The organism is Sinorhizobium sp. KGO-5 (assembly GCF_036245905.1).
Lineage (GTDB): Bacteria > Pseudomonadota > Alphaproteobacteria > Rhizobiales > Rhizobiaceae > Sinorhizobium > Sinorhizobium meliloti_A.
On record NZ_BDIZ01000004.1, the window covers coordinates 228061 to 444290 of the forward strand.

Annotated in this window: 212 protein-coding genes and 1 tRNA gene (1 of these 213 running past the window's edge); 100 read left to right on the forward strand and 113 right to left on the reverse strand. The window is 62.9% G+C overall.

Features of this window, described 5'->3' with window-relative positions; translation table 11 throughout:
• The 3 genes from BHD07_RS19445 to BHD07_RS19455 all read left to right on the forward strand — a co-directional run.
• A protein-coding gene (locus tag BHD07_RS19445) for a MarR family winged helix-turn-helix transcriptional regulator (RefSeq protein ID WP_026168663.1) crosses the window boundary here: on the forward strand, positions 1 to 369 show its 3' portion. 108 nt of this gene lie to the left of the window's left edge; only the last 369 of its 477 coding nucleotides appear in the window; the start codon falls outside the window, past its left edge; the stop codon is at positions 367 to 369.
• Between the two features lie 217 nt (positions 370 to 586).
• Entirely contained in the window at positions 587 to 1288 is a 702-nt protein-coding gene (locus BHD07_RS19450; protein ID WP_013844742.1) for a response regulator, read from the forward strand.
• Between the two features lie 33 nt (positions 1289 to 1321).
• The gene (locus BHD07_RS19455; RefSeq protein WP_127710083.1) at positions 1322 to 2704 is read left to right on the forward strand and encodes an ATP-binding protein; all 1383 of its coding nucleotides are present in this window, start codon (positions 1322 to 1324) and stop codon (positions 2702 to 2704) included.
• 12 nt (positions 2705 to 2716) lie between these two features.
• Here the strand turns inward: BHD07_RS19455 and BHD07_RS19460 are convergent, their stop codons facing one another.
• The 4 genes from BHD07_RS19460 to BHD07_RS19475 all read right to left on the reverse strand — a co-directional run bounded on the left by BHD07_RS19460 (position 2717) and on the right by BHD07_RS19475 (position 5245).
• Complete coding sequence (locus BHD07_RS19460) at positions 2717 to 3058, reverse strand: tRNA-binding protein (RefSeq protein ID WP_018095636.1); 342 nt, start codon at positions 3056 to 3058, stop codon at positions 2717 to 2719.
• A 103-nt stretch (positions 3059 to 3161) separates the two neighbouring features.
• Complete coding sequence (proC, locus tag BHD07_RS19465) at positions 3162 to 3980, reverse strand: pyrroline-5-carboxylate reductase (protein WP_338282663.1); 819 nt, start codon at positions 3978 to 3980, stop codon at positions 3162 to 3164.
• A 1-nt stretch (position 3981) separates the two neighbouring features.
• On the reverse strand, positions 3982 to 4482 hold the full coding sequence (locus tag BHD07_RS19470; RefSeq protein ID WP_018095638.1) for a YbjN domain-containing protein: 501 nt from the start codon (positions 4480 to 4482) through the stop codon (positions 3982 to 3984).
• A 475-nt stretch (positions 4483 to 4957) separates the two neighbouring features.
• A complete protein-coding gene (locus BHD07_RS19475; protein WP_100671982.1) occupies positions 4958 to 5245 on the reverse strand; it encodes an accessory factor UbiK family protein in 288 nt (95 codons plus the stop codon).
• A gap of 284 nt (positions 5246 to 5529) precedes the next feature.
• On the opposite strand from BHD07_RS19475, the gene lgt reads away from it, so the two are divergent.
• The 6 genes from lgt (at position 5530) to BHD07_RS19505 (ending at position 11952) form a co-directional block, all read left to right on the forward strand.
• The gene (lgt, locus tag BHD07_RS19480) at positions 5530 to 6372 is read left to right on the forward strand and encodes a prolipoprotein diacylglyceryl transferase (protein ID WP_275597555.1); all 843 of its coding nucleotides are present in this window, start codon (positions 5530 to 5532) and stop codon (positions 6370 to 6372) included.
• An 11-nt stretch (positions 6373 to 6383) separates the two neighbouring features.
• Positions 6384 to 7487, forward strand: a complete 1104-nt coding sequence (locus BHD07_RS19485; protein WP_338282667.1) for a class I SAM-dependent methyltransferase — start codon at positions 6384 to 6386, stop codon at positions 7485 to 7487.
• A 161-nt stretch (positions 7488 to 7648) separates the two neighbouring features.
• Positions 7649 to 8443 (forward strand): peptidoglycan editing factor PgeF, encoded by a 795-nt coding sequence (gene pgeF, locus BHD07_RS19490; protein ID WP_338282669.1) that lies wholly within the window; start codon positions 7649 to 7651, stop codon positions 8441 to 8443.
• Between the two features lies 1 nt (position 8444).
• The gene (locus tag BHD07_RS19495; protein ID WP_338282670.1) at positions 8445 to 9596 is read left to right on the forward strand and encodes a M24 family metallopeptidase; all 1152 of its coding nucleotides are present in this window, start codon (positions 8445 to 8447) and stop codon (positions 9594 to 9596) included.
• A 258-nt stretch (positions 9597 to 9854) separates the two neighbouring features.
• Positions 9855 to 10736, forward strand: coding sequence for a hypothetical protein (locus BHD07_RS19500; RefSeq protein WP_338282672.1), 882 nt, complete (start codon positions 9855 to 9857; stop codon positions 10734 to 10736).
• A gap of 283 nt (positions 10737 to 11019) precedes the next feature.
• Positions 11020 to 11952, forward strand: a complete 933-nt coding sequence (locus BHD07_RS19505) for a ribose-phosphate pyrophosphokinase (RefSeq protein WP_018095645.1) — start codon at positions 11020 to 11022, stop codon at positions 11950 to 11952.
• A 40-nt stretch (positions 11953 to 11992) separates the two neighbouring features.
• Here the strand turns inward: BHD07_RS19505 and BHD07_RS19510 are convergent, their stop codons facing one another.
• The 4 genes from BHD07_RS19510 to BHD07_RS19525 form a co-directional block, all read right to left on the reverse strand.
• On the reverse strand, positions 11993 to 12823 hold the full coding sequence (locus BHD07_RS19510) for an isocitrate lyase/PEP mutase family protein (RefSeq protein ID WP_338282675.1): 831 nt from the start codon (positions 12821 to 12823) through the stop codon (positions 11993 to 11995).
• 71 nt (positions 12824 to 12894) lie between these two features.
• Complete coding sequence (locus BHD07_RS19515) at positions 12895 to 13272, reverse strand: DUF779 domain-containing protein (protein ID WP_338282676.1); 378 nt, start codon at positions 13270 to 13272, stop codon at positions 12895 to 12897.
• A 91-nt stretch (positions 13273 to 13363) separates the two neighbouring features.
• Positions 13364 to 14872 carry an aldehyde dehydrogenase gene (gene adh / locus BHD07_RS19520; protein ID WP_338282678.1) on the reverse strand — a complete coding sequence of 503 codons (1509 nt, stop codon included), beginning with the start codon at positions 14870 to 14872 and terminating at the stop codon, positions 13364 to 13366.
• A 137-nt stretch (positions 14873 to 15009) separates the two neighbouring features.
• Positions 15010 to 15966: a helix-turn-helix domain-containing protein gene (locus tag BHD07_RS19525; protein WP_338282680.1), complete on the reverse strand. Its 957-nt coding sequence runs from the start codon at positions 15964 to 15966 to the stop codon at positions 15010 to 15012.
• 318 nt (positions 15967 to 16284) lie between these two features.
• Between BHD07_RS19525 and BHD07_RS19530 the strand changes: the two genes are divergently transcribed.
• The 3 genes from BHD07_RS19530 to pth all read left to right on the forward strand — a co-directional run bounded on the left by BHD07_RS19530 (position 16285) and on the right by pth (position 19204).
• Positions 16285 to 17466: a benzoate/H(+) symporter BenE family transporter gene (locus BHD07_RS19530; RefSeq protein WP_338282682.1), complete on the forward strand. Its 1182-nt coding sequence runs from the start codon at positions 16285 to 16287 to the stop codon at positions 17464 to 17466.
• Between the two features lie 153 nt (positions 17467 to 17619).
• A complete protein-coding gene (locus BHD07_RS19535; protein WP_018095651.1) occupies positions 17620 to 18237 on the forward strand; it encodes a 50S ribosomal protein L25/general stress protein Ctc in 618 nt (205 codons plus the stop codon).
• Between the two features lie 247 nt (positions 18238 to 18484).
• Positions 18485 to 19204 (forward strand): aminoacyl-tRNA hydrolase, encoded by a 720-nt coding sequence (gene pth, locus BHD07_RS19540; RefSeq protein WP_338282685.1) that lies wholly within the window; start codon positions 18485 to 18487, stop codon positions 19202 to 19204.
• 571 nt (positions 19205 to 19775) lie between these two features.
• Here pth and clpS read toward each other — a convergent pair.
• Entirely contained in the window at positions 19776 to 20081 is a 306-nt protein-coding gene (clpS, locus tag BHD07_RS19545; protein ID WP_338282686.1) for an ATP-dependent Clp protease adapter ClpS, read from the reverse strand.
• Positions 20082 to 20310: 229 nt separating this feature from the next.
• Here clpS and ychF point away from each other — a divergent pair, with 229 nt between their 5' ends.
• Positions 20311 to 21414 (forward strand): redox-regulated ATPase YchF, encoded by a 1104-nt coding sequence (gene ychF / locus BHD07_RS19550; RefSeq protein ID WP_127516871.1) that lies wholly within the window; start codon positions 20311 to 20313, stop codon positions 21412 to 21414.
• A gap of 24 nt (positions 21415 to 21438) precedes the next feature.
• Here ychF and BHD07_RS19555 read toward each other — a convergent pair whose 3' ends face one another.
• Positions 21439 to 22314, reverse strand: a complete 876-nt coding sequence (locus BHD07_RS19555; protein ID WP_338282689.1) for a hypothetical protein — start codon at positions 22312 to 22314, stop codon at positions 21439 to 21441.
• A gap of 395 nt (positions 22315 to 22709) precedes the next feature.
• Between BHD07_RS19555 and BHD07_RS19560 the strand changes: the two genes are divergently transcribed.
• Both BHD07_RS19560 and BHD07_RS19565 read left to right on the forward strand, forming a co-directional pair.
• The gene (locus tag BHD07_RS19560) at positions 22710 to 23165 is read left to right on the forward strand and encodes a MaoC family dehydratase (RefSeq protein ID WP_338282691.1); all 456 of its coding nucleotides are present in this window, start codon (positions 22710 to 22712) and stop codon (positions 23163 to 23165) included.
• The gene (locus BHD07_RS19565) at positions 23162 to 23632 is read left to right on the forward strand and encodes a MaoC family dehydratase (RefSeq protein WP_338282693.1); all 471 of its coding nucleotides are present in this window, start codon (positions 23162 to 23164) and stop codon (positions 23630 to 23632) included. The genes BHD07_RS19560 and BHD07_RS19565 overlap by 4 nt, the downstream gene beginning before the upstream one ends.
• 45 nt (positions 23633 to 23677) lie before the next feature.
• Here BHD07_RS19565 and BHD07_RS19570 read toward each other — a convergent pair whose 3' ends face one another.
• Positions 23678 to 24220, reverse strand: a complete 543-nt coding sequence (locus BHD07_RS19570) for an adenine phosphoribosyltransferase (protein ID WP_028010466.1) — start codon at positions 24218 to 24220, stop codon at positions 23678 to 23680.
• A gap of 173 nt (positions 24221 to 24393) precedes the next feature.
• Here BHD07_RS19570 and BHD07_RS19575 point away from each other — a divergent pair, with 173 nt between their 5' ends.
• Positions 24394 to 24579, forward strand: a complete 186-nt coding sequence (locus tag BHD07_RS19575) for a DUF1059 domain-containing protein (protein ID WP_003534500.1) — start codon at positions 24394 to 24396, stop codon at positions 24577 to 24579.
• A gap of 18 nt (positions 24580 to 24597) precedes the next feature.
• Here BHD07_RS19575 and BHD07_RS19580 read toward each other — a convergent pair whose 3' ends face one another.
• The 3 genes from BHD07_RS19580 to BHD07_RS19590 are packed head-to-tail and all read right to left on the reverse strand — an operon-like array spanning position 24598 to position 27106.
• Complete coding sequence (locus tag BHD07_RS19580; RefSeq protein WP_018095658.1) at positions 24598 to 25857, reverse strand: CCA tRNA nucleotidyltransferase; 1260 nt, start codon at positions 25855 to 25857, stop codon at positions 24598 to 24600.
• On the reverse strand, positions 25854 to 26486 hold the full coding sequence (locus BHD07_RS19585; RefSeq protein WP_018095659.1) for a CoA pyrophosphatase: 633 nt from the start codon (positions 26484 to 26486) through the stop codon (positions 25854 to 25856). Before BHD07_RS19585 ends, BHD07_RS19580 begins: the two co-directional genes overlap by 4 nt.
• Positions 26483 to 27106, reverse strand: coding sequence for a DUF1285 domain-containing protein (locus BHD07_RS19590; protein WP_338282712.1), 624 nt, complete (start codon positions 27104 to 27106; stop codon positions 26483 to 26485). The genes BHD07_RS19585 and BHD07_RS19590 overlap by 4 nt, the downstream gene beginning before the upstream one ends.
• Before the next feature lie 356 nt (positions 27107 to 27462).
• Here BHD07_RS19590 and BHD07_RS19595 point away from each other — a divergent pair, with 356 nt between their 5' ends.
• From BHD07_RS19595 to BHD07_RS19610, 4 genes are read left to right on the forward strand one after another with little or no spacing between them, the layout of a single operon-like run.
• A complete protein-coding gene (locus BHD07_RS19595) occupies positions 27463 to 28476 on the forward strand; it encodes an AAA family ATPase (protein ID WP_275597544.1) in 1014 nt (337 codons plus the stop codon).
• Between the two features lie 3 nt (positions 28477 to 28479).
• Complete coding sequence (locus BHD07_RS19600; protein ID WP_338282714.1) at positions 28480 to 29400, forward strand: DUF58 domain-containing protein; 921 nt, start codon at positions 28480 to 28482, stop codon at positions 29398 to 29400.
• Positions 29397 to 32210 carry a DUF4159 domain-containing protein gene (locus tag BHD07_RS19605; RefSeq protein WP_338282716.1) on the forward strand — a complete coding sequence of 938 codons (2814 nt, stop codon included), beginning with the start codon at positions 29397 to 29399 and terminating at the stop codon, positions 32208 to 32210. Before BHD07_RS19600 ends, BHD07_RS19605 begins: the two co-directional genes overlap by 4 nt.
• A 10-nt stretch (positions 32211 to 32220) precedes the next feature.
• On the forward strand, positions 32221 to 34290 hold the full coding sequence (locus BHD07_RS19610; RefSeq protein WP_100671840.1) for a hypothetical protein: 2070 nt from the start codon (positions 32221 to 32223) through the stop codon (positions 34288 to 34290).
• 65 nt (positions 34291 to 34355) lie between these two features.
• Here BHD07_RS19610 and BHD07_RS19615 read toward each other — a convergent pair whose 3' ends face one another.
• Positions 34356 to 34907: a GNAT family N-acetyltransferase gene (locus BHD07_RS19615; RefSeq protein WP_018095665.1), complete on the reverse strand. Its 552-nt coding sequence runs from the start codon at positions 34905 to 34907 to the stop codon at positions 34356 to 34358.
• Positions 34908 to 35162: 255 nt separating this feature from the next.
• On the opposite strand from BHD07_RS19615, the gene BHD07_RS19620 reads away from it, so the two are divergent.
• Positions 35163 to 36155 (forward strand): glutathione S-transferase family protein, encoded by a 993-nt coding sequence (locus BHD07_RS19620; RefSeq protein ID WP_338282720.1) that lies wholly within the window; start codon positions 35163 to 35165, stop codon positions 36153 to 36155.
• Between the two features lie 105 nt (positions 36156 to 36260).
• On the opposite strand, the gene BHD07_RS19625 is transcribed toward BHD07_RS19620, so the two are convergent.
• The gene (locus BHD07_RS19625; RefSeq protein WP_100671842.1) at positions 36261 to 36752 is read right to left on the reverse strand and encodes an NUDIX domain-containing protein; all 492 of its coding nucleotides are present in this window, start codon (positions 36750 to 36752) and stop codon (positions 36261 to 36263) included.
• Positions 36753 to 36834: 82 nt separating this feature from the next.
• Between BHD07_RS19625 and BHD07_RS19630 the strand changes: the two genes are divergently transcribed.
• The 3 genes from BHD07_RS19630 to BHD07_RS19640 all read left to right on the forward strand — a co-directional run bounded on the left by BHD07_RS19630 (position 36835) and on the right by BHD07_RS19640 (position 39278).
• On the forward strand, positions 36835 to 37737 hold the full coding sequence (locus BHD07_RS19630; RefSeq protein WP_100671843.1) for a metallophosphoesterase family protein: 903 nt from the start codon (positions 36835 to 36837) through the stop codon (positions 37735 to 37737).
• 194 nt (positions 37738 to 37931) lie between these two features.
• On the forward strand, positions 37932 to 38447 hold the full coding sequence (locus BHD07_RS19635) for an RNA polymerase sigma factor (RefSeq protein ID WP_018095669.1): 516 nt from the start codon (positions 37932 to 37934) through the stop codon (positions 38445 to 38447).
• 3 nt (positions 38448 to 38450) lie between these two features.
• Complete coding sequence (locus tag BHD07_RS19640) at positions 38451 to 39278, forward strand: anti-sigma factor family protein (RefSeq protein ID WP_100671844.1); 828 nt, start codon at positions 38451 to 38453, stop codon at positions 39276 to 39278.
• 211 nt (positions 39279 to 39489) lie between these two features.
• Here the strand turns inward: BHD07_RS19640 and leuA are convergent, their stop codons facing one another.
• Together leuA and BHD07_RS19650 are read right to left on the reverse strand one after the other, a co-directional pair.
• A complete protein-coding gene (gene leuA, locus BHD07_RS19645; RefSeq protein ID WP_127710129.1) occupies positions 39490 to 41199 on the reverse strand; it encodes a 2-isopropylmalate synthase in 1710 nt (569 codons plus the stop codon).
• 461 nt (positions 41200 to 41660) lie between these two features.
• Positions 41661 to 42248: an ATP-dependent Clp protease proteolytic subunit gene (locus BHD07_RS19650; protein WP_003534438.1), complete on the reverse strand. Its 588-nt coding sequence runs from the start codon at positions 42246 to 42248 to the stop codon at positions 41661 to 41663.
• A 197-nt stretch (positions 42249 to 42445) separates the two neighbouring features.
• On the opposite strand from BHD07_RS19650, the gene BHD07_RS19655 reads away from it, so the two are divergent.
• Both BHD07_RS19655 and BHD07_RS19660 read left to right on the forward strand, forming a co-directional pair.
• On the forward strand, positions 42446 to 43027 hold the full coding sequence (locus BHD07_RS19655; protein ID WP_100671846.1) for a HupE/UreJ family protein: 582 nt from the start codon (positions 42446 to 42448) through the stop codon (positions 43025 to 43027).
• A complete protein-coding gene (locus tag BHD07_RS19660; RefSeq protein ID WP_338282730.1) occupies positions 43024 to 43512 on the forward strand; it encodes a GNAT family N-acetyltransferase in 489 nt (162 codons plus the stop codon). Before BHD07_RS19655 ends, BHD07_RS19660 begins: the two co-directional genes overlap by 4 nt.
• A 96-nt stretch (positions 43513 to 43608) precedes the next feature.
• Here BHD07_RS19660 and queF read toward each other — a convergent pair whose 3' ends face one another.
• The 5 genes from queF to BHD07_RS19685 form a co-directional block, all read right to left on the reverse strand.
• On the reverse strand, positions 43609 to 44073 hold the full coding sequence (gene queF, locus BHD07_RS19665; RefSeq protein WP_275597535.1) for a preQ(1) synthase: 465 nt from the start codon (positions 44071 to 44073) through the stop codon (positions 43609 to 43611).
• Positions 44070 to 44990 carry a cation diffusion facilitator family transporter gene (locus tag BHD07_RS19670; protein WP_338282734.1) on the reverse strand — a complete coding sequence of 307 codons (921 nt, stop codon included), beginning with the start codon at positions 44988 to 44990 and terminating at the stop codon, positions 44070 to 44072. The genes queF and BHD07_RS19670 overlap by 4 nt, the downstream gene beginning before the upstream one ends.
• Positions 44991 to 45158: 168 nt before the next feature.
• Positions 45159 to 47348 carry an anthranilate synthase gene (locus tag BHD07_RS19675; protein ID WP_100671849.1) on the reverse strand — a complete coding sequence of 730 codons (2190 nt, stop codon included), beginning with the start codon at positions 47346 to 47348 and terminating at the stop codon, positions 45159 to 45161.
• 114 nt (positions 47349 to 47462) lie between these two features.
• A complete protein-coding gene (gene trpLE / locus BHD07_RS19680) occupies positions 47463 to 47507 on the reverse strand; it encodes a trpE operon leader peptide TrpLE (protein ID WP_178385068.1) in 45 nt (14 codons plus the stop codon).
• 121 nt (positions 47508 to 47628) lie between these two features.
• Complete coding sequence (locus BHD07_RS19685) at positions 47629 to 49833, reverse strand: TonB-dependent hemoglobin/transferrin/lactoferrin family receptor (RefSeq protein ID WP_100671850.1); 2205 nt, start codon at positions 49831 to 49833, stop codon at positions 47629 to 47631.
• A gap of 291 nt (positions 49834 to 50124) precedes the next feature.
• Here BHD07_RS19685 and BHD07_RS19690 point away from each other — a divergent pair, with 291 nt between their 5' ends.
• Positions 50125 to 50958, forward strand: a complete 834-nt coding sequence (locus BHD07_RS19690; RefSeq protein ID WP_100671851.1) for an extensin-like domain-containing protein — start codon at positions 50125 to 50127, stop codon at positions 50956 to 50958.
• 94 nt (positions 50959 to 51052) lie between these two features.
• On the opposite strand, the gene BHD07_RS19695 is transcribed toward BHD07_RS19690, so the two are convergent.
• The 7 genes from BHD07_RS19695 to BHD07_RS19725 all read right to left on the reverse strand — a co-directional run bounded on the left by BHD07_RS19695 (position 51053) and on the right by BHD07_RS19725 (position 60470).
• Positions 51053 to 52759, reverse strand: a complete 1707-nt coding sequence (locus BHD07_RS19695; protein WP_198516697.1) for a formate--tetrahydrofolate ligase — start codon at positions 52757 to 52759, stop codon at positions 51053 to 51055.
• Between the two features lie 60 nt (positions 52760 to 52819).
• The gene (locus BHD07_RS19700) at positions 52820 to 54040 is read right to left on the reverse strand and encodes a DUF2333 family protein (RefSeq protein ID WP_100671852.1); all 1221 of its coding nucleotides are present in this window, start codon (positions 54038 to 54040) and stop codon (positions 52820 to 52822) included.
• Between the two features lie 3 nt (positions 54041 to 54043).
• Positions 54044 to 55333, reverse strand: a complete 1290-nt coding sequence (locus tag BHD07_RS19705) for a DUF6638 family protein (RefSeq protein ID WP_338282740.1) — start codon at positions 55331 to 55333, stop codon at positions 54044 to 54046.
• 172 nt (positions 55334 to 55505) lie between these two features.
• Positions 55506 to 57422, reverse strand: coding sequence for an AAA family ATPase (locus BHD07_RS19710; RefSeq protein WP_338282742.1), 1917 nt, complete (start codon positions 57420 to 57422; stop codon positions 55506 to 55508).
• A 3-nt stretch (positions 57423 to 57425) separates the two neighbouring features.
• Positions 57426 to 58574: a hypothetical protein gene (locus BHD07_RS19715; RefSeq protein WP_100671856.1), complete on the reverse strand. Its 1149-nt coding sequence runs from the start codon at positions 58572 to 58574 to the stop codon at positions 57426 to 57428.
• A 61-nt stretch (positions 58575 to 58635) separates the two neighbouring features.
• Entirely contained in the window at positions 58636 to 59724 is a 1089-nt protein-coding gene (locus tag BHD07_RS19720) for a hypothetical protein (protein WP_100671857.1), read from the reverse strand.
• A 158-nt stretch (positions 59725 to 59882) separates the two neighbouring features.
• Positions 59883 to 60470: a thymidine kinase gene (locus BHD07_RS19725; protein WP_100671858.1), complete on the reverse strand. Its 588-nt coding sequence runs from the start codon at positions 60468 to 60470 to the stop codon at positions 59883 to 59885.
• Between the two features lie 308 nt (positions 60471 to 60778).
• On the opposite strand from BHD07_RS19725, the gene BHD07_RS19730 reads away from it, so the two are divergent.
• The 8 genes from BHD07_RS19730 to ade all read left to right on the forward strand — a co-directional run bounded on the left by BHD07_RS19730 (position 60779) and on the right by ade (position 68900).
• Entirely contained in the window at positions 60779 to 61735 is a 957-nt protein-coding gene (locus BHD07_RS19730; protein WP_100671859.1) for a choline ABC transporter substrate-binding protein, read from the forward strand.
• A gap of 155 nt (positions 61736 to 61890) precedes the next feature.
• Positions 61891 to 62736, forward strand: coding sequence for a choline ABC transporter permease subunit (gene choW, locus BHD07_RS19735; RefSeq protein WP_003535852.1), 846 nt, complete (start codon positions 61891 to 61893; stop codon positions 62734 to 62736).
• Entirely contained in the window at positions 62733 to 63782 is a 1050-nt protein-coding gene (gene choV, locus BHD07_RS19740) for a choline ABC transporter ATP-binding protein (RefSeq protein WP_338282750.1), read from the forward strand. Before choW ends, choV begins: the two co-directional genes overlap by 4 nt.
• A gap of 33 nt (positions 63783 to 63815) precedes the next feature.
• Positions 63816 to 64559 (forward strand): HugZ family pyridoxamine 5'-phosphate oxidase, encoded by a 744-nt coding sequence (locus BHD07_RS19745; protein ID WP_018095692.1) that lies wholly within the window; start codon positions 63816 to 63818, stop codon positions 64557 to 64559.
• Positions 64560 to 64677: 118 nt separating this feature from the next.
• Complete coding sequence (locus BHD07_RS19750; RefSeq protein WP_020487479.1) at positions 64678 to 65022, forward strand: ArsR/SmtB family transcription factor; 345 nt, start codon at positions 64678 to 64680, stop codon at positions 65020 to 65022.
• 142 nt (positions 65023 to 65164) lie between these two features.
• Positions 65165 to 65698 (forward strand): ATP-binding protein, encoded by a 534-nt coding sequence (locus BHD07_RS19755; RefSeq protein WP_100671861.1) that lies wholly within the window; start codon positions 65165 to 65167, stop codon positions 65696 to 65698.
• A gap of 89 nt (positions 65699 to 65787) precedes the next feature.
• A complete protein-coding gene (locus tag BHD07_RS19760; RefSeq protein WP_018095695.1) occupies positions 65788 to 67116 on the forward strand; it encodes an aspartate aminotransferase family protein in 1329 nt (442 codons plus the stop codon).
• An 86-nt stretch (positions 67117 to 67202) separates the two neighbouring features.
• Positions 67203 to 68900: an adenine deaminase gene (gene ade, locus BHD07_RS19765; RefSeq protein WP_338282758.1), complete on the forward strand. Its 1698-nt coding sequence runs from the start codon at positions 67203 to 67205 to the stop codon at positions 68898 to 68900.
• 45 nt (positions 68901 to 68945) lie between these two features.
• Here the strand turns inward: ade and bglA are convergent, their stop codons facing one another.
• Positions 68946 to 70589 carry a beta-galactosidase BglA gene (gene bglA, locus BHD07_RS19770; RefSeq protein WP_100671863.1) on the reverse strand — a complete coding sequence of 548 codons (1644 nt, stop codon included), beginning with the start codon at positions 70587 to 70589 and terminating at the stop codon, positions 68946 to 68948.
• Between the two features lie 133 nt (positions 70590 to 70722).
• On the opposite strand from bglA, the gene BHD07_RS19775 reads away from it, so the two are divergent.
• Complete coding sequence (locus BHD07_RS19775) at positions 70723 to 71640, forward strand: sugar kinase (RefSeq protein ID WP_100671864.1); 918 nt, start codon at positions 70723 to 70725, stop codon at positions 71638 to 71640.
• A gap of 53 nt (positions 71641 to 71693) precedes the next feature.
• On the opposite strand, the gene BHD07_RS19780 is transcribed toward BHD07_RS19775, so the two are convergent.
• From BHD07_RS19780 to BHD07_RS19815, 8 genes are all read right to left on the reverse strand, one after another.
• Positions 71694 to 72461 carry an ABC transporter ATP-binding protein gene (locus BHD07_RS19780; protein ID WP_100671865.1) on the reverse strand — a complete coding sequence of 256 codons (768 nt, stop codon included), beginning with the start codon at positions 72459 to 72461 and terminating at the stop codon, positions 71694 to 71696.
• Positions 72458 to 73291 carry an ABC transporter ATP-binding protein gene (locus BHD07_RS19785; protein WP_100671866.1) on the reverse strand — a complete coding sequence of 278 codons (834 nt, stop codon included), beginning with the start codon at positions 73289 to 73291 and terminating at the stop codon, positions 72458 to 72460. Before BHD07_RS19785 ends, BHD07_RS19780 begins: the two co-directional genes overlap by 4 nt.
• Entirely contained in the window at positions 73288 to 74220 is a 933-nt protein-coding gene (locus tag BHD07_RS19790; protein ID WP_100671867.1) for an ABC transporter permease, read from the reverse strand. The genes BHD07_RS19785 and BHD07_RS19790 overlap by 4 nt, the downstream gene beginning before the upstream one ends.
• Positions 74217 to 75278, reverse strand: coding sequence for an ABC transporter permease (locus BHD07_RS19795; RefSeq protein WP_033047285.1), 1062 nt, complete (start codon positions 75276 to 75278; stop codon positions 74217 to 74219). Before BHD07_RS19795 ends, BHD07_RS19790 begins: the two co-directional genes overlap by 4 nt.
• Before the next feature lie 23 nt (positions 75279 to 75301).
• Positions 75302 to 76942, reverse strand: coding sequence for an ABC transporter substrate-binding protein (locus tag BHD07_RS19800; RefSeq protein ID WP_338282764.1), 1641 nt, complete (start codon positions 76940 to 76942; stop codon positions 75302 to 75304).
• Positions 76943 to 76989: 47 nt separating this feature from the next.
• Complete coding sequence (locus BHD07_RS19805; protein ID WP_100671869.1) at positions 76990 to 78045, reverse strand: dipeptidase; 1056 nt, start codon at positions 78043 to 78045, stop codon at positions 76990 to 76992.
• A gap of 178 nt (positions 78046 to 78223) precedes the next feature.
• Positions 78224 to 78565 (reverse strand): DMT family transporter, encoded by a 342-nt coding sequence (locus tag BHD07_RS19810; RefSeq protein WP_100671870.1) that lies wholly within the window; start codon positions 78563 to 78565, stop codon positions 78224 to 78226.
• Between the two features lie 46 nt (positions 78566 to 78611).
• Positions 78612 to 79166 (reverse strand): TetR/AcrR family transcriptional regulator, encoded by a 555-nt coding sequence (locus BHD07_RS19815; protein WP_018095706.1) that lies wholly within the window; start codon positions 79164 to 79166, stop codon positions 78612 to 78614.
• A 174-nt stretch (positions 79167 to 79340) separates the two neighbouring features.
• On the opposite strand from BHD07_RS19815, the gene BHD07_RS19820 reads away from it, so the two are divergent.
• Both BHD07_RS19820 and BHD07_RS19825 read left to right on the forward strand, forming a co-directional pair.
• On the forward strand, positions 79341 to 79733 hold the full coding sequence (locus BHD07_RS19820; protein WP_100671871.1) for a globin domain-containing protein: 393 nt from the start codon (positions 79341 to 79343) through the stop codon (positions 79731 to 79733).
• Between the two features lie 5 nt (positions 79734 to 79738).
• Positions 79739 to 80101, forward strand: a complete 363-nt coding sequence (locus BHD07_RS19825; RefSeq protein ID WP_018095708.1) for a DUF423 domain-containing protein — start codon at positions 79739 to 79741, stop codon at positions 80099 to 80101.
• Between the two features lie 35 nt (positions 80102 to 80136).
• On the opposite strand, the gene BHD07_RS19830 is transcribed toward BHD07_RS19825, so the two are convergent.
• The 5 genes from BHD07_RS19830 to BHD07_RS19850 form a co-directional block, all read right to left on the reverse strand.
• On the reverse strand, positions 80137 to 80451 hold the full coding sequence (locus BHD07_RS19830; protein ID WP_100671872.1) for an antibiotic biosynthesis monooxygenase family protein: 315 nt from the start codon (positions 80449 to 80451) through the stop codon (positions 80137 to 80139).
• Positions 80452 to 80620: 169 nt separating this feature from the next.
• Positions 80621 to 80887 (reverse strand): hypothetical protein, encoded by a 267-nt coding sequence (locus BHD07_RS19835; protein ID WP_100671873.1) that lies wholly within the window; start codon positions 80885 to 80887, stop codon positions 80621 to 80623.
• A 49-nt stretch (positions 80888 to 80936) separates the two neighbouring features.
• Entirely contained in the window at positions 80937 to 81350 is a 414-nt protein-coding gene (locus BHD07_RS19840) for a DUF2325 domain-containing protein (RefSeq protein ID WP_275597515.1), read from the reverse strand.
• Positions 81351 to 81556: 206 nt separating this feature from the next.
• Entirely contained in the window at positions 81557 to 82483 is a 927-nt protein-coding gene (locus tag BHD07_RS19845) for an energy transducer TonB family protein (protein WP_100671875.1), read from the reverse strand.
• Positions 82484 to 82523: 40 nt separating this feature from the next.
• Positions 82524 to 82952, reverse strand: coding sequence for a hypothetical protein (locus tag BHD07_RS19850; RefSeq protein ID WP_100671876.1), 429 nt, complete (start codon positions 82950 to 82952; stop codon positions 82524 to 82526).
• Between the two features lie 187 nt (positions 82953 to 83139).
• Between BHD07_RS19850 and hemP the strand changes: the two genes are divergently transcribed.
• The 7 genes from hemP (at position 83140) to BHD07_RS19885 (ending at position 88364) form a co-directional block, all read left to right on the forward strand.
• Complete coding sequence (hemP, locus tag BHD07_RS19855) at positions 83140 to 83322, forward strand: hemin uptake protein HemP (protein ID WP_100671877.1); 183 nt, start codon at positions 83140 to 83142, stop codon at positions 83320 to 83322.
• A gap of 10 nt (positions 83323 to 83332) precedes the next feature.
• On the forward strand, positions 83333 to 84394 hold the full coding sequence (locus tag BHD07_RS19860) for a hemin-degrading factor (protein WP_237674187.1): 1062 nt from the start codon (positions 83333 to 83335) through the stop codon (positions 84392 to 84394).
• A gap of 56 nt (positions 84395 to 84450) precedes the next feature.
• Positions 84451 to 85401: a heme/hemin ABC transporter substrate-binding protein gene (locus tag BHD07_RS19865; protein ID WP_100671987.1), complete on the forward strand. Its 951-nt coding sequence runs from the start codon at positions 84451 to 84453 to the stop codon at positions 85399 to 85401.
• Positions 85388 to 86506: a FecCD family ABC transporter permease gene (locus tag BHD07_RS19870; RefSeq protein WP_198516698.1), complete on the forward strand. Its 1119-nt coding sequence runs from the start codon at positions 85388 to 85390 to the stop codon at positions 86504 to 86506. The genes BHD07_RS19865 and BHD07_RS19870 overlap by 14 nt, the downstream gene beginning before the upstream one ends.
• An 8-nt stretch (positions 86507 to 86514) precedes the next feature.
• A complete protein-coding gene (locus BHD07_RS19875; protein WP_100671988.1) occupies positions 86515 to 87306 on the forward strand; it encodes a heme ABC transporter ATP-binding protein in 792 nt (263 codons plus the stop codon).
• A gap of 216 nt (positions 87307 to 87522) precedes the next feature.
• Positions 87523 to 87885, forward strand: a complete 363-nt coding sequence (locus BHD07_RS19880; protein WP_324762161.1) for a DUF883 family protein — start codon at positions 87523 to 87525, stop codon at positions 87883 to 87885.
• Positions 87886 to 87932: 47 nt separating this feature from the next.
• Positions 87933 to 88364, forward strand: coding sequence for a hypothetical protein (locus tag BHD07_RS19885; protein ID WP_100671881.1), 432 nt, complete (start codon positions 87933 to 87935; stop codon positions 88362 to 88364).
• A gap of 70 nt (positions 88365 to 88434) precedes the next feature.
• Here the strand turns inward: BHD07_RS19885 and BHD07_RS19890 are convergent, their stop codons facing one another.
• From BHD07_RS19890 to rsiA1, 3 genes are all read right to left on the reverse strand, one after another.
• Positions 88435 to 89940 carry a sensor histidine kinase gene (locus BHD07_RS19890; protein ID WP_338282778.1) on the reverse strand — a complete coding sequence of 502 codons (1506 nt, stop codon included), beginning with the start codon at positions 89938 to 89940 and terminating at the stop codon, positions 88435 to 88437.
• Between the two features lie 295 nt (positions 89941 to 90235).
• Positions 90236 to 90790, reverse strand: coding sequence for an RNA polymerase sigma factor (locus BHD07_RS19895; protein ID WP_003525557.1), 555 nt, complete (start codon positions 90788 to 90790; stop codon positions 90236 to 90238).
• A 7-nt stretch (positions 90791 to 90797) separates the two neighbouring features.
• Positions 90798 to 90965 (reverse strand): anti-sigma factor RsiA1, encoded by a 168-nt coding sequence (gene rsiA1 / locus BHD07_RS19900; protein ID WP_018095722.1) that lies wholly within the window; start codon positions 90963 to 90965, stop codon positions 90798 to 90800.
• Between the two features lie 161 nt (positions 90966 to 91126).
• Here rsiA1 and rsiB1 point away from each other — a divergent pair, with 161 nt between their 5' ends.
• Entirely contained in the window at positions 91127 to 91921 is a 795-nt protein-coding gene (gene rsiB1 / locus BHD07_RS19905) for a PhyR-type response regulator RsiB1 (RefSeq protein ID WP_003525566.1), read from the forward strand.
• Positions 91922 to 92374: 453 nt separating this feature from the next.
• Here rsiB1 and BHD07_RS19910 read toward each other — a convergent pair whose 3' ends face one another.
• From BHD07_RS19910 to BHD07_RS19950, 9 genes are all read right to left on the reverse strand, one after another.
• Positions 92375 to 93958 (reverse strand): FGGY-family carbohydrate kinase, encoded by a 1584-nt coding sequence (locus tag BHD07_RS19910; RefSeq protein WP_100671883.1) that lies wholly within the window; start codon positions 93956 to 93958, stop codon positions 92375 to 92377.
• Positions 93959 to 94042: 84 nt separating this feature from the next.
• Positions 94043 to 94717, reverse strand: coding sequence for an HAD family hydrolase (locus tag BHD07_RS19915; RefSeq protein WP_198516699.1), 675 nt, complete (start codon positions 94715 to 94717; stop codon positions 94043 to 94045).
• A complete protein-coding gene (locus BHD07_RS19920) occupies positions 94714 to 96198 on the reverse strand; it encodes a mannitol dehydrogenase family protein (protein WP_100671884.1) in 1485 nt (494 codons plus the stop codon). Before BHD07_RS19920 ends, BHD07_RS19915 begins: the two co-directional genes overlap by 4 nt.
• 26 nt (positions 96199 to 96224) lie before the next feature.
• The gene (locus BHD07_RS19925; RefSeq protein ID WP_100671885.1) at positions 96225 to 96998 is read right to left on the reverse strand and encodes an L-iditol 2-dehydrogenase; all 774 of its coding nucleotides are present in this window, start codon (positions 96996 to 96998) and stop codon (positions 96225 to 96227) included.
• Positions 96995 to 97996 carry an ABC transporter ATP-binding protein gene (locus tag BHD07_RS19930; RefSeq protein WP_100671886.1) on the reverse strand — a complete coding sequence of 334 codons (1002 nt, stop codon included), beginning with the start codon at positions 97994 to 97996 and terminating at the stop codon, positions 96995 to 96997. The genes BHD07_RS19925 and BHD07_RS19930 overlap by 4 nt, the downstream gene beginning before the upstream one ends.
• A 30-nt stretch (positions 97997 to 98026) precedes the next feature.
• On the reverse strand, positions 98027 to 98857 hold the full coding sequence (locus BHD07_RS19935) for a carbohydrate ABC transporter permease (RefSeq protein WP_100671887.1): 831 nt from the start codon (positions 98855 to 98857) through the stop codon (positions 98027 to 98029).
• Between the two features lie 4 nt (positions 98858 to 98861).
• The gene (locus BHD07_RS19940) at positions 98862 to 99734 is read right to left on the reverse strand and encodes a carbohydrate ABC transporter permease (RefSeq protein ID WP_018095729.1); all 873 of its coding nucleotides are present in this window, start codon (positions 99732 to 99734) and stop codon (positions 98862 to 98864) included.
• A gap of 189 nt (positions 99735 to 99923) precedes the next feature.
• On the reverse strand, positions 99924 to 101234 hold the full coding sequence (locus BHD07_RS19945; RefSeq protein ID WP_018095730.1) for an ABC transporter substrate-binding protein: 1311 nt from the start codon (positions 101232 to 101234) through the stop codon (positions 99924 to 99926).
• A 193-nt stretch (positions 101235 to 101427) separates the two neighbouring features.
• The gene (locus BHD07_RS19950; RefSeq protein ID WP_338282793.1) at positions 101428 to 102381 is read right to left on the reverse strand and encodes a sugar-binding transcriptional regulator; all 954 of its coding nucleotides are present in this window, start codon (positions 102379 to 102381) and stop codon (positions 101428 to 101430) included.
• Positions 102382 to 102581: 200 nt separating this feature from the next.
• Between BHD07_RS19950 and BHD07_RS19955 the strand changes: the two genes are divergently transcribed.
• Both BHD07_RS19955 and preA read left to right on the forward strand, forming a co-directional pair.
• Entirely contained in the window at positions 102582 to 103943 is a 1362-nt protein-coding gene (locus BHD07_RS19955) for an NAD(P)-dependent oxidoreductase (protein ID WP_018095732.1), read from the forward strand.
• A gap of 31 nt (positions 103944 to 103974) precedes the next feature.
• On the forward strand, positions 103975 to 105288 hold the full coding sequence (preA, locus tag BHD07_RS19960) for an NAD-dependent dihydropyrimidine dehydrogenase subunit PreA (RefSeq protein ID WP_026168674.1): 1314 nt from the start codon (positions 103975 to 103977) through the stop codon (positions 105286 to 105288).
• A 63-nt stretch (positions 105289 to 105351) separates the two neighbouring features.
• On the opposite strand, the gene BHD07_RS19965 is transcribed toward preA, so the two are convergent.
• Positions 105352 to 106374, reverse strand: a complete 1023-nt coding sequence (locus tag BHD07_RS19965; protein ID WP_100671890.1) for a zinc-dependent alcohol dehydrogenase family protein — start codon at positions 106372 to 106374, stop codon at positions 105352 to 105354.
• A 104-nt stretch (positions 106375 to 106478) separates the two neighbouring features.
• Here BHD07_RS19965 and BHD07_RS19970 point away from each other — a divergent pair, with 104 nt between their 5' ends.
• The gene (locus BHD07_RS19970; RefSeq protein WP_100671891.1) at positions 106479 to 107378 is read left to right on the forward strand and encodes a LysR substrate-binding domain-containing protein; all 900 of its coding nucleotides are present in this window, start codon (positions 106479 to 106481) and stop codon (positions 107376 to 107378) included.
• A gap of 149 nt (positions 107379 to 107527) precedes the next feature.
• On the forward strand, positions 107528 to 109201 hold the full coding sequence (gene cyaC, locus BHD07_RS19975) for an adenylate cyclase CyaC (protein WP_275597503.1): 1674 nt from the start codon (positions 107528 to 107530) through the stop codon (positions 109199 to 109201).
• Position 109202: 1 nt separating this feature from the next.
• Here the strand turns inward: cyaC and rutR are convergent, their stop codons facing one another.
• Complete coding sequence (gene rutR / locus BHD07_RS19980; RefSeq protein WP_003525590.1) at positions 109203 to 109844, reverse strand: HTH-type transcriptional regulator RutR; 642 nt, start codon at positions 109842 to 109844, stop codon at positions 109203 to 109205.
• A 276-nt stretch (positions 109845 to 110120) separates the two neighbouring features.
• Here rutR and BHD07_RS19985 point away from each other — a divergent pair, with 276 nt between their 5' ends.
• Positions 110121 to 111371: a Zn-dependent hydrolase gene (locus tag BHD07_RS19985; RefSeq protein ID WP_100671893.1), complete on the forward strand. Its 1251-nt coding sequence runs from the start codon at positions 110121 to 110123 to the stop codon at positions 111369 to 111371.
• 80 nt (positions 111372 to 111451) lie between these two features.
• The gene (gene hydA / locus BHD07_RS19990; RefSeq protein ID WP_018095739.1) at positions 111452 to 112906 is read left to right on the forward strand and encodes a dihydropyrimidinase; all 1455 of its coding nucleotides are present in this window, start codon (positions 111452 to 111454) and stop codon (positions 112904 to 112906) included.
• 66 nt (positions 112907 to 112972) lie between these two features.
• Here hydA and BHD07_RS19995 read toward each other — a convergent pair whose 3' ends face one another.
• Positions 112973 to 113386 carry a cupin domain-containing protein gene (locus BHD07_RS19995; protein WP_100671894.1) on the reverse strand — a complete coding sequence of 138 codons (414 nt, stop codon included), beginning with the start codon at positions 113384 to 113386 and terminating at the stop codon, positions 112973 to 112975.
• A gap of 121 nt (positions 113387 to 113507) precedes the next feature.
• On the opposite strand from BHD07_RS19995, the gene BHD07_RS20000 reads away from it, so the two are divergent.
• The 6 genes from BHD07_RS20000 (at position 113508) to BHD07_RS20025 (ending at position 122434) form a co-directional block, all read left to right on the forward strand.
• Positions 113508 to 114299 (forward strand): ABC transporter ATP-binding protein, encoded by a 792-nt coding sequence (locus BHD07_RS20000; RefSeq protein WP_026168675.1) that lies wholly within the window; start codon positions 113508 to 113510, stop codon positions 114297 to 114299.
• Positions 114300 to 114386: 87 nt separating this feature from the next.
• Entirely contained in the window at positions 114387 to 115271 is an 885-nt protein-coding gene (locus tag BHD07_RS20005; RefSeq protein ID WP_100671895.1) for an ABC transporter permease, read from the forward strand.
• Positions 115268 to 116137 carry an ABC transporter permease gene (locus BHD07_RS20010; protein WP_018095743.1) on the forward strand — a complete coding sequence of 290 codons (870 nt, stop codon included), beginning with the start codon at positions 115268 to 115270 and terminating at the stop codon, positions 116135 to 116137. The genes BHD07_RS20005 and BHD07_RS20010 overlap by 4 nt, the downstream gene beginning before the upstream one ends.
• A 195-nt stretch (positions 116138 to 116332) precedes the next feature.
• On the forward strand, positions 116333 to 117325 hold the full coding sequence (locus tag BHD07_RS20015; protein ID WP_100671896.1) for an ABC transporter substrate-binding protein: 993 nt from the start codon (positions 116333 to 116335) through the stop codon (positions 117323 to 117325).
• Between the two features lie 594 nt (positions 117326 to 117919).
• A complete protein-coding gene (locus BHD07_RS20020; protein ID WP_100671897.1) occupies positions 117920 to 119107 on the forward strand; it encodes an efflux RND transporter periplasmic adaptor subunit in 1188 nt (395 codons plus the stop codon).
• 15 nt (positions 119108 to 119122) lie between these two features.
• Positions 119123 to 122434 (forward strand): efflux RND transporter permease subunit, encoded by a 3312-nt coding sequence (locus tag BHD07_RS20025; RefSeq protein WP_100671898.1) that lies wholly within the window; start codon positions 119123 to 119125, stop codon positions 122432 to 122434.
• 29 nt (positions 122435 to 122463) lie between these two features.
• Here BHD07_RS20025 and ureG read toward each other — a convergent pair whose 3' ends face one another.
• The 14 genes from ureG to BHD07_RS20095 all read right to left on the reverse strand — a co-directional run bounded on the left by ureG (position 122464) and on the right by BHD07_RS20095 (position 131260).
• Entirely contained in the window at positions 122464 to 123075 is a 612-nt protein-coding gene (ureG, locus tag BHD07_RS20030; protein WP_003525604.1) for an urease accessory protein UreG, read from the reverse strand.
• Positions 123076 to 123110: 35 nt separating this feature from the next.
• Entirely contained in the window at positions 123111 to 123782 is a 672-nt protein-coding gene (locus tag BHD07_RS20035) for an urease accessory protein UreF (RefSeq protein ID WP_338282807.1), read from the reverse strand.
• Positions 123775 to 124239 (reverse strand): urease accessory protein UreE, encoded by a 465-nt coding sequence (gene ureE, locus BHD07_RS20040; RefSeq protein ID WP_100671900.1) that lies wholly within the window; start codon positions 124237 to 124239, stop codon positions 123775 to 123777. The genes BHD07_RS20035 and ureE overlap by 8 nt, the downstream gene beginning before the upstream one ends.
• A gap of 1 nt (position 124240) precedes the next feature.
• A complete protein-coding gene (locus BHD07_RS20045; protein ID WP_198516700.1) occupies positions 124241 to 124597 on the reverse strand; it encodes a putative quinol monooxygenase in 357 nt (118 codons plus the stop codon).
• A 129-nt stretch (positions 124598 to 124726) separates the two neighbouring features.
• Entirely contained in the window at positions 124727 to 125266 is a 540-nt protein-coding gene (locus BHD07_RS20050) for a peroxiredoxin (protein ID WP_100671901.1), read from the reverse strand.
• Between the two features lie 166 nt (positions 125267 to 125432).
• On the reverse strand, positions 125433 to 127145 hold the full coding sequence (gene ureC / locus BHD07_RS20055; protein WP_100671902.1) for an urease subunit alpha: 1713 nt from the start codon (positions 127143 to 127145) through the stop codon (positions 125433 to 125435).
• A 3-nt stretch (positions 127146 to 127148) separates the two neighbouring features.
• A complete protein-coding gene (locus tag BHD07_RS20060; protein ID WP_100671903.1) occupies positions 127149 to 127799 on the reverse strand; it encodes a Urease operon accessory protein in 651 nt (216 codons plus the stop codon).
• Positions 127800 to 127802: 3 nt separating this feature from the next.
• Positions 127803 to 128222 carry a lysozyme inhibitor LprI family protein gene (locus tag BHD07_RS20065; protein WP_100671904.1) on the reverse strand — a complete coding sequence of 140 codons (420 nt, stop codon included), beginning with the start codon at positions 128220 to 128222 and terminating at the stop codon, positions 127803 to 127805.
• Positions 128219 to 128524: an urease subunit beta gene (locus tag BHD07_RS20070; RefSeq protein WP_003525615.1), complete on the reverse strand. Its 306-nt coding sequence runs from the start codon at positions 128522 to 128524 to the stop codon at positions 128219 to 128221. Before BHD07_RS20070 ends, BHD07_RS20065 begins: the two co-directional genes overlap by 4 nt.
• An 11-nt stretch (positions 128525 to 128535) precedes the next feature.
• On the reverse strand, positions 128536 to 128790 hold the full coding sequence (locus BHD07_RS20075) for a DUF1272 domain-containing protein (protein WP_100671905.1): 255 nt from the start codon (positions 128788 to 128790) through the stop codon (positions 128536 to 128538).
• A 12-nt stretch (positions 128791 to 128802) separates the two neighbouring features.
• The gene (locus BHD07_RS20080; protein ID WP_100671906.1) at positions 128803 to 129105 is read right to left on the reverse strand and encodes an urease subunit gamma; all 303 of its coding nucleotides are present in this window, start codon (positions 129103 to 129105) and stop codon (positions 128803 to 128805) included.
• A 28-nt stretch (positions 129106 to 129133) separates the two neighbouring features.
• A complete protein-coding gene (locus tag BHD07_RS20085; RefSeq protein WP_275597493.1) occupies positions 129134 to 129967 on the reverse strand; it encodes an urease accessory protein UreD in 834 nt (277 codons plus the stop codon).
• Between the two features lie 57 nt (positions 129968 to 130024).
• Complete coding sequence (locus tag BHD07_RS20090; protein WP_272939031.1) at positions 130025 to 130147, reverse strand: hypothetical protein; 123 nt, start codon at positions 130145 to 130147, stop codon at positions 130025 to 130027.
• A gap of 117 nt (positions 130148 to 130264) precedes the next feature.
• Entirely contained in the window at positions 130265 to 131260 is a 996-nt protein-coding gene (locus tag BHD07_RS20095; RefSeq protein WP_338282817.1) for an alpha/beta fold hydrolase, read from the reverse strand.
• Between the two features lie 183 nt (positions 131261 to 131443).
• On the opposite strand from BHD07_RS20095, the gene BHD07_RS20100 reads away from it, so the two are divergent.
• Positions 131444 to 131896: a MarR family winged helix-turn-helix transcriptional regulator gene (locus BHD07_RS20100; RefSeq protein WP_275597491.1), complete on the forward strand. Its 453-nt coding sequence runs from the start codon at positions 131444 to 131446 to the stop codon at positions 131894 to 131896.
• A gap of 71 nt (positions 131897 to 131967) precedes the next feature.
• Here the strand turns inward: BHD07_RS20100 and BHD07_RS20105 are convergent, their stop codons facing one another.
• Together BHD07_RS20105 and BHD07_RS20110 are read right to left on the reverse strand one after the other, a co-directional pair.
• Positions 131968 to 132468: a GNAT family N-acetyltransferase gene (locus BHD07_RS20105; RefSeq protein ID WP_275597490.1), complete on the reverse strand. Its 501-nt coding sequence runs from the start codon at positions 132466 to 132468 to the stop codon at positions 131968 to 131970.
• 6 nt (positions 132469 to 132474) lie between these two features.
• Positions 132475 to 132774 (reverse strand): type II toxin-antitoxin system TacA family antitoxin, encoded by a 300-nt coding sequence (locus BHD07_RS20110; RefSeq protein ID WP_018095760.1) that lies wholly within the window; start codon positions 132772 to 132774, stop codon positions 132475 to 132477.
• A gap of 426 nt (positions 132775 to 133200) precedes the next feature.
• On the opposite strand from BHD07_RS20110, the gene BHD07_RS20115 reads away from it, so the two are divergent.
• Positions 133201 to 133401, forward strand: coding sequence for a recombinase family protein (locus tag BHD07_RS20115; RefSeq protein ID WP_234819222.1), 201 nt, complete (start codon positions 133201 to 133203; stop codon positions 133399 to 133401).
• 6 nt (positions 133402 to 133407) lie between these two features.
• Here BHD07_RS20115 and BHD07_RS20120 read toward each other — a convergent pair whose 3' ends face one another.
• The 6 genes from BHD07_RS20120 to BHD07_RS20145 form a co-directional block, all read right to left on the reverse strand.
• On the reverse strand, positions 133408 to 134526 hold the full coding sequence (locus tag BHD07_RS20120; RefSeq protein WP_018095763.1) for a branched-chain amino acid ABC transporter substrate-binding protein: 1119 nt from the start codon (positions 134524 to 134526) through the stop codon (positions 133408 to 133410).
• A 112-nt stretch (positions 134527 to 134638) separates the two neighbouring features.
• A complete protein-coding gene (locus tag BHD07_RS20125; RefSeq protein WP_275597489.1) occupies positions 134639 to 134983 on the reverse strand; it encodes a DUF6867 family protein in 345 nt (114 codons plus the stop codon).
• A gap of 25 nt (positions 134984 to 135008) precedes the next feature.
• On the reverse strand, positions 135009 to 135734 hold the full coding sequence (locus BHD07_RS20130) for an ABC transporter ATP-binding protein (RefSeq protein ID WP_275597488.1): 726 nt from the start codon (positions 135732 to 135734) through the stop codon (positions 135009 to 135011).
• Entirely contained in the window at positions 135731 to 136618 is an 888-nt protein-coding gene (locus BHD07_RS20135; protein ID WP_275597487.1) for an ABC transporter ATP-binding protein, read from the reverse strand. Before BHD07_RS20135 ends, BHD07_RS20130 begins: the two co-directional genes overlap by 4 nt.
• Positions 136618 to 138003, reverse strand: a complete 1386-nt coding sequence (gene livM, locus BHD07_RS20140) for a high-affinity branched-chain amino acid ABC transporter permease LivM (protein WP_275597486.1) — start codon at positions 138001 to 138003, stop codon at positions 136618 to 136620. Before livM ends, BHD07_RS20135 begins: the two co-directional genes overlap by 1 nt.
• A 4-nt stretch (positions 138004 to 138007) precedes the next feature.
• Positions 138008 to 138910: a branched-chain amino acid ABC transporter permease gene (locus tag BHD07_RS20145; RefSeq protein WP_003525638.1), complete on the reverse strand. Its 903-nt coding sequence runs from the start codon at positions 138908 to 138910 to the stop codon at positions 138008 to 138010.
• Positions 138911 to 139303: 393 nt separating this feature from the next.
• On the opposite strand from BHD07_RS20145, the gene cysQ reads away from it, so the two are divergent.
• On the forward strand, positions 139304 to 140080 hold the full coding sequence (gene cysQ / locus BHD07_RS20150; protein ID WP_275597485.1) for a 3'(2'),5'-bisphosphate nucleotidase CysQ: 777 nt from the start codon (positions 139304 to 139306) through the stop codon (positions 140078 to 140080).
• A gap of 13 nt (positions 140081 to 140093) precedes the next feature.
• Here the strand turns inward: cysQ and BHD07_RS20155 are convergent, their stop codons facing one another.
• A complete protein-coding gene (locus BHD07_RS20155; RefSeq protein ID WP_100671914.1) occupies positions 140094 to 140480 on the reverse strand; it encodes a response regulator in 387 nt (128 codons plus the stop codon).
• A gap of 124 nt (positions 140481 to 140604) precedes the next feature.
• The gene (locus tag BHD07_RS20160; RefSeq protein WP_100671915.1) at positions 140605 to 141357 is read right to left on the reverse strand and encodes a Crp/Fnr family transcriptional regulator; all 753 of its coding nucleotides are present in this window, start codon (positions 141355 to 141357) and stop codon (positions 140605 to 140607) included.
• A gap of 247 nt (positions 141358 to 141604) precedes the next feature.
• Here BHD07_RS20160 and BHD07_RS20165 point away from each other — a divergent pair, with 247 nt between their 5' ends.
• Both BHD07_RS20165 and BHD07_RS20170 read left to right on the forward strand, forming a co-directional pair.
• Complete coding sequence (locus BHD07_RS20165; RefSeq protein ID WP_275597483.1) at positions 141605 to 142480, forward strand: SDR family NAD(P)-dependent oxidoreductase; 876 nt, start codon at positions 141605 to 141607, stop codon at positions 142478 to 142480.
• On the forward strand, positions 142477 to 144033 hold the full coding sequence (locus BHD07_RS20170; RefSeq protein WP_275597482.1) for a VOC family protein: 1557 nt from the start codon (positions 142477 to 142479) through the stop codon (positions 144031 to 144033). The genes BHD07_RS20165 and BHD07_RS20170 overlap by 4 nt, the downstream gene beginning before the upstream one ends.
• A 3-nt stretch (positions 144034 to 144036) precedes the next feature.
• Here BHD07_RS20170 and BHD07_RS20175 read toward each other — a convergent pair whose 3' ends face one another.
• The 8 genes from BHD07_RS20175 to speB form a co-directional block, all read right to left on the reverse strand.
• A complete protein-coding gene (locus BHD07_RS20175; RefSeq protein ID WP_100671918.1) occupies positions 144037 to 144594 on the reverse strand; it encodes an NADPH-dependent FMN reductase in 558 nt (185 codons plus the stop codon).
• Between the two features lie 135 nt (positions 144595 to 144729).
• A complete protein-coding gene (locus BHD07_RS20180; protein ID WP_275597481.1) occupies positions 144730 to 145683 on the reverse strand; it encodes a ring-cleaving dioxygenase in 954 nt (317 codons plus the stop codon).
• 157 nt (positions 145684 to 145840) lie between these two features.
• A complete protein-coding gene (locus tag BHD07_RS20185) occupies positions 145841 to 146620 on the reverse strand; it encodes a carbon-nitrogen hydrolase family protein (RefSeq protein WP_338282834.1) in 780 nt (259 codons plus the stop codon).
• On the reverse strand, positions 146617 to 147417 hold the full coding sequence (locus BHD07_RS20190; protein ID WP_338282837.1) for an ABC transporter permease: 801 nt from the start codon (positions 147415 to 147417) through the stop codon (positions 146617 to 146619). Before BHD07_RS20190 ends, BHD07_RS20185 begins: the two co-directional genes overlap by 4 nt.
• Positions 147414 to 148268: an ABC transporter permease gene (locus BHD07_RS20195; RefSeq protein WP_018095777.1), complete on the reverse strand. Its 855-nt coding sequence runs from the start codon at positions 148266 to 148268 to the stop codon at positions 147414 to 147416. Before BHD07_RS20195 ends, BHD07_RS20190 begins: the two co-directional genes overlap by 4 nt.
• Positions 148265 to 149302, reverse strand: coding sequence for an ABC transporter ATP-binding protein (locus tag BHD07_RS20200; protein WP_275597480.1), 1038 nt, complete (start codon positions 149300 to 149302; stop codon positions 148265 to 148267). Before BHD07_RS20200 ends, BHD07_RS20195 begins: the two co-directional genes overlap by 4 nt.
• 169 nt (positions 149303 to 149471) lie before the next feature.
• Positions 149472 to 150551: an ABC transporter substrate-binding protein gene (locus tag BHD07_RS20205; RefSeq protein WP_275597479.1), complete on the reverse strand. Its 1080-nt coding sequence runs from the start codon at positions 150549 to 150551 to the stop codon at positions 149472 to 149474.
• Positions 150552 to 150720: 169 nt separating this feature from the next.
• Complete coding sequence (speB, locus tag BHD07_RS20210; protein ID WP_275597478.1) at positions 150721 to 151779, reverse strand: agmatinase; 1059 nt, start codon at positions 151777 to 151779, stop codon at positions 150721 to 150723.
• A 192-nt stretch (positions 151780 to 151971) separates the two neighbouring features.
• Between speB and BHD07_RS20215 the strand changes: the two genes are divergently transcribed.
• Together BHD07_RS20215 and BHD07_RS20220 are read left to right on the forward strand one after the other, a co-directional pair.
• Complete coding sequence (locus BHD07_RS20215) at positions 151972 to 153039, forward strand: LysR substrate-binding domain-containing protein (RefSeq protein ID WP_275597477.1); 1068 nt, start codon at positions 151972 to 151974, stop codon at positions 153037 to 153039.
• 45 nt (positions 153040 to 153084) lie between these two features.
• On the forward strand, positions 153085 to 154263 hold the full coding sequence (locus tag BHD07_RS20220) for an aminotransferase (protein WP_100671924.1): 1179 nt from the start codon (positions 153085 to 153087) through the stop codon (positions 154261 to 154263).
• 5 nt (positions 154264 to 154268) lie between these two features.
• Here the strand turns inward: BHD07_RS20220 and BHD07_RS20225 are convergent, their stop codons facing one another.
• From BHD07_RS20225 to BHD07_RS20245, 5 genes are all read right to left on the reverse strand, one after another.
• Complete coding sequence (locus tag BHD07_RS20225) at positions 154269 to 155159, reverse strand: DMT family transporter (protein WP_375341872.1); 891 nt, start codon at positions 155157 to 155159, stop codon at positions 154269 to 154271.
• A gap of 147 nt (positions 155160 to 155306) precedes the next feature.
• Positions 155307 to 156740: an aldehyde dehydrogenase family protein gene (locus tag BHD07_RS20230; protein ID WP_275597476.1), complete on the reverse strand. Its 1434-nt coding sequence runs from the start codon at positions 156738 to 156740 to the stop codon at positions 155307 to 155309.
• A gap of 150 nt (positions 156741 to 156890) precedes the next feature.
• Complete coding sequence (locus tag BHD07_RS20235; protein WP_275597475.1) at positions 156891 to 157040, reverse strand: hypothetical protein; 150 nt, start codon at positions 157038 to 157040, stop codon at positions 156891 to 156893.
• 168 nt (positions 157041 to 157208) lie between these two features.
• The gene (locus BHD07_RS20240) at positions 157209 to 158522 is read right to left on the reverse strand and encodes an NAD(P)/FAD-dependent oxidoreductase (RefSeq protein ID WP_275598089.1); all 1314 of its coding nucleotides are present in this window, start codon (positions 158520 to 158522) and stop codon (positions 157209 to 157211) included.
• Entirely contained in the window at positions 158519 to 159886 is a 1368-nt protein-coding gene (locus BHD07_RS20245) for a glutamine synthetase family protein (protein WP_018095787.1), read from the reverse strand. Before BHD07_RS20245 ends, BHD07_RS20240 begins: the two co-directional genes overlap by 4 nt.
• Positions 159887 to 160009: 123 nt before the next feature.
• Here BHD07_RS20245 and BHD07_RS20250 point away from each other — a divergent pair, with 123 nt between their 5' ends.
• The 14 genes from BHD07_RS20250 (at position 160010) to BHD07_RS20315 (ending at position 175213) form a co-directional block, all read left to right on the forward strand.
• Positions 160010 to 160702 (forward strand): GntR family transcriptional regulator, encoded by a 693-nt coding sequence (locus BHD07_RS20250; RefSeq protein WP_275597473.1) that lies wholly within the window; start codon positions 160010 to 160012, stop codon positions 160700 to 160702.
• A 274-nt stretch (positions 160703 to 160976) separates the two neighbouring features.
• A complete protein-coding gene (locus BHD07_RS20255; RefSeq protein WP_100671930.1) occupies positions 160977 to 161693 on the forward strand; it encodes a FadR/GntR family transcriptional regulator in 717 nt (238 codons plus the stop codon).
• Positions 161690 to 162862 (forward strand): PLP-dependent transferase, encoded by a 1173-nt coding sequence (locus tag BHD07_RS20260; protein WP_100671931.1) that lies wholly within the window; start codon positions 161690 to 161692, stop codon positions 162860 to 162862. The genes BHD07_RS20255 and BHD07_RS20260 overlap by 4 nt, the downstream gene beginning before the upstream one ends.
• A 37-nt stretch (positions 162863 to 162899) precedes the next feature.
• Complete coding sequence (locus BHD07_RS20265; RefSeq protein WP_100671932.1) at positions 162900 to 164162, forward strand: ABC transporter substrate-binding protein; 1263 nt, start codon at positions 162900 to 162902, stop codon at positions 164160 to 164162.
• A 97-nt stretch (positions 164163 to 164259) separates the two neighbouring features.
• Positions 164260 to 165195, forward strand: coding sequence for a carbohydrate ABC transporter permease (locus BHD07_RS20270; protein ID WP_018095792.1), 936 nt, complete (start codon positions 164260 to 164262; stop codon positions 165193 to 165195).
• Between the two features lie 4 nt (positions 165196 to 165199).
• Positions 165200 to 166033 carry a carbohydrate ABC transporter permease gene (locus BHD07_RS20275; RefSeq protein ID WP_018095793.1) on the forward strand — a complete coding sequence of 278 codons (834 nt, stop codon included), beginning with the start codon at positions 165200 to 165202 and terminating at the stop codon, positions 166031 to 166033.
• Positions 166034 to 166039: 6 nt separating this feature from the next.
• Positions 166040 to 167107, forward strand: coding sequence for an ABC transporter ATP-binding protein (locus BHD07_RS20280; RefSeq protein ID WP_275597472.1), 1068 nt, complete (start codon positions 166040 to 166042; stop codon positions 167105 to 167107).
• 199 nt (positions 167108 to 167306) lie between these two features.
• Positions 167307 to 167693, forward strand: a complete 387-nt coding sequence (locus tag BHD07_RS20285) for a c-type cytochrome (protein ID WP_275597471.1) — start codon at positions 167307 to 167309, stop codon at positions 167691 to 167693.
• A gap of 136 nt (positions 167694 to 167829) precedes the next feature.
• Positions 167830 to 168774: a cytochrome c oxidase subunit II gene (locus BHD07_RS20290; protein WP_100671936.1), complete on the forward strand. Its 945-nt coding sequence runs from the start codon at positions 167830 to 167832 to the stop codon at positions 168772 to 168774.
• 33 nt (positions 168775 to 168807) lie between these two features.
• On the forward strand, positions 168808 to 170589 hold the full coding sequence (ctaD, locus tag BHD07_RS20295; RefSeq protein WP_375341922.1) for a cytochrome c oxidase subunit I: 1782 nt from the start codon (positions 168808 to 168810) through the stop codon (positions 170587 to 170589).
• Complete coding sequence (locus BHD07_RS20300) at positions 170586 to 171284, forward strand: cytochrome c oxidase subunit 3 (protein ID WP_275597469.1); 699 nt, start codon at positions 170586 to 170588, stop codon at positions 171282 to 171284. Before ctaD ends, BHD07_RS20300 begins: the two co-directional genes overlap by 4 nt.
• Positions 171285 to 171296: 12 nt before the next feature.
• A complete protein-coding gene (locus BHD07_RS20305) occupies positions 171297 to 172019 on the forward strand; it encodes a heme-copper oxidase subunit III family protein (protein WP_275597468.1) in 723 nt (240 codons plus the stop codon).
• An 11-nt stretch (positions 172020 to 172030) separates the two neighbouring features.
• Positions 172031 to 172390, forward strand: coding sequence for a cytochrome C oxidase subunit IV family protein (locus BHD07_RS20310; protein ID WP_018095800.1), 360 nt, complete (start codon positions 172031 to 172033; stop codon positions 172388 to 172390).
• Between the two features lie 261 nt (positions 172391 to 172651).
• Entirely contained in the window at positions 172652 to 175213 is a 2562-nt protein-coding gene (locus BHD07_RS20315; RefSeq protein ID WP_275597467.1) for a GcvT family protein, read from the forward strand.
• Between the two features lie 416 nt (positions 175214 to 175629).
• Here the strand turns inward: BHD07_RS20315 and BHD07_RS20320 are convergent, their stop codons facing one another.
• From BHD07_RS20320 to BHD07_RS20370, 11 genes are all read right to left on the reverse strand, one after another.
• Positions 175630 to 176670, reverse strand: coding sequence for an NAD(P)-dependent alcohol dehydrogenase (locus BHD07_RS20320; protein ID WP_338282854.1), 1041 nt, complete (start codon positions 176668 to 176670; stop codon positions 175630 to 175632).
• Positions 176671 to 176929: 259 nt separating this feature from the next.
• A complete protein-coding gene (locus BHD07_RS20325; protein WP_100671942.1) occupies positions 176930 to 178390 on the reverse strand; it encodes a M20 family metallopeptidase in 1461 nt (486 codons plus the stop codon).
• Between the two features lie 163 nt (positions 178391 to 178553).
• Positions 178554 to 180098 carry an ABC transporter substrate-binding protein gene (locus BHD07_RS20330; RefSeq protein WP_100671943.1) on the reverse strand — a complete coding sequence of 515 codons (1545 nt, stop codon included), beginning with the start codon at positions 180096 to 180098 and terminating at the stop codon, positions 178554 to 178556.
• A gap of 23 nt (positions 180099 to 180121) precedes the next feature.
• Positions 180122 to 180985: a serine hydrolase gene (locus BHD07_RS20335; protein WP_198516704.1), complete on the reverse strand. Its 864-nt coding sequence runs from the start codon at positions 180983 to 180985 to the stop codon at positions 180122 to 180124.
• A gap of 1 nt (position 180986) precedes the next feature.
• Positions 180987 to 182615, reverse strand: coding sequence for a dipeptide ABC transporter ATP-binding protein (locus BHD07_RS20340; protein ID WP_100671944.1), 1629 nt, complete (start codon positions 182613 to 182615; stop codon positions 180987 to 180989).
• The gene (locus BHD07_RS20345; RefSeq protein ID WP_275597461.1) at positions 182612 to 183430 is read right to left on the reverse strand and encodes an ABC transporter permease; all 819 of its coding nucleotides are present in this window, start codon (positions 183428 to 183430) and stop codon (positions 182612 to 182614) included. Before BHD07_RS20345 ends, BHD07_RS20340 begins: the two co-directional genes overlap by 4 nt.
• Positions 183427 to 184371: an ABC transporter permease gene (locus BHD07_RS20350; protein WP_100671946.1), complete on the reverse strand. Its 945-nt coding sequence runs from the start codon at positions 184369 to 184371 to the stop codon at positions 183427 to 183429. The genes BHD07_RS20345 and BHD07_RS20350 overlap by 4 nt, the downstream gene beginning before the upstream one ends.
• A 179-nt stretch (positions 184372 to 184550) precedes the next feature.
• A complete protein-coding gene (locus BHD07_RS20355) occupies positions 184551 to 185456 on the reverse strand; it encodes a LysR family transcriptional regulator (RefSeq protein ID WP_100671947.1) in 906 nt (301 codons plus the stop codon).
• Between the two features lie 424 nt (positions 185457 to 185880).
• On the reverse strand, positions 185881 to 186348 hold the full coding sequence (locus BHD07_RS20360; protein ID WP_100671948.1) for a group III truncated hemoglobin: 468 nt from the start codon (positions 186346 to 186348) through the stop codon (positions 185881 to 185883).
• A gap of 135 nt (positions 186349 to 186483) precedes the next feature.
• Positions 186484 to 187797 (reverse strand): glutamine synthetase family protein, encoded by a 1314-nt coding sequence (locus tag BHD07_RS20365; RefSeq protein ID WP_100671949.1) that lies wholly within the window; start codon positions 187795 to 187797, stop codon positions 186484 to 186486.
• The gene (locus BHD07_RS20370; RefSeq protein ID WP_018095850.1) at positions 187787 to 188689 is read right to left on the reverse strand and encodes a MurR/RpiR family transcriptional regulator; all 903 of its coding nucleotides are present in this window, start codon (positions 188687 to 188689) and stop codon (positions 187787 to 187789) included. The genes BHD07_RS20365 and BHD07_RS20370 overlap by 11 nt, the downstream gene beginning before the upstream one ends.
• Before the next feature lie 148 nt (positions 188690 to 188837).
• On the opposite strand from BHD07_RS20370, the gene BHD07_RS20375 reads away from it, so the two are divergent.
• The 9 genes from BHD07_RS20375 to BHD07_RS20415 all read left to right on the forward strand — a co-directional run bounded on the left by BHD07_RS20375 (position 188838) and on the right by BHD07_RS20415 (position 197001).
• On the forward strand, positions 188838 to 189653 hold the full coding sequence (locus tag BHD07_RS20375) for an N-formylglutamate amidohydrolase (protein WP_100671950.1): 816 nt from the start codon (positions 188838 to 188840) through the stop codon (positions 189651 to 189653).
• A complete protein-coding gene (locus BHD07_RS20380) occupies positions 189643 to 190293 on the forward strand; it encodes an isochorismatase family cysteine hydrolase (protein WP_198516705.1) in 651 nt (216 codons plus the stop codon). Before BHD07_RS20375 ends, BHD07_RS20380 begins: the two co-directional genes overlap by 11 nt.
• Before the next feature lie 120 nt (positions 190294 to 190413).
• Entirely contained in the window at positions 190414 to 191586 is a 1173-nt protein-coding gene (locus tag BHD07_RS20385; RefSeq protein WP_018095853.1) for an ABC transporter substrate-binding protein, read from the forward strand.
• 51 nt (positions 191587 to 191637) lie between these two features.
• On the forward strand, positions 191638 to 192372 hold the full coding sequence (locus BHD07_RS20390; protein WP_100671952.1) for an ABC transporter ATP-binding protein: 735 nt from the start codon (positions 191638 to 191640) through the stop codon (positions 192370 to 192372).
• Positions 192365 to 193072, forward strand: a complete 708-nt coding sequence (locus BHD07_RS20395) for an ABC transporter ATP-binding protein (RefSeq protein ID WP_018095855.1) — start codon at positions 192365 to 192367, stop codon at positions 193070 to 193072. The genes BHD07_RS20390 and BHD07_RS20395 overlap by 8 nt, the downstream gene beginning before the upstream one ends.
• 3 nt (positions 193073 to 193075) lie before the next feature.
• Positions 193076 to 193966, forward strand: a complete 891-nt coding sequence (locus tag BHD07_RS20400; protein ID WP_018095856.1) for a branched-chain amino acid ABC transporter permease — start codon at positions 193076 to 193078, stop codon at positions 193964 to 193966.
• Positions 193967 to 193979: 13 nt separating this feature from the next.
• Positions 193980 to 195008, forward strand: coding sequence for a branched-chain amino acid ABC transporter permease (locus BHD07_RS20405; protein WP_338282872.1), 1029 nt, complete (start codon positions 193980 to 193982; stop codon positions 195006 to 195008).
• Complete coding sequence (locus BHD07_RS20410; RefSeq protein WP_018095858.1) at positions 195005 to 195673, forward strand: cysteine hydrolase family protein; 669 nt, start codon at positions 195005 to 195007, stop codon at positions 195671 to 195673. The genes BHD07_RS20405 and BHD07_RS20410 overlap by 4 nt, the downstream gene beginning before the upstream one ends.
• Before the next feature lie 14 nt (positions 195674 to 195687).
• Positions 195688 to 197001 (forward strand): aspartate aminotransferase family protein, encoded by a 1314-nt coding sequence (locus BHD07_RS20415; RefSeq protein WP_100671955.1) that lies wholly within the window; start codon positions 195688 to 195690, stop codon positions 196999 to 197001.
• A 63-nt stretch (positions 197002 to 197064) separates the two neighbouring features.
• Here BHD07_RS20415 and BHD07_RS20420 read toward each other — a convergent pair whose 3' ends face one another.
• Positions 197065 to 198540 carry an amidohydrolase family protein gene (locus tag BHD07_RS20420; protein WP_100671956.1) on the reverse strand — a complete coding sequence of 492 codons (1476 nt, stop codon included), beginning with the start codon at positions 198538 to 198540 and terminating at the stop codon, positions 197065 to 197067.
• Between the two features lie 189 nt (positions 198541 to 198729).
• Here BHD07_RS20420 and BHD07_RS20425 point away from each other — a divergent pair, with 189 nt between their 5' ends.
• The 9 genes from BHD07_RS20425 (at position 198730) to BHD07_RS20465 (ending at position 210397) form a co-directional block, all read left to right on the forward strand.
• A complete protein-coding gene (locus tag BHD07_RS20425; RefSeq protein ID WP_100671957.1) occupies positions 198730 to 200310 on the forward strand; it encodes an ABC transporter substrate-binding protein in 1581 nt (526 codons plus the stop codon).
• Between the two features lie 79 nt (positions 200311 to 200389).
• Positions 200390 to 201880, forward strand: coding sequence for an amidohydrolase family protein (locus tag BHD07_RS20430; RefSeq protein WP_100671958.1), 1491 nt, complete (start codon positions 200390 to 200392; stop codon positions 201878 to 201880).
• A gap of 278 nt (positions 201881 to 202158) precedes the next feature.
• Complete coding sequence (locus tag BHD07_RS20435) at positions 202159 to 203721, forward strand: ABC transporter substrate-binding protein (RefSeq protein WP_018095863.1); 1563 nt, start codon at positions 202159 to 202161, stop codon at positions 203719 to 203721.
• Positions 203722 to 203774: 53 nt separating this feature from the next.
• Positions 203775 to 204743, forward strand: coding sequence for an ABC transporter permease (locus BHD07_RS20440; RefSeq protein ID WP_018095864.1), 969 nt, complete (start codon positions 203775 to 203777; stop codon positions 204741 to 204743).
• A gap of 34 nt (positions 204744 to 204777) precedes the next feature.
• A complete protein-coding gene (locus BHD07_RS20445) occupies positions 204778 to 205728 on the forward strand; it encodes an ABC transporter permease (protein ID WP_100671959.1) in 951 nt (316 codons plus the stop codon).
• 5 nt (positions 205729 to 205733) lie between these two features.
• Positions 205734 to 206927, forward strand: a complete 1194-nt coding sequence (locus BHD07_RS20450; protein ID WP_100671960.1) for an amidohydrolase family protein — start codon at positions 205734 to 205736, stop codon at positions 206925 to 206927.
• The gene (locus BHD07_RS20455) at positions 206927 to 208420 is read left to right on the forward strand and encodes an amidohydrolase family protein (protein WP_100671961.1); all 1494 of its coding nucleotides are present in this window, start codon (positions 206927 to 206929) and stop codon (positions 208418 to 208420) included. The genes BHD07_RS20450 and BHD07_RS20455 overlap by 1 nt, the downstream gene beginning before the upstream one ends.
• Positions 208413 to 209396, forward strand: coding sequence for an ABC transporter ATP-binding protein (locus BHD07_RS20460; protein WP_018095868.1), 984 nt, complete (start codon positions 208413 to 208415; stop codon positions 209394 to 209396). The genes BHD07_RS20455 and BHD07_RS20460 overlap by 8 nt, the downstream gene beginning before the upstream one ends.
• Positions 209393 to 210397, forward strand: coding sequence for an ABC transporter ATP-binding protein (locus BHD07_RS20465; protein WP_100671962.1), 1005 nt, complete (start codon positions 209393 to 209395; stop codon positions 210395 to 210397). Before BHD07_RS20460 ends, BHD07_RS20465 begins: the two co-directional genes overlap by 4 nt.
• Before the next feature lie 80 nt (positions 210398 to 210477).
• On the opposite strand, the gene BHD07_RS20470 is transcribed toward BHD07_RS20465, so the two are convergent.
• Positions 210478 to 211155, reverse strand: a complete 678-nt coding sequence (locus tag BHD07_RS20470; protein WP_018095870.1) for a GntR family transcriptional regulator — start codon at positions 211153 to 211155, stop codon at positions 210478 to 210480.
• Positions 211156 to 211289: 134 nt separating this feature from the next.
• Here BHD07_RS20470 and BHD07_RS20475 point away from each other — a divergent pair, with 134 nt between their 5' ends.
• Both BHD07_RS20475 and BHD07_RS20480 read left to right on the forward strand, forming a co-directional pair.
• Positions 211290 to 211913, forward strand: coding sequence for a flavin reductase family protein (locus BHD07_RS20475; protein ID WP_018095871.1), 624 nt, complete (start codon positions 211290 to 211292; stop codon positions 211911 to 211913).
• 31 nt (positions 211914 to 211944) lie between these two features.
• On the forward strand, positions 211945 to 212670 hold the full coding sequence (locus tag BHD07_RS20480; protein WP_100671963.1) for an aspartate/glutamate racemase family protein: 726 nt from the start codon (positions 211945 to 211947) through the stop codon (positions 212668 to 212670).
• A 427-nt stretch (positions 212671 to 213097) separates the two neighbouring features.
• Here BHD07_RS20480 and BHD07_RS20485 read toward each other — a convergent pair whose 3' ends face one another.
• From BHD07_RS20485 to BHD07_RS20495, 3 genes are all read right to left on the reverse strand, one after another.
• On the reverse strand, positions 213098 to 213406 hold the full coding sequence (locus BHD07_RS20485) for a HigA family addiction module antitoxin (RefSeq protein ID WP_100671964.1): 309 nt from the start codon (positions 213404 to 213406) through the stop codon (positions 213098 to 213100).
• A gap of 13 nt (positions 213407 to 213419) precedes the next feature.
• Positions 213420 to 213716, reverse strand: a complete 297-nt coding sequence (locus BHD07_RS20490; RefSeq protein ID WP_100671965.1) for a type II toxin-antitoxin system RelE/ParE family toxin — start codon at positions 213714 to 213716, stop codon at positions 213420 to 213422.
• A 244-nt stretch (positions 213717 to 213960) separates the two neighbouring features.
• Positions 213961 to 214941 carry a LysR family transcriptional regulator gene (locus tag BHD07_RS20495; protein ID WP_198516706.1) on the reverse strand — a complete coding sequence of 327 codons (981 nt, stop codon included), beginning with the start codon at positions 214939 to 214941 and terminating at the stop codon, positions 213961 to 213963.
• A 105-nt stretch (positions 214942 to 215046) separates the two neighbouring features.
• Here BHD07_RS20495 and BHD07_RS20500 point away from each other — a divergent pair, with 105 nt between their 5' ends.
• On the forward strand, positions 215047 to 216012 hold the full coding sequence (locus BHD07_RS20500; protein ID WP_100671967.1) for an MBL fold metallo-hydrolase: 966 nt from the start codon (positions 215047 to 215049) through the stop codon (positions 216010 to 216012).
• A 93-nt stretch (positions 216013 to 216105) separates the two neighbouring features.
• Here BHD07_RS20500 and BHD07_RS20505 read toward each other — a convergent pair.
• A tRNA-Met gene (locus tag BHD07_RS20505) sits at positions 216106 to 216182 on the reverse strand.
• Positions 216183 to 216230 lie beyond the last annotated feature (48 nt).

Below are 216230 nucleotides of genomic sequence, written 5' to 3' on the forward strand. Positions count from 1 at the left end.
ACCGGCGACCCGGACGCCATTCTCGAGAAGAGCGGATTCGGCCGCGCGCATCATCGCGTCGTGCATTTCGTCAACCGCGAACCCGGCATGACGGTGGCGGACCTTCTCGAAACGCTGAAGATCACCAAGCAGAGCCTTGCCCGTGTCCTCAAGCAGTTGATCGATTCCGGCTATATCCGGCAGGTAACCGGTCCCGAAGACCGGCGGCAGCGCATGCTCTACACGACGCCGGAAGGCCAGGCCCTGGCGCGGGCGCTTGCCGAACCACAGTCCCGCCGCATAGCGGATGCATTGGCAAGGGCCGGACCGGGTGCGCGGGAAACCGTGAAGCGGTTTCTCGCCAACATGATGAACGACGTTGCGGGCTGATTCACTGTGCGGCGCTGCAGGGAAGCCGCCCGAGAGTCACACAACGATTCAAAATGTTACGCGACCTGTGCGCGTCTGATTGGACGTCGGCTCGCCGTTCGTGGCAGAACGGGTAGCGCCTTGAATGAGAATGGGAGACCGCGGCGCCTGTGCTGCACGGTCTCCGGCATTTTTGGCGCAGCCTTTCCGGCTTGACCGGCAATGAGGGTACCGAAAGATGATAGCAAAGGCGACAGTCTCCGACGATGCGGCGCATCTTCTGGTCGTCGACGATGACCGGCGCATCCGCGACCTGCTCAACCGCTATCTGGTCGAACAGGGATTTCGCGTAACGACGGCAGCCGATGCCGACGAGGCCCGGCGAAAGCTGATAGGAATCGATTTCGATCTTCTGGTCGTCGACGTGATGATGCCGGGGGAAAGCGGCATCGCTCTGACGCAAAGTCTCAGGCAGATCAAGTCGGTGCCGATCATCATGCTGACGGCGCTGGCGGAGGCGAATTCGCGTATCGAAGGGCTGGAGGCGGGCGCCGACGATTACCTGCCGAAGCCTTTCGAGCCGCGCGAACTCGTGCTCCGCATCAACAATATTCTGCGCCGCAACCAGCCGACACAGACACATAAGGTCGATCAGGTTATTTTCGGGCCCTACACCTTCTCGGTCGTGCGCAAGGAACTGCGCCGCGGAGCCGACCATATCCGCCTCACCGACCGTGAGCAGGAGATCATGACGCTGTTTTCGCAGCGCGCCGGCGAAACCATTCCGCGCCACGAGCTGATCGGCGACGACGCCGAGGTCGGCGAGCGGACGATAGACGTGCAGATAAACCGGCTAAGGCGTAAAATCGAGGACGATCCTTCCAACCCCGTCTGGCTGCAGACCGTTCGCGGCATCGGTTACCGGCTGAGCGTTGACTGACGATGGGCAGAAACGAGTGCCGGATCAAGGGCCATGGCAAGCTTTGACGGTTTGAAGCGCGAAGGAACGACACCCGCGGACGGCGGCTGGAAGCGCGTGGTCCGCTGGCTGCGGCGCCGGCTGCCGATGGGTCTTTACGCGCGCTCGCTTCTGATCGTCGTCATCCCGATGGTGCTGCTGCAGTCCGTGGTCGCCTTCGTGTTCATGGAGCGGCACTGGCAACTCGTCACCCAGCGCCTCTCCTCGGCGGTGACCAACGACATCGCCGCCATCGTCGACCTGATCACGACCTTCCCGCGGGAGGGCGATATCGACCAGATCGTCCGCATCGCCCGCGATCAGCTCGACCTCAACATAACCGTCGAGCCCGGCGGAGAGCTGCCGCCGCCACGCCCCAAGCCCTTCTTCGAAATCCTCGACCAGATCCTCAGCGAGGAGATTTCGGACCAGATCCGGCGTCCCTTCTGGATCGATACGGTCGGCAATTCGAAGATCGTGGAAATTCGTATCAAGCTCGAAGACGACCGCATTCTCAGGGTCTATGCCCGCCGCAACCAGGCCTATGCATCGAACACACACATCTTCCTCGTATGGATGGTCGGCGCGTCCCTCGTCCTGCTGACGATCGCGATTCTCTTCCTGCGCGGGCAGATCAGGCCGATCCTGGCGCTCGCAAGCGCAGCGGAGAGCTTCGGCAAGGGACAGAAGATCGACGATTTCGCACCGCGGGGTGCCAATGAAATTCGGCGGGCCGGTCTCGCCTTCATCCTGATGCGCGAGCGGATCGAGCGCCAGATCGAACAGCGCACCGCGATGCTGACCGGTGTCAGCCACGACTTGAGGACGATCCTGACCCGGTTCAAGCTGCAGCTGGCACTTGTGGGCAACAATCCGGACCTCGAAAGCCTCAACCAGGACGTGGAGGACATGCAGAACATGCTGGAAGGCTACCTCGCCTTCGCCCGAGGAGACGCGGAAGAGGATGTCGGCCAGCTGAAACTCAGCGATCTGATGGCGCGGCTTTCGGCGGAGGCGGAGTTGTACGGCAAGACGCTGACGACCGCGATTCAGGGCGAGAACGAGATTCACGTGAGGCCGAACGCCTTCACGCGGCTCATCTCCAATCTCGCATCCAACGCCTATCGCTATGCGAACACCGTGCATATCGAGGCCCGCCAGAGCGCGAAATGGCTGACCATCACAGTCGATGACGACGGACCGGGCATTCCCGAGCGGTCACGCGAAGACGTGTTCAAACCGTTCTTCCGCCTGGACGAAGCCCGCAATCTCGACAGTTCCGGCACCGGCCTCGGCCTCGCCGTTGCCCGCGACATCGCCCGCAGCCATGGCGGCAATGTCACGCTCGCAGACAGCCCCCTCGGCGGCCTGCGCGCGACGGTGCGTGTCCCGACGTAAATACGGGGACGATCACATCAGCTTCTTGCCGTTCGGCACCGGCTTGTCGGTGGATGCGAGCACGATCGCACCGGCCTCGTCTTCGAAGCCGAGCGTGAGCACCTCGGAACGGACGGGGCCGATCTGGCGCGGCGGAAAATTGACGACACCCAGAACCTGCCTGCCGACGAGTTCCTCGGGCTTGTAGTGCGCCGTGATTTGCGCGGAGGATTTCCTGATGCCGATGTCAGGGCCGAAATCGATCTTGAGCTTGATTGCCGGCTTGCGTGCCTCGGGAAAGGGTTCCGCTTCCACGATTGTACCGACACGTATGTCGACGCGTTCGAAATCGGCATAGGAAATGATTTCGGTCATGAATGTTCCCCGGATCACGTCGATGGGTCGATTCGACGTACGACCACGTGAACGATTGCGACAACTTCAGAGTGAACTGCGAGACGCGCCGTCTCGCCTGGAATTACCCGGCCAGTTCTTCCGCGCGCTTGCGCGCCGCCTCAATGGCCCGGTCGAAGAGCGGCTGCATGCCGTCATCCGCCATCAATACCGCCAGCGCAGCCGCCGTGGTACCGCCGGGCGAAGTGACGTTCTGGCGCAGGCGCGCTGCATCGTCGGGGGACTGATGGAGGAGTTCACCAGCCCCCGCGACGGTTTCCCGAGCAAGACGCATGGCTAGGTCCGCCTCGAGTCCGGCCTTGCGCCCGGCCTCCGCCATGCACTCGACGAGATAAAAGACATAGGCCGGGCCGCTGCCGGAGACGGCGGTCACGGCATCGATATCCGCTTCGCTCCCGACCCATTCGACGGGGCCGCTGACTTTCAGCAGATCATGCACCAGGGCGCGCTGAGCTTCGTTGACGCGCGCATTCGCGAAGGCGCCGGTCACACCACGTCCGATCATGGCCGGCGTATTCGGCATGGCGCGCACCGTCGCCGCCTCACCCAGGTGCCGTTCGATGAAACCGAGCGTCTTGCCTGCGGCCACCGAAACGATCACGGTTTGCGGACCGACGAGCCCTTTCAGGGGTGGCAGCACTGTTTCCATCACCTGCGGCTTGACCGCGATGAAGATCGCGCCCGCCTCGGCGCCCGCCGGAGCGGAGGTCGCATGTTGCACACCGCTATCCGCGAGCAGCTTTGCCATCGCCGGTGACGGGCCCGGATCGATGACGAGAACATCGTTGCCACGCACTCCGCTCTTCAGCCAGCCCGCGAGCATGGCGCCGCCCATATTGCCGGCGCCGACGAGCACGATCGGACCCGAAACGGCAAAGCTCACTTCATGCCTCCCCAACGGTCTCGAACAATACCGCGTCGACCGCGCGCTGCGCATCCATGCCCGACCAAACGACGAACTGGAACGCTTGGAAATAGGATTCGCAGGCGTCGAGCGCGTTCGACAGGAGCACCTCGACCTGCTGGTTCGTCGGTTCCGCTCCACCGGCGAGCAACAGAGATTGCCGGAAGATGATGACTTCTTCTTGGCGCCAAAGATCGAAATGACCCATCAGCACCTGGCCGTTGATATGGGACAGAAGTCGTATCACCTCGTTTGCGCGGCTGTCCGGCACCTTGATGTCGAAGGCGCAGGCCAGATGCAGCGCCTCGAACTCCTCCATCCAGGAAAAGGAAACGTGGTAGTCCGCCCACCTGCCTTCGACGGTCATGGCAATCTCGTCCTCGCCGGATCGCTCGAACGACCAGTCATTGTTCGCGGCAACGAACTCGATCATATCGACCGGGTTGGACTGGCGCTCGACTTCCATTTCCAAAAGGCTCATGCATCACCCTAAAGGCGCGGCTAAGGCGCACAAAGTCACGCTCACAGGACGCAACACTGCAAACCCAATACCGGATACGAACACACTATGATTGCTGGACCTGCGACTATCCTGGCTTACTCACCCTGCCCGGAGCTTGCTTGGTCCGTGTCGAATCATCATTTAAAATCAGTGTATAGCGGCAGAGTCAGCGTGCCAGCCCCTGAGCCTAAAAATTGCCGGGAAGAATTGCGCCCCGCGCTATGAATCTGATTCAGCGCGGCAGCTTAAACGACTCTGCGATAAAGGTTTTTTGCCAGTGTCCACAGGTGGAAAACTTTTCAGTTTTTGTTAACCGTGACGCTGACGAAGTGAAATGCGCCGGGCGACGGCGGGGTGGCCGATTGGCCCCGCGCCGCATTCGCATCCGTGAGAGCCGGAAAGACACGCGGCTCGAAAGTCGACGGCGATCGAAAGCCGGCCTGCGGCAGGTTTTTTACTTGCCCGTCGTGATGTCGCCGGCTGCCGGACCGGTCGCGGCCAAACGTGCTTCCAGCGCTTCGATACGAGCAAGGAGAGCGTCGTTTTCGTCCCGTGCCCGTGCGGCCATCTCCTTGACCGCCTCGAACTCCTCGCGCTTCACGACATCGAGCGAATTCAGCCAGTTTTCGGTTTGCGCCCGGAATGCCGCCTCGACCTCGCGCCGCACCCCTTGGGCCGCACCCGCCGCATCCGTCATCAGCCGAGCGAGATCATCGAGAATACGGTTGGCGCCTGTGCTCATCTTTCTGGTCTCCATTTCCATCCCGCCACATGCGGCGGAGCTCATGATTTCAGGTAGGGTCCCCGGCGTGAGGATGCAAGGAAAATGACGTCCGTGACGCCGCTCAACGTTCTCCAGGGTCCTTGAATTTGCGATGGGGCGATGGGGCAGTATAGCGTACTGCGGGCACCTTTCTACGTTCGAAGAGGCGGGGGCGTCGCTGCGCGGCGGCAGCGGGTGCTTGACCGCGCCGGATTCGCTCGTCATGTTCCGCCGAAATCATCGGTCCGGCACGAGAGAAGACCTTGGAAACAATCGCGACCCGCCTCGCCATCCTGCCCTTCCCCGAAATCGACCCCGTCATCTTCACGATAGGGCCGCTCGCCGTGCGCTGGTACGGGCTCGCCTATGTCGCGGGGATACTCCTCGGATGGCTCTACGCGCGCCGCATAATCCAGAACGCTTCGCTCTGGCGCAACGGCATCGCCCCCCTCAACCTGGCGCAGCTTGACGACTTCCTGCTCTGGGCGGCCGGCGGCATCGTACTTGGCGGGCGCATCGGCTACATCCTTTTCTACGATCTCGGCTCCATCCTCGAGAATCCCGTCCGCGCGATCCAGATCTGGAACGGCGGCATGTCCTTCCATGGCGGCCTTCTCGGCACCACGCTGGCGATGATCATCTTTGCGCGCAGGAACGCCATCCCCCTCTGGAGCCTGTTCGACGTCGTGGCAGCAGTGGTGCCGATCGGGCTCTTCTTCGGGCGCATCGCCAATTTCATCAATGGAGAACTCTGGGGCCGCCTGTCCTCGATGCCCTGGGCGGTCGTCTTCCCGACGGGAGGCCCCTTCGCCCGTCATCCCAGTCAGCTTTACGAGGCGGGCCTCGAGGGCATCGTGCTTCTGGTCGTACTCGCCTGGTTCGTCTATCGCCGCAGAGCCTTGAAAATACCCGGCCTTGTCACCGGCATCTTCGTCTGCGGCTATGCCGCGAGCCGCATTTTCGTGGAATTCTTCCGCGAACCGGACGCACAGATCGGCTATCTTGCGGGGGACTGGCTTACCATGGGCATGGTACTTTCACTGCCGATGCTACTGGTCGGAATCTGGGCCATTGCGCGGGCGCGCAGCGCGGCTGCCGCCGCTTGACTGGACAAGTCATGACGAATCCTCTCGCCGACAAGGTCAAGGCGCTGATCCGGACCAACGGACCGATCAGCGTGACCGACTATTTCTCCCTCTGCCTTGCCGATCCGCAGCATGGCTATTACCGCGTCCGCGAACCGTTCGGGCCGGCGGGAGATTTCACCACCGCGCCGGAGATCAGCCAGCTCTTCGGCGAGATGATCGGCATATTCCTCGTGCATGCATGGCAGCAGCACGGCACGCCTGAGGACGCGATTATCGCCGAGATCGGTCCGGGCCGCGGCACGATGATGTCCGACATGCTCCGCGTCATCCGGCGGCTGGCGCCGGCGCTGTACCGGACCGCAACCGTTCATCTCGTCGAAACCAGCGACCGGCTTCGCAAGCTGCAGGCCGAGACCTTGGCTGAACACGAAGGCAAGGTCCGCTGGCATGAGAGCTTCGACAGCCTTCCCTCCGGATTCCTGCTCCTGGCTGCGAACGAGCTTTTCGACGCAATTCCGATCCGTCAGTTCGTGCGGACCGCACAGGGCTTCCGTGAGCGCATGGTCGGCCTCGATGCGGAGGGCCGATTGACCTTTGCCGCAGGCATTGCCGGCATTGATCCCGCATTGCTGCCCTCTCCCGCGCCCACCGTCGCGGAAGGCACGGTCTTCGAAATCTCCCCCGCCCGCGACGCGGTGATGGCCGCGCTCTGCGAGCGCCTCCGGGCCGGCAGCGGCACGGCGATCATCATCGACTACGGCCATCTGGCGACCGGCTACGGCGACACGCTGCAGGCCGTGCGCAATCACGAATATGATCCGCCGCTTGCCAATCCCGGTCTCGCCGACCTGACCAGCCATGTCGATTTCGAGCAGTTGGCGAGCCGTGCGAAAGCGGAGGGTGTGCAGATCAACGGACTTGCCCGTCAGGGTGATTTCCTGGTCGGCCTCGGACTCCTGGAACGCGCCGCGGCACTCGGCCGGGACAAGGACGACACGACCCAGGAAAGCATCCGCGACGATGTCGAGCGGCTTGCGGGCTCCGGCGCGGGCAGGATGGGAGAGCTGTTCAAGGTGCTGGTGGTAAGCAGTCCGGAAGTCGCCCTGGCGCCCTTCCGGAAGAAGGCGTCTTAGCGCCGGCCGTGCACCGCCTCGGGTCTCTCGGCTCGGCAGGGCGATTGACAGTCCCCGCCTGCCGGGTCAACATCGCGCCGGCAAATCAGCTCAAGTCGACGGGCCGCAACGCGCCCTCAATTCCAACGAAGCTTAGAAAATCACGAGGGCGAAAACACCGAATGCAGGATGATGCCTCGCTATCCCCTGTGCAGAGCCCGCTCTTCGCCGCAAAGGCAGGCCCGGCAATCGCACATGGTTATTTCACGCGCCAGGGAGGCGTTTCCGAGGGCATCTACCGCGGTTTGAATGTCGGACTCGGCTCGAACGACGAGCGGGAACGTGTCGGCGAGAACCGAGCCCGGGTCGCCCGCTGGTTCGACGCGGAGCCACGACAACTTGCCACGGTGCACCAGGTCCATTCGCCGGACGCGATCATCGTTGACGCCGGTTACGACGGCGCACGGCCGGATGCCGATGCTCTGGTAACGGCAACGCCCGGCATCGTCCTCGGCGTTCTCTCCGCCGACTGCGGTCCGGTCCTTTTCGCCGATCCGGAAGCAGGCGTCATCGGTGCCGCCCATGCCGGATGGAAGGGCGCGCTCGGCGGCGTGCTCGAAAGCACCGTCGAAGCGATGATCTCGCTCGGCGCCCGCCGCGAGCGCATCATCGCCTGTCTCGGCCCGTCGATCAGCCGGAGCCACTACGAGGTCGGCCCCGAATTCGTGGCGCACTTCGTCGCCACCGAGGCAAGCTATGCGTCGTTTTTCACGCCGTCGGGCCGCGACGGCCACGCCATGTTCGACCTTCCCGGATTGACGGTCCGGCGGTTGGCCGAGGCCGGCGTGACGGCGGAAAACCTCGGCATCTGCACCTATGCGGACGAAGACCGCTTCTTCTCCTATCGCCGCACGACGCACAGGCAGGAGCCTGATTACGGGCGGCAGATATCAGCGATTTCCATACGGGAGGTTTGAGATGGCGCTTCATTTCGCCGAAGAAGAATATGCGGCCCGCCTGGCGCGGCTCACGGCCAAGATGCAGGAAGAAAAGCTCGACGCGATGCTGCTCTTCGCGCAGGAGAGCATGTACTGGCTGACCGGCTACGACACCTTCGGCTATTGCTTCTTCCAGTCGCTGGTGGTCAAGCGGGATGGTTCCATGGTCCTGCTCACCCGTTCGGCCGACCTGCGCCAGGCGCGTCATACGTCGAATATCGAGCGCATCGAAATATGGGTGGATCGGGTCAATGCCGATCCGGCCATGGACCTCAAGAATCTGCTCAGTGAGCTCGATCTCCTCGGCCGCCGCATCGGCGTCGAATACGACACCCACGGCATGACCGGAAGAACGGCGCGCCTCGTCGACCACCAGCTCTCCACTTTCGGGGAACTGGTCGACGCCTCGCTGCTCGTCAGCCGCCTGCGTCTGATCAAGAGCCCGGCGGAGATCGCTTATGTCGAGAAGGCGGCGAGCCTTGCAGACGACGCGCTCGACGCGGCGCTGCCACTCATCCGCCCGGGCGGCAGCGAGGCGGATATCCTCGCGGCCATGCAGGGTGCCGTTTTCGCCGGCGGCGGCGATTATCCGGCCAATGAGTTCATCATCGGTTCCGGGGCCGACGCACTGCTCTGCCGCTACAAGGCCGGCCGGCGCAACCTCGACGCCAACGATCAGCTCACGCTCGAATGGGCCGGTGTCAGCGCCCATTACCATGCGGCGATGATGCGCACGGTCGTGATCGGCGAGCCCACCAACCGCCACCGCGAGCTTTACAGCGCCTGCCGGGAAACGATCCAGGCGATCGAAATGGTGCTTCGACCCGGCAATACCTTCGGGACCGTCTTCGACGTGCATGCAAAGATCATGGACGAGCGCGGCCTTGCCCGGCACCGTCTGAACGCCTGCGGCTATTCGCTCGGCGCACGCTTCTCGCCCTCCTGGATGGAACACCAGATGTTCCACATCGGCAATCCGCAGGAGATCGAGCCGGACATGTCTCTCTTCGTCCACATGATCATCATGGATTCGGACAGCGGCACCGCCATGACGCTCGGCCAGACCTATCTCACCACGGCCGACACTCCCCGCCCCCTCTCGCGCTACGGACTGGACTTCATATCTGCGTAAGGAAATCGCCCTATGATTTCCGTCGAAAGTGAAGAACGCGCCGGCGGCTGATCCTGCTGCAGCGACCTTTGCGCGTCCATAGGGCGCGCGGCGCTGCATCCGCCGCATCCGGCGCCGGGATGTTCGAGAGCGGGATGAGGAAAAGTGCGTGCGGTTTTCCGCCCGCGTCCCGCTCTCGCTCTTTGGAAGCGATCACGGTCATAATTTTAGGTCGGCTCGACCTCAAATCATCGTGATCTAGCGGAGACGGTGGGAACGATGCGCAAGCAGATCAATCCGATCGCCAGCCTTGGCCTTGCCGCAGCCTTGGCCGGCTGCAACACGACCGACGCCCTGATCCCGCAGGTGGATGTGGGCGAAGGCACTTTCCGCTCCCCTCCGGTGACCCAGTCGGATCTCGACTCCATGTCGGCGCAGACCGCGGTGATGCCGGTGGAAAGCGTGCCGCCGGGCCGCTCCGCCGCCTTCGCGGCACAGCCGAACATTTCGAGCCCGCCTCCGCAGCACGCCGGCGACAATGTCGGCTATAGCGACTACACCGACCCGGCCGGCACGCTGGAAGGCCAGGCAAACCGTCTCGCCGGCGGTGAAGCACCGGTACAGACGATGCAGCCTCAGTCGGCGCCTGCCCGGATCGCCCGGCATCAGGCACCGCCCGTGGAAGACGCGACGCAGGACAATGGCGGCGAGGAGCAGCCCACAACGGTCGAAACGACGCAGGCGCCCGCGCCGACGCAGCAAGCCGCCGCATCGCCTGCGGCAGCTGCGACCGGCTCGGGCGGAATCCGTTTTCTGCCGATCATCGGCGCACCGGTCCAGGCGGTCACGCCGCTCTCGAAGCAGCTCGGAGCCTCGGCGCGCAGTCAGGGCCTCGCGATCAAGAGCTCGACCGACAAAACCAGCGACCATATCCTCAAGGGATATTTTTCAGCGCTCAATGACGGCGGCAAGACGACGGTCGTCTATGTCTGGGACATACTCGACGGCAGCGGCAATCGCCTGCACCGCATCCAGGGACAGGACTCCGTTGCAAACACGGCGGCCGACCCCTGGAGCGTGGTCCCGGCAGAAACGATGGAGGCGATCGCCAGCCAGACGATCGACGCCTACATCGAATGGCGTCGGTCGACTGCGGGATAGCGTCTCCGCTCGGGCTCCGCTTGCCGCGCTTTCCGATTTTCGGCCAATCGGCCCGGAATCGCCGTCATCTTGGGCGGCTGGCGCAAAGTTTTTCGGATATTGAGCGTTGCGCCGCAGCAATCCCCTTGCATTCACCTTCAAGGACGCTAAAAAGCGGCCGATCAGCTCTGACAGCGGCCGTCCGCAGTGATTGCCCGCAATCGGAATGGCTCACGGAATCTGCGCGGAGAACCCACCCCCCGGACGACCGGACGTGGCCGCGCCAGCTCAAGGCGGACCGTCAATGAAGGTTTTCGCAGGCAATTCGAACCGGCTGCTGGCCGAAGCGATCTGCAACTATCTCAACCTGCCGCTCGGCAAAGCCACAGTAAGGCGCTTCGCCGATCAGGAAATCTTCGTCGAGATCGGCGAGAACGTGCGCGGCGAGGACGTCTTCATCGTCCAGTCGACTTCCTTCCCGACCAACGATCATCTGATGGAACTCCTCATCATGATCGACGCGGTCCGGCGCTCATCGGCTCGCCGCATCACCGCCGTCCTTCCCTATTTCGGCTATGCCCGGCAGGACCGAAAACCCGGTCCTCGCACGCCGATCTCCGCCAAGCTGGTCGCCAATCTCATTACCGAAGCCGGTGCGGACCGCGTTCTGACCCTCGACCTGCACGCCGGGCAGATCCAGGGCTTCTTCGATATCCCGACCGACAACCTCTACGCCGTTCCGATCCTCGCGCGAGACGTCAAGGAGAACTACAATCTCAAGAACGTCATGGTCGTTTCGCCGGATGTCGGCGGCGTCGTGCGTGCCCGGGCGCTCGCCAAGCGGCTGGACTGTCTGCTGGCGATCGTCGACAAGCGTCGCGACCGCCCCGGTGAATCGGAAGTCATGAACGTCATCGGCGAAGTCAACGGCAAGGACTGCCTTCTCATCGACGATATCGTCGATTCCGGCGGTACGCTCTGCAACGCCGCCGAGGCACTGCTGAAGAACGGCGCGACCAGCGTCACTGCCTATATCACCCACGGCGTCCTCTCCGGCGGCGCTGTCGCGCGCGTCACCTCCTCGATGCTGAAAGAACTGGTGATCACCGATTCGATCCAGCCGACGACGGCAGTGCAGTCCGCGCACAATATCCGTGTGATCTCGACCGCCGCGCTGCTCGGCGAGGCGATCAGCCGCACGAGCCAGGAAGAATCGGTATCGAGCCTGTTCGATTGACGTTTACGACGCCGCGCGTCTCATCAGACGCGCACGTCGTTCATCTCTTGACGTCCAGCATGTATGAGGCCGCCTCGCGGGCCGGCATGGCACTTTTCGCATAGGTGAAAGTGCCGTGCTCCTTGACCTCTCGCGCCGCGCTCATGAGTGCGGCAAGGGCCGCCCGAGCAAAAGAGCCGCCGACACTGATGCGCTTCACGCCCGCCTCCTGCAGTTGGTCCACTGTGTAGACCTGCCCGGCGAGCCCCATGACCACATTGACCGGGCGCTTGACGGCGGAGCAGACCGTTCGGATCGCCTCGATGTCAGGCAGCCCCGGCGCATAGAGGACATCCGCACCGGCCTCCTCGAATGCGACGAGGCGCCGGATGGTATCGTCGAGGTCAGGCCGTCCGCACAGGAAGTTCTCGGCGCGCGCGGTGAGGACGAAGGGGTGCTTGCGGGCTTCCTCTGCGGCAGCGGCAACACGTTCCACGGCCAGGCCGAACTCGAAGACGGGATCGGCCGCATCACCGGTTGCGTCTTCGATCGAACCACCGACGAGCCCGACGCCTGCCGCAAGCGAAATCGTCTCGGCACAGCACAGCGGATCCTTACCGAAACCGTCCTCCAGATCCGCGGACACCGGCAATTCGGTCGCCTCGACGATATCGCGGGCATTCTGCAATATGACGTCGCGCGAGAGAGCCGCCGCCGAATCTCTCCGGCCGATGGAAAACGCAAGCCCCGCGCTCGTCGTCGCCAGCGCCTCGTAGCCGACTGCCGCGAGAATGCGCGCAGAACCTGCATCCCAGGGATTGGGAATTACGAAAGCGCCCTCGCGATCGTGCAATGCGCGGAATTTCAGGTGCTTGTCTTGCTGCTTGTCCATGCCGGCCATCCGTCGCTTGAAGATAACCAGCGATAGCATGAAACGAAAACACGCGGACAAATTTCCCGTGGTCAACCGCGGGGCTGCACCAGGCAAGCCTCGCCCCCACCAAACAGGCGCGAGCGGGTGAGGAACCGCTTCTCCCGGCCGTTATCCAGCGAAAACATGCCGCCCCTGCCGGACACGACGTCGATGATCAGCTGCGTGTGTTTCCAGACCTCATACTGACTCGAGCTGATATAGACGGGCACGCCGTCGATCTCGCCGAGCTTCACGTCGTTGTCACCGACGATGTAATCGTCCGCCGGGTAGCACATGGGCGACGAGCCGTCGCAGCAGCCGCCCGACTGGTGAAAGAGTATATCCGGATGATCGCGCCGGATTTCGCGGATGAGGTCGATCGCCGCATCCGTCGCAAGCACGCGCGACTCCGTTGCTCCGTCGCTCAATTTGCATCTCCTCATTCGCAGAAGCCGGAGGGCCCCCGATGAAGCATCGGGAGCCCGCCGCGAGGACCGGGCCGGCACGGGCCCGGCCGGCTCAGAAGAAGCCGAGCGCTTTCGGGCTGTAGCTTACCAGCATGTTCTTCGTCTGCTGGTAGTGATCGAGCATCATCTTGTGCGTCTCGCGCCCGATGCCGGATTGCTTGTAACCGCCGAAGGCGGCGTGCGCCGGATAGGCGTGGTAGCAATTGGTCCAGACACGGCCGGCCTCGATCGCGCGGCCGAAGCGGTAGCAGCGATTGGCATCGCGGCTCCACACGCCGGCGCCGAGCCCGTAGAGCGTGTCATTGGCGATTTCCAGCGCCTCGGCTTCCGTCTTGAAGGTCGTGACCGACACGACCGGCCCGAAAATCTCCTCCTGAAAGATGCGCATCCTGTTGTGGCCGTGGAATACGGTCGGCGTGACGTAGTAGCCGCCCGAGAGATCGCCTTCGAGCACATTGCGCCCGCCGCCGGTCAGCACCTCGGCGCCTTCCTCCTTGCCGATTTCGATATAGGCGAGGATTTTCTCGAGCTGTTCGCTCGAAGCCTGGGCACCGATCATCGTTGCTTCATCGAGCGGATTGCCCTGCCGGATCGCCTCGACCCTCTTTACCGCCCGCTCCATGAAGCGGTCGTAGATGCTCTCCTGGACAAGCGCGCGGCTCGGGCAGGTGCAGACCTCGCCCTGGTTCAGCGCGAACATGGCGAAGCCCTCGAGCGCCTTGTCGAAGAAGTCGTCGTCCTCGCTGGCGACGTCCGCGAAGAAGATGTTCGGCGACTTTCCGCCGAGCTCCAGCGTGACCGGGATGAGGTTCTGGCTGGCATATTGCATGATAAGCCGCCCCGTCGTCGTCTCGCCGGTAAAAGCGATCTTGGCGATGCGCGGGCTGGTGGCGAGCGGCTTGCCCGCTTCGAGGCCGAAGCCGTTGACGATGTTGAGGACACCCGGCGGCAGGAGGTCGCCGATAAGTTCCGCCCAGACCAGGATCGACCCCGGCGTCTGCTCGGCCGGTTTGAGCACGACGCAATTTCCCGCGGCAAGCGCCGGCGCGAGCTTCCAGGCAGCCATCAGGATCGGGAAGTTCCAGGGAATGATCTGGCCGACCACGCCGAGCGGCTCGTGGAAATGGTAGGCGACGGTGTCGTGGTCGATCTCGCCGATCGAACCCTCCTGCGCACGGATGCAGGCAGCGAAATAGCGAAAATGATCGATCGCCAACGGAATGTCGGCGGCCATCGTCTCGCGGATCGGCTTGCCATTGTCCCAGGTTTCGGCCCGTGCCAGAAGCTCCAGATTGTCCTCCATGCGGGCGGCGATCTTCATCAGTATGTTGGACCGCTCCGTCGCCGAACTCCGGGCCCATTTCTCCCTTGCGGCGTGCGCCGCGTCGAGAGCAAGCTCGATGTCGGCGGCGTCCGAACGCGCGACCTGGCAAAGCGTGCCGCCGGTGATCGGCGTCGTGTTGTCGAAATAGCGTCCCGCAACGGGTTCGCGCCATTCGCCGCCGATGAAGTTTCCGTATTTCTGCTTGTAGGGGTTCTCGACGATCTTCTGATGCAGCATGGACTTCCTCCCTTGTATGACAGCGGTGCGGTTGCTGTGGAAGGAGAGTGAGGCCGAACGTGCTTTTCCGGTAGGGCGGCGCCGCGGTTGATGGCACCGACTGTTTCAGAATTGCGACAGGTCGACGTCCATATCGATCAGTTGAGAGAAAGGCGCTTCATCTTGCGGTAGAGGGTCGCGCGGCTGATGCCGAGGAGATCGGCCGCCATCGACACATTACCCTTCGCCCGAGAGAGCGCGCGGCGCAGCGCCGCACGTTCGGCGTCCGGCAATTCGCCGCCCTCGCCAGGCAGGTCTTCCTGAAGCAGGTCGGAAGCCGGGACGCCGGCGGCGATACGCTCGTCGTCGAGTCCGAGCCACAGCCGGGCAGCCCGCGTCGCGCCGAGAACGAGATCGTCACGGTCGACCGCAAGCAGTGCAGGTCCCGTCCGCTCGACCGGGACGAGAACGATGCGAGCGCCGACGAAAGCGCGGCGGAAAAGATTGGCCTCGATTCGCGCTGCGGCATCGCGCACCGCCTGCGAGAGGATCGAGAGCGTCGCCTCGGATGCGTCGTCGCGGCAGGTGGAGATGTCTATCGCCGCGGCGAGCTTGCCGCTCTCGTCGCGGATCGGCGCCGTCGCGCAGCTCAGGCCGATATTGCGGCTGAGGAAGTGTTGGTCGCGCTGGATGAGGACCGGACGCTCGTCCGCGATCGCCGTACCGATGCCATTGGTCCCGACGCTCGCCTCGCTCCACACGGTTCCCGACCACAACCCGATACCGCGAAAGTCCGCATCGTCGCCGCCGGCGCCGCGTCGTTCCAGCGCAACGCCCTTTCCGTCGGTCAGCAGCAGGCAGCACCCGGCCTTTCCGACCGTGGCGAACAGCCGGTCGAGCTCGCCTTTCGCCTCCGCGATCAGGACGCCGGAGCTTTCGCGCGCCAGCCGGAACTCGCTCTCGGAAAGCCGCCAGGGCGAACGCGCCTCCTCGGGCGCCAGGCCGTGCAGCGTCATGCAGCGGCGCCACGATGCAGCGACCGGCGAAGTCACCGCAGCGGAAGATTGATGTGCGATGCGGTAGACCCGCTCGGAGTGGTCCCTGATCGAAGGCATTCGCTCCCTCCCTGGATCGCGGCGATCGGGCCTGCCGGCCCGTGGACGTGATCAACGCTTACAAGCAAGGCACACGGGCGAGACCCGCGCTCCCCTCCTCCGCTTGGACAGCGTTCTTCGGCGGAACCAGGCGCCGAACTCTCCCCCACGGCGCAATTCCCCCGGCCTGACTATAGGCATCGATGCTGCGGGAGGTCCAGCTAGACGAAGGTTTTTTCGTTCCGCCCTCGACGCGCGCCGTCAGATCGGTATCGACAGGCGGCGAGGATATGCTACTCGACACGGAACCTCGCTTATCGCAACACCCGGTTGTCCGCCATGATCCGAGATTTCTCCGTCCAAAGCCTCTTCATGGGCGTGCTGATTGCATTCGTGGGCTTTGCCAGCTCCTTCGCCGTGGTCCTGCACGGGCTCGCCGGCGTCGGTGCGAACGAGACGCAGGCAGCCTCCGGACTGATGGCGCTGTCGGTCTCGATGGGCATCTGCGCTATCGTCATCAGCGCCGTCACGAGACTTCCCGTCAGCGTCGCCTGGTCGACACCGGGCGCGGCTCTGCTCGCGAGTTCCGGCGCAGTGGAAGGCGGCTTCAGCGCTGCCGTCGGCGCCTTCCTCGTCTGCGGAGTGCTGATTATAGTCGCCGGCCTGTGGAAGCCCCTCGGCCGGATGGTGTCCGCCATCCCCGCGGCATTGGCAAACGCGATGCTCGCCGGCGTACTCCTGAGCCTTTGCTTCGCTCCGGTCAAGGCGATCGCCTTCAACCCGCTCTTCGGCCTGCCTATCGTTCTTGCCTGGGCCGTCGTCGGCAGCTTCAGCAGGCTCTATGCCGTTCCCGCCGCGCTCGTCGCCTTCGTTCTCGTCGTCGCCTTCGGGATCGAGATGCCGGCCGGCGCCGTGACCGGGCTCTCCGCCGCGCTCGTTCCGAAGCTCGAGTTCGTTCCGCCTTCCCTCAGCACCTCCGCCCTGGTCAGCATCGCTCTGCCGCTTTTCATCGTTACGATGGCATCGCAGAACATCCCCGGCATCGCGGTCCTGAAGGTGAATGACTACCACCCCGATCCGGGTCCCCTCTTCGCCACGACCGGGCTTTTCACGCTGCTGAGCGCCCCTTTCGGCGGACATGCGGTCAATCTCGCGGCGATCACCGCGGCGATGTGCGCCGGCTCCGATTCTCATCCCGACCGCGCCCGCCGCTACTGGTCGGCAATCAATGCCGGCATCGCCTACGTCGTCTTCGGCCTCCTGGCCGGAGCCGTCACGACCTTCGTCAGCCTTGCCCCATCGGTCCTCATCGAGGCCGTTGCCGGCCTTGCGCTGATCGGCGCCTTCTCGGGTTCCGCAGTTGCCGCCTTCACGAATGCCGAGACCCGCGAAGCAGCCGCCATCACGTTTCTCGTCACCGCCTCGGGCGTCGGTTTCGCCGGCGTGTCGGGGGCCTTTTGGGGGCTTGTCGCGGGCGGCCTCATGCTGGCGCTCGCGCGTCTAGCCAAAAAGAGGGCCTGAAGCCGCGCCTTGCATTTGCGCCGGTTCTCGGTTATGGACCCCGCGTCCGCGCAGACACCCTTGGAGGCAACGCGGATGAAGCCGCAGGGCGGCTTCAGGTTTTTCCGCATTCTTGACGGACGAACTCTCCAAACAACATAGAAAGGTCTACCTATGAGCGAAACCTACGAGCTCAAGGCCGAGACGCGCGAACGGGTTGGTAAGGGGTCCTCCCGTGAACTTCGCCGCAACGGTCTTATCCCGGCTGTCATCTACGGTGACAAGCAGGCCCCGCTTGCCATCGCACTCTCCACCAAGGAAGTGACGATGAAGATCCACGGCGGCGGTTTCATGACCACCGTTGCGACGATCAACGTCAACGGCGAAAAGATCCGCGTCCTGCCGAAGGACTATCAGCTCGATCCGGTGCGTGACTTCACCATGCACGTCGATTTCCTGCGCGTCACCAAGGGCAGCCAGGTATCCGTACAGGTTCCGGTTCGCTTCGAGAACGAAGAGAAGTCGCCGGGCCTGAAGCAGGGCGGCGCGCTGAACATCGTCCGTCACGAGGTCGAACTCAACGTGTCCGCCGACAACATCCCGGAATTCCTGACGGTCGACCTCACCGGCCTCAAGATCGGCGACACCGTTCACATTTCGAACGTCGCGCTTCCCGCAGGCGCGACCCCGGTCATCACCGACCGCGACTTCACGGTTGCCACGATCGCCGGCCGCACGCAGGAAGTCGAACCGACTGAAGAAGAAGCTGAAGGCGGCGAAGAAGAGGCTTGATCTCTGTTTCCGGCGGGCGCCCTGTTCCACGCCGGATCGCCCCCGAGTGAAAGAACCCGTCCCATTTTCGTGGGGCGGGTTTTCTTTTGCCCGTCAAATGCTGCCCCCCGCCCGCGAACCGGATAAGGTGGTATCGGAAAAAGGCCGTTGACTTTGGGTGATGGCGGTGATTTTGGGCTGAGGGAACTGGGCGTGGCGATTGCCACTCAAATATATCGCCACAGGGCAAATGCAGGAGTTTGGCCGCATGCTGATCATCGCGGGACTTGGCAATCCCGGCCCGAAATATGCCGGCAACCGCCACAATATCGGCTTCATGGCCGTCGACGCCATTCAGCGGCGCCAGGGCTTTTCCGCCTGGTCGAGGAAATTCAAGTCGGAGATCTCCGAAGGCGAGATCGACGGCGAACGCGTTCTGCTGATGAAGCCGCAGACCTTCATGAATCTCTCCGGCGAAGCGCTCGGCGAAGCGATGCGCTTCTACAAGCTCGCGCCGAAGGACATCGTCGTCATCTATGACGAACTGGACCTTCCCGCCGGCAAGGCCCGGATCAAGACCGGCGGCGGCCACGGCGGGCACAACGGGATCAAGTCGATCGATGCCCATTGCGGCAAGGAATACCGCCGCCTGCGCCTCGGCATCGGTCATCCCGGAGTCAAGGATCTGGTCCACGCACATGTGCTCGGCGACTTCGCCAAGGCCGACCAGCCCTGGCTGTCACCGCTGCTCGAAGCGATCGCCGACAATGCCGACATGCTGGTGAAGGGCGAGGATTCGCAGATCATGAACAAGATCGCCCTGGCAACCGGCGGCAAGCCGGAGGTGGAAAGACCCGTCGCTGCGAAGAAGCAGGCGGGGCAATCCCATATCCATCAGGCGCGTGTCACGGCCCAGCCGAAGAAGCTGCCGGCGACGGGGCCGATGGCCGACATGCTGAAGAAGATGTTCGGGCCGAAGGGGGATTAAGGCCTGTTGAGATCCGTCTTGAGTTTATGACAACTGCCGCGAGATGGATAATGGCGTTGAAGCTCTCGTCGGTTTGTCGGCACGCATGGCGATGCGCTTGAATTCCTCGAGTACCGACCGTGCGCCGCTGCGACCTCTGCGCGTCTCATAAGACGGGCGGCGCTGTAGGAACGTATCGGAGGACTGCAATCTCTCCTCCCCTCATCCCTGTGCTCGTCACAGGGATCCAGCAGCGCCGGGTCTGCGGCGCGGGAAGCGTTCTTTCAGCCCAAGGACTTGGTCTGGCTGGATTCCTGTGACAAGCACAGAAATGAGGGGACCTGGTGTGCGGCTAATACAACTTCCGTTGCGAATATGCGAGGCAATGGTCAACCTGGTTTATGAAGCGCGCCGGGGGACCGCACCCTCTCCTACCTCATTCCTGTGCTCGTCACAGGAATCCAGCAGCGCCGCGTCTGCGGCGCGGAAGACTCTTTCCAGCCCAAGGACTTGGTCTGGCTGGATTCCTGTGACAAGCACAGAAATGAGGGGACCGGGATGCGCGGTTTCGCTCCACGCGCAGGCCGCCGCCTCACTCCTCGGGCTCTGCGGTGAACAGCAGCGGAAAGCCTGCCTCCTTGCCGAGGTCGGTCGCTTCCTTGGCTTTGGTCTCCGCAACGTCCTTTGCACACACCACCACGACCGAAGTGCCCATCTTGTGGGCCGTCATCATCACCCGGTAGCCTGCCTCCTCGGTCATCCGGAAAACCGCCTTCAGCACCATGACCACGAATTCGCGCGGCGTGTAGTCGTCATTGACCAGCAGCACCTTGTAGAGCTTCGGCCGCTCCAGCTTCGGCTTGGTCAGGCGCTTTGCGGCTACATCATTGTCGCTCATGGGTAATCCGCCGTCGATGACATGAGAAAAGCGTTGGCGATCAAGCGGGCGAAGGTGGCAAACCGCCCACCTTTTTCCTCACTCCGCTACCGCCAATATCGCGCTCCGTCCCCCGGCATTCAAGTGAAACCCGGCTCCCGGAGCAAGCGGACCGGCGCGAAAAGCTTGACCGCCTCTCTCCTTTATCCCATAGCCACGCTCAAGAAATCAGGAACGACGGATTATAGCCATGGGCTTCAAATGCGGTATCGTCGGGCTGCCGAATGTCGGCAAGTCCACACTCTTCAACGCGCTGACCAAGACGGCGGCGGCGCAGGCGGCGAACTATCCTTTCTGCACGATCGAGCCGAACACCGGCGAAGTCGCCGTGCCCGACCCGCGCATGCGCAAACTCGCCGACATCGCCAAGTCGAAGGAGATCATCCCGACCCGCATCTCCTTCGTCGACATCGCCGGGCTGGTGCGCGGCGCGTCCAAGGGCGAGGGCCTCGGGAACCAGTTCCTCGCCAACATCCGCGAGGTGGATGCCGTCGTGCACGTGCTGCGCTGTTTCGAGGACGACGACATCACCCATGTCGAAGGCCGCATCCATCCGGTCGAAGACGCCGACACCATCGAGACCGAGCTGATGCTCGCCGATCTCGACAGCCTCGAACGGCGTGCCGAACAGACGCGCAAGCGTGCGACCGGCAAGGACAAGGAGTCGATGGCGCAGCTTCCGATCATGGAAGCATCGTTGAAGCTGCTGCAGGAAGGCAAGCCCGTGCGCACCCTGCTTTCCAAGCTCGACGCCGACGAGCTTCGCATTCTCCAGAGCCTCAACCTGCTCACCTCGCACCCGGTTCTTTACGTCTGCAACGTCGCCGAAAGCGACGCGGCGACCGGCAACGAGCACACCCGCGCCGTCGAGAAGATGGCCAGGGAACAGGGCGCCGAAACGGTCGTCATTTCGGCGGCGATCGAATCCGAAGTCGCGCAGCTTCCGGAAGAGGAAGCGAAGGAATTCCTCGCGGCGCTCGGTCTCGAGGAAGCCGGCCTCGACCGTCTGATCCGCGCCGGCTACAAGCTCCTCGATCTCATCACCTATTTCACGGTTGGACCGAAGGAGACGCGCGCCTGGACAATCCCTCGCGGCACCAAGGCCCCGCAGGCCGCCGGCGTCATCCATTCGGATTTCGAGCGCGGCTTCATCCGCGCCAACACGATCGCCTATGACGACTATATCGCCTATGGCGGCGAAAACGGCGCGAAGGAGGCCGGCAAGGCTCGCGACGAAGGCAAGGAATACGTCGTCCAGGACGGCGACGTCATCCATTTCCGGTTCAATACGTAAGCGCGGAACCGTTGCGAGCCAGGATCACCGCACGGCATGCAGGCGCGCGGTGATCGCGACCGGCAGCAGGCTCATCGCTGCGCGGCGCAGCGGCTGCCAGAAAATGCCGATCACGAGTACCGTCAGCCCAACCACCGCGAAGGCGATGAAGACGTAGGTATCGAGCGAGGCGCCGCTTTTCTGCAGGATCGTCCAAATTGCCGCGCCCAGCGACAAAAGGCCCGAGGTCACGAATGCGCGGCGATCGATCACCAGACCGATCGTCATGAAAAGCGCCACGAGGAAAATGACGGCGGCTGACTGACCCAGGCCCCCCTCGCCTCTCCACCAAACGCCGCCCTGACCGGATAGGACGATGAAACCGAGCATCGCATGGAGTAAGGCCGGCGCCGCGGCGAGATGCAGCCAGAAGGCTATATCGGAGCGCAAGGTCAGACGATGCGGGTCCGAGATGTCGTAGCGCATGGCAAGCGCAAAAATCGCCAGCGCCGCCACGAGAAGAATCGCTGCGACCAGATGGGGATACTGTTCCAGAACGAAGTCGACCCCGAAGGCTTTGTCCAGAGCGAGGAAAACGAAGGCGACCGCCACGGCTGCTATCGACAGCAGGAACAGGGCGAAAGACAGGGGAACTCTGTAGCGCCAGTAAAACAGCCCCAGAGGGACTGGAAAAGCGCAGACATAGGCCAATATCAAATAGGTCTCGTCCGTCCACGCAGGCTGCCCGGCCGCCATGACGTTGTACATTCCCTGCCCGACCCAATGAACGAGCGCCAGGGTCAGCGCAACTGCGGGCAAGGCCAGCCTCTGCCGGCGCACGAGTATTTCCGCCAGAACGATGATTAGCGGCAGCACGGCGATCGTGCCGCCGATGCCCCAGAGACCCACAAGGACGACCACCACGCCGATCGTGATAAGAATGTCGTGGAATCCGCGCAGGAAGCGCGGCTGCTCGCTCTCTCTGCCGCTTGCGCATCGTGACGTGTCTCGTCAGGGCGGCTTGCTGCGGCCATTGCGGGGCCTGCACTCACCCCCCGCGCCGAAAGAAAAGCATCAAGATCATTGACACGATCGGCTGATATGAGTCCCTTTTCGGCGGCTGCCGCCAGGGCCTTGTTCAAATCTGTCACGGGCGGATCCTTGCGGGAAAAAGCTGCAACGCGCAACTTTCGGTAAGGTGATCGCATGAACAATCGACATGCGCAACCTGGAAAATCAGCCGGACCGAAGCCACGTAAGGTCGGCCCTTTGTGCGTTCTCTTGGAACGCGCGTCGCCGTAAGGAGAGAATGAGGCATGCTTTATTTCGAGGATTTCACTCAGGGCCGGCGTTTCGACTACAGCCCGGTCCTGATGCAGGCCAACGACATGATCGCCTTCGCCAGCGAATTCGATCCGCAGCCCATGCATCTGGATGAAGAGGTCGGCAAGAGCAGCATCCTCGGCGGCCTCGCCGCTTCCGGTTGGCACACGAGCGCGGTCGGCATGCGGATGATGATCGAGGCCTTTCTCGGCGATTCGTCCTCGCAAGGGTCACCGGGCATCGACTTCATGGAGTGGAAGAAGCCGGTCCTTGCCGGAGATATCCTTTCAGGCTTCAGCCTTGTCCTGGAGGCGCGCCCGTCGAAAACCAAGCCCGCGATCGGCTTCGTCAAATTTCGCAACGAGATCGAGAACCAGAGCGGTGAAGCCGTGGCGGTTTCGGAGTGCTCCGTCATGTTCAGGCGCCGCAATGGGGAGGCGCGCGCATGATGACGCTGGAGGAGCTCTACCAGGCCGGGCGCAAGGTCGTCACCGGCAGCCTGACATTCACCGCGGAGGACATCATCCGCTTCGCCCGCGATTTCGACCCGCAGCCCTTCCACGTCGACGAGCAGCAGGCGAAACAGTCGCTTTTCGGCGGTCTTTGCGCCTCCGGATGGCATACCAGCGCCGGCTGGATGCAGTGCTTCCTGCGGTTCTGGAAAGACGAGATCCGCCGCCTTGCAGCCGAGGGACTGCATGCGCCGACGCTCGGCCCCTCGCCCGGGTTCAAGGAACTCAGGTGGCTGAAGCCGGTCTATGCCGGCGACACGATCACCTATGCGGTCACTTTACTGGAGGCCCGGATCGTCGCCTCGCGACCCGGCTGGCGGATCAACACGATCCTCTGCGAGGGCGAGAACCAGCACGGCGAGCCGGTCATCCGCTTCGAGAGCAAGGTCATCGAATTCGCTTAAATGGCCGGGGCCAGCTGTTCGATCCTGGCCTAGAAGCCTGTGGGCTCAATGCCCCTCGAATTCGATGAGCGTGCGCACATTGACGCCGAGCGCTTCGAGCTTCTTGCGTCCGCCGAGCTCAGGCAGATCGATGATGAAGCAGGCTGCGACGATGTCCGCACCCATCTGCTTCAGGAGCTTGGCGGCGCCCTCGGCGGTGCCGCCCGTGGCGATCAGGTCATCGACGAGGATCACCTTGTCCCCGGGAGCGACCGCGTCCCTGTGCATTTCCATCTCGTCCACGCCGTATTCCAGACTGTAGGCGATCCGCACCGTGTCGTGCGGCAACTTTCCCTTCTTGCGAATGGGTATGAAGCCGGCCGAAAGCTGGTGCGCAATCGCCCCGCCAAGGATAAAGCCCCGCGCCTCGATGCCGGCGATCTTGTCGACCTTGGTACCGGCATAGGGATGGACGAGCTCGTCTATCGCCCGGCGGAAGGCCCGCGGATTGCCGAGGAGGGTCGTGATGTCACGGAACATGACGCCGGGCTTCGGATAGTCCGGAATGCTTCGAATGGCGGAAATCAGTTCCGATTGAACAGCGGTCATGTGTGAATGCGGCCTTTGCTGGATCCTCGATTGCCACAGGCATAGCACCAACAAAGCGCCCGTTTACAGGATTTTCTTCGCTCGGGGTCCGGGCCGGAACAATTTGGCGAGAGCGCGGGTTGATGCTAGGCTTTTCAAGGGGAGGCTTGCCGATTGTAGGAAGGAGGAACACCATGCGCCTATTCGAATGCGGTTCGCTCGTCCCGGGTTGCGCTTGGCACACCCGCGCTGACAATGATGCTGAAATCGTGCGCCGGGTCGTCGAGCATATGCGCGAGACCCATGGCGAGACGATCATCCGCGAAAACATGGTCGACAACATCAAGGCCCGCATCGTCGACGAAACCAAGGTCGCCTGACCGCGGCCCGAACCGGTCTCAGCCCGACCGCACCATCGACTCGAGCCGGGCGACGAGGGTCGCCCGCTCGACCTTGAAGTTGCGCTCGACCCAGAAGGCTTCAAGCTCTGCCAACACTTCCCCCACCTTGGGACCGGCGGGAACCCCCAGTTTGAGGACATCGGCACCGTTCAACGGGAAGACAGGCCGCTGCCATTTTTCCGCCCGTGCAAGGAGTCGGTGAAAGGACGCGCTGTCGGCAAGGAATGCCGGATCGGTTTCGGCCTTGCGGCGTGCCGAGGCAAGCGCAAGCCTCAGCCGGACGACGATGCCTTCTGCGCCATGGCGATAGAGCCTGCGGTCGAGCGCCGCATCCGCAAGAGTAGCGGCGATTTCCGGCGCTTCGGCGAACCGGCCGAGGTAGGCGCTCTCCGCCTTGGACAGCCGCAGACGTTTGGCCATGGCTTCGAGCCGGTCGGCGTCGGGCGGGACCATCGCCGCAAGCCTCAGGAGCGGGTCCGCCTGCCAGGAAAAACTCTTCTCCGCAGCGATCAGCGCGGGGATAGCGTCGATGCCCCATTTTTCGGTCTCGGGCAGGATCTCGCTCAGCACACCTGCCTGCCGCATCCACAGGAGCGCACGGCCGGGGTCGTCGGCCGAAAGCAGCTTCTTCGTCTCCGTCCACACGCGTTCGGCGGAAAGCGTGGCGAGCTTCGCGCGGGCCTGGGCGCAGGCCCGCAGGCCTTCGGCGTCCGGACGGCCGCTGCCGTAATGGGCGAAGAAGCGGAAGAAGCGAAGAATACGGAGGTAATCTTCGGCCACGCGTTCGGCCGCGCTGCCGATGAAACGCACCGTCCGCGTCTCGATGTCCCCGAGGCCCCCGACATGGTCGATGATCTCGCCGTCCGCACCGGCATAGAGGGCGTTGATGGTGAAGTCGCGGCGTTCCGCATCCGCTTTCCAGTCGGTCCCGAAGGCCACTTCGGCGCGACGCCCGTCGGTCGCGACGTCACGGCGCAGAGTCGTTATCTCATAGGGAACACCTTCTATGACGAGCGTCACGGTGCCATGGTCGATTCCCGTCGGCACCGCCTTGATGCCGGCGCGCCCCGCCCGCTCGGTCACCTCCTCGGGACGCCAGGTGGTTGCCAGGTCGACGTCGCCGGCCGGCAAACCCATGAGGCTGTTGCGGATCGCGCCTCCGACGACCCGAACCTCGCCGCCATCGGCGTTCAACAGGTCGAAGATGCGGCGAAGATGAGGAGCCTGAAACCAGCGCTCGGCGACAATGGAAGTCATGCATAGAGCCTTTCATAGAGCATGCGGACGATCCCCGCGGTGATCCCCCAGATGTTCCTTTCGCCATAGGGCATGCGATAGAAATGGCGCTCAGCGCCCTGCCAGTGACTGCTTCCCCGTCCATGATTTCGGGGATTCATCAGGAACGACAACGGCACCTCGAACACGCTCTCCACTTCCTCCGGATTCGGCTCAAGCACGAAGCCGGGCTGAACCACCGCAAGCACCGGCGTGATGCGGAAGCCGGACATGGCCATGTAATGCGGCAGCCGCGCGACCGTCTCGACGAAACGCGGATCGAGCCCGATCTCCTCCTCAGCCTCGCGCAGTGCGGCGACTTCGATGGAGTGGTCTTCCGGATCCACCGCACCGCCCGGAAAGGCGACCTGGCCGGAATGCTTGCGCAAATTCGAGGTGCGCTGGGTGAAGATGACGTTGGCGTCTTCGCCGTCGTCGACGACCGGGACGAGGACTGCGGCGTCCTTCAGATGCAGGGACTCGAGATAGGATACGATGCCCGGGTTCAACAGGAAATCGCCGTGATCGCGCCAGGCAGTCTCGATCGGCCCCCCCGCCTGCTGCAGCGCGCGGCGACGGAATTCGTCGGCGGAGTATGGGTGACCGTTCATCGGCACAAAGCTTCCAGCTCGGCCGCGGGCATGATCGGGAAGATCGCTCCGGCCGATCTGACGCAGAACATCTCCACCCCTTCCACCGCGATGGTCTCGCCGAGCTCGACGATGTCGTACATCACCGGTCGCGAGACGAGCGCTTTCAGCCGCCCGCGCACATGCAGATAGGGTTTGAGTTCGCGATTGTCGCCGTGGATAACGAAGCGCAAGGGATGCTCCGGGCCCGCCTCGACCACGTCGCCGACATTGGTGCGGAAGGTCAGCACATTCTCGCCTTCCTTCTCGGTCACGCTCATCTCCACGGCGATGAACGGCGCGTCGGCGACCCGGATGCCGACCTTTTCCACAGGCGTGACGAGATAGGTCTTGCCGTCCTCGTCCTTGCGAAGCACGGTCGAGAACAGCCTCACCAGCGGCTGCCGGCCGATCGGCGTGCCCATGTAGAACCAGGTTCCATCGCCGCGAATTTCCATGTCGATGTCGCCGCAGAACGGCGGATTCCAGCGGTCGACCGGCGGCAACCCTCTCGCCTCGCCGCCCGTCTGCCCGGCCGCGCGTGCGATCAGCGCCGCCAGGCCGGCCGCATCGCCCATTTGCTGAATCTTGGCTTCTGCCATTGTTCCGTCCCGTTTGGTCTCGATCTTGCATCCGAAGCATGACGCCGTTGCCTGCTGCATGTTTCCTTGTTCGTGGCCGATCGAGGACAAACGCATGCAGCAGTTAAAAGTGCTACAGCAAGCCTTGCGCGTCTGATAAGACGCGGCGCTGTAGCGGGTATGCACCACAAGCGCGCTTCGGCGCATATGTCCGCATTCGCGCCTGGAACGCAATGCTTCAGGCTTTGGTGTCAAGCTCACGAGATAGTGCGACGGCGGCGGCTTGTCAGCCGCCCCGCGGGGTCTAAATTGAAAAACAGGAACTGGACAGCCGGCATCGGCGATCGATCCAGAAGCGGACGACCGGGAGACTTGCAATGAGTGTAATGAGAGGCGCGACCGAACTGGCCGACGAAAAGGCGATCGTCGCCGCAGCCGAGGCGGCGCTCGGAGAGGTCGCGCTGGTCCGCGCCGAGATCGGCAAGGTCATTTTCGGTCAGGAGAGCGTCGTCGAACAAACGCTGCTCGCGGTACTTTCCGGCGGGCACGCGCTGCTTGTCGGCGTTCCGGGGCTTGCCAAGACCAAGCTCGTCGCCACGCTCGGTATCGTTCTCGGGCTCGACAACAGCCGCATTCAGTTCACGCCCGATCTCATGCCCTCCGATATCCTGGGTTCGGAGGTCATGGACCAGGACGCGGCAGGTCATCGCTCCTTCCGCTTCATTCCCGGCCCGATCTTCACGCAGCTCCTGATGGCCGACGAGATCAACCGCGCCTCGCCGCGCACGCAGTCGGCCCTGCTGCAGGCGATGCAGGAGTATCACATCACCATCGCGGGCGACCGTAAGGACCTGCCACAGCCGTTCCACGTGCTCGCAACCCAGAACCCGCTGGAGCAGGAAGGCACCTATCCGCTGCCCGAAGCCCAACTCGACCGCTTCCTGATGCAGGTCGATGTCGGCTACCCCGAGCTTGCCGCCGAAAGACAGATCCTGCTCGAGACGACCGGACTCGCAGAAACAGAGGCGCGGCCCGTCATCGATGCAGGCCGCCTGCAGCAGATCCAGGGGCTGATCCGTCAGATGCCTGTCGGCGAGAAGGTGGTCGACGCCATCCTGGCGCTCGTTCGTTCCGCACGCCCCGGCAACGGCAATGCCGACACCGACAAGAACGTTGCCTGGGGGCCGGGTCCGCGCGCCGGACAGGCGCTCATGCTCTGCGCCCGCGCCCGCGCGCTCTACGACGGGCGGCTTGCCCCTTCGATCGACGACGTCCTTGCGCTCGCCGAGCCGGTTCTCCAGCACCGCATGGCGCTGACCTTCGCCGCCCGCGCCGAGGGCATGTCGGTGCGCGACGTCATCGCCGACCTGGTGAAGCGGGCCAAGGGCTGACGCATGGCCTCGATCGGGCACATTGTCGCGCGTACCCCTTCCGGTGAGGTCCTGTCGCGCGCGCAGCAGCGCGCGATGCTGGTACCCGACTGTCTTGTCGAGGCCCGCAGGATCGCCAACACGGTCATCACCGGTTGGCACGGCCGGCGCAAGCGCGGTATCGGCGAGAACTTCTGGCAGTTCCGCCCCTACAGCGACGGGGAAAGCTTCTCGCGTATCGACTGGCGCCGTTCCGCCAAGGACGACCACACCTATGTCCGCGACCGCGAATGGGAGGCAGCGCACACGATCTGGCTCTGGGCCGATCTCTCGCCCTCGATGATGTACAAATCGACGCTCGGCGCCGTTTCGAAGGAGAGCCGCGCTCTGGTGCTGATGCTGGCGCTCGCCGAAATTCTCGCCCGTTCCGGCGAGCGGATCGGCTGCCCGGGCGTGATGGAGCCGGTTTCGGCACGCAACGCCGCCGAGCGGCTGGCAACGGCAATCATGCATAGTCCGCTTTCGGAGGGTCTACCCGATACCGCAATGATCCGCGGCGCCAGCGACCTCGTTCTGATCGGCGATTTTCTCGACCCCGCCGACCGGGTGATGGAACGACTTGGACCGCTCGCCCGCCGGGGTCTGCGCGGCCATGTCGTGGAGATCGCCGATCCGGCGGAGGAAGTCTTCCCCTATGCCGGCAGAACCGAGTTCACCGATCCTGAAACCGGCGAGAAGCTGACCGCGGGACGCGCCGAGATCCTGCGCGAGGATTACCAGCGTGCCTATCGCGCCCGCCGCGACAGCCTCGGCACGAGCCTGCGCCATCTCGGCTGGACCTTCATTCCGCACAGAACGGATCGGCCGGCGTCGGAAGCTCTGGTCACGGTGCATATGCATCTTTCAGGCATGCCGGGCCGAGCGGCCCATGGGGGGCTTGCATGATCGGCGGCCTCTCCTTCATTTTTGCCAACCCCGCCATTCTGGCAGCACTCGTGGCACTGCCGGTGATCTGGTGGCTGCTGCGCATGACGCCGCCAAGACCTGCGGCCGAAATCTTTCCGCCGCTGCGCATCCTGGCTTCGGTGATGAAGCGCGAGGAGACACCCTCGAAAAGCCCCTGGTGGCTGACCCTTCTCAGGATGCTGATGGCCGCGGCTGTCATCTTCGCGATCGCCGACCCCGTCTTCAACCCGCGCAGCAATACGCTCGCGACCTCCGGGCCGCTGGCGCTGCTGATCGACAACAGTTGGGCAACGGCGCCCGACTGGGAGCGGCGTGTCGAAGCCGCCTCGGCGCTGATCGACGACGCCGAGGCGAAGGATGTCGCGATTTCGATCGTCTTCACCGGAGAGCGCCAGCACGACGCCACGCCCGGATCGGCGAGCACTGCGCGCAACCGGCTGGCGGCGGCCAGACCCGAGCCGCTGCCCGCCGACCGTGGTTCCGCAATCGCGGCCTTGCAGGCGGCCTTCGAAGACGCTCCTCCGGGAACGGTCGCCTTCATCACCGACGGCATCGAAGGGGGCGACGGCAAGACGATGGAGGCGCTGGCCGGGATCGGCGCGGCCGGTCTCAAGGTGATCGAAGCGGACGGCAGCGAGGCCGTGGCACTCACTGCGACGAGCAACGAGTCCGGCGGCATGTCGGTGACGGCGAGCCGGCTGAAGACCGACGATGGCCGTTCCCTGCCCATCGTTGCCTTCGATACCCGCGGCCGGGCGATCGCCAGCGGGGCGATCGATTTCGCACCCGGCGCAGCAACCGCCAAGGGGATGATCGAGGCCCCGTTCGAACTGCGCAACGACTTCGCCCGCATCGGCATCGAAGGAGCCGCGACCGCCGGCGCCCAGCATCTCCTCGACGACGGCTTCCGCCGCCGTCGCGTGGCTCTACTGAGCGGCGAGGCACGTGACCTGTCGCAGCCGCTGCTCTCGCCGCTCTACTATATCAATCGGGCGCTCGCCCCCTATGCCGATCTCGTCGAGCCCCGCCAGAACGATCTTGCCGTTGCAATTCCGGAGCTTCTCGAGCAGCGCGCCTCGGTTCTGATCATGGCCGACATCGGCCGGCTGCCGGAAGAGACCTATCCTCTGCTTGCGAAATGGATCGACAACGGCGGCACGCTGATCCGCTTCGCCGGCCCCCGCCTGGCCGCCGCACCTGCGGACGATCCGCTCGTCCCGGTCACGCTTCGCCAGGGCGAACGGGCGCTCGGCGGCGCGCTCTCCTGGTCCGAACCGCAGCCGCTCGCCGATTATCCCGGCAACAGTCCCTTCGCCGGCATGGCCCGCCCAACCGACATTCTCGTCAAGCGTCAGGTTCTGGCCGAACCGACAGCCGATCTGGCGGAGCGCACATGGGCAAACCTCGCCGACGGCACACCGCTGGTCACGACTGCGACACGCGGGGCGGGCCGCATCGTGCTCTTTCACGTCAGCGCCGAGGCCACATGGTCGAACCTGCCGATCTCGGGCCATTTCGTTGAAATGCTTCGCCGCAGTGTCCAGCTCTCGCGCGGCGGCGGTATCGCCAGCGACGGCAAGGCCGTGAAGGCGCAGACCTTGCCGCCCTACCGGCTTCTGAACGCCGATGGCGTGCTCGTCGCCGAGACGGGCAATGCCCGTCCCCTCGACATCGTGCCCGGCAAGGCACCGGTCGCGACAGCCGACAATCCTCCGGGGCTCTACGGCTCCGAGGACGGCTTCACGGCGCTCAACCTCTTGCCGCGCGACGCCGAGCTCAAGCGGATCGACATGACCGCCGCCGGCCCTCATACCTCCGAGCGGCTGGCCGGTACGGAAAGCTGGTCGCTGAAGCCGGCGCTGATGACGCTCGCCCTCCTGCTGCTGCTCGCGGACGCTCTGATCGTGCTCTTCATGGGTGGCGTCTTTTCACGCGCTCGGATGGCAAGGGCCGCTTCGGCAATCATCATAGTCCTCGCCGGAACCGTCTTCCTCGCCCCGCCGCAGGCCTTTGCCGACGACACGCGCCCGGACGACCAGCGCATCCTCGAGAGGCTGGACACCACGCATCTCGCCTATGTGGTCACCGGCGAGGAAGAGGTGGACCGCCTTTCCGAAGACGGGCTGAGAGGCCTCACCGACTTCCTGACCTATCGCACCACGCTCGAGCCCGGCGCGCCCGTCGGCCTTGACATCTCCAAGGACGAACTGAGCCTCTACCCCATCATCTACTGGCCGATTTCCGCCAGCGCGCCCATGCCGAGCCCGCAAGCCGTCAGCCGAATCGATGCCTATATGCGGGCGGGCGGCACGGTCCTGTTCGACACGCGTGATCAGTTTTCCTCGCTCGGCTCTTCCTCGAACGGAACCAGCGCGAACACCGAACGTCTCCAGGCGATCCTCGGCAATCTCGACATACCGCCGCTGGAGCCGGTTCCGGCCGACCATGTCCTGACCAAGGCCTTCTATCTGCTGACGAATTTTCCCGGCCGCTATACCGGCAGCCCGCTGTGGATCGAATCCCAGCTCGATAGTCGCGAGGAACCGAGCAACCGGCCGGCGCGGCCGGGCGACGGGGTGACGCCGATCATCATCACCGGCAACGACTTTGCCGGTGCATGGGCCGTGGATTCGAACGGAGTCGCACTGCTGCCGACCGTGCCGCCGGACGAAATGCAGCGCGAATACGCCTTTCGCTCCGGTGTCAACATCATGATGTACATGCTGACCGGCAACTACAAGGCCGACCAGGTGCACGTGCCCGCCCTGCTCGAGCGGCTCGGACAATGAGGACCCGGCGATGACAATCGATTTCTCGCCGCTTCTCGCCTGGCCGTATCTCGCGGCACTGGCGCTTGTCGCAGCCGTTCTGGCGGCACTCGGTATCTGGCGCGGCGTTCGGGGAGCCTGGATCAGGGCGGCGGCCCTGGCTGCATTCTGCCTCGCGCTTGCAAATCCCGTCCTCTTCCAGGAGGAGCGCGAACCCCTCTCCACCATTGTCGCCGTCGTTGTCGACCGCAGCCAGAGCCAGGAGAACGGTGACCGCCGCGCGCAGACCGACCAGGCGCTCGAGGGGCTCAAGGAACGCCTTTCCCGCTTCCCCCAGATCGAGGCGCGTATTGTCGAAGCCGCCGACGGCGAGGAAACCGAGGCACCCTCGACCAGGCTCTTCGGCGCCCTGACAACGGCGCTCGCAGACGTGCCGCCCGCCCGTGTCGGCGGCGCCATCTTCATTACCGACGGCCAGATCCACGACGTGCCGGACGTCAACCAGAAGCTCGGCTTCGATGCACCCGTCCACGCCCTGATCAGCGGCAAGCCGGACGAGTTCGACCGGCGCATCGAAATCGTCAGCGCCCCCCGCTTCGGCATCGTCGGCGAACAGCAGAGAATGACCTTTCGGGTCGTGGATGACGGCGCGGCTCCCGGCGGCAGCGCCGAGGTGACGATCCGCCTGAACGGCAACGAGATCGCCACGGAGCAGGCGGAGCCCGGCACAGACGTTCCGTTCAGCTTCACCGTTCCGCGCGGCGGCAACAACATCCTGGAATTCGCCGTCAATCCGGTTGCCGGCGAGGTGACGGAGACGAACAACCGCGCCGTGCATGTGCTCGACGGCATCCGCGAAAATCTTCGCGTGCTCCTCGTTTCGGGAGAGCCGCATGCGGGCGAGCGCGCCTGGCGCAACCTCCTGAAATCCGATGCCGCGGTCGATCTCGTCCATTTCACCATTCTGCGGCCGCCGGAGAAGCAGGACGGCACGCCGATCAACGAACTCTCGCTCATCGCCTTCCCGACGCGGGAGCTTTTCGTCGACAAGATCAGCGAGTTCGACCTCATCATTTTCGATCGCTACCAGCATCGTGGCGTGCTGCCGATCCTCTATTACGACAACATCGCCCAGTACGTGCAGAACGGTGGAGCGCTGCTGATCGCCGCCGGGCCGGAGCACGCCGGCGACGATTCGATCGCAGCGACCCCGCTTGCGGCGGTGCTGCCGGCAACGCCGACCGGCGTCATGAACGAGAAGGCGTTCTTCCCCCGGCTCTCGGAGGAAGGAAAGAAGCATCCGGTCACCCGCGGGCTCGAAGGGGCAGCGGACGAACCGCCGGCCTGGGGCCGCTGGTTCCGTACCGTCGACGTGGACAGGCCGCTCGGGCAGACGGTAATGGAAGCTGCTGACGGCAAGCCGCTGCTGGTCCTCAACCGCGTCGGCAAGGGGCGTGTCGCCATGCTGCTCTCCGACCAGGGTTGGCTGTGGGCGCGCGGCTTCGAAGGGGGTGGGCCGCATGTCTCGCTCTATCGCCGCACGGCGCATTGGCTGATGCAGGAGCCGGCGCTCGAAGAGGAGGCGCTCACCGCCCGCGCGATGGGCCGGACGCTCGAGATCACGCGCCAGACGATCGAAGGAGATCCCGGCCAGGCGACCCTCACCTATCCTTCCGGCCGGACCCAGGAAGTCACGCTCACGGAAGGCGAGCCGGGGCTCTACAAGGCTGAGGTCGAGACCAATGAAATCGGCCTCTTCGAAGTTGCCAACGACGAATTGACGACGCTCGTCCATGTCGGCAACGTCGATGCGCCCGAATTCAAGGCGGCGATTTCCACGGAAGAGAAGATCAAACCCTGGGCGGAGAAGACGAAGGGCCTGGTCCGCCGCCTGGCGAGCGCCGACGGACCCGTCGACCTCCCGTCTATCCTCCCGGTTCGCGGCGCCGTCCGCGTGGCCGACGATCAGCGCCTGTCGCTGCGCATGACCGATGAGACGGTGTTGAAGGGCATCGATTCCCTTTCGCTATTCGCGGGGCTCTTCGGCCTGGCGGCACTGCTCTTCCTCATCTCCGCTACCTGGTATCGCGAGGGGCGGTGAACGCCGACGAGGCCACGGCTTCGCCATTCTCGGGCCGAGGACGACGAATAGCCGACGTCCAGAGATCAGGCAGCCGCCCCTTGCGCCTCCGTGCGCGCAGTGAGGCAGGTGGCGCCGTCATCCCGCCAGGCGATCACGCCTTCAAGCCGGGCGTGAACGTCCGGCGCGACCGGCACGACGAGAACCCTCGCGGGATCGACGGGACCCGGGAATTGGAGCGCGCCGTGGCGTACCTTCTCGAAACCGAGCGGCTGGTAATAAGGCGGATCGCCGACGAGGATAACCGCTTCGGTGCCCTTGCGGCGCGCCGCTTCGACTGCAATACGGACGAGTTCCCGGCCGATGCCCTGGTTCTTGTGCGAGGGCCGGACGGCAAGCGGGCCGAGCAGATGTCCTTTCACCGAACCGGCCGTTACCGGCGTCATCCGGACCGACGCGATCGTTTCGCCGTTATCGGCGCAGATGAAGGAGAGCGCCCGGTCATGGGGCCCCTGCTCGCGAATCCGCGCGGCGGCGCGGGTGAAGCGACCCGGCCCGAACGCCTCTTCATTGATGATTTCGATGGCTGCGTCGTGGGATGCGTCTTCGGTCAGATAGACGAGATCGTGCTTTTTCATGTGTCGAGAACCGGCATGCGAACGGACATGGAGGATGGCTCGCCCCGAATGGGCGTTTGCAGCATCAGCGTCGTCGCAGGCTTCCCGACAGGATCATTGTTGATCGTTTCCCAGATGAAAGAGCTACCATTTCGCCGATAGCAGAAAAACGCTGCCAGTCAAAGGGTAAAACGCACTGTTCGGAATTTCACATCTATCGGCCGCGGTTCTCAGCACTAATTATGGCGTCAGCAAACGATCGAAAGGAGTTGGCCTATGGGTAGGCTCGTGAATGGCGTCTGGCAGGATGTCTGGTACGACACGCGTGCGACGAACGGTCATTTCAAGCGCAGCGAATCGCAGTTCCGCAACTGGATCACGGCAGATGGATCGCCCGGCCCTTCCGGCGAAGGCGGCTTCGAGGCCGAAGCGGACCGCTATCATCTCTATGTGTCCCTTGCCTGCCCCTGGGCGCACCGCACGCTGATCTTCCGCAAGCTCAAGAAGCTCGAAGACCTCATCTCGCTTTCCATCGTCGACCCGCTAATGCTGGCCAACGGCTGGGAATTCAAGGGAGAGGACCGTGAGGGCGAGAACGGCGGCACCGCCGATCACCTCTTCGGCTCGCGCATGCTCTGGGAAGTCTATCTGCGCGCCGACCCGGTCTATTCCGGCCGGGTGACGGTGCCGGTCCTCTGGGATAAGCGGAAGAACACGATCGTCTCGAACGAGTCCGCCGAAATCATCCGCATGTTCAACTCGGCCTTCGATCGTCTGACCGGCTCGACGGCAGATTTCTGCCCGCAAGATCTGCGTCCCGAAATCGACGCGCTCAATGCGCGTATCTACGACGCGGTCAACAACGGGGTCTACAAGGCCGGCTTCGCAACCAGCCAGGCGGCCTATGAGGAGAGCGTCGCCGCCCTCTTCTCCATGCTGGACGAACTGGAGAACCGCCTCGCGTCGAAGCGCTATCTCACGGGAGACCGCCTGACGGAAGCCGATTGGCGGCTCTTCACGACACTCGTCCGTTTCGATCCGGTCTATGTCGGCCATTTCAAATGCAACATCCGCCGCATTGCGGACTATCCGAATCTCTACGGCTATCTGCGCGAGCTCTACCAGGTGCCGGGCGTCGCCGAGACGGTCAATATGCACCACATCAAGCAGCACTATTACCGCAGCCATACGACGATCAATCCCACGGGCATCGTGCCGGCGGGTCCGGTGCTCGACCTTGGAGCGCCGCACGGGCGGGATAACCTCTGAACAGGGATGAGAGAAAATGGGCGCTAGCCGCTTGTCCCATCACCCGCTTGCTGGGGAGAAGGGACAAGCAGGCGGCTAAGGGGGCGATCCGACGCGATCGGTCGCCTACCAGAACGTATCGGGCGCCGCGCTTCCAGCGAGCTCCGCCAGCCGGCGCCGGGTCGCAGGCGTCGTGTCCGCCGGAAGGTCGTCGAGCGGAAAGAAGCCCGCCGCGGCGATTTCGAGATCCGCACGCTTCGGCCGCTCCTGGCGGACATTATCGCAGCGGAAGAAGATGACGTGATCGCGCTTGCTGGTGCGCCGGTTGTAGTAGACCTGAAAGAGCAGCGGTGCCGTCGTCAGCACGAGGTTGCCCTCCTCCCTGAGTTCGCGGGCCAGGCCCTCCACCGCAGTCTCGTTGCGGTCGAGTCCGCCGCCGGGAAGATGCCAGCCCGGCAGATAGGAATGCCTTACGAGAAAGACCCGCCCCTCACCATCGAAACAGGCAGCCCGCACGCCGAGCGTCATGCCGCGGGCCAGGGCGAAATAAACATGGGCAAACCGCGTCAGAAAGCGGAGCCGCCAGGAGGGTATCTCCGGCCCGCGGCTCTCGTCCATACGCCTTCTCCTCACATTCACGGTTTCCGGGAATAGTCCATTACTGATTCCCCTTCCCGGGAATATGCGCTAGACGAGATTAATGTTCAAACTTGCGCATATATCCGATGTCCACCTGGGGCCTTTGCCAGATCTCTCCCTCCGCGAACTCGCCTCCAAGCGGATCACCGGTTTCGTCAACTGGCACAGGAACAGGGTGCGCCATCTCTTTCCCGGGACGCTCGACTGCCTGATGCAGGACATCGAGGTGCGCAATCCGGATCACCTGGCGATCACCGGAGATCTCGTCAACCTCGCCTCTTCGCTCGAGATCGAGGCGGTTACCGAATGGCTCGCGGAAGCGGGCGACCCCAATGAAATCTCGGTGGTTCCGGGCAACCACGACGCCTACGTGCCCGGCGCATACGAGAAGATCACGCATGCATGGTATCCCTTCATGCGCGGCGACGACGGCCCCAGCGGCTGGATGAAGAAGCATGCCTGCTTTCCCTATATGCGGGTGCGCGGCAGGGTGGCGCTCATCGGCTGCTCGACGGCCGTGGCCACTCCCCCTTTCGCCGCGAGCGGCTATTTCGGGCCGCGACAGGCGCGCGCGACGGTCAACCTCCTTCGCCAGGCCGGCGAAGCCGGATTGTTCCGCATCGTCATGATCCATCACCCGCCGATTCGCGGCGCGACCTCGATGCACAAGCGCATGATCGGCATCCGCCGTTTCGCTGCCACCATCTCCGCCGGCGGGGCCGAGCTGGTTCTGCACGGCCACACGCATCTCAATACGCTCCACTGGCTCAAGGGGCATACGGGGCCGGTGCCGGTCGTCGGCATCGCATCCGCCTCGCAGGGTCCCGGAGGCAGCAAGCCCGTCGCCGCCTATAATCTCTTTTCCGTCGACGGTGAGCCCGGAGACTGGCGGCTGACCCGGGAGCGCTACGCGATCAACCCGGACGCGACCGGCGTGGTGCTCGCCGAAGCGACGTATTTCTGAACCGCCGGAAGCCTCTCGGTCCCGGCCGATTCAAGGACGCGCGGCGGCGTGGGGAAAACCGGTTGCCGGGGTGCAAAAACCTCTTTCCGTTCCGGCTCTTCCCTTGCAGACTTAGGACCAAATGTTCCATATCATTGATGGTGCGTCCGGATGGCGAATGGACGCGCGATCCGGCACGTTTTCCTGGAAGAGCAATGCGCCCAGCGGCAGAAATGAAGGATTTCAGACGGGATTTGGTCAGCCTGCTGCCCAAACTGCGCCGCTTCGCGATCACGCTGGCCCGCAATGCCAATGATGCCGACGATCTCGTCCAGGAAGTTTGCGAGCGGGCAATCGCGCGCGGTCACCTTTGGAACGGCGAAGGCCGGCTGGAAAGCTGGGTCTATGCGATGACCCGCAATCTCTGGGTGGACGAAATCCGCAAGCGCAAGGTGCGCAGCGCCGGTGCGGTCGACGTTTTCGAGCGGGACGAACCGCACGTCGAAGCAACAGCCGAAAAGGCGGCCTATGCCAATCAGGTGCAGAAGATGATCCTGTCGATGCCGGAGGGACTGGCAAGCGTCTTCCTCCTCGTCAATGTCGAAGGCCACAGCTACCGGGAAACGGCGGAGATCCTCGGCATCCCCGTCGGTACGGTCATGAGCAGGCTGTCGACGGCGCGGCTCAGGCTCGCGGCCATGTTGTCCGAAAATACGGAAAGGAGGGCCTGACCGTTGCTGCAAACGAAGGGGCTGGCGCTCGAGGTGCGGTTGTCCGCCTATATCGACGGCGAACTCGCAGAAAGCGAAAAATCCGAGCTTGACGCTCTTCTCGCCCGCGACGACGAGGCAAGGGCATTGCTCGACAAGCTTAAGTCGGGCAGCGCCTTCGGCAACGGGGCTTTCGAAAACTTCCTCCATGATCCGGTGCCGCTGGCGCTGGTGCGCCAGATAAAGCAAGGCCCCGGCATCAACCCGAAATCGGAGCGGGTAACGACGGCCAGCCTTCCAAGACGAAGCGCTCGCATCTGGCCGCGCATCCTCGCCGCTTCCACCGCCCTTTTCCTGCTCGGCGGAGCCGCCGGCTTCATTCTCGGCAGCGCCACGGATTTCGCCGAGCCGATGAACCAGGCCGATGACCGCCCCTGGATCGACGATATCGTCGGGTCTCACCGCATCTATTCGCGCCAGAAGGAGCATCTGGTCGAGGTGCCGGGAACGCAGGCGGCCGAGATCGAGACCTGGCTTGCCGCAAGCGTCGGCGTGAGCTTCGCTGTCCCCGATCTCGCCCGCAAGGGATTATCCTTCGAAGGGGCGAGGCTCCTTGCCGCCAATGGCAGGCCGGTTGCCCAGCTCGTCTATCGCGACCGGGAGGGAGAGGTCTTCACCATCTGCTTTCTCAAGCAAGGCGACGCGCAACAATCCGGCGAATTCACCGAAACCATCCGCGGCGACCTCGGCTTGATATCGTGGCAACGGGAAAGCGTCTCATTCGTGATGATCGGTCCGTCTTCCGACCCCGCTCTGCAGGACCTTGCCGAAACGGTGGCGGCGAACATTTGACGCTGATCAAGACCGAGTAGCTGCCCTGCATAGACCCGTCGCGACCTTCTTCCCCTAGGAGGCAGGGCCAGCGCATATGAGCCAGGGTCGGGAGCGTTTCCGCGATCCACCTATCGAAGATCAGGCTAATGAGCGCCGCCCAATACCGTCTCCCCTCTCTCCGCGCGCGGAGAGAGGGTCGGGGCAAGGGGCACCTACCAGGGCAAGCGCGTCACTTCCCCATCACGTCCAGAACGCGGTTGGCAGCCGAGACGATCGCCTCCAGTGAGGCGGCCACGATATTGGTGTTGATGCCGACGCCGAAGAGCTTGCCGCCCGGATACTCGACCTCGACATAAGCGATCGCAGCGGCGTTCGAACCATGCTGCAGCGAATGCTCGGAGTAATCCGCCACCGAGAGTTCGACGCCGAGATAGATCGACAGTGCATTGATGAAGCCGTCGATCGGGCCCGTACCCTTGCCCTCGATCTGTCTGGTCTCGCCGCCGTCCGTGATCTCGGCGGCAACGACGCGCAAGCCTTTGTGCTCGCCTACAGGGTAGGTGTGATGGTCGACGAACTTGATGCGCGCGCCCGGCTGCTCGACATAGCTTTCGATGAAGCGCTGATGGATGCGCTTCGAGGGCAGCTCCTTGCCTTCCTCGTCGGTGATGCGCTGGACTTCCTCACGGAACTCGATCTGCAGATTGCGCGGCAGATTGATCCCGTAGTCCTCCTGCAGGATATAGGCGATGCCGCCCTTGCCCGACTGCGAGTTGATGCGGATGATCGCTTCGTAGCTGCGTCCGACATCGCGCGGATCGATCGGCAGATAGGGTACCTCCCAGGTCGGCTTGTTCGCCTGTTTGATTGCCTTCATGCCCTTGTTGATGGCATCCTGATGCGAGCCGGAGAAAGCCGTGTAAACCAGTTCGCCGACATAGGGGTGGCGCTCCGGAATGACCATCTGGTTGGAATATTCGTAGACTTCCTTGATCCGTTCGATGTCCGAGCAGTCGAGCTTGGGATCGACGCCCTGCGTGAACATGTTGAGCGCCAGCGTCACCACATCGACGTTGCCGGTGCGCTCGCCATTGCCGAAGAGCGTCCCCTCGACACGGTCGGCGCCGGCCATCAGCCCCAGCTCGGTTGCGGCAATGCCGGTGCCGCGGTCATTGTGCGGATGCAGCGAGACGATCAGGTTCTCGCGATTGTCGAGATTGCGGCACATCCATTCGATCTGGTCGGCATAGATGTTCGGCGTCGCCATCTCCACGGTCGAGGGCAGGTTGATGATGAGCTTGTTGTCCGCCGTCGGCCGGACGATCTCGATCACGGCGTTGCAAATCTCCAATGCCACTTCGAGCTCGGTGCCCGTGAAGCTTTCCGGCGAGTACTCGAAACGATAGCCGCCGCCCGCTTTCGCGGCCATGTCGGTGATCATCTTGGCGGCGTCGGTCGCGATCTGCTTGATGCCGGCCACGTCCTTGCCGAAGACGACGCGGCGCTGCAGCTCGCTCGTCGAATTGTAGAAATGCACGATCGGCCGGTGCGCACCTTCAAGCGCCTCGAAGGTCCGCGCGATCAATTCCGGCCGGCACTGTACCAGCACCTGCAGCGACACGTCTTCGGAGACGTTGCCTTCCTCGACGCACCAGCGGGCGAAATCGAAATCCGTCTGCGACGCGGAGGGGAAGCCGATCTCGATCTCCTTGAAGCCCATGTCCAGGAGGAGGTGGAACATGCGCGCCTTGCGGTCGTGACCCATCGGGTCGACTAGTGCCTGGTTGCCGTCGCGAAGATCCACGGAACACCAGATCGGCGCCTCGGTGATCGCCTTCGACGGCCACGTGCGATCCGGCAGCGCGATCTGCGGATAGGGCTGATATTTCACAGCCGCTTCGGGCATGCCGGTCTTGATGGAATGCGATTTCAAAATCATGTGCAGCTTCTCTTCGTCACTGGAGCGTAGCCTGCCGCATGCAATAGCCGATCATTCGGGACATTGCGATGGCGATGCCGCGGGGGCCGCGCGATTTGGTTCAGCTTTTCTGGATTTCGAGGAGCAGGTGCCGGCAAGGCTTTTCGGCCGCCGGGCGCTCCTCAGCGAACCCGGCAACCGCGGATAAGGCCGAGAAGAAGAAGGGAGGCGAAGGCGCGCGCAGGAGCACGATTGGCATCGTGTCCCGAAAAGATCGCTGCGATCTTGTTTGCGTCGGCCTCAGTCATGGAAAAGCCTATACACGGCTTGGTAATGCGGAGCAAGAGTGCCCTATCCTCGGGTTTGGTCCGAGGACGAGCCCTTCCCCCGCGCGTGGGGGAAAGGGCTCTGAGGCGACGCCTCGCGTCCCTTCGCCCCGCTTGCGGGAGAAGGTGTCTGCAGGCGGATGAGGGGCGGACGCTCTAGATTTCCGCGATGGAGGTGACGATGCGCGAAACGAGACCGTAGGCCTTCGCCTCTTCCGCACCGAGCCAGTAATCGCGATCCGTGTCCTTGGCGATCTTGTCGACCGGCTGTCCGGTCGCTTCGGAGAAGATCCGGTTCAGACGCTCGTTCATCTTGATGATCTCGCGTGCCTGGATCTCGATGTCGGAAGCCATGCCGCGCGTTCCGCCCGAGGGTTGGTGCAACAGGAAGCGGGTGTTCGGCAGGCACAGGCGCTGCTCCTTGGGCGCAGCGACATAGATGAGCGCGCCGGCGGACGCGACCCAGCCGGTGCCGATGGTCCAGACCTTAGGCTTCACGAACTTGATCATGTCGTGGATGCTGTCGCCGGATTCGACATGGCCGCCGGGCGAGTTGACGAAGAGGCGGATATCGTCGTCGCTGGCCGCGGCAAGCGCCACGAGCTGCGAGCAGACCTTCTGCGCGAGTTCCTGGGTGATGGTCCCGTAAATGAAAATCGAACGCGACTTGAAAAGGTTCGCCTCCGTCTCCTTGCCCAAGGGCAATTCGGTCTTCTTTTCTTCCTGGTCGTCGTCGTTCCGCATTCTTCGGACTCCTCATGAAATGTCTTCCAACCAGATAATGCGACTCGACGGCGAAAACAATGCAAACGGCGGCGTTAACACGGTTCGAACCGCCCGCCTCGGCACGATGGTAAACAGGCCCCGCCAAATGACGTATGGACAGCCGGTGGGAGCCCAATAAGATCAACGGATCATCAATGTCCGTATCGGGGCCCAGAATGAAGAAATCCGTCCTTCTCGCAGCCGCCGCGCTCTTCGCCGGCTCCTCCGCGCCTGCCTTCGCCCATCTCGATCCAGCCGAACACGGGTCGGTGATGGCGGGCCTTTCCCATCCGCTGTTCGGAGCCGACCACGTTCTTGCGATGATCGCCGTCGGCCTTTGGGCGGCTCAGATCGGCGGCAGGGCGCTGTGGAGCGTGCCGGCTGCCTTTGTCGCGACGATGGTGCTCGGCTTCGTCCTCGCCCACACCGGCGCTCCCCTGCCCCTTGTCGAACCGGCCATCCTCGCCTCCGTCGTGGCGCTCGGCCTGGTCGTCGCCATAGCCGTCCGGCTTGACGCGGCAACGGCTGCAGCCATCGTCGCGGCCTTCGCGCTCTTCCATGGCCATGCCCACGGCGGAGAGTTGGGCTCGGCCGGCACCTGGTCGTTTGCAGCAGGATTCGTGATCGCAACCGCTCTTCTGCACATTGCCGGCATGGGTCTCGGCATGGGGCTCGCCCGGCTTGCGGACCGCGGCGTCGTCACCCGTATCGTCGGCGGCGCCACCGCCATAGCCGGCGCAGCCTTGATCCTCGGATGATATTGGTTCGCTCCGCGCTTCCGCAGGAGGCGGACTTTCTCGCTCAAATCGGCCTTGCAGCCTGGCGCAAAGGCATAAAGCCGCTTGTGCCGGCGCATGTTGCGGCGGCCACCGAACAAAACAACCAGTTCTTGCCGTTCGTGCGAGAACTGGGGCCTCGCATTCTCGTCGCTGAAGTCGATGGAGAAGCTGCCGGCCTCGGCGCCCGCGAGCACGACGACGATGTCATCAGCGATATCTGGGTGGCTCCCGCCTTCGAAGGACGGGGCGCCGGATCGGCCCTCATAAAGGCGCTCGAAGCGCAAATCGCCGAGCGTGGATACAGGCAAGCCGCAATCCAGGTGGCGGCCCAAAACGAGCGGGCGCTTCAGCTTTACCAGCGTCTCGGCTACCGAGTGCTTTGGAGGAAGGTCGCTTTCGACCCGATCCTCCAGACCGAACTGGAAAAGATCGGCCTGTCAAAACCACTTCGGCTCGATCGATAGGGCAATCCGTCCGAACCGGCGGGCGGCTCATCCCCAGGTCAGCGGATCCAGCCGAAGATAGAAAGCGAGACGGTCCTCGCAAATCGGCAACCGCCATCATCCCCGTCCGCGATAGGTCGGCACGCCCTGATCCGGCAGCCAGACGCCGTCGGGCGGGTTTCCCGTCTGCCAGAAAACGTCGATCGGGATGCCGCCGCGGGGATACCAGTAGGCGCCGATCCGTAGCCACTTCGGCGAAAGCAGCGAAACCAGCCGCTTGGCGATCTCGATCGTGCAATCCTCGTGGAAAGCGCCGTGGTTGCGGAACGAATGCAGGAACAGCTTGAGCGATTTCGATTCGACCAGCCAGCCGTCCGGCACATAGTCGATGACGATATGCGCGAAGTCGGGCTGCCCGGTCATCGGGCAAAGCGAGGTGAACTCGGGCGCCGTAAAGCGCACGACGAAATCCGTGCCGCCGTGCCCGCTCGGCACCCTTTCGAGCACCGCTTCTTCCGGGCTCTGGGGCAGATCGACCTTCGTCCCCAGTTGTGAAAGTCCCGATACGTCAGTCTTGGTCATTTCCGTGATGCTCCACTAACCTTAACGCGCACCCCGTGCGCTTTTTCGCCTTCCGGTTCGACGTGAATGGCGATCTCCGCGCCCGAGTGCACGACGCGAATCGCCTCCTCGATCCGGTCGCAGATATCGTGCGCGTCACCGACCGCCATCGCCTCGGGCACGACCATGTGAAAATCCACGAAAATCGCCGGGCCCGCCTGACGCGTCTTCAGATCATGGACCCCGAGAGACCCGCCGGCATTAGCCGCGATCGCCGCCTTGATCGCCTCCTCCTCGTCCGCCGGCACCGCCTTGTCCATCAGCCCGTCGACGGAGCGCGAAATCACCTTCCAGCCCTGGAAGAGGATGTTGCCCGCGACGATCACGGCGAGCAGCGGATCGAGGATCGCGTAGCCGGTGGCGATGGCGAGAAGAAGGCCGACGAGCACGCCCACGGAGGTCACGACATCGGAGAGAATATGCTGGCCGTCCGCACTCAACGCGGGCGAGCGATGGCGGCGGCCCGCGCGGATAAGCACATAGGCCCAGATCGCATTGACGACGCCGGCGGCAAAATTGATGGCGAGGCCTAATGTCGGTGCATTCAGAAGCACCGGTTCCATCATTTCGGGGATGGCTTCCCAGATAATCAGCAACGCCGCCAGGACGATCAGCACGCCTTCGATGACCGCGGAGAAGTATTCCGCCTTGTGATGCCCGAAGGGGTGATCGGCATCGGCCGGCTTTGCCGCATAGCCGATCATCGCATAGGCAATCACCGCGGCGACCACGTTGACGGAGGATTCCAGCCCGTCGGACAGGAGCGCCACTGAGCCCGTCACCCACCAGGCGAGCATTTTAAGACCCATCACGGCCAGCGACAGGGGGATGCCCCAGAAGGCGAGTCGCAGGACGGTTCTATTGTCGGTTCCGGTCATCGTCATTCCTCCTGCAGATGCAAACGAGTTGCAGATGCAAGGCCATTCAAATGCAAAACCGCCCGCGCGGGTTTTCGCGCAGGCGGATCATGGGCGCCATATGGGCGATTACGGGCCGCTTGTCAAACGGTCGAATGCCTGCGGCCGATACAGCCGACGCGCAAGAGGTCAGGCTGCCTTTGTCTTCGCCCGTTTGGCGAGATGAGCAACCACGTTCTCGATCATCCGCATGCCGGCGTCGCCGCCGAGCGTCATGATCGATTCCGGATGGAACTGTACGGCCGCCACCGGCTCCTTGCTGTGTTCGATGCCCATGATCGTACCATCTTCGCTTTCGGCCGTGATCACGAATTCGCGCGGCAGGTTGGACGGATCGGCGAAAATCGAATGATAGCGCCCGACCGTCACCTCCTTGCCGAGGCCGGAGAAGACGATGCCGGGTTCGAGCACGCGGATGCGCGAGGGTTTCCCGTGCATCGGGATCGCCAGCTGACGAAGATCGCCGCCATAAGCCTCCGCGAGCGCCTGCAGCCCCAGGCAGACGCCGAAGATCGGCAGGTCCCGCGCCCGCGCCTTCTTGATCGTCGCCTTGCAGTCGAAGTCCTTGGGGGTGCCGGGACCGGGCGAAAGCACGACGAGGTCGGGCTTGACCCGGTCGAAGATTTCCTCGGCCACGGGCGTGCGCACGGTGGTGACAGTCGCGCCCGTCTGGCGGAAGTAGTTCGCCAGGGTATGGACGAAGCTGTCCTCGTGATCGACGAGCAGGATGCTCACTCCGGCGCCAACGGCAGCGACGTCGCGCGCGGCCTTGGCGCTGTTTGCGGATTTGGCGTCGCGGATGGCTGCAATCATGGCAGAGGCCTTCAGTTCGGTTTCGGCTTCTTCTTCTTCCGGATTGGAATCATAGAGGAGCGTCGCACCCGCCCTCACCTCGGCGATCCCGTCCTTGATGCGGATGGTACGCAAGGTCAGCCCGGTGTTCATGTCGCCGTTGAAGCCGACCATGCCGATCGCGCCCCCGTACCAGGCACGCGGGCTCTTCTCGTGGCTCTCGATGAAGCGCATGGCCCAGAGCTTCGGCGCGCCGGTAACGGTCACCGCCCAGGCGTGGCTGAGGAACCCGTCGAAGGCGTCCATATCGTCGCGCAGGCGCCCCTCGATGTGATCGACCGTGTGGATCAGCCGCGAATACATTTCGATCTGACGGCGACCGATCACCTTGACCGAGCCCGGCACGCAGACCCGGCTCTTGTCATTGCGGTCCACGTCCGAGCACATGGTGAGTTCGGACTCGTCCTTCTTCGAGTTCAAGAGCTTCAGGATCTGCTCGCTGTCTGCGATCGGATCGTCGCCGCGCTTGATCGTGCCGGAAATCGGGCAGGTCTCGATGCGCCGGCCGGAAACGCGCACGAACATTTCCGGCGAAGCACCGACCAGGTATTCCTGGTTGCCGAGATTGATGAAGAAGGAATAGGGCGACGGATTGATCGCCTTCAGCCGATTGGAAATCTCGGACGGGCGGCTTTCGCAGCGCTCGTAGAATTTCTGCCCCGGCACCACTTCGAAGAGATCGCCGCGCCGGAAGCTTTCCTTCGCCTTGACGACTAGTTCGGCATATTCGCCCGGGCGGTGATCCCCGTGTGGCGGGATGCTGTCGACGCTCAGGAACGGCTCGGGAGCGATGTCCGCTGCCTTGCCCTCGGTCGAAAGGTCCTCCCTGGCGAAATCGTAGCGGTCGATCCAGGCCTTTGCCGCATAGTGATCGACCACCAGTATCTCGTCCGGCAGGAAGAGAACCATGTCGCGCTGGTCGTCCGGACGGGTGAGCTTCAGTTCGATCGCATCGAACTGGAAGGCGAGGTCGTAGCCGAAGGCGCCATAGAGGCCGAGGTTCGAGTCCTCCTCCGAGTGGAAGAGGTTCGTCACCGCGCGAAGAACCGTAAAGACCGTCGGCATCTTCGACCGCTCTTCCTCGGTGAAGACACGATCGGGCTCATTGATTGTGAGGTCGAGACGACGGGGCGCAAGCGCGCCGAGCGTAATGTCGGCAACGGACTTCAGATCCTCGGCGATCAGCGCCAGCAGCACTTCGCCGCGTTCGTTATAGGCTTCGATCCAGAGCGAGCGACCGAAGGAGGAGATGGCAAGCGGCGGGTCGACCACCGCAGTGTCCCAACGGGTATAACGGCCGGGATATTCGTAGTTCGAGGAGAAGACCGCGCCGCGCCGCTCGTCGAGCCTGTCGACATAGCCGGCGATCGCGTCGCTGTAGGATGCCTCGCGCCGCTTGCGGGTGACGACGATGCCACCCTTCGTGGTATAACTCTCCGCGCCGTCTTCCAGAATTACCGCTGCCATTCGTCTCGCTCCGTAAAAGCCCGGTCTTTCCACGCGGCCAGAATACGAAAAAAGCCGCCTCGAAATCTCCGGGCGGCTCCATCTCTCAATCACGCATGACTGGTCAAGGCCGCCTCAGCGAGCCCACCACCAGATCGAAATGTTCTGCGTGTTTGCCATGGGCGGAAGTGTTAGCGCGGCTTGCAGTGGCGCGCAAGCGGGAAAACCGCGGACCCAATCTGTCCCTTAAAAAAAGAAGGCGGCCACAGCGGCCGCGCTCTCTATGTGTGCCGCCGGATCCTCAGAACCGCTGCGTCATCGAAACCTTGAAGGTTCGCCCCGGCTCCGAATAGAATTCGGCAGGCTGCGTGAACGCATTCTGCGTGTTCACCGCATCCCAATAGGTCTTGTCGAAGACGTTGTAGACCCCTGCATTCACCCTCAGACCCGGCAACTGCTCCGGCTCCCACCAGCCGGTGACATCGACGATGCCGTAACCCGGTGCCTTGAAAGTGTTCGTCGATTTGTCCGAAACGTCCATCGCCGCCGTCAGAATGACGTCAGTCCCCCAGGTTTCGGCGGCGTAACCGACATTGAGGACTCCCTTCAGCGGGGCAACGGAGCCAAGCACCTCGTCGGTATCGAGATCTCGGCCATAGGCATAGGCGAGTGCGGTGCGAACATGGACGCCATTGCCGAAGACTTTATGGCCCGATACCTCGACTCCATGAATAGAGACATTGGCACGGTTGATCGCCTCCGTGATGCCGATCGGGTAGATGCCGGTCGGATCGCGAGAAAAGCGTTCGTCAATGAAGTTCTTATAACGGTTGTAGAAGGCGCTGACTCGGCCGCCGAACTCGTCGTCACCAAGATTCGCGCCGATTTCGAAACCATGGCTCGTTTCGGGCTTGAGATCGGGATTGCCAATGCTCAGATAGCTGCCCGGCGCGCCGTAATTCAGATAGAGTTCCTCGGCCGTCGGCGGCCGGAAAGCCATCGCCCACTGCGCGAAAAGCTCGACCTCTTGCGCTGCCTGATAGGTTGCAAGAAGCTTCGGCGACAGCGCCAGATCGCTCTGTCCCGGCGGCAAGCCGTCATAATTGGGGTTGCGCATATAGGCGGCGGTATTCTCCGGCGAATAATCGTACCAGTCGAAGCGCAGGCCCGGCGTCAGCGCGAAGGGACCATCGCCGATCGAGATGCGATCCTGCAGGTAGATGCCGATCTTCCTGCTGTCGACGTCGGGGCTGTCCGACTGGTTTGTGTGCAGGAAGTTGCAGGAAGGACTCGGCGCCGTGTCGCAGCTATCCTCGCCCGAGGAATATTGGTGCAGCTTGCCGATGGCAAAGTCGCCGCCGAGCGTGACCTTATGCTGCAGGGAGCCAGTGTCGAAGTACCTGTCGACATAACCGCTGGCGCCGAAGCTCTCTTCTTCGGCCTCGTTGAGGCGGGAATAATCCCCGATCACCGAGGTGCTGCGATAGGCGTCGCTACCGTTCTCGCGAAGCAGGCGCTGCCAGTAGATCGTGGCCGAGGCGCTGTCGAACCAGGCGTTGTCGTCGGTGGCCTCGAATTCGTAATCGAGCGACAGGCGCTCGCGCCGGGTGTTGTCGAGCTTGTCGTAGTTACCTGGCCGATAATTGCCGGTAGGGCTCTGGCCGGACATGAAATCGATGTCCTTGTCACGGTCGAAGCGCTCGGCCGTAAAGCCGAAGGTGTGGCCGCTATCGGTATATTGCCTTACTTTGAAGAGGAGATTGTTCTGATCGTAGTCGGCAGGGTCGGCCTCGGTGCGCGTTGTGGAATAGCCGCCAATGTTGCCGTTGCTTTCCTGCTCATGCCCTTTCTTGTAGCCGCCCTGGAAAAGGACCGCCGTATCGTCGTAGCGCGCGGCAACTGCAGCGGACCCGCCGAGACTTTCGTCCTCGCCGTCATAGGCGAATTTGAAGATACCACCCCAGGTCTTGCCCTCGCCGATCAGGTCCTCCGGCTCGAGTGTGCGTAGCACCACGGCTCCCCCGAGCGCGCCGCCGCCCGCACGGCTGGAATCGGCGCCGCGAACGATGTCGATCGTCGAAAGGGCGGCAAAATCGAAGCTGTCGATGCCTCCATCGGCGTCGCGCGCCCCATCGTCGATAAAGGGGATGGGAATACCGTCGATCGTCGTCAGCACGCGCGGCCCTTCGAGGCCCCGTATATTGACGCTGCCATTCGTGCGGTTGAAGTTCACCCCTGGCTCGAGGCTCCTGCCCAGATCCTCGAAGCTCGAAATCTGGTTGTTGTCCAGTTCCTCTTCCGTCACCTGCTCTGCAAGCGGTGTGTCCGCCACGCCCTCTTTCTCTCCCCCCCTGACGGAAAGTTTCTTTAAGACCGTTACGCGCCCCTGCTTTTCGGCGGCGCCCGCCGCCTCTTCGATGGATTGCGCATGAGAAATTGTTGCTCCGGCGAGGGTAGCGAATGCCGTGCAAGCCAAAAGCACCAGGCGATGATGCCGGTTGAGCATGGACCAGTCCTTTGAAAGTGTTGGCCGGGCTTGCTGTTGAGCGGCGAACTCAAGGGCTGGCTGGGCAGTGCGAAATCGAACAAGGCGGCGATTTCCGCCTTATTTCAGCCACATAAGAAAACATGAGTGTAATTGTCAATATATATTTGGGGGTTCTTCCTCATCTTCATGCCTGCGGTGTGACCTTCGTCCTCAGTTTCAGCACAATTTGAAACAGGATCGTTCCCGGTGCGTTTCGCCGTCTGGGGCTGCAGAAAAGCCTGGGGCTGCAGAAAAGATGGAGAGGACCTCATGCGCCACGCCGGAATCATTCTGATCTCCGCGTTTCTCCTTTCAGGAGCGGCCTTGCCGAAGACCGGACCGGTACCCGCGCCGCGTCCCTCCGCCGGCAGCGGCCAGCCGACGCCCACGCCCAAGCCCATTACGCCACCGCCGGGTGATGCTGAGAGCCTGGAAAAATCCGGCGGAGAAAAGAAGGACGGCGCGCGAGCGGCGGAAGAATTGCCTCCGAGCTGGAAGGACGACGCCCTCGACGTCGGCCCTGTGCTGACGATCGAAAAAGAGAACCCTAAGGAATATGCATCCTGTCTCTCGGAATTGAAATCGCTCGGCGCCGCCTTTGCCGAGGTCGATGGCATCGATGACGGCAAGGGCTGCGGCATCGACAAGCCGATCCGGGTCAGTGCGATACTGCCCGATGTGACGCTGAAGCCCGAGGGGGTGATGCGCTGCAAGGCGGCGCTGGCGCTCGCGCGCTGGACGAAGGAAACGGCGGCACCGGCCACCAGAAGCGCCTTCGGGGCCGAGACCCGCATCGTCGCCTTGAACCAGGCATCAACCTATATCTGCCGCCTGAGGAACAATGCGGAGACCGGCAAGATATCCGAACATGCGCGCGGCAACGCGGTCGACATCGCCTCGTTCACGCTCAGCAACGACAAGACGATCGAGATCCAGCCCCGCGACGAGGACGGCACACTCACCGGCGCGTTCCAGCGGGCGGTCACGGCTTCGGCCTGCCTGTATTTCACGACCGTCCTCGACCCCGGCAGCGACGCGGCGCATGAAGATCATCTGCATCTGGACGTTATCGAAAGAAAAAACGGATACCGCTATTGCCGCTGAGGAGGCGCGGTCGCCCCTCAACCTGCTGCCACGACCTTCTCCCCGCATGCGGGGAGAAGGGAATTGCGGCGAGCGCCAGCGCGGCCGAGCCGCCTCAAAACAACCCCTCGATATACCCTTGCTCGTTCAGCCGTATCCGCTCCGAAGAAGGCACCTTCGGCAGGCCGGGCATCGTCATGATCTCGCCGGTGATGACGACGATGAAGCCGGCGCCGGCAGCCAGCCGGACCTCGCGAATCGGCACGGTGTGACCGGTCGGCGCTCCGCGCAGGTTCGGGTCGGTGGAAAAGGAATACTGCGTTTTAGCCATGCAGATCGGCAGATGGCCGTAGCCCTGATCTTCCCAGGTGCGCAGTTGATCGCGAACCACCTTGTCGGCGATCACCTCGCTCGCATGATAAATGTCCTTGGCGATCGTTTCGATCTTTTCGAAGAGAGGCATCTCGTCCGCGTAGAGCGGTGAGAACTGCGAATGGCCGGCATTGGCGAGCTCCACGACCTTGTAAGCGAGCTCCTCGATGCCCGCCGAACCCTCGGCCCAGTGCTTGCAGAGGACCGCTTCGGAGCCGAGCGTGCGGACATAGTCCTTGATCGCACGGATCTCGGCCTCGGTATCGGAGGTGAAGTGGTTGATCGCGACGAGCACGGGGACGCCGAATTTCTTGACGTTCTGGATGTGACGGCCGAGGTTCGGGCATCCCTTCCTCAGCGCCTCGACGTTCTCCCTGGCGAGATCCTCTCTCTTGACGCCTCCGTTCATCTTGATCGCCCGGACGGTGGCGACGATCACCGCTGCATCCGGCTTGAGACCTGCCTTGCGACACTTGATGTCGAAGAATTTCTCTGCGCCGAGATCCGCTCCGAAACCGGCCTCGGTCACGACGTAGTCGGCGAGCTTCAACGCCGTCGTGGTGGCTACGACCGAATTGCAGCCATGCGCGATGTTGGCGAAGGGGCCGCCGTGTACGAAGGCGGGATTGTTCTCGAGCGTCTGCACCAGATTCGGCTGCATCGCGTCCTTGAGCAGCACCGCCATCGCCCCGTCGGCCTTGATGTCGCGTGCAAAGACGGGGCTCTTGTCGCGGCGGTAGCCGATGATGATGTTGCCGAGCCGCCTTTCCAGGTCCTTGATGTCCATCGCCAGACACAGGACCGCCATGACTTCCGAGGCGACGGTAATGTCGAAGCCGGTCTCTCTCGGATATCCGTTGGCGACGCCGCCGAGCGAGCCGACGATCTGGCGAAGCGCCCGGTCGTTCATGTCCATGACCCGCCGCCAGGCAATGCGGCGAATGTCTATCGCCTGTTCGTTGCCCCAATAGATGTGGTTGTCGATCAGGGCGGCGAGAAGATTATGCGCCGACGTAATGGCATGGAAATCGCCGGTGAAATGAAGGTTGATGTCCTCCATCGGCACCACCTGGGCGTAACCGCCGCCCGCCGCCCCGCCCTTGATGCCGAAGCAGGGGCCGAGCGACGCCTCGCGAATGCAGACGATCGTCTTCTTGCCGATCCGGTTCAGGCCGTCGCCGAGACCGACGGTGGTCGTCGTCTTGCCCTCGCCCGCCGGCGTCGGGTTGATGGCGGTCACCAGGATGAGCCGGCCGTCCCTCTTTTCCTGCTGAGCCGCAATGAACTCGGCGCTCACCTTGGCCTTGTCATGGCCATAGGGAAGCAGATGCTCCGGCGGAATGCCTAGTTTGGCGCCCACCTCCATAATCGGTTGCTTGCGCGCGGCACGCGCGATCTCGATGTCGGACTTTACCTCTCCCACGGCTTCCCCCCAGTTTGCCTCGCGCATCCCGCCTCCTCCGCGGGGTGCGCAGGTTCCGTTCCTTTGCCTAGGCTCGCACGTCACCCGTCAACGGGCAAGAATGTCGCGCATTTCCACGAGGTTCGACCGGACCCTGAGGATATAAAAACCCATGGTGGCGAGGTGCGTCGGCATGATCCAGCCGTCCTCGCGGCCGTTCGAAATGATGAGCGGCTGGATTCTGAGCGCCGCGCGAAGCTGCTTCATCGTTTCGGTATAGATCGGCCCCAGGCCACGCTGGGTGACGACATTCTCGAAATCGGCACCGGCAGCCGAGAGAATGCCGTAATAGCCGTAGAGCTGGCCGAAGGCGAACCAGAAGCGGTCGTCGGCCCGCGTGTCGAACCAGCCGCCATTGTGGAACTCCGATCGTTCGCGGATGATCGCCGAGGTGTTGCCGAGATCATTGGCGACGCGATCGAGGAACTCGACCATGTTGTCGGACCGTCCGTCGAAGATCGCCTCGCACTTGCCGAGCGAGACGTTAAACTTCCTCAGGTCGCGCATCGCCGAACGATAGAAGCTGGGCGTCGGGGTCTTCGGACCAAAGGGGTTAAGGCCGAAATACCAGGTTTCCTCGTCGAACTGGATATTGCCGCGCGCGCTCTGCAGGTCCGCATTGACTCCCGATGTACCGCGAACACGGCCGAGCGAATCCACCAGTTCCACCGCTGTGCGCCGGACCGCCTGATTGATGCCGCGCTGGAAGGACGCCTTGTTGTCCAGCCAGGGCGTATCGTCCCAGTCCAGTCCGAAAAAGCCGAGCTTGTAGCCGAGCATCGACGAGATCCAGGCATTCTGATTGACGTTGAGATCGATGAGATCGGCCGCCACCTCGACGACGGCCGAGGTCTGGCAAACCGTTCCGGCCGGAAGCTCCGCCACTGCGAGAGCCTCGGTCGTGCTGTCCGCACCGGACGGTGCGACCGTAGCTCGGTTCGCGTCAGCCGCAGAACCGGACTGGCCCGTCGTCGTTCCAGGTCCGCTGACGGGCGAACCGGCCGGAGTCCTGCGGTCGGCGAGCTTGTAGCGGTCGACATAGTCCGGGTCGAAATTCGTCCAGGCTTGCGTCTGCCAGACAAAGTAGGCGTAGAAGAGCACGAGGCAGAGGAGGATCAGGCCGATCGGCCCCTTGATGATCCAGCTTCGTCCCCGGTACCAGTTGCCGAGCGCGACGAACGGCCACAGAAGCCAAGCCACCGCCAATCCGATGCCACGGCCGATCGCCGTGAATACACGCTGGAAGAACGCAACGATCGGATCGAACATGTTTTATTCCTCTTTGAGACCGTAGAGCTTATGACGGAAGGCGGCCTTGTCCTTGAGATATGTGCCGGTCAGTGTCGCAACAACATATTCGCGGAACTTTTCGCTGTAGCCCTCATAGGCTTTGTAGAAGCCTTGCTTGTCGAACACGAATCGCGAGACGAAATCGCGAGGGACGAGTTCGGAGATCAGGCGGTTGACGAGCCATTGATCCGGATGCTGCGGGGCGGCCCGGACGAGCAGAAACCGGTTCTCGGGGGCGACGTCCTGCATCCTGATCGTACCCGTCGCGGCGATCGCCCGCGCCATTTCCTGGAGGAAGGGATAAATCCCGTCGCGCGCCACGAGCGCGGCATTGCGGTGGATCCAGGTCTGGAGCCATATCCGGTCGACACTCGTCAGATCGGCCTGCGGATCGGCATCGTTGACGAGCCCACGGATCACCATGTCCGCGCGATGCTGGAAGAGGCCGGACTCCTGCACCCAGGATGCCTGCGGCAATTGCAGCCGGTTGGTCGTCGCCAGAAAGTCATAGATGCGGGCGTGGTCGGTTATGGCGATGTAGCTGACCTGCCAGGGCCGCGAACGGCGAAAACCGGGCACGGAAGGGTCGCAGATGACCGTCGTCGTCTTCTCGTCGAGAAAGACGTAGACGCCGCCGAAGTGATTTGCCCAGAAGGCCTCGTGGCGGAAGACGAGTTCGTCCGGCACGAGCACGTTCTGCCTTATGTCGCCGGTCGTCCTGGCGAGTTCGACCATCCGATCGAGCATCGCGTCGTCCGCCCACGCGTTCGGCACCTTTTTCAGCCGGTCGACGAGCTCGCGCAGTTCGGTCGCCTTGCCGAGCATGTCCTCGGCCGAGAGCACCCGGAAGCGGACTTCGTTGATGGAAAGCAGATCGTCAATGTCCTCGACGACCGAGACCGAATCCTCGATCTCGCCGTAGAGCGCATCCTTGATGGTGACCGCATTGATCGCGCGGCCATTGGCGTTGAAGAATTCGTGCATCAGCGCCGCGGTGTTTGAGAAGCTCGTGTGCACGACCGGCAGCTCCGCCTGCGCCGGCGTCAGGATGATGAAGCGCCGGTTGACCCGGTTCGGATCCAGATAGTCGCGGTCGCCGATTTCCTCGGCGATTTCGGGTGAGAAGCCGGTCATGTCGATGCTGAACCGCTGAAGAGCCGTCGGTTTCAGCCCGAAGCCTTTGAGAGCCTTGTTATAGCGCGAGACGAGATGCGGTTCGGAAATGTCGAGCAGCCGTCCATAGATGAGCTCCGCTTCCAAAAGGCGCTTCATGCGGCGATGCTCCTCAGCATTCTGCCCCTCACCCTAGCCCTCTCCCCGCGCGCGGGGAGAGGGGACACCGTCGTGGCCTGCTTCAACCTCCCCAGCCAGAAGCAATCTCGTCCCCTCTCCCCGCCTGCGGGGAGAGGGTTAGGGTGAGGGGCAAATGCCGCGAACACAACCTTCATCCCTGCCACCTGCCCTCGCGCTTCATCGTCTCGATCTCTCGGATCGCCCTCTCGCGCTGACGCTCCCGGCGGATGATCTCGCCGACGGCCGCATCGTCGGATTTGTCGGTGTAGCGGAACTCGCTATCCGCATAGCGGTTGATTTCCTGCAGCACCATGTCGATGGTGATCGGGCCTCGCAGTTGCTCGATCATCGCCTTCTTCTCGTCGTAGGGCCTATGCATGAACGTGCCGGCGTCCCTGAACCAGTCGTCGGGCAGTTCGACGTCCATGGCCCTCAGCTTGACGGCATCGGTGATGTTCCTGATGGCGCGCCCGGTGAAGCGGGGTTCCGCCTCCTTGATCATGTGCAGATAGGCGCCCACATCGGCGAGCGTGGCGATCTTGCCCTTCTCCTTCTGATACCGCTCCCAGACGGCGGCAAGCCCCTCCTCCTGCGGTCGCGCATGCGCGGCATAGGATTGCGAGACGGCGCGCTTGATCTCCTGACCGGCGTAGAGATCGTGCTCGCCGAGCGGGATCTTGTGGTTCTTGCCGACGAGCAGCGCGAAGATGTCGATGTAGTCGTCCTCCGTCTGCGGCCCGTCGACCAGCCAGCGCGCACCGGCCCGCTGGCGCAGCGCGTCGTCGACATTCTCGGGATAGTTGGAGAACATGCCGAAGGTGCAGTTGCCGCGCACCACCGTCGAGGCGCCGGCGAAGCTCTCCATCAGCACCGCCGTCACCTCGTGCTGACCGGCCGAGGCACGGTCGTCGGAGCGCTTAGCCGCCACCTGGTCGACATCGTCGATCGTGCCGAAGCCGATCGCCCGCGGGTTCACGACGTTGTTGACGAATTCCTTGCAATTCTGGCCCGATTTGCCCTGATAGGAGGAAATCTGGTCGACGCCGAAATTCTCGTAATGGAAGGGATAACCGGCGATGCCGCAATATTCGTGCAGCATGCCGGCGAGCATCTGGATCAGGATCGTCTTGCCGGTACCCGGCATGCCGTCGCCGATGAAGGTGAAGAGAAAGCCGCCGAGTTCGACGAAAGGGTTCATCTGCCGGTCGAAGTCGTAGGCCATCAGCATCTTGGCGAGCTTCAGCGCCTGGTACTTGGCGATGTGATTGCCGATGATCTCCTCGGGCTTCTTGAAGGTCATCACCAGCGGCTTGCGCTTCTGCCCGGGCGCGACGTCGAAACCGTTGAGCGTAAAATCGTCCTGGTCGAGCCGGATATGCACGCTCTCGAAATTCTGCAGACCGGTGAAACGCGCCTTGCGCGCAATCAGACCCTCGATCGCGATGCGGGAAAAGGCCCGGGATCGTGCGACCAGCGCGAGCTCGTCCGGCGCACCGGCGATGCTGCGGTCGAGACCGGCGACCATGGTTTTCAGCGCATCCTGCGGCGTGTCGAAAAGGAAATCCGGCTCCGCGGCATCGTCCACCGGCTCGCCCTCTTCCTGCAGCGTCGCGCCGAGATAGGCGGCAAGCGTGAAGGCGGCGATATAGGCCGAAGCGGAGAGCAGCGCTTTGAAATGGGCCGCATCCTCGCCGGTAAGCGGCGCGGTGGCGTTACGCGCCTGCAATTGTTCAAGGTTCGTCTGCCGCGCGAAGACATCGGCAACAGCCAGCGCCACCTGGATGCCGCGACGGGTGCGATAGAGCACCGAATGCTGCGCCGGCGACAGGAGCGGGTCGGCGCTGCGAACCGCCTGGATGGTGCGTGCGAGTTCGACCTCGCGGCTGCGGCGCTGACCGCCGGTCGATACCGTCGAGACGAAACGGCGCCCCGTCCCTGCCAGCGGCGTGGCGGCCGCGCCATCGTCCCGCTCGATAACGGCAAGCTTGGTGACCAGGCTCTGCGCCACCGCCTGATGTCTGGCGATCTCGTCCTCATGCAGCGTCGTCAGCCCTGTGTTCAATGCCATGGCTCAGACCTCGCTCACCACCTGGTTGCCGGATATGACATGCACCTTGTAATCGCCGAAGACCTGGGCGGCCTCGCCGGAGGCATAGAGCGCCTGGTACGCGTCGTGCGGCACCAGTGCATGCTTCTCATACGCGCTTACCCCCATGCGCGCCGCCTCCAGATCCGTGGTGTCGATGTGGAACTCCTCCTGCGCCTGGGTGGAGGACCAGAAGCCACGCGTCGCCGGCCGCTCCGCCTTCGAGAAGACCTCCTGCACCGTCCAGGTGAGCAGCCACGCATTCTCGGTCTTGCGCACCCTGGAGAGAATGTCGTTGACCCTCGCATTGTTCTCGGTGATGCCCGCCGAATAGAAGGGGCCGAGCACGATCCGGCGAAGCTGCTTCGGATGCAGTTCGGGGAAGTCCCTGTCGAGATTTGTGGCGATCGTCGCCGGCGTCAGCGAATAGGCGCTGTTCTTGGAGGCGAAATCGTCAAAACGGCTTGCGAGCTCCGGATTGAGCAGGCCGCCGACCGGCAGCGGAATCTCGACTCCCGGATTGAGCTTGCCATCCTCGGTCACCAGCATCTCGACGATATTCTCCGAGGAATCCTCGATCGTCGCCATATAGATCATCGGCAGCGTCTGGCTGCCGTCGAACGCGCCCCAGGAAACGACGTAATAGGGCCGCATCGTCTTCGGATTGACCGCGACCCGGATCGTCTCCGGCAGGATGAACGGCGAAAAGATATCCCCCTTGCCGATCTGCTCCAGATAGAGCCTTTCGGCCATGCGAACCTGAAGCGCCTCGGGGAACGCCCTCTGCCTCAGGATGAAATCGACCATTTCCTCGCGCAGCGCATCGGCGGAAGGAATGCTCGCAAGCCGCTTCTCCGCATTCTGCCGGTCGTTTTCGAGTTCCAGCACGTTCTGGAAAACCGGAAAGCCGCTTTCGGCGCGCGAGATGCGAAACTGTTCGACGAAACCGATCCGGTTTTCCCAGCAGGCGATCGAGGCTTTCAGCCGGGAAAGATAGGGACCGATGACTTCGCCGACGACGCTGTCGCGGTAAAGCGGCGAATTGCGGTCTCCGAGGAAGAGCTCGAGCCCTGCGAGCGCCGCCCGGACGGAGCCGAAATATTGCCTGACGGCCGAAGGAATGGCGGTATTCATGGCAGCTCTCCCGGCAAATGCCGAAAGTCGGTCGCAGATCGGATCATTGCCGCCTTGCCGATCACTGCTTCACATAATTTGCTGCATTATGCTTGTCCATCACCGTCTGGAAGCGGCGCGCGAAGGCGTCGTCGGCGAGTTTCTTGCGCCGCTGGATATCCTGCGTCGCAAGCATGTTCTTTTCATGCATCTCGAGCAAATCGCCGATGTGGCGCTGTGCGGCCGCGCCGATCCCGGCCATGGTCTCCTCGGCGGCCGTGTCCACCTGACTGCCGAGCGTGTTGATCTTGTGCGCCACGTCCTGCTGCGCAGCCGTCTTCAACGAATCTTCCAGTGCCTTGTAGAGAACGATGCGCTGTTCCGTGTCGATGGTAAGCTTGTTGATCAGCGTGTTCTGGGCCGCGATCTGGTTGTTCAAAGAATCGACGAAGGTCTGGAACATGGCCGTGTAGCGCTCGAGCGTCTGGCTCTCGGCCAGAAGCTCCTGTTCCTTCGCCTGCTTTTCATTGTATTCGGTCGCAAGCTGCGAGCGTTCGCCTTCGAGGTCGGTTCGGGTCTTCTGGTCTGTCGAGGCGGCGATCCTGTTCTCGATATCGAGCAGCAGCGGGTTGAGCTCTTCGATCCGCTTCTGAGTCTGTTCCAGCGCAGCCATCGTGCCCTTGCGGCGCTCGATCACCTGGATGAGGCTCTGCTCGGAGGTCTTGTAGCGCTGGTCGAGAATCGCCTTCTGGTCCTTGAGGATGCCGACGATGGTATCCGATTTCGACAGCAGTTCCTGCAGGTTCCCTGCAAGCGACATGTTGCGCACGCGATCGGTCCGCAGCCTCTGCATCTTCTGCTTCGAGAAGATTCCGATGAACTTCTCGTAGCCGGTGTAGCTCTTCATGCTTTCGAACTCGGCACCGAAGACGTTGGTGGCGTCCTCCAGTCCGATGATCAGATCGGCGATGTTGGCTTCCATCACCTTCTGCTGGTTGACGACGTCCTGAATGCGGGCGTTCTCGATATCGAAATTGACGTCGCCGAGCTTGGTGTCCGCCTTGGCGAATTGCTCGAGAACGACGCCGGACTGCTCGAGCTTGCTGCGCATCTCCTTGACGACGGTTCTGGTCTTCTCGATCTCGGTGTCAAAATTCTGAAGCGTCGCCATTGCCTTCTCCCCTAAGCCAGCCAGCAGTGCGAGCGGACTATTTCAGCCCTTGATTGCACTTATATAAAGGATGTTTAGCACGGATCGACAAGGGCGGTGGCCGCTTTTTCGAGCGCACGACAGTAGGGCCGGTGCATCGCCGCCGGCCGGCTTGCGCGTCACCCTTCGTGCATCCGGTCTTCCCAATGGCGACGACAATAGGAGACGTATTTCTCATTGCCGCCGACATCCACCTGAGCGCCCTCCCGCATGACCTTGCCGCGGCCGTCGAGGCGAACGACCATCGTTGCCTTGCGCCCGCAATGGCAGATGGTCCTGACTTCGCGCAACTCATCCGCGATAGCGAGCAGAGCCATGGAGCCGGGGAAGAGCTTGCCCTGGAAGTCCGTCCTCAGGCCATAGGCCATGACCGGAATGCCGAGGCGATCCGCCACACGCGCCAACTGCCAGACCTGATCTTCACCGAGGAACTGCGCCTCGTCCACGAAGACGCAGGCTATTTCACCGGAGCCGTCGCCGTTCAGGCGCTCGATCAGCGCATGGAGATCGTCCTCGCTGCGGAAGGGGATCGCCCCCGATTCCAGCCCGATGCGAGACGCGATGCGACCCTGGCCGGCGCGGTCGTCGAAGGCTGCGATCAGCATCACGACGCGCATGCCGCGCTCTTGATAGTTGTAGGCGGCCTGCAGGAGCAGCGTGCTCTTGCCCGCATTCATCGTCGCATAGCTGAAATAAAGTTTGGACATGGTCCCATCTCCGGACATCGTGCCCGCTACATGACGGGGCACGCGTCCGATGACCAGAGCATCCCGCAGCGACTCACAGATTTCCGAGAGGGCGCACCTGCGATGGCCCGCAAGTCCCGCTCGCATCGGGGGGGCGGTATTTCGCGGGCATTGCGACATCAGGCGTCGCTTTGTGCATCCCGTTAATGTACTGAGGCAATACACTTCTTTAAACGCCAGGGCGCTTGAATTCGCGCTTCATTGGTGTTTGGCTAACGCTTCATTGGTGTTTGGCTAAAAAAAGAACACAAGGCAGGGGAACGACGACGATGATAAGGACGCTTTCTCTCAAATTCACGCTGGCGGGAGCCGTTTGCATGGCAACCCTGACCGCCGGAAGCGCTTTTGCAGCCGAACCGGAAAGCTGCGGCACGGTCCGCTTCTCCGACGTCGGCTGGACCGATATCACAGCGACCACGGCGACCGCGACGACCATCCTCGAGGCGCTCGGCTACGAAACGGACGTGAAGGTCCTGTCTGTGCCGGTTACCTACACATCGCTGAAGAACAAGGACATCGACGTCTTCCTCGGCAACTGGATGCCGACCATGGAAGCGGATATCGCCCCCTACCGCGAGGATAAATCCGTCGAGACGGTGCGCGAAAACCTCGCAGGCGCGAAATACACGCTTGCGACCAATGCCAAGGGCGTGGAACTGGGCATCAAGGACTTCAAGGATATCGCAGCCCACAAGGACGAACTCGACGGCAAGATCTACGGTATCGAGCCGGGCAATGACGGCAACCGCCTGATCATCGACATGGTCGAAAAGGGCACCTTCGATCTCAAGGGCTTCGAAGTCGTCGAATCCTCCGAGCAGGGGATGCTGGCGCAGGTCGCCCGCGCCGAGAAGTCCGGCGACCCGATCGTCTTCCTCGGATGGGAACCGCATCCGATGAACGCCAATTTCAAGCTCACCTATCTTTCCGGTGGCGATGACGTATTCGGCCCGAATTACGGCGGCGCGACGGTGCACACCAATGTGCGCGCCGGATACACGACCGAATGCCCGAACGTCGGCAAGCTTCTCCAGAACCTTTCGTTCTCCCTCCAGATGGAGAACGAGATCATGGGCAAGATCCTCAACGACGGCGAAGACCCGGAGAAAGCTGCGGCCGCGTGGTTGAAGGACAATCCGCAGAGCATCGAACCCTGGCTTGCGGGGGTCACGACCAAGGATGGCGGCGACGGACTGGCCGCGGTCAAGACCGCCCTCGGCCTCTGACCGGCGGCAGATCACGCGTGGCATTTTGAATTGCTGCATGTTCCGTGCTCAAATCGGCTCGATATGGGAAATGCAGTGAGGCGGGGAAACACCCCGCCTTTTTTCCACCGGTCTTTTGACCTGAGTGTTGACCCTGGCAAGAGGGACCCTGTTTCGTGGAATTCCTGACTGAAAACCCCATCCCGATCGGCGCCTGGGCGAAGTCTTTCGTCGACTGGCTGACGACGAATTTCAACCTGTTCTTCGACCAGCTCGCCAACGTGCTTTCGGCGATCATTTCGGTCCTGCTCTACATCCTCCAGACGCCGCACCCGCTTATCATCATCGCCGTCGTGACGGCGCTCGCATGGTGGTTCCGCCGCTCCCTCGGCATTGCCGCCTTCACCTGTCTCGGGCTACTCCTGATCGTCAATCAGGGCTATTGGCAGGAGACCACGGAAACGCTGGCGCTGGTTCTTGCGGCAACCTTTGTCAGCATGGCCGTCGGCGTGCCCCTCGGCATAGCTGCGGCGCGCCGTGCCTGGATCTACTCGATCATGCGGCCGATTCTGGACCTGATGCAGACGATCCCCACCTTCGTCTACCTCATTCCGGCGCTGATCCTTTTCGGACTCGGAATGGTACCGGGGCTGATCGCCACCGTCATTTTCGCCATTCCCGCGCCGATCCGGCTGACGCGGCTCGGCATCATCTCGACGCCGCCGGCGCTGGTCGAGGCCGCCGAATCCTTCGGCGCGACGCCCTGGCAGGTGCTGCGCAAGGTCGAACTGCCCTTCGCCATGCCGCAGATCATGGCAGGCCTGACCCAGACCATCATGCTGTCGCTCTCGATGGTGGTGATCGCAGCGCTCGTCGGTGCCGACGGTCTTGGCGTGCCCGTCCTCAGGGCGCTGAACACGGTGAACATCGCAAGGGGATTCGAGTCCGGTCTCTGTATCGTCATTCTCGCGATCGTTCTCGACCGTCTTTTCCGCTCGTCCGATGAAGGAGAAGGCGCATGACCGACGCCGTCATTTTCAAGAATGTCGACATCATCTTCGGCAAAAACCCGCAGATTGCGGTGCAGATGGTCGACCAGGGCAAGACGCGCGACGAGATCGGTGCCGCCACAGGCCTGGTACTGGGCGTCGCCGGCGCTTCGCTGACCATCAATGAAGGCGAGATCCTCGTTCTGATGGGGCTGTCCGGCTCCGGCAAATCGACGCTGCTCAGGGCCGTCAACGGCCTCGCGCCGGTGGTGCGCGGCGAGGTCGAGGTCAAGACCGCGAACGGATCGCTGAACCCCTATCGCTGCAACGCCAAGTCTCTGCGCGACTTCCGCATGCATACGGTCTCGATGGTGTTCCAGCAGTTTGCGCTTCTGCCGTGGCGAACGGTGGCGGACAATGTCGGCTTCGGGCTCGAACTGGCCGGCGTTGCCGATGCCGAACGAAGAAAGCGCGTCGGCGAGCAGCTTGAACTCGTCAACCTGGCCAAGTGGGCGGACCGCAAGGTCAACGAGCTCTCGGGCGGCATGCAGCAGCGGGTCGGCCTCGCAAGAGCCTTCGCCACCGGCGCCCCGATCCTGCTGATGGACGAGCCGTTCTCGGCTCTCGACCCGCTGATCCGCACGCGCCTCCAGGACGAACTGCTCGAATTCCAGCGGCGGCTGAAAAAGACGATTCTCTTCGTCAGTCACGATCTCGACGAGGCCTTCCGTATCGGCAACCGCATCGCCATCATGGAAGGCGGAAGAATCATCCAGTGCGGGACGCCGCAGGAGATCGTGAAGGAGCCGGCAAATCAGTACGTGGCCGATTTCGTCCAGCACATGAACCCGATCACCATGCTGACGGCGAAGGATGTGATGCAGACCGGCGTCGGGCGAGCCGCCGCCAGTACCGGCGTTTCGGCAACGGCCAGGCCCACTACGCCGCTCGTCGATATTCTCGACGCCATGTCGCGTCAGCCGGGCAGCATAGGTGTGGTCGACAACGGCTCCGTCGTCGGGACCATCGACGCCCAGAACATCGTCGAAGGATTGACGCGCCACCGCAACAAAAGTTGACGCGGCACGCTGGCCCGCCGGAAGGAGTCGATCATGAGCGAGAAACCCAGTGTGCTGCGCGAGACGGACGAGGAAGCACGCAAGCTCGCCCGGGTGCTTCTGCGTTCGGCGAGAAGCGGCGCGCTTGCCGGGATCGAGCCGGGGAGCGACGGTTTTCCCTTCGTCAGCCGTGTACTCGTCGGCATCGATATCGACGGAACGCCGGTCATCCTCGTGTCGCGGCTGTCGACGCATACTCAAGCGCTCACGGCGGACCGGCGCGCTTCGCTGCTGACCGGCGAGCCGGGCAAAGGCGACCCGCTCGCCCATCCGCGCCTGACGGTCCAGTGCGAGGCGGAGGCCGTCCCGCGCGATTGCGCGCTCCACCTGCGTCTTCGCGAACGATTCCTTCGCCGGCACCCCAAGTCCAAGCTCTATGCCGATTTTCCGGACTTCGGCTTCTTCCGTCTCAACCCGCTTCGGGCAAGCCTCAATGGCGGCTTCGGCCGCGCCTATGTGCTGACGGCGGAGGATCTCGCCATCGCTTCGCCGGCCGCCGCCGCCATCGCGGAAATGGAAGGCGGCGCGATCGAGCACATGAACGCCGATCACGCCGAAGCCGTGAGATATTATGCAACCACTCATTGCCGCGCACCGGAAGGCGACTGGAAGATCGTCGGCATCGATTCGGCAGGGCTCGACCTGTCGGACGGCGACCGTCTGCGCCGCCTGGAGTTCGAGACGCCCCTTGCCGACGCGGCCGAATTACGGCCAATTCTAAAAAAACTTTACCGTTAATCGCATCTTAGCTACCCCCATTTCTTGCAGGGGGTGGTTGCCCTTTTATGCATCACGGCTAATTATCGTGCTTCATCAATCATAACTACGTGTGATGAATTCTCGCATGGAGCACACGATGCAGCCTCTTCCGCCTGAAAAACACGAGGACGCCGAAATAGCAGCCGGTTTCCTTTCGGCCATGGCAAATCCGAAACGCCTGCTCATCCTCGACTCTCTCGTCAAGGAGGAAATGGCGGTTGGCGCCCTGGCCCATAAGGTCGGGCTGAGCCAATCGGCTCTTTCTCAGCACCTCTCGAAGCTTCGTGCGCAGAATCTGGTCAGCACCCGTCGTGACGCACAGACGATCTACTATTCGAGCTCGTCCGGCGCCGTGTTGAAGATTCTGGGCGCACTATCCGACATCTACGGCGAAGACACCGATGCCGTGGACGAAAAGCCTCTCGTTCGCAAATCGGCGTAACCTCCCAGCACGTCCGTCAACCGAACAGCACGCCTCATCAAGCCCCGCCGATCCGATCGCGGGGCTTCATTTTTGGCGGGCGAGCAGGCCTTCTCGGTCCTGCCGCAGACTGTCCCGCAGCATCGTGCTACATGATCGTGCCATGAACCTTGAAAGCGAAATTCTCATTCTCACCGGGCCACCCGGCTCCGGAAAGACCACGACAGCGCAGGCGCTCGCGGCAGAGCCAGGATCATCGAAGGTCCATCTTCACTGCGACGACTTCTGGCACTTCATCAAAAACGGGGCGATACCGCCCTATCTGCCCGAAGCTCACGAACAAAACGCCGTCGTTGTTGACGTGTTGACGAAAGTGGCCGCAACCTACGCACATGGCGGCTATTTCGTCATTGTGGACGGGATCGTCGGACCGTGGTTCCTGGAACCATTCAGGAAAATCACGGCACCGCTCCACTACGTCGTTCTGCGTCCGCCGCTCGATGTCGCCATCCGGCGCTGCCAACAGCGCGGCGGGGACACATTGACAGACCCCGTGCCCATCGCGGCGCTTCATCAGCAGCTCTCATCGCTCGGCCCCCTCGAGCGGCATGTTCTCCCGACCGAAGGACACACTCGGGAGGACACGCTGAGTGCCGTGATCCAGGCAGTGGAAAGCGGATCGTTTCGCTTGGCTTGACGCCCATCGGCGGGCTGATAGTTTGACCAACGGGTAAAGAATCCGCCCCGGCAAATCCAGATTGCCGGGACTCGACGAGGAGGAAAGACATGTCCAACCGCCTGAACACCACGCCCAACGACCTCAGAGCCTTCTGGATGCCCTTCACGGCCAACCGGCAGTTCAAGAAGGAACCGCGGCTGTTCGTCGGCGCCAAGGACATGTACTACACCACCCATGACGGGCGGACGGTTCTCGATGGAACTGCAGGGCTCTGGTGCGTCAATGCAGGTCACTGTCGTCCGAAGATCACCGAGGCGATTCGCGAACAGGCGGGCGAACTCGACTACGCGCCGGCCTTCCAGCTCGGCCATCCGAAAGCCTTCGAGCTCGCAAACCGGCTGGTCGACATCGCGCCCGAGGGCATGAACCACGTCCTCTACACCAACTCAGGATCGGAATCGGTCGATACCGCCTTGAAGGTGGCTCTCGCCTACCACCGCGCCAAGGGCAATGGCTCGCGCTTCCGCCTCATCGGCCGCGAGCGCGGCTATCACGGCGTCAATTTCGGCGGTATTTCGGTCGGCGGCATCGTCGCCAACCGAAAGATGTTCGGCACGCTGCTGACGGGCGTCGATCACCTTCCGCACACGCATCTGCCTGCTAAGAACGCCTTTACCCGCGGCGAGCCCGAGCACGGCGCCGACCTCGCGGCCGAACTCGAGCGCATCGTCACCCTGCATGACGCCTCGACGGTCGCCGCAGTCATCGTCGAGCCCGTCGCCGGCTCGACCGGTGTTCTCATCCCGCCGAAGGGCTATCTCCAGAAGCTGCGCGAAATCTGCACCAAGCACGGCATCCTGTTGATCTTCGACGAGGTCATCACCGGCTACGGCCGCCTCGGCACGCCCTTTGCCGCTCAATATTTCGACGTGAAGCCGGACATCATCACCACGGCCAAGGGGCTTACCAACGGCGTCATTCCGATGGGCGCGGTCTTCGTGACATCGGAAATCCACGACGCCTTCATGACCGGGCCGGAACACCTGATCGAGTTCTTCCACGGCTACACCTATTCGGGCAATCCGATCGCCTCGGCCGCGGCGCTTGGAACGCTGGATACCTACAAGGAAGAAGGGCTGCTGACGCGCGCCGCCGAACTTGCCCCCTACTGGGAGGAGGCGCTGCACTCGCTGAAGGACTGCCCGCATGTCATCGACATCCGCAATATCGGGCTGATCGGCGCGGTCGAACTCGAGCCGATCGCCGGCGAGCCGACAAAGCGCGCCTTCTCCGCCTTCCTCAAGGCTTACGAGAAAGGTCTGCTGATCCGCACTACGGGCGACATCATCGCATTGTCGCCGCCGCTGATCATCGAAAAGCAACAGATCGACGAGCTTTTCGACAAGCTGCGCGACGTTCTGAAGAACAATATCTGAGGCATTCCTGCCAAAGGCAAAATCCTTTCCCCGGATACGGGGAGAGGGTTATTGTCATGAAATCAATATCAAGACGAGGTGCACGCATGTCCGAAGCGCTGGAGCGTCTCATCGATCAGGGCGTCGGCCGCGAGCCGGCGGACATCGTGCTCAAGGGCGGGCGGTTCTTCGATCTGGTCACCGGCGAGCTGGTCGCCTCCGACATCGCCGTTTCGGGCGAGCGGATCGTCGGCACCTGCGGCGACTATCAGGGCCGTGAGGAGATCGACGTTACCGGCCGCATCGTCGTTCCCGGCTTCATCGACACGCATCTCCACATCGAATCGTCGCTCGTCACCCCGCACGAATTCGACCGCTGCGTGCTGCCGCTCGGCATCACCACTGTTATCTGCGATCCGCACGAGATCGCCAATGTGCTCGGCACCGAAGGCATACAATATTTCCTGGATTCGGCGACAGAGACGATCATGGACATCCGCGTCCAGCTCTCCTCCTGCGTGCCGGCGACCCACCTGGAAACGTCCGGTGCCGACCTGCCGGTCGAGCGCCTCACGCCCTTCCGCCACCACCCGAAGGTGATCGGCCTTGCCGAGTTCATGAACTTTCCCGGTGTGGTCAACAAGGATCCGGTTTGCCTCGCCAAGCTCGATGCCTTCCAAGACGGTCATATCGACGGCCATGCCCCCCTTCTCCGCGGCAAGGAACTGAACGGCTATCTCGCCACAGGGATCCGCACCGATCACGAATGCACGAGCGCGGAGGAAGCGCTCGAAAAGATACGCAAGGGCATGCACATCCTCGTTCGCGAAGGTTCCGTTTCCAAGGACCTGCAGGCCCTCATGCCGATTCTCACCGAGCGGCTGTCGCCCTATCTGGCCCTCTGCACCGACGACCGCAACCCGCTCGATATCGCCGAGCAGGGCCATCTCGACCACATGATCCGCACGGCTATCGCCGCCGGCGTCGAGCCGCTCGCCATCTATCGTGCCGCTTCGATTTCCGCCGCGCGCGCCTTCGGCCTGCGCGATCGCGGCCTCGTGGCACCTGGCTGGCGCGCCGACCTCGTCGTCGTCGACAGCCTGGAAAATTGCAAGGCCGAACTCGTCCTCTCCGCCGGCCGGCGCGTTACGGATGCTCTCTTCGCCGGGCGCAAGCCGGTCGAGCCGGTGGGGCTCGACAGCGTCAAGGCACGCGAGGTCAAGGCTGCGGACTTCGGCCTCCCCTACAATGAAGGCGAGACTTCGGTGCTCGGCGTTCTGCCCGGCAAGATCATCACCGAACACCGCCGATATCGCCTGCCCGCCGAAGGCAACCGGACCGGCGTCGATCTCGACCGCGACATCATCAAGGTCGCCGTGATCGAGCGCCACGGGGTCAATGGCAATCATGCCAATGGCTTCGTCCAGGGCTTCGGCCTGAAAAAGGGCGCGATCGCCTCCACGGTCGGCCACGACAGCCACAATATCTGTGTCGTCGGCGTGAGCGAGGAGGACATGGCTGTCGCCGCCAACCGGCTCGGCGAGATCAAAGGCGGCTTCGTCGTCGTCGAGGACGGCAAGGTCACCGGCGAGATCGCCCTGCCCGTCGCCGGCCTGATGAGCCTAGAACCGCACGAGCGCGTGCGCGATACGCTACACCATCTGCGTCAGGCCGCCTTTGCGCTGGGCGCCACGCTGGAAGAGCCCTTCCTGCAACTCGCCTTCCTGCCGCTGCCGGTGATCCCGCATTTGAAGATTTCCGACCGCGGGCTTGTCGATGTGGACAGGTTCATGCTGATCGGGTGAGGGTCGAGGCGCGGCATTCGCTGACGCAGCCGCACCTCGACTCCACTAGCGCAACCTTCCGCAGAAAACGTCGAGCGCGGCGAGACTGATCGCATTATCAGCGAAAACCGGTGCAAAACCGGGCATGGGATGCGGCTCGGCGACGAGCGTCGTCGGAAGGTGAAACGTCTGCGGCTCCTGGGTCAGGTTGAAGACGAACAGCAGCCGCTCGCCTTCCTTTTCTCTGGTGAAGACCAGAAGGTCCTGGTTGGTGCCCAGGAAGGTCATGTCTGCGTCGACCAGCGCGGACTGCGCCCGACGGAACGCAAGGGTCTGGCGATAATGCTCGAGCACCGATCCTTCGACGCCCTCCTGTGCATCCACCGCCAGCCTTCGGTGCCCGTCGCGCACCGGCAACCAGGGAGCCCCCTCGGAAAAGCCGGCATTCGTCAGCTCTCGTTCCCAGACCATCGGGGTCCGGCACCCGTCGCGTCCGGCGAAGGCCGGCCAGAAGCGGATACCGTATGGGTCGCGCAATTCTTCGAAGGCAAGCTCCGCCTCCGGCAGGCCGAGCTCCTCTCCCTGATAAAGGCAGATGGTGCCTCGAAGGCTGGCAAGCAGCGAGATCGCAAGCTTCGCCACGCGCTGCCGGTCGGCCTCGCGCGGCGCGAAGCGGCTGACATGACGCATGACGTCGTGATTGGAGAAGGCCCAGCAGACCCAGCCGTCCGTCACCGTAGACTGGAAATTCTCGACGCAGCGGCGGAAGTGGCGCGCGGTGAATTCCGGCCCGAGCAGGTCGAAGGTATAGCACATGTGCAGCTTGTCGCCGCCGCTCGTATAGGCGGCAACCGTCTGCAGCGAGCGTGACCCGTCGCCGACCTCCCCCACCGTCGCACGGCCGCCATATTCATCGAGCAGCGCTCGAAACCGGCGCAGGAAACCGAGGTTTTCCGGCTGCGTCTTGTCATAGAGGTGGTCCTGCATGCCGTAGGGATTGACCTCCGGAGCATCGCGGCTCGTTGCATCCGGATCCGGCACCAGCGGCGGATTGTCCCGCAGAAGCTTGTCGTGGAAATAGAAATTCGCCGTATCGAGCCTGAAACCGTCGACCCCGCGATCGAGCCAGAAGCGGACCGTCGCGAGCACCGCCTCCTGAACCTCCGGGTTGTGGAAGTTGAGGTCCGGCTGCGAAGACAGGAAGTTATGCAGGTAATATTGCCGGCGCACCCCGTCCCATTCCCAGCCCGGACCGCCGAAGATCGAAAGCCAGTTGTTCGGCGCCGTTCCGTCCGGCTTCGGGTCGGCCCACACATACCAATCCGCCATGGCATTGCTCCGGCTCGAGCGGCTTTCGACGAACCAGGGGTGCCGGTCGGATGTATGCGAGATCACCTGGTCGATGATCACCTTGAGCCCCAGCCGATGGGCCTCCGCCAGCATCTCGTCGAAATCTGCGAGCGTGCCGAACATGGGATCGACGTCGCAATAATCCGAAACGTCATAGCCCATGTCGGCCTGGGGCGACGTGAAGAAGGGCGAAAGCCAGATGGCGTCGACCCCGAGCGAGGCGATATGGGGAAGCCGCCGGGTGACACCGCGAAGGTCGCCCATTCCGTCGCCGTCCGTATCCTGGAAGGAGCGCGGATAGACCTGATAGATCACCGCTCCGCGCCACCAGTTTTCGTTCGATCCAGATGCCGCCGGCATGCGCAGCTCTCCATGGTTGGTTCAGCAACCCAGATTTATCTTCACCGCTTCTTCGAGTAAACGCCGCCGTCAACATTCGCTTGCTCGCGCAGTGACATGCGCTTAATTCGGATCAGCGGAAAGGGAGGACTGAATGACGGGCAAACTGCTTTCGATCGGCGAATGCATGGTGGAGCTCATGCAGGCGGAAGGCGACATGCTGCGCAAGGGCTATGCCGGCGACACCTTCAATACCGCCTATTACGCCCGGCTCTTCCTGCCGGCGGACTGGACGGTCGATTATTTCACGGCCGTCGGAACCGACACGGTTTCGGACGAGCTGCTGGCCTTCATCGAGAGCACCGGCGTCGGCGCGGCGCACATCCGCAGGATCGAAGGGCGAACGCCCGGCCTCTATATGATCCACCTCAAGAATGGCGAGCGCAGCTTTTCCTACTGGCGCTGGACTTCCGCTGCGAAACTGCTCGCGGACGATCCCGATCGGCTCCGGACGGCGATCGAGGCGGCGAATGTGGTGTTCTTCTCGGGAATCACCCTGGCGATCCTGTCGCCGGAGGCGGCAGAAACATTGCTTGCCGAGCTTCGGCGGGCAAAGGCGGGCGGGCGGCAGGTCGTCTTCGATCCGAACATCCGGCCACGCCTTTGGGACGACGCCGCACGGATGCGCGCGACGATCGAAGCCGGTGCGCGGGCCGCAACGATGGTGATGCCGAGCTTCGACGACGAGGCCACGCATTTCGGCGATGCATCCGTGGAAGCGACGATCGAGCGCTATCGGGAACTCGGCGCCGAAAACGTTGTGGTCAAGGATGGTGAAAACGGCGTCACGCTCGATTTTACGGGTGAAGACCGGGTTCACGTTCCCGCGTCGCAGGTTTCCGCCGTCGTCGATACGACCAGCGCCGGCGACAGCTTCAACGGCTCCTTCCTCGCCCGTCTTGCCAGCGGCGACAGTCCGGCCGATGCCGCGGTCTTCGCCGCCCGTGTTGCGGCCGCCGTGATCGGTCACCATGGCGCGCTGATCGGACGGGACAAGCTGCCGCGGGGTTAAAGCGCGATCCGGGTGAAGGTGGCAGCAGCCCCCCTGCCGGGCGGAGGGGTACCCTACACGCTTCGTGCCACCGCTTCCCGCCGGAACCCCTTGCTCGCGACCATGAGATTGCGCGTATATTCCTCCGCAATGCGGCCGGCGACCAGGTCTGCCGAGGTCAGCCGCTCCACAACGCGGCCGTTCTGCATCACCGCCAGCCGTTCGCACATATGGGTGACGACGCCGAGATCGTGGCTCACCATGATGAAGGTCAGGCCGCGGTCCCGCCGCACCTCTTCGAGGAGGTTCAGCACTTCGGCCTGCACGGACGCGTCGAGCGCCGAGGTCGGCTCGTCGAGGAGCAGGATCGAGGGTTCCAAGATGAGGGCGCGTGCGATCGCGACGCGCTGGCGCTGGCCACCGGAGAGCTGGTGCGGATAGCGGAAGCGGAAACCGGATCCGAGGCCCACCTCGTCCAGGGCCTTCAGGATGCGGCGCTCGCCGTCGCCGATGCCGTGGATCGCCAGAGGCTCCATCAGCTGCCGGTCGACCGTCTGGCGCGGATGCAGCGAACCGTAAGGATCCTGGAACACCATTTGCACCGCCCGATAAAAGGCCTTGTCACGACGCGTGCCACGAACCTCGCGGCCTGAAACCCGGATCGTTCCTTCACTTGCCGCGGTGAGGCCGGCGACGGCGCGCAGCAGGGTGGACTTGCCCGAGCCGGATTCGCCGACGAGGCCGAAGGACTCGCCCTTCGCGACATCCACGCGGACGGCATCGAGCGCCTTGAACTCGTCGAAGACGACGCTCAGATTTTCGACGGATACGGCCTCGGTCATAGCGCCCACTCCGGTTTGCGGTCGAGCACCGGCAATGGATGGCGATCCGACCCGATCACCGGCATGCAGTTCAGGAGACCTCGTGTATAGGGATGTTTGGCATTGCCGAGTTCCGAAGCGGCGATCTCCTCGACGATCCTGCCCGCATACATCACCAGAACGCGGTCGCAGAAGGAGGAGACGAGGCGCAGGTCGTGCGAGACGAAGATCAGCCCCATGCCGCGTTCCGCCACCAGCTTGTCGAGGATCGCGAGGACTTCGAGCTGAACCGTCACGTCGAGCGCCGAGGTCGGCTCGTCCGCGATCAGGAGCTCCGGCCCGGCAACCAGCATCATCGCGATCATCGCCCGTTGTCCCATGCCGCCCGAGACCTCGTGCGGATAAAGGTCGAAGACGCGGGAAGCATCGCGTATCTGCACGGCTGCGAGCATGTCGAGCGCCCTCTCCCGCGCTTCCGCGCGGCCGACCTTCTCATGCCGCCGCAAGGTCTCGACGATCTGCCGTCCAATGCTCATCACCGGGTTCAGCGAATACTTCGGATCCTGCAGGATCATGGCGATGCGCTTGCCACGCAGGTCCCGCCGGAGTTTTGGGGAGGCCGAAAGAAGATCGATCCCTTCGAAGGCAAGCCGTTTCGCCGTCACTTCCGCGTGCGGCGGCGTCAGCCCCATGATGGCACGGCCCGTCTGCGACTTGCCGGAGCCGCTTTCGCCGACGATGCCGAGGCGCTCGCGCCCGAGGGTAAAGGAAACCCCGCGAACGGCCTCGACAACCCCGGTGCGCGTCGGGAACCGGACCCGGAGGTCCTCGACTGTCAGAAGCGCGCTCATTGGCCGCTCTCCCGAGGATCGAGCGCATCGCGCAGCCCGTCACCGAGCAGGTTGAAGCCGAGGCTGACGATCAGGATGGCGATGCCGGGCATGGTCGCCACCCACCACTGGTCGAGGATGAAGCGCCGGCCGGAGGCGATCATGGCGCCCCATTCCGGCAGCGGCGGTTGCGCGCCGAGGCCGAGGAAGCCGAGGCCAGCGGCCGTCAGGATGATGCCGGCCATGTCGAGCGTAACGCGGACGATCAGCGACGACATGCACATGGGCATGACATGGCGGAAGACGATGCGCAGAGGCGACGCGCCCATCAGCCGCACAGCGGCGATGTAATCGGAATTGCGCACCGTCAGCGTTTCGGCGCGGGCGATGCGCGCATAGGGCGGCCAGGAGGTGATGGCGATCGCGATCACCGCATTTTCGATCCCCGGGCCGAGCGCCGCGACGAAGGCGAGCGCGAGCACGAGCTTCGGAAAGGCGAGGAAGATGTCGGTGATGCGCATGAGGACCGCGTCGACCCATCCGCCGGCATAGCCGGCGACGGCGCCGACGATCAGGCCGACCGGTGCCGCGATGACTGCGACGAGAAGGACGACGAGGAGCGTCAGCCGCGAACCGTGTATCAGCCGGGAGAGAATATCGCGGCCCTGGTCGTCCGTGCCGAGCAGGTAGCCTTCGCTGCCGGGCGGCAGAAGCCGCGCGCCGGCAAGGTTTCCGATGACCGGAGAGTGAGGCGCGAGCGCATCGGCGAAGATCGCAACGAATACGAGCGCCAGCAGAATGCAAAGGCCGAGCACCGCAAGCCGGTTGGCGGAGAAGCGCCGCCAGGTCATATAGGCGCGGCCGAGCCGAGCCTGGGTTCGCGACTGCGGGCGATCTGAAAGCAGCCACTCGCGGCGCGTCATCGGGCGTGTTTCGGTGGCAAGGCTCATCGGGCGCGCGTCCTCGGGTCAAGCGTGCGGTAGAGAAGATCGGACAGGAGATTGATGGCGATGAAGACCGATCCGATGATGATCGTGCCGCCGAGAACGGCATTCATGTCGGCATTCTGCAGTGAATTGGTGATGTAGAGGCCGAGCCCCGGCCAGGCGAATACGGTCTCCGTCAGGACCGACCCTTCGAGCAGGCCGGCATAGGAGAGCGCGATCACCGTCACCAGTGGAACCGCCGCATTGCGCAGCGCGTGCGTCCATATGATCCGCGCCTCCGAAAGGCCCTTGGCTCGCGCCGCAACGATATATTCCTGCTGCAGCTCGTTCAGCATGAAGCTGCGGGTCATGCGGCTGATATAGGCGAGCGAGAAATAGCCGAGCAGCGAAGCCGGCAGGATGATGTGCCGGAAGACGTCGCGGAAAACGTCCCATTGGCCCTGCCAGGCCGAGTCCAGGAGGTAGAAACCGGTGGCCGGCGTGAAGCTGTATTCGTAGACGATATCGATGCGGCCGGGATAGGCGACCCATTGCAGCCGCGCATAGAAGACGAGCAGCGCGAGCAATGCCAGCCAGAAGATCGGCACGGAATAGCCGACGAGGCCGATGACGCGAACAACCTGGTCGGCGATGCTGCCGCGCTTGACGGCGGCGAGAACGCCCAGCGGCACGCCGATGAATGCGCCGATCAGGGTTCCGAGCGTCGCGAGTTCCATGGTGGCCGGAAAGACGCGGCGGATATCCGCCATGACCGGATTGGTGGTCAGCACCGAGGTCCCGAAGTCGCCGGTGAATGCTTGCCGGCAATAGATGAAGAACTGCTGGTAAAGCGGCAGGTTGAGCCCCATCGCCTCGCGCGTGCGTTCCACGACGTGATTCGGCGCCCGATCGCCGAGAACGGCGAGCACCGGATCGATCGGGATGACGCGGCCGATGAAGAAGGTGACGGCGAGAAGGCCGAGATAGGTGGTTGCCACGACGACGAGAAACTGCAGTACCGCGACAAACGCCTTCCGGGAACGGGCGCGCCGGCGCCCGCTCATGGGTTCAATTCCGCTCATGCTCAAGGGAACGGTCCTTTCGACTATTCCTTGGATACGTTCCAGACGTAGTTGGTGTCGAAGCTCGGTCCGAGCTTGAAGCCCTCGACGTTGCCACGGAGGCCGGCGACCTCCGTCTGCTGAAAGATCAGGATGAAAGGACTATTCTCGAGAACCGTCTTCTGCAGCTCCTTGTAGATATCGGCGCGCTTGGCGCTGTTGCGTTCGAGGAGCGCGTCCTTGGTCTTCTTGCTGAGTTCCGGAACGTCCCAGGCGTTGCGCCAGGCGAGCGTCTTGTTCGTGCCTTCGTCGGAATTGTCCGGATTGTTGGTGAAGGTATCGGCATTGGAGTGCGGATCGAAATAATCCATGCCCCACTGACCGATATACATATCGTGGTTGCGGGCGCGGTACTTGGTCAGCGTCTGCTTGCCGTCACCGGGAATGATTTCGAGCTTCACGCCCGCCTCGGCCAGCGTCTGCTGGAAAGATTCGGCAATGCCGGTCACCGGCTGGGTGTTGCGCACATCCATCGTGACCGTGAAGCCGTCGGGATAACCCGCCTTCGCCAGCAGTTCCTTCGCCTTGGCAACGTCGAACGTGTAGGGGTTCTCGTTGAGAGCACCAAGCACGCCCTTCGGCAGGAAGCTCTGGTGAATCTCGCCTATGCCCTTGATCAGCGTCGAGCCGATCGCGTCATAGTCGACCAGATACTTGAAGGCCTGCTGCACCTCGGGTTTTGCCAGCGTCTCGTTCTTCTGGTTGAGACTGATGTAGTAGACCGTGCCCTTCGGCGCGCTCGCCATCGCCAGATCGGCATTCTTGCCGACCGCCTCGTAGTCGCCCGGCTCGAGGTTTCGCGCCACGTCGATGTCGCCGGCTTCGAGCGCCAGCCGCTGGCCGGAGCTTTCCTTCATGTGACGGTAGATGACGCGGGCGAGTTTCGCCGGTTCGCCGTAGAAGTTTTCGTTGCGCTCCAGAACCACGACCTCGTTTGCGCGCCATTCGCGCAGCTTGAACGGACCGGATCCGGCGTAACCGGTCTTCAGCCATTCATTGCCGAAGTCGTTGTCGTATTTGTATTCGTCGCTCGGCGTAACGGATTTCACGTGCTCGAGCACGAGCTTCTTGTCCACGACGGAGGCGACGGTCGCCGTGAGACAGTTGAGCACGAAGCTCGGCGCGTAGGGTTGGTCGACCGTGAAGACGAAGGTCTCGGCGTCGGCGGCCTTCGCCTTTTCCGTGACGTTGTCGCCGGTGAGGCCGAACTGCGTAAGAATGAAGGCCGGGCTCTTGTCGAGCTTGACGGCGCGTTCGAACGAATAGGCGACGTCCTCGGCGGTGATCGGATTGCCGGAGGCGAATTTCATGCCGGACTTGAGCTTGAACGTATAGGTCAGGCCGTCATCGGAGACCGTCCAGCTTTCGGCGAGGTCGCCGATGACCTTGGACGTGTCGTTGAGATCGAGCCGGACGAGCAGGCTGTAGGTGTTGCTGGTCATCTCGGCGGTCGACAGCTCGAAAGCTTCGCCCGGATCCATGGTGATGATGTCGTCGAACGCGAAGCCCTCGACCAGCGTATCCTTCGGCGTTTCCGCGAAGGACGGCTGGGCCGCACCCATTGCCATGGCGAGTGCCGCCGAGGCGGCAAGAACTCGAAAACGTCCGTTGAGCTTGTGCATCATATCGCGCTTCCCTCTTTTAACCCTTCTCGGGCTTTTCTTCATGATGATCAGGCAGGCTTGTGCCACGCCTGACCCAGAACTCTCAGCCAGTTCTCCCGGCATATTTTCGCCAGGTCGGCGTCACCATATCCGGCGTCTTCCAGCGCGGCAACGAGCTTCTGATTTCCCGCCGCGTCGGCGATTTCCTCGGGGATGGTCGCGCCGTCGAAGTCCGATCCGAGCGCCACGCAATCGATACCGATACGTTCGACCAGATAGTCGACGTGGCGGACCATGTCGGAAAGCGGCGTCGCGGCGTTCTCCTGCCCATCGGGGCGCAGCATCGTCGTCGCATAGTTGAGGCCGACGATGCCGCGGCTCTCGCGGATGGCGTCGAGCTGCCGGTCGGTCAGGTTACGGGCGACCGGCGTCAGCGCATGAACATTGGAATGGCTGGCGACGAGCGGCTGGTCGGTCGTCTTGGCCACGTCCCAGAAACCCTTTTCCGTGATGTGCGCGAGGTCGATCAGAATGCCGAGCCGGTTGCAGGCGCGCACGAGTTCGAAGCCGGCTTCGGTAAGGCCGGCCCCCGTATCGGGCGACATCGGGTAGGCGAAGGGAACGCCATGACCGAACACGTTATGGCGGCTCCATACGGGGCCGAGCGAGCGAAGTCCGGCGGCGTGGAAGGTCTCCAGCGCCGCGAGGTCGGGCCCGATCGCCTCGCAGCCCTCCATATGCAGGACGGCAGCAAACACCTCGTCGGCCATTGCCGCGCGTATCTCTTCAACCGAACGGCAAAGCCGCCAGGCGCCGGCACGGTCGAGCTTGAACGCGATGTCTGCGAGCTCCATGGCGGTCGCGAGCGACGGCAAGTGGTCGAGCGGCGCCGCCATGGGCGTCGCGTAATGGCCATTCTCATCCGGCGTCTTGAGCACCAGATCGCCGGACGGGACGTAAATCGCACAGAGGCCGCCTGCGAGACCGCCTGCCTTGGCGCGCGCCGCATCGATGTGGCCCTTATCGGTGCCTTCCGAAAACTCGGCCACCGGGTCGGCACCGCCGCGTGCATGTTGCCAAAGGCGCAAAAGCACATCGTTATGGCCGTCGAAAACCGCCTGCATTCCCAAATTTCCTTCGTTATATCAGGGGGATCGGATGGGACATCGCCACCTCGCGTCCGGACGGAGACGAAAGGCGATGCTATTGAAACGGATTGCGCATTTCAATGAATATCAGGGAATTTCAGTGGATAGGCTGTAGCGAAAACTTGCAGGAAGCCGGCCTCGATCGTCCCCGCGATCAATGGAACGTGGATTTCGAGAAGAGGTTGAGTACCAGCACGCCGGCGATGATGAGCCCCAGCCCGAGAATGGCCGGCAGATCGAGCTTCTGACCGAAAACCACGTAGCCGGCGATCGAGATCAGCACGATGCCGAGGCCACTCCAGAGCGCATAGGCGATGCCGACCGGGATGTAGCGGAGCGCATAGGAGAGGAAGAAGAAGGCGACCGCGTAGCACAGAATCATGAGCACGGTGGGCGTCAGCCGCGTGAAGTGCTGCGCCGCCTGCATGGCGGACGTGCCGAGCACTTCGAAGACGATGGCGATCACCAGAACGGTGTAGAGCGTGGCGGGATTCACGGAACGTCTCCGATCGAAGTATGGGAAAGCGGCACGGGTCTGCCCTCTATTCCAGCGAAAGCGCGTTGAGTTTCTGAAGCAGGATCGCCCTGGTCGACGCTTCGATGTCGTGGCTGCGCATCAGATCCGACAGCCAGACGCCATCGGCGGCGAAGCGGGCGAGCAGGCAATTTGGCGAACTGTCCGTCGCGGCGAATTGCGCGGACCGGCGCGCCACCCATTCGCGCCAACGCTCCTTGAGGTGCGGCTCGGCCAGGAGCGCAATGGTGAGCATCTGCCAGCCTTGCGCCTCCGCATCGAGCGCGAAACAGACGCCGAGATAGGCACGCGTAAAGCGTCCCTTCTCGACGTCATCTCCGGCCATCGCTTCGTCGAGGGCGCTGTCGAAACGCACGACGAGGTCATCGAAGAGGGCGTCGAGCAGAGCCAGCTTGTTCGGGAAATGGTGCAACAGCCCGCCTTTGCTGACACCCGCCGCCTGCGATACGGCGTCGAGGGTCACCGCGGCGATGCCCTGCTCCAGCGACAGGCGTCCCGCGACCTCCAGCAATTGCCGGCGGACGCGTTGCGGCTGCTTCTTTCTTGAAGGCGCGTTTGTCATAGCTCATAAACATACCGTCTGGACGGTTTGTCAAGTGGCTTTCCTCGGGGCGATGATTGTCGCGCGGAAGGCAGACGACGATCACTGCCGCGCCGAAAAGCCGCAAGCGAAGGAATGGCAAGGCATTGCCCGCCCGGGTCGCGCGCTGTACCAATCCCGGCGAGGAACGTGACCATGACGGAACCGCAAACGACGACGCTTTACGAGGCGATCGGTGGCGACGCCACCGTGCGCGCCCTGACGCGGCGCTTCTACGAACTGATGGACAGCCTGCCCGAGGCGGCGAACTGCCGCGCCATCCACCCGCCGGATCTGACCGGCAGCGAGGAAAAGTTCTACGAATATCTGACCGGCTGGCTCGGTGGACCGCCGATCTATGTGCAGAAACGCGGCCACCCCATGCTGCGTCGCCGGCACTTCATTGCCGGGATCGGGCCTGTCGAGCGCGACGAATGGCTTTTCTGCTTCACCCGCGCACTCGAAGAAACCGTCTCCCACCCGAAGCTGAGGGAGATCATTCTGGAGCCGATCACCCGGCTCGCCCATCATATGCAGAACAAGGAATAGCCAGGATGCCGAACAGCGGACTGCGCTCGACCATGCTTTTCGTAGCCGGCCTCATGGGCCTCTTCGGCGTCGCGAGTGCCGCCGCCGCTTCGCATGGCGATCCGCGTCTTCTCGGCGGCGCATCGGCCATGTGCCTCGCCCACGCACCGGCGCTCGTCGCGCTTCATGCCGGATGGGCGCACTTCCGCACCGCCGCCCTCGCCGCCTTGCTGCTGGCGGCAGGCACGGCACTCTTTGCCGGAGACCTCACCATGCGCCATTTCTCGGGCCACGGCCTCTTCCCAATGTCGGCGCCGCTCGGGGGCCTGACGATGATGGCCGGCTGGCTTGCCGTCGCGATCGGGGCATTCCTGCGCCCGGAAGCGTGAGGAGGACCGTCTGATCGCGGCGAGCGCGCTGAAGATCAGGCACCCTCGACGACGGTAAAGCCCTCGAACTTCGGGGGACCGAGATACATTGCCTTGTTTTCGCCGGCGCTTCGGTGCGCCGCCCGGAAATTATCGGACTTGGTCCAGGCGATGAAGGCGTCCTTGGTCTCCCAGGCCGATTTCGAAATAAAAGGCGTGTAGCCTTCCTCCGGCACGCTGTCGCCGCGCAGCAGATGGAATTCGATGAAACCCGGCATCTCCGAGAGAGAAGAGTCCCGCGCCTTCCAGACCGCCTCGAAGGCCTCCTCCTGGCCGGCTGCGACACGGAAACGGTTCATGGCGAAAAACATGGCTAGCTCTCCTGTAGCGGGATGAGGAAAGTGTGTGCGGTTTTTCGCCCGCATCCCGCGCCTCAACTATTAGCGCATCCCAATGTTTCATGGAAACACTGGAATGCCCTAACCCTTGGTCCAACGCACTTCCGGACGGAAGCGGTTACACACGTTTCCTGGAAGCGATCTAGGCCTTCTTTTGCGAGACGGGCTGCGCGATCGTTGACGGAAACGGCAGGACAGCTCCCCCGCTCGGCGGCGCAAGGCCGAGAGGATCCCTCGCCGGCGGGCGCGCTTGCCAGGTCGGAAACTCGGTCACGTTTTCGTTTTCCTCGAGCATCCGTGCTCGGCGCGTGAGAAGCTCGTAGAGCTCGGGAACCAGTCCGTCACCGAATTGCGAAGCGAGTTTGTGGAGACCGATCATCGTCATCTGATCGGGACGTTCGTCATGCATTGGAAGCTCCATGCGGCCGGCGAATCTCGTCTGACCGCTCGTAAAAGATTCAGTTCTCGCTGCCGTTTCCGGTCAGATCCTGAAGCGCTCGCTCGAGACTCGACTTCGAGCCGTTGCGCAACGGCACGAAGGCCTTGCCCCACTTCTTGCAGCCGGTCTTCACGCGAAGACACGCATCGTGGCTGATGCAGTCGATCGGGCAGAAGACGCAGTCGACCGAGGGCAGGACGCGATCGATGCGCGATACCGCCTCCCGTAAACCGCCGTCATGGTGGATGAGTTCCGCGCCGTAGGAACTGGCGATCTGGCGCAGATGTGCAACCTGGCAGTCGCGTCCGCCGACATAGAGGAAGCTGCGGCCCTCGAGCGTCGCCTTTCCGGCATTGGATTGCGGCTCGCTCTGCGCATCCTTTGCCCTGCCTTTGCCGCCCTTGCCTGCATTCTGGTGCCGCTTGCCACCCATCCGTCGTCTCCGTCTTGCTCCGCGACGCCGGCCCTGCGACCCATCGCCAATCAGATTTCGCACACACCGATCGGTTGCGTGACGGAGGCAACCTATAAAACTTGATAGCAGGAGTAAAGTATAAACATGAGTGTTTTTATCATATATTCGATGCTCGCCTTCGCGACATTTTCCTCGCTCGCGGAAGCAGATTCCACAGCCTGAATTCACCGGGTGAAGGACACCGGTATGTTGAATTCCCATCTGTCGCGGCCCGCACCGGCGGGAATGGCCGGGAAAGGTGCCGCCCGGCGCACGGTTTCCAACGCCGCCTGATCGAGGACGGGTGAACCGGCGCTTTTCGTTATGCCGACCCTTGCCACCCCACCACCGGAAGTTACGGTAAAGCTGACATGGGCAACACCGCGCAGCCCCTGCCGTCTGGCCTCGGCCGGGTAGCGAATAGCGCGGGTCAGCTTTCTTCTGACCTTGCCGGGATAGTTCGACACCGCGGCATTGCCGATTTCCCGCGATGCACCGCGGCTTTCTCCGGTGGCGGCAGCCGCCGTGGCATTCTCCACGCCGTCGGTCTTGCCCTTTTTCTGCGATTTCGCCTGGGCGCCGCCCTCACCTGCCTTTTTTCGGACGACCTTCTTTTTCTTCGCCGGCTCCTTCTTCGGCTCGACCTTCTCGACCTCGGGCTTCAAGACTTCCTCAGGGTCCGGTCTCTCCTGCGGAATGACGGTCTCGGCCGGAGCGATGCTTGCGATCACGTCTGCTTCTTCGACCTGGCTCGCCGGCATTTCTTCCGCGGGAAGTATGACGTCCGCCTCCGTCGGCGTCATCTCGGACGGCTCCTGGGCAACAGGTTCGGTCGGCACCGGCTCTACGGCTTCGACCACCTCTTCCGTCGGTTCGATCTCGGTCGGCTTCAGTTCCTCGGGCGTCTCTTCCGTCGGCTCCACCACTTCGGATGGGTCTCCCGCCTGAACGGCATCTTCGAAGGCGTTGCCCATCAGCGACACTTCCACGGTGGAGCCGCCGGCGATGAGCGCCAGCTCCTTTTCCTCATCAGGAGCAAGCAACATCGCCCCGCCGGCGTGCGCCAGCAGGGAAAGGCCGATCGCCGCCGCCCATTTCACCATGTGTTTCATTCTGTCTTGCCTTCCGCCGGCAATTTCGCGAACGCGAACCTCAGCCCTTGAGCTCCACGGCCGATTTCGAGCCGGTCTTCAGGCCCGTCATACATGCACCCTTGTCGATGCCTTCGCCGACGCAGGTCGGCGCATCGTTGATCAGCAGGCTTTTCACCGCCTCGCACTTCGTACCCGGCAGATCGAATTGCCTGACTTTCGTCTTGCCCGCGGGAAGATCCCTGAAATCGAGCACGGCCATGCGCTCGACCAGACCTTTCTGATCGAAGAGCACGAATTCGAACGAGACCTTCGAAAGAGCGAGCGCGCTACTGGCGACGAAGGTCAACTTGCATCCCTTTTCCGACGACGCGATCTCGTTGAGCTCGATCGAAAGGCCGGCTGGCGCGGCAGCATCCTGCGCTCCGGCTGCCCCTGCCGTGAAGAGAGCTGCAAAGGCCGCAAAGGCAAAACGGGAAAAATAAGTCATCCTGGCACCACTCGCTGTCCGCGGCGGTCCTTTCGGTTCCCGCACGCGTTCCTTTTAACTTGACCGCAACATTCCGGTATTGCGTCCTTAATGAAATATGAGTAGTGAAGTCAAGATACTAACTGGAATGGGCGGGATCAATGGATGACGCACTCGTCTCGTCTCCTACTCGCGAACCGGCAAAACCGTGACACCGAACGACAACGATAATCCACGATCCCCGCAGACCGGGACGCCGCTTAACCGGCCGCAACCGATCGTGGAGAGCCACGACCTATTCCGCGGCCACAACGAGATTCTCATTTCCCACGACGGGGCGATCTACCGGATGAAGATCACCCGCCAGGGCAAGCTGATTTTGAACAAGTAGCGAGATGACGATGACTGAGAGCGCTCACCCCACCCCATCCGATATCCGGGCCTATCGCACCGAGAATCCGAAGCTGCGCGAACGCGACATCGCCGCGAAGCTCGGCATTTCCGAGGCAGCGCTCGTCGCTGCCGAATGCGGCCTCACCGCCGTCCGGATCGACTGCAGCGCCAGCCGCTTCCTCGAGCGCGTCGAGGAGCTAGGCGAAGTCCTTGCGCTTACCCGCAACGAAAGCGCCGTCCACGAAAAGGTCGGCGTCTACGAGAACATCAAGCAAGGGCACGGCGCGGCTCTGGTGCTTGGTCCCGAAATCGACCTGCGTATCTTTCCCGGCGCCTGGGCACATGGTTTCGCCGTGACCAAGACGGATGCGACAGGGGAGGTTCGCCGCAGCCTGCAGTTCTTCGACAAGTGGGGCAATGCCGTCCACAAGGTTCACCTGCGTCCTCTCTCGAACCTGGCCGCCTATGAGACGATCGTCGAAGACCTTCGCCTGGACGATCAGTCGCAGGACTTCATCGCCGATCCCGGCGCGCCCACGGACGACGATTCGGCCGATGCTGCAGTCGATACGGCGGAGCTGCGCGACCGCTGGTCGAAGCTCACGGACACGCATCAGTTCCCCGGCATGTTGCGCAAGCTCAATATCGGACGGCGCCGGGCGCTGCACGCGATCGGCGACGACTTTGCCTGGCGGCTCGACACGGCCTGCATCGAGATGATGATGCGCAATGCTGCAGAGACGGCCCTGCCGATCATGTGCTTCGTCGGCAACCGCGGCGTCATCCAGATTCATTCCGGTCCGGTCGTCAAGATCGGTACCATGGGGCCGTGGCTGAACGTGATGGACGAAACCTTCCATCTGCATCTGCGCACCGATCACATCGCCGAACTCTGGGCCGTGCGTAAGCCGACCGCCGACGGACACGTGACCTCCCTCGAAGCGCTCGACGCCAAGGGCGAGATGATCATCCAGTTTTTCGGAAAGCGGAAGGAAGGTTCCTCGGAGAGGGCCGAATGGCGCAGCCTGGTCGAGGCGCTGCCCCGCCTGGAAGCCGTCGTCGCGGCCTGATGGCGCCGCCCAACCGGGCGGCGATTTGGGACGACACGCACAGATCAAAGGAAGTGATGATGAACGGCTTCGGTATCCGCCGTCTTCGGCGTTGGGAAATGGCCCTCGCGGCCTTCGCGCTGTCGGCGCCTTTCGTTCTGCCCCTGCTTGCGCCGGGAACTCCTCCGTTCCTGCGCCCGGCGATGGCCGAGGTGCTCGAGCAGCCGGACACCTCCCGCGTCGTCTCGGTGGGCGGCGCGATCACCGAAATCATCTATGCGCTCGGCGAGGAGAACCGCCTCGTCGGCCGCGATTCCACCAGCATTTACCCGGAGGGGGCGACCAAGCTGCCGGATGTCGGCTACATGCGGCGATTGGCGCCCGAAGGCGTTCTTGCCGTCAACCCGACGGCAATCGTGGCCGTCGAGGGCAGCGGCCCGCCGGAAACGCTCGCCGTGCTCCAAGAGGCGAACATTCCCTTCACCAGCATCCCCGAGACCTATGACAAGGACGGCATCGTCAACAAGATCCGCGCGGTCGGAGCTTTCCTCGGCGTGAAGGAAAAGGCCGAAACGCTCGCGCAATCCGTGGAGAGAGATCTCGCCGCCGCCGTGGCCGACAGTGCCGCTCGCCCGCAAGCCGAGCGCAAGCGTGTCCTCTTCGTTCTGAGCACCCAGGGCGGCAGAATCCTCGCCTCCGGTACCGGCACCGCCGCCGCCGGCATCATCGAGCTTGCCGGCGCGGTCAACGCCGTCGGCACCTCGCCCGGTTACAAGGCATTGACGGAGGAGGCGATCATCGAGGCCAAGCCCGATGTGGTCCTGATGATGAACCGCGGCGATAACCATGCTGCAGGCCCCGACGAACTCTTCGCGCTTCCGGCCCTCAGCCTCACCCCGGCGGCAAAGACCAAGGCGCTGATCCGCATGGACGGGCTGCATCTGCTCGGCTTCGGTCCTCGCACGGCAAGCGCTATCCGCGAACTCAACGCCGCAATTTACGGAAAGAAGACCAATGCCTCGCAGTGAGGCCATGGAAGGCACGATGCGCAGGCCGGCACTTGCCGCCCGGATCGTCCGCGACTGGCGCAACGGAGACCGGGCGGGCCTGGCGCGTGGCCTGATCCTCGTTCTAGCGATACTGGCGGCCGTGACGTTCATGACCTCCATCACCACCGGCGCGGCCGACGCTTCGCTCGGCAATATCCTTCGGTGGTTTTTCGGCGAGGCCGATCAGGCCATGAGCGCCCGCGACCGAATCATCATCCTCGATATCCGTCTGCCGCGTGCCGTGCTCGGCATGCTCGTCGGCGCGTCGCTTGCCGTTTCCGGCGTCGTGATGCAGGGCCTCTTCCGCAATCCGTTGGCCGATCCCGGCCTTGTCGGAGTTTCCTCCGGCGCAAGCCTCGGCGCGGTGCTGCTGATCGTGCTCGGTGACGTTGCCTTTGGCCCGCTGTTCGCGGTCTTCGGCTTCTATGCCCTCCCCTTCGGCGCCTTTCTCGGCGGCCTCGCCACCACGCTGCTGCTCTACCGGATCGCTACCCGCGGCGGCCAGACCTCGGTCGCGACGATGCTGCTGGCGGGCATTGCGCTGGGCGCGCTTGCCGGTGCAGTGACGGGCGTACTCGTCTTCATCGCGGACGACAAACAACTTCGCGATCTCACTTTCTGGGGCCTCGGATCGCTCGCCGGCGCCAACTGGACCAAGATCGCCGCCGCCGGACCGATCATCCTCCTGTCACTTGCAGTCGTCCCCTTCCTGGCGCGCGGGCTCAACGCCATCACGCTCGGCGAAGCCGCCGCCTATCACATGGGCGTCCCGGTTCAGCGGTTGAAAAACATCGCTATCTTCAGCGTCGCCGGCGCCACCGGCGCGTCGGTGGCCGTCAGCGGCGGCATCGGATTCGTCGGCATCGTCGTTCCGCATCTCCTGCGGCTGATCATAGGCCCGGATCACCGCTACCTGCTGCCCGCCTCCGCCCTCCTTGGCGGCACGCTGCTGATCTTCGCCGACATGCTGGCCCGCACCATCGTGTCGCCGGCCGAACTGCCGATCGGCATCATCACCGCCTTCGTTGGTGCGCCCTTCTTTCTCTGGGTCCTGCTCAGGGGCCGGTCGAACTTGGGACTTTGATTGCGAACATGATCAGAGCATCCGACATTTCCGTCCGCCTTGCCGGAAGACAGGTGCTGCACGGCATCTCCCTCGACGCCGCTCCCGGTGCGATGACTGCAATCGTCGGCCCGAACGGATCGGGCAAGACCACGACCTTGAAGGCGATCTCGGGCGAGCTCACGCCTTCGGCCGGTAAGGTCACCATCAACGGTCGCGACATCGCAAGCCTGAAACCATGGGAGCTCGCACTGAAGCGCGGCGTGTTGCCGCAATCGACGGTCATCTCCTTTCCCTTCACCGTCAGGGAAATCGTTCGCCTCGGCCTCGAGGCAAACGGAACCGGCAAATCGGCCGCCGGCGACCGGACAGCCGATGAAGCTCTGGAGGCCGTCGATCTCGCCGGCTTCTCCGGCCGCTTCTACCAGGAACTTTCGGGCGGCGAACAGCAGCGGGTCCAGCTCGCACGCGTCCTCTGCCAGATCTCGGCGCCGGTCGCAGACGGCGAACCGCGCTATCTCCTGCTCGATGAGCCGGTATCGAGCCTCGACATCCGCCACCAGCTCACGATCATGCGGCTTGCGCGCCAATTCTGTGCCGACGGCGGCGGTGTCGTCGCAGTCATGCACGATCTCAACCTTACATCGATGTTTGCCGATCAGATCGTGATGATGAAAGCCGGCCGCATCCGGGCGCGCGGAGCGCCGAAAGACGTGCTGACCGACGAGACCATGGAAGCGGTCTTCGGCTGCCGAATGCGGGTGAGCGTCGCTCCGGCACAGGATATCCCGTTCGTATTGCCGCAGTCCGCCACGATGTGAAGCCGGGCTCACAGCGGCAACGTCAGGATTACCGAAACAAATTCCTCCCTCATGCGTTGATCTACAATGCCGGCGTGTAGACCGCGCCCCGCTTGGAGTGCCGCGTGTCCTATCGGGCGCACAAAGAGCCGGGAAGCGTGCCTTCGCCGGCCGATTCGCATGAACCGACCACATGCCGGCCGTTTTCGCGCCGGCACAGCAGCGAGGGAAAAGACAATGGCGACAGGCATGTTCTCGGGCTCGGGCAGCCGCAAGCGCAACGGTAGCGCGATCGACCCGTCGATGGAGGATCAGCTCAACGAAATACGCGAAGACATCGCGCAGCTCATGACGCTGATTGCCGACCGCGGGGCTGCGGCTTCGCGTGATGCAAAGGCCAAGGCGCGCGGCGCCCGTGACCAGGCCGAAACCGATCTGCACGCCTTGTTGGAGAGCGGCGAGCAGATGCTTTCCGACTTGCGCGGCCGCTATGCGGATACGGAAAGGGAGGTTCGTCGAACGATACGCGAGCATCCTCTTGCGACGCTCGGCACCGCAGCCGTTATCGGCCTCATCGCAGCCGCTTTGCTGCGTCGATGAGGACCTGTCAGGCGTCGCGTTGACCGAGTATGAAGGGGAGCTACCTTATGGGGACACTCGGAACTGTCCTGTCGGCCCTGCTTGCGTTCGACGCCGCCGCTGCGGCGTCGCGCTATAAGCGCAATGTGGTCCTCTGGGCCATCATCGCCGTGCTTCTCGGCAGCGCCTACGTCTTCGCCCTGATAGCAATCGCCCTGCTTCTCTCGGCGCGCTATTCGCCGGTCGCCGCAGCGCTGACGGTCACCGCCGCCCTGATCGTGACCGCGCTGGTGGTCATCGGCGTCATGGCCGGGCTGAACGCCCGCGACCGCCGGCTTGCCGACGAACGCCGTCGCCGCTCGGCGATGCGGACGAATCTTGCGCTCGTTGCGGTCACAAGCATCCTGCGCAAACAGCCGCTTCTGGGGGCCGCGACCGGGATTGCCGTTGCGGCGCTGCTCGGACTGAGCCGGGGCCGCAAACGCAGCGACGATCGATAGTTGATATCGCACGGAAAAGGCGCCGGCGGGGCCTTTTCCGTGCGCCGAGGCGCGGTCCCTCAGACTGCACTCAAAGCGGCAGTCGGATCAATGCCGTGACCCCCGCAGGCAGATATTCCACCTTCACCGAGCTCCCGATGATCTTGTCCAGGCTGCGCTCGATCAGGATCGAGCCGAAACCGCGGCGACGCGGCTCGCGAATAGGCGGTCCGCCCACTTCGGTCCAGGTCAGATGCAGGACGGTCTCGCCGTCCTCGACCACGCGGCGCGCCGTCAGCACGATTTTCCCCGTCGGAACAGAGAGCGCGCCGTATTTTACCGCATTGGTCGCCAATTCGTGCAGCACCAGTCCAAGCCCAACGGCCTGGTCGGGACCCAGCAGGATCTCGTCCTTGTGCAGCTCGACCTGTTGGGAATAATCGCTGACATAGGGCAGCAACTGTTTCGAAATCAGTTCGGACAGGTGGATCGTGCCCCATTCGTAGTCGGAAAGGAGCCCGTGCGCCTCGGAAATCGCCTGAAGGCGGCCGGCAAAGGCGGTCATGAACTCGGCCGGGTCACTCGTTTGCCGGAGCGTCTGGCGGGCGAGCGACTGGAGCATTGCAAGCGTGTTCTTGACCCGATGGTTCAGCTCTTTCAGCAACAGCCGCGTGCGGTTCACCGACGCCTGCTGGTCCGAGACGTCGATCGTCATGCCGAGAAAGCTCAGGGGCGCGCCCTTGCTGTCGCGGTCGTGCACGCGGCCGCGGCCCAGAAGCCATCGCCCGTTCGTGCCGATGCGAAACATGCCGTCATATTCCTCGTTGGCAGCCATCGCCTGACGGAGCTTCGAGAAGGTCGGGATGCGATCCTCGGGATGAATGGCGGAAAAGATCGCCTTGGCGCCGACGGTGCGCTCCGGCGGAAGACCGAACATGCGCATCATCGCGCCATTGCCGGAGACCGTGCCGGCGCGAATGTCCCAGAGCCAGCTGCCGACATTGGCGGCGTCGAGCGCCATGGCGAGCCGCTGCTCCTCGCGGGAAAGCGCGGCCTCCTTGAGCGCACGCCGGCGCGTCTCGTCCTTGAGCTTGAACAGTGAGGCGGCGACACCTGCGATGCGCTGCAGCTCGCTTTGCCGTTTGGCCGAGACCTCGGACCGGGGCTCGACATCGAGAACCGCGACGGTTCCGATCGCCTGACCGTCCAGAATAATCGGCGCGCCCGCATAAAAGCGCAGGAATGGCGGGCTGGCGACCGCCCGGCGGTGGCGGAACGCCGGATGACGGGAGGCATCAAGCACGAGGAAGGGGCCGCCGTCGCCTGCCGCAATCGTATGGACGCAGAAGGACTCGCGAACGTGCGACCGCGTTTCAGCCGTGCCTATGCACGCCTTGAACCATTGCCACTCGCGGTCGACCAGGCTGACGAGAGCGATAGGCGCGTCGAAAAGGCTCGCGGCAAGCCGCGCCAGCCCGTCGAAATCCTCGTCGGGAATCGACATGTCCGGCACGGCGGCCTGAAGGACCCCGAGCCGCTCCGGCGCGTCGAGCACCTGCGCTACCGCTGGAAGCATCGCCTCTGTCTTTTCACGCATTCGGCCTGAACTCCAAACTCGCGCAGGCACCTGAATTTCAGCTCCGCTGAATGTTGCCTTCGACCGGAGCCGGTCTAGGGAGGAAAACATACAGCAAATTGGAGCAATATGGCGACCACGCTCCCTCGGTCGAACGCAGCCCTCCGAATGCCCTCTTTCGAGCGCCGCACGAACTTCAATCCGGCACCGGTCTATGCATATGTCCTTGAACCGCTATCGATTCAAGGACAAAACATGCAGCAGATCGAGGTGCTACAGCGACTTCGCGCGGCCGACAGGACGCTGCGGGATCGCATCAGGAAACGAAGGCACGCGAGGTGATGGGTGCGGAGGTCTCGTCGGGCCCGTAGTCGTTTTCTCCCCTAACCTGGAGAATTTCCTGCAGCCGTTGACGCGCTCTGTTGACACGGCTCTTGATCGTTCCGAGCGCACAGCCGCAAATCGTGGCGGCCTCCTCGTAGGAAAAGCCGGAGGCCCCCACAAGGATGATCGCTTCGCGTTGATCGGGCGGCAACTGTTCGAGCGCCCGGCGGAAATCCTGCAGATCGAGCGAGCCGTATTGTTCCGGGTGATGGGCGAGCGTCTCCGTCAAATGGCCGTCGCTGTCCTGCACCTCGCGCCCACGCTTGCGCATCTGACTGTAAAGCTCGTTGCGCAGGATCGTGAAAAGCCAGGCCTTCATATTGGTACCGATCTCGAAATGATCCTGCTTGGCCCAGGCCTTCATGATCGTGTCCTGCACGAGATCGTCGGCCCGGTCATGTCGCCCGATCAGTGACATCGCGAAGGCGCGCAGGCTCGGCAGCGCGGCAAGCATCTCACGCTTGAACTCTTGATTTTCGGATGACATCCGGCGCTTACTCCTTGCCCTGCAGAGCCGATTGCTGTTCCGCAGCTTCCAGCTTTTCCAGTAGATCGAGAAAGCGTGCCGGTATCGCTTCCTCCTGCACCGACTGATAGAGGGCCTTCAGCTTCACCGCAATCTGCGCATTCGGATCGTCGGAGGACGGACTTTTACCGCTCATCCGCCCTGCCCCTGTCGTATATCTCATTGTTGCAATTTCGCCCTTGAAAGTTCGCCTGCTCCATAACGCAGCGGAAAAATGAAATGTTCCGAAGCGGAACCATTTTTTCGGCGAAACGTTTTCGCAACGATATTACGCCCATGGATTGAGGGAGTCCCTGAATGACATTGTCCACCCGTATTGCTCCATTTCTTCCTTATCTGCGCCGCTATTCGCGTGCCCTGACCGGGTCGCAGACCTCTGGAGATGCCTATGTCGCGGCCGTGCTTGAGGCACTTATCGCGGATACGTCGATCTTTCCGGAAGCAAGCAGCGACAGGGTAGCGTTGTTCCGTCTTTTCACGTCCATGTTCGGATCGTCTTCCGTCCTCGTGCCGGAGCCGGTGTCGCCCTTTGCCTGGGAACAGCGCGCATCCGTCAACCTTGCGGCCGTCTCGCCGCTCGCACGCCAGGCGTTCCTGCTCGTATCGGTCGAAGCCTTCACCCCACAGGAAGCCGCCGAAGTACTCGATGTAGACGCCGCCAAGCTGGCCGCACTTCTCGACCGCGCATCCCAGGAAATTTCCCGTCAGGTTGCAACCGAGATCATGATTATCGAGGACGAGCCGCTGATCGCGATCGACATCGAGCAGATGGTCGAAAGCCTCGGCCACAGCGTGACCGGGATTGCACGCACCAAGGATGAAGCGATCGCCCTCTATGAGACGACGAAGCCGAACATGGTGCTCGCAGACATCCAGCTCGCCGACGGCAGCTCGGGAATCGATGCCGTCAACGAAATCCTGAAAACGGCTGCCGTTCCGGTGATTTTCATCACGGCCTTCCCGGAGCGTCTCCTGACCGGTGAACGTCCCGAACCCACGTTCCTCGTCACCAAGCCTTTCAATCCGGAAATGGTGAAGGCCCTGATCAGCCAGGCGCTGTTCTTCAACGAGACGACGAAGGCTGCGGCCTGAGTCGAGATTTGCCCTCACCACAGGGGCCCCGGCGGCATTGCTTTTACCGTATCGGGGCCCCCCATCCCAATGCTCGTCACAAGATGAGGGCGCCGCGTCGGCGGCGCAGACGTTTCTTTCAGCCCGAAAACTTGGGCTGACTGGATTCCTGTGACAAGCACAGGAACGCCGCGCCTAAGATGATCACCATAGCAAACGCCCATAAGGAACTCGGTCGGATCGCCCCGATGCTCCCGAAGCAAAACAGCCAGTGCCGAGGGAAGGGCACTGGCTGAGCTTTGGCAACTCACTGAGGGGGGATGTGAGTTGGCAACCGGCGGTATGCCTCCGACGTCACATTGGGGGCGATGTGCGTCACCGTCCGGTTATCGCCATAATGCACGAGGCGAAAAAAGGTTCCGCGGATAATCGGCAAGATCTGCAGATGAAAATCTGCACCCCTCGCATGTCGATTCACTCCATCGACTCCAGCTCCTCGCGATGCCGATAGAGCGCGAGGAAGCGCCGATAATCCCGGTCGTAGATGCGGCGCAGCGCCGGGTCGGGGAGCCGTTCCGTTCCAGCCGACGACATCGCCGGTCCGGCGCTGGCGAGGTCCGGATAGAGCTCGCCCGCGACGGCCGCCGTCATTGCCGTGCCGAGGAGAACGGCGTCGGGCGCCTGCGGTGCGACGACCCGGCAGCCGGTGACGTCGCAATAAAGCTCCATTAGCAGGGGGTTGCGCACATGCCCGCCGGTCACGTGCAGCGTGTCGAGTTCGTAGCCCGCTTCCTTCATCATCTCCAGGATGTGGCGAATCCCGAGCGCTATCGCGACGCAGGTCCGCCAATAGAGCCGGCACAGCGCATCGAAGGAGGAGTCGAGCGGCAGTCCGCTGATGACGCCGAGCGCATGCGGATCGGCAAGCGGCGACCGGTTGCCGTGGAAATCCGGAAGCACGTGAAGGCGCTGGGCAAAGTCCGCGCCATGAAGCGCGCGCATTTCCTGCACCCGCTCGATGATCCTCGCATGGGTTTCGGTCGTCGGCGGCAGTCCGCCTCCGTGCAGCCGCACGATATGATCGAGCAGCGCTCCGGTCGCCGACTGACCGCCCTCGATGAGCCAGAGCCCGGGCAAGACCGCTTCGAAATAAGGCCCCCACATGCCGAAACCCGGCTTCATGTCCTTGGAAAAGGCAACAATGCAGCTCGAGGTTCCGCCGATCAGTGCCAGCTGGCGCTCCAGCTTCGCCGGCGCGTCCGCGAAGCCGCCGAGCACGCCGAGCGCCCCGGCATAGGCATCGATCAGCCCCGGCGCGACCTGGCATGCGGTGTCGAGCCCGAGCTCCTCCGCCGCGCTCGCGCTCAGACGCCCGACGGCTCGCTCCACCGGCAGCGTCTCCTCGGGCAAGCCACCACGTTCGAGGAGGTCCTCAAGACCGATCTGGTCCAGATAGTCCTGCTGCCACCCGCGTTTCTCGTGGGCGAGATAGTTCCATTTTGCCGTCAGCGTACAGCGCGAGCGGGCCGGACTTCCGGTCGCCCGCCAGGACATGTAGTCCGCGAGGTCGAAGAAATACCCCGCCCGTTCCCATTGCTGCGGGAGGTTGCGCTTCAGCCACATCAGCTTCGGCATTTCCATCTCGGGCGACATCACCCGCCCCGAATGATCGAGAACGGGATGTTTCGTCGCCGTACAGAAATCCGCTTCCGCCAACGCCCGGTGGTCCAGCCAGACGATGGTGTCCCAGCGTGCCTCCCCCTGACGATTGACCGAGAGCGGGAGGCCGTCGCGATCGCGCACGACGAGCGAACAGGTGGCGTCGAAGCCGATCGCCGCAATGCTTTCCGCCGGCACAGCCGCCTTCTCGCGCGCCGATCCGACCGCCCCGCAGACCGCAGCCCAGATGTCCTCGGAATCGTGTTCGGCGTGGTTTTCCTCCGGACGGTTCATCGCAATCGTCCGATCGGCCCGCGCCAGGAGCCTACCTTGCCGGTCGAAGACGCCGGCACGGGCGCTGCCGGTTCCAATATCGACCGCCACGACATATTCGCGCATCAATGGATGCCCCCGTCCCGAAAAAATGATGGATGTTCGCCGAGCCGGACGACGCGGCAGCAAAACCGCCCCGTCCTGCTCTCCCTATTGACGGACAAACTGTATCAATTCGCCCATGTCGTCAAACAGCACGTCGGGTTCGAGGCTGGCGAGCGTCCGCCGGTGGCGGTCGTTTCGTGCGTGGCTGCCCCCCGCGAAGGCGAAGACGCGCATGCCGGCGGACTTTGCCGCCTCGATGCCGGCCGGGCTGTCCTCGATGACGATGCAATCGGACGGGTGATAGCCCATCTTAGCGCTTGCATGCAGGAAAAGGTCAGGCGCCGGCTTGCCGCGCGCCACCATGCTGGCGCTGAAGATGTTCGGCTCGAAGAGATCGATGAGCCCCGTCACGGCCAGCGAGAGGCGGATGCGCTCCGGCTGGCTCGACGAAGCCACGCAATGGGCGGTGCCCAGCCCTTCCACCGCCTCGCGTATGCCGGCGATTGGCCTCAGTTCCTCGCGAAATCGTGCATAGAGCCGTGTCCGCATGCCTTCGAGAAAAACCTCGTCGGTCGCAAGTCCGTGTTCTTCGTGCAGGATCGTCGACATCGTCTTCAAGCTGCGGCCGAGGAAGCGCTCGCTCGCCTCCTCGGTCGTCATCGAAACGCCGGCAGCCGCGAGCGCGTCGACGAGGACCCCGAGCGAAATCGGTTCGCTGTCCACCAATACGCCGTCACAATCGAAAATCACCAGCCTGGAGGCGTGCCCCACCATCGTCATTCCCCGAGGTTTCCGTCCAGATAAAGCTGGAGCGTGGCACGCGTACCCTTTTCCCAAAGCACTTTCAACGCGTGAGCGAAACGGCGGCGGAAGAGATCGGATTGCGCGACATCGCCGAAGATGTCGGCAAGCGCAAGGAACGCCATTGGATCGTCCTTCGCTGCAACTGCGGCGGCCTGCAGCCGGTCGGCGTTGGCGTCGTTGAAAACGATCTCCTTGCCGCTGTCCGACTTGCCGGCGAAATAGCGGCACCACAGCGCCGAAACGAGCGACAACCCGACGACGTCTTCGCCGCGGCGCAGGCGGTCGGCCGTCGACGGCAGGATGAATTTCGGCTGTCGGTTGGAGCCGTCCTGCGCCAGCCGCGCGACCGTGTCGCCGATCTTCGGATTGGAGAAACGCGTCTCGATGAGCTTGTAATAATCCTTCAGATCCGTGTCCGGAACCGGCGGTATCACCGGGATGATCTCGTCGTGCTCCAGCTTTGACAGGAAGGCGCGGATCAACGGCTCCTCCATCGCCTCATGAACGAAATGGATGTCGAGCAGTGCCGCCGGATAGGCGATCGCCGCATGGCCGCCGTTGAGGATACGGATCTTCATATGCTCGTATGGCGCGACGTCCGGCACGAACTGCACGCCCACCTCTTCGAGCGCCGGGCGGCCTTGCGGGAAACGGTCCTCCAGCACCCATTGCTTGAATTCCTCGCAAAAGACCGGCCAGGCATCGTCGATTCCGTATTGCGAGGCGACGATGCCGATCTCGCGGGCACCGGTTGCCGGCGTGATGCGGTCGACCATGCCGTTCGGAAAGGCGACATTGGCATCGATCCAGTCCGCAAAGCCCGGATCGGAAAGGCGCGCCAGACCGGAGACGGCAGCGTGGGTGACCTCTCCGTTTCCAGGAATATTGTCGCAGGACATGATCGTGAACGGCGGAATGCCCTTGGCGCGGCGTTCGGCGAGCCCCGCCAGGATGAGGCCGAAGACGGTTTTTGGAGCCGTCGGATCGCGCGCATCCTCGACGATCGCCGGATGCGCCGGGTCGAAGACGCCGGATGCCGGATCGATGAAATAGCCGCCTTCGGTGATCGTCAGGGAAACGATGCGGATGAGCGGGCTTGCGAGCTGCGCCACGATCGCGGGCGTGTCGCCAGGCTCGAGATAGGCGATCATGGCGCCCGTGACATGCGCGCCCGTGCGGTTGTTGTCCTGCTCGACCACCGTCGTCAGGAAATCCTGCGCTTCGAGCTTGTCGCGCATGACCTTGTCCGATGGCAGGACACCCGCGCCGATAATCGCCCAATCGCGATCGCGTCCCAGGTTGAAAAGGTCATCGAGATAGACCGCCTGATGCGCACGGTGGAAATTGCCGACGCCGAAATGCACGATGCCGGCCCGAAGGTCATGCCGGCCGTAGTTCGGGACGCCGGCCCTGGCTTTGACCGCGTCGAGCGTGGCAAGGGAGAGTTTGGTCGCCATCCTTTCAATCCTTTCGCGAACGAGCCTCAGCTCATCCAGTTGCCGCCATCGACGTTATAGGTCTGCGAGACGATGTAGTCGCTTTCCGCCGAGGCGAGGAAGATCGCCATGCCGGTCAGGTCCTCTGCGGTGCCCATGCGCCCGAAGGGAACGGCCTCCCCGACCAACCGTTTTTTCTCGCCGCGCGGACGGTACTCGTATTTGGCGAAAAGCGCGTCGACGCCCTCCCAGTGCTCACCGTCGACGACGCCGGGAGCGATGGCGTTGACGTTGATGCGGTGTTTGATGAGATCGAGACCGGCCGACTGGGTGAGGCTGATGACCGCAGCCTTGGTGGCGCAATAGATCGCCACCAGAGCTTCCCCACGCCTGCCCGCCTGGCTCGCCATGTTGATGATCTTGCCGCCCCTGCCCTGCGCGATCATCTGCCTGGCGGCCGCCTGCAAGGTGAAGAGCGTGCCGGCGACGTTGATCGCAAACAGTTTTTCGTAGCTCTCGCGGGTGATCTCGACGACCGGCGCGAGGTCGAAGAGCGCGGCATTGTTGACGAGGATGTCGAGCCCGCCGGCATGTTCGACGGTCGCGGCGATCGCAGCGTCGATCGAGTCCTGCCGGGTCACGTCCATTTCGACCGCATAGGCCGCGGACCCGATCTCCGCCGCCGCCCGTCTCGCCCGCTCGATATCGATGTCGGCGATGGCGACCGTGGCGCCCTCGCGCACATAGGCTTCGGCGAAAGCGCGGCCGATACCCCGCGCCGATCCGGTGATCAACGCGCTCTTTCCTTCAAGACGTTTCATCGAATTGCCATTCCCTTTTCATCGAACCTGTGAAGGCGCTCGGGATCCGGCGTCAGATAGACCTGATCGCCATGGGTCACCGCGAAGTCGCCGCCGACGCGCGCCGTCAAAGTGCCGATGCCGTCTGCATGCACGTGCAGGAAGGTGTCCGAGCCTAGATGCTCGGCCACTCCCACCGTGCCCCGCCACGTGCCCTGATCCTTCGAAAGGGCAATATGCTCCGGGCGGATGCCGATCGTGTGGGCATGATGGGCCGCGGCAGGTGCACCGGTGACGAAGTTCATCTTCGGCGACCCGATGAAACCGGCGACGAATAGATTGTCCGGCCTGCGGTAGAGGTCGAGGGGCGAGCCCACCTGCTCGATGCGGCCGCGGTTGAGCACGACGATCTTGTCGGCCATGGTCATGGCCTCCACCTGGTCGTGCGTCACGTAGACCATCGTCGTCTTCAGTTGCTGGTGAAGCTGGCTGATCTCCAGTCGCATGTTGACCCGCAGCGCGGCGTCGAGATTCGACAGCGGCTCGTCGAAAAGAAAGGCTTCCGGCTGGCGGACGATCGCCCGGCCGATCGCGACGCGCTGGCGCTGGCCGCCGGAAAGCTGGCGGGGCTTGCGGTCGAGATAGTCGGTGAGGTTGAGGACGCGGGCCGCGTCCTCGACCTTCTTGTCGATCGTGGCCTTGTCCTCGCCTGCCATCTTCAGCGGAAAGGCGATGTTGGAGCGCACGCTCATATGCGGATAGAGAGCGTAGGACTGGAACACCATCGAAAGGCCGCGCTTTGCCGGCGGCAGCTCGGTGGCGTTGCGACCGTCGATGACGATCTCGCCGTCGCTGACGTCCTCCAGTCCGGCGATCAGCCTCAGAAGCGTCGACTTGCCGCAACCCGAGGGGCCGACGAAGACGACGAATTCGCCGTCGGTGATATCGAGGTCTATCGAGGGAATGACGGCGTGGGCGCCGAAGACCTTCGATACGTTCTTGAGAGTGATGCTTCCCATGGTTTTACCCTTGTTTGAACCGCGTCGCCCTTACTTGACTGCGCCGAAAGTGAGGCCGCGCACGAGCTGCTTTTGCGAGAACCAGCCGAGGATGAGGATAGGGGCGATCGCCATCGTCGAGGCCGCCGACAGCTTGGCGTAGAAGAGGCCCTCCGGGCTCGAATAGGAGGCGATGAACGCGGTGAGCGGCGCGGCCTTCGCGGCGCTCAGGTTCAAGGTCCAGAACGCTTCGTTCCAGGCAAGGATGATGTTGAGCAGCAGCGTCGAGGCGATGCCGGGGATCGCCATCGGCGTCAGCACATAGATGATTTCCTTGGAGAGCGAGGCGCCGTCCATGCGCGCCGCTTCGAGGATCTCGCCGGGGATCTCCTTGAAATAGGTGTAGAGCATCCAGATGATGATCGGCAGGTTGATCAGCGTCAGCACGATCACGAGCCCTGTGCGCGTGTCGAGCAGTCCCCAGTTGCGGAATATCAGATACATCGGCACCAGCACGCCGACCGGCGGCATCATCTTGGTGGAAAGCATCCACATCAGCACATCCTTGGTGCGCTTCGTCGGCGAGAACGCCATCGCCCAGGCTGACGGGATCGCGATCAACAGGCCGAGCAGGGTCGAGCCGAAGGAAACGACCACCGAATTCATGAAGTGCTTCAGGTAATCCGACCGGCTCTGCACCTCGGAATAGTTTTCTGTCGTCCAGTCGAAGAAGAGGAAGACCGGCGGAGAGGCGATCGCCTGGGCTTCCGTCTTGAAGCTCGTCAGGAAGGTCCAGAGGATCGGAAAGAAGATCAGGATTCCGATCGTCCACGCCACCACGGTCGTGATGAGCTTGCGCTCGGTAGAGACATTGCGTGCCATGGTCTCAAGCCTCCAGCGTCTTGCCGATCATGCGCATCAGGAAGAATGCGACGATATTGGCGAGGATGACCGCGATGATCCCGCCCGCCGAGGCGCCGCCCACATCGAACTGCAGAAGGGCTTGGGCGTAGACGAGGAAAGTGAGGTTCGTGCTCTGCGTACCCGGACCGCCATTGGTGGTGACGAGGATCTCGGCGAAGACCGACAGCAGGAAGATCGTCTGGATCAGGATGACCACCGTGATCGCACGCGAGAGATGCGGCAGGACGAGATAGATGAAGCGGCTTACCGCGCCTGCGCCGTCCATCTGTGCGGCTTCCTTCTGCTCCTCGTCGAGCGACTGCAGCGCCGTCAGCAGGATGAGCGTGGCGAAGGGCAGCCACTGCCAGGCGACGATCAGAATGATCGAGAGAAGCGGCGCGTTGGCGAGAAAGTCGAACGGCTGCAATCCGAGCAGCTTGGCAAGCCAGGCGAAAAGTCCGTTCACGGGATTCATGAACATGTTCTTCCAGACCAGCGCCGCCACCGTCGGCATGATGAGGAAGGGCGCGATCACCAGGATGCGCACGATCCCCTGCCCGAACATCGGCTGGTCGAGAAGAAGCGCCAGCCCGATGCCGCCGACCACGGTGATGAAGAGCACGCCGAGAACGATGGCGAGCGTGTTGAATATAGCCTGGAAGAAGGCCGGGTCGGTGAGGAAATAGGTGTAGTTCGTAAGCCCGGCGAACTCCTCCATCCCCGGCATCAGCAGGTTGTAGCGCAGCAGCGAGAAATAGACCGTCATGGCCAGCGGCACGATCATCCAGGCCAGAAGCAGGAGCACCGAGGGCGCGATCATCAATCGCGCGGCGGAGCGGGTGTGCAAGGTCGCCATGGCGTCCCCCGTGTGAAGTCAACGCGGTTCTTCAAAAACGGCACGCGTATCGCCATCCGAACGCGCGCCATGAATTGGAAAAGTCAGAGCGGAACGCGGATCGAAGGCGGGTAGCCCCTCTCCCCGTCCCGCTCTGGAGGTAGCCGGGGCGTTCGCTGTTTCCAGCAGACGCCCCGGCTCCTTGGGAGCTCACTTGATGTAGCCGGCTTTGGTCATTTCGCGGGTCGACAGCTGCTGCGCGCTGGCAAGCGCCTGATCCACGCTCATCTGACCGGCCAGCGCCGCCGAGAACACCTGCCCGACCGCCGTGCCGAGACCCTGGAATTCCGGGATCGCGACGAACTGGACGCCGACATATGGCACCGGCTTCACGGCCGGGTTCTTCGGGTCGGCGGCATTGATCGAGTCCAGGGTCATCTTCGCGAAGGGGGCCGCCTTCTGGTACTCCGGGTTCTCATAGAGGGAGGTGCGGGTACCGGGAGGAACGTTCGCCCAGCCTTCCTTTTCGGCAACGAGCTTCAGATAATCCTTGCCCGTGGCCCAGGCGATGAACTTCTGCGCCGACTCGGCCTTCTGCGATCCCGCCGGAATGGCGAGGTTCCAGGCCCAGAGCCAGTTGCCGCGCTTGCCGAGGCCGGTGTCGGGAGCGAGCGCGAAACCGACCTTGTCGGCAACGGTCGACTCCTTCGGATTGGTCACGAAGGAGGCGGCCACGGTCGCGTCGATCCACATGCCGCACTTGCCGGTCTGGAACAGCGACAGGTTCTCGTTGAAGCCGTTGGACGAGGCCCCGGGCGGGCCTGCGTCATTCATCAGCTTGACGTAGAAGTCGAGTGTGTTCTTCCATTCCGGCTGGTCGAACTGCGGCTTCCAGTTCTCGTCGAACCAGCGGGCGCCGAAGGCGTTTGCCGTGGCCGTCAGGAAAGCCATGTTCTCGCCCCAGCCGGCCTTGCCGCGCAGGCAGATACCGTAGATCTCGTTATCCTTGTCGGTGATCTTGCGGGCCGCATCGGCGATGAAATCCCAGGTCGGCGCATCGGGCATGCTAAGCCCGGCCTTCTCGAACAGGTCCTTGCGGTACATGACCATCGAGCTCTCGCCGTAGAACGGTGCCGCATAGAGCTTGCCGTCGATCGTCAGGCCGCTGCGGATCGCCGGCAGAAGGTCGTCGACGTCGTATTCGGGACCGAGATTGTCGAGCGGCAGGAGCCAGCCCTGCTTCGCCCAGATCGGCACTTCATACGTGCCGATCGTCATGATGTCGTACTGACCGCCCTTGGTCGCGATGTCGGTCGTGACCCGCTGGCGCAGCACGTTTTCCTCAAGAGTGACCCACTCAAGCTGGATGTCGGGATTTTTCGACGTGAAATCGTCCGTCAGCTTCTGCATCCGGATCATGTCGCCATTGTTCACGGTGGCAATGGTCAGCGTCTCCGCTTGGGCCAGACCCGCCAGAGCGACTGCCGAGCACGTGCCCAGCAGGAAAGTTCTCAAATTCATCGACTTCCTCCCAGAAGAAATTGAGCATTTGCCTTGCTCGTGAGCAATTACTCACCGATTGAGACGAAATGTCAATCCGCATTTGTCGTTGCGATGCGGCAGAGCGGCTAAGAAGATGTTTTAGCTTTGGATTTTTTACAGGGATTTCAGGAGAAGGACGCCGATGCCGCGGTCCCGCGGCCGGCTGCGCGATCTAGACCCGGAGCAGATAGTCGGCCGTAGCCTCATCGGTGACGAGACCGTTGATGATCCTGCCCTTGAGTGCGGCGCGCAGCGCCTCGTATTTGCGCCTGCCCTTGGCGATCCCGATGACCGACGCGCGGTCGCGCGGCGGCAGCGGAACCGAGGCGACGCGCTCATTGATGCTGTCGGGCAGGAGCACGCCTTCGTGGTCGAACATCCAACCGCAGATCTCGCCGGCAGCGCCCGCGGCCATCAGCCGTGCCATTTCATCGCGCGCCAGGAACCCGTCTTCGCAAAGCGGCGCGTCGGGCCCCAGTTCGCCGACGCCCACGAAGGCGGCGTCGGCCTCGGCGCCGAGTTCCAGGGCGATCTGCACCAGGCTCTGCTTGTGCAGGACTTCCCGCTCTTCCGGCGAGGAGACGAGAACCGGCAAGGGCATGGGAAAATGCCGCGCCTTGATCGTGTCCGCCATGCTGAAGATGACGTTGTAATAGGCAGCCGACCCGTCGAGCCGGATATTGCCGGTGAGCGAAACGATACGGTGCTGCGGGCATTCCATCGATGGCAGCTGGTCGATGGTCGCCTTCAGCGTCCGGCCCGTGCCGATCGCCAGCACCACGGGCTCGACCGACTTCAGCCAGCGCTCGATTTCCGCCGCTCCGGCCTCGGCAATGCCGACGGTCGTGGATTGGGAACCGGGGTCGCTCGGAACGACGTCGACATGCTTGAGGTCGTATTTCTCCTTGAGACGCGCCGCCATTTCGAGGCAGGCGGCGATCGGATGGTCCAGGCGCACCTTGATCAGCCGCTCGGCCATGGCAAGCGACACGAGACGTTGCGCCGATTGCCGCGAAATTCCCATGACCGACGCAATCTCGTCCTGCGTCCGGCCGGCGACATAATAGAGCCAGCCTGCGCGGGCTGCATCGTCCAGCCTGTTGCTGCTTTCCGCCTTGCGTGCCATCGGTTGCCTCCCTTCCCCTTGATTTGCTGCCACTATTTTCCATGCGCTGTCAAACGGGGGGCGATATGCGGCGCGCCTTGGCACCGGCAAGGTCCGCTTTTCCAGGCTTTTGCAGCCGTTTGGAAGGAAATTTTACCGTTTGATAAAAAAATAAAGCGTGTTACCGTTCCGTCATCCTGAGAAAACATTGGGAGCCAAAAATGGGAACGACGCAATCTGGGATTCTCGGCGGGCGGCTGCCGCTTGCCGAGTACGAAGCCAATTTCTCCGACCTTCATGCGCCACTCGACAGGCACGAGGCGCTGGTCGCCGCGGACCGCTGTTATTTCTGTCATGACGCGCCCTGCATGACTGCCTGTCCCACCTCCATCGACATCCCGCTCTTCATTCGCCAGATCGCGACGGGCAATCCGATCGGCTCGGCGAAGACGATCTTCGATCAGAACATACTTGGTGGCATGTGCGCCCGCGTCTGTCCCACCGAAACGCTCTGCGAAGAGGCCTGCGTACGCAACACGGCCGAGGAGCGGCCGGTCGAAATCGGCCGCCTGCAGCGCTACGCGACCGACATCGCAATGCGGGAGAACAAGCAATTCTATTCGCGCGCCGCGCGTTCCGGTCGCAGGGTCGCCGTCGTCGGCGCCGGGCCGGCGGGGCTCGCCTGCGCGCATCGGCTGGCCGTAAAAGGCCACGACGTGGTGATCTACGACGCGCGCGAAAAATCCGGCGGCCTCAACGAATACGGCATCGCCGCCTACAAGGCGGTCGACGACTTCGCCCAGAAAGAGGTCGAATACGTGCTTTCGGTCGGCGGCATCGAGGTCAGCCACGGCAAGGCGCTCGGCCGCGACTTCTCCCTTGCCGATTTGGCGGAAGAATTCGATGCCGTCTTTCTCGGCCTCGGTCTTGCCGGTGTCAATGCACTGCGGATCGAAGGCGAGAATGCCGAAGGCGTCGAGGATGCCGTCGACTTCATTGCCGCACTTCGCCAGTCGAAGACAAAGGCCGACATTCCGGTCGGCCGGCGCGTCGTGGTTCTCGGCGGCGGCATGACTGCGATCGACGCGGCCGTCCAGGCGAAGCTACTCGGCGCCGAGGAAGTGACGATCTGCTATCGCCGCGGCAAGGAGCACATGAACGCCTCGGAATTCGAGCAGGATCTCGCGGCTTCCAAGGGCGTCACCATCCGCCACTGGCTGCAGCCGAAGCGCATCGCCGTCAAGGACGGCAGGGTCGCCGGCATCGAACTCGACTACACCACGCTTGAGAACGGTAGGCTGACGACGACCGGCGAGACCGGAATCATTGCCGCCGACCAGATCTTCAAGGCCATCGGCCAGACCTTCGAGGCCTCCGGCCTCGGTGCGCTACGCATGGAAAGCGGACGCATCGTCGTCGATGCGGAAGGGCGCACCTCGCTCGACAAGGTCTGGGCCGGCGGTGACTGCGTGCTCGGGGGCGAGGACCTCACCGTTTCCGCCGTCGCGATGGGACGCGATGCCGCCGGATCGATCGACCGGGCTTTCGCCGCGGCTCAGCCGCTGGCGAGCGCCGTTGCTTGAAAAGCAGAACAGGATCGAGAGGACGAGAACAATGGCTGATCTTCGCAACAATTTTGTCGGCATCAAATCCCCGAACCCGTTCTGGCTCGCCTCGGCGCCGCCGACGGACAAGGCCTACAACGTCGAACGCGCCTTCAAGGCAGGCTGGGGCGGCGTCGTCTGGAAGACCCTGGGTGAGGAAGGACCGCCCGTTGTCAATGTCAACGGCCCGCGCTACGGCGCGATCTGGGGCGCCGACCGGCGGCTGCTGGGTTTCAACAATATCGAACTCATTACCGACCGCGATCTCTATGTGAACCTGCGCGAAATGAAGCAGGTGAAGATGAACTGGCCGGACCGTGCCCTGATCGCCTCGATCATGGTGCCTTGCGAGGAGAACGCCTGGAAGGCGATCCTGCCGCTGGTCGAGGAGACCGGCGCCGACGGCATCGAGCTCAATTTCGGCTGTCCGCACGGCATGTCCGAGCGCGGTATGGGCTCGGCGGTCGGCCAGGTGCCGGAATATATCGAGATGGTGGTGCGCTGGTGCAAGCAATATACGCGCATGCCGGTCATCACCAAGCTGACGCCGAACATCACGGACATCCGCAAGCCCGCCCGCGCTGCCAAGGCCGGCGGCACCGACGCGGTATCGCTGATCAACACGATCAACTCGATTACCGGGGTCAACCTCGACACTTTCTCGCCGGAGCCCTCGATCGACGGCCGCGGCAGCCATGGCGGTTATTGCGGCCCGGCCGTGAAGCCGATCGCGCTCAACATGGTGGCCGAGATCGCCCGTGATCCGGAGACCCACGGCCTGCCGATTTCCGGCATCGGTGGCGTGACCACCTGGCGGGATGCGGCGGAATTCATGGTGCTCGGGGCCGGCAACGTGCAGGTCTGCACGGCGGCGATGACCTATGGCTTCAAGATCGTCCAGGAGATGATTACGGGCCTCTCCGACTGGATGGACGCCAAGGGCCATCGCTCGCTCGACGACATCAGCGGCCGTGCCGTCCCGAACGTCACCGACTGGCAATATCTCAACCTCAACTATATCGCCAAGGCGAAGATCGATCAGGACGCCTGCATCAAATGCGGCCGCTGTCATATCGCCTGCGAGGACACTTCGCATCAGGCGATCACCCAATTCGTCAATGGCGTGCGTCATTTCGAGGTGATCGAGGAGGAATGCGTCGGCTGCAACCTCTGCGTCAATGTCTGCCCGGTGGAGAACTGCATCACCATGGAGCCGCTCGCGGCCGGCACGCTCGACCGGCGCACCGGGAAACCGGTCGACCCGAACTACGCCAACTGGACGACCCATCCGAACAACCCGATGGCCCGCCAGGCCGCCGAGTGAAGACATACGAGTGAGACGGAGGGCCGCCGGCATCGCCGGCGGCCCTCCCGCGTTTCTATCGCGTCAAAACTCTATCACCACCTTGCCGAACGGGCCGCGGTCGAGATGCGCGAGGGCCTCGGGGACCTCGGTGAACTTGTAACGGCTGTCGATGACGGGCTTCAGTCCAAGGCGATCGACGGCCCCGACCAGATCTTCGAGTGCTCTGCGGTGACCGACGCTGACACCCTGCACGACGGGAGACTTCAGGAGAAGCGGCCCGACCGGACCTGAGACCTCGAAGCCCTCGAGCACGCCGATCACCGAGATGCGCCCGTCCGGCGCGACTGCCTTCAGGGACTGGCCGAGCCCGGCGCCGCCGGCGATCTCCAGAATGTGGTCGGCCCCATGGTCCCCGGTCAGCGCATAGACGCGCTCCACCCAGTCCTCCTCCAGGCGATTTATGCCGTGATCGGCACCGAGCGCAAAAGCCCGATCGAGCTTTTCGCGGCTGCTCGAGGTGACGATGACCTCGGCCCCGGTCGCCTTGGCGATTTGCAGCCCGAACAGCGCAACGCCGCCGGTGCCCTGCACGACGACACGGTCGCCCGCCCGCAAATGACCCTTCTCGACCAGAGCGAACCAGGCGGTCAGGCCCGCACAGGGCAAGGTACTCGCCTCCGCCGCGTCGAGGCTCTTCGGCGCTGGGACGAACCAGCCTTCAGGGAAAACCACATATTCGGACAGGACGCCCGGATGCGCCCCTCCGAGCGTCTGATAGGCAGGCGTCCTGCCGGTGCCGGGTCGTAAGCCGTCAAGCCAACCGGGGGCGAAGGTGGAGATCACGCGATCGCCCGGCTGGAAGCGTGTCACGCTCTTGCCGACGGCCTCGACCACTCCGCTCATATCCGAGGCCGGCACGAAGGGGAAAGCGAGATCGAGCCCCATGCCGGTCTCCAGTACCAGCTTGTCGCGATAGTTGAGCGATACGGCAAGCGTTCGCACGAGTATATCGCGCTCGCCGACCTCCGGCACCGGCCGTTCGGCACGCTTGAGATTGTGGGGGCCCACCGTCTGCGTGCTCCATTCCTGCATCCATTTGGACATGCTCGTTCCTTTTCATCCGTTGCGGTGAAGCGAGCATACTGTTGAACATTCGTCTTCGGTTGCGATATGATTTCCCATCATTGGTTCCCAGGAGGACGCAATTCGTGGAGCGCTTCAACGGCATTTCAGTTTTCGTGGAAGTTGCCGATGCCGGCGGCTTTTCCGCCGCCGCCGCGCGACTCAACCTTTCGCGCTCGGCCGTGGGCAAGACGGTATCCCGGCTCGAACGACGGCTCGGCGTGCGCCTCTTCCATCGCACCACACGGACGCAGAGTCTTACCGAAGAAGGGCAGCTCTTCTACGAGAGCTGCCAAAAAGCGCTGGGCGAAATCAGAACGGCCGAAGACCTCCTCGAATCCGGGAAGCGGGAAATTCGCGGCCGCCTGCGCATCTCGATGCCGGTCCTCTTCGGCCGCCAATGCGTGGCGCCGCTGCTTCGCGACCTGTTGCGGGCGCATCCCCGTCTGGAACTCGATCTCTCCTTCAACGACCGGGTCGTGGACCTTCTCGACGAAGGCTTCGATCTCGCCATCCGCAACAGCCCGCTCGGCAACGGCTCCGGCCTGATGATGCGAACGGTGGCGGAACAGCGGATGACCGTCTGCGCCTCCCCTGCCTATCTTGAAACGCACGGCACGCCGAGAACGGTGGCCGAACTCGCAGCACATGAAGGCATCGTCTACGCCCGTGGAGGCGAGCCGCTATCCTGGTCCTTTCCGTCCGACGGCAAAGCGGCCGAAATCGTGCTGCCGCAAACGCGGCTGAGGCTCGATGATCTCGCCGCAATCGCCGATGCGGCTTCCGCCGGCCACGGCCTTGCCTGGCTGCCTTGCTGGCTGGTGCGCGAGCGCGTGCAGAAGGGCGAGCTTGTCCGCGTCCTCACCGACCGCCCCGGGCTGATCTTCAAGGCGCATGCGGTCTGGCCGCGAACGCAGCACATGCTGCCGAAACTGCGGGTGGTGATCGACAAACTCGCCGCAGGATTGCCGCGCATCATGGAGTAGGACGGCATGGGACATGCGCACTCCGCGCAAGACCCGAAAAGCGAAACAATTCGTTTAGAAAACGTAAGTTGCCGGCATCGGTGATCTGGTTAATAAGGAGGACATTGACGCGAGCCTGTTTCGAGGCCGCCAGACCCAGGCAAGATTGTTTGACGATCCTATCCGCCAGCACGCGCAAGAAGATGCACCTGATTTCAGGGGCTGTGCTCGGCGTCTTTGTGCTCCTCCATTTCTCGAACCATGCGCTCGGCCTGGTGTCGATCGGAGCCATGGAAACGGGCCGGCGGCTCTTCACCTCGGTTTGGCAGAGCATCCCCGGAACGGCCCTCCTCTACGGCGCGTTGTTGCTGCATTTCCTGATGGCGCTCGACAGTCTCTACCGGCGGCAAACCTTCCGGATGCCTGTCGGCGAAGCCCTGAAGATCATCTTCGGCCTGAGCCTGCCCTTTCTGCTCATTCCTCACGTTGTCGCCGCCCGCGTGGAGCCGCTTCTTTCAGGTGTTTACCCCGACTACCCCGCAATCCTGCGCACTCTCTGGTCAAGCTCGTTCAACACCTCTCGCCAGTCGCTTGCACTCATCGTCGTCTGGGGTCACGCCTGCCTTGGTGCCTGGTTCTGGATGCGCGGCCGCGCCTGGTTTCCGAAGTACGAAACGCTGCTCTATACCGTCGCCCTGCTGGTGCCGATCTTCGCACTGCTCGGCTTCGTCAACGGCGCCCGATCGCTGGAGCGCGACTACGCCGAACATGGCGGTTATGGCGACAGGGCCTATGCCAGCGAGGCACCTCGCGTCGACCCTGCCCTCCTCGATAGGATCAGGCTGGCATTCTATGGCGCCTTCGCAAGCCTGATCGGCGGCACCCTCGTTCTGCGCGCCCTGCCGGCGCGCGGCCGTATTCGCATTCGTTATCCGGACGGCCGGGTCGCTGCCGTCAGCCTCGGCTTCAGCGTTCTGGAGGCGAGTCGGGCGGCTGGAATCCCGCATGTGTCCGTCTGCGGCGGACGCGGCCGCTGCTCGACCTGTCGCGTGCGGATAACGCAGGGGCTCGAAGGCCAACCGACGCCGGAAGCCGCAGAACTCGCGACGCTGACCCGCATCGGCGCTCCCGAGAACGTACGCCTCGCCTGCCAGTTTCGACCCGTGCACAACGTGAGCGTCGTGCCCATCCTCGACACCGACAGCATCGGGATCAAGACGCAGCTTGCCCGCCAGAACGCCGGCGGACGCGAGCGCCGCGTCGCAGTGCTCTTCTGCGACCTGCGTGATTTCACCCGCATCGCCGAACACCGGCTGCCCTACGACACGGTCTTTCTGCTCAACCGCTACTTCGAGGTCGTCGGCGAAGCCGTCGAAAGTTCCGGTGGCGTCGTCGACAAGTTCATCGGCGACGGGGCGCTCGCGATCTTCGGACTGAAGGCCCCTCTGCCGGAGGCCTGCCGCCAGGCCCTCTCGGCCGCCGCCCGGTTGTCGCAAGGAATCCGGGCGCTCAACCAGACTTTCGAAGGGGAGCTCGAGCAGCCGCTGAGGCTCGCCATCGGCCTTCACGCGGGGCCGGCGATCATCGGCGAAATGGGCTACGGCCAGGCAACCTCGCTCACAGTCGTCGGCGACACGATCAACACCGCGAGCCGACTGGAAGGCCTCGCGAAGGAGCACGACGTCGAGCTTGCCGTTTCGGCCGAACTGGTCGAGCGCGCGGGTTTAAGCTTCGAGGGCCACAGACGGCTCGAAATCAGCCTGCGGGGCCGCAAGGCAACGCTGGAAACCTGGATCGTCGGTGACGCCGCGCAGCTCTCCCGATCCCTGCCCACAGCCGGATAGGCTACTCCCGCACCTGCAGCCCGTCGACGAACAGCCGCTCGAGAAAGCGCGCGGCGTCCTCGAAGCGCCCTTCGCCGGCATTCTCCTGGCCGAGCACGGCGCGCACCTGAACGTCGAAGTCGGCATAATGCTGCGTCGTCGACCAGATGGCGAAGATGAGGTGATAAGGGTCGCATTTTGCGATCTTGCCAGCCTTGGCCCAGCTGCGGATAACCTCGGCCTTCTCGTCCACCAATTGCTTCAGCGGACCCTTGAGCTCGTCCACGATACGCGGGGCGCCCTGCAGGACCTCGTTGGCGAACAGCCGGCTTTCGCGCGGGAAGTCGCGCGCCATTTCGAGCTTGCGCCGGATATAGCTGCGGATCTCGGCGACCGGGTTGCCCTCGGCATCGAACGCGCGCAGAGGATCGAGCCAGGTGTCGAGAACGCGGTCTATCAGCGCGCGATGCATCGCCTCTTTGGTGCGGAAATAATAGAGCAGGTTCGGCTTCGACATGCCCGCCACGTCAGCGATCTGATCGATCGTCGACCCGCGAAAGCCGTTTGCGGAAAACACCTCCAGCGCGGCCTCGAGGATCTGCTCCTCCTTCTCCTCCTGGATGCGCGTGCGCCTCTGGGTTCTTGCCGCTCTCGGAAGTACCATCTCGTCCCCTGTCTAAGCCCCCAGCGAAAGACGTCGGCACAATTTGCCCAATATTCGGACGCGCCGATTTCTTGAGCAGTAACTCCTGTTTTTTTCTTTTTCCGGCTTGAGTGCCGCCACGGAAGTTGTAATGTTTACCAACCGGTCAAATTATCAGTCAGATTGCCGACAAAGGCAACGCCTGATCGAAGGGCATCACAACAAGGCCCCGATTCGGCCGACGGGAACATGAGGGCTATCCCGGGGAGGGACTGGCCGACAATAGAGGAGAACGCCATGGCAGCACCTGGCGAGAATAGGCGCGTCAATGCCGACCGTCTATGGGATTCGTTGATGGAAATGGCGAAGATCGGCCCCGGCGTTGCCGGCGGCAACAACCGCCAGACCTTGACGGATGCGGACGGCGAAGGTCGCCGGCTTTTCCAGTCCTGGTGCGAAGAGGCGGGGCTCTCCATGGGTGTCGACAAGATGGGCACCATGTTCCTGACCCGACCCGGTACCGATCCGGATGCGCTGCCGGTCCACATCGGCTCGCATCTCGACACACAGCCGACCGGCGGCAAGTTCGACGGGGTCCTCGGCGTCCTGAGCGGCCTCGAGGCCGTACGCACGATGAACGACCTCGGCATCAAGACGAAGCACCCGATCGTCGTGACCAACTGGACCAATGAGGAAGGCGCGCGCTTTGCGCCTGCCATGCTCGCATCCGGCGTCTTTGCCGGGGTCCACACCCTCGAATACGCCTATGCCCGCAAGGATCCCGAAGGAAAGAGCTTCGGCGACGAACTGAAGCGCATCGGCTGGCTTGGCGACGAAGAGGTCGGCGCGCGCAAGATGCACGCCTATTTCGAATACCACATCGAGCAGGGACCTATCCTAGAGGCCGAGAACAGGCAGATCGGCGTCGTCACGCACTGTCAGGGTCTTTGGTGGCTGGAGTTCACGCTGACCGGCAGGGAAGCACACACCGGCTCGACGCCGATGGACATGCGCGTCAATGCGGGCCTCGCAATGGCGCGGATCCTCGAAATGGTCCAGACCGTCGCCATGGAGAACCAGCCGGGCGCCGTCGGCGGCGTCGGCCAGATGTTCTTTTCGCCCAATTCGCGCAACGTCCTGCCGGGCCAAGTGGTGTTCACCGTCGACATCCGCTCGCCCGACCAGGCCAAACTGGACGGCATGCGCGCCCGGATCGAAGCCGAAGCGCCAAAAATCTGCGAGCGGCTCGGCGTCGGCTGTTCCATCGAGGCGGTCGGGCATTTCGATCCCGTCACCTTCGACCCCAAACTGGTCGAGACTGTACGCGGCGCCGCCGAGAAGCTCGGCTACAGCCACATGAATCTCGTTTCCGGCGCCGGACACGATGCCTGCTGGGCCGCAAAGGTCGCGCCGACCACGATGATCATGTGCCCCTGCGTCGGCGGGCTCAGCCATAACGAGGCGGAGGACATCTCCAGGGAATGGGCCGCGGCCGGCGCGGACGTCCTGTTCCACGCCGTGCTCGAGACGGCGGAGATCGTGGAATGAGTTTTGCGGGCGGGACGGTGGTTCCGCCCTTTTTCGTGGTGGCCTGAGCCGCCGAAGGCACCTTCCAGGGAAACGAACCAATGAGCACTGTCATCAAGGGTGGAACCATCGTCACGGCCGACCTGACCTACAAGGCCGATTTAAAGGTGGAAGGCGGCAAGATCGTCGAAATCGGACCGAATCTCTCCGGCGCCGAGACGCTCGACGCCACCGGCTGCTACGTGATGCCGGGCGGCATCGACCCACATACGCATCTCGAAATGCCTTTCATGGGCACCTATTCCTCCGACGATTTCGAAAGCGGGACCCGCGCGGCACTCGCCGGCGGCACCACGATGGTCGTCGATTTCGCGCTCCCCTCGCCCGGCCAGTCGCTGCTTGAGGCGCTCACCATGTGGGACAACAAGTCGACGCGCGCCAACTGCGATTATTCCTTCCACATGGCGATCACCTGGTGGGGCGAGCAGGTCTTCGACGAGATGGAGACGATCGTAAAGGAAAAGGGCATCAACACCTTCAAGCACTTCATGGCCTACAAGGGCGCGCTGATGGTGGACGACGACGAGATGTTTTCCTCCTTCCAGCGCTGTGCGGCGCTCGGCGCGCTGCCGCTGGTCCACGCCGAAAACGGCGACGTGGTGGCGCAACTGCAGGCGAAGCTGCTGGCGGAAGGCAATAGCGGCCCGGAGGCACATGCCTATTCGCGGCCGGCGGAGGTCGAGGGAGAGGCCACCAATCGCGCGATCATGATCGCCGACATGGCCGGCTGTCCCGTCTACATCGTTCATACTTCGTGCGAACAGGCGCATGAAGCGATCCGGCGCGCCCGCGCCAAGGGCATGCGTGTCTTCGGCGAGCCCTTGATCCAGCACCTGACGCTCGATGAGAGCGAATATTTCGACAAGGACTGGGACCACGCCGCCCGCCGGGTTATGTCGCCGCCTTTCCGCAACAAGCTTCACCAGGACAGCCTCTGGGCGGGGCTTGCCTCCGGTTCGCTCCAGGTGGTCGCGACCGACCATTGCGCCTTCACGACCGAGCAGAAGCGCTTCGGCGTCGGCGATTTCACCAGAATCCCGAACGGCACCGGCGGACTGGAAGACCGCATGCCGATGCTCTGGACCTATGGTGTTGCGACCGGCCGCATCACCATGAACGAATTCGTGGCGGTAACCTCCACCAATATCGCCAAGATCCTGAATATCTATCCCAGGAAGGGCGCGATCCTCGTCGGCGCCGATGCGGACCTCGTCGTCTGGGACCCCAAGCGCTCCAAGACGATTTCGGCGAAGACGCAGCAATCGGCGATCGATTACAACGTCTTCGAGGGCAAGACGGTCACCGGTCTTCCGCGTTTCACGCTGACGCGCGGCGTGGTTTCGATCGAGGACGGAACCGTGAAGACCCGGGAGGGCCACGGCGAATTCGTCCGGCGTGATCCCTTCCCGGCGGTCAGCACCGCGCTTTCCACCTGGAAGGAAGTGACGGCGCCACGGGCGGTGCAGCGCAGCGGCATTCCCGCAAGCGGCGTCTGAGAGATGCCGCAACCTTATCGCATGCGAGAAACGGCGATCGCGCTGATGACTTTTCCCGGAATTGATCTAGGCGGGCACGAGCCCGTCGAGCTCGGGCAGCAGCACGACGCTCTCGTTTCCTTTCGGATCCGTCCGGGCGATCACCGCCGTGCAAGGGGCGTGCGAGAGGTTCGCCGGCAGGTGCGGCACGCCGGCGGGAATGTAGAGCATATCTCCGGCCCTGGTGATCACGTGTTCTTCGAGCCGCTCGCCGAACCAGGTATGCGCTTCGCCGGAGAGCACGTAGATCGCCGTTTCGTGGGTCTCGTGAAGATGCGCCTTGGCGCGCGCACCGGGCGGCATGGTCACGAGATGCATGCAGATGCCGGTGGAGCCGACCGTTTCCGCGGCGATACCCTCGAAATAATCGAGCCCCTGCTTGCCGGCAAAGGCATCGCCCGGGCGAACCACGCGACAGCCAGGATTGGGTGATCGAGACATGACCGTCCTCCAGAATACGCTGAAAAACCAGCAGCAGGCGACCTCGCCGGCAAATCCGCCATTGCATGTTGCGGGTCCGGATAGCAGTCTGACACAGGCAGTCGATAATGAGAATCCGTCCATGACATCCAATCCCGCCTCCGTGGTCTCGGCCCGGAACCTCGGTTTGACGTTCGAGACCAGCGACGGTCCGGTCAATGCACTCACCGGCGTGAATCTCGACGTGGTCAAGGGCGACTTCGTCTCCTTCATCGGCCCATCCGGCTGCGGCAAGACGACGTTTCTGCGCGTCATCGCCGATCTCGAAAAGGCGACGGCCGGCACCATTTCCGTCAACGGCATGACGCCGGAGGAGGCCCGCCGGCAGCGCGCCTATGGCTATGTCTTCCAGGCGGCCGCCCTTTATCCCTGGCGCACGATCGAAAAGAACATCGCGCTGCCGCTGGAGATCATGGGCTACTCCAGCGAGGACCGGAAGGCGCGGATCGAGCGGACTCTGGAACTCGTCAACCTCTCGGGCTTCGGAAAGAAATATCCCTGGCAGCTTTCCGGCGGCATGCAGCAGCGCGCGTCGATTGCCCGGGCGCTGGCCTTCGATGCCGATCTCCTGCTGATGGACGAGCCCTTCGGGGCGCTCGACGAGATCGTCCGCGACCATTTGAACGAACAACTCCTCAAACTCTGGGCGCGCACCAACAAGACCATCTGTTTCGTCACCCACTCCATTCCGGAGGCGGTCTACCTCTCGACCAAGATCATCGTCATGAGCCCCCGCCCGGGCCGCGTCACGGACGTGATCGAATCGACGCTGCCGAGGGAACGGCCGCTCGGCATTCGGGAGACGCCGGAATTCCTTGAGATCGCGCATCGCGTGCGCGAGGGCTTGAGAGCGGGGCACAGCTATGACGAGTAGCCGCCGGACGGAGATGACCAAAGCCGAAGCGGCGATGTGGAACATGCTGCGCGACCTGCGTCCGACGACTGGCGGGAGAGCGTGACCATGCGCGAGGAGAGCTTCCTTAAGGACAAACTGCTTCCCGTCTCCACGGTCGTTTTCCTGTTGATCGCCGGCTGGTACGTCGCAGCGGTTTTCCTGAACGCACCTTTCGAAAGAGATACCGCCGCGCGTGCCGGCACCGAGATCGGCTTTTCCGAAATCCTCCGCAATACCATGGCCCAGGAACGCCCGGTGCTGCCCGCTCCGCATCAGGTGGTCGCCGAAATCTGGGATACGACTGCCAATAAGGCCATCACCTCGAAGCGCAGCCTCGTCTATCATGCCTGGATCACGCTTTCGGCCACTTTGCTCGGCTTCGGCATCGGCACGGTGCTCGGCGTGCTGCTGGCTGTCGGTATCGTCCACAACCGCGCAATGGACCGATCGCTCATGCCCTGGGTGATCGCCAGTCAGACGATCCCGATCCTGGCGATCGCGCCGATGATCATCGTCGTGCTCAACGCCATCGGGATTTCCGGCCTGCTTCCGAAGGCGCTGATTTCCACCTATCTTTCGTTCTTCCCGGTGGTCGTCGGCATGGTCAAGGGACTGCGCAGCCCCGAAACGATCCAGCTCGACCTGATGCACACCTATAACGCCTCGCCCGCCCAGGCCTTCTGGAAGCTGCGCTGGCCTTCGTCCATGCCCTATCTCTTCACCTCGCTGAAGGTTGCCGTCGCGATCTCGCTCGTCGGCGCGATCGTCGGCGAGCTGCCGACCGGCGCAGTTGCCGGGCTCGGAGCACGCCTGCTCGCCGGGTCCTATTACGGACAGACCGTGCAGATCTGGGCGGCGCTGTTCATGGCTGCGGCACTCGCCGCGGTCCTCGTCATGATCGTCGGCCTGGCGCATACGGCCGTCCTGAAGCGCATGGGGGCAAAACCATGAGTATTGCCGCTCTCGCCGGCGCCATCCTCTTCTGGCTCGCTGCCTGGGCCTTCAACGAATGGCTGGTCCGGCAGCAGTTCGCAAGCGACGCCGCAAACAACGCGGCACGACTTGCCGTGCCTCTCCTCTTCGGCATCACCATACTCGTCCTCTGGGAAGGTATCGTCCGCGGCTTCGCCGTCCCATCGGTGCTGTTGCCGGCGCCGTCGATGATCTGGCAGCGGCTGATCAACTCGCTGCCGACACTCGCGGCCGATTTCCGGCAGACCTTCCTGAAGTCCGTGCTGACCGGCTACGCGCTCGGCTGCGGCCTCGGCTTCGTCGTCGCAATCCTCATCGACCGTTCGCCCTTCCTGCAGAAAGGGCTGCTGCCGCTCGGCAATTTCGTCTCCGCCCTCCCCGTCATCGGTGTCGCCCCGATCATGGTCATGTGGTTCGGCTTCGACTGGCAGTCGAAAGTGGCGGTCGTCGTCATCATGACCTTCTTCCCGATGCTGGTGAACACGGTTTCGGGCCTTGCAGCCGCCAGCCACATGGAGCGCGATCTGATGCGCACCTATGCCGCATCCTGGTGGCAGACACTCGTCAAGCTCCGCTTGCCGGCCGCCTGGCCTTTTATTTTCAACGCTCTCAAGATTAACTCCACGCTGGCGCTGATCGGTGCGATCGTGGCCGAATTCTTCGGAACGCCCATTGTCGGCATGGGTTTCCGGATCTCCACGGAAGTGGGCCGCATGAACGTCGACATGGTCTGGGCCGAAATCGCCGTGGCGGCGGTGGCTGGCTCCGTCTTCTACGGGGTGGTCGCGCTCATCGAGCGCGCGGTCACGTTCTGGCATCCGTCCATCCGCAGTGGGCGAGCCTAGAGCACTTCCAGGAAAAGTGTGTAACGGTTTTCCGTCCGGAAGTGCGTTGGACCAAAGGGTTGGAGCATTTCAGTGTTTCCATGAAACATTGAAATGCTCCAGGGCACTTCCGGGAAAATGCGTAATGGCCTTCCCGGCCGAAATGCGTAGTTTCAAAGTGTTAGAACGACAAGGCAACGATAAGAGGGAACTGAAATGAACAAGAAACTTGGAATTCTGCTGGCAGCGAGCGTCTTTTCGCTTGCCGCTTTCCACGCCAATGCCGCCGAAAAGGTCACGCTGCAGCTGAAGTGGGTGACCCAGGCGCAGTTCGCCGGCTACTACGTGGCGAAGGACAAGGGCTTTTACGAGGAAGAGGGCCTCGACGTCGAAATCAAGCCCGGCGGACCGGATATCGCTCCGGCGCAGGTGATCGCCGGCGGCGGCGCCGACGTCATCGTCGACTGGATGCCATCCGCCCTCGCCACGCGCGAAAAGGGCGTGCCGCTCGTCAATATCGCCCAGCCCTTCAAGACATCGGGCATGATGCTCACCTGTCTGAAGGAATCCGGGGTGAAGGGTCCCGAAGACTTCAAGGGCAAGACCCTCGGCGTTTGGTTCTTCGGCAACGAATATCCGTTCCTCTCCTGGATGTCGCATCTGAAGATCCCGACGGATGGCGGACCGGATGGCGTGACCGTGCTGAAGCAGGGGTTCAACGTCGATCCGCTGATTCAGAAGCAGGCCGCCTGCATCTCCACCATGACCTACAACGAATACTGGCAGGTCATCGATGCCGGCATCAAGCCGGAGGATCTGGTCACCTTCAAATACGAGGACCAGGGCGTCGCCACGCTCGAAGACGGCCTCTACGTGCTCGAGGACAAGCTCAAGGACGAGGCCTTCAAGGACAAGATGGTGAAGTTCGTCCGCGCCTCGATGAAGGGCTGGAAATATGCCGAGGAGAATCCGGACGAGGCGGCCGATATCGTGCTCGAGAACGACTCGACCGGCGCGCAGACGGAAAAGCACCAGAAGCGCATGATGGGCGAAGTCGCCAAGCTGACTGCAGGATCCAGCGGGGCGCTCGACGAGGCGGATTACAAGCGCACCGTCCAGTCGCTGCTGGCCGGCGGCTCCGACCCGGTCATTTCCAAGGAGCCGGAAGGCGCCTGGACCCACGAGATCACGGACGCGGCGCTGAAATAAGGCGCCGCATGACATTCAGGAGCGCGTGGGTCTCGCCGCGCGCTCCTTATGCGGAGGCGTGCCGCTTGCCGCGAACTCGCACCCGTGGTCAAAGGTCGCAGCGTTACTCCTCGGAGAAGCGCACCGACCAGCGCCCGCCCGCGCCACAAAGGCTCGATTCCAATGGCTTGGCGTGGCGGGTCCGCTGTCGAACGGCGAAAATCGCTCACCACGCTGTGGTTGTTAAGACTACCTTCAGGTTGCACCCGTATTGCATCCGAAGACGCATGACAGTAGAAATAGTGAGGCACCATTGCTTCGCCGCTCTTGTAAGCATTTGCTCCGGCGACTACATAGGCCGGAACGTTTGACTGGAGGGCAAGCGAATGGAGGAATCTTTATTTCTTTAGGATTGCCCATCAGGGAATTTTCTTCCCATCCGGTGCCTGTGGCTTGAAACCGCTGCCCGGGCAGCGATTCAAAATGCTGCAGCGGTCCTTGCGCGTCCGAAAAGACGCGCGGCGCTGTAGGTGAAATAGCGTGATTGCGGCCGGATATTCGCCCCCGCGCGGGCGTGATCGGGCACGTGTGCTTCAGCTTCGGGAAAACAGGCCTATGGCTCAGAAACTCCTGCCTCTCATCGGCGCTTGTGCAGCGATGCTCCTGTCCGCGCTTGTGAGCGCTTCGGCCGAAGAGGCCGCCAAGCCGCCGCAAAAACAGGCGCCGCCCTCCATCGTCGTGACCGAAGCGACGAAGCGTGCGATCACCGACCGCGTCATCGCCACCGGTTCCATCGAGGCGGTGGAGGAGATCTATGTCTCTCCCCTGGTGGATGGCCTCGCCATACGGTCGCTCAATGTCGACGTCGGTGACCGGGTGGAAAAAGGCAGCACGCTGGCCACCCTCAACCAGGACGCCCTGCTTCTGCAAAGAAGTCAGCTCGAAGCCAACCTCGCAAAGACCGAGGCATCGCTCGCCCAGTTGCACGCCCAGCTTGCCGAAGTGACGGCCAATTCGGAAGAGGCGACGCGCGTCGCGAACCGTGCTGTGCAGCTGTCGGAAAACGGTACGGTCTCGACTGCCGAGGCCGACCGCTTGAAAGCGCTTGCCGCAGCGGGCCGCGCACGCGTCCGCTCGGCGGAGCAGTCGGTGAGCGTCGCAACGGCAGATATCAAGGTAGTGCAGGCCCAGATAGACGACGTCGACCTGCGTCTTGCACGGACCGCCGTGAAGGCGCCGGTGAGCGGCGTCGTCTCGCGAAAGAACGCCAAGGTCGGTGCGATCGCCAGCGGCAGCGGCGAGCCGCTGTTCGCGATCATTCGCGACGGCGAAATCGAGATGTGGGCCGATGTCGCCGAGTCCGATGTGATCAAGCTTGCCGTGGGGCAGACCGCAACAGTCAAGCTTGCCGGCAGCACCACCACGATCGAGGGGAAGATCCGCCTGATCGCCCCTACGGTCGACCCGCAAACGCGCCTCGGCACGGTGCGTATCAGCCTGACCGACGCGTCCAAGGCGCGCGCGGGCATGTATGCCAGCGCGGTGATCGTGGCGGAGCAGAAGGAAACGGTGGTTTTGCCGCAAACGGCCGTTACATCGGAAGACGGCAAGTCCATCGTCCGCAAGGTAGAAGACGGTGTCGTGCGCCTGGTACCTGTCGAAACGGGCATCCAGGACGGACAATTCATCGAGATACTCTCCGGCATCGAACCGGGTGAACAGGCGGTGGCGAAGGCCGGTGCCTATGTGCGCGATGGCGACCGCATCAATCCGGTCGAATCCGCCGAGCCGGCAACCAACTGACGGGAACATGAGACCATGAATTTCTCCGCCTGGTCTATTCGCAATCCGGTCGCGCCCATCCTGGCGTTTTTCGTGCTCGTGGTGCTCGGGTGGCAGTCGTTCAATTCGCTGCCCATCACCCGCTTCCCGAACATCGACGTGCCGATCGTTTCGATCGCCGTCACGCAGAGCGGTGCGGCGCCCGCCGAACTGGAAACCCAGGTCACCAAGGAGATCGAGGACGCGGTCGCCGGCGTCTCCGGCGTCGACCATATCGAGTCGACGATCACCGACGGCATTTCGACGACCGCCGTCATCTTCCGCATGGAAGTCCCGACGACGCAGGCCGTGCAGGATGTCAAGGATGCCATCGACCGCATCCGCAGCGATCTTCCGACCTCGATCGAAGAGCCGATCGTTTCCAAGGTCGACGTGGAAGGCCAGGCGATCCAGACATTTTCCGTCTCGTCGCCGGGCATGACGCTGGAAGAGCTCTCCTGGTTCGTCGACGACACGATCAAGCGCGCCATCCAGGGCCAGACCGGCATCGGCCGTGTCGACCGCTACGGCGGCTCCGACCGCGAAGTCCGGGTCGAGCTCGATGAGGACCGCCTGAATTCCTTTGGCATCAGCGCCGCCGACGTCAACGCCCAGCTTCGCCGGATGAACATGGACCTCGGTTCCGGCCGCGGCCAGGTCGGCGGCAGCGAACAGGCGATCCGCACATTGGGCGACACGCGCGACGTAACGGCGCTGGCGAGTACGATGATCTCGCTGCCGAACGGCCGCTTCGTCCGTCTGTCGGAACTCGGCAATGTCATCGACACCTATGAGGAGCCGAAGTCGTTCTCCCGCTTCAACGGGCAGCCCGGCGTCACCTTTGCCGTGTTCCGCGCCAAGGGGGCGAGCGAAGTGTCGGTCGCGGAAACCGTCGGCAAGACGCTCGATGAAATCCGGGCAAAGCACCCGGACGTCTCCATCGAGATGGTGGACGATTCGGTCTACTTCACCTACGGCAATTACGAGGCGGCGATTCATACGCTGATCGAGGGCGCGCTGCTCGCCGTCATCGTCGTGATGCTGTTCCTGCGCAATTGGCGCGCGACCTTGATTTCGGCGGTCGCACTGCCGCTCTCGGCGATCCCCACCTTCTGGGTGATGGAACTGCTCGGTTTCTCGCTGAACCTCGTCAGCTTCCTGGCGATGACGCTCGCGACGGGTATTCTCGTCGACGATGCGATCGTGGAGATCGAGAACATCGAGCGTCATATCCGGATGGGCAAGTCGCCTTACCGCGCAGCGATCGAGGCTGCGGACGAGATCGGCCTTGCGGTGATTGCCACCACCTTCACGATCATCGCCGTCTTCGTGCCCGTATCCTTCATGCCGGGCATTCCGGGACAATACTTCATCCAGTTCGGCCTGACGGTCGCCGTCTCGGTGTTCTTCTCGCTCCTGGTCGCCCGCCTGATCACGCCGGTCATGGCGGCCTATCTGATGAAGCCTTCGGATGCCAGCGGGCATCATGATGATGAAGGCTTCATGATGCGCCAGTACACGCGCCTCGTACGCTTCACCACGAAACGCTGGTACACGCGCTACTCCACGCTGCTCGTCGCCATCCTGCTCTCGGTCGGTTCGGTGGTCGCGCTGCTCGTCTTCGTCCCGGGCAGCTTCCTGCCGCCGGAAGACAGCTCGCGCGTAAGCCTGTCGATCGAACTGCCGCCGGACGCAATGCTCGCGGATACGGACCGGACCACCACCGAGATCTACAATCGCGTCAAGGATATCGACGGCGTGGAAAACGTCTTCGTACTCGGCGGCGCCTCGCCCAAGGGCGACCTCGAGCTGCGACGCGCTGCCGTCACGGTGCTGCTCGAGAAGCTCGATCATTCGCTGATCAACAAGGTCGTTAACGACGTGATCGGCCGCACTCCGCTGATCGGCGAATACCTGCCGAAGCTGCCCCCGGCCGGGCGGATCAAACCGCAATCCGAGATCGAGAGGGAAATCTTCGCCCGATTGCGATCGATTCCCGATGTCCGCGTCACCAAGCTCAACGATCGCGGCGAACGTGACCTGTCGTTCAACCTGCTTTCCAACAACGAGGAGGATCTCGACAAGGCGGTCGCCACCCTGGAAGCGGATCTGCGCCGAGACCCGCTGCTTGCCAACGTCAGCCCCGAGGGCGCGCTGCCCCGACCGGAACTGCAGATCCGGCCCCGCGACGACCAGATGTCGCGCCTTGGCATTACGACGGCGCAGATCTCCGAGGTGATCCGCATCGCCACGATCGGCGATATCGACGCGCAGTTGGCGAAGATCGCGCTCGACGGGCGCCTGATCCCGATTCGGGTGCAGCTCGACCGTGATTTTCGCACCGACCTGGCGGCGATCCGCAACCTGAAGGTCCGGACGGCATCCGGAGCGACCGTGCCGCTGTCGAGCGTCGCGGACATCAATTATGCGGAAGGGCCGAGTTCCATCAAGCGCTACGACCGCTACCGCGTCGTCAAGCTCGGCGCCGATCTGCCCGCCGGCGTGGCGCTCGACACGGCATCGGCCCGCTTCAGAGAAATCGCCGCCGACGCCGATCTGCCTGCGACGGTCCAGTTCCTCGAAAGCGGCGACGCCGAGGTGCAGGCCGAGATGCAGGAGAGCTTCGGCAACGCCATGCTGCTGGGTCTGATGATGGTTCTGGTCGTGCTCATCCTCCTGTTCAAGGATGTGATACAGCCTTTCACCATCCTGTTCTCGCTACCGCTCGCGATCGGCGGCGTGGCAGCCGCCTTGATCCTCACCCAGAACGCGCTGTCCATGCCGGTGCTGATCGGTATCCTGATGCTGATGGGCATCGTCACCAAGAACGCTATCCTGCTCGTCGACTTCGGCATCGAGATGATGCATCACGGCATGGACCGGACGCTTGCCATGATCGAGGCGGGACGGAAGCGGGCCCGTCCGATCGTCATGACATCAATCGCCATGTCCGCGGGCATGCTGCCCTCGGCGCTGGGCGTCGGCGAAGGCGGTTCCTTCCGTGCACCGATGGCGATCGCCGTCATCGGCGGCATTATCGTCTCGACGGTCCTGAGCCTCGTCGTGGTTCCGTCCTTCTTCCTGATCATGGACGACCTGTCGCGTCTCCTCGCCTGGGCTTTCGGCCGCTTCATCGGCAAGAAGGACGAGGAAGAACCGCCGCTCGACCAGGAGGCGCTGAGCAAGCTTGCCGCCGAACAGGGCAGCACGATCGAGAGCCTCGAAGAGCGCATCAAGGCGCTCGAAGACGAGAAGCGCCGCAAGTCCGACGGCAAGGTCATCAGCCATCCGGCGCTGGCCGCGGAATAGGACGAGAGCTGCGCCGGGGGGTGCTCTCCTCAGAGTCCCCCGTGCACCGTCAGGAATTCGACGATCCGCTCCACCCCGTCGCCGCGTTTCATATCCGAGAACACGAACGGCTTTTCGGCTCGCATCCGTGCCGCATCGCGTTCCATGACCCCGAGGTCGGCACCGACGTAAGGGGCGAGATCCTTCTTGTTGATCACCAGCAGATCGGACCTGGTGATTCCCGGTCCGCCCTTGCGCGGAATTTCCTCGCCCTGGCAGACCGAGATCACATAGATCGTAAGATCAGCGAGATCGGGCGAGAAGGTCGCTGCCAGATTGTCCCCTCCCGACTCGATGAAGACGACATCGAGATCGGGAATGCGGCGGTTGAGATCGGCAATCGCCTGAAGATTGATCGACGCATCCTCGCGGATCGCCGTATGGGGGCATCCGCCCGTCTCGACCCCGACGATCCGCTCCGAAGGCAAGGCCTGCATACGCACCAGCGCTTCGGCATCTTCCTTGGTGTAAATGTCGTTCGTGACCACCGCGACGGAGTATTTCTCCCGCATGGCCTTGCAGAGCTTGTCGGTAAGTGCCGTCTTTCCGGACCCGACCGGACCGCCGATACCGATGCGCAGAGGACCGTTTTTCGATGGCATCCCTTCTATCCTTTCGAAGTCCGTCCGTCGTTCCGTTAAGTGCGGAACAATCGTGAATGCAAGATCTCGTGTCGCAGCGAGGCAATGTCGGCGATGATCGTCGCGGCGCCAAGATCATCGAGCGAGGCGCGCGCGGCGCGCTCTGCCGCCGCCCCTATCGTCCCCTCCATACGCGCAAGCATGCCGACCCCGTCGCGCTGGCCGGTAACGCCGCAGCGGATAGCCACCGACACCGCGTTCGATATGGTGGCGTTGAGAAAGGCGGCGAGCGCCGCTTCGAGGCCGGTAGAGTGCGCTCCGGCGACCGCGCCGACCGCCACCGGATAGGCGGCTCTCCCGCCGGGGAATTTAAGGGCCGCGTGCGGCCAGTGGCCGGCGGCGGCCAGGAACGCCTCGCCGAGGAGCATGGTTTCCATGTGCCGCTCGCGCGATCCGGCAAGCGCCTCGGCCAGTTCCGATGCCGCAATCAACCGCGCGGCATCGTCATATGCACGGTAACCTTCCGCCAGAAGCAGCGCGTCGTTCCACGTCGTGCCGTGATCCAGGAGCGTTTCGCACCAGAGCCGCAAATCGTCGGCACCGGTGACAAGCCCGTCATGAATGGCTTGCTCCAGACCGCCGGAATAGGAGAAGGAGCCGACGGGAAAGGCGGGCGAGAGCCAGGTAACGAGACGCAGGAGCGACTGCGTATCGGCATTCTCAGCCATGACGGTGGTGATCGCCGTGACCGTGCTGGTGATAGGCGCCGTGCAGGGGATGAAAGGGCTCGATCACGTCATCGACGGTGGCGCCCAAGCCCTCCAGCATGGCGCGAATGACCGGGTCGCGGGCTATCAGAATCCGTCCCTCTTCCACCGCCGCCGGCAGGTGCCGGTTGCCGAGATGCCAGGCAAGCTCTATCAGATGCAGCGCGTTTCGCGCGCGGATGTCGTAAAGCGCCTCCGCTGCCGCCTTCACCTCGATATGGCCGCCTCCCTCGAGCACCAGGAGATCGCCATCGGCGAGCATCACGGGCTCCTTGAGATCCAGCATCACCACCTCGTCGTTGTCGAGGTGCAGGAGCTTGCGGCGCAGATGGCGCTGCTCATGCGTCAGGGTCAGGCGATGGAGCGGCGCCCTCTCGCCCGGACCGGGCGAACGAACTTCGGTCGAGCGATAGGGCACGTCAGACCACCTCGATCTTTTCCGGATGCACGATCTCGACGCGGGCGCTCGCCAGCAGGCTTGCCGCCGCCGTCTGAAAGGCCATCAGATGCGGTTCGGCGAAATGGGCATCGATAGCTGCCCTGTCCTTCCATGTTTCCACGAACACCAGCGCATCGGGATCCGTGGGCTTGCGATAGAGCTCATAGCTGACGCAACCGGCCTCTTTCAGCGTCGCCTGGATCAGCGGCTTCGTCAGCGCCACGATCTCGTCGCCCTTGCCCGCATGCGCCGTCAGATATGCGATAATGTAAACCATGAATTTCTGCATTCCCCTTGCCGGTGAAAGAGGAAACGTGCGCGGGTCGCGCCCCCACATCCGCTTCCTCTTGGAAGTCTTCACTGTAGCGAGAAAAAGCCCCGGCACCAGCAAGAAGGCGAAAATCGCGTGGATTTTCAGGAACCTGCTTGCGGCAGCCGGGGCTTTATCGATTCGGTAGAATCGGGATCAGGCGGCGAGCTTCTTGGATTTCAGCGCCGCGAGAATGTTCTGCGGCGAGGAGACACCGTAGGGATCGCTGTCGCAATTGTCGGAGTAGCCTTCCTCTTCGAACCACTGCTCGACAACGCCGTTGTTGACGACGGCGGCATAGCGCCAGGAGCGCATTCCGAAGCCGAGATTGTCCTTGGCGACGAGCATGCCCATCTTGCGGGTGAACTCGCCCGAACCGTCCGGAATGAGCTTGACGTTCTCGAGGCCCTGCGATTTGCCCCAGGCGTTCATCACGAAGGCGTCGTTGACGGAGACGCAGTAGATCTCGTCGATCCCGAGACCCCGGAATTCGGAGGTGAGCTTTTCGAAGTCCGGCAACTGGTAGGTCGAGCAGGTCGGGGTGAAAGCACCCGGCAGCGAAAACAGCACGACGCGCTTGCCGGCGAAATAGTCGTCCGAGGTAACGTCCTGCCAGCGGAACGGATTGGAACCGCCGACGGACTCGTCGCGGACGCGGGTGCGGAAGGTTACAGCGGGAACTTTTCTGCCGAGCATCATCATCTCCTAAAAACTGGCTGCCGGCGGCGCAGTCTTGGGAGGACAGACGCACCGGCGAAATCGAGTGCCCTTCCTAACGAAATTTCCGCTGCAGTGCAGCATCAAAGCGACGGTTCGAGGCCTCCCGCATGGCAGCCATGCGGCCGATGCATGGCTGTTCGGCTCAGAACAGGAAATAGCGCTGCGCCATCGGCAGCACCGTCGCCGGCTCGCAGGTCAGGAGCTCGCCGTCGGCGCGGACCTCGTAGGTTTCCGGGTCTACTTCGATATGCGGCGTCAGGCTGTTGTGGATCATCGACGCCTTGCCGATGCCGCCGCGCGTGTTCTGAACGGCGACCAGCTCCTTGGCGACGCCGAGCCTGCCGGCAAGCCCGGCATCGAGCGACGCCTGCGAGACGAAGGTGACCGAGGAGTTGGTCCGGTTCTTTCCATAGGCGCCGAACATCGGCCGGTAGTGGACCGGCTGCGGCGTGGGGATGGAGGCGTTCGGGTCGCCCATGGGGGCTGCTGCGATCGTGCCGCCGAGGAGCACCATGTCGGGTTTCACGCCGAAGAAGGCCGGATTCCAGAGGACCAGATCGGCGCGCTTGCCGACCTCGAGCGAGCCGATCTCGTGGCTGAGACCGTGGGCGATCGCCGGGTTGATCGTGTATTTGGCGATATAGCGCTTGACGCGGAAATTGTCGTTGTCGCCGGTCTCCTCCTGGAGCCGTCCGCGCTGGCGCTTCATCTTGTCGGCGGTCTGCCAGGTGCGGATCGCCACCTCGCCGACGCGCCCCATCGCCTGGCTGTCGGAGGAAATGATCGAGAAGGCGCCGATATCGTGGAGGATATCCTCCGCCGCGATCGTCTCCTTGCGGATGCGGCTTTCGGCGAAGGCGATGTCTTCCGGAATGGTGGGCGACAGGTGATGGCAGACCATCAGCATGTCGAGATGTTCCGCAAGCGTGTTCACCGTATAGGGCCGCGTCGGATTGGTGGAGGACGGGATGACGTTCGGCTGGCCGCAGATCCTGATGATATCGGGCGCATGCCCGCCGCCGGCGCCTTCCGTGTGATAGGCATGGATCGTCCGGCCCTTGATCGCCGCAATCGTATCCTCGACGAATCCGCTTTCGTTGAGGGTGTCGGTGTGGATCATAACCTGCACGTCGTATTCATCGGCCACGGAGAGGCAGCAGTCGATGGCGGCCGGCGTCGTGCCCCAATCCTCGTGCAGCTTCAGCGAAGTCGCGCCGCCGAGCACCATTTCAACGAGCGCTCCAGGCAGCGACGCGTTGCCCTTGCCCGCAAAGGCGAGATTCATCGGAAACGCATCGGCCGCTTCGATCATGCGGGCGATGTGCCAGGGTCCGGGCGTGCAGGTCGTGGCGAGCGTACCGTGCGCCGGTCCCGTCCCGCCGCCGAGCATGCATGTCAGGCCGCTCATCAGTGCCTCTTCGATCTGCTGCGGGCAGATGAAGTGTATATGGCTATCCATGCCCCCGGCCGTGACGATCTTGCCCTCGCCGGCGATAACCTCCGTGCCCGGACCGACGATAATGGTGACGCCCGGCTGCGTGTCCGGATTGCCGGCCTTGCCGATTGCCGCGATCCGCCCGTCCTTCAGCCCGATATCCGCCTTCACGATCCCCCAATGATCGAGGATCAGCGCATTGGTGATCACCGTGTCGACCGCGCCGCCTTCGCGCGTCACCTGGCTCTGGCCCATGCCGTCGCGGATGACCTTGCCGCCCCCGAACTTCACCTCCTCGCCATGCGTGGTGAAGTCCTTTTCGACCTCGATGAAGAGCTCGGTGTCGGCGAGGCGCACCTTGTCGCCCACGGTCGGACCGAACATGTTGGCATAGGCCGCGCGCGACATTCTGTAGGACATGGTTCAGGCTCCCTGGGGCAAATCTGAAGAGACAAATGGATGAAGCCTTCGAAGCCGCCCTTGCGCTGCGAGCGCATCGACATAGCGGCGCTCGGCGGCAAACGGGTGCCACTGCCAGCCTATATGGCCGAAGCCGGCAAGCACGACATCGTCGCCGGCTGCGACAAAGCTCGACACGATGTCGGAAATGACCACCAAGCCGCTCGACGGCGCGACATAAGGCGACGGCGCGAAGTGGGCGAGATCGCGCTCCAGCCGGTCATGCGTCTCGGCCGCGATGACCCGGTGCTTGCGTGCCGTAGCCCGCGCGAAGCTCTCGAAGCCGGCCGTATAGTCGTCGCAGAAATCGTCGAGATCCGGATGTGTCTCGGCAAGTGCTGCCCGCATCGCGGCGAATCTGGCTCCGGCGCGGACGCTCCATAGCTCGCGTGCCTGCCGGACCGGCTCGCTCGTCTTCCAGCGCCCGCCGCCAAGCATTGACAGTGCCGGGCGGCCGGTGTTGCAGACGGCGATGATATCGGTCTTGCTGCCGCCCTTCCCGACCGAGCGGCAATCGTTGAAACGGATCACCAGATCGGCTGCATCGATCGTCGCGGCAGCGCCCTCGGGCACGTCACCATTGCCAACGATCATGATGACGCGGCCGCTTTGCAATGATCAATTCTCCGAAGATTCCATGAGTTTCTTGAGCTCGGCCGTGCGCTTGCGTGTCAGCTCTGCGAGGCAACCGGAGACCAGCATGGGCTTCATCGAGCCGCCCCTCGCCTCGAACCCGGCGAGTTCACATTGGCCGTCGCGATAGCCGATCCAGGCGCGCTGGGCTTTTTTCAGTGCCTCGAGCGCTCCGACGTAAGCCGCGTCGATGCCGCCAAGCTCCTTGTCGGTCGCCTGCATGGCCGCGACCGCAAGGCGGTAGGTCTTGTTCAGCTCCGCATCCGCCGCCCGGTAGTCCTGATCGGCGCATATGTTGAGATCCATCTGGGTCACGGCCTTCCCGCAATCCGGCTCGGGCTGTTGCGCATAGGCGGAAGCCGTGCAGCACAACAACAGGCTCAAAGCAGCACCGGCCGCTCTCATAGCTTCCCCATGACCTGCTGGCGGAAGCCGAAAACCTCGCGCTTTCCCGAAAGCGGGATGAGCGTCACCTGCCGTGTCTGTCCAGGCTCGAAGCGGACGGCCGTACCCGCAGGGATGTCGAGCCGCTTGCCGCGCGCGGCGTCACGGTCGAAGATCAGGCCCGGATTGGTCTCGGCGAAGTGATAATGGCTGCCGACCTGCACCGGTCGGTCCCCGGAGTTAGCAACCTCGATGCTGACGGTTTCGAGGCCCGCATTTAACTCGATCTCACCGGCGGCGGCGATAATCTCACCTGGAATCATGCTCGTTCCCCTCAGACGGCTCGTTCGGGCGCACAGCCTTCGGGCTTCAGGACGCGCTCCGTCGATGCCGGATATTTCTTCAGCATTGCCACAGGCCGCACCGGGCGCCGGACCAGTTCGCCTCCGCAATTCGGGCAAGTCCCGCCAAGCTTCGTTTCCGCACAGCCGGCGCAAAAAGTACACTCGAAGGTGCAGATCATCGCATGGTCGCTATCGGGTGGCAGGTCTCGATTGCAGCATTCGCAGTTTGGACGCAGGCTGAGCATGGTGCCTCCTCGCTAGCGGATAGGCTCGTGGACGGTGACGAGCTTCGTCCCGTCGGGAAAAGTCGCCTCGACCTGGATGTCGTGGATCATCTCCGCAATGCCCTCCATCACCTGATCGCGGGTAAGAACATGGGCGCCTGCCTCCATCAGATCGGCGACGGAACGGCCGTCTCTCGCGCCTTCCACGACGAAGTCGGTGATGAGGGCGATAGCCTCGGGATGATTGAGCTTCACGCCCCGCTCGAGCCGCCGCCGCGCGACCATCGCCGCCATGGAAATCAACAGCTTGTCTTTTTCGCGCGGAGTGAGATTCATGCGTCGCCGTCCAGATCGATTGCAGGGATCAGAGAGTCCAGACTTTCGGCACAGACGCGTCTTTACGCAAGTGCGAAATGAGCGGGATCAGGATTTTTCTGAGCGCGAACCCATCGGCCGCAGCAAGGCGGGCGACGATCTTGTCCCGACCGCCGACTTGGTAATGGCTGACGCCGGACAGGGCATGTCCCGCGAGCGCCAGACGCATTCTGGAAAGCTGCGACTCGCAATCCGGCGCGGCATAGACGAGGGTCGCGAAGGCGGAAGCGCCGTCGAGGACCGCTCGCCGCGACGCAAGCGCCGCGACGTCTCCGGCCAAGGCGAGGTTCTCTGCGTGAATCAGCCTGCCGCCGCTTCGAATTCGCCAATTGTCGCGGAAGAGGCCGGCGCGCACCTCCTCGCCCATGGCCTTGCGGCCGATCAGAACTGCCTCCACCGCGAGAAAGGATGCGTCGGCGGCAAGGTCGACCTCCAGGCTCCGCGACAGGGCCGACCGATCGAACAGAATCGTCTCCTGCGGCAGCCAGTCGACGTGAGCGCCGGCGGCGACCGCTATGCGCGTCGCAATCTCGGCCGTGCCGGCGCTTGCCTTGTAGATCTTCTCGCAGGCCTGCGTCGTCAGCGTGAGTTTCGTGCCTTCTCCCGCCCTGAATTCCCAGGAAAGCCGGTCACCGCCCGTCACGCCGCCCGACGAATTGATGAGCACGGCCTCCATCGAGGCATCGAAGGTTCTGGGCAGACGGATCTTGGCACAGCCTTCCTGGTAGAGCTCGGCGATGCGCGTGCGTCCGCCTTCGGCCTTGGCGACGAGCCGCCCCTCTCCTCTCGCCCGCTGCGGTGCGATGATCGCTGCCGTTTCCATGGACGTTCGCCGAAGCTCCCCTTGGGACGGGTTTTCGCCCGAACCGCGTTGCAGAAGTCAAACCATTGTTTCACAGGAAGAGCCGAAGCCTCGCAAAAGCGAGGAGGCCGACACGTCTAAAACCCGCTCCACGGCCTGCGGCCAGCGGCGAGTGATAAGAATGCGCGGCTTGGCGGTCATCATATGTCTCCCGGAATCCTTCCGGATAGTGCATGAAATCGAGCCGATGGGTAGCCGGTCGGATACAAAAAGGGCACCCGAGGGTGCCCTTTTCAGCTGCTTTGCATTCCCGCTGGCTCAGGACCTTGCGAAGTCGAGCAGGTCCTTGTTGAGCTGGTCCTTGTGGGTATCCGTGATGCCGTGCGGCGCACCCGGATAGACCTTCAACTCGGCTTGAGGCACCAGCTTCTTGGAGGCACGGGCGGCAGCATCGATCGGCACGACCTGGTCGTCGTCGCCGTGTATGATGAGCGTCGGCACGTCGAATTTCTTCAAGTCTTCCGTGAAATCCGTCTGCGAAAAGGCGACGATGGAGTCATAGGCGTTCTTGTGACCGGCCGTCATGCCCTGCAGCCAGAAGCTGTCGATCATGCCCTGTGAAGGTTTCGCGCCGGGCCGGTTGAAGCCGAAGAACGGGCCCGAGGCGATGTCCCGGTAAAGCTGCGAGCGATCGGCGAGGCTGGCGGCCTGCAGGCCATCGAAGACCTCCTTCGGCAGACCGCCGGGGTTGTCGTCGGTCTTGACCATCAAGGGCGGCACTGCCGAGATCAGTCCTGCCTTGGCGACGCGGGCGGTCCCGTGGCGTCCGATATAGCGGGCGACTTCGCCGCCGCCGGTCGAGAAGCCGGCAAGGAAGATGTCCTTGAGGTCCAGCGTTTCGATCAGATCGGCGAGATCGTCGGCGTAATGGTCCATGTCGTTGCCGTCCCATGGCTGGCTCGAGCGGCCGTGGCCGCGGCGGTCATGGGTGACGACCCGAAAGCCGTTACTGGCGAGATAGAAGGCCTGTGCCTCCCAGCTGTCCGACGAAAGCGGCCAGCCGTGACTGAGGACGACCACCGGTCCGTCCTTCGGACCCCAGTCCTTGTAGATGATCTCGACGCCATCACGCGTGTTGATCCTGCTGCCGGTTACTCTCGTGGCCGCCGCACCGGCTTGCGGCTCGGCGCCACCGGCGACGGCCGGGCTGGTGGCCGAGAGTGCGGCCGCGGCGGTAGCGGCGCCGATTGCGCCTGCCAGAATTTCTCTGCGGGAGACGTCGTTCGTGGTTGTCTTCGCCTGAGCCTTGGTCATTGGAAATGTTCCTTTCCCTGAAATCCGATCAAAATTCACACGATCCGATCATCGCCGCGGGAGTTATATAGGCAACAATTAAATCGTGCACGATATTTATCGCGGACTGCGGCAGACGTCAATACCTTGCGATTATATCGCGAACGATTTATTATAGTCGGAAAGACAATCGGGACCGAAGCGATGGCAAAGGCAAACCTCCCTCCTTCGGAGGAACTCATGAAGCTCGACAACTTCCTGTGCTTCGCGATCTACTCCGCAAATCACGCCTTCACGCGTGTCTACAAGCCGCTCCTCGACGAGCTCGACCTGACCTACCCGCAATACCTCGTGATGGTGGCTCTTTGGGAAAAGGACGACCAGACCGTCGGCAGTCTGGGCGAGAAGCTGTTCCTGGAGTCGAGCACGCTCACTCCCATGCTGAAGCGGCTGGAAGCCATGGGCTACATTTTGCGCACCCGCGACAAGGCCGATGAGCGGCAAGTGCGCGTGCGCCTGGCCGAGACGGGCCGCGCGCTCCGGGAAAAAGCAAGCCGCGTCCCGATCGGCATTGCCGATGCGACGGGGATGGAGCCGGCAGAGGTCGCCCGGCTGAAACAAGAGATCGCGGCTCTCCGGGCATCGCTGCTGCGATAAAGTGCATCATTGAACAGGAAGCGTCGGCGCTCGAACACCAGCGCTAAGCCGATAACACCAAGACCGAATAGTCACCGCTCGGCGAAGGAGGCGGCGATGGCGCTGATGGATCGGAACAGGACGAAGGGATCTTCCTTCGAGGGCGTGAAACCACGCCTCTGCCAGAACAGCGAAGCCTCGACGTCAATCGCATTAACCATCACAGCGCGGCCGCCGATAAGGCTGGCCGCCCGGACGCAGCGTTGTAGCGCGTGCTTCGCCAGACCCGTCCCGATACCCAAGCCTGCCCACTGAGTGTCGGTGGCGAGTTGGCCGAGAAGGAGGCAGGGAACGGGATCAGGTGGCTGGCCAGTGCGGATCGAACGCGGAAGGACCGACGGCACGACCGCCGTGGGCGCCAGACCGTAGTAGCCGACGGCACGGCCTTCCTCATGCACCACGAGAACGGCGGTGAACCCCTTCTCCTGATTGGTCAGGGCGCGCGTTTTCAGCCAGTGATCGAGCGACGGCTTGCCACACGAGAATTGCGAGACATCATGCGCTGCGGAGAGCGGCTCGGGAACGGATAGCACCGGGTATTACCGTCTCGGAACGTAGCCAGGCTCCCATGGAGCAGGCCGTTTGGCCAGCTCGACCATCTCGGGAACAGGTTCGGCCGGAGCGGACAGGGCCTCCATGAAGGCGGCAAAACTGTCGGGGCTCATCCGGATCGGGCTTTGCTCCATGACCACTTCCTCGGCCGCGCGCACCGCCGCATCGCGCACGAATTCGGTGCGCGAGCGTCCCCGCAGGCTGGCAGCGCGATCAATCATCGCCACGTCTGCTTCGGGCAGGCGCATCGAGATGGGATATTCCTTGCGTTCCGCTGTGCTGGCCATCATTCGTCTCCTTCGGGGGAATATAGGGGTTTGTATCGCATACTGCAATACGAGATGGTCAATTCAATGGCCGAAGTTGTCGGCGAGAGGCGGGACGGAGCGGGATATGGCGATGCCAAGGCGGGAATCCCATAGGTCATCGCGCTATACCACAGTGCGCGATAGCGCGGTGGCCGCCCCCCCCCCGCGGCAATCCGGACCCGCGCTGGCTGCGCGTGGTCGATTTCCTGGCACGGCAGTTGGCAAGGGAATGCTATGCTCAAGAATACAGATGACGAAGCGACGGAGGAAGCGCACCACCTGATGCTTCGGAGCGAATCTCAGTGAAGATTGCCGTCTACGCCCGCTGTTCCTCGGACCTGCAGCGCGAGGCCTCGATCGCCGACCAGCTCCGCATGTGCCGGCTACGGGCCGAGAAGGAGGCAGGTGGACCCTTCCATCTCCGGCTCCAGCATGATCCAGCGGCCCGGTCTCCAGGCGCTGGTCATGGATTCCGCGCGCTGCCGCTTCGATATGGTGCTTGCCGAGGCGCTGGATCGCGTCAGCCGCGACAAGAGTGCGCCCATGCCGGGCGCACAACGGCAGAAGGCCCGGCGTTTGCCGCCGGGCCTTCCAGATTGCCTGTAAGAAGAACTATTCGTTCTGGAAGTAGCTGAACTTTCCGTCGTCACCCTTCTTCCAGGTGTACATGACGTAGTCCGGGCGTGTGATGTCGCCCTTTTCGTCGAAGCCGAGCTCGCCGATTGCCGTCTTGAACGGACCCTTGGCCTTGATGGCTTCGGCGACCGCCTGCGGATCGGTGTTGCCGGCGGCCTTGGCGCCTTCTGCGATCACCTGAAGGGCCGCATAGGCATAGAGCGTGTAGGCTTCAGGCTCGAAGCCGGCGGCGCGGAACTTCTCGACGAGGTCCTTGGCAGCCGGGCTCTTGCGCGGGTCTGGTGCGAAGGTCATCAGCGTGCCGTCGACCGCATCGCCGGCAATCGAGGCCAGTTCGTTCGAGACGATGCCGTCGCCCGACATCATCGTCGCGTTCAGGCCCTGGTCCTTCATCTGGCGCATGATCAGGCCGGCTTCCGTGTGCAGACCGCCGTAATAGACGATCGAGACACCAGCCTGTTTCATCTTGGCGATAAGTGCGGAGAAGTCCTTGTCGCCGGTGTTGATGCCTTCATAGAGCGCCTCGGTGACGCCGGCTTCGTTCATCGACTTCTTGGTTTCGTCGGCAAGGCCCTGACCATAGGGGGTCTTGTCGTGAATGACGGCGACTTTTGCGTCCTTGAAATTGGCCGCGATATAAGCGCCCGCAACGGCGCCCTGCTGGTCGTCACGGCCACAGGTGCGGAAGGTGTTCCACAGGCCACGTTCGGTATATTGCGGGTTGGTCGAGGCCGGCGTCACCTGCAGGATGCCGTTTTCCGCATAGATTTCCGATGCGGGAATCGAGACGCCCGAGTTGAAGTGACCAACGACGAATTTCACGCCATCGGCCACGAATTTCTGGGCGACGGAAACACCCTGCTTGGGATCCGAAACGTCGTCGCCGAGTACGACCTTGATCTGTTCCCCATTGATGCCGCCTGCAGCATTGATGTCCTCGGCCGCCTGCTCTGCACCTTTCTGGATCTGCGCGCCGAAGGCGGCGTTCGGACCAGTCAACGGAGCTCCGACACCGACCAGGATGTCAGCCCACGCGGTGCCGCTGAAGGCGACCATTGCTGTCAGCGCAACGGCCGACAGAAGAGACTTTTTCATCTTGTTACTCCCAAATATTCGAGCGGGTCTCGTTTCATAAGCCTGCGCAATGCCCACCATCATTGCGCCGGTGTTCTTTCGCACCGGCCGCGGACCGGCACGCGCCGTTCCCTTATTTTGCCTTCCAGGAGAAAGGCGAAGTTTTTTCATAAAGCCAATAGTACATGCTGGCCATTTGCTTGGTCCGATAGTAACGGAAACCAGCGGCAGCAAACAATAAAAGGACGACCGTGTCCACTACATAGTATTGCAGGGTGAACATCGTTCCGTTGAAAAGCGCATGGTGGATGAACCGGATGCCCCAGCCCAAAAGTGCGACATAAATCACGAGCCGCGGAACGTCACCCCAGCTTTCCGCGACGCTCTTGCCGGTCCGCCACGCGGTCCAGCCCCCGAGAACGCAGGTGATGAAAACAAACTGCCAGATCGAGGCTTCTTCGTAGAGAATTCCCTGCATCTCACTCAACTCCACACACGGCGGATCAATGGCGGCCGCCTTCGAGATAGGCCGCGCGAACCTCCGGATTGGCGAGGAGGTCCTTGCCTGACCCGCTCATCGTCACACGGCCGTTGACCATTACATAGCCTCGATCGGAAAGCTTGAGCGCTCCGAAGGCGTTCTGTTCGACGAGGAATACGGTGAGGCCCTCGTTCTTGTTGAGCACCTTGATCGCTTCGAAGATACCTTTGACGATCAATGGCGCAAGCCCGAGCGACGGCTCGTCGAGCAGCAGGAGCTTCGGACGGGCCATCAGAGCACGGCCGATCGACAACATCTGCTGCTCGCCTCCCGAAAGCGTCCCCCCACGCTGCGCCTGCCGCTCCTTGAGCCGCGGGAAAAGCGTGAAGACCTTCTCCACGTCTTCCTTGAAGTGCTTCAGATTGTCGAGGCTCGCACCCATCTGGAGGTTTTCGAGCACCGTCATGCGTGGGAAAATCCGGCGCCCTTCCGGCGACTGGGCAATCCTCAGACGCGCGATCTCATGCGTGGGCAGACGCGTGATGTCCTGGCCGTCGAAGTGAACCGAGCCGGTGCGCGCCTGCGGGCTGCCGCAGATCGTCATCATGAGCGTCGACTTCCCGGCGCCGTTGGCGCCGATCAGCGCGACGATCTCGCCACGATGGACCTCCATGTCCACGCCGCTCAGCGCGCGGATATTGCCGTAATAGGTCTCGACGCCTCTCACATGCAGCAGGGGCGCAGTCATTGTCCGGGCCCCCCACGCTCGCCTTCGATTTCCTCGATTTCTCCGATCACCTCTTCAACCTCTTCGTCCTCGACACCCAGATAGGCCGCAATGACCTTTGGATCGTTCTTCACGAAGTCCGGGGTGCCGTCGGAAATCTTCTGACCGTATTCGAGCACGACGACGTGATCCGATATTTCCATCACAACGGACATATCGTGCTCGATCAACAGGATGGAGGTGCCGGTATCGCGGCGGATTTCTTGGAGCAGTTCATTGAGGGCGAGCGATTCGCGCGGATTGAGACCCGCCGCGGGCTCGTCCAGGCAGAGAAGCTCCGGCCCGGTACACATTGCGCGGGCGATCTCGAGCCGCCGCTGGGCACCATAGGGCAGATCGCCGGCCGGATCGTCGGCCCGCTCGGTCAGCGATGCCTTTTCGAGCCAGTGCCTGGCGAGCTCGATCGATTCCCTGGATGCCTCGCGATAGGCCGGGAAGCCGAACAGGCCGAGAATGGTATAGCCGGATGCCCGCATCAGCTTGTTGTGCTGGGCAACGAGCAGGTTTTCGAGCACCGTCAGACCCGAGAACATGCGGATGTTCTGGAAGGTCCGAGCCACCTTGGCCTTTTTGGTGATTTCAAAATCCGGCAGCCGTTCCAGAAGGAATTCGGCGCCCGACTTCTGCCGCATGGTGATCATGCCCATCGTCGGTTTGTAGAAACCGGTGATGCAGTTGAACACCGTCGTCTTGCCCGCTCCGTTCGGACCGATCAGCGCTGTGATCTCGCCACGCTCCGCCTCGAAGGAGAAGTCGTTGATGGCCATGAGACCGCCGAAGCGCATCGACAGGCGTTCAACCTTGAGGATGGGGTCTTTTGTCATGGTGTCGGTCCCCAAGGCCATCAGCCGTGCCCCTCTTTGGTGAAGCTGCCGGAGATTGCCCTGCGTTCGCGCAGGAACGCGGTCGGCTCGCGTGATCCGACGAAGCCGCGCGGCTTCCAGACCATGACGACGACCATGGCGAGGCCGAAGATCAGCATGCGATAGAGTTCCGGCGTGAAGGTCGGTCCGAAGATCATCTTGAGGAAGGTCAGTTCACGCAGGATTTCCGTGCCGCCGATCATGACGACGGCGGCAATGGCGATACCCGTCAGCGAGCCCATGCCGCCGAGAACCACGATGGCGAGGATAACGGCCGATTCCAGGAAGACGAAGGATTCCGGCGAGACGAATCCCTGACGCACCGCGAAGAACGAACCCGCAAAGCCGCCGAACATCGCGCCCGTCGCAAACGCCGTCAGCTTGGTGGTGACGGTGTTGATGCCGAGGGAACGGCAGGCGATCTCGTCTTCACGCAATGCCTCCCAGGCGCGGCCGATCGGCATCCGGCGCAGCCGGATCGTGACGAACGCCGTCAGCAGGGCGAGACCGAGGATCAGATAGAACAGGAAGATCTTGTAATAGGCCGAAGACATCGGCAGGCCCATCATTGCCGCGAAGCCGTCCTTCGTGGCATCGAACTTGATACCGAAGAGCGTCGCCTTGGCGATGCCGGAAACGCCGAACGTGCCTTTGGTGACTTCCGTCCAATTGATCAGCACGAGGCGGATGATCTCACCGAAGGCGAGCGTCACGATCGCGAGGTAATCACCCCTGAGGCGCAGCACCGGAAAGCCGAGAACGACGCCCCAGCAGGCGGCGAGAAGGCCGGCAATCGGCAACAGCACCCAGAAGGACAGGCCGAAATAGCTGGAGAGCAGCGCGTAGGAATAGGCACCGACGGCATAGAAGGCCACATAGCCGAGATCGAGCAGCCCGGCGAGACCGACGACGATGTTGAGGCCCCAGGCAAGCATCACGTAGATGAGGATCTGAATGCCGAAATTGTCGACCCATTTCAGCGATCCCTGGACGCCCACGAGCGCGACGATCACCGGTGGGTAGAACAGCAGCAGGATGACCGCGATCTTCGACCAGTTGCGGCTGAAGAAGGTCTCCTCCTTCACCACATCGGGCGCGGCCGCCTTTGCCGCCTTGCGCTGCGCCAACCGTGGCTGGACATAGGCGACCATGAGGAAGCGGCCGACCATGGCGATGGCCACGAAGGTCGCAAGCAGGCCAAATCGCGGCGTGAGGATGAGCTCGTTGCGGATGTTCTGGTCGGTCTTAAGGCCGACGAAGAGCACGAACATTCCGAGCGTGATGAGGCCCGCAAAGACAGCCTCGCGGAGCGCCCGCGCCGTCAGCTCGCTGCCGGCGCTTGCGGTTGTGGATGCGACATTTGCCATGGAACTATACCTTCTCGACTTCCGGTCGTCCGAGAATACCCGACGGCTTGAAGATCAGGACGATCGCGAGAATCGAGAAGGTCGCGACATCCTTGTAGTCGATGGTGAAGTAGGCGGACCACAGCGACTCGATGAGGCCTATCAGCAAGCCGCCGAGCACGGCGCCGGGCAGCGACCCGATCCCACCGAGAACGGCAGCGGTAAACGCCTTGACTCCCGGGGCGAAACCGTCGGTGAAGACGACCACGCCGTAATACATCAGATACATGGTCCCGGCGACGGCGGCGAGTGCGGCGCCCATGATGAAGGTCACCGAGATCGTGCGGTCGACATCGACACCGAGCAGCGCCGCCATCTTGCGGTCCTGTTCGGTCGCACGCTGGGCCCGGCCGAGCGGAGTTCGGTTGACGATGTACCAGAAGACCGAGAGCAGGATTGCCGTGATGACGACGATGATGATCTGCTTCAGAGAAACCGAGATGCCGAACAGGTCATAGACCGAGGAGACCAGAGGCGGGATAGGCTTGTTCCGCGGGCCCTGCGTCACCTGGATGAAGTTCGACAGCACGATCGACATGCCGATCGCCGTGATCAGCGGCGCCAGACGGAAGGAACCGCGAAGCGGGCGATAGGCCACGCGTTCGATGGTCCAGTTCCAAAGCGCAGCCGTCAGCATACCGACGACCATCATGATCAAAAGCGCCAGTACAACCGGCACGCCGGCAATGAAAGTCGTGAGAAGCAAGAAGACGATCAATGCGGCAAAGCCGCCAAGCATGAAGATATCGCCGTGGGCGAAGTTGATCATGCCGATGATGCCGTAGACCATGGTATAACCGATCGCGATCATACCATAAATAGACCCAAGCGTCAGCCCGTTGACGAGCTGCTGGACAAAATACTCCATCAATCTTCCCCTGGACCGGATCCTGTCGGTCCGATCTCTTGTTTTTTAATACTCGTTTTCGAGCATGTGCTAGGCCCGATTTCATACCGCTTTCAATTGAAAATGAAAGCTAAAAAATGCGCCACCACCAAATTGTTCCGCGATAAAATCGATTTGACACTTTTCGAGCCGGAAAAATGAAAATTTCAGCAGCATTCGCTTGCGAAATAGCCTCCTTCGGCAGCAAAGGGCAGAAAGCGGCAATGAAGCGGGGCGCATTACCGTGGGCGGAAGCCCCATCCCGCCGCGGCAAATGACCCGCGCAGCAATTCAAGTGCTACAGTGGCCGTTGCCCGTCTGATAAGAGGCGAAGCGCTCCAAAGCGAATCGCCTCGACCGCAAGAACAGGAAGCAATGCTGGACATACTGGAGACATCGGCGCTCGCCGCCGGACAAGCAATCCTGGAAATTTACCGGGCCGGGCCGGCCGTCACCTACAAGGCTGACGCCTCGCCCGTGACCGATGCGGACCACCGCGCCGAGCAGATCATCCTTGCCGATTTGGCGGCCGCCTTCCCGGATATACCGGTCGTCGCGGAGGAGGAGGTCGCCGCAGGCCACGTTGCCGATATCGCCGGAACGCGCTTCTTCCTCGTCGACCCGCTGGACGGCACGAAGGAATTCGTCGAGCGCAACAGCCATTTCACCGTCAATATCGGCCTCATAGAAAGCGGCGCACCCGTCGCCGGCGTCGTCTATGCACCGGCTCTCGGCCTCATCTATTCGGCGGCTGCGGGCATGGCGAAGAAGGCGGTGGTCGGGGATGGCCAGGTCACGGGCGAATGGACCACCATCGGCTGCCGCCGCTGCGGCGACCGGCCGATGGCGCTGACCAGCCGCTGGCACAACAGCCCCGAAACGATCTCCTTCCTCACCGATCAGGGCATCAGCGACCATGAGGCCGTCGGCTCGTCGCTGAAGTTTTGCCTGCTGGCGGAAGGCATTGCCGACATCTATCCGCGCTTCAGCCGGACGATGGAGTGGGACACCGCGGCAGGCGACGCGATCCTGAGGGCGGCAGGTGGCCAGACACTGACAATGGCGGGCAATCCGCTCGGCTACGGCAAGCGCAATCAACCGGATGACAGCGACTTCGCCAATCCCTGGTTCATCTCGCGCGGCAGGGCGTAGGCCGCAACGGCAGTCACATGTCTCTTGAAGAGGCGGCCGTGGCGATGAGGCTGCTGAGCGTTCCCTCGCTGAAGGGTTTGTCGATCCTCGGAACATCGCGAAGATGGCTCGGCAGCGCCAACAGTTCCCCGTAGCCACTGGTGAAGCCGAAGCTGATGCCCCGCGCCATCAGCGCATCGGCAACGGCAAAGCTCGTGTCGTCCCCCAGGTTGATGTCGAGAATTGCGAAATCGAACGTATGATCGGCGATGAGTTCCATCGCCTTTGCTCTGGTGGTGGCGACGTGAACGCTCGTCACCCCGAGAGCGACGAGCATCTCTTCCATGTCCAGAGCGATAAGGAAATTGTCCTCGAGGACGAGGACTGACTTGATGGCCGGCGGAACCTGACTGACTGGCATTATATCTGCATCCTCGGCCTCTCGTTTTTCCGAGACCATAAAGAAGCGGCTAATAGAACACCCGGGAGGCCGGGCGCATTTAAAAAAGACATGTTGTACGTAATTAGACGCATGACGATTCGCATCAAATCAGCGGCCGCTTCGGCTCGCTGAATCCGTCCCAGCCCGCAAGCGCAAGCAAGCCGTCGATATCGTGGACGGCGCAGCCCTTCTCGGCCCAGCGCAGGAGGCCCCTGGCAGCCAGCTTCTTCAGCGTCTTGTTGGTGTGGACGATCGAGAGGCCGAGCGTGTCGGCAACGTGTTGCTGCGTGACGGGAATAACAGTCCAGCCGCCGCGGAAGAGCTCCAGCGTGGCGGCTCTCTGGTAAAGAAAGGCGATGAGGTAGGCTGCCCGCTCCAGAGCGGAACGGCGGCCGATGCTCAGCAGATTCTCGTCCAGCATCCGCTCCTCACGCGCTGCGATCCAGGTCAGGTCGTAGGCGAGGTCGGGATGCTGCCTGTAAAGTTCGCCGAGCCTGTCGCGCTGGAAGACGCAGAGCACGACCGGCGAAAGCGCCTCGATCGAATGCTGCATCTCGCCCATGAGAGTGCCTTGCAGCCCGACGATATCGCCCGGCATCACGTAGTTCAGGATCTGCCGCCGGCCGTCATCGAGCATCTTGTAGCGAAAGCCCCATCCGGAAAGCACGGTGAACAGATGCTCGCTTTGCTCCCCCTCCGCGAGTATCGTCGCGCTCGCATCGAAGACGAGCTCGCCGATCTTGAAGTGGGAGACGAATGCAAGTTCTTCCGCCTTGAAGGGGCGAAACAGCGGAAGCGGGCGCAAGGGACACTCTTTGCAGGGCGTGCCTTTGTTGAATTTGCCTTCGGTTATCATGAGGTATCTCGAGGCCCGGCGGACCGGAGCGGATGGGGCAGACTTGACACACTAGCATGGCGCAAAAGAACGACAAGACCGAAGACGAAAGCTGGTGAACGCCGCCTCGGATCATGGACTTGCCCGCGGCCAGACCCTATGTCTGCCTCTATCCTTCGCTGGAGCGGGGCAGGAAAATGGGCGCGGTTTCCGCCCCTATCCCGCTCCGACCCGAATTCATGAACGTCATCTAGCAGGATTGAAGCCCATGTTGTCCTACTCCGCCATAGCCAAGAACAACGTCGCCGTCGTGACCGGCGCCGCCTCCGGCATCGGCCTTGCCTCGGCACGGCGGTTTGCGAGCCTCGGAATGAAAGTCGTGCTCGCGGATCTTGGCGGCGAAAAGCTGCAAGCAGCTGCAGCCGAGGTAGCGAAGGCGGCTCCGGGCGGCTCCGGCGATGTCGCCGCGGTCGAAACCGACGTGTCGCGGGCGGACGACCTCGTGGCCCTGGCGCGGGCGACGCGCGAGCGCTTCGGCCACGTTCATGTGCTGATGAACAATGCCGGCGTCCAGCCAGGCAGTTTCCTCTTCGGGCCGCTCGAAAACTGGGAAGCGGTGATCGGCGTCAATCTCTGGGGCGTCATAAACGGTTCGCGCATCTTTGCCCCGGCGATGATTGCCCACGGACAGCCGGCGCTCATCATCAACACGGGTTCGAAACAGGGCATCACCACGCCGCCCGGCGATCCCGCCTACAACCTTTCGAAAGCGGGCGTAAAAGTCTTCACGGAAGCCCTGCAGCACGAACTGCGCAATACCGAGGACTGCAAGGTCAATGCGCATCTGCTGATCCCCGGTTTCGTCTACACGTCCCTCACCGCGCAGGGACGCACCGAGAAGCCGGCGGGCGCCTGGACGCCGGAACAGACGGTGGACTTCATGATGGAGAGCCTTGCCCGCGGCGACTTCTATATCCTTTGCCCCGACAACGAGGTCGCGCGTTCAACGGATGAAAAGCGCATCCTTTGGGCAGCGGGAGACATCGTCGAAAACCGGCCGCCGCTTTCACGCTGGCACCCGGATTACGGCGAAGCCTTCCAGTCGTTTCTCGCCGGGACGACGGCAGGGAGGACAAAACCGTGACGAGCGGCATTCACCACATCACCCTGATCGCCCGCAAGGTACAGCCCAATGTCGATTTCTATGTCGGCTTCCTGGGGCTGCACCTCGTCAAGCGGACCGGCGGCTACGAAGATCCCAATCAGTTGCATCTCTTCTATGGCGACGCCGCGGGCTCGCCGGGCTCTCTCGTGAGTTTCCTGGTCTGGGAGGACGGCTCTCCGGGCCGGGTCGGTCACGGCCAGCCGAGCGAGATCGCCTTCGCCATTCCGCCTGACAGCATCGGCTACTGGATGACGCGAGCGCTGAAGTTCAACATCCAGGCAACCGGCCCGTCGCAGGAATTCGGCGAACCGGTCCTGCGTCTGAAGGACCCGGACGGCGTGATCGTCAAGCTGGTGGGAACGAACGCGCTTGCGGAGCCTGCGCCCTGGGCGGGAGACGACATCCCCGAAACGGACTCGATCCGCCGCTTACGCGGCGCGACGGTGCTCACGGAAAAGCCTAAAGACACGGCGCACTTCCTTCAAAACCACTTCGGCTACACCGAGACCGGAGCGACGGAGAGCATCCGCCGCCTCACCTCCTCGTCCGGGGACGTGATCGATGTCCGCGATGCCGGCGGCTTCTGGAGTGCCGCCCCTGGTACCGGCACGATCGACCACATCGCCTTCCGCGCCCCCGATGAGGCGACCGTGCTTGCGGTGAGAGCCGATCTCGAGCAGGAGCACGCCGGCGCCACCAATGCGCATGACCGGAAATATTTCTTCTCGCTCTATGTGCGCGAGCCCGGCGGTGCGCTCTGCGAGCTCGCTACGGACGGGCCCGGCTTTACCGTCGACGAAGCTCCGGATGCTCTCGGCACGACGCTGTTCCTGCCCCCGCATCTGGCGAGCGATCCCACGGCAACGCTGGTCAGGCTGCCGCAATTTGCGCTGCCCGGCGAACCCAGGGTGCCGCAGCGCGAGCTTCCCTTCATCCATCGGTTCCACCGTCCGGAGAAGGCGAACGATCGCACCTTCGTGCTGCTGCACGGCAGCGGCGGCAACGAAATCGATATGCTGCCCTTCGGCCGTCAGCTCGATCCGCATGCGACTCTCCTGGGCGTGCGCGGCCGCAGCACCGAGGAAGGCTTCCCGCGCTGGTTCCGGCGTTTTTCGATGACGAAATTCGACCAGCAGGACATTCGCTCGGAAGCGGAAGCGTTTGCCGCCTTCGTCGAGGGCGCGCGCGAGAGCTACGGCCTCGACCCGGAGAAAACCGTGTTCATCGGCTACTCGAACGGCGCCAACCTGCTCGCCGCGGTGCTGCATCTCCACCCGGGCATTGTCAGGAACGCGGTGCTGATGCGCGCGATGGCGGCGCTCGAAAGCGCGCCGGAACCGGACCTTGCGGGCACCAAAGTGTTGATGCTCACCGGCAAGGACGACCCCTACGGCAAGCACGCGCCGGAACTGAAGAGGGCGCTCAGGGCCAGCGGAGCCGATTTCGAGGAAGTCGACCTCGATACCGGCCACGGAATAGGCGTCGAAGACATCGCCGTTATCCGGCCCTGGCTCGCGGAATCCGGCCTCTGAGCGTCATGCCTTGCCGGCGACGTGATCGGCGAAGGCCTGTACGAAGCCGCGCAGCCTCTCCAGGGTCTGATCGTCCTTCAGCTGTCCGTCGCCGTCGAACAATGTATCGGCTTTCGGCACCATCAGCCGCTTGCCCGACCACATTTCGGCGCCGAGCGTCCGCATCACCGACAGCCAGGCGTTTTGGCTGAGAATGGTCCCGAAGCTTCCCGAAGATGCGCCGGCGAGCGCGAACGGCCGGCCGCCGAAGACCTTCTTTATGTCGGCTGGCGGGCGACTCAGCCAGTCGATCGCATTCTTGAAAACACCCGGGACCGAATTGTTGTATTCCGGCGTGAAGAAAATGACGCCGTCCGCCGCGACGATCTTCTGCTTCAGCGCTTCCGCAGCGGCCGGAACGCCGCTTTCGGCCTCCACGTCTCCGTCATACAGCGGAATGCCATGCAAGGTCGCGGTCTCGAATTCCACCCCGTCCGGCGCCACCGCTTGTGCGGCCTTGAGCAATGCAGTGTTGAAGGAGGCCTTCCGCAGACTGCCCGATATGCCGAGAAGCTTGGTCATGAACGACAAATTCCTTTCGCTGGCGCGATGCCGCGCAAATCCCGCGTCAGTCAAAAAACTAGCGGGCTCGCGGCAAAAGGAAAGCCGGAATCGCTTCCGGCTCTTCATGTCCCGGCCCGGCGAGAACGGCAGCCGTTACTCCAGAGGCTTCAGTCTCGCCTCGATCTGAGCCCTCTTCGGCTCGAGGAACGGCGGCAGCGATAGGCTTTCGCCAAGGGTTTCCATCGGTTCGTCGACCGCAAAGCCGGGCCCGTCGGTGGCGATCTCGAAGAGGATGCCGTTCGGCTCGCGGAAGTAGAGCGAACGGAAGTAGAAGCGCTCGACCTCGCCACTCGACGGCAGGCGGAACTCGCCGAGCCGCTCCGTCCACCGATGCAGCGTTTCGACATCCGGCGCCCGGAAAGCGACGTGGTGGACGGCGCCCGCCCCCTGGCGAGCGGCCGGCAGATCGGGCTGGACCGCTACATGCAGTTCCGCCGCCGGCCCACCCTCGCCCATCGAGAAGACATGCACCTCTCCGACACCATCGGGCGACGGATAGCTCCGCAGTTCGGCCATGTTCATGACACGCGTCAGCACGAGCGCGGTGTTGCTGAGGTCCGGCACGCTGATGGTGATCGGCCCAAGGCCCTTGATCTGGTGCTCGGCCGGAACCGGGCTCCTTTCCCAAGGGTGGGACGGCGCCAATCCACCGTCGTCGACGAGCCGGAAGCGCTGGCCCTCGCCGTCCTCGAAATCGAGGGAGATACGGCCGTCGATTTCGGCGACCTCGCCGGAAGCGACCTCCAACTCATCGAAACGGCGCTTCCACCACCGCACGGTTTCTGCGCTGCCGACCCGAAGCCCGGTCCGCGAAATGCTGTGCGTGCCGCGTCCCTCGGGTCCGACCGGCCAGTCGAAGAAGGTCAGATCCGTGCCGGGGGTCGCCTGCCCGTCGGCATAGAAGAGATGATAGGCCGTCGTGTCGTCCTGGTTGACGGTCTTCTTCACCAGGCGGAGACCCAGCGTCCCCGTGTAGAAGCGCAGGTTCTCCGGCGCATTGGCGGTTATCGCGGTCAGATGGTGAATACCAGTCAGTTGCAAGCTCATGATTGCCTCCTATCGCTATGCTGCAGCACCTTTTGCGTCAGTTGCGCGGCGCTGCAGGGCGGGCATTTCGGTTGAGCACAATATCGATCCGACCGAGCGTTTCCAAAAGGGGGACGACGCGAACAGATTGTTCTCCGATTAAGAACGATCTGGCAGATCAGCCGCGTTTCAAGTCCATGAGATAAGTATTCTCCGCCCGGGAAATGGCAAATGCCTGCGGGTCGATTTCGGCGAAGATCAGGGTTTCATCCGCGGAACCGGCCTTTGCCAGTGCCTGGCCATCCGGTGACGCTATCAGCGAGAGTCCCGCAAAGGAAAACATGTCATCCGAACCGCAGTGATTGACATAGGCGACGAAGAGCTGGTTCTCGAAGGCCCGCGTCCGGATCATATGGTCGGTGATGAAAGTGCCGGACCATCCGGCCGGGAGGGCCGTCGGCACCAGCACCGCATCGGCACCCGCAAGCGCCAGGCGACGGACGTTTTCGGGGAATTCGACGTCGTAGCAGATCAGCATGCCGCAAGTGACGCCGCGATGTTTGAACAGGCGTGTCGAGGGCTCCGCCGGCGTGAAGAGCGAACGCTCGTAATCGCCATAGAGATGCGACTTCCGATAGACAATCGGGGTGGCATCCGCGTCGACATGGACGGCGCTGTTGTAAATGGCGTCCGCGTCCTGCTCCGCGAATCCGGCAACGATGGCGATGCCGGTTTGCAGCGAGATGCGCCCCAATTCTCGAACGATCGGCCCATCCGCCGGCTCCGCGAGCCTGCGGATGGCTTCCCCCGCGCCGTAGCCGGTGATTGCGAGTTCGGGGGCGACGAGCAGGCTCGCCCCCTTCCCGCAAGCCGCGATCGCCGCCCGCTCGATGCGGGCGAGATTGGCGGCAACGTCGCCGCCAATGCTCTTCATCTGCAGGGCAGCGAACTTCATCATTTTCCGTCCGACGACATGGCGCCGAGCAGCTTCGGCAGGTCTCCGAAGCGGGCGACGAGGCTGAAGATGACCGCGGCCGTCGTGACGAAGAGGATCGTCACGGAAGCCATGGTGGGCGTATAGCCGTAGCGAAGCGCGTTGAAGATCTTGATCGGCAGCGTCTCCATCGTGAAGCCGACGGTCATGTAGGCGACGATATACTCATTGAGCGACAGCACGAAGGCGAAGGCATAGCCGGAAACGATATAGGGCAGGATCAACGGCAGAACGACGGTGCGGAAGACCGTGCGGTCGTCCGCGCCCATCGTCGAGGCCGCCTCGACCAGCGAGCGGTCGATCGAGGTGAAGCCGAGAGACAGCGTGACGAGCGGCAGGGTCACGAAGAAGATCGCGTGGCTGACGACGGCGGTCCAGGGCTGGCCGTAAAAGCCGGCCGTCGCCCAGAAGGTGAGCAGGCCGAGCGCGGTGATGACCGGCGGCAGCGTGAAGGGCGCGACCCCCAGAAGCTGGAAGACGTTCGCCCATGGCGCGACGCGCCGCCACAGGAACCAGGCAAGCGGCAGCGCGATCGCGACCGCAAGTACGGCGGAAAGGAGCGCCAGCGTCACCGAGGCAAAAAGCGCGCTGCGCCATTCGGGGTTCAGGAAGATTTCCCCGTACCAGGATGTGGAGAAACCCTGGGGGGGAAAGGCGAGCGTCTGCTTGGCGTTGACCGAGACGCCGGCGACGACGATCAGCGGCAAAGCGAGAAAGAGCCCGATCAGCGAGAAGTAGACCTTGCGGAAAATGGTGCTCATGCCGCCTCTCCCTTCCGTCCCGCGATGACCGTTAGAGCCACCAGCCCAAGCGTCACCAGGACGAGAAACACCGCCATCGCCGCGGCGAAGGGCATGTTGGACTGATAGATCGCCTGATCGGTGATGAGCACCGACAACGTCCAGTGCTGCGGCCGGCCGAGGAGTTGCGGCAGGAGATAGGAGCCGAGCGCGAAGATGAAGACCATGATCAGCGTCGCGGTGATCGTGTTTCTCAGCGCCGGAACGACGACGGTGAAGAAGGCCCTGAGCGGCGAGGCACCGAGTGTGCGGGCGGCTTCCGTCAGTGTCGGGTCGAGGCGCACGAGCGCGGGGAAAAGCACGAGCACGGTATAGGGAAAGGCCTGATAGACCATGCCGGTCAGCACAGCGGCAAAACTCGGCGTGAGCGCCTTCGCCTCACCCATGAGCCCGAGCGCCACGAGGATGTTGGTGATGCCGGCCGTGCGCGAGAAAAGGGTGGACCATGCAAAACCGATGATGACTTCGGAGAGAGAAAGCACGGAGAGCAGAGCGACGAGCCACACGACCTGCACCCGGCGCGCCATACGCGTGAGCAGATAGGTGAAGGGCAGCGCCAAGACCACGCAGCACGCGGCGACCGCGATCGCCAGCATCAAGGAAAAGCCGAGCACGCCGCCGAAGAAGGCTGAGAGGAAGCGGGCATAATTGTCGTAGACGAAGGCCGGCGTATAGAAGCCGCCCTGCTGGCGCTGAAAGAAACTGACTGCGATCATCGTGCCGAAGGGCACCACGAAGAAGATCGTCAGCATTCCCGCAGGGAAGAGGATCGGCAGGTAATCACCGAAGGTTCGGGGCGGTTCGCGTCTCATCTGGCGAGCACCACACAGACATCCGGCGTGAGAGCGACGCCGACCTGTTGGCCGACCGTCACCTGCGGCCGGGCGCGCGGCGTCGAGACCGCGACGATCTGCCGGCCGGCGACATCGACGAATGTCTCGATCGTGCCCCCGAGGTCGCGCACGAAGGTCACGGTGCCGGAAAGCGCTCCGGTACCCGGCGCGGTCAGGTGCACGTCTTCCGGGCGGATCGAAAGCATCGCCTTCGCCGCACCCGGCGGCAACTGCAGGCCCGGCACGGGCTGGCCGAGCACCGTCACGCGGCCCGAAGTGTCCGCCTCCGCTTCGATCAGATTGGTCTGCCCGATAAAGTCGGCGACGAAGCTGTCGGCCGGCCGGCGGTAGATCTCGATCGGCGAGGCAGCCTGCCGGATCTCGCCGCCGTTCATGACCACGACCGTATCGGCCATGGTCATCGCCTCGCGCTGGTCGTGAGTGACGACGATGGTGGTGATGCCGAGCTTCTGCTGCAACTGCCTGAGCTCGACCTGCATCGCCTCGCGCAGCTTGGCGTCGAGCGCCGACAGGGGCTCGTCGAGCAGGAAGAGCTTCGGCGAAATCGCCAGCGCCCGGGCTATCGCCACGCGCTGGCGCTGGCCGCCGGAGAGCTTCGAGACCGGCCGGTCGGCATAGCCCGACAGGTGGATCATCGAAAGCAGCTCGTCGACCCGTTTTCTCTGGTCGTCCTTGGGCGCGCCGCGGATGCGCAGCGGATAGGCGATATTCTCGCCGACGGTCAGGTGGGGGAACAGCGCCAGCGACTGGAACACCATGCCGAGATTGCGTTTATGCGTCGGAACCCGGGTGATGTCCTCGCCGTCGAGCCCTATGGAGCCCGAGGTCGGCAGGTCCAGACCTGCGATCATGCGCAAGAGCGTGGTCTTGCCGCAGCCCGACGGCCCGAGCATGCAGACGAATGTGCCGTGCGGCACCATCAAGTCGACATCGTTGACGGCCCTGAACGACCCGAATTCCTTGACGACGTTTTGAAGGGCAAGTCCCGACATATGTTCCCCGTTTCGCGCCTCATGCGCGGATGTCACCGGCCACGTCAGACGCTGCCGCGGTGACACTTTCGAAATATCAAATCAGCTTATCCCCAAACCGCTTCCGGTTTAAGGTCGCGCAATACGCTGCGCCGCCCCGGGATACCGAGGCGGCGGCTCATGGCCGGCCTCAGCCGACGATCAGTTCCGTCCACTTCTGGTTCAGCCAATCCGACTTCGTCTGGTAGAGATCGTAGCGCGGAACGATCGGCTCGATGTCCGAGGAGACGGCAGCGAATTCCTTATCGGTCAGATCGGTGGACTCGCGTTTGACCGTCGGCGAGGTGCCGACCTTGCGCGAGAGCGTCGCCTGAACCGCAGGCTGGCACATGTAGTCGATGAAGATGTGGGCTTCCTCGACCCTCTGCGACGCGCGCGAAAGCGCCCAGCAGCCGGAATCCTGGATGCCGCCCTCCTTGGGGAAGGTGGAACGCACCGGATGACCATCCGCCGCGGCAAGCCCCGTCACGTCGTGATAATATTGCCCCATCGGGATTTCGCCCGACTTCAGCGCCTGTTCGAACTGCGCTTCGTCGCGGTACCAGAGACGGACGTTCGGCTTCACTTCGGCGAGCTTTTCGAACGCTTTGAGAACCCCCTCTTCCGTGTCGAGCGCATTGGTGCCGCCCATGAAGGTCTTGGCTGTCACTTCGAGCAGGAAGGAGTTGGAGACCAGCGCCAGGAGGCCGAGCTTGTCGGCATTCGCCGGATCCCAGAACGCCTGCCACGAGGTCGGCGCCTCCTTGTAGACGTCGGTATTGGTCACCAGCGTGATGTACCAGGAAACGGCGCCGATGCCGGCGATGCGGCCGTCCGGATATTTGTTGACGAAGCGGTCGAGCAGGTTCGAGCCGTTCTTGATCTTGGCCATGTCGATCGGCGTCCAGAGGTCGGTCGCCTGCCCTTTGAGCATTGCCACCTGAGACATCATGGAAACGTCGGCGGGCGCCTGGCCGGCGCGGGCGGCCTGTTCGAGCTGGACGAGCCATGCCTCGCCGGTGGGCTCGGCGACGGATTCGATCGCGATGCCAGTCGCCTTGGTGAATTCGGGGAAGATGTTCTTGTCGAATGAGTCCTTGAAGTAGCCGCCATAGACGCCAACCTTCAGCGACTTGTCCTGCGCCCTCAGCACCGCCGGCATCGCCAGCATCGACGCGCCGGCAAGCCCCGCACCGAGCAGCGTGCGGCGCTTGATGGAATTGATGATCATCGCATGTCTCCTTTGTTTTTGGCGGATTGCGCCGCGTTCCCTTGTTCTAGTTGATTCCCTGCGCCCTTTGTCCCCGCTTCGCTTCAGCAAGGAAAATGATCTGGCAATAGATTATCGTGATCCGCTCGTGCCCGCCATGCGCATCGATTTCGGATCGTTCATCCGCGCATCAGCCCTTGCCGGCAACGGCCGGACTGAAGACCATCAGGCTCAGGATCTCGAAGAGCACCTGGGCGCCGGCATGGGCCGTATTGGTGGTCGTGTCGTATTGCGGCGCCACCTCGACGACGTCGCCGCCGACGAGATTGACGCCCTTCAGCCCGCGGATCAACTCCAGCACCTCACGCGTCGTAAGGCCTCCGACCTCCGGCGTACCGGTGCCCGGCGCGAAGCTCGGGTCGAGGCTGTCGACGTCGAAGGAGAGATAGGTCGGACCGTCGCCGACGATCTTCTTCGCCTTTTCGATGATGGCCGGAATACCCAGTCCGGTGACCTCCTCCGCATGAACGACCGTCATGCCGGACTCGTAGGAGAACTCCCACAGATATTCCGCCGAGCCGCGGATGCCGATCTGGATGACGCGGGTCGGGTCGAGCACGCCGTCGAGGACGGTGTTGCGGAACGGGCCGCCATGGTGGAACTTGGTCAGGTCAAAGGCGCCGCCAGTGTCGCAATGCGCGTCGATATGGATCATGCCGACCGGCTGCTTCTTGCCCACGGCCTTGAGGATCGGATGCGTGATCGAATGGTCGCCGCCGACGGAGAGCGGCACGACGCCCGCATCGACGATCTGGTTGATCCGCTTCTCGATGTCCTCGTGGCTGATTTCGAGCCGATAGCGGCTGCGGAAGGGAACATCGCCGATATCGGCGACCCTGAGATCGTGCACCGGTGCGCAGCCGAGCACGTGATTATAGGGCCCGATCCGCTCGATCGCGCGCAGCGCCCGTGGTCCGAAGCGCGATCCCGGGCGATTGGTGACGCCGAGGTCCATGGGAACGCCGATCATCGCCACCTGAAGATTGCCGAAATCGGGCTCATCGGCATCGACCGGCATGTGAGGTGCGGTCAGGAATGTCGGAATGCCGGAATAGGGCGCCAGCCGCGTGCCGCTCTTCGTGAAAATCTTGTCCGCGACCTTGCGGAAGGTCGGATCGAAGAGCTCGCCGCCATGGCTCTCGCCATATTTCGCCTTCAATGCGTTGAGCTTCTGTTCATCCCAAGCCATGCGCCGGACCTCCGTATCGTTCGGCCGGGGCTGGCACATGATGCACCGCAAGTCACGACTTGCGGTGTGCCGATCTGAAGCGGCGCAATCAGGTTCCCCGGCTTTTGCCTTTGTTGCGCATATTAGGAGACAATTCTTCTGGAAAAGCAATTGACATTGTTATAGCGTTTGATGTGAGAAAAATTCACATAGATGCCGCCTCTCCGGAGCTTCTTCTTGTCGAGCCGCCTGCCTCCGCTGAATCCGCTGCGCGCCTTCGAGGCAACCGCCCGGCGCGGCTCCGTTTCCGCTGCGGCGCGTGAGCTCAATGTCACCCACGGCGCGGTAAGCCATCAGATCCGCGCGCTCGAACTCTCCTTCAACGCGCCCCTTTTCGAGCGGGGCGGCAAGCGGCTGAAGCTGACCCCGCAGGGCGCGCTGCTCCTGCCTGCGGTGACGCATGCCTTCGCCGAGATCGCCGCGGCAACGGCGGCGATGACGCGGCCCGCGACGAGCGGGGAACTCACCGTCACCTGCGTCCCGGCACTGCTCTCCTTCTGGATGATTCCGCGCCTGCACCTCTTTACCGAGCAGTTCCCCGATGTCCAGTTGCGGCTGATCGCCACCAATGACGAGGCGAACCTCGATTCCCCGGACGTCGACGTCTGCCTGCTCTATGGCGACGGCAACTGGCAGGACTGCTGGTCGAGGCTCTGGAGCCGGCTCGAGCTTTTCCCGGTCGTCAGCCCGACGCTCCTCAACATGCGGCCGCTGCGCTCCATCCGGGACATCCGCGACCACGTGATGCTGCATGGCGACGACGGCCGCGAGTGGAACACCTGGCTCGCCGCAGCCGACGCGATCGATTTCCAGCGCGGCCGCCAGCATTTCATGAGCGATGCGCGGCTTTCGACCGAGGCGGCCCTCCACAATCAGGGCGTTGCGCTCGGCGATACGATCACCGCCGGCAGCCTGATCGCCCGCGGCGAGCTGATTGCCCCTTTCGACCTGACGGTTCCGGCCAACGACGCCTTTTTCGTCGCCTGCCGTAATGAAGTTCGCGCCGCGCCGATCGTCCGCGTTTTCATCGACTGGCTGTTTGCCGCTCTCGAAAGCGATCCGATGCCGGAGCTGCAGATGTCCGCCCGCACGATCATCCGCAGCCGCATGTCGAAGCCGGAAGATGCCGGCCGCAAGACAACACCGAAGAGCCTTCAACCCCGTTCGCCGCCGCGCAACCGGCGTCCGGAACGTCCGCAGAGGCGCAAAATCAAATCATGATGCGGGGCTGAGAATCCCGTCCGCTTCAACAACAGGAAATCCGCCATGCCGCATTTCAATCCCCTCGTCGAAAAGCTCTCGCCGCCGCCGATACCCTCGGTGCTCGCGTGGGCGAAGGCCTATGACGGGGCAAAAGGTCCCCTGATCGACCTCTCCCAAGCCGTGCCCGGCTATCCCGCTCATCCCGACATGCTGAAATGGCTGGGCGAAGCCGCGGCGTCGGCGGCCTACACGGGCTACGGAGCGATCGAGGGTGAAGCGGAACTGCGCCAGGCCTATGCCGAGCACGTGGCGTCGCTCTATGGCGCGGCGGTCGCCGCCGGCAACGTCCACATCACCTCAGGCTGCAACCAGGCCTTCATCTGTGCCGCGATGGCCGTTGCCGGGGCCGGCGATACGGTGCTGATGACCAATCCCTATTACTTCAACCAGGAGACCACGCTGGCGATGCTGGGGATCGATGTCGAGCTTGCGCCGCTCGATGCGGGCGCCGGGTTCCTGCCCGAGGTCGAGACCATCGCCTCTGCCTTGCGGCCGGGCATCCGGGCACTCGCGCTCGTTTCGCCCAACAATCCCACGGGAGCGGTCTACCCGCCCCAACTGCTGCAGCGCATCTACGACCTCTGCCGCGCGAACGGAACCTGGCTCATTCTGGACGAAACCTATCGCGACTTCCTGCCGGATGCGGCCGCCGCGCCGCACGGCCTGCTTCGAACCCCGGGCTGGGAGGACGGTTTCATCGGTCTTTACAGTTTCTCGAAGTCCTTCTGCATTCCGGGCCATCGTCTCGGCGCGATCACCGCCGGACCGCAGGTGGTCGAGCAGGTCGCCAAGATCATGGACAATCTCCAGATCTGCGCCCCGCGTTCCCCCCAGGCGGCCGTCGCGAGAGCGATACCGGCGCTTGCCGACTGGCGGCTTGCCAACCGCGCCGAAATCGCCGCCCGCGCCGAGGCGCTGAGGACGATCATGACCCGGCTGCCGCAATGGAACCTTCAGGCAGTGGGCGCCTATTTTGCCTATATCCGCCACCCCTTCCCCGATATCGAGTCGCAATTCGTCGCCGAGAAGCTGGCGAAGCTCGCCGGCGTCCTCTGCTTGCCCGGCGATTATTTCGGCGAGGGTCAGGAGAACTACCTGCGCTTCGCCTTCGCCAATGCGGACGTGGCTACGATCCTCAAGCTCGAAGAGCGCCTCGCGCGATTCGAGCTGCCGGGTATCTGAGTGGCTCAGCCGCGGCGGGCGATCAGGATGCCGATCAGCACGATCGCGCCGCCGATCGCCTGCATGGCGCCCACCGGCTCGCTCAGCAGAACCCAGGCGAGCAGCGCAGCCACGACCGGCTGCAGGAGCAGCGTCAGCGAAGAAAAGGCCGGCGGCAAAAAAGCGAGCGCATAGGTGATCGCCACCTGTCCGCCGGCGTGGCTCACGAAGGCAAGTCCGAAGAGCATGGCCCAGCCGAAGGCGCTCGTCGGGAAAAGCGACGGCTCGGCCAACAGGGCCATCGGCAGCATGCAAACGGCTGCCGATGCGGTGCTCCAGATCATGATCCGGTTGGTGCTGAAGCGGCTTCGCAGACGCCCGATCGCGAGAATGTAGCCGGCATAGAACGCGGCCGCGACGATGGCGATCCCATCGCCGGCGAGATCGCCGCCGCCGAGTGCCGTCGGACCGCCTTTCAGGACCACTACGCCGGCGATCGCCGTGGCGAGGCCGCCCAGGAAGATGCCGCTGACCGCCGAGCGGAACAGAGCCCATCCGGCAAGCGTCACGAAGACCGGCGCCAGATTGGCAAGCAGCGTCGCATTGGCGACCGAGGTCATGGTGAGCGCAAGGTGCCAGGCTGCGAGATCGATGGCCAGAAATACGCCCGGCAGGACAAGTTGAGCGTAATCGGACAGGCGCTGCGGGGGCTTGTCCGCGGCTGTGCCGCCGCGCAGCCGTGACCAGGCCAGCAGCGGAATCAGCGCCAGCGCGACACGCCAGAAGGCAGTGGCCATCGGCCCCACTTCCGAGAGCCGCACGAAGATCGGCGATCCGCCGATGGCGGCACCGCCGATGATGAGCGCGGCCATGGCAAGTCTGTTACGGGGAGCGGCGGAACTGGCGGCTTGGGTCACGGCGATGTCCGATGGCTGGGAAGCGCGCGCAGAACCGGCGCGCGGCAAGCCAGCTATCAGAATCCCGCCGCAAACGACAGCCGAATTCGCCCGATAGGCGAAAAACGACCACACGCGAAAACGTGCGGCCGTGGGAGAAACGACCGGTCAGGCTGCGTCCGGCAGGTGAACCGTTTTCACCTCCAGGAAGTCCTCGAGCCCGAACATCCCGCCTTCCCGGCCGTTGCCGGACTGCTTGTAGCCGCCGAAGGGGCTTCCGTAGCGGTGCGGACCGCCGTTGATGTGCACCATGCCGGCGCGGAGACGCGATGCCACCCGCTCCGCCCTTTCGCGGTCGCGCGTCTGGACATAGGCCGCGAGGCCGTATTTCGTGTCGTTGGCGATCGCGATCGCCTCCTCTTCCGTATCGAAGGGAATGATCGAAAGCACCGGTCCGAACACTTCCTCGCGCGCGATTCGCATGGAATTGTCGACATCGGCGAAGATCGTCGGCTGGACGAAATATCCGGTCTCGAAGCCTTCCGGCTTGCCGGGGCCGCCGGCCAGGAGCGTCGCGCCCTCGGCAACGCCCGCTTCGATCAGCGCCTGCACCCGCTCGAACTGAATATGGCTGACGAGCGGGCCGATATGGGAGCCATCCTTCGTCGGATCGCCGACCCTCGCCTCCATGCCGACGCGCCTGGCGATTTCCACGACCTCGTCATAGGCGCTGCGCTCGACGAGCATACGTGTCGGGGCATCACAGGACTGGCCGGAATTGTTGAAGCATTCGAGAATGCTGGCGGTCACCCGCTCCTCGATATCGGCATCGGCAAAGACGATGTTCGGCGACTTTCCGCCGAGTTCGAGCGTGACGCGCTTGACCGTATCGGCGGCGTCCTTGCTGACGGCGATACCCGCCCGCGTCGAACCGGTGAAGGACATCATGTCGATGTCCTTGTGCTTCGACAGCGCCGCCCCGGCATGAATGCCGTCACCATTGACGAGGTTGAAGACGCCGGCCGGAAAGCCCGCCTCTTCGATCATCTCGGCGTAGAGCATGGCGTTCAGCGGCGTGAATTCGCTGGGTTTCAGGACGCAGGTGCAGCCGGTCGCAAGCGCCGGGACGACCTTGAGCGCGATCTGGTTGACCGGCCAGTTCCACGGCGTGATAAGACCGCAGACGCCGATCGGCTCACGCAGGAGCGTGTCGCCGTTCGGCAGCTTTTCCTTGAGTTTCAGGCGCTTCAGGGCATCGATGAAGCCCTGAAGATGGCCGACGCCCACATCCGCCTGCTGCTCGCGGCTCATCGTTCTCGGCGCACCGAGTTCGGCCGTGATGGTGTCGGCCATTTCATCGTAACGCCGCTTGTAGATCGCGAGCAGCTTTTCGAGCAGCGCCAGCCGTTCCTCGACGCTCGTCCGGCTATAGCTTGCGAATGCCTTCTTGGCGGCTGCAACCGCCCGGTCGACGTCGGCAGCGGTGCCGAGCGAGATAACCGCTATCGGCTTCTCGGTCGCCGGATTGAGCACCAGAAGATCGTTCTGCGTGGCCGGCTCAACCCATTTGCCGTCGATGTAGAATTTCCGTTTGTCGAGCATTCGCTCCTCCATCCCGTCTGATTTCCGCCGGCAAGGCTACGACGGCGGCTGCACGCGGACAAGGGCGGAAAAGCGGAAGGGAGCGTGTCGGGAAACGGCACCGGCCGATGAACGGCTGCAGATGCATGAGCACCTGCAGCCGTTGCGAAATCAGAACGCGCCGATGAGGAGCGCGCAGATGAAAGTGAAGGCTGCAGCCACCGCGATGGCCTGGGTAAAGTGTCTGGCAATCGGACGACGGCCTGGTCGAGCCCGGTAGACGGTATAGCGGGATTGGGTCATCGCCTTGGTCGCGTTCATTATGTCTCTCCGCTGTTGGGGCGTGGCCTGTAGCCGTTGTTCTCCTATATTCTTGATCGAATTCCTAGATAATTTTTTCCCACGGATCAAACGAGAAATGAAAAATTCGTTTAACCGGCCTGCCGGGCAGTGCGGAAGGTCTCCGATGCCCAGAAGCGATCGCCCCGGCTACCAGCCGACGGCGTCCTTGAGCATGTACCACCACGATCCGACAGTCGAATACTGCGCGCGGAACATCCGTCCGCCGGGGAATGGATACCAGGGCAGCTTCGCGAAGACATCGAAGCGCGCCGCGTCCCCGTCGATCGCTTCGGCAAGAGTGCGGCCGAAAAGGTGGGAGCCCGTCACGCCATGACCGCTATAGCCATGGGCGAAATAGGTATTGCTGCCGATCCGCCCCATTTGCGGCACGCGCGTGAAGGAGAGTGCGAAGTTGCCGCTCCAGGCATAGTCGATCTTCACGCCCTTGAGCCGCGGAAAGACCTTTTCGAGATTTGGCCTGAGCTTTGCCACGACATCCGCCGGGTCGGTACCGCCATAGACGGTGCCGCCGCCGAAAATCATCCGCTTGTCGGCGGACAGCCGGAAATAGTCGAGAATGTAGCGAACGTCCTCCACGCACATGTCGCTCGGGATCAGCGAATGGGCAAGCTCCTCGCCGAGCGGCGCGGTGGTGATCATCTGGGTCGAAACGGGCATGACGCGGGTGGCGAGCTTCGGCACGGCATCGCCAAGATAGGCGTTGCCGCAAAGCACGACGATCCGGGCGGAAACCTCGCCCCTCTCGGTATGGACGGTCGGCCGGGCCGATTCGTGGTCGACACGGGTCACCGGTGACATCTCGTAGATCACGCCGCCGAGGCTCTCCAGGGCGCGTGCCTCGCCGAGCACCAGATTGAGCGGATGCATATGGCCGCCGGTGGTGTCGAGCATGCCGCCGCAATAGGCCTCGGAATCGACGAGCTTGCGCAGCGCCTCGCGGTCGAGAAGCTGATGATCGTCCATTCCGTGTTTGCGCCAGAGCGCCTGCTTGGCCTCGAGCTCCTTCATGTGGGCTCCGGTATAGGCGGCATAGATATTGCCGGGCTTCAGATCGCACTCGATCCGATACTCGCTGACGAGCCGGCGAATGATCCGTCCGCCTTCCTGCACAAGGCCGCCGATGAAGCGGGCGGCATCCTCGCCGTAACGGCGCTCGATCGTCGCCAGGCCGGCATTGAGGCCGTTGACGATCTGGCCGCCGTTGCGTCCGGAGGCGCCCCAGCCCACCTGCGCGCCCTCGACCACGGTGACCTTGTAGCCCTTTTCGGCAAGATGAATGGCCGTGGACAGGCCCGAATACCCCGCGCCGACGATGCAGATGTCGGTTTCGATCCGGCCTTCCAGCATGACCGGATTGCGGATGATGTTGCGCGAGGCGGCGTAATAGCTCGTCGGGTAGCTGCCGTCCCCGGCGTAGGATTTCTGCTTCCGTGCCATCAGACGATTTCCAGATAGGCGCTGAATTCGTAATCCGTGACCTGCTCGGCGAAGCCGGCGATCTCCTGGCGCTTGCAGGCGATCAGCATGGAGCGAAGCACGGGATCGAAGATCTCGGCGGCGATCGGTCCGGCCTCGAAGGCGTCGACCGCCTGCCCCCAATCGGCAGGAATTTTGGGCAATTTCTCCGTCGCATAGGCTCGTCCCTCGACGGGCGCCGGCGGCTTCCATTTGTTGCGGATGCCTACGAGCGCCGCGCCGAGGATCGCGGCGATGACGAGATAGGGATTGGCGTCGGCGCCCGCGACGCGGTGCTCGATCCGCCGCGCCGCCGGATTGCCGCCCGGAATGCGGATTGCCGAGGTGCGGTTCTCGTAACCCCAGGAAATCGAGGTCGGCGCATGCGTGTCGGGCCGCAGCCGCCGGTAGGAATTGAAGTGCGGGGCGAACATGAGCGTCGTCTCGGCCATGCCGCGCAGGAGGCCGGCCACCGCATGCTTGAGCACGGCCGATCCCTCGTCGCTGCCGTCGTCGAAGACGTTGTTGCCTTCCTCGTCGAGCAGGCTGAAATGGATGTGCATGCCGTTGCCGGAACGGGTGCCGTAGGGTTTGGCCATGAAGGTCGCCGCGAGCCCGTGCTTGCGGGCGACCCCCTTGACGATGCGCTTGAAGAAGATCGCGTCATCCGCCGCCTTCAGCGGATCGTCGCTGTGCAGCAGATTGATCTCGAACTGGCCGATGCCGTTTTCGGCTATCGCCGCATCGGCCGGCACGTTCTGCCGCGCGCACTCCCTGTAGACGTCGGAGAAGAACTCGCCGAAATCGTCGAGCTCGTCGATCGAAAGGATCGCGTCGGAATCGAGCCGCTTGCCGGTATAGGGCGAGATCGGCGGGACGGCGCTGTCCGGCTCGGGATCGATGAGATAGAATTCCAGCTCCGTCGCCACCACCGGGCGCAGCCCCAGTTCGCGATATTCGCGCATGATCGCCGCGAGCGCCTGGCGCGGATCGGCAAGAAAGGGCCTGCCGTTCTCGACGAACAGCCAGAGCGGAACCAGCGCGCTCGGCCGCGACGTCCAGTTGACCGGCAGGGCCCCTCGCCCCGTGACGCCGCAGATGCCGTCGCGGTCGCCGGTCGCAAAGACCTGCGCGCTGCCGATGATGTCCTCACCCCAGACGTCGACGCCTACGATCGAGAGCGGCATGCGGATGCCGCCGCCGAGCACCTTCCTGGCCTGCTCCACCGGCACCCGCTTGCCGCGCATGATGCCGTTCAGGTCGCAAATCACCGCCTGGATACTTTCTATCGGGCCGTTCTGCTCAAGCCAGGACTGGAACACTTCCGGGTCGTCCGCATCGATTGACATATCGTATTTCTTTTTGTGATCACATTATCGGGAAATTGACATAGTTGCAGTTTTGAAGTCAAGCTGCCCCGGGTCGGTAGGATCGACTCGTTCCAACGCCCGCGTGCGGGAGGAATCGCCGTCTTGAAGACCCTTGCTCTGCCCGCCCTTGATCGGCCGGAAGGCATGACGACCCACGACTATGCCTTTGCGCGTCTCAGGCAGGCGATCATGGTGGGCGCCTTCCGGCCCGGAACCTCCGTCACCATACGCGGGCTCGCAAATGCGCTGGAGAGCAGCCCCACGCCGGTGCGCGAAGCACTGCGTCAGCTGACCTCGATCGGTGCCCTGCAATTTCTGGAGAACCGGCGGATCGTCGTGCCGCGAATCACGCCGGCGCGTTTCGAGGAGCTGATCTCGCTTCGTATCGCGCTTGAAAGCCACGCCGCGCGCAGGGCCGTCGCCCATCTCTCCGACCGGCAGATAGACCGCATCATCGCATTGGATGACGCGATCGAGGCCGCGATCCTGGCCGGACAGAAAGCGCAGGCGCTGATCGCCAATCAGGAATTTCACCGGCGGATCTATACGGCCAATCCCGATCAGGTCGTCATGCCGTTCGTAGAGAGCCTCTGGCTCCAGCTCGGGCCGATCCTCGGCATTGCCATGGAGCACGTCACGGAATTCTATGTCATCGACCGTCACCGTGAGGCCATCGAGGCCCTGAGACGGCGTGACGAGGACGCCGTGGCGCAAGCCATCGCCGCCGACATCCGCGAGGGCATCGGCGGCTTCGATCAGCAGGCGATCGGCAAGCTGCTCGCGCTTGCGCGGTGAATGAGGCCTTGCGTCTGCTCCAGTAGGGTAACCACCCTGATCTGCCCCTCACCCTAGCCCTCTCCGCGCGCGGGGAGAGGGGACACCCCTGTGTTCCGCTTCAGCCTCGATGGGTCAATACGGACTCGTCTCCTCTCCCCGCAAGCGGGGAGAGGGCTAGGGTGAGGGGCAGACCTCAAGACGCAACGCGACGCTCATCTGGCCCTTGACCACCTCTCCTGTCCCCTGCATATTGCTCAGATGTCAGACCAATTATGGTTCTTGGGAGAACCGGATGCCCCTGCAGGATAGAGCGATGCTCCTGCCCCTGCCGCCCGCAGACCGGGCGCAGCAGGTAATATCCGCTCTTGCCGATTTCATTCAAAGATCGGGGCTGAACCCCGGGGATCGCTTGCCTGCCGAGCGGGAAATGATGGCGGCGCTCGCCGTCGGCCGCTCCACCATTCGTGAGGTGCTGAGCCATTTCCAGGCGCTCGGCGTTGTCGAGGCGCGCAAGGGCAGCGGCACCTATCTCCTGCGCGCCATTTCCACCGCAACCATCCACATGCCGCTGGCGCTCGACACGGAGCACCTTCGCGACGCGCTGCTGCAGACGCTCGAAGTGCGGCGCGGCATCGAGGTCGAGGCCGGCATGGTCGCTTCGCGGCGCCGCACGGAGGCCGACCTCGTCAACATCGAAACGAAGCTCAACGAGATGGAGCGGGTCCATCTCGCCAAGGGAACCTCCGGCCCGGAAGACCTCGCCTTCCATCTTGCAATCTACGACGCGACCCACAATCCGCTCTTCAAGCAACTGCTCGAACAGATGCGCGAGGCCTTCGAACGCTTCTGGGACGAGCCCTTCGACCGCTCGGACTTCGCAAGGCGCTCCTTTCCCTTTCACCGAACGCTCTTCGATGCGATCGCGGCGCAGGACGCCGAGGCCGCGCGCGCGGAAACGCTGAAAATCCTCGCGGTCGTCGAGGAAGACATCAAGGAAATGTCCAAATGAACAACGGCCTCGATCCGTTCGAGAGAGCCTCCCTTATCGTCGCGCATGACGAAAGCAACGCTTTCGATGCAGTCGTACCGCCGATCGTGCAGACCTCGCTCTTCACCTTCAAGAACTATGACGAGATGGTCGCTTCCTATCGGGGCGAGCGCGTGCGGCCTATCTACACCCGCGGCCTCAACCCGACGGTCAGGCATTTCGAGGAGATGCTGGCGAAGCTCGAAGCCGCCGAAGACGCCATCGGTTTCGCAAGCGGCATGTCGGCGATCTCCTCCACAGTCCTCTCCTTCGTCGAGCCGGGCGACCGCATCGTCGCCGTGAAACATGTCTATCCCGATGCGTTCCGCCTCTTCGGCACGCATCTGAAGCGCATGCGTATCGAGGTCACCTATGTGGACGGGCGCGACGAAGAGGCGGTTGCCAGGGCGCTTCCAGGCGCCAAGCTCTTCTACATGGAAAGCCCGACAAGCTGGGTGATGGACGCGCACGATGTCGCAGCGCTTGCGGCTCTCGCACGCCGGCAGGGGATCGTCACGGTCATCGACAACAGCTGGGCCAGTCCGGTGTTTCAGCAGCCGGTCTCGCTCGGCGTCGACCTCGTCATTCACTCCGCATCGAAATATCTGAGCGGCCATAGCGATGTCGTCGCCGGCGTCGTCGCCGGGTCGAGCGACCTGATCGGCCGCATCCGTTCGGAAGCCTATCCCTATCTCGGCGGCAAGCTTTCGCCCTTCGACGCCTGGCTGCTGATCCGGGGCATGCGCACGCTGCCGGTGCGGATGAAGGCACATGAGCGCTCGGCGCTCGCGGTCGCCCGTCGTCTGGCCGAGCATCCGCTGGTCGAAACCGTCTGCCACCCGGGCCTCGGCAACCATCTGCCCCCCGGTCTCTCCGGCACCTCCGGACTTTTCTCCTTCATCTTCCGCGAAGGCGTCGACGTGCGCCGCTTCGCCGATCACCTGAAACTCTTCAAGCTCGGCGTCTCCTGGGGCGGCCACGAAAGCCTCATCGTGCCGGGCGAAGTCGTCCTGGCGCAGAAAGCCGAGCCCAATTCCGCGGCAGCCTTCGGCATTTCACCGCGGTCGGTACGGCTCCATGTCGGCCTGGAGGGAACGGAGGCCCTCTGGAGCGATCTCGAAACGGCGATGACAGCCGCTTCATCAGGCTGACGAACACGCAACCAGCGAGAACAAAGGGAACGATAAAATGAGGAAACTGATCACCACCACCCTGCTTGCCACGCTGATGGCCGGCAGCGCCCTTGCCGACACCAAGCTGAAGCTCGTCGAGGTCATCACCAGCCCCGAGCGCACCGAAACGCTGAAGTCGATCGTCGCCAAGTTCGAACAGGCGAACCCCGGCACGACCGTGGAGATCATTTCGCTGCCCTGGGGCGAAGCCTTCCAGAAATTCGCGACCATGGTCTCGGCCGGCGAAATCCCCGACGTCATGGAAATGCCGGACACCTGGCTGTCGCTCTACGCCAATAACGGCATGCTCGAAAGCCTCGAGCCCTATCTCGAAAAGTGGGAGCACACCCCCGGCCTCACAGAGCGCGCGCTCGAACTCGGCCGCGACGTCAACGACACCGCCTATATGCTGCCCTATGGCTTCTATCTCCGGGCGATGTTCTACAACAAGAAGCTGCTCTCCGAAGCGGGCGTCTCCGAACCGCCGAAGACGATGGACGACTTCGTCAAGGCTTCCGAGGCGGTCTCCAAGCTGCCGGGCAAATCGGGCTATTGCCTGCGCGGCGGTCCGGGCGGTCTCAACGGCTGGGTGATGTTCGGCGCGACCATGGCCGGCGACAACAAGTTCTTCAACGAGGACGGCACCTCGACGATGAACAGCGAGGGCTGGATCAAGGGCCTCACCTGGGTCATCGACCTCTACAAGAACGGCCTCGCCCCCAAGGATAGCGTCAACTGGGGCTTCAACGAGATCGTCGCCGGCTTCTACAGCGGCACCTGCGCCTTCCTCGACCAGGATCCGGACGCGTTGATCGCGATCGCCCAGCGCATGAAGCCGGAGGATTTCGGCGTCACCACCATGCCCAAGGGGCCGAGCGGCAAGGCCTTTACCACGATCGGCTTTGCCGGCTGGTCGATTCTTGCCGCCAGCCAGAACAAAGATCTCTCCTGGAAGCTGATCGAAACGCTGGAAGGCCCCGAAGGCAATATCGAGTGGAACAAGCGCACCGGCGCGCTGCCCGTCCATAAGTCGGCCGAGAAGGACCCCTTCTATGCGAGCCCGCAGTTCAAGGGCTGGTTCGACGAACTCGCCGACAAGGACGTCGTGCTGACGGTCATGCCGACCTATCTCGAAGAATTCGCCTTCTTCAAGGATTCGCTCGCCATCAAGACGACCCAGGAGGCCCTGCTCGGCGACATCACGCCGGAAGAGCTCGCCAATCAATGGGCCGACTACCTGACCAAGGCGCAGCAGAAGTACCTCGCAAGCAAGAAGTAACGCAGGCACCGGCGGCGGTCAGCCGCCGCCGGTCGTCCGACGCAGGAAAAGGCACGCCGATCGATAACGGCGGTCAAAAAAGGGGAAATTTCGATCGATGGCCTATGCCGCACGCCATGACGGCCTGCCCGCAACCCGTCCGCCGCTGATGAAGCGGATCGCCGACGCCTCTGCGCCCTATCTCTATACCGCTCCGGCGCTCATCCTGATCGTTACGGTCATGCTCGTGCCTCTGGTGCTCGGCATCTCCTACGCTTTCCGCGACATCCAGCTGCTCAACCCCTTCTCCGGCGGTTTCGTCGGCCTCGATCACTTCCGTGCGCTCGCCCAGGACCAGGCATTCTTCCGTTCGCTGCGCAACACGCTCTGGTGGACCGGCGCCTCCGTGTTCCTGCAGTTCGCCTTCGGGCTCATCCTGGCACTCCTGCTCGACAAGCCATTCTATGGGCGTGCGGTTGCACAGGCGCTCGTCTTCCTGCCCTGGGCGGTGCCGAGTTTCCTGGCCGGCCTCAACTGGGCCTGGCTTTTCAACCCCGTCGTCGGTCCGCTGCCGCACTGGTTCTTCGCCCTCGGCATCATGAGCCAGCCGACCAACATTCTGTCCGATCCCCAGCTTGCCATGTGGGGACCGATCATTGCCAATATCTGGTGGGGTATCCCCTTTTTCGCGATCACACTGCTGGCAGCGCTCCAGGCGATCCCGCGCGACCTTTACGAGGCAGCGAGCATCGACGGCGCCGGCCCGGTGCAGCGTTTCCTTTCGATCACCCTTCCCTTCCTGGCGCCCACGATCGCGATCACCATTCTGCTGCGTACGGTCTGGATCTCCAATTTCGCCGATCTCATCATCGTCATGACAAATGGCGGGCCGGCGGACCGAACCCAGATCGTCGCAAGCTACATCTTCACCCAGGCGTTCAAGCGGCTGGATTTCGGTTATGCCTCGGCGATCGCGCTGGTGCTGCTGGCGCTGCTCCTCGCCTATTCATTGCTGATCGTGATCCTGCGGCAGTGGCTCCTGAGCAAGGATTGAGACCATGCGCGCCAAACAAGCATTTCTGACCATTGCGCATCGCCTGGCGATCCTCGCTTATATCGCCTTCGCGCTCTTCCCGCTCTTCTGGCTGCTCAAGGTCGCCGTCACGCCGAACGATCTCCTCTATTCGGAGGGCATTCGTCTCTGGCCGTCGCGGGCGAGCCTCGAACACTTCGACTTCGTGCTGCGGCACAGCGCCTTCCCGGTGTTCTTCCGCAACAGCCTGATCGTTTCCGGGTCGACCGCCGTCATCGTCACCATCCTCGCCTCGCTCTCCGGCTACGCGCTCTCGCGCTTCCGGTTCCGCGGCAAATACTGGCTTGTCACGCTGATGCTGCTGACGCAGATGTTTCCTCTGGTGATGCTGGTCGCGCCGATCTTCAAGATCCTCTCGCCGCTGGGGCTGACCAACAGCCTCACCGGTCTCGTCGTCGTCTACACCGCCTTCAACGTTCCCTTCGCGACATTCCTGATGCAGTCCTTCTTCGACGGCATTCCGAAGGACCTGGAAGAGGCGGCGATGATCGACGGCGCGACGCAGTTCGTCGCCTTCCGCCAGATCATCCTGCCGCTGACGCTGCCCGGAATCGCCGCGACCCTCGGCTTCGTCTTCACCGCCGCCTGGAGCGAACTGCTCTTCTCGCTGATGCTGATCTCCGGCAACGCGCAGGCGACCTTCCCGGTCGGGCTCCTGTCCTTCGTTTCGAAATTCTCGGTCGACTTCGGGCAGATGATGGCCGCCGGCGTGCTGGCGCTGATACCGGCCTGCCTCTTCTTCCTCCTCATTCAACGCTATCTCGTCCAGGGCCTCACGGCCGGCGCGGTGAAAGGCTGAAACGCAATGGCTTCCATCGACATCGCCAACATCAAGAAGTCCTACGGTACCCACCCGGTGCTGCACGACGTCGACCTCAAGATCAGCGACGGCGAATTCGTCGTGCTCGTCGGTCCCTCCGGCTGCGGCAAGTCCACCCTTCTGCGCATGATCGCCGGGCTCGAGAGCGTGACCGGCGGCGAGATCCGCATCGCCGGCAGGCGGGTCAACGAACTCGCCCCGAAGGACCGCGACATCGCCATGGTGTTCCAGTCCTACGCGCTCTACCCGCATATGTCGGTCGCGAAAAACATGAGCTACAGCCTGAGGCTCCGCAAGACGGCCAAGGATAGGATAACGACGGTCGTTGCTGGCGCCGCTGCCAAGCTCGGCCTCGACCCGTTGCTCGATCGCCGCCCCAAGGCGCTCTCCGGCGGCCAACGCCAGCGCGTCGCCATGGGTCGCGCCATCGTGCGCGAGCCGAAGGCGTTTCTCTTCGACGAACCGCTCTCCAATCTCGATGCGCGCCTGCGCGAGCAGATGCGCGCCGAGATCAAGAAACTGCACAAGGATCTGGGCGCCACCTCCATCTATGTAACGCACGATCAGATCGAGGCGATGACGCTGGCGGACCGGATCGTCGCCATGAACGGCGGCGTGGTCCAGCAGGTCGGAAGCCCGCTCGATCTCTACGACCGTCCGGCCAATCTTTTCGTCGCCGGCTTCATCGGCTCGCCGGGCATGAACTTCTTCGAAGGTACCTACCACGCGGGCGACGCGCCGCGCTTCGAGATGTCGGATGAGATCGGCATCCCGCTCGACGCGGCCGCGCCCCTTTCGAATAACGCAAAGGTGACGCTCGGCATCCGTCCCGAACATGTCGTGCTTGCCGGCCACGGCCCGGAGACGCTGCTTGCCGGCGTCGATCTCGTCGAGCCGACGGGCTTCGGCATCATCCTGCATCTCTCGCTCGGGCGGGCGCCCTTCAAGGTCTTCACCAACGACCGGTCGTTCCTGACGGCGTCCGGCACGATCCCCGTCCACTTCCCCGCCCACCACCTGCATTTCTTCGATGCGGAGGGCAAGCGCGTCTGACGCACGCGCCGAATGGCGGCCCGCAGGTTCAGGCTTAGCCAGAAGGAGCAATTGACTTCTCTACGACAAGGACTAGCTTCTTTCCTGTCGCACGTATCAACCGCCCCGGCGCACCATTCCTTAAGAGAAGCAAGCACCGCCAAAGCAGATTTGACGATAGCCTTCCTTGCCCCGCGCCGGGCGAAATTGAGGAAGTATCATGCGAATTGCACTTGCTGCCCTGTCTTTTTCGGCACTCTCGCTCTGTCCGGTCGCCGGGCTTGCCCAGGAGGGCGATGCCGAGGCCGGCGCCACCGTCTTCAAGAAATGCGCCACCTGTCACGTGATCGACAAGGACCAGAACAAGGTCGGTCCTTCGCTGCAAGGCGTCATCGGCCGGACGGCCGGCACCCATGCTGACTTCAAATATTCGCAAGCCATGATCGATGCGGGCAAGGGTGGTCTCGTCTGGGACGAGGCGACGCTCGCCGAGTATCTCCATAACCCCAGGGCCATGGTCAAAGGCACCAAGATGGTATTTCCCGGCCTCAAGAAGGACGAGGAGATTGCCAATGTGATCGCCTACCTGAAGCAGCATCCCAAATAGGAATACTTGCGGGAAGCGAGAATTCGATCTCGTCCCGATGATTTGCCAGTATTTTCCGTTCGTGCAATAATTGTGATCGGAACTCTGCGATTGCGTATTCGTCTCACGGCCGATCACGGCGGGGGAGGGTCAGGGAATGGCGGTGGTAGTAATTCTGGTTCTGCTGGCCGTCGGCTCGGTGTTGTTCCATTTGCTTAGTCCCTGGTGGTGGACCCCGATCGCCTCCAATTGGAATTACATCGACAATACCATCACCATCACCTTCTGGATCACCGGCATCGCCTTCACCGCCGTGGTCCTGTTCATGGCCTATTGCATCCTGCGTTTCCGCCACCGACCCGGCAATACCGCCGCTTACGAGCCCGAGAACAGGCGGCTCGAAGGCTGGCTCGCGACGGGCACGACCTTCGGTGTCGCGGCGATGCTGGCGCCGGGCCTCTTCGTCTGGAACCAGTTCGTCACCGTCCCGCAGGATGCGACCGAAGTCGAGGTGATCGGCCAGCAATGGCTGTGGAGCTTCCGGCTGCCCGGCGCGGACGGTAAGCTGGGCACGACGGAAGCGCGCGATATCGCCCCCGAAAACGCGCTCGGGGTCAATCGGGACGACGCCGCCGGGCAGGACGACATCATCATCGAAGGCGGCGAGCTTCACCTGCCGGTCGGCAAGCCGGTCAAGATGCTGCTTAGGTCGGTCGACGTCCTGCACGATTTCTACGTCCCCGAATTCCGCGCGAAGATGGACATGGTGCCCGGCATGGTCACCTATTTCTGGTTGACGCCGACGCGGACCGGAACCTTCGAGATACTCTGCGCGGAACTCTGCGGCGTCGGGCACCCGCAGATGCGCGGTACCGTCGTGGTCGACACCGAAGAAGACTACCAGGCCTGGCTCGCCGAGCAGCAGACCTTTTCGCAACTGTCCGCATCATCGGAAACAAGAGCAATTCCAGGAAAAGCGTGTAGCGGCTTTTCGTCCGGAGTTGCGATCGAACAAGGAACCGGAGCATTCGCGCTTTTTGAAGAAGAGCGAGAATGCTTCGGCCCGGCGGCGACCACGGTCGCCGCCTCAGCGGCGCAGTAGGAGGTGCCGTGAAGTAGCCCCTGGGGAGGAGATATGATGGTCGACGTCCGGTCCGGTATTGGCGAGGCACTTCCGCCTCCCGAAGTCGAGGATGTTGAGCTTTACCATCCGCATAGCTGGTGGACGCGCTATGTCTTCAGCCAGGATGCGAAAATCATCGCCATTCAATACGGCACGACGGCGATCGCCATCGGAATGGTGGCGCTGGTGCTGTCCTGGCTGATCCGATTGCAACTCGGTTTTCCCGGAACATTCGAGCTGATCGATGCCGAGCGCTACTATCAGTTCATCACCATGCACGGAATGATCATGGTGATCTACCTGCTCACCGCCCTCTTCCTCGGCGGCTTCGGCAACTATCTGATCCCGCTGATGGTCGGCGCGCGCGACATGGTGTTTCCCTACGCCAACATGCTCAGCTACTGGATCTATCTGCTCGCCGTGATCGTCCTGGCCGCAAGCTTCTTCACCCCCGGAGGACCGACCGGCGCCGGCTGGACCCTCTATCCGCCGCAGGCCGTCCTTTCCGGCACGCCCGGCGGCAGGGACTGGGGCATCGTCATGATGCTCTCGTCGCTGATCATCTTCGTCATCGGCTTCACCATGGGTGGCCTCAACTATGTCGTGACGGTTCTCCAGGGCCGCGCACGCGGCATGACGCTGATGCGGCTGCCGCTGACCGTCTGGGGCATCTTCACCGCGACGGTGATGGCGCTGCTTGCCTTCCCTGCCCTTTTCGTCGCCTGCGTCATGATGCTCTTCGACCGGCTGCTCGGCACGAGCTTCTTCATGCCGGCGATCGTCGAGATGGGCGAGCAGCTGCAATATGGCGGCGGCAGCCCGATTCTCTTCCAGCACCTGTTCTGGTTCTTCGGCCACCCCGAAGTCTACATCGTCGCGCTGCCCGCCTTCGGCATCGTCTCCGATCTCATCAGCACCCATGCCCGCAAGAACATCTTCGGCTACCGCATGATGGTCTGGGCGATCGTCATCATCGGCGGCCTCTCCTTCATCGTCTGGGCGCACCACATGTATGTCAGCGGCATGAACCCGTATTTCGGCTTCTTCTTCGCCACGACCACGCTGATCATCGCGGTGCCGACGGCGATCAAGGTCTATAACTGGGTCCTCACCCTCTGGCGCGGCAATATCCATCTGACCCTGCCGATGCTCTTCGCCCTCGCCTTCATCGTCACCTTCGTCAATGGCGGGCTGACGGGTCTCTTCCTCGGCAATGTCGTCGTCGACGTGCCGCTCTCCGATACGATGTTCGTTGTCGCGCATTTCCACATGGTCATGGGCGTGGCGCCGATCATGGTGATCTTCGGCGCCATCTATCACTGGTATCCGAAGATCACCGGGCGCATGCTCAACGAGGCGATGGGCCAGATCCATTTCTGGGTCACCTTCATCGGCGCCTACGCCATCTTCTTTCCGATGCATTATCTCGGCCTCATCGGCGTCCCGCGCCGCTATCACGAGCTCGGCGAGGCAGCTTTCGTGACGGCTTCGATCGCCGAGCTCAACGCCTTCATCAGCGTCATGGCGTTTCTCGTCGGCGCTGCGCAGATCCTGTTCCTCTTTAATCTCGCCTGGAGCCTGCGCCATGGCCGGGAGGCCGGGGGCAATCCCTGGCGCGCGACGACGCTCGAATGGCAGACGCCCGAGACGCCGCCGCCTCACGGTAACTGGGGCGATGAACTGCCCGTCGTCTATCGCTGGGCCTATGACTACAGCGTCCCCGGCGCGCCGGAAGATTTCATCCCGCAGAACCAGCCGACGCCCGGCCGCCTCAGTCACGAGTCCGTCTCATGAGCATCGCCGCCTTCTTTCTGGCGGCGATCGCCGCCATCGTCGTCTGGTGGCTCGCAGGGCAACGCCTGACATCGCGCCCCTGGCTCGAGGTCGGTCACTTCCACGACCGCCGGGGCGCAACGCGTTTGCCGCCGGCGAAAATCGGCCTCGGCGTATTTCTCACCGTCGTCGGTGCGCTGTTTTCACTTGCGATCAGCGCCTATTTCATGCGCATGGCGTCATCCGACTGGGGCGCGCTGCCTTTGCCCGGCCTTCTCTGGCTCAATACGGGCATCCTCGCCGCCGGCAGCATCACCCTGCACTGGACCAGGGTCGAGGCAGAGCGGCGGAACGACGAGGCGGCTCGGATCGGTCTCCTGGCGGCGCTCGCCCTTGGCCTCGCTTTCCTCGTGGGTCAGCTCTTCGCCTGGCGTGCGCTGTCGGACGCCGGATATTTCCTGGCCGGGAATCCGGCCAACAGCTTCTTCTATCTGCTTACGGGCATGCACGGCCTGCACATCATCGGGGGGCTTTTTGCTCTCGGCCGGGTAACCGCACATGCCTCGCAAACACCGCTCGAAAACAGAACGCGCCTGTCGATCGAGCTTTGCGCCATCTACTGGCATTTCATGCTGATCGTCTGGCTGGTTCTCTTCGCTCTTTTTGCCGGCTGGGCCAGCGGCGTGATCGATTTCTGCCGCCAACTGCTGACATAGGAACCGTTGAGCATGTCTGCACCGATGAAGAAGCCCGCAGCAGAAACGCTCCCGCGCCCCGCCGGTCTGGCCGGGCTCGCGTCGGACTGGGCCTCCGACCAGCGCACCTTCAAGGATGTCTCCTGGGGAAAGGCCATGATGTGGATCTTTCTCCTCAGCGACACCTTCGTCTTCGGCTGCTTCCTGCTTGCCTACATGTCGGCGCGGATGTCCACCGCCGTTCCATGGCCCAATCCGAGCGAGGTCTTCGCGCTCGAAATCGGCGGAACGCACATGCCGCTGATCCTCATCGCCATCATGACCTTCGTTCTCATTTCGAGCAGCGGCACCATGGCCATGGCCGTCAATTACGGTTACCGCCGCGACCGGCGGAAGACCGCGGCGCTCATGCTTCTGACGGCGCTTTTCGGCGCCACCTTCGTGGGCATGCAGGCGTTCGAATGGTCGAAGCTGATCGCCGAGGGTGTGCGGCCCTGGGGCAACCCCTGGGGAGCCGCTCAATTCGGCTCTTCCTTCTTCATGATCACCGGCTTTCACGGGACCCACGTCACCTTCGGCGTGATCTTCCTGCTGATCGTCGCCCGCAAGGTCTGGCGCGGCGATTTTGAAACGGAGCGGCGCGGCTTCTTCACCAGCCGCAAGGGGCGCTACGAGATCGTCGAGATAACCGGCCTCTACTGGCACTTCGTCGACCTGGTCTGGGTCTTCATCTTCGCATTCTTCTATCTTTGGTGAGGGAGGGCATCGTGGCTCACGCGGAAATACATCCGGCACAACCTGCGGTCGCCCATACGGAGCACCAGCAGCACCCGATCAAGCTCTACCTCCTGGTCTGGGGGCTGCTCTTCGTCCTCAGCGCTCTTTCATACCTCGTCGATTACTTCGGCCTGCAGGGCTATCTCCGCTGGTCGCTGATCCTCATCTTCATGATGCTGAAGGCGGGCCTCATCGTGGCCGTGTTCATGCATATGGCGTGGGAACGCCTGGCGCTGATCTACGCGATCATTCTGCCCCCGCTGCTGGTGCTCGTCTTCGTGGCGCTGATGGTGTCGGAATCGAACTATGTCCTCTTCACGCGCCTCACCTTCTTCGGTGGCGGCGAGTAAAGGCGGCTGCCGAAAGGTCGCGTTTCGGCGGCGCGTCCGCCTGCCGCCTCCCTGTTCGAGGAAAAACCTGTTCCTCGCCGCCCCGCAGGGTGTATTTTCTCGCTATATCAGCTAGATGAGCATCCTCGCGGCCGCGACCGTCCCCGCCCGCCGCCCGCAACATTCTGGTCGTGCAGCACGACGATTATGTCGTAGACAGGCTCAACTCGCGGCGCGGCAGGCTCTAATATCCGGCTTCAAAACCAAACCAGGGTCGCATCAATGGCAGAGTTTCCGGAAAAGGCGAAGGTCGTAATCGTAGGACTGGGTGGCATCGTCGGCGCATCGATCGCCCACCACCTCATCGAGCGTGGCTGGGACGATATCGTCGGCATCGACAAGTCGGGCATCCCGACGGATATCGGCTCTACGGCACATGCATCCGACTTCTGCTACACCACAAGCCACGACTATCTCTCGGTCTGGACGACGCAGTATTCGATCGACTTCTTCGAGAAGATGGGTCACTACGCCCGGATCGGTGGTCTGGAAGTCGCACGCACCGGCGACCACGTCTGGATGGAGGAGATCAAGCGCAAGCTTTCCTCCGCCAAGGCCTTCGGCACCCGCGCACATTATGTCTCGCCGGCCGAAATCAAGAAGCTGTTCCCGCTCATCGAGGAAGATCAGGTGATGGGCGGCATGTTCGATCCGGATGCCGGCCTTGTCATCCCGCGCTCGCAGACGGTTGCCGGCAAGCTGGTCGATGCGGCGGAAAAGTCCGGCAAGCTGCAGATATTCGGCAATACGCCGGCAACTGCGCTGCTTGTCGAAAACGGCCGTATCAAGGGCGTCGTCACACATCGCGGCACGATCATGGCCGACCATGTCGTCGTCTGCGCCGGCATCTGGGGTCGCCTGATCGCTGAAATGGTCGGCGAGGACCTGCCCGTCATGCCGGTCGATCATCCGCTCACCTTCTTCGGCCCCTACAACGAATTCGAAGGCACCGGCAAGGAAATCGGCTTCCCGTTGCTGCGCGATCAGGGCAACTCGGCCTATATGCGCGACACCGGCGACCCGAGGACCACCGAGGGCGGCCAGATCGAATGGGGCTATTACGAAACCGACAATCCGCGCCTCTGCCATCCGCGCGACATCCTCGAAAAGCACGAGGCACGCCTGTCGCCCTCGCAGCGCGACCTCGATATGGAGCAGATCATCGAGCCGCTCGAGCGCGCCATGGAACTTACGCCGATCCTCGGCGAGCTCGGCTATAACGAGGGCCACTCCTTCAACGGCCTGCTGCAGGTATCGGCCGCCGGCGGCCCCTCCTGCGGCGAGAGCCAGAAGGTACGCGGCCTCTGGTACTGCGTCGCCATCTGGGTGAAGGACGGCCCGGCCTACGGCAAGCTGATCGCCGACTGGATGACGGACGGGCGTACCCATACCGACCACGCCTCGATCGACTACGCGCGCTTCTACCCGCACCAGCTCGAAGAGAAGTTCATCGAAGGCCGCTGCTTCGAGGCGGCGCAGAAGATCTACTTCCCGGCCGTGCATCCGCGCGAGCCCTATGCGAGCGGCCGCAACGTCAAGCGCTCGCCCTTCTACGAGCGCGAGAAGGAGCTCGGCGGCTACTTCATGGAACTCGGCGGCTGGGAGCGCGCGCACGGCTATGCCGCCAACGAGCACCTGCTCGAAAAATACGGCAACCGCATTCCGGTTCGCGAGAACGAGTGGGACAACCGCCACTTCTGGCGCGTTTCCAACGCCGAGCATCTGGCGATGAGCGAGGATTGCGGCATCGTCAACCTCTCGCACTTCCACATGGTGGATATCGAAGGGCCGGACCATGTGGAGCTTCTCGAGTGGCTTTGCGCCGCCAAGATCGGCGGAGACGGCAATATCGGCAAGGGCATCTACACCCACTTCCTCGATGACGAGGGCATGGTGCGGGCCGACTTCACCGTCTTCCGCATGAGCGACCGCTGCCGCCTCGTGAACGGTGCCGATGCCGGCCCGCGTGACTTCCACTATATGCGCCGTGTCGCGGAAGACCGGGGGCTCGACGTCACCATCACCGACGTTTCGGAGAAGTTCGTCACCATCGGCATCTGGGGCCCGAATGCCCGCGAAACGCTGAAGAAGGTCGTGGCGGAACCGGCCGGCCTCGATCCGGAGAATTTCCCCTTCGCCGCGATCAAGCAGATCGAGATCGCCGGCAGGCCGGTCTCCGCCTTCCGCATCTCCTATGTCGGCGAGCAGGGCTGGGAACTGCACATGAAATACGAGGACGGCCTGGCCGTATGGGATGCGCTGCGCGCCACGGGCGTCATGGCCTTCGGCGTCGAGACCTACGCGAACTCGCGCCGGATGGAAAAGAGCCTCCGCCTGCAGAACGCGGATCTTCTCACCCACTACAACCTTATCGAGGCCGACCTTGCCCGTCCGAAGGTCAAGGAAGCGGACTTCCGCGGCAAGGCGAAGCATATGGAGTACAAGGCGCGCGAGCACCAGCCCGCCATGCTCTGCACGCTCCTCATGACCGAGAACACCGACAGGAACGGTGTGAAGCGCTACCCCGTCGGCAACCTGCCGGTCATGGACCCGGAGACCGGCGAGGTGCTGGTCGACGAACTCGGCCGCCGCTCCTACACCACCTCCATCGCCTACGGCCCGACGATCGGGAAGAACATCGCGCTTGCCTATCTGCCCTGGTCTTACTGCCAGGTCGGCCGCAAGCTCAATGTCGAGTATTTTGCCGAGACCTATCCGGTCGAGGTCGCCGGCGTCGGCTACAAGCCGCTCTACGACCCGGAGAACCTGAAGCCGCGGACGTAACCGGGCCGGAGAACCTGCCCGTGGTTTCAGGCCGATCCGGCGGGAAACCACGTGGAAGCTCTGGCCGGGTTTGTCGGCATGTTTCCTTGTTCGTAGTCGATCAAAGGACGAAAACATGCAGCATAAGACGCGCGGCGCTGTAGGAGAGTTTTCGGAGGACTGCAATCTCTCCACCCTCATCCCTGTGCTCGTCACAGGGATGAAAGCAGCGCCGCGTCTGCGGCGCGGGAAGCGTTCTTTCAGCCCAAGGACTTGGTCTGGCTGGATTCCTGTGACAAGCACAGGAATGAGGGACCGGGGATGTGCGGCTCCTACAACTTTCGCTTGCGAATATGCGAGGGAAGCGTCAACCTGTGACGCCGATCAGCTTTACCCCGGCACGTCGCCCGCGTTCGGAAGAGCCGCGCCACGGGCTCTTACGCCGGCATTTCGATCTGTATCTTCACGTCCGTGGGGCGCGCCTCGACGGCGCGGTCGAAGGCGGCGATACTCTCGTCGAACGGAATGGTAGCAGAGATCAGCGGTTTCAAATCGACCTTGCCGGAGGCGATCAGTTCGATGGCGCGGTCGTAGACATTGGCATAGCGGAACACCGTCTCGATCCGCAGTTCCTTGGCCTGCATACCGACGATGTCGAAGGGGACGGGGTCGACGGGCATGCCGACGAGCACGACGGTTCCGCCAGGACGCGCAAGACCCGGAAGAGCAAGGATTGCGGGTGCGGCCCCGGAGCACTCGAAGACCACATCCGCCCCCCAGCCGCCCGTCGCCTCCGCGAGAGCCTCGGATGCCGCCTGCTGGCGGACATTGATTGTCTCGATACCTTCATAGGCGCCGATGACATCCAGTTTCGGCTGCGCGAGGTCAGCCACGTAGACTTTGGAGCATCCCCCCGCGAGCGCGGCCAGTGCCGTCATCATGCCGATCGGGCCGGCCCCCATGACGACGCCGACATCCCCCGGCTTGATGCCCGCGCGAAGGGCGGCCTGCACGCCGATGGCGAACGGCTCGACCATCGCCCCTTCCGCGAAGGACACGTGGTCGGGGAGGCGATAGGTGAAGGCCGCCGGATGAACGACCTCGGGCGTCAGGCATCCATGGACCGGCGGCGTGGCCCAGAACCGTACGGACGGATCGACATTGTAGATGCCGAGCTTGGATGACCGGGAGGAGAGGTCCGGAATTCCGGGCTCCATGCAGACACGGTCACCCTTCTTCATATGCCGGACTTCCGAGCCGACCTCCAGGACGACGCCCGCGGCCTCGTGACCCAGTATCATCGGTTCGTTGACGACAAAGGGCCCGATCTTTCCATGGGTATAATAGTGGACATCGGAGCCACAAACGCCGACGGTGCGGATTCCGATCAGCACGTCGGCGGGCGACAGATCCCGCCGGACCGGAATGTCGCGCAGCGACAATTGCCCCTTCTTTTCAAGTACAAGCGCTTTTGCCACTACCCGTTCTCCTCGTACAATAAGTTGCCGTTTACTGCCCTGGATCGAGATGGCTTTTGGGCCCGTGCCGCCTCTGCAGCAATTCGAGGAGACCCGCGCAGCGATTCCCGTCAGCAATTGCATCAAGGCAGAAGAGCTAGTGTGTTTTTGCGATTCGAAGAAGAGAAGAACGCCCGGCGAAGCTTATTTGCCGATGCAGAACATCTCATGAGGTGGTGGGGACGGTCGACCCCTGACGGAAGGATCGAAACCGAAACCATCATCGGACCGATGGATCATGAAAATGCGACCCCGGCATGACATCCGCCGGGATGGGGCAGACATAGGATTTCCCGTCCGTCTTCTCCAGCCATTCCGCCCTGGCGGCGGCAAGCAGGTCCGGCGAAGTCATCAGCGACAGACCCGTCGTGGCGAGCGTCTTGGCGGCATGCGCCATGGCCTTGTGGGCGATCGGGCTTTTGCCCTGCGCAACGACCTGCCAGGTATGCGGGTTGGTGCCGATCGCCCATGCCGGCGCCCAGCACTGCGCCGTCGGCGTCACCCAGCTGACATCGCCGACATCGGTCGAGCCGGCACGGAAGTGTGAATGGCCTTCGAATTCGCGCAGGCCGAGATGCAGTGGTGACGATCCATCGACATTGGCGTTGGAGAAGACGTCGCGCTTCATCTGGTAGAGGCGGATGCTGCTTTTGATTGCCTCTTGCGAGAACGTCTCCTGAATGGATCGGGCGAATGCGACGTCGGCCTCGTCGAAGGCGATCGGGCCGAGCGCCACCATATTGTCATGCATGGCGGTCTCGAGCGTGATATTGGGCAGGAGGTTGGTCGAGGCCGTATCGAAGACGATTTCCACCTCCGTCTCGGTCATCATGGCTGCGCCACGCGCCACCTTCTCGACGCGGCTGGCGAGATCCAGCGCCTGAGGCATTTCCGGCGCGCGGATCAGGTAGAGCACTTCGGCGTTCGCCTGCACGACATTCGCCGCCCTGCCCCCGGTATCGGTGATTGCATAGTGCACCCGGCAATCCGGCGGCATGTGCTCGCGCAGAAAGTTGACGCCGACATTCATGAGTTCGACAGCGTCGAGTGCCGAACGGCCGAGATGGGCTGCGTTCGCGGCGTGCGCGGCCACGCCCTTGAAGCGGTAGAAATATTCGAGAACGGCAAGATTGTTGGTGGAGCGCACTCCGTTGAACGGTGCCGGATGCCAGGTAAGCGCTGCGTCGACGTCGTCGAACAGGCCGGCACGCACCATGAAGGTCTTCCCGGAGCCGCCCTCCTCGCCGGGACAGCCGTAATAGCGCACCGTCCCGGGCAGATTGTGGGCCTTCAGATGCCGGGCGAGTGCGATTGCCGCCATCAGCGAACCGACGCCGAGCAGGTTATGGCCGCAGCCATGGCCACTGGCGCCTTCGACAAGCGGCTTCGCCTCGGCGATCCCGGCGGCCTGGCTCATGCTGGCGAGTGCATCGAATTCCCCCAGAAAGGCAATCACCGGCTTGCCGCTGCCGGACTCGCCGATGAAGGCCGTGCCCATGCCCGCCACGCCGCGCCGAACGGAAAAATCATTGTCTTCGAGAGCCTTGGCAAGCAGCCCGGCCGAGCGTTGCTCCTCGAATTTCAGCTCGGCGAAATCCCAGATGCTGTCGCTCAAGCGGGTAAACTCCGGTTTCATCAATTCGATCGCCGTGGCGATCGAGATCACGTCCTCTCGGTTCATGACATGTCCTCGTATTTCGAAGGGCGGGCGCAGGAGATCGCCCTGGCGCCTGCAGCGCTGCGCGCCTCTTCAGACACGCAAAGGTCGCTTCGCCGGGTCGGTCCGATGGGTGATGGATTGGCCGGGTCGGTGTTCTGCCGCCCGGCGCAGGCGATCAGGGGGTTCAGTCGGCGACCGACACCTCCCAAAGGCGGGCGTTCGACTGCCAGACCGGCTGGCCCTTCAGCTTTCTGGTCGCGCCCCAGACATCGACCATGTCGTAAAGGAAGATGCCCGGCATTTCCTTCAGCATGAGCTCGTGGAACTCGTCGAAGATCTTCTGGCGCTTGCCCTGATCAGCCTCGGCATAGGCTGCGTTCATCAGTTCTATAGCCTTCGGATCGTCCCACATCAGGGAAGCGTTCTCGTCCTTGTCGCCAACGTAGAAGGAATACATCAGGGCGGGGTCGAGACGCGGCGCGACCGACTGCGAAATGACCTGGTAATTGCCGGAACGGCGGCGGTCGACCTGAGTTGCGTAGTCCAGAACCTCGATCTGTACGTTGAGGCCGACCTGCTGCATCATCGCCTGCGCCATGACGGCGGCCGGGAAGCTCGGCACATTGCCGCGCTTGTTGGCGATGATCGAGATCGGCTCGCCGTTGTAGCCCGCATCCGCCAGCTCCTTCTTGGCGGCCTCGATGTCATAGGGAAGACGCTTCTTCTGCGTTTCGCTGAAATAGACCGAGTCCTGCGACACCATCGAGCCGTTCGCCTCGCCCGTGCCGTTGGAGGCCGCAGCAACGAGCTGATCCAGATCGAGCGCCATCGCCATGGCGCGGCGCACGCCCGGATTACTCAGGACCTTGTCGCGGGTCTGAATGTAGAAGAGGTTCTTGCCGTTATTGCGCGCGACGATCAATTGCATCGTTTCGCTCGACTGGAATTCGGGAATGAGATCCGGCGAGATTTCCGCCGTGTCGAGCACACCGGATTCCAGACCTGCCTTCACGGTCGAGGCATCCGGAATGACCATGAACTTGACACCGTCTGCAAGGGGCCGCTTCGAACCGACCATGCCATCCGGCTTTCCTTCGTTTGCCGGCGATACATAATCCGCGAATTTCTCGAGATGGATGTACTCGCCTTTCTTCCATTCCCCCCACATGAAGGGGCCGGTCCCGATCGGCTGGACGAAGCTGCCGTCGGCAGCGACCGATTCAGGCGAAATCATGCCGGTAAAGCCGCATTCGGGACGCGACATCAGGCCAAGGAAAACGGCCGACGGCTTTGCGAGCGTGATCTCGACGGTTGCCGCATCTGTGGCCTTGACGCCGGCGACAGGCGCGGCCCCGCCTTCTGCGAAATCTTTCAGGCAGGTCCACTTCGTCTCGGGCTTGAGGTAGCGCGTCCAGTTCCACACCACGTCGTCGGCCGTCATCGGTCTGCCGTTGTGGAATTTCACGTCGGTGCGCAGCTTGAACGTATAGGTCAGCCCATCGGCCGACATTTCGAAGCTCTTGGCTAGGAGCGGCTTCACTTCGCCGACATTGTTGTAGCCGACGAGGCCTTCGACGATGTGCAGGATGATGCTGTCGGTATTGCCGTCGCGGTTGACGCCCGGATTGTTGCTGCGCAGATCGGAGCTCTGCGCGATCGTGATGTCGCGTGCTGCTGCCATATTGGCCGTGGCGAGCAGTGCGGCGCCCGCAAGAAGAAGCTTTTTCATTGTTCTACCCTCTTTATTGATCGTTATGAGTGGAATCCGTCCCAGCAGGCACGCGAGAGCCTGCCGATCGTCTCGAGCGCCATCGTGTAACCCGGTGTGCCGTCCGGCATGACCTGCGGCACTTCGTCGGTATAGGCGGAGATGATGTAGAAGGGGGCGCCGTCGCGATAGACGATGCCGGCATTCATGCGGCCGCGCTTGCCCGTGCCGCCCTTGTGCGCAACCACCGTGCCGAACGGCAGGCGCGACGGAATGGCATAGCGCAGGATCTGGTTCTTCAGCGTCTGCAGGGCATAGGCGCACAACTGCGGCGATGTGCCGAGCTTCGCGATCGCGTCGGGAGAGGTCTGCGCGTCCAGGATCGTCTGCAACAGGAAGGCCTGGTCGCGGGCTGTCGTGGTCGTGACCGAGGTCAGCGAATGGTCCGGCGGCAGGGCCAGCGGCGGAATGAGGAAGCGATGATGCGTACCGTGCATGCCGATCGATTTGCAGTAGCTGTCCACTTCCTCCAGCGTCAGACGCTCGAACACCATCTTGGTGCAGACATTGTCGCTCAGCACCATCATACCGGTTATCGCGTCGCGCAACGAAATCACGATCCCGGGCGTCAGATACCGGAACATGCCGCTGGCGACTTCCTCGGCAAAGCGGGCTTCGTAAGTGATGGGCTCGTCGAGATCCAGCCGCCCCTCGTGCACCGCCTTCAGCGCCGCCATCATGATCGAGGTCTTGCGCGTGCTGGCAGAAGGCGTTTCCTCGTCGGCCCCGCGTTCGATCGTCTCTCCGGTCCTGAGGTTGTGCACAACGAAGCGTGTCACGAAAGGCTGCGCCTCGCAGATCTCCGCAAGCCTTTCCTTCACCGGGCCAGAATCGGTTAGCCTATCCACATCAATTCTCCAGACGCCATTTGAGTGTCACGCCGCCCTTTTCGTTCTGGTCGAGGGCGGGAATGGCCGAGAGAAGCCGGCGCGTATAGGCTTCCTTCGGACTGTCGAAAATCGTGTCGCGATCTCCCTCCTCGATGATCCGGCCGTCCTGCATGACGACGACGCGGTCGGCCACCTGTTCGACGACGCCGAGGTCGTGACTGATGAATAGGCAGGAAAAGCCGTAGCGTTTCTGCAGATCCGAGAAGAGATCGAGGACCTGCGCCCTGACCGTCACGTCGAGCGCGGATACCGGTTCGTCCGCGATCAGGAAGCGCGGGCGCCGCGCGATCGCACGCGCAATGGCGACGCGTTGGCGCTGACCTCCGGAGAGTTCGTGCGCATAGCGGCCGGCATAGTCGACCCCGAGGCCGACTTCCTCCAGCGTTTCCAGGGTACGCTTGCGCTTGGCCTTGCCATCGAGGCCCGGGACCAGCCTCAGCGCCTCCTCGACCAGCGCGTCGATGGTCATGCGCGGATCGAGCGATGAATAGGGATCCTGGAACACCATCTGGCAGTTGAGCCGATAATCGGTCCAGTTTTCGGTGCGCGGCCGTCCCTGGAACTGGATGCGGCCCTCGCTTTCCGTGACGAGACCGGCAATGGTTCGGCCGAGCGTCGTCTTGCCGGAACCGGAACCGCCGACGAGTGCCACGACCTCGCCCTCGTGAATGTCGATGCTGACGCCATGCAGCGCGCGCTTCGGCCTGTTCTTCCTGAACAGCGACTTTCGGCCTGCATAGTCCACGATGATATCGCGGGCCGAGATCATGGGCACCCTCGTCATGTCGATCTGGCGCGGCCGGCCGCGGAAGGGCAGCGAGGAGAGGAGCTTCTTTGTGTAGGGGTGCTGCGGTGCCGTGAGCAGGTCCTCGGTCCGGCCCTGTTCCACGATCGAGCCCTTTTCCATCACGACGATACGGCTCGTGTAGCGCGCCACCATCGGAAGATCGTGGCTGATCAGCAAAACGGCCGTACCTTCCGCCCGCGTCAGTTCCACCATCAGTTCCATCACGTCGCGCTGGATGACGGCATCGAGTGCAGTGGTCGGCTCATCGGCAATCAGCAGCGACGGCTTCAAGAGCATGACGGAGGCGAGCATGATGCGCTGGCGCATGCCGCCCGAAAACTCGTGCGGATAGGAGGCAAGCGCCCCCTCCGGATCGCGGATTCCGACCCGCTTCAACATGTCGAGGATGAGGGAGCGTCGCTCCTGCGCCGAAGCCTTGGTGTGCAGGATGAGGCCTTCCTCCAGCTGCCGACCGATCGTCATCGACGGGTTGAGCGAGGTCATCGGCTCCTGGAAGACGACGCCGATCTCTGCGCCGCGCAGATGGCGAAGCTCATTTTCCTTCATCTTCAGCACGTCGCGGCCCCTGTAGGACACCGACCCGCCGGCGACGTTGACGGTCGGCGGCAGCAGCGAGATCAGCGCTCGGGTCGCCAGCGTCTTGCCGGAGCCGCTTTCGCCGACGATGCCGAAGATCTCGCCCGGCGCGAGGTCGAAGGAGACCGACTTGACGACCTGATGGCCGGTTCTTGCGACTTCAAGCGAAAGGCCGCAGACGGTGAGAAGCTTGTCCATCGTCATTTCAGGCCCCTCATGCGCGGGTCGAGCCGGTCGCGGAGCGCGTCGCCCAGAAGATTGATGCCAAGCAGCGTCAGCGCGATGCACAGGCCGGGGAACAATCCGAGCCATGCGGCCTGCTGGAGGAATGGCCGCCCGGCCGCCAGCATGTTGCCCCAGGTCGGCGCCGGCGGCGGCACGCCGAGGCCCAGAAACGAGAGCGCGCTTTCCGACAGGATGGCCCAGCCGAACATGGAGGTGGCGAGAACCGTGATCGGCGCCACGCAGTTCGGCAGGATATGGCGCAACATCGTATAAAGTTCGCCATTGCCCATCACGCGCGAGGCCTCGATGAACTCCCGCTCCCTCAGCGAAAGCACGGCGCCGCGCACGACGCGCGCCATGGAAGGCGTATAGGCGATGCCGAGCGCGAAAATGATGCCGTACTGGTTGGCGCCGAAGACGGCGAGCAGCCCGAGCGCCAGCAATATGCCGGGAAAAGCGAGAAGCGCGTTGTTGACAGCCATGATGATGCCGTCCACCCAGCCGCGCGCATAACCGCTGATGAGGCCTATGAGCGTCCCGCAGATAGTGGCAAAGCCGACGGTGAGCGCGCCGATCCAGACGCTGGCTCGGGCGCCGACCATCAGGCGGCTCAAGACGTCCCGGCCGAATTCGTCGGTGCCGAGCAGATGCGCGCTGCCGGGAGCTGCAAGCCGCGCGGTGAAGGAGAGTTTCATAGGGTCGAACGGTGTCCAGAAGAGACCGACGGCAGCGGTGACGATCAGGATGGCGATCAGAATGCCGCCGATCAGTCCGTTGAGGGTGAACTTTTTCATTCGGCGACAACACGCGGATCGAAGAGAGGGTAGAGAAGGTCGACGACGAGGTTGACCAGCACATAGGAGAGCGAAACGAACAGAAGGCATCCCTGGATGACCGGGTAGTCGCGCGCGAAAATGCTGTCCACCATCAGTCGACCGAGCCCCGGAATGGTGAACACCGTCTCGATGACGGCAATGCCGCCCAGCAGATTGCCCAGGATGAGACCGATCATCGTCCAGGTCGGACCGAAGGCGTTCTTGAACGCATGGCGCCAGAGCACGGCGCTTTCCGACAGCCCTTTCGCACGGGCGTGGGTAATGTAATCGAGACGCAGCACTTCCAACGTTGAGGCACGCGCCATGCGGATCAGCACTCCCGCTTCATGGATGACCAGCGTCACGACGGGCAGGACGAGATAGAGCAGACCGGCGGTCAGATTGTCGCCGATCGAGACATAGCCCAGAACAGGCAGCCAGCCGAGTTCAAGCCCGAAAAGCAACAGCAGTAGCAAGCCGAGCCAGAAGGTCGGGATGGACAGAAGAACCGTTGCCGTTCCAACCAGAGCCAGGTCCGTCAGGCTGTTCTGACGCCACGCGGCAATTACGCCGGCCGGTACGGCAATCATGCTTGCCAGAAGCACGGCGACGACAACGATCTCCGCACTCACCAGAAAGCGCGAAACGACCAGCGGCAGCACGGCCTCGTCATTGACGATCGAGCGGCCGAAATCGCCTCGCAGCACATCGCCGGCCCAGATCAGGAATTGCTGGGGCATGGACTTGTCGAGACCGAGCTCCACGCGCATTGCTGCGATCTGATCGGGCTGAGCCATGTCCCCCAGCATCAACGCGGCGGGGTCACCGGGAATGAAGCGGATCAGTGCAAAGACCGCCACGGCGACAAGCACGATCGTCGGAATCGCCATCATCAGACGGCTCAGGATAAAGCGTAGCATCGGTTCCCCACGATTGATGGTCGAGTTGAAATCGAGCCATCATCGGTTTCTTCGGCCCAGACTATGCGGGAATGAGGAATGCCGCGCAATATTATGCATATTCGTCATAGCCTTATGCGGGCTTTGGAAGATTGCGGAGCAATGGAACTGAGGGCTTAAAAAGAGCCAATATTTTGCTTTTATTGATCTTCTTGCGAAAGCCGGATCTGCTTCTTCAGGGCGTCGCTGAGCGCCTGGGCGGCGATGGAGAGCGGAACTCCGGCGGCACGCACCAATCCGAATTCCTGTGTCGCGCGAGGCACGAACGGCCGGTATACGACGGGCAGGTGACGGTAGAGATTCGCATAGAAGCTGCTGATGATCGACACGCCCAGTCCATGCGCGACATAGGAACACGCAGAACTGTTGGTGTGGGTTTCGATCTTGACCATCTGCTTTACCCCCGCCCGCTGAAAGGCCTGGTCGAGCGCCATGCGGTTCGGCCGTTGCCGACCGATCAGGATCAGCGGCACGTTTCTCAGATGCTTGATGGTGATCTCGGGCAGTTCGGCAAGCGAGTGATCTTTCGGAACGACGCAGACGCTTTCACCGGTCGCAACCTTGTCGATCGCAATGCCCGGCCCCGTTTCGCCTTCGATACGTAAAAAACCGAGGTCGATCACGCGTTCCTCGACCAGTTTGGTGATCGCCGTGGTCGTCTCGAAGAACGTTTCGATGCGAACGCCTGGAAAATCCCTGACATAATCGATCAACATGGCGGGTGCGAAATTTTCCCACATGCTGCTCGGCAGCCCGATGCGGACGATCTCCGGCCCGGAGGAGCCGTTGCGAAGGTCCTCCGCATGGCCGGACATGCGCTCGATGGCCAGCAGGACGTTTTGCGCATCACGCCCAAGAACCGTCGCCTCCGGAGTCGGAATCAACCGGCCCTTGTCGCGGGCGAAAAGCGTGATAGCCAGATCGCTTTCAAGCTGCTGCAGCATGCGGCTCACTCCCGACTGGCTGAGACCCATGGCCTTCGCGGTCGCGATGGTCGATCCGGTTGCAAGGAGTGTCCGCAGGACTTCCAGTTGCTTGATGTTCATGGGGTCAACACCTTCGATGGCGGCATGTTCGTCCCGGCCAGCCGGAAATGCCCTGCTGGAAGGCCGGCGGTATCTTCGACAGAGGAAGCTCTTCGCCGCCGACAAAGCAATAGGTGACCGCCAGATAGAGCGTTTCAGTGTGTCATTTAAAGGCTGAAACGCTCTGTCGTTTTGAATCTACGCACTTCCCGACGGAAAACCGCGCACCCTTTCCCGCCTCCGCTCTATTGCAGCGCCGGGTTCGAGGCTTGCTCTTCATGGACCTCAAACGCGGGTCATGCTGCGACGGCGCCATTGGTCGAAGATCACCACGACCACGATGACGACGCCCTGCCGGTAGGCACGGGTCTTGAGCATCGGCCGCGCGCATCCAAGTCGGTTGATCAAATTTCGCCTAGCGGCACACCTCTCGCCAAGGCCAACTTCAGGAGCGCTTGAGTGCCGGGTCGTCGAGCGCCGGATTGTAGAAGAGCGAGAGCGTCAGGCTACGCGCGATGCGCTCTGCTGTGGCCATGAACCAGGCCTTCGCTTCCTCATTCGGCGCAATGTCGTCGAGCGTTCCAGCAAAGAGCCCCAGCCATTTCGGGAAGAGTTCCGGAGACATGTTGGCGACGCCGAGATGCGCCTGCACCGGCTTTCCGCCGTAAGCGCCGCTGCGGAAGGCAACGGCGGACCAGAAGCTTTTCATCTTCTCCATGTGCTCCGGCCAGCGTCCCGAAAGCCTTGCGTCGAATACCGGCCCAAGCTCCGGATGCGCGAGCACACGCGCATAAAACGTCTCGACCAGCCTACCGATGAACGCTTCATCGATCCCGAGTGCTTTCATCTCCGCTCTTGCGCGTTCGCGCATAGCGGGGCTTTGCACAGCGTGGCCCTGCAATTCGTCGCTCATACCATCCGCCCGGTTCGGTCGCATCTGCTGCCCACTATATAGGGATTGCGCACGTCGCGCCCAAAGCCGAACCGCAGAATGCGGCAATCTGCCCGACACGGACCAGGCCGTAAACGGCAGCGGCGGCAGTTGCAGTCAATACACGCTGTCGTAGGCCGCACAAATCTCCGTCTGCGTCTTGTCCGCCAGATAGGCGATCTCGCCCTCCTTATGCTTGACGTAGACGTCGGCAAAGCCTTCGGGGAACCAGCTGCACACTGTCGCATTGCCCTTGAAACGCTGTAGGGCCGCTTCGAGTGTCTGCGGCAGGCGGACGTAGCCGCGGGCGGCAAGGGCCTCCGCGCTCAGGAGCGAAAGATCTTCCTGTGTCGCCTCCGGCACCGCAAGACCCTCCTCGATGCCCTGTACCCCGGCATGGACGATTGCCGCGAGGGCAAGATGTGGATTGGCGGTCGCATCGGCCGCACGAAACTCGAAGTTGAACTGGGCGGCGCGGGCGATGTCGCTGATATCGGAAACCGGGCAGATGCGCACCGATGCCTCGCGATCCCGAAAACCGAGATTGTTGAAGGCTGCGCTCCAGCGATGCGGTGTGAGACGCAGGTAGGAGACCACGCTCGGCGCCGTGATCGCAATGATCGAGTCGAGATATTTCAGAATGCCGGCGACGAATTTTCCCGCAACTTCGGAAAGCTCATGTTTGCCGTTCGGATCGTAAGTGACCGGGGCACCCGCCGAATCCAGCATGCTCAAGTGGACATGCACGCCGTTGCCGACTCCGGCCGGATCGCGGATCGGCGTGAAGGTCGGCTCATAAGAAAGCTCGCGCGCGACGAGGCCGACGAGTTCGCGGGTAATCAGCGAATGGTCGGCGATGGTGACGCCCCTCTGGGGACCCATCGTCACCTCGAACTGACCGGCGCCGAACTCCTTCAGGATCGTATCGGGCGTCACGCCAGCCTCGCGCATTGCCGCGATGATCGCCTCGCAGAAATGCCGTTCCTCCTGGAACCCTCCGAGCGTGAAGGCCTTGCCGATTTCGCCAAGGCGGTGCTTGAGCTGGAATTCATGCTCGAAGGCACCGTAAAGCGTGACACCCGCCACGCTCTGCAGCCGCTCCAAGGCGGCCTCGAGAATAGAGCGCGTGCAGAATTCCCAGGAGCGGCCGTCGGTATAGCGAATGTTACCGAGAACAAAGTTCTCCTTCGGCGCCCCCTCCTCGCTTTCGAAGCTGACGCAGGTCGACGGATCGGGAATGAGCACGAGGTCGCCGAGCGAGCCGAAGGGGCTTTCGGCGATCGCGTCGAAGCAGGTGATCTGTACATTGGTCGGCGTCCAGCCGACGCCCCGCTGCAAGCGCTTGTCCATCTGCGCCAGCGGAAAGGCCTTGCCGCGCACCTTGCCCGAGAGATCGCCGCAGCAGGCGACCATCATTTCCTCACGTTTCATCTGAGTCCCCGTTGATCCTGTCCTGATCGTAGCCCGGCATCGCAAAGCGGATGCCGTCCCAATCCTTGATGCGCTTCTGCGTCGCCTCCCAATCGGTCTCCGAGACGCGCACGATGAGTGCCTCGACGAGCGCCATGGCAGCGGAAACCGTGTCCCAGGCCGTGCCGGCGTCGATCGGCAGCGCGACGATGTGATCGGCGTTGCGGGCAGCCGGCGACATCCACTTGTCGGTGACGACGACGATGGTCGCGCCACGCTTCTGGGCGATGTTCTCGGCAAGGCGTGCGAGGCTGAGCTGGTAACGCCGGAAATCGATCAGCAGCACGACATCTTTCCTGCGCATGCGCAGCACATGCTCCGGCCAGAACTCCGGGTTGTCGGCCATGTGGTAGATGCCGCTGCGGATCTGCCTGAGATGAATCGACAGGAAGGAAGCGATGCTGTTGCTGACACGCCCTCCGAGCAGGAAGATGTTGCGCGACGGGTCGGCGAGAAGCTCGGCCAGAATGTCGAACTGTGCCTGCGAAACCATTCCGGTCATTTCCCCCATGACGGCCGAAACACGCGCGACATATTCCGACAGGAACTCCGAATGGCCGACCGGCCTCTGGCTGGATTTGAGGTCCAGGGGCGAGCGCCGGCCCTCCTTCAGCTCGGCGATCAATTGCCGTTGCAGGTCCTGGAAACCGCCGCAGCCGATCTTACTGACGAAACGGGTGATGGAGGGCGCGCTGACGCCAGTCTTGGCCGCCAGTTCCTGAATGCTTTCCAGGCCGGTGAAGGGGTAATCGGCGAGAATGGCATTGGCGATCTTTCGCTCGCTGGCCGTCAGCTGCCCGGCGGCCTCGCGGATCCTCGTGCGGATCGTCGTCGACGATTTCCCATCGCTCATCGGTGTGTCTTCCCTTGGTTGGAACGAATATTCGCGCCCTGAAAAAAATTAGTCAAACGGAAAAATCAGATTGACTATGATTGAAAAATTTCTTTGACTGTTCGCCATCGAAGGCCACGCCGCCGGACCGCACGACGGATCTCATCTCATGCTCAGGCTCGCAGATCGCGACACGACCAGATTGCTGCAGGCGGGTGACCCGGATCCCGTAGAATGGATCAATCCTACCGGCCGATCGGCGATCTTCTTGACCTGCGAACATGCGGGCCGCGCGCTGCCTGCAGCGCTTGGCGATCTCGGCATTGCACCCGAGGAAATGGACCGTCACATCGCCTACGACGTCGGCGCCGAGGGTGTTGCACGCGGCATTTCCGAACGCCTCGATGCAGCACTCGTCCTGCAGCGCTACAGCCGGCTCGTCATCGACTGCAATCGCCCCTTGGAAGCGACGGACTGCTTCGTGGCGCAGAGCGACGGAACCGTCGTTCCGGTCAATGCCGACCTGTCCGATCGCGAACGTCGCGGCCGCTACGTGGAAATCCATCAGCCGCTGCACGAGGCGATCGCCGTCGCGCTCGACCGGCGACAGGCGGCCGGCAAGCCGCTCTTCCTCGTCTCGGTACATAGCTTCACGCCCGTCATGCGCGCGACCGGCGCCGTCCGGGATTTCGAACTCGGCCTTCTCTACAATCGCGACGCCCGTTTCGCCGAACGGCTGGCCGAAGTCTTCCGCGCCGCCAATACGGACGTTACCGTCAGGCTCAACGAGCCGTACCACGTCGACGATCTCTCCGACTACACGATCCCCGTGCACGGCGAGCGGCGCGGCATTCCGCATGTGCTTCTCGAAGTGCGCAACGACCTCATCAACGACGCCCGCGGACAACAGGAATGGGCGGACCGGCTGGCCGGCCCCCTCCGACTTGCGGCAGAAAGCATCGAAGGAACCAATGATGGCCGCTGACCATCCGACCACCCGCGACGTGCCGCTCGACCCGGCCGCTTCCGCCATCCTGTTCATCGACGTGCAGAACTTTTCCGTCAGCCGCGATGGGGGCGAGTTCAAGGATGTCTCCGATGCGGATATTGCCGGCAAGTACGGCTACTACTTCAACCGTATCCGCGAGGTGGCGATACCGAACATGCAGCGCCTGCTCGCCGGTTTCCGCAAGGCCGGCATCGAGGTGCTGCACACGACGATCGAGAGCCTGACGAAGGACGGCCGCGACCGCAGCCTCGACTACAAGATCACCGGCTTCAACGTGCCGAAAGGCTCCTGGGATGGTAAGGTAATCGACGAGCTCGAACCGCTGGAGGACGAGATCGTCTTCCCGAAGAGTTCCTCCAGTGTCTTCGTCTCCACCCATATCGACTATGTGCTGCGTAATCTCGGGGTGAGGCAGATCGTGCTGTGCGGCCTCCTGACCGACCAATGCGTGGAATCGGCAGTGCGCGACGCCTGCGACCTCAACTATCTGGTGACGCTCGTACCGGATGCCTGCGGCACCTATTCGGAGGAACGCCACTACACCTCGCTGAGCGCAATCAAGGGCTATTGCCGCCAGATATCGACCGACGATCTTTTGAAGGAAATCGGGCAGTAACCTTTCCGAACGGCCGATGGGAGGCAAATAGGGAGCATACGAGGGCGGTCCGCACAAGAAGGTCAAAAGACCAGGCCGCACAACGATCACCGCCGAATGGCATCAATAAGGGGAACGACCATGATCAAGACTTCCAGACTGTTTCTGGCAGCGGCAAGCTTCGCGCTTGCCTCTTCCACAGCCATTGCCGACGACGACAAGATCCTGATCGGCGGCGCACTCTCGATGACGGGCATTCAGGCTCCCCTCGACACGCCCGGCTACAACGGCGCGAAGGTCGCCGTGAAGTATCTCAACGACAATGGCGGCTTGCTGGGGAAGCAGGTCGAATTCGTCAATATCGACGGCAAGTCGGATCCGGTGACGGTCGGCAATGTCGCGGTCGAACTGATCGACAAGGGCGCCGAGATCATCGTCGCACCGTGCGATTTCGACTTCGGTTCGCCCGCGAGCCGTGAAGCGCAGTCGGCGGGCCTCGTCGGCATCTCGACCTGCGCCTCCGACCCGCTCTATTCCTCGTGGTCGCTCGGCGACAAGCAGTTCACGCTCTCCATGTGGAATACAACGATGGGTGCGACGGCCGCCGATTTCGCCGTCAAGGAAAAGGGCTGGAAGACGGCCTACGTCGTCACCGACCAGTTCATCGCCTATACAAAGTCGCTCTCGAAATATTTCGTGGAGCAATTCAAGGCCGATGGCGGCGAGATTCTGCTCGAAGACACCTACACGAACGGCGACAATAATTTTTCCGCGCAACTCGCCCGTCTCCAGGCGCTCGGCAAGAAGCCGGACGTGATCTTCGTCTCCTCCTACGGCACGGACATCGGTGTGATCATCCGCGCGTTGCGCGAAGTCGGCTACGATGCGCCGGTTCTCGGTGGCGACGCCTATGACGACCCGGCCATGCACGAGGCGCTCGGCGAAAAATTCGGCAATGACGTCTACTTCGTCACGCATACCTGGATGGGCCCTGAAGCGCATCCGGACATGCCGAAGTTCATCGAGCTCTACAAGGAGATGTTCGGCAAGGCGCCGGACACGTCCTTCGTCTCGACGGGCTGGGATACGATCATGCTGCTCGCCGAGGCGGTCAAGGCGGCCGGAACGACCGAAGGCGCAGCGCTCGCCAAGGCACTTGAAGATGGCCAGTTCAAGCTGCTGACCGGCGATCTCGACTACGGCACGAACGAGGAAGGCCATGTGCCGAACAAGGCTGCGGCCGTGATCGAACTCAAGGGCGGCAAGCCGAGCTTCGTTGGATGGCGTAAGCCGGAATCCCTGCCTAAGCCCTGATCGGTCAATTCGGGCCGGCCGCAAGGCCGGCCCCATCACTTCGGAAAAGCCATGTCTGAAACGCGTCTCGCGGTAAACGACGTGTCGGTGGAATTCACCGGCCTGCGCGCACTCGACCATGTCTCGCTCTCGGTCTCCGCCGGCGAGGTCGTCGGCCTCATCGGGCCGAACGGCTCCGGCAAGACGACGCTCATCAATGCCATCACCGGCCAGGTGAAGCTGGCGACCGGCACGATCGCCGCCGGCGACATCACCCTGTCGGGTCTCTCGCCGCGCGAGATCGCGCTTGCGGGCGTAAGCCGCTCCTTTCAGATCGTGCGCATTTTCAACTCGATGACCGTCCTCGAGAATGTCGAGGCGGCGGCGCTGGCAAAGGGCGCCTCCCGCGCTGTGTCGGCTGAACGCGCGAAGGACCTGCTGGCCGAACTCGGCCTGACGGCTAAGGCGGACGAGCTTGGCGAAAGCCTCAGCTATGGCGACAAGCGCCGCGTCGAAATCGCCCGGGCGCTCGCCGCCGAACCGCGCTTTCTGCTGCTCGACGAGCCCGCCGCCGGCATGAACGATGCCGAGACGGAAACCCTGCTGCACACGCTCGCCGAATTGCCCGAGAAACGCGGGCTCGGCCTTCTCATCATCGACCACGACATGGGTCTCATCATGCGCCTCTGCCACAGGCTGCATGTGCTCGCCTCCGGCCGCACGATCGCGGAGGGCGACGCCGCCCACGTCCGCAGCCACCCGGCCGTTATCGAAGCCTATCTCGGCAAGGGGGCGGCCCATGCTTGACGTCGCCGACCTTTCCGTCAGCTACGGTGCGATCCGCGCTGTACGCAGCATCAGCTTCACCCTTCGAAAGGGTGAGCTGGTGAGCCTGCTCGGCGCCAATGGTGCCGGCAAATCCTCGACCATCAAGTGCATCGCCGGCGCGCTGAAAGCCTCCGGAGGCACGATCACGCTCGAAGGCAAGGACATCACCGCGGCGAGCCCCGAACAGGTCGTGCGCGCGGGCCTTGCCACCGTGCCGGAAACCCGCGACGTCTTCCCGGACCTGACGGTCGCCGAAAACCTGATGCTCGGCGCCTATATCCATCGCCGCGACCAAGCTGGCAACCGCGACAACCTCGAGAAGCTGAACACGCTCTTCCCGCGCCTTGCCGAGCGCTCGAAACAGGCGGCCGGCACGCTCTCCGGCGGCGAGCAACAGATGCTCGTCATCGCCCGCGCGCTTATGGCGAGGCCACGGGTGCTTCTTCTCGACGAACCCTCGCTCGGCCTTGCGCCGGCCATCGTCGAACGCATCTTCGAGATGATCGAGGCGCTGAAGAAATCCGGCCTCACCATCCTGCTCGTCGAGCAGAACGTGAACCAGGCGCTCGCCGTCGCCGACCGCGCCTTCGTCATGCGCCTCGGCGCCATCGTCGCATCCGGCACGGCCGAGGAAATCCGCTCGACCAGCGACCTCAGCGCGCATTATCTGGGAGGCTGATCCATGGCTTTCGCGATCCAGTTCGTCATCGACGTCCTCAGCCTCGGCGGCGCCTATGCGCTGATGGCACTCGGCCTCGTGATCATCTACGGGATCCTTCGCCTCGTGAACTTCGCCTATGGCGAACTCATCATGGTGGCCGGCTATACGATGTTTCTCGCCAGCGGCTCGGGCCTGCCCTGGCTCGTCATGGCGGTGCTCGCCGTCGGTATGGCGATCCTCTTCGGCATCATCACCGACTACGCCGCCTTCCGTCCGGTGCGGGCCAAATCGGTGACGGCGGTGCTGATTACCTCCTTCGCCTTCTCCAACCTGCTGCAGAATGCGGCGCTGCTGTTCATCTCGCCGCGACCACGCAACGTGCCGCTGCCGGACATCTTCTCGCAGACTGTCTCGATCGCCGGTGCGATCACCCCGGTCCGCAACCTCATCACCATCGCCGCCTCCATCGCACTGCTCGCCGGCGTCGCCTTCCTGATGCGCAGGACGACGCTCGGCATCGCGATGCGCGCAGCGGCGACGAACTTCACCATGGCGCGCATGCTGGGGGTGCCGGCGAACCTCATCATCTCGTCCGCCTTCGCCCTTTCCGGCTTCCTCGCCGGCGTCGTCGGCATTCTCTGGATCGGCCGCATCGGCACCGTCGTTCCGGGCATCGGCCTGGAGCCGCTGCTCGTCGCCTTCATCGCCACGGTCATCGGCGGCATGCGGAGCCTGCCCGGCGCCGTTGTCGGGGGTTTCCTGCTCGCGCTCATCGACACCACGCTCAACTACACCCTGTCGCAGGATCTGCTGAAATTCCGCGACGCCTTCACCTTCAGCCTCGTCATCCTGATCCTGCTCTGGCGCCCCGACGGCCTCATCAGGGGTCCGGCGAGCGGACAGCGGACCTGAGGGGGGCGCGACCATGAAACACTCCTATTTCACCGCCCTCATCCTCATCGGCGTCATCGCCATCATCGCCGTCGGAAGCCAGCTCCTCGGCATCCGCCTCTATGACCGTATCGCCACCAACCTGCTGATCTCGCTCGTGCTGGTCATCGGCCTGCAGACCTTCATGGGCAATTCGGGCCTGCTCTCCTTCGCCCATATCGGCTTCATGGGCCTCGGCGCCTACACGTCCGCCGTGCTCACCATCCCGGCTCAGATGAAGGGCATGGCGCTGCCGGATCTCTACGATTTCATGAAGGTCGTGGAAGTTTCGCCGCTCCTCGCCATGCTCGCGGCGGGCGTGCTGGCCGCCGTCGTCGCGGCCGTCGTCGCCTATCCGCTGATGCGGCTTTCGGATGCGGCGTCGGTGATCACCTCCTTCGCGCTGCTCGTCGTGCTCTACACGGTCATGAACAACTGGAGCGCCTTCACCAACGGCCCGCGCACGCTCTTCGGCCTGCCGAAGACGACGGACATGCCGATCGCCGCCGTCGTCGCGGCGATCGTGGTGGTCGTGGCGCTTGCCTTCAAGGAATCGCGGACAGGCAAGCTGCTGCGCGCCTCGCGGGAGGACGAGGTCGCCGCTGCTGCCCTCGGCGCCGACATTCCGCACCTGCGCTGGCGCGCCTTCATCCTCGCCGCGTTCATCGCCGGCATCGGCGGGGCGCTGTGGGGACATTTCATCACCTCGTTCGCGCCGAAGGCCTTCTATCTGAAGGAGACGTTCCTCATCATCACAATGCTGGTGATCGGCGGCGCCAACACGGTGACGGGCGCGGTGGCCGGCACGATTCTCGTCACCTTCGCCTATGAGGGGCTGCGCGGCACGGAAGGCGCGCTCAACGCCACCGCCTTGGGCGCCGGCCAGGTCGTCGGCCTCACGGAAATCGTCCTCGCGCTCGCCATGATCGCGGTAATGATCGTCAAGCCGGGCGGTCTCTTCCCGAACCGCGAGATAGGCCACATCCTCACCCGCGCCCGCCGCAAGAAGGAGACAATTGCATGAGCTGGAAGACCGCCTACCGATCTTTCTACTATGCCGGTGCCGAGGAGCCGGACGACATCGTGCTCGATCCGGCGACGACGGCGCTGCTGGTCATCGACATCCAGAACACCTATCTCGACCCGAAGGATACGCCTGAGGAAACCGCCCGCTGGCAGCCTTTCTACGAGCGTATGCGCAAGACGGTGATACCGAACACGGCGCGGCTGATCGACGAATGCCGCAAGCGCAAGGTGGAGGTCATCTTCGCCCGCATCGCCTGCCTGAAGCCGGACGGGCGCGACCGCTCGCTGAGCCAGAAGAAGCCCGGCTTCAATTACCTGCTCCTGCCGAAGGAACTGCCCGAGGGCCAGATCGTTCCGGAACTGGAGCCGCGCAGCGACGAGATCGTCGTCACGAAGACGACAGACAGCGCGCTGACCGGTACGAACCTTCGCCTCGTCCTGCACAATATGGGCATCAAGGACGTCATCTGCTGCGGCATCTTCACCGACCAGTGCGTCTCCTCGACCGTGCGCAGCCTGGCGGATGAAAGTTTCGGCGTGGTCGTCGTCGACGACTGCGGCGCCGCGGCGACGGACGATCTGCACCGGCGGGAACTGGAGATCATCAACATGATCTACTGCCATGTCGTCTCGCTCGAAGAGGTTCTCACCTTTTTCAAATAGAGGAGATTGCCTGCTTGCCCGATCTCTACGCCCGCGAAAGCCGCTCGGTTTCGAAAATGGCGCATCTGCGGTTTTTTCCGCAGGCGGTCGTCGGGGGCAGCGGCGCTTATCTGACCGCCGACGACGGGCGGCAGCTTCTCGATTTCTCCGCCTCCTGGGGCGCGGCGAGCCTCGGCCACTCTCATCCGGCGATCCGTGAAGCGGTGGGCCGCGCGCTCTCCGATCAGGCGGGCGCGAGCTATCTTTCATCGGCCAACGAGGCTTGCGTGCTGCTCGCCGAAAAGCTGCTTTCGCTCGTGCCTGAGCGCGCCCGCGGCCGCGTCTGGTTCGGCCATTCCGGCTCCGACGCCAATGAGACGGTCGCCCGCATGGTCGTCGCCGCCACCGGCCGGCCGCGCATTCTAGCGTTCCACGGGGCCTATCACGGCGGCACCATCGGCTCCATGGGCGTTTCCGGCCATCCGGCACAACAGGGCAGTCGGGCACAGGGCCTGACGCTCGTGCCCTATCCGAACAGCTATGCCGCCGGCAGCCCCGAGGTTGCAAGCGACGCCGCGTTCGCCCGCCTCGAGCGGCTCTTCGCGACCGAAGTGCCGCCGGAAGAGGTCGCAGCGTTCTTCATCGAACCGATCCAGTCGGACGGCGGCATGCTGGTGCCGCCGGACGGATTCTTCAAGGCGGTGGAAGCGCTCTGCCGCAGGCACGGCATTCTGATCGTATCGGACGAAGTGAAGGTCGGCCTCGGCCGGAGCGGCCGCTTCAACGCCTTCGAGCATTCCGGTATCGAACCGGACATCGTCGTCTTCGGCAAGGGCCTTGGCGGCGGCCTGCCGATTTCTGCGGTGGTCGGTCCGGAAGCCATCATGAATCACAGCGTTGCCTTCGCGCTGCAGACCGTGCACGGCAATCCCGTCTGCGCGGCCGCCGCGCTGGCCGTGCTGCAGACGATCGAGCGCGACCACCTCGTCCTGAATGCGGAAAGAAGCGGCAAGGCGCTGCGCGCCGCGCTTGACCGCCTTGCCGCCGGCCATGCGCTGATCGGCGATGTGCGTGGCCGCGGCCTAGCCCTCGGCGTCGAGCTTGTGACCGATCCCGCCAGCCGCGAACCGGCTTCGCGTCAGGCGGCGCTGACCGTCTACCGCGCCTTCCAACTCGGCCTCGTACTTTACTATGTCGGCGTGCGGTCCAACGTGCTCGAACTCACGCCTCCGCTGACATTGACGCAGGCGGAGGCCGAGGCGGGTGTCGCTCTGCTCGACCAGGCGCTCGCCGATGTGGCCGCCGGACGCATCGATGAGGCCTTGCTTGGAGATTTCGCGGGCTGGTAACGGCGTCGCTGGCCTTTCATGGACGCATTGCGGGCTTCCAGGTCTCCAATCAGCTGCGTGAGTTCAATGCTCCGGCACGGGCGGTAGCGGAACAGGCCTTTGAAACGTGCGATGTAATTGCTTCCAGCCGGGATCGTGCATGTGAGCGTGCAGACCGGCCCGCTCCACGAGCGCCTTTGCTTCGGCTTCACCGAAAGCCAGCGCCTCATACATGTCGGCGGTCAGTACCCTGCCCTCCTCCATGATGATCCTGCCGTCGACGATCACCGTATCGACATCGCTGCCGAGAACCTGGTGGATCAGCCGGTGAACCGGCATCCAGTTGGGCGTCAGATGCGGCTTGCGCATGTCGATGATGACGATATCCGCCTTCTTGCCCGCCTCGAGCGAACCGATCTCGTGACCCATGCCGATGGCGCCGGCCGCATCGATGGTGATCATCTCGAAGACCTTGCCCGGCGGCAGGATATAGCGGTCGTGATTGTGTAGGATGTGCTGGGTGGCTTGGGCGCTGCGCGCGATCTGGAGCATATCGAAATGACGGCTCGGAGCCGCGCCGTCCGAAGTGATCGCGACCGGCACGCCCCGGGCCATCATCTCCATGATCGGCGTGGAGCGTCCGGGTGGCGCGTGGGTGACATGGGTGCCGGTTTCGGCCAGGATGTCGATCTCTTCGTGGGATATTCCCCAGCAATGCTGGAGGTGCACATCGGGGCCCAGCAGCGCATTTTCCTTGTCCTGCCAGGCCATGCGTATCTGTCCGGCGAAGGCATCGGAATGGATGCGCACGCCCCATTTGCGCGCGGTTTCACGGATGCGCCGCGCCTGCATCCGGTCGTTTTCGGTCAGATTGACGGCAAAGTCCGGCGTCGAGGCGTTCGACGGTTCGACCGAAGGCACGATCGTGAATGGCGTCAGGAAGACTTTGATGCGCCCGTCGGCGGTTCCGTTCAGGCTTTCGATGACGGCTTCGGCGCCCTCGATCATCTCCTCGAAGGAGACGCTGCGGCGCTCCGGCTTGCCGCTTTCCCACCGCGTGACCGATTGCGGCCAGGGCAGACCCGCTGGGCCAACGCAGATGATCTCGCGAAGCCCGAGTTCCGAATAGGCGCGAGCATGATTGATGGCGAATACCGGATCGTCGCTGCGCGGCATCGATGTGATGATGCTGGCCGAGGTGGTCACGCCCGCACGAAGTCTTTCCAGGCCTGAGACGAGGCCATCCGCATACCAGTAATCGCGGGTGACATAGTGATAGTAGGTCGGCGTCACGATGCGCATCCACAGCGAATTGGTGTCGGCGCCGATGCTGCGGATAAGCGCATGACCCGCATGCCCATGAGCATCGATCAGCCCGGGGATGATCATCTTGCCCCGGCAGTCGATCACTTTCTTTCCGGCATGACGAGGAGCCAGCGCTTGCGACGTGCCGATGTCGACAATCCTGTCCTTCTCGATTGCCAGCGCACCGTCCTCGATGATCCGCCGTGTCTCGTCGACGGTGACGATCGTCCCGTGAAGCAGCAGGAGCCCATCCATTTCCTATTCCCCTTGAAAATGCCGTTGGCGTTATTCGATGCGTGGTTTCCGCGCCCCGTAATGTCATTCCGAACTGTCGATGTTCTGATTCATAATTGCCAACAATATCGTTGACAATAAAACAATCGATTATGATACTGCCGAAAAATTCGGGCCAACCACTCTATCGACCGTCATAAGGGGAAGTTCATGTCGCGTTTAAACAGGTTTCTGATATCGGCGCTGGCCGCAGCGGCTATTGCCGCGCCGGTGCTGGCCACTTCGGCAAGCGCCGCCACGCTGCGCTGGGGCAGCCGGGCAGATATCTATTCGCTCGACCCGGATTCCGTTCCCTCGACATCCAATCTGGCGTTCCTGAACCACATCTATGAAGGTCTGATCCGTTATGGCCCGAACTTCGAGATCGAGCCGGCGCTCGCCACCGAGTGGAAGCTGATCGACAGCAAACACTGGCGTTTCACCCTGCGCAAAGGCGTGAAATTCCACGACGGAGCGGATTTCACGGCCGACGACGTGGTCGCCTCGATGAACCGCGTTTCGGACCCGACTTCGCCCCTGCGCGGCAACATTCCGCTCTATGTCGGCGTCAAGAAGGTCGATGATTTCACGGTCGATATCGAGGTTTCGGCACCGACCGCGCTGTTCCTGAACGACATGACCAATATCTTCATGTTCAGCGCCAAATGGCTGAAGGACAACAACGCAGAAAAGCCGACCGATATTGCGTCCAACACCGAGAATTACGCCACGCACAACACGAACGGCACAGGCCCGTTCAAGCTGGAAAGCCGCGTCCCGGACAGCAAGACCGTTCTCCTCGTCAACGATCAGTGGTGGGATCAGAAGAAGCACAATCTGGACCGGATCGAGTATATTCCGATCTCGTCGGCGGCAACGCGTGTAGCAGCGCTTCTTTCCAACGAAATCGATCTGCTCGATTCCGCCCCCATTCAGGATCTTCCCCGTCTGGAATCCTCGCCGGGTATCACCGTAAGCAAGCGCACGGAATTGCGCACGGTTTTCATCGGCTTCAACGGCAAGGAGAAGCTCGAAGACGGGCGTCCGAACCCGTTCCTGGACCTTCGCGTGCGCCAGGCAGTGGAAGCAAGCATCGACCGCGATCTCATCAACAAGAAGATCATGCGCGGGCTGGCGCGCCCTTCCGGCTCGCTCATAGCACCGGAAATCGCCGGCTATGCGAAGTCGCTCGACACTTATCAGCCTGCCGATTCCAAGCTTGCCCAGAAGCTGCTCGAAGAGGCCGGCCAGAAGGATCTCGCCTTTACCTATCTGTGCATGAACGACGAGAGCATCAACGAGGAAGACATCTGCTCGGGCATTGCAAACATGCTCAAGCGTGCCGGCTTCCAGCCCACCATCGACATGGGCCCGCGCGCCGTGCAGCAGCCGAAGCGCACCAATGGCAAGGCCGACATGTTCAATCTGAGCTGGGCAAACGAACCGACGCTCGATGCCTATTCGCTGCTCTCTCAGGTTCTCTCCACGCGCAGCGGCTCGACGGGCGTGTCCAACTATGGCGGCTGGTCCTATCCGGAACTCGACGATCTGGTGAAGAAGGCGGCACAGGAACCTGACACCGCCAAGCGTCTCGCGCTGGAAGAACAGGCGCTGAAAATCGCCAAGGACAGGGCGATCCTGATCCCGCTTCACCAGCAGCCGATCGCCTGGGGCATGCTGGACAAGGTCAAGAGCGTGGATTTCCGTGCCGACAACAAGCCGCGCCACTGGCATACGCAAATGGCCGAATAGGCCTGACCTTCCGGCCCGCAATCAGAGCGTTTCACCCCGGTGAGGCGCTCTTTTGATATGCAGCAGGATCGAAAATCCCATGAAACCTGATCTTTCCAGCCAACTCGTTCTGGGTGAGCGGACCGAGGGGCGAACGCTGATAACCGCACAATGGGTGCTCGCCTGGCGCGATGGCGGCCACGCCCTGATCCCCGACGGCGAAATCGTCGTCGAGCGAAACGAGGTGCTTTATGCCGGGCCGCGTTTCGAGGGGGACGTGGCGCGCCGCATCGATTTCGGTTCGGCGCTGGTCAGCCCCGGCCTGATCGACCTCGACGCCCTGTCCGATCTCGATACCTACCTGCTCGTCCATGACAACCAGCCCGGTTGGGCCAAAGGGCGCATCTGGCCGCGCTCCTATGTGGAGAGCGGACCCTATGAGATGTATTCCGCGGAGGAGCTGGCGTTCCAGAAGCGGTTCGGTTTCGGCCTCCTGCTGTTGAACGGCATCACCACCGCCGCGCCCATCGCGTCGCTCTACTATCGCCAATGGGCCGAGACCGTCGCGGAATTCGAAGCTGCGGCCGACGCGGCGGGCGATCTCGGGCTCAGGGTCTTTCTAAGCCCCGCCTATCGCTCCGGTGGGATGATCCTGGAGGGTCCGGGGCGTATCGAGCCGGTATTCGATGAGGCGCGGGGACTGCAAGGCCTTGCGGACGCGATCGATTTCATCGAGCGCAACCATGGCCGCCATAACGGCCTGGTCAACGGAATGCTGGCGCCGGACCGTATCGAAACCTGCACATTGCCGCTGTTGCAGCGCACCATGGCCGCGGCGCGCGATCTCGATTGCCGCGTCAGAATTCATATGGCGCAGGGCAATCTGGAACTCGACACCATGCGCAGACTGCATGGCGTTTCCGCGCCGCAATGGCTGGCGGATCATGGGCTCATGAGCGAAAGGCTGATCGCGCCGCATGGAACCTACGCCTCGCCACAGGATCTGCAGCTTTACGCGCAACATGGCGTTTCGATCGCGCATTCGCCGCTGGTCTCGGCGCGCATGGGCAGCATTCTCAATTCTTTCGCCGCCTGCCGCAGGCTCGGCATCAATATCGGCATGGCTACCGACACCGCGCCACCCGACATGTTGATGAACCTGCTGGTCGGGCTGATCGCCTGCCGTATCGGCGAGAAGGCTGCGGATGCGGTATTCTCCAGAGATCTGTTCGATGCCGCCACGCGCGGCGGCGCGAAAGCGCTGGGTCGCAGCGACCTCGGGCGGCTCGCCGCCGGCGCCAAAGCGGATATCGCCGTCTTCCGTCTCGACGATGTCCATATGACCCCGAGCGTCGATCCGGTCACCACACTGGTCGTCGGGGGTTCCGGCAAGGTGACGCAGGCCGTGTTTGTCGACGGGCGGTTATCGATGCTGGACGGCAAGGTCGCCGGCATCGACATGATTGCGGCGCGCGAGCGGGCGCAGCAACAATATGACGGCCTGATTGCCAAATATCCGGATCGCAGTTGGCAGCATCCGCCCGTCGGGAAAATCTTCCAGCCGAGCTATCCGGTATGGAAGGTCCAGTAGGGACTCACCTGGAACCGAGCATTTTGTCGACATATCCGACAGGGCCGATAGGACAAATATTGTCTACAATCACGTTGACAACTTTTTGCCGATCGCCATACTGTCCTCATATGACCTGGGAGGCAGGTCATATCGTATGGAGGAAAATCACACCCAACCCCGGTGTGCGCCCATCCGGCGCAAGCATTTGAGAATACCGCAACCGTCGACGGATGCGGCAGTGCATGACAACAGACCTCCGAAAAGGAGGCGCAAATTTCCAGAAGCGGAGCAAACATATGATGAAGAAACTTGGCCTCGCGGCCACGATGCTGATGGGCCTGACCTTGTCCGGCCATGCCGAAACGCTGAAATGGGGAGCGGCGCGCGATATCTACTCGCTTGATCCCTATTCCTATGGCGACAGCTATACGCTGTCCTTTCTCAATCACGTCTATGAAGGATTGGTGCGCTACGACGCCAATCTGAAGATCGAACCGGCCCTTGCCGAATCCTGGGAAACCGTTTCCGATACGGTCTGGCGCTTTCACTTGCGCAAAGGCGTGAAATTCCACGATGGCGCGGATTTCACTGCCGACGACGTGCTCGCATCCCTGAAGCGCGTCAGCGATCCGGTTTCGCCGCTTCGCGGCAATCTGCCGGCCTACAAGTCCTCCAAGAAGGTGGACGACCATACGATCGATATCGAGCTGAGCGGGCCCTATCCGCTGCTTCTCAACGACCTCACCAACATCCACGTCTTCGACGCCGGCTGGCTGAAGACCAACAATTCGGAAAAGCCGACCGATGTCGGCGCGAAGATCGAAGGCTACGCCACCTATCACACCAACGGCACCGGTCCGTTCAAGCTGGAAAGCCGGGTCCCGGATTCCAAGACGGTCCTCGTGAAGAACCCGGACTGGTGGGACAAGACCTCCAAGTCCAACATCGACCGCATCGAGTTCACGCCGATCACCTCGGCGGCGACGCGCGTCGCCGCGCTCCTTTCCGGCGAAGTCAACTTCACGGAAAACGCACCGTCGCAGGATCTGCCGCGGCTGCAGGCGCAGCCCGACCTGAAGGTCATGGAGCGCACCGATCTGCGTACCGTCATGGTCGGCTTCAACCGCAAGCCGGAACTCGCGAACGGTTCGGAGAACAAGTTCAACGACCTGCGCGTGCGTCAGGCTTTTGCCCATGCGCTCGACCGGGATCTGATCCAGCAGCGCGTCATGCGCGGAAAGTCGCGCACGGCAGGCGCGGTGGTCGCGCCGGAAATTCCGGGTTACGCTCCCGAGCTGGACACGACGCTGGCATTCGATCCTGCCCTCTCGAAGAAGCTTCTGGCCGAGGCTGGCGCTTCGGACTATCCGTTCACGCTGGTTTGCACGACCGACGCCTATGTGAACGAGGAAGAGCTTTGCCAGGGGCTGGTGAACCTGCTGAGCCGCGCAGGCTTCAAACCGCAGCTCGACATTGCCCCCACCGCCGCACAGGCGCCGAAGCGTACGAGCGGCAAGGCCGACGTCTATCTGATCGGCTGGGCCACGGAACCGATGCTCGACAGCTATTCGATCCTTCTCCAGATGATTCAGACGAAGACGGCCAATGCCGGCGTCTTCAACTGGGGCGGCTGGAGCTATCCGGAGATCGATAAGCTGATCGTGCAGGCGTCGACCGAAATGGACCGCACCAAGCGCCTGACGCTGCAAAGCAAGGCGCTGCAAATGGTGAAGGACGAGATCGTGATGCTGCCCTTGCACCAGCAGCCGATGGCCTGGGTCATGTCGAACAAGATCGAAAAGATCGTGCAGCTGCCGGACAACAAGCCGCGCCACTGGCTGACGCAGTTTGCCGAATAATTCATCCACGACGCTCCGGGACTCCCGGAGCGTCCTGTGACCGAGGAATTCCTATGCTGGTTTTTATCATAAAGCGCCTGGCAAACGCCGTCATGGTGATGTTGGCCGTCGCTTTGCTGGCCTTTCTGATTTTCCGGCTGGCGGGCGATCCCGTCGAGATGATGGCCAACGAGCAGATGACGCAGACCGACCGCGATAATCTGCGCGAACGGCTGGGCCTCAACGATGGCCTGATGACACAATATACCCGGTTCGTGGTCAACGCCGCGCAGGGCAATTTCGGCATCTCCTACCGCAACGGCCAGGACGTGCTGAGCCTGATCGCCGAACGCTTTCCGGCGACCCTGGAGCTGGTGCTGGTTGCCACGCTGATCTCCCTGCTGCTCGGCCTGCCCCTCGGCGTGCTGACCGCGATCAAGCGCGGCAAATGGTATACGGAGGGCCTGCAGTTTATCTCCATTGTCGGGGTCTCGCTGCCGAGCTTCGTCGTCGGCATCCTGCTGATCCTCGTCTTCTCGGTTACGTTCGGCTGGCTCCCGGCTTTCGGTCGCGGCGATGTCGTGCAGCTTGGCTTCTGGTCGACGGGGCTCCTGACGCCTTCGGGCCGCGCGGCGATCCTGCTGCCGTCCGTCGCTCTGTCGCTTTATCAGGTCACGCTGGTCATGCGTCTTGTCCGCGCTGAAATGCTGGAAGTGCTGCGATCTGATTACGTGAAATTTGCCCGCGCCCGAGGCATTCCGCGCTGGCGCATCTATTTCCGCCATGCGCTGCGCAACTGCCTGATGCCGGTCGTGACCATGACCGCGATGAATGTCGGTTCGCTGATTGCCTTCGCGCTCATCACCGAAACCGTGTTCCAGTGGCCAGGCATGGGCATGCTCTTCATCCAGGCCGTGACCTTCCTCGATATTCCGGTGATGGCGGCCTATCTCTGCATCATTTCCTTCATCTTCGTCGTGCTCAACACGCTGGTGGACATTGCCTATGCGGTAATCGATCCCCGCTTGCGTACAGCCCGCTGAAACGCCCGTTGAACCGACTGTGGGGCCAAGACCGATGCGTATCCAGACTTCTCAAACTCCGCCCGTCACCCGTCCATCGCTTTTCCAGCGTATCCGCCAAAGCGATTTGTGGTGGTCGTTCACCCATAGCAAGACGGCGATGTTCAGCGCCGCGTTGCTGGCGATCCTGATCCTGACGGCACTGGTCGCACCGCTGATCGCACCGCAGAACCCCTATGACGGCGCAGCGCTCGACATGTGGAAGGCCGAACTGCCGCCGGTATGGGAGGAAGGCGGAGAATGGCCCTATCTTCTCGGCACCGACACGCAGGGCCGCGACATGCTGTCGGCCATTCTCTACGGGACGCGCATTTCCATCGTCATCGGCATCGCCTCGGTGGCGCTCTCCCTGCTGATCGGCATGAGCGCGGGGCTGATCGCCGGCTACTTCGGCGGGTTCATCGACAATCTGCTGATGCGCTTCGGCGACATCACGCTGTCCATTCCGACCATCCTCGTCGCCATTCTCGTCTCGACGGTCGTGCGTCAGATGCTGCCCGTCAGCCTGCGAGAGGTCGGGGCGTCTGCGGTGCTCATCCTCGCCATCGCCCTATCCGCCTGGGTGCAATATGCCCGCACGGTTCGCGCGCAGGCCATCGTCGAAGCCGGAAAGGACTACGTGTCGGCGGCGCGGCTGATCGGCGTCCCTGCCCGGCGCATCATGGCCAATCATATCCTGCCCAACACGCTGACGCCGATCATGGTGGCGGCCACGCTCAACTTCGGCATGGCGATCCTCACCGAAGCCACGCTTTCGTTCCTCGGCATCGGCATGCCGCCGAGCCAGCCGTCTCTGGGAACGCTGATCCGCATCGGCAATCAGTTCCTGTTTTCCGGATCCTGGTGGATCGTGCTCTTCCCAGTCATTCAGCTCTGCCTGCTGGTCGTGGCCGTCAACATGCTCGGCGACTGGCTGCGTGATGCTCTCAATCCGAAACTGAGGTAAGCCTTATGAACGACCTTTTGCTCCGCAATGTCCGGCCGATGGCAGGAGAATCCTGCGATGTCCTGATCAGGGACGGAAAGATTGCCGGTTTCGGGCGTTTTGAGGCTGAACCGGGAATGGCCGTGGAAGACGGCGGCAACGCCATCGTCGCGCCCGGCCTGATCGATGCGCATACCCATCTCGACAAGACCACCTGGGGCATGCCGTGGCATGTCAACAACCGCGCCGCGATCCTGCGCGAGCGCATCGATTTCGAGCGCGAGCACCGTCTGGACATCGGCATAGATCCGCATCGTCAGTCGATGCGCCATGCGATCGGTCTGGCGGCTCATGGCGCAACCCATATCCGCAGCCATGTCGACATAGATCCGGTCCACGGCCTGTCGCTGGTGGAGGGCGTCTGGCAAACGCGCGAAAAACTCAAGGGCGTCATCGACATCGAAATCGTCGCGTTCCCGCAGTCGGGCCTGATGGTCATGCCCGGCACGAAGGAGCTGCTCGACGAGGCGCTGCGTCAGGGCTGCGAAGTGCTGGGCGGCATCGATCCGTGCGGCATCGACCGCGATCCGAAGGGACAGCTCGACATTCTGTTCGCGCTCGCCACAAAGCATGGCGTGCCGATCGACATTCACCTGCATGAGACGGGCGATCTCGGCGCCTTCACCATGGAACTCATCTTCGAGCGCATCCGCGCCAACGGCATGGAAGGCAAGGTGGCGATCAGCCATGCCTTTGCGCTCGGCATGAACGATTATCTGCGCGTCGGCCAGCTGATCGAACAGCTCGCCATTCTGGATGTCGCCATCCTCACGACAGGTGCGCCTTCGGCCACAGTGCCGTCGATCAAGCGCCTGAAGGAAGCGGGCGTGCGCATCGGCGGCGGCTGTGACGGCATCCGTGACACCTGGGGTCCGTGGGGTCAGCCGGACATGCTCGATCGCGCCAAGGTCATCGGGATGAAGAACGGCGTGCGCTCGGATCACGATCTGGAACATGTGCTGCACATCGTCTCGCAGGGCGGTGCGGATGTCATGCGCCTGGAAAATTACGGCCTCGAGGTCGGTTGCAATGCCGATTTCACCCTGCTGACCGGTGAAACGCTGGCGCATGCGGTGGTGGACGTCGCTCCGCGTCCGCTGGTCGTCAAGGGCGGTCGCGTCACGGCCCGTCAGGGCGTCGCTGTGGTGGAGATGCCGTAATGAGCGAGACATTCGATACTCTTCCGCTCGGCCGTCGTCCGGATGGGCGCACACTGATCACCGCCGGCTGGGTGGTCGGACATAAAGACGGCAGCCACCGGCTTCTGCGCAATGGCGAGGTCGTTTTCGAGAACGGCGAGATCCTATTCGTCGGGCACCGTTTCCCCGGCGAAGTGGCCCGCCGAATCGACTTCGGCGATGCCTTGATCAGCCCTGGACTGATCGATCTCGACGCACTGTCGGATCTCGATACGACGATCCTCGGCATCGACAATCATCCCGGTTGGGCAAAGGGCCGCGTCTGGCCGCGTTCCTATGTCGAAGCTGGTCCTTATGAAATGTACACGCAGGAGGCGCTGGCCTTTCAGAAGCGGTTCGCTTTCGGCCAGCTGCTGTTGAACGGCATCACCACTGCCGCTCCCATTGCGTCGCTGTTTTACCGTGAATGGGGTGAAACGGTCGCCGAGTTCGATGCGGCTGCGCAAGCCGCCGGCGAACTGGGTCTGCGTGTCTATCTCAGCCCCGCCTACCGTTCGGGCGGCATGGTGCTGGAAGCACCGGGCAAGATGGTGCCTGTCTTCGATGAGGAGCGCGGCTTTCAGGGTCTGAACGACGCCATTTCCTATATTGAACGCCAGAATGGCAGCCATGGCGATCTGGTGCGCGGCATGCTGGCGCCGGACCGTGTCGAGACCTCGACGATCAAGCTTTTGCAGCGCACCGATGCCGCCGCCCGCGATCTCGGCTGCAAATTCCGGCTGCACATGGCACAGGGCGCGATGGAAGTGGAGACGGTGCGGATGCTGCACGGCTCGACCGCACCGAGCTGGCTTGCAAAGCACGGTCTGTTGAGCGACCGCCTCATCGCGCCGCATGCCACCAACGCCACGGACGAGGATCTCGGTCTTTACGCGGCGAATGGCGTTTCCATCGTCCATTGTCCGCTGGTTTCGGGCCGTGGCGGCTCGATCCTCAACTCCTTCTCCGCCTGCGTCAGGCGCGGGATCAATGTCGCCATGGGGACGGATACGACACCGCCCGACATGCTGATGAACCTGCTTACGGGCCTTATCACGGGCCGCATCGCCGACGGCGCACCCGACCGCCTGCGTTCTGCCGACCTGTTCGATGCGGCGACGATTGGCGGCGCGAAGGCACTGGGCCGTTCCGATCTCGGCCATCTGTCACCGGGGGCCCGTGCAGATATCGCGGTCTTCCGCCTCGACGACACCGTCATGGCTCCGTCCATCGATCCGATCACCACGATCGTCACCGGGGGGTCTGGCAAGATCACGCAGGCGGTCTTCGTCGATGGCCGCGTCTCCATGCTGGATCGCCAGCTCGCCGGCTTCGACATGCAAGAGGCGCGCATTCAGGCGCAGGCTCAATATGACGGGCTGATCGCCAAATATCCCGAGCGGAGCTGGAACAATCCTCCGGTCGCCGCAATCTTCCCGCCCAGCTATCCGATAGAGGGGGCCGCAAATGGGTGACATCCAGGAACCAGTCATTGAAGTTCGCAATCTGCGTGTGGATTTTCCGGGCCGTCGCGGCACGGTGACCGCGCTGTCGGACGTCAGCCTGTCGATCCGGCCGGGTGAGATTCTCGGCGTCGTCGGCGAGTCCGGCGCAGGCAAGTCCATGACCGGGCTCGCCATTCAAGGCCTGCTCGAAGCGCCGGGCCATATCGCCGGCGGCGAGGTCTGGCTCGGCAAGCGTCGCATCGATACGCTCGACGATCGCGCCATGGAAAAGATCCGCGGCCGCGAGATCGGTGCGATTTTCCAGGATCCGCTTACCTCTCTCAATCCGCTGTTTTCGGTTGGCGCACAGCTCGTCGAAACCATTCGCCGGCACCTCGGTCTCGGTAAGGCTGAAGCCCGCGCCCGCGCCGTGCAGTTGCTGCGCGATGTCGGCATTCCCTCGCCGGAGGAGCGGGTCAATCAGTATCCGCATCAGTTCTCGGGCGGCATGCGCCAGCGTGTCGTGATTGCGCTGGCGCTTGCAGCCTCGCCGAAACTCGTCATCGCCGACGAACCGACGACGGCGCTCGACGTGTCGATCCAGGCGCAGATCATCTCGCTCCTGCGCAAATTGTGCAAGGAGAAGCAGGCCGCCGTCATGCTCGTCACGCACGACATGGGCGTGATCGCGGAAGCTGCCGACCGCATCGCGGTCATGTATGCCGGAAGGCTGATCGAGATCGGGGCTGTCGAACAGGTGCTGCACCAGCCGCGCCATCCCTATACGCAGGGTCTGATGGCTTCGATTCCGTCGCTCGGCGCGCGTGTCGAGAGGCTCAACCAGATCGACGGCTCCATGCCGCGGCTGGACGCGATACCAGAGGGCTGCGCCTTCAATCCGCGCTGCAAGATGGCGGGGCCGCGCTGCCGGCGCGAACGCCCGGAACTCGTTTTTGCCGGCCAGAGTGCAAGCGCCTGCTGGCTGAGCGCAGGAGGCACCGCATGACCAAACCTTTGCAAAAGACCCCGGCTCTGACCGTCGACCGGCTGGTCAAGACATTCGACGTGTCCGCTCCCTGGCTCAACAGGGTAGTGGAGCGCAAGCCCCGACAGTATCTGCAGGCCGTGAACGATATCAGCTTTACCGTTCCCGCCGGCGGCTGTCTCAGCATTGTCGGCGAGAGCGGTTGCGGAAAATCCACCGTTGCGCGCCTCGTCACCGGCCTGCATCGTCCGACGAGCGGCGAAATGCGCTTTGCGCCCGGCAGGAGCGGCGCGCCGCTTTCGGCGCAGATGATCTTTCAGGACCCTTACGCTTCGCTCAATCCGCGCTGGCGGGTGAAGAACATCATCGCCGAACCGCTGCGCGAACTGAAGCTGCGCAAGACCGCGGCCGAGGTGACGGAGCGCGTCGAAGAGCTTCTGGGCATTGTCGGGCTCTCGCCATCCGATGGCGAAAAGTTCCCGCACGAATTTTCAGGCGGACAGCGCCAGCGTATCTCGATCGCCCGCGCGCTGGCGAGCGAACCCGAATTTCTGGTCTGCGACGAGCCGACCTCGGCGCTCGACGTGTCGGTGCAGGCGCAGGTGTTGAACCTGATGCGCCGTTTGCAGGACGAGTTGGGGCTTACCTATCTCTTCATCAGCCATGACTTGAGCGTCGTTCGCCAAATGTCGGACCGCATTGCGGTGATGTATCTGGGCCGTATCGTCGAGGAAGGCGACACGGAAGAGTTGTTCGCTCAGCCGCGCCATCCCTACACGCGGCTCCTGCTGCAGACGATTCCGAACATCGAGGCACCGAACCGCAACCGCGAGCCGGCCAGCGGCGAAGTGCCGAGCCCGCTGAAACCGCCTTCCGGCTGCGCCTTCCACCCGCGTTGCCCGATCGCCACGGCGCGCTGCTCCAAAGAAGTGCCTACGGTGCGGGTCTTGCAAAACGGCACCCGGGTAGCCTGTCATCTGGCAGAGGACGTGATCGCGGAACGTTTACCTGAAGCGGGATGAGGAAAAGTCTGTGCGGTTTTCCGCCCGCGTCCCGCCTCTCGACGTCTTGGAATAGATCACAATGCCGGCGGTCGGCCGTTTCAAGCCAGTGCTGCGCGCAGATCGTGCGAAAAGTCCCGTATCTCGCTCAAGTCGAGCTCGGATTCCACATGTTCCAGATGATGCGACATGAGATGGACGGCTCTCTGGGCTTCTTTCGCCGCAATCGCCTTGACGATGTCGGCATGTTCGTCGGGGCCGCAATTGAAGCGCGTGGTGTTCCGGTAAACGGCCGTAATCAGCGAACTGCGGGCGATAAGGTCGCGCATTGTCGTAAACAGGAAATCCGACCCGGTCAGTTCGGCCAGCAAAAGATGGAAGCCGCCGGAAAGCTTGATGATATCCGTGGTGCTGTCTTCGGCATTGGCGATCCGCTCATTTTTGACATGATCGCGGAGCCGCTTCACGCTATCCTTCGACATCGAACTGCAGAGCCGCTCCACGACGCATCTCTCCACCGCCTGGCGAACGAAAAACACGTCGCGAGCCTCTTCCACCGACGGCTTGCAAACGAAAGCACCGCGATTGGGAATGATCGTTACGAGGCCGTCGCGTGCGAGAACGGTCAGCGCCTGACGAACACGTGCGCGACTGACGTGAAAAATCGAGGCCAGCTGTTCTTCTTTGAGTTGCACGCCAGGACGCAATCGCCGTTCAGCGATGGAAAGCCATACCCTTTCGACAATCTGCTCGACCGACATCGCGGCTTGTTCGCGCATACCCTGTTCTCCTTGCTGAAACAGACAATCGCCAAGCGCGTGAAAAAGTCAACTCGCGGATTCAAATGGCTTGCAATATTGTCTACAATATGAAAGCTTATTGTAGATCATAAGACCGACATTTTGGGACCGCGATGGAATTCGACTTCGAAGAAATTGAGCCGCAAAGCCGCTATCGGCTGCTGACGAATTTCATCGGCCCGCGCCCGATCGCGCTCGTGACGACCCGCTCCGAGAGCGGACATAGCAATGCTGCGCCGATGAGTTTCTTCAACGTGTTTTCACATGATCCGGCCATCGTCGTCCTGGGCATCCAGCCGCGTTTAACCGGTGAGCCGAAGGACACGATGGTCAATATTCGCCGCTCCGGTGAATTTGCCATCAGCATGGTCGATATGGCGTTGTCTCAACAGATGTTGATCTGCGGCCTTGGCTTCGACAGCGAGGTCGACGAGCTCGAAATGGCCGGATTGAAAGCCGCCCGGTGCCGCAAGATCGATGTTGCCTATGCCGAGGAGGCGCCGTGCATCTTCGAGTGCCGCGTCGAGCGCCTGATCGACTATCCCCGCCGCACCCTCGTACTGGGCGAGGTAGTGCACATGCATGTGCGCCGCGACTGCCTCGACGCCGACGGTCATTATGTGGACCCGGAACGTTACCAGCCGATCGCCCGGCTTCATGCCGACAATTACATCACGTCAGACCGCCAGTTCGTTTTGAAGGCCCCGCCGATCGCCGATTTCGTCAAAAAGAAATAGGCGTCAATGAGAGGCAACCGAGAATTTCATCATGCATATTCATCTCATCAATCCCAATTCTACAGCCTCCATGACCGCGCAAGCGCTCGAAAGCGCCTTGCTGGTCAAACATGCCCATACGCACGTCTCCGCCTCCAATCCGACCGATACCCCGGCCAGTATTGAAGGTGGTGCAGATGAAGCCATGTCGGTTCCGGGAATGCTGGCGGAGATCCGCCAGGGGGAAGCGCAGGGCGTCGACGCCTATGTCATAGCGTGTTTCGACGACCCCGGACTGCATGCCGCGCGCGAAGTCGCCAAAGGCCCCGTGATCGGTATTTGCCAGGCTGCGGTACAGGTGGCCATGACGATCAGCCGTCGCTTCACCGTCATAACGACGCTTCCGCGCTCGGTTCCGATCATTGAGGATCTGGTCAGCGATTACGGCGCCGAGCGTCATTGCCGGAAAGTCCGTGCTATCGATCTTCCGGTCCTTGCCCTCGAGGAAGATCCGCAAAAAGCCGAGCGGCTGCTGCTCAAGGAAATCGAGATTGCCAAAGCCGAGGATGGTGCCGAAGCGATCGTCCTTGGCTGTGCGGGAATGTCATCCTTGTGTGCCCGCCTCCAGAGAGCGACGGGAGTGCCGGTAATCGATGGAGTGACTGCTGCAGTAAAGATGGCCGAAGCGCTGCTTGGCGCAGGATACACGACTTCCAAGCTCAACGCTTACGCCTATCCCCGAGTTAAAACGGCGACCAGTCACAAGGTTTGCGCTTAAAGCACTTCCAGGTGCGCTTATCATAGGACGCGCGGCGCTGTAGGAAAGTTTTCGGAGGACTGCACCCTCTCCTTTTTCCTCATCCCTGTGCTCCGTCACAGGGATCCAGCAGCGCCGCGTCTGCGGCGCGGAAGAGTCTTTCCAGCCCAAGGACTTGGCCTGGCTGGATTCCTGTGACGAGCACAGGAATGAGGGACCGGGGATATGTGGGCGATTACAATCTCCAATTGCGAATATGCGAGGGGACGGCCGACCTGCGACGCAATGAAAGGTTACGTCTACATCTCGCATCGAAGCGAAGCGGGACGATGTATACGGGCGGGAGCTTCCGCGCCGCCTCGCTGTCTTCACGGTTTACGAAGCGCGCCGAGGGACCGCACCCTCTCTACTCTCATCCCCGTGACGAGTGCGGTTCCCCTAATGCAGCTCATGCCGCGTGCTTCAACGGTCGCGCTCGCTCGACACGCTCGCGTTCCTTGGGCGTGTTCATTACCTCCCAAAGATCGTTGCGACGCTGCACGTTGAGCCAGAAGTCCGGGCTGTTGCCAAAAACGCGGGCGAGAATGAGTGCGGTTGCGGCGGTCACGTTCCTGCGGTTCCCGCATAACTCGTTGACGTGCTTGCGTTGCACGCCCATCGCCTCGGCTAATGCGCCCTGCGTCAGACCCATCGGCTCCATGAATTCCTCGGTTAAAATCTCGCCGACAGTCGCCGGCTTGCGCTTGGTCGTCAGCATATCTGCCTCGCTCTCATCGGTAGCTGTGATCGTCCAGGTAAATCCCGTCCGCCTCGCCGCGTTCGCCATCCCAGCGGAAGATCAGCCGCCATTGCTGGTTCACACGGATCGAATGGAAACCCGCCAGATTGCCGCGCAGTTTCTCGAAGGAATTGCTGGGCGGCACACGTAAGTCCTGATCTGTCGCGGCATCATCGATCATCTGGAGTTTGCGGAACAACCGGACCTCAATATCCGACGGGATGTTGCGAGAATGGGCATCGTCCACGAAAAAAGCCCGCAACCAATCATCCCGAAAACCAACGATCATTCCTCATCTCCACCGCGGAGGTAATGTACCGCACTATAACTCATAGCGCAAAGTTAATCCTGTCAGATGCTTGTGCGCATCACAGGAACGAGGAAATCAAACAAGCGGCGGCGGGCGGCCCGAATCTCAACAGGCTTTAGAGAACCGACCATCGCTGACATTTTTTCGAGGTGAGCTCGCCGCTCCTTACCCGGCGCCGAAAAGGCCTTTTGCGGCTCTTATGTCTCTTGTTGCGGGGCTGCTTTCATCTTTCCTTGCGATCGGGATACCATCTCTGATTGCGGATGAATTCGAGGAAAGCCCGCACGGCCGCGCTCGTATGTCGCCGGCTCGGATAATACAGATACCAACTCGGCAGCTTCTGCTTCCAGTCGCAGAGCAACTCAATAAGTCTGCCTTGTTCGACATCGTCACGGACATAATCCTCGAACAGGTGAGCGATTCCCGATCCCGCGAGCGCGGCCTGGAGCTCCTGATGCGCTGAACTCAATGTCAACCGACCTTTCGGGGTGATTTCCACTTCGTCGCCGTCACGCGCAAATTTCCACGTCACCATGGTCCCGCCGGGGAAGCGGCGGCGAATACAGTCGTGCTGTAAGAGATCGCCTGGTGAGCCGGGTCGGCCGCATTTGCGAAGATAGTCAGGCGAGGCCACGATCGCATATCGCAAGGCCGGACCGAGGGGCATGGCGATCATGTCCTGGGCGAGCTGGTTCCCGAAGCGCACCCCGGCGTCGAAACCTTGCTCCACGATATCGATGATCGCAGCATCGCTGACGATCTCGACATTGACGTCGGGATAAATTTTCATGAACTCAAAGGTCAGAGGGCACAGAACGTGGTCGGCGGCCGGTCCCGGTGCGTTGATCCGCACGGTGCCTGATGGGCGCTCGCGAAGCTGATTGAGGTCGTCGACCGCTGTTCTGATTTCGTAAAGAGCGGGCCTTAGCCGCTCGAGAAGCCGCTCGCCCGCTTCAGTAGGCGCGACGCTGCGTGTCGTTCGGTTCAGAAGCCGGATCCCCAGCGCTTCTTCGAGCACGCTGATCGATTGACTGATGGCGGACGACGAAACACCCCTGCCAAGCGCGGCGGCTCTAAAGCCACCACAGCGCACGACGTCCTCAAAGATCTCCAAGCTGTCGAGGCGTAGTGGCCGCATTGCAAAGCCCTGCTTAATAAGCTGATCGGTTTTGATTAGCTTATCCTCACGTCCAACCTGTGTCATCCCTAGAAGAAGTCGCCAGACGGCGGCACCAGATGCAGCACCTGAGATCAGCTATTCGAACGGATCAAAAGCATGAGTGAAATTACTTTGAATCGTAGGAAGATCATGCTGACAGCCGCATCGGCGGTCACGGGAATGATCTTGCCGACCGGGATGGCGGCCTCTGCGCGGGCAGCCCCCGCCGCGTCGCTTCCGCCTCAGGGGGGAAATGCCGGCTATTACCGCTTCCGCGTCGGCGACATCTCGGCGACCGTGCTGAGCGACGGGCTGATCGGCGGCCCTCCCCGCATCTACGCCAGCAATGCGCCAGAGGCAGAGCTGCAGGACGTTCTGAGGCGCGCCTTCCTGCCGACCGACCGGCTGACGCTGAATCTCAACACGCTTCTTCTCGAGACGAATGGCAAGCGGATCCTTCTCGAAGCCGGAGCCGGGCAAACCATGGGTCCGCAAGGCGGTCGCATCTTCGAGAACCTGGCCGCGGTTGGTTTACGGCCGGAGGACATAGACGTTGTGGTGGTCTCGCACACGCACCCGGACCATGTCGGCAACCTTCGAACAGCGGAGGGCGGCAAGGCATTTCCGCGGGCTGCCGTCTTTGCGCCTCATGCCGATTGGGACTTCTTCGTCCGTAACGTTCCGGATCTTTCCTACATGCCGGTGCCCGAGGACTTTCGCCGCAATTTCGCAGCGGCTATCAAGCGGAGCGTTGAACCCGTCACCAAGGGAATCGAGTTGTACGAAGCCGGCGCGGAGATCGTTACCGGGCTGACCACGCTTCCAGCATCCGGCCACACGCCGGGCATGGCGAACTTCCTTGTTCAATCCGGGAACGATCAGCTCCTACTGACCGCCGATCTCGCCTACCACCCGATCGTCAATGTCGACCGGCCCTGGTTGCCCGGGCCAGATCGCGACAAGGACACCGCACTCGCATCCCGCCGCCGCATCTTCGACATGGCGGCGGCAGACCGGCTCCTCGTGCTCGGCTTCCACTATCCGTTCCCGGGCCTTGGCCGAATGCTCAAGACGGACGCCGGCTATGCCTGGGTTCCGGCCGATTGGCAGTTCTGATCCAGTGAGAGGAAATCGTGCTCGACCTCCCCCCAAACACGAAAAGGCCCGCTGATGCGGGCCTTTTCGTGTGTATGTGTATGTATATGTGTTTGGTTGCGGGGGCAGGATTTGAACCTGCGGCCTTCAGGTTATGAGCCTGACGAGCTACCGGGCTGCTCCACCCCGCGTTATCCGAGTTTTGCGCAGCAAAATCTCGTTATTCCGTCCGAGTTTTG

What these genes read in the sequence shown, in the direction of transcription:
- BHD07_RS19505 (WP_018095645.1), top strand. Translation starts at nt 11,020, where the DNA reads ATGAAGGTTTTCGCAGGCAATTCGAACCGGCTGCTGGCCGAAGCGATC.
- BHD07_RS19580 (WP_018095658.1), bottom strand. Translation starts at nt 25,857, where the DNA reads ATGACTTCCATTGTCGCCGAGCGCTGGTTTCAGGCTCCTCATCTTCGC.
- BHD07_RS19635 (WP_018095669.1), top strand. Translation starts at nt 37,932, where the DNA reads ATGCGCCCAGCGGCAGAAATGAAGGATTTCAGACGGGATTTGGTCAGC.
- BHD07_RS20045 (WP_198516700.1), bottom strand. Translation starts at nt 124,597, where the DNA reads ATGTGGGGGCGCGACCCGCGCACGTTTCCTCTTTCACCGGCAAGGGGA.
- BHD07_RS20265 (WP_100671932.1), top strand. Translation starts at nt 162,900, where the DNA reads ATGAGGAAACTGATCACCACCACCCTGCTTGCCACGCTGATGGCCGGC.
- BHD07_RS20345 (WP_275597461.1), bottom strand. Translation starts at nt 183,430, where the DNA reads ATGAAAAAGTTCACCCTCAACGGACTGATCGGCGGCATTCTGATCGCC.
- BHD07_RS20275 (WP_018095793.1), top strand. Translation starts at nt 165,200, where the DNA reads ATGCGCGCCAAACAAGCATTTCTGACCATTGCGCATCGCCTGGCGATC.
- BHD07_RS19875 (WP_100671988.1), top strand. Translation starts at nt 86,515, where the DNA reads ATGATCAGAGCATCCGACATTTCCGTCCGCCTTGCCGGAAGACAGGTG.
- BHD07_RS20285 (WP_275597471.1), top strand. Translation starts at nt 167,307, where the DNA reads ATGCGAATTGCACTTGCTGCCCTGTCTTTTTCGGCACTCTCGCTCTGT.
- BHD07_RS20185 (WP_338282834.1), bottom strand. Translation starts at nt 146,620, where the DNA reads ATGATGAAGTTCGCTGCCCTGCAGATGAAGAGCATTGGCGGCGACGTT.
- BHD07_RS19720 (WP_100671857.1), bottom strand. Translation starts at nt 59,724, where the DNA reads ATGGCGACGCTTCAGAATTTTGACACCGAGATCGAGAAGACCAGAACC.
- BHD07_RS20220 (WP_100671924.1), top strand. Translation starts at nt 153,085, where the DNA reads ATGCCGCATTTCAATCCCCTCGTCGAAAAGCTCTCGCCGCCGCCGATA.
- BHD07_RS20485 (WP_100671964.1), bottom strand. Translation starts at nt 213,406, where the DNA reads ATGCTGACGACCAAGCGCAAGCCGGCGACTGTCGGCGAGATTTTAACC.
- BHD07_RS20050 (WP_100671901.1), bottom strand. Translation starts at nt 125,266, where the DNA reads ATGCTCGGCAGAAAAGTTCCCGCTGTAACCTTCCGCACCCGCGTCCGC.
- BHD07_RS19985 (WP_100671893.1), top strand. Translation starts at nt 110,121, where the DNA reads ATGGCAGCACCTGGCGAGAATAGGCGCGTCAATGCCGACCGTCTATGG.
- BHD07_RS20470 (WP_018095870.1), bottom strand. Translation starts at nt 211,155, where the DNA reads ATGCGCGAACAAGCCGCGATGTCGGTCGAGCAGATTGTCGAAAGGGTA.
- BHD07_RS20130 (WP_275597488.1), bottom strand. Translation starts at nt 135,734, where the DNA reads ATGACTGCGCCCCTGCTGCATGTGAGAGGCGTCGAGACCTATTACGGC.
- BHD07_RS20155 (WP_100671914.1), bottom strand. Translation starts at nt 140,480, where the DNA reads ATGCCAGTCAGTCAGGTTCCGCCGGCCATCAAGTCAGTCCTCGTCCTC.
- BHD07_RS19715 (WP_100671856.1), bottom strand. Translation starts at nt 58,574, where the DNA reads ATGAATACCGCCATTCCTTCGGCCGTCAGGCAATATTTCGGCTCCGTC.
- BHD07_RS19790 (WP_100671867.1), bottom strand. Translation starts at nt 74,220, where the DNA reads ATGAGCCTTGCCACCGAAACACGCCCGATGACGCGCCGCGAGTGGCTG.
- BHD07_RS19560 (WP_338282691.1), top strand. Translation starts at nt 22,710, where the DNA reads ATGCTTTATTTCGAGGATTTCACTCAGGGCCGGCGTTTCGACTACAGC.
- BHD07_RS19625 (WP_100671842.1), bottom strand. Translation starts at nt 36,752, where the DNA reads ATGGACGAGAGCCGCGGGCCGGAGATACCCTCCTGGCGGCTCCGCTTT.
- BHD07_RS20065 (WP_100671904.1), bottom strand. Translation starts at nt 128,222, where the DNA reads ATGAGAGCGGCCGGTGCTGCTTTGAGCCTGTTGTTGTGCTGCACGGCT.
- BHD07_RS20380 (WP_198516705.1), top strand. Translation starts at nt 189,643, where the DNA reads ATGGCCGCTGACCATCCGACCACCCGCGACGTGCCGCTCGACCCGGCC.
- BHD07_RS19685 (WP_100671850.1), bottom strand. Translation starts at nt 49,833, where the DNA reads ATGCTCAACCGGCATCATCGCCTGGTGCTTTTGGCTTGCACGGCATTC.
- BHD07_RS20230 (WP_275597476.1), bottom strand. Translation starts at nt 156,740, where the DNA reads ATGCTCGACAAACGGAAATTCTACATCGACGGCAAATGGGTTGAGCCG.
- choV (WP_338282750.1), top strand. Translation starts at nt 62,733, where the DNA reads ATGACCGACGCCGTCATTTTCAAGAATGTCGACATCATCTTCGGCAAA.
- BHD07_RS19450 (WP_013844742.1), top strand. Translation starts at nt 587, where the DNA reads ATGATAGCAAAGGCGACAGTCTCCGACGATGCGGCGCATCTTCTGGTC.
- BHD07_RS19710 (WP_338282742.1), bottom strand. Translation starts at nt 57,422, where the DNA reads ATGGCATTGAACACAGGGCTGACGACGCTGCATGAGGACGAGATCGCC.
- BHD07_RS19780 (WP_100671865.1), bottom strand. Translation starts at nt 72,461, where the DNA reads ATGACCGAGGCCGTATCCGTCGAAAATCTGAGCGTCGTCTTCGACGAG.
- BHD07_RS20395 (WP_018095855.1), top strand. Translation starts at nt 192,365, where the DNA reads ATGCTTGACGTCGCCGACCTTTCCGTCAGCTACGGTGCGATCCGCGCT.
- BHD07_RS20475 (WP_018095871.1), top strand. Translation starts at nt 211,290, where the DNA reads ATGGAATTCGACTTCGAAGAAATTGAGCCGCAAAGCCGCTATCGGCTG.
- BHD07_RS19870 (WP_198516698.1), top strand. Translation starts at nt 85,388, where the DNA reads ATGCCTCGCAGTGAGGCCATGGAAGGCACGATGCGCAGGCCGGCACTT.
- BHD07_RS19825 (WP_018095708.1), top strand. Translation starts at nt 79,739, where the DNA reads ATGCCGAACAGCGGACTGCGCTCGACCATGCTTTTCGTAGCCGGCCTC.
- BHD07_RS19795 (WP_033047285.1), bottom strand. Translation starts at nt 75,278, where the DNA reads ATGAGCGGAATTGAACCCATGAGCGGGCGCCGGCGCGCCCGTTCCCGG.
- BHD07_RS20075 (WP_100671905.1), bottom strand. Translation starts at nt 128,790, where the DNA reads ATGCTCAGCCTGCGTCCAAACTGCGAATGCTGCAATCGAGACCTGCCA.
- clpS (WP_338282686.1), bottom strand. Translation starts at nt 20,081, where the DNA reads ATGAGCGACAATGATGTAGCCGCAAAGCGCCTGACCAAGCCGAAGCTG.
- BHD07_RS20035 (WP_338282807.1), bottom strand. Translation starts at nt 123,782, where the DNA reads ATGGCTGAGAATGCCGATACGCAGTCGCTCCTGCGTCTCGTTACCTGG.
- BHD07_RS20235 (WP_275597475.1), bottom strand. Translation starts at nt 157,040, where the DNA reads ATGAACGCGACCAAGGCGATGACCCAATCCCGCTATACCGTCTACCGG.
- BHD07_RS20270 (WP_018095792.1), top strand. Translation starts at nt 164,260, where the DNA reads ATGGCCTATGCCGCACGCCATGACGGCCTGCCCGCAACCCGTCCGCCG.
- BHD07_RS19890 (WP_338282778.1), bottom strand. Translation starts at nt 89,940, where the DNA reads ATGCGTGAAAAGACAGAGGCGATGCTTCCAGCGGTAGCGCAGGTGCTC.
- BHD07_RS20080 (WP_100671906.1), bottom strand. Translation starts at nt 129,105, where the DNA reads ATGAATCTCACTCCGCGCGAAAAAGACAAGCTGTTGATTTCCATGGCG.
- BHD07_RS19850 (WP_100671876.1), bottom strand. Translation starts at nt 82,952, where the DNA reads ATGACTTATTTTTCCCGTTTTGCCTTTGCGGCCTTTGCAGCTCTCTTC.
- BHD07_RS19530 (WP_338282682.1), top strand. Translation starts at nt 16,285, where the DNA reads ATGATCCGAGATTTCTCCGTCCAAAGCCTCTTCATGGGCGTGCTGATT.
- rutR (WP_003525590.1), bottom strand. Translation starts at nt 109,844, where the DNA reads ATGGTACTTCCGAGAGCGGCAAGAACCCAGAGGCGCACGCGCATCCAG.
- BHD07_RS20300 (WP_275597469.1), top strand. Translation starts at nt 170,586, where the DNA reads ATGAGCATCGCCGCCTTCTTTCTGGCGGCGATCGCCGCCATCGTCGTC.
- BHD07_RS20205 (WP_275597479.1), bottom strand. Translation starts at nt 150,551, where the DNA reads ATGATCATCAATTCCATCAAGCGCCGCACGCTGCTCGGTGCGGGGCTT.
- BHD07_RS20305 (WP_275597468.1), top strand. Translation starts at nt 171,297, where the DNA reads ATGTCTGCACCGATGAAGAAGCCCGCAGCAGAAACGCTCCCGCGCCCC.
- BHD07_RS19570 (WP_028010466.1), bottom strand. Translation starts at nt 24,220, where the DNA reads ATGACCGCTGTTCAATCGGAACTGATTTCCGCCATTCGAAGCATTCCG.
- rsiB1 (WP_003525566.1), top strand. Translation starts at nt 91,127, where the DNA reads ATGACATTGTCCACCCGTATTGCTCCATTTCTTCCTTATCTGCGCCGC.
- BHD07_RS19835 (WP_100671873.1), bottom strand. Translation starts at nt 80,887, where the DNA reads ATGCATGACGAACGTCCCGATCAGATGACGATGATCGGTCTCCACAAA.
- queF (WP_275597535.1), bottom strand. Translation starts at nt 44,073, where the DNA reads ATGACCAAGACTGACGTATCGGGACTTTCACAACTGGGGACGAAGGTC.
- BHD07_RS20410 (WP_018095858.1), top strand. Translation starts at nt 195,005, where the DNA reads ATGAGCTGGAAGACCGCCTACCGATCTTTCTACTATGCCGGTGCCGAG.
- BHD07_RS20425 (WP_100671957.1), top strand. Translation starts at nt 198,730, where the DNA reads ATGTCGCGTTTAAACAGGTTTCTGATATCGGCGCTGGCCGCAGCGGCT.
- BHD07_RS20195 (WP_018095777.1), bottom strand. Translation starts at nt 148,268, where the DNA reads ATGAGACGCGAACCGCCCCGAACCTTCGGTGATTACCTGCCGATCCTC.
- BHD07_RS20330 (WP_100671943.1), bottom strand. Translation starts at nt 180,098, where the DNA reads ATGAAAAAGCTTCTTCTTGCGGGCGCCGCACTGCTCGCCACGGCCAAT.
- ychF (WP_127516871.1), top strand. Translation starts at nt 20,311, where the DNA reads ATGGGCTTCAAATGCGGTATCGTCGGGCTGCCGAATGTCGGCAAGTCC.
- BHD07_RS19915 (WP_198516699.1), bottom strand. Translation starts at nt 94,717, where the DNA reads ATGACGATGGTGGGGCACGCCTCCAGGCTGGTGATTTTCGATTGTGAC.
- BHD07_RS20190 (WP_338282837.1), bottom strand. Translation starts at nt 147,417, where the DNA reads ATGAGCACCATTTTCCGCAAGGTCTACTTCTCGCTGATCGGGCTCTTT.
- BHD07_RS19775 (WP_100671864.1), top strand. Translation starts at nt 70,723, where the DNA reads ATGACGGGCAAACTGCTTTCGATCGGCGAATGCATGGTGGAGCTCATG.
- BHD07_RS20420 (WP_100671956.1), bottom strand. Translation starts at nt 198,540, where the DNA reads ATGGATGGGCTCCTGCTGCTTCACGGGACGATCGTCACCGTCGACGAG.
- BHD07_RS19920 (WP_100671884.1), bottom strand. Translation starts at nt 96,198, where the DNA reads ATGGCGACCAAACTCTCCCTTGCCACGCTCGACGCGGTCAAAGCCAGG.
- BHD07_RS20090 (WP_272939031.1), bottom strand. Translation starts at nt 130,147, where the DNA reads ATGACCGCCAAGCCGCGCATTCTTATCACTCGCCGCTGGCCGCAGGCC.
- BHD07_RS19590 (WP_338282712.1), bottom strand. Translation starts at nt 27,106, where the DNA reads ATGGCAGAAGCCAAGATTCAGCAAATGGGCGATGCGGCCGGCCTGGCG.
- BHD07_RS20290 (WP_100671936.1), top strand. Translation starts at nt 167,830, where the DNA reads ATGGCGGTGGTAGTAATTCTGGTTCTGCTGGCCGTCGGCTCGGTGTTG.
- cysQ (WP_275597485.1), top strand. Translation starts at nt 139,304, where the DNA reads ATGCTGGACATACTGGAGACATCGGCGCTCGCCGCCGGACAAGCAATC.
- BHD07_RS19725 (WP_100671858.1), bottom strand. Translation starts at nt 60,470, where the DNA reads ATGTCCAAACTTTATTTCAGCTATGCGACGATGAATGCGGGCAAGAGC.
- pth (WP_338282685.1), top strand. Translation starts at nt 18,485, where the DNA reads ATGCTGATCATCGCGGGACTTGGCAATCCCGGCCCGAAATATGCCGGC.
- BHD07_RS20085 (WP_275597493.1), bottom strand. Translation starts at nt 129,967, where the DNA reads ATGGAAACGGCAGCGATCATCGCACCGCAGCGGGCGAGAGGAGAGGGG.
- BHD07_RS20280 (WP_275597472.1), top strand. Translation starts at nt 166,040, where the DNA reads ATGGCTTCCATCGACATCGCCAACATCAAGAAGTCCTACGGTACCCAC.
- BHD07_RS20110 (WP_018095760.1), bottom strand. Translation starts at nt 132,774, where the DNA reads ATGGCCAGCACAGCGGAACGCAAGGAATATCCCATCTCGATGCGCCTG.
- preA (WP_026168674.1), top strand. Translation starts at nt 103,975, where the DNA reads ATGGCTGATCTTCGCAACAATTTTGTCGGCATCAAATCCCCGAACCCG.
- BHD07_RS20145 (WP_003525638.1), bottom strand. Translation starts at nt 138,910, where the DNA reads ATGGAGTATTTTGTCCAGCAGCTCGTCAACGGGCTGACGCTTGGGTCT.
- bglA (WP_100671863.1), bottom strand. Translation starts at nt 70,589, where the DNA reads ATGCCGGCGGCATCTGGATCGAACGAAAACTGGTGGCGCGGAGCGGTG.
- BHD07_RS20160 (WP_100671915.1), bottom strand. Translation starts at nt 141,357, where the DNA reads ATGATAACCGAAGGCAAATTCAACAAAGGCACGCCCTGCAAAGAGTGT.
- BHD07_RS20430 (WP_100671958.1), top strand. Translation starts at nt 200,390, where the DNA reads ATGAAACCTGATCTTTCCAGCCAACTCGTTCTGGGTGAGCGGACCGAG.
- BHD07_RS20355 (WP_100671947.1), bottom strand. Translation starts at nt 185,456, where the DNA reads ATGAACATCAAGCAACTGGAAGTCCTGCGGACACTCCTTGCAACCGGA.
- leuA (WP_127710129.1), bottom strand. Translation starts at nt 41,199, where the DNA reads ATGATTTTGAAATCGCATTCCATCAAGACCGGCATGCCCGAAGCGGCT.
- BHD07_RS19650 (WP_003534438.1), bottom strand. Translation starts at nt 42,248, where the DNA reads ATGCGGAACGACGACGACCAGGAAGAAAAGAAGACCGAATTGCCCTTG.
- BHD07_RS19820 (WP_100671871.1), top strand. Translation starts at nt 79,341, where the DNA reads ATGACGGAACCGCAAACGACGACGCTTTACGAGGCGATCGGTGGCGAC.
- BHD07_RS20070 (WP_003525615.1), bottom strand. Translation starts at nt 128,524, where the DNA reads ATGATTCCAGGTGAGATTATCGCCGCCGCCGGTGAGATCGAGTTAAAT.
- BHD07_RS20245 (WP_018095787.1), bottom strand. Translation starts at nt 159,886, where the DNA reads ATGTCAATCGATGCGGACGACCCGGAAGTGTTCCAGTCCTGGCTTGAG.
- BHD07_RS19575 (WP_003534500.1), top strand. Translation starts at nt 24,394, where the DNA reads ATGCGCCTATTCGAATGCGGTTCGCTCGTCCCGGGTTGCGCTTGGCAC.
- rsiA1 (WP_018095722.1), bottom strand. Translation starts at nt 90,965, where the DNA reads ATGAGCGGTAAAAGTCCGTCCTCCGACGATCCGAATGCGCAGATTGCG.
- BHD07_RS19930 (WP_100671886.1), bottom strand. Translation starts at nt 97,996, where the DNA reads ATGGGAAGCATCACTCTCAAGAACGTATCGAAGGTCTTCGGCGCCCAC.
- adh (WP_338282678.1), bottom strand. Translation starts at nt 14,872, where the DNA reads ATGCTGCATCAGAAGATCGTCGAGAACCCCTACAAGCAGAAATACGGA.
- BHD07_RS19485 (WP_338282667.1), top strand. Translation starts at nt 6,384, where the DNA reads ATGACGAATCCTCTCGCCGACAAGGTCAAGGCGCTGATCCGGACCAAC.
- BHD07_RS20385 (WP_018095853.1), top strand. Translation starts at nt 190,414, where the DNA reads ATGATCAAGACTTCCAGACTGTTTCTGGCAGCGGCAAGCTTCGCGCTT.
- BHD07_RS20315 (WP_275597467.1), top strand. Translation starts at nt 172,652, where the DNA reads ATGGCAGAGTTTCCGGAAAAGGCGAAGGTCGTAATCGTAGGACTGGGT.
- BHD07_RS19705 (WP_338282740.1), bottom strand. Translation starts at nt 55,333, where the DNA reads ATGAAGCGCCTTTTGGAAGCGGAGCTCATCTATGGACGGCTGCTCGAC.
- BHD07_RS20005 (WP_100671895.1), top strand. Translation starts at nt 114,387, where the DNA reads ATGCGCGAGGAGAGCTTCCTTAAGGACAAACTGCTTCCCGTCTCCACG.
- BHD07_RS20260 (WP_100671931.1), top strand. Translation starts at nt 161,690, where the DNA reads ATGAACAACGGCCTCGATCCGTTCGAGAGAGCCTCCCTTATCGTCGCG.
- BHD07_RS20390 (WP_100671952.1), top strand. Translation starts at nt 191,638, where the DNA reads ATGTCTGAAACGCGTCTCGCGGTAAACGACGTGTCGGTGGAATTCACC.
- BHD07_RS20100 (WP_275597491.1), top strand. Translation starts at nt 131,444, where the DNA reads ATGGCAAAGGCAAACCTCCCTCCTTCGGAGGAACTCATGAAGCTCGAC.
- BHD07_RS19495 (WP_338282670.1), top strand. Translation starts at nt 8,445, where the DNA reads ATGGCGCTTCATTTCGCCGAAGAAGAATATGCGGCCCGCCTGGCGCGG.
- BHD07_RS20365 (WP_100671949.1), bottom strand. Translation starts at nt 187,797, where the DNA reads ATGAAACGTGAGGAAATGATGGTCGCCTGCTGCGGCGATCTCTCGGGC.
- BHD07_RS19660 (WP_338282730.1), top strand. Translation starts at nt 43,024, where the DNA reads ATGATATTGGTTCGCTCCGCGCTTCCGCAGGAGGCGGACTTTCTCGCT.
- BHD07_RS19690 (WP_100671851.1), top strand. Translation starts at nt 50,125, where the DNA reads ATGCGCCACGCCGGAATCATTCTGATCTCCGCGTTTCTCCTTTCAGGA.
- BHD07_RS19805 (WP_100671869.1), bottom strand. Translation starts at nt 78,045, where the DNA reads ATGCAGGCGGTTTTCGACGGCCATAACGATGTGCTTTTGCGCCTTTGG.
- BHD07_RS19880 (WP_324762161.1), top strand. Translation starts at nt 87,523, where the DNA reads ATGGCGACAGGCATGTTCTCGGGCTCGGGCAGCCGCAAGCGCAACGGT.
- BHD07_RS19800 (WP_338282764.1), bottom strand. Translation starts at nt 76,942, where the DNA reads ATGATGCACAAGCTCAACGGACGTTTTCGAGTTCTTGCCGCCTCGGCG.
- BHD07_RS19995 (WP_100671894.1), bottom strand. Translation starts at nt 113,386, where the DNA reads ATGTCTCGATCACCCAATCCTGGCTGTCGCGTGGTTCGCCCGGGCGAT.
- BHD07_RS19500 (WP_338282672.1), top strand. Translation starts at nt 9,855, where the DNA reads ATGCGCAAGCAGATCAATCCGATCGCCAGCCTTGGCCTTGCCGCAGCC.
- BHD07_RS19605 (WP_338282716.1), top strand. Translation starts at nt 29,397, where the DNA reads ATGATCGGCGGCCTCTCCTTCATTTTTGCCAACCCCGCCATTCTGGCA.
- BHD07_RS20450 (WP_100671960.1), top strand. Translation starts at nt 205,734, where the DNA reads ATGAACGACCTTTTGCTCCGCAATGTCCGGCCGATGGCAGGAGAATCC.
- livM (WP_275597486.1), bottom strand. Translation starts at nt 138,003, where the DNA reads ATGGCAAATGTCGCATCCACAACCGCAAGCGCCGGCAGCGAGCTGACG.
- BHD07_RS20215 (WP_275597477.1), top strand. Translation starts at nt 151,972, where the DNA reads ATGCCGCCTCTCCGGAGCTTCTTCTTGTCGAGCCGCCTGCCTCCGCTG.
- BHD07_RS19910 (WP_100671883.1), bottom strand. Translation starts at nt 93,958, where the DNA reads ATGCGCGAATATGTCGTGGCGGTCGATATTGGAACCGGCAGCGCCCGT.
- speB (WP_275597478.1), bottom strand. Translation starts at nt 151,779, where the DNA reads ATGGCTTGGGATGAACAGAAGCTCAACGCATTGAAGGCGAAATATGGC.
- BHD07_RS19840 (WP_275597515.1), bottom strand. Translation starts at nt 81,350, where the DNA reads ATGGGTGGCAAGCGGCACCAGAATGCAGGCAAGGGCGGCAAAGGCAGG.
- BHD07_RS20440 (WP_018095864.1), top strand. Translation starts at nt 203,775, where the DNA reads ATGCTGGTTTTTATCATAAAGCGCCTGGCAAACGCCGTCATGGTGATG.
- ade (WP_338282758.1), top strand. Translation starts at nt 67,203, where the DNA reads ATGTCCGAAGCGCTGGAGCGTCTCATCGATCAGGGCGTCGGCCGCGAG.
- BHD07_RS20350 (WP_100671946.1), bottom strand. Translation starts at nt 184,371, where the DNA reads ATGCTACGCTTTATCCTGAGCCGTCTGATGATGGCGATTCCGACGATC.
- BHD07_RS19955 (WP_018095732.1), top strand. Translation starts at nt 102,582, where the DNA reads ATGGGAACGACGCAATCTGGGATTCTCGGCGGGCGGCTGCCGCTTGCC.
- BHD07_RS19585 (WP_018095659.1), bottom strand. Translation starts at nt 26,486, where the DNA reads ATGAACGGTCACCCATACTCCGCCGACGAATTCCGTCGCCGCGCGCTG.
- BHD07_RS19745 (WP_018095692.1), top strand. Translation starts at nt 63,816, where the DNA reads ATGAGCGAGAAACCCAGTGTGCTGCGCGAGACGGACGAGGAAGCACGC.
- BHD07_RS20480 (WP_100671963.1), top strand. Translation starts at nt 211,945, where the DNA reads ATGCATATTCATCTCATCAATCCCAATTCTACAGCCTCCATGACCGCG.
- BHD07_RS19535 (WP_018095651.1), top strand. Translation starts at nt 17,620, where the DNA reads ATGAGCGAAACCTACGAGCTCAAGGCCGAGACGCGCGAACGGGTTGGT.
- BHD07_RS19455 (WP_127710083.1), top strand. Translation starts at nt 1,322, where the DNA reads ATGGCAAGCTTTGACGGTTTGAAGCGCGAAGGAACGACACCCGCGGAC.
- BHD07_RS20465 (WP_100671962.1), top strand. Translation starts at nt 209,393, where the DNA reads ATGACCAAACCTTTGCAAAAGACCCCGGCTCTGACCGTCGACCGGCTG.
- ctaD (WP_375341922.1), top strand. Translation starts at nt 168,808, where the DNA reads ATGATGGTCGACGTCCGGTCCGGTATTGGCGAGGCACTTCCGCCTCCC.
- BHD07_RS20255 (WP_100671930.1), top strand. Translation starts at nt 160,977, where the DNA reads ATGCCCCTGCAGGATAGAGCGATGCTCCTGCCCCTGCCGCCCGCAGAC.
- BHD07_RS20175 (WP_100671918.1), bottom strand. Translation starts at nt 144,594, where the DNA reads ATGACCAAGCTTCTCGGCATATCGGGCAGTCTGCGGAAGGCCTCCTTC.
- BHD07_RS19925 (WP_100671885.1), bottom strand. Translation starts at nt 96,998, where the DNA reads ATGAAACGTCTTGAAGGAAAGAGCGCGTTGATCACCGGATCGGCGCGG.
- BHD07_RS19470 (WP_018095638.1), bottom strand. Translation starts at nt 4,482, where the DNA reads ATGAGCCTTTTGGAAATGGAAGTCGAGCGCCAGTCCAACCCGGTCGAT.
- BHD07_RS20135 (WP_275597487.1), bottom strand. Translation starts at nt 136,618, where the DNA reads ATGGCCTTGGGGACCGACACCATGACAAAAGACCCCATCCTCAAGGTT.
- BHD07_RS20180 (WP_275597481.1), bottom strand. Translation starts at nt 145,683, where the DNA reads ATGAGCTTGCAACTGACTGGTATTCACCATCTGACCGCGATAACCGCC.
- BHD07_RS19670 (WP_338282734.1), bottom strand. Translation starts at nt 44,990, where the DNA reads ATGACCGGAACCGACAATAGAACCGTCCTGCGACTCGCCTTCTGGGGC.
- BHD07_RS20435 (WP_018095863.1), top strand. Translation starts at nt 202,159, where the DNA reads ATGATGAAGAAACTTGGCCTCGCGGCCACGATGCTGATGGGCCTGACC.
- BHD07_RS19630 (WP_100671843.1), top strand. Translation starts at nt 36,835, where the DNA reads ATGTTCAAACTTGCGCATATATCCGATGTCCACCTGGGGCCTTTGCCA.
- BHD07_RS20120 (WP_018095763.1), bottom strand. Translation starts at nt 134,526, where the DNA reads ATGAAAAAGTCTCTTCTGTCGGCCGTTGCGCTGACAGCAATGGTCGCC.
- BHD07_RS19785 (WP_100671866.1), bottom strand. Translation starts at nt 73,291, where the DNA reads ATGAGCGCGCTTCTGACAGTCGAGGACCTCCGGGTCCGGTTCCCGACG.
- BHD07_RS19600 (WP_338282714.1), top strand. Translation starts at nt 28,480, where the DNA reads ATGGCCTCGATCGGGCACATTGTCGCGCGTACCCCTTCCGGTGAGGTC.
- BHD07_RS20375 (WP_100671950.1), top strand. Translation starts at nt 188,838, where the DNA reads ATGCTCAGGCTCGCAGATCGCGACACGACCAGATTGCTGCAGGCGGGT.
- BHD07_RS19655 (WP_100671846.1), top strand. Translation starts at nt 42,446, where the DNA reads ATGAAGAAATCCGTCCTTCTCGCAGCCGCCGCGCTCTTCGCCGGCTCC.
- BHD07_RS19610 (WP_100671840.1), top strand. Translation starts at nt 32,221, where the DNA reads ATGACAATCGATTTCTCGCCGCTTCTCGCCTGGCCGTATCTCGCGGCA.
- BHD07_RS20165 (WP_275597483.1), top strand. Translation starts at nt 141,605, where the DNA reads ATGTTGTCCTACTCCGCCATAGCCAAGAACAACGTCGCCGTCGTGACC.
- BHD07_RS19935 (WP_100671887.1), bottom strand. Translation starts at nt 98,857, where the DNA reads ATGGCACGCAATGTCTCTACCGAGCGCAAGCTCATCACGACCGTGGTG.
- ureC (WP_100671902.1), bottom strand. Translation starts at nt 127,145, where the DNA reads ATGTCCTACAGAATGTCGCGCGCGGCCTATGCCAACATGTTCGGTCCG.
- BHD07_RS19885 (WP_100671881.1), top strand. Translation starts at nt 87,933, where the DNA reads ATGGGGACACTCGGAACTGTCCTGTCGGCCCTGCTTGCGTTCGACGCC.
- BHD07_RS20360 (WP_100671948.1), bottom strand. Translation starts at nt 186,348, where the DNA reads ATGAGCGACGAATTGCAGGGCCACGCTGTGCAAAGCCCCGCTATGCGC.
- BHD07_RS20200 (WP_275597480.1), bottom strand. Translation starts at nt 149,302, where the DNA reads ATGTCGGGACTTGCCCTTCAAAACGTCGTCAAGGAATTCGGGTCGTTC.
- BHD07_RS19620 (WP_338282720.1), top strand. Translation starts at nt 35,163, where the DNA reads ATGGGTAGGCTCGTGAATGGCGTCTGGCAGGATGTCTGGTACGACACG.
- BHD07_RS19760 (WP_018095695.1), top strand. Translation starts at nt 65,788, where the DNA reads ATGTCCAACCGCCTGAACACCACGCCCAACGACCTCAGAGCCTTCTGG.
- BHD07_RS20400 (WP_018095856.1), top strand. Translation starts at nt 193,076, where the DNA reads ATGGCTTTCGCGATCCAGTTCGTCATCGACGTCCTCAGCCTCGGCGGC.
- BHD07_RS20025 (WP_100671898.1), top strand. Translation starts at nt 119,123, where the DNA reads ATGAATTTCTCCGCCTGGTCTATTCGCAATCCGGTCGCGCCCATCCTG.
- BHD07_RS19675 (WP_100671849.1), bottom strand. Translation starts at nt 47,348, where the DNA reads ATGGCAGCGGTAATTCTGGAAGACGGCGCGGAGAGTTATACCACGAAG.
- BHD07_RS19860 (WP_237674187.1), top strand. Translation starts at nt 83,333, where the DNA reads ATGACTGAGAGCGCTCACCCCACCCCATCCGATATCCGGGCCTATCGC.
- BHD07_RS19965 (WP_100671890.1), bottom strand. Translation starts at nt 106,374, where the DNA reads ATGTCCAAATGGATGCAGGAATGGAGCACGCAGACGGTGGGCCCCCAC.
- BHD07_RS19865 (WP_100671987.1), top strand. Translation starts at nt 84,451, where the DNA reads ATGATGAACGGCTTCGGTATCCGCCGTCTTCGGCGTTGGGAAATGGCC.
- BHD07_RS19595 (WP_275597544.1), top strand. Translation starts at nt 27,463, where the DNA reads ATGAGTGTAATGAGAGGCGCGACCGAACTGGCCGACGAAAAGGCGATC.
- BHD07_RS19940 (WP_018095729.1), bottom strand. Translation starts at nt 99,734, where the DNA reads ATGGCGACCTTGCACACCCGCTCCGCCGCGCGATTGATGATCGCGCCC.
- BHD07_RS19700 (WP_100671852.1), bottom strand. Translation starts at nt 54,040, where the DNA reads ATGTTCGATCCGATCGTTGCGTTCTTCCAGCGTGTATTCACGGCGATC.
- BHD07_RS19695 (WP_198516697.1), bottom strand. Translation starts at nt 52,759, where the DNA reads ATGCGCGAGGCAAACTGGGGGGAAGCCGTGGGAGAGGTAAAGTCCGAC.
- BHD07_RS20500 (WP_100671967.1), top strand. Translation starts at nt 215,047, where the DNA reads ATGCTGACAGCCGCATCGGCGGTCACGGGAATGATCTTGCCGACCGGG.
- hydA (WP_018095739.1), top strand. Translation starts at nt 111,452, where the DNA reads ATGAGCACTGTCATCAAGGGTGGAACCATCGTCACGGCCGACCTGACC.
- BHD07_RS20000 (WP_026168675.1), top strand. Translation starts at nt 113,508, where the DNA reads ATGACATCCAATCCCGCCTCCGTGGTCTCGGCCCGGAACCTCGGTTTG.
- BHD07_RS19565 (WP_338282693.1), top strand. Translation starts at nt 23,162, where the DNA reads ATGATGACGCTGGAGGAGCTCTACCAGGCCGGGCGCAAGGTCGTCACC.
- BHD07_RS19525 (WP_338282680.1), bottom strand. Translation starts at nt 15,966, where the DNA reads ATGCCTTCGATCAGGGACCACTCCGAGCGGGTCTACCGCATCGCACAT.
- BHD07_RS19950 (WP_338282793.1), bottom strand. Translation starts at nt 102,381, where the DNA reads ATGGCACGCAAGGCGGAAAGCAGCAACAGGCTGGACGATGCAGCCCGC.
- BHD07_RS20020 (WP_100671897.1), top strand. Translation starts at nt 117,920, where the DNA reads ATGGCTCAGAAACTCCTGCCTCTCATCGGCGCTTGTGCAGCGATGCTC.
- ureG (WP_003525604.1), bottom strand. Translation starts at nt 123,075, where the DNA reads ATGCCATCGAAAAACGGTCCTCTGCGCATCGGTATCGGCGGTCCGGTC.
- BHD07_RS19945 (WP_018095730.1), bottom strand. Translation starts at nt 101,234, where the DNA reads ATGAATTTGAGAACTTTCCTGCTGGGCACGTGCTCGGCAGTCGCTCTG.
- BHD07_RS19815 (WP_018095706.1), bottom strand. Translation starts at nt 79,166, where the DNA reads ATGACAAACGCGCCTTCAAGAAAGAAGCAGCCGCAACGCGTCCGCCGG.
- BHD07_RS20445 (WP_100671959.1), top strand. Translation starts at nt 204,778, where the DNA reads ATGCGTATCCAGACTTCTCAAACTCCGCCCGTCACCCGTCCATCGCTT.
- BHD07_RS20340 (WP_100671944.1), bottom strand. Translation starts at nt 182,615, where the DNA reads ATGACGATGGACAAGCTTCTCACCGTCTGCGGCCTTTCGCTTGAAGTC.
- BHD07_RS19615 (WP_018095665.1), bottom strand. Translation starts at nt 34,907, where the DNA reads ATGAAAAAGCACGATCTCGTCTATCTGACCGAAGACGCATCCCACGAC.
- BHD07_RS20095 (WP_338282817.1), bottom strand. Translation starts at nt 131,260, where the DNA reads ATGACCAAGGCTCAGGCGAAGACAACCACGAACGACGTCTCCCGCAGA.
- BHD07_RS20325 (WP_100671942.1), bottom strand. Translation starts at nt 178,390, where the DNA reads ATGAACCGAGAGGACGTGATCTCGATCGCCACGGCGATCGAATTGATG.
- BHD07_RS19510 (WP_338282675.1), bottom strand. Translation starts at nt 12,823, where the DNA reads ATGGACAAGCAGCAAGACAAGCACCTGAAATTCCGCGCATTGCACGAT.
- BHD07_RS19730 (WP_100671859.1), top strand. Translation starts at nt 60,779, where the DNA reads ATGATAAGGACGCTTTCTCTCAAATTCACGCTGGCGGGAGCCGTTTGC.
- BHD07_RS19460 (WP_018095636.1), bottom strand. Translation starts at nt 3,058, where the DNA reads ATGACCGAAATCATTTCCTATGCCGATTTCGAACGCGTCGACATACGT.
- BHD07_RS20010 (WP_018095743.1), top strand. Translation starts at nt 115,268, where the DNA reads ATGAGTATTGCCGCTCTCGCCGGCGCCATCCTCTTCTGGCTCGCTGCC.
- BHD07_RS19845 (WP_100671875.1), bottom strand. Translation starts at nt 82,483, where the DNA reads ATGAAACACATGGTGAAATGGGCGGCGGCGATCGGCCTTTCCCTGCTG.
- pgeF (WP_338282669.1), top strand. Translation starts at nt 7,649, where the DNA reads ATGCAGGATGATGCCTCGCTATCCCCTGTGCAGAGCCCGCTCTTCGCC.
- BHD07_RS19830 (WP_100671872.1), bottom strand. Translation starts at nt 80,451, where the DNA reads ATGTTTTTCGCCATGAACCGTTTCCGTGTCGCAGCCGGCCAGGAGGAG.
- BHD07_RS20495 (WP_198516706.1), bottom strand. Translation starts at nt 214,941, where the DNA reads ATGACACAGGTTGGACGTGAGGATAAGCTAATCAAAACCGATCAGCTT.
- BHD07_RS19750 (WP_020487479.1), top strand. Translation starts at nt 64,678, where the DNA reads ATGCAGCCTCTTCCGCCTGAAAAACACGAGGACGCCGAAATAGCAGCC.
- BHD07_RS20370 (WP_018095850.1), bottom strand. Translation starts at nt 188,689, where the DNA reads ATGAGCGATGGGAAATCGTCGACGACGATCCGCACGAGGATCCGCGAG.
- BHD07_RS20015 (WP_100671896.1), top strand. Translation starts at nt 116,333, where the DNA reads ATGAACAAGAAACTTGGAATTCTGCTGGCAGCGAGCGTCTTTTCGCTT.
- BHD07_RS20455 (WP_100671961.1), top strand. Translation starts at nt 206,927, where the DNA reads ATGAGCGAGACATTCGATACTCTTCCGCTCGGCCGTCGTCCGGATGGG.
- BHD07_RS19895 (WP_003525557.1), bottom strand. Translation starts at nt 90,790, where the DNA reads ATGTCATCCGAAAATCAAGAGTTCAAGCGTGAGATGCTTGCCGCGCTG.
- BHD07_RS20460 (WP_018095868.1), top strand. Translation starts at nt 208,413, where the DNA reads ATGGGTGACATCCAGGAACCAGTCATTGAAGTTCGCAATCTGCGTGTG.
- BHD07_RS20125 (WP_275597489.1), bottom strand. Translation starts at nt 134,983, where the DNA reads ATGCAGGGAATTCTCTACGAAGAAGCCTCGATCTGGCAGTTTGTTTTC.
- BHD07_RS20405 (WP_338282872.1), top strand. Translation starts at nt 193,980, where the DNA reads ATGAAACACTCCTATTTCACCGCCCTCATCCTCATCGGCGTCATCGCC.
- BHD07_RS19755 (WP_100671861.1), top strand. Translation starts at nt 65,165, where the DNA reads ATGAACCTTGAAAGCGAAATTCTCATTCTCACCGGGCCACCCGGCTCC.
- BHD07_RS20490 (WP_100671965.1), bottom strand. Translation starts at nt 213,716, where the DNA reads ATGATCGTTGGTTTTCGGGATGATTGGTTGCGGGCTTTTTTCGTGGAC.
- BHD07_RS19475 (WP_100671982.1), bottom strand. Translation starts at nt 5,245, where the DNA reads ATGAGCACAGGCGCCAACCGTATTCTCGATGATCTCGCTCGGCTGATG.